The organism is Rheinheimera sp. B2H12, from assembly GCF_059620065.1.
Window position 1 is genome coordinate 5,013,892 of the sequence record NZ_CM184363.1, and the last position, 172,784, is coordinate 5,186,675.

102 protein-coding genes and 2 pseudogenes (1 of these 104 running past the window's edge) are annotated in these 172,784 nt (G+C 52.9%); 43 read left to right on the plus strand and 61 right to left on the minus strand.

Annotated elements, in window-relative coordinates; translation table 11 throughout:
• Positions 1-5, plus strand: the 3' end of a protein-coding gene (locus tag AC53GJ_RS21130) for a GNAT family N-acetyltransferase (protein ID WP_496730381.1). The gene continues 622 nt to the left of window position 1, outside the view; the window shows 5 of its 627 coding nt (coding positions 623-627); its start codon lies beyond the left edge, outside the window; its stop codon occupies positions 3-5.
• A gap of 38 nt (positions 6-43) precedes the next feature.
• Here AC53GJ_RS21130 and AC53GJ_RS21135 read toward each other — a convergent pair whose 3' ends face one another.
• The 4 genes from AC53GJ_RS21135 to AC53GJ_RS21150 all read right to left on the minus strand — a co-directional run bounded on the left by AC53GJ_RS21135 (position 44) and on the right by AC53GJ_RS21150 (position 3,739).
• Positions 44-604: a hypothetical protein gene (locus AC53GJ_RS21135; protein WP_496730382.1), complete on the minus strand. Its 561-nt coding sequence runs from the start codon at positions 602-604 to the stop codon at positions 44-46.
• Positions 605-761: 157 nt separating this feature from the next.
• A complete protein-coding gene (locus AC53GJ_RS21140) occupies positions 762-2,243 on the minus strand; it encodes a carotenoid oxygenase family protein (protein WP_496730383.1) in 1,482 nt (493 codons plus the stop codon).
• Positions 2,244-2,267: 24 nt separating this feature from the next.
• Positions 2,268-2,696 (minus strand): DUF2141 domain-containing protein, encoded by a 429-nt coding sequence (locus AC53GJ_RS21145; protein WP_496730385.1) that lies wholly within the window; start codon positions 2,694-2,696, stop codon positions 2,268-2,270.
• A gap of 182 nt (positions 2,697-2,878) precedes the next feature.
• The gene (locus AC53GJ_RS21150) at positions 2,879-3,739 is read right to left on the minus strand and encodes a DMT family transporter (protein ID WP_496730386.1); all 861 of its coding nucleotides are present in this window, start codon (positions 3,737-3,739) and stop codon (positions 2,879-2,881) included.
• Positions 3,740-3,972: 233 nt separating this feature from the next.
• Between AC53GJ_RS21150 and ampC the strand changes: the two genes are divergently transcribed.
• The 3 genes from ampC (at position 3,973) to AC53GJ_RS21165 (ending at position 6,820) form a co-directional block, all read left to right on the plus strand.
• On the plus strand, positions 3,973-5,181 hold the full coding sequence (ampC, locus tag AC53GJ_RS21155; protein WP_496730387.1) for a class C beta-lactamase: 1,209 nt from the start codon (positions 3,973-3,975) through the stop codon (positions 5,179-5,181).
• Between the two features lie 167 nt (positions 5,182-5,348).
• Positions 5,349-6,179: a hypothetical protein gene (locus AC53GJ_RS21160; RefSeq protein WP_496730388.1), complete on the plus strand. Its 831-nt coding sequence runs from the start codon at positions 5,349-5,351 to the stop codon at positions 6,177-6,179.
• Between the two features lie 224 nt (positions 6,180-6,403).
• Positions 6,404-6,820 (plus strand): organic hydroperoxide resistance protein, encoded by a 417-nt coding sequence (locus AC53GJ_RS21165; protein ID WP_496730390.1) that lies wholly within the window; start codon positions 6,404-6,406, stop codon positions 6,818-6,820.
• Between the two features lie 145 nt (positions 6,821-6,965).
• Here the strand turns inward: AC53GJ_RS21165 and AC53GJ_RS21170 are convergent, their stop codons facing one another.
• From AC53GJ_RS21170 to AC53GJ_RS21185, 4 genes are all read right to left on the minus strand, one after another.
• Positions 6,966-7,775 (minus strand): hypothetical protein, encoded by an 810-nt coding sequence (locus AC53GJ_RS21170; protein WP_496730391.1) that lies wholly within the window; start codon positions 7,773-7,775, stop codon positions 6,966-6,968.
• A 122-nt stretch (positions 7,776-7,897) separates the two neighbouring features.
• Positions 7,898-8,785 carry a LysR family transcriptional regulator gene (locus AC53GJ_RS21175; protein WP_496730392.1) on the minus strand — a complete coding sequence of 296 codons (888 nt, stop codon included), beginning with the start codon at positions 8,783-8,785 and terminating at the stop codon, positions 7,898-7,900.
• The gene (locus AC53GJ_RS21180; protein WP_496730393.1) at positions 8,785-9,738 is read right to left on the minus strand and encodes a hypothetical protein; all 954 of its coding nucleotides are present in this window, start codon (positions 9,736-9,738) and stop codon (positions 8,785-8,787) included. The genes AC53GJ_RS21175 and AC53GJ_RS21180 overlap by 1 nt, the downstream gene beginning before the upstream one ends.
• A gap of 483 nt (positions 9,739-10,221) precedes the next feature.
• On the minus strand, positions 10,222-10,467 hold the full coding sequence (locus AC53GJ_RS21185; protein WP_496730394.1) for a hypothetical protein: 246 nt from the start codon (positions 10,465-10,467) through the stop codon (positions 10,222-10,224).
• 1,579 nt (positions 10,468-12,046) lie between these two features.
• Here AC53GJ_RS21185 and AC53GJ_RS21190 point away from each other — a divergent pair.
• The 12 genes and pseudogenes from AC53GJ_RS21190 to AC53GJ_RS21245 all read left to right on the plus strand — a co-directional run bounded on the left by AC53GJ_RS21190 (position 12,047) and on the right by AC53GJ_RS21245 (position 72,898).
• Positions 12,047-12,751 carry a thioesterase II family protein gene (locus AC53GJ_RS21190; RefSeq protein WP_496730395.1) on the plus strand — a complete coding sequence of 235 codons (705 nt, stop codon included), beginning with the start codon at positions 12,047-12,049 and terminating at the stop codon, positions 12,749-12,751.
• Between the two features lie 182 nt (positions 12,752-12,933).
• Positions 12,934-19,587 (plus strand): amino acid adenylation domain-containing protein, encoded by a 6,654-nt coding sequence (locus AC53GJ_RS21195; protein WP_496730396.1) that lies wholly within the window; start codon positions 12,934-12,936, stop codon positions 19,585-19,587.
• 78 nt (positions 19,588-19,665) lie between these two features.
• Positions 19,666-26,328 (plus strand): amino acid adenylation domain-containing protein, encoded by a 6,663-nt coding sequence (locus AC53GJ_RS21200; RefSeq protein WP_496730397.1) that lies wholly within the window; start codon positions 19,666-19,668, stop codon positions 26,326-26,328.
• Complete coding sequence (locus tag AC53GJ_RS21205; protein ID WP_496730398.1) at positions 26,325-33,827, plus strand: amino acid adenylation domain-containing protein; 7,503 nt, start codon at positions 26,325-26,327, stop codon at positions 33,825-33,827. The genes AC53GJ_RS21200 and AC53GJ_RS21205 overlap by 4 nt, the downstream gene beginning before the upstream one ends.
• Positions 33,828-33,875: 48 nt before the next feature.
• Positions 33,876-35,552, plus strand: a complete 1,677-nt coding sequence (locus tag AC53GJ_RS21210) for a cyclic peptide export ABC transporter (RefSeq protein ID WP_496730399.1) — start codon at positions 33,876-33,878, stop codon at positions 35,550-35,552.
• A 67-nt stretch (positions 35,553-35,619) separates the two neighbouring features.
• Positions 35,620-48,537 carry an amino acid adenylation domain-containing protein gene (locus tag AC53GJ_RS21215; protein ID WP_496730400.1) on the plus strand — a complete coding sequence of 4,306 codons (12,918 nt, stop codon included), beginning with the start codon at positions 35,620-35,622 and terminating at the stop codon, positions 48,535-48,537.
• Positions 48,534-52,031 carry a non-ribosomal peptide synthetase gene (locus AC53GJ_RS21220; RefSeq protein ID WP_496730401.1) on the plus strand — a complete coding sequence of 1,166 codons (3,498 nt, stop codon included), beginning with the start codon at positions 48,534-48,536 and terminating at the stop codon, positions 52,029-52,031. The genes AC53GJ_RS21215 and AC53GJ_RS21220 overlap by 4 nt, the downstream gene beginning before the upstream one ends.
• Entirely contained in the window at positions 52,031-61,954 is a 9,924-nt protein-coding gene (locus AC53GJ_RS21225; protein ID WP_496730402.1) for an amino acid adenylation domain-containing protein, read from the plus strand. The genes AC53GJ_RS21220 and AC53GJ_RS21225 overlap by 1 nt, the downstream gene beginning before the upstream one ends.
• Positions 61,954-63,483: pseudogene (locus AC53GJ_RS21230) on the plus strand (condensation domain-containing protein); the annotation flags it as partial. The gene AC53GJ_RS21225 and the pseudogene AC53GJ_RS21230, both read left to right, overlap by 1 nt.
• Positions 63,484-63,657: 174 nt before the next feature.
• Positions 63,658-65,040: pseudogene (locus AC53GJ_RS21235) on the plus strand (amino acid adenylation domain-containing protein); the annotation flags it as partial.
• Between the two features lie 114 nt (positions 65,041-65,154).
• On the plus strand, positions 65,155-71,919 hold the full coding sequence (locus tag AC53GJ_RS21240) for an amino acid adenylation domain-containing protein (RefSeq protein WP_496732833.1): 6,765 nt from the start codon (positions 65,155-65,157) through the stop codon (positions 71,917-71,919).
• 304 nt (positions 71,920-72,223) lie between these two features.
• Entirely contained in the window at positions 72,224-72,898 is a 675-nt protein-coding gene (locus AC53GJ_RS21245; protein WP_496730403.1) for a hypothetical protein, read from the plus strand.
• A gap of 552 nt (positions 72,899-73,450) precedes the next feature.
• Here AC53GJ_RS21245 and AC53GJ_RS21250 read toward each other — a convergent pair.
• From AC53GJ_RS21250 to AC53GJ_RS21265, 4 genes are all read right to left on the minus strand, one after another.
• A complete protein-coding gene (locus tag AC53GJ_RS21250; RefSeq protein WP_496730404.1) occupies positions 73,451-74,098 on the minus strand; it encodes a hypothetical protein in 648 nt (215 codons plus the stop codon).
• A 95-nt stretch (positions 74,099-74,193) separates the two neighbouring features.
• Entirely contained in the window at positions 74,194-75,573 is a 1,380-nt protein-coding gene (locus tag AC53GJ_RS21255) for an MFS transporter (RefSeq protein WP_496730406.1), read from the minus strand.
• A 168-nt stretch (positions 75,574-75,741) separates the two neighbouring features.
• On the minus strand, positions 75,742-76,173 hold the full coding sequence (locus AC53GJ_RS21260) for a MerR family DNA-binding protein (protein ID WP_496730407.1): 432 nt from the start codon (positions 76,171-76,173) through the stop codon (positions 75,742-75,744).
• Entirely contained in the window at positions 76,170-78,701 is a 2,532-nt protein-coding gene (locus AC53GJ_RS21265) for a heavy metal translocating P-type ATPase (RefSeq protein ID WP_496730408.1), read from the minus strand. The genes AC53GJ_RS21260 and AC53GJ_RS21265 overlap by 4 nt, the downstream gene beginning before the upstream one ends.
• A gap of 308 nt (positions 78,702-79,009) precedes the next feature.
• On the opposite strand from AC53GJ_RS21265, the gene uvrA reads away from it, so the two are divergent.
• Complete coding sequence (gene uvrA / locus AC53GJ_RS21270) at positions 79,010-81,853, plus strand: excinuclease ABC subunit UvrA (protein ID WP_496730409.1); 2,844 nt, start codon at positions 79,010-79,012, stop codon at positions 81,851-81,853.
• Positions 81,854-82,020: 167 nt separating this feature from the next.
• Here uvrA and AC53GJ_RS21275 read toward each other — a convergent pair whose 3' ends face one another.
• From AC53GJ_RS21275 to AC53GJ_RS21285, 3 genes are all read right to left on the minus strand, one after another.
• Positions 82,021-83,298, minus strand: coding sequence for an endonuclease (locus AC53GJ_RS21275; RefSeq protein WP_496730410.1), 1,278 nt, complete (start codon positions 83,296-83,298; stop codon positions 82,021-82,023).
• A gap of 197 nt (positions 83,299-83,495) precedes the next feature.
• Complete coding sequence (locus AC53GJ_RS21280) at positions 83,496-83,726, minus strand: helix-turn-helix transcriptional regulator (protein WP_496730411.1); 231 nt, start codon at positions 83,724-83,726, stop codon at positions 83,496-83,498.
• Complete coding sequence (locus AC53GJ_RS21285; RefSeq protein ID WP_496730412.1) at positions 83,723-84,151, minus strand: hypothetical protein; 429 nt, start codon at positions 84,149-84,151, stop codon at positions 83,723-83,725. The genes AC53GJ_RS21280 and AC53GJ_RS21285 overlap by 4 nt, the downstream gene beginning before the upstream one ends.
• A gap of 310 nt (positions 84,152-84,461) precedes the next feature.
• On the opposite strand from AC53GJ_RS21285, the gene AC53GJ_RS21290 reads away from it, so the two are divergent.
• Positions 84,462-86,627: a hypothetical protein gene (locus AC53GJ_RS21290; RefSeq protein ID WP_496730413.1), complete on the plus strand. Its 2,166-nt coding sequence runs from the start codon at positions 84,462-84,464 to the stop codon at positions 86,625-86,627.
• Between the two features lie 57 nt (positions 86,628-86,684).
• Here the strand turns inward: AC53GJ_RS21290 and AC53GJ_RS21295 are convergent, their stop codons facing one another.
• The 3 genes from AC53GJ_RS21295 to AC53GJ_RS21305 form a co-directional block, all read right to left on the minus strand.
• Positions 86,685-89,318 (minus strand): M1 family metallopeptidase, encoded by a 2,634-nt coding sequence (locus AC53GJ_RS21295; protein ID WP_496730414.1) that lies wholly within the window; start codon positions 89,316-89,318, stop codon positions 86,685-86,687.
• 162 nt (positions 89,319-89,480) lie between these two features.
• Entirely contained in the window at positions 89,481-90,206 is a 726-nt protein-coding gene (locus AC53GJ_RS21300; protein WP_496730415.1) for a LytR/AlgR family response regulator transcription factor, read from the minus strand.
• Positions 90,200-91,771, minus strand: coding sequence for a sensor histidine kinase (locus AC53GJ_RS21305; protein WP_496730416.1), 1,572 nt, complete (start codon positions 91,769-91,771; stop codon positions 90,200-90,202). Before AC53GJ_RS21305 ends, AC53GJ_RS21300 begins: the two co-directional genes overlap by 7 nt.
• 204 nt (positions 91,772-91,975) lie before the next feature.
• Here AC53GJ_RS21305 and AC53GJ_RS21310 point away from each other — a divergent pair, with 204 nt between their 5' ends.
• The 7 genes from AC53GJ_RS21310 (at position 91,976) to AC53GJ_RS21340 (ending at position 99,927) form a co-directional block, all read left to right on the plus strand.
• Positions 91,976-92,863 (plus strand): ATP-binding cassette domain-containing protein, encoded by an 888-nt coding sequence (locus AC53GJ_RS21310; protein WP_496730417.1) that lies wholly within the window; start codon positions 91,976-91,978, stop codon positions 92,861-92,863.
• A complete protein-coding gene (locus tag AC53GJ_RS21315; RefSeq protein ID WP_496730418.1) occupies positions 92,860-96,162 on the plus strand; it encodes a M1 family aminopeptidase in 3,303 nt (1,100 codons plus the stop codon). Before AC53GJ_RS21310 ends, AC53GJ_RS21315 begins: the two co-directional genes overlap by 4 nt.
• A 57-nt stretch (positions 96,163-96,219) precedes the next feature.
• Positions 96,220-96,432, plus strand: coding sequence for a hypothetical protein (locus AC53GJ_RS21320; protein ID WP_496730419.1), 213 nt, complete (start codon positions 96,220-96,222; stop codon positions 96,430-96,432).
• 126 nt (positions 96,433-96,558) lie between these two features.
• Positions 96,559-97,611 carry a sensor histidine kinase gene (locus AC53GJ_RS21325; protein ID WP_496730421.1) on the plus strand — a complete coding sequence of 351 codons (1,053 nt, stop codon included), beginning with the start codon at positions 96,559-96,561 and terminating at the stop codon, positions 97,609-97,611.
• Positions 97,612-98,721, plus strand: coding sequence for a histidine kinase (locus tag AC53GJ_RS21330; protein WP_496730422.1), 1,110 nt, complete (start codon positions 97,612-97,614; stop codon positions 98,719-98,721). It begins immediately after the preceding gene.
• Positions 98,693-99,433 (plus strand): LytR/AlgR family response regulator transcription factor, encoded by a 741-nt coding sequence (locus AC53GJ_RS21335; protein WP_496730423.1) that lies wholly within the window; start codon positions 98,693-98,695, stop codon positions 99,431-99,433. The genes AC53GJ_RS21330 and AC53GJ_RS21335 overlap by 29 nt, the downstream gene beginning before the upstream one ends.
• 164 nt (positions 99,434-99,597) lie before the next feature.
• Positions 99,598-99,927, plus strand: coding sequence for a DUF3718 domain-containing protein (locus AC53GJ_RS21340; protein ID WP_496730425.1), 330 nt, complete (start codon positions 99,598-99,600; stop codon positions 99,925-99,927).
• Between the two features lie 6 nt (positions 99,928-99,933).
• Here the strand turns inward: AC53GJ_RS21340 and AC53GJ_RS21345 are convergent, their stop codons facing one another.
• Positions 99,934-100,494, minus strand: a complete 561-nt coding sequence (locus tag AC53GJ_RS21345) for a DUF6942 family protein (RefSeq protein WP_496730426.1) — start codon at positions 100,492-100,494, stop codon at positions 99,934-99,936.
• A 153-nt stretch (positions 100,495-100,647) separates the two neighbouring features.
• Here AC53GJ_RS21345 and AC53GJ_RS21350 point away from each other — a divergent pair, with 153 nt between their 5' ends.
• Positions 100,648-101,220, plus strand: coding sequence for a M23 family metallopeptidase (locus AC53GJ_RS21350; RefSeq protein WP_496730427.1), 573 nt, complete (start codon positions 100,648-100,650; stop codon positions 101,218-101,220).
• Between the two features lie 33 nt (positions 101,221-101,253).
• Here the strand turns inward: AC53GJ_RS21350 and AC53GJ_RS21355 are convergent, their stop codons facing one another.
• The 6 genes from AC53GJ_RS21355 to AC53GJ_RS21380 all read right to left on the minus strand — a co-directional run bounded on the left by AC53GJ_RS21355 (position 101,254) and on the right by AC53GJ_RS21380 (position 107,458).
• Positions 101,254-102,819 (minus strand): amidohydrolase family protein, encoded by a 1,566-nt coding sequence (locus tag AC53GJ_RS21355; RefSeq protein ID WP_496730428.1) that lies wholly within the window; start codon positions 102,817-102,819, stop codon positions 101,254-101,256.
• Between the two features lie 72 nt (positions 102,820-102,891).
• Positions 102,892-104,223 carry a sensor histidine kinase gene (locus tag AC53GJ_RS21360; protein ID WP_496730430.1) on the minus strand — a complete coding sequence of 444 codons (1,332 nt, stop codon included), beginning with the start codon at positions 104,221-104,223 and terminating at the stop codon, positions 102,892-102,894.
• Positions 104,180-104,863 (minus strand): response regulator transcription factor, encoded by a 684-nt coding sequence (locus AC53GJ_RS21365; RefSeq protein ID WP_496730431.1) that lies wholly within the window; start codon positions 104,861-104,863, stop codon positions 104,180-104,182. The genes AC53GJ_RS21360 and AC53GJ_RS21365 overlap by 44 nt, the downstream gene beginning before the upstream one ends.
• A gap of 136 nt (positions 104,864-104,999) precedes the next feature.
• Positions 105,000-105,410: a hypothetical protein gene (locus AC53GJ_RS21370; RefSeq protein ID WP_496730432.1), complete on the minus strand. Its 411-nt coding sequence runs from the start codon at positions 105,408-105,410 to the stop codon at positions 105,000-105,002.
• Between the two features lie 123 nt (positions 105,411-105,533).
• Positions 105,534-106,175, minus strand: coding sequence for a helix-turn-helix transcriptional regulator (locus tag AC53GJ_RS21375; RefSeq protein ID WP_496730433.1), 642 nt, complete (start codon positions 106,173-106,175; stop codon positions 105,534-105,536).
• Positions 106,175-107,458 carry an MFS transporter gene (locus tag AC53GJ_RS21380; RefSeq protein ID WP_496730434.1) on the minus strand — a complete coding sequence of 428 codons (1,284 nt, stop codon included), beginning with the start codon at positions 107,456-107,458 and terminating at the stop codon, positions 106,175-106,177. Before AC53GJ_RS21380 ends, AC53GJ_RS21375 begins: the two co-directional genes overlap by 1 nt.
• Positions 107,459-108,115: 657 nt before the next feature.
• Between AC53GJ_RS21380 and AC53GJ_RS21385 the strand changes: the two genes are divergently transcribed.
• The gene (locus tag AC53GJ_RS21385) at positions 108,116-110,722 is read left to right on the plus strand and encodes a TonB-dependent receptor plug domain-containing protein (RefSeq protein WP_496730435.1); all 2,607 of its coding nucleotides are present in this window, start codon (positions 108,116-108,118) and stop codon (positions 110,720-110,722) included.
• A 75-nt stretch (positions 110,723-110,797) separates the two neighbouring features.
• Here the strand turns inward: AC53GJ_RS21385 and AC53GJ_RS21390 are convergent, their stop codons facing one another.
• A complete protein-coding gene (locus AC53GJ_RS21390) occupies positions 110,798-111,067 on the minus strand; it encodes a hypothetical protein (protein WP_496730436.1) in 270 nt (89 codons plus the stop codon).
• Positions 111,068-111,365: 298 nt separating this feature from the next.
• Here AC53GJ_RS21390 and AC53GJ_RS21395 point away from each other — a divergent pair, with 298 nt between their 5' ends.
• Entirely contained in the window at positions 111,366-112,367 is a 1,002-nt protein-coding gene (locus AC53GJ_RS21395) for a hypothetical protein (protein WP_496730438.1), read from the plus strand.
• A gap of 27 nt (positions 112,368-112,394) precedes the next feature.
• Here AC53GJ_RS21395 and AC53GJ_RS21400 read toward each other — a convergent pair whose 3' ends face one another.
• The 4 genes from AC53GJ_RS21400 to AC53GJ_RS21415 form a co-directional block, all read right to left on the minus strand.
• A complete protein-coding gene (locus AC53GJ_RS21400) occupies positions 112,395-112,895 on the minus strand; it encodes a GNAT family N-acetyltransferase (protein ID WP_496730440.1) in 501 nt (166 codons plus the stop codon).
• Between the two features lie 254 nt (positions 112,896-113,149).
• The gene (locus AC53GJ_RS21405) at positions 113,150-113,665 is read right to left on the minus strand and encodes a DUF1993 domain-containing protein (protein ID WP_496730441.1); all 516 of its coding nucleotides are present in this window, start codon (positions 113,663-113,665) and stop codon (positions 113,150-113,152) included.
• 107 nt (positions 113,666-113,772) lie between these two features.
• Positions 113,773-114,255: a MarR family winged helix-turn-helix transcriptional regulator gene (locus AC53GJ_RS21410; protein WP_496730442.1), complete on the minus strand. Its 483-nt coding sequence runs from the start codon at positions 114,253-114,255 to the stop codon at positions 113,773-113,775.
• Positions 114,256-114,403: 148 nt separating this feature from the next.
• The gene (locus AC53GJ_RS21415; protein ID WP_496730443.1) at positions 114,404-116,350 is read right to left on the minus strand and encodes a S9 family peptidase; all 1,947 of its coding nucleotides are present in this window, start codon (positions 116,348-116,350) and stop codon (positions 114,404-114,406) included.
• A 275-nt stretch (positions 116,351-116,625) separates the two neighbouring features.
• Here AC53GJ_RS21415 and AC53GJ_RS21420 point away from each other — a divergent pair, with 275 nt between their 5' ends.
• Positions 116,626-119,202, plus strand: coding sequence for a TonB-dependent receptor (locus AC53GJ_RS21420; RefSeq protein WP_496730444.1), 2,577 nt, complete (start codon positions 116,626-116,628; stop codon positions 119,200-119,202).
• Between the two features lie 75 nt (positions 119,203-119,277).
• Here the strand turns inward: AC53GJ_RS21420 and AC53GJ_RS21425 are convergent, their stop codons facing one another.
• Positions 119,278-119,700, minus strand: coding sequence for an Lrp/AsnC family transcriptional regulator (locus AC53GJ_RS21425; protein ID WP_496730445.1), 423 nt, complete (start codon positions 119,698-119,700; stop codon positions 119,278-119,280).
• A 124-nt stretch (positions 119,701-119,824) separates the two neighbouring features.
• Here AC53GJ_RS21425 and yjeH point away from each other — a divergent pair, with 124 nt between their 5' ends.
• Positions 119,825-121,114 (plus strand): L-methionine/branched-chain amino acid transporter, encoded by a 1,290-nt coding sequence (yjeH, locus tag AC53GJ_RS21430; RefSeq protein WP_496730446.1) that lies wholly within the window; start codon positions 119,825-119,827, stop codon positions 121,112-121,114.
• Between the two features lie 50 nt (positions 121,115-121,164).
• Here yjeH and AC53GJ_RS21435 read toward each other — a convergent pair whose 3' ends face one another.
• The gene (locus AC53GJ_RS21435) at positions 121,165-122,895 is read right to left on the minus strand and encodes a hypothetical protein (RefSeq protein ID WP_496730447.1); all 1,731 of its coding nucleotides are present in this window, start codon (positions 122,893-122,895) and stop codon (positions 121,165-121,167) included.
• A 106-nt stretch (positions 122,896-123,001) separates the two neighbouring features.
• Complete coding sequence (locus AC53GJ_RS21440; protein ID WP_496730448.1) at positions 123,002-124,618, minus strand: NAD(P)/FAD-dependent oxidoreductase; 1,617 nt, start codon at positions 124,616-124,618, stop codon at positions 123,002-123,004.
• A gap of 230 nt (positions 124,619-124,848) precedes the next feature.
• On the opposite strand from AC53GJ_RS21440, the gene fdxA reads away from it, so the two are divergent.
• The gene (fdxA, locus tag AC53GJ_RS21445) at positions 124,849-125,172 is read left to right on the plus strand and encodes a ferredoxin FdxA (protein ID WP_496730449.1); all 324 of its coding nucleotides are present in this window, start codon (positions 124,849-124,851) and stop codon (positions 125,170-125,172) included.
• 1 nt (position 125,173) lies between these two features.
• Here the strand turns inward: fdxA and AC53GJ_RS21450 are convergent, their stop codons facing one another.
• From AC53GJ_RS21450 to AC53GJ_RS21460, 3 genes are all read right to left on the minus strand, one after another.
• Positions 125,174-126,106, minus strand: coding sequence for an ABC transporter ATP-binding protein (locus AC53GJ_RS21450; protein WP_496730450.1), 933 nt, complete (start codon positions 126,104-126,106; stop codon positions 125,174-125,176).
• Positions 126,103-126,927, minus strand: a complete 825-nt coding sequence (locus tag AC53GJ_RS21455) for an ABC transporter permease subunit (RefSeq protein WP_496730451.1) — start codon at positions 126,925-126,927, stop codon at positions 126,103-126,105. The genes AC53GJ_RS21450 and AC53GJ_RS21455 overlap by 4 nt, the downstream gene beginning before the upstream one ends.
• Positions 126,928-127,041: 114 nt before the next feature.
• A complete protein-coding gene (locus AC53GJ_RS21460; protein WP_496730452.1) occupies positions 127,042-127,260 on the minus strand; it encodes a hypothetical protein in 219 nt (72 codons plus the stop codon).
• A gap of 563 nt (positions 127,261-127,823) precedes the next feature.
• Between AC53GJ_RS21460 and AC53GJ_RS21465 the strand changes: the two genes are divergently transcribed.
• From AC53GJ_RS21465 to AC53GJ_RS21490, 6 genes are all read left to right on the plus strand, one after another.
• Positions 127,824-130,688, plus strand: coding sequence for a TonB-dependent receptor (locus tag AC53GJ_RS21465; protein ID WP_496730453.1), 2,865 nt, complete (start codon positions 127,824-127,826; stop codon positions 130,686-130,688).
• Between the two features lie 449 nt (positions 130,689-131,137).
• A complete protein-coding gene (locus AC53GJ_RS21470; RefSeq protein ID WP_496730454.1) occupies positions 131,138-132,166 on the plus strand; it encodes an isopenicillin N synthase family dioxygenase in 1,029 nt (342 codons plus the stop codon).
• Between the two features lie 166 nt (positions 132,167-132,332).
• The gene (locus AC53GJ_RS21475) at positions 132,333-133,499 is read left to right on the plus strand and encodes a trans-sulfuration enzyme family protein (protein WP_496730455.1); all 1,167 of its coding nucleotides are present in this window, start codon (positions 132,333-132,335) and stop codon (positions 133,497-133,499) included.
• Positions 133,500-133,673: 174 nt separating this feature from the next.
• Positions 133,674-133,919 carry a hypothetical protein gene (locus AC53GJ_RS21480; protein ID WP_496730456.1) on the plus strand — a complete coding sequence of 82 codons (246 nt, stop codon included), beginning with the start codon at positions 133,674-133,676 and terminating at the stop codon, positions 133,917-133,919.
• Between the two features lie 133 nt (positions 133,920-134,052).
• Positions 134,053-136,197: a winged helix-turn-helix domain-containing protein gene (locus AC53GJ_RS21485; protein ID WP_496730457.1), complete on the plus strand. Its 2,145-nt coding sequence runs from the start codon at positions 134,053-134,055 to the stop codon at positions 136,195-136,197.
• 136 nt (positions 136,198-136,333) lie between these two features.
• Positions 136,334-136,873, plus strand: a complete 540-nt coding sequence (locus tag AC53GJ_RS21490; protein ID WP_496730458.1) for a hypothetical protein — start codon at positions 136,334-136,336, stop codon at positions 136,871-136,873.
• 18 nt (positions 136,874-136,891) lie between these two features.
• Here AC53GJ_RS21490 and AC53GJ_RS21495 read toward each other — a convergent pair whose 3' ends face one another.
• The 4 genes from AC53GJ_RS21495 to AC53GJ_RS21510 all read right to left on the minus strand — a co-directional run bounded on the left by AC53GJ_RS21495 (position 136,892) and on the right by AC53GJ_RS21510 (position 145,672).
• Entirely contained in the window at positions 136,892-137,461 is a 570-nt protein-coding gene (locus tag AC53GJ_RS21495) for a YceB family lipoprotein (RefSeq protein ID WP_496730459.1), read from the minus strand.
• Positions 137,462-137,616: 155 nt separating this feature from the next.
• On the minus strand, positions 137,617-138,495 hold the full coding sequence (locus AC53GJ_RS21500) for a TraB/GumN family protein (protein WP_496730461.1): 879 nt from the start codon (positions 138,493-138,495) through the stop codon (positions 137,617-137,619).
• A gap of 15 nt (positions 138,496-138,510) precedes the next feature.
• Positions 138,511-138,720: a hypothetical protein gene (locus AC53GJ_RS21505; RefSeq protein WP_496730462.1), complete on the minus strand. Its 210-nt coding sequence runs from the start codon at positions 138,718-138,720 to the stop codon at positions 138,511-138,513.
• 277 nt (positions 138,721-138,997) lie between these two features.
• Entirely contained in the window at positions 138,998-145,672 is a 6,675-nt protein-coding gene (locus AC53GJ_RS21510; RefSeq protein ID WP_496730463.1) for an InlB B-repeat-containing protein, read from the minus strand.
• Positions 145,673-145,967: 295 nt separating this feature from the next.
• On the opposite strand from AC53GJ_RS21510, the gene AC53GJ_RS21515 reads away from it, so the two are divergent.
• Complete coding sequence (locus AC53GJ_RS21515; protein ID WP_496730464.1) at positions 145,968-148,103, plus strand: ATP-binding protein; 2,136 nt, start codon at positions 145,968-145,970, stop codon at positions 148,101-148,103.
• Positions 148,096-148,821 (plus strand): response regulator transcription factor, encoded by a 726-nt coding sequence (locus AC53GJ_RS21520; RefSeq protein ID WP_496730465.1) that lies wholly within the window; start codon positions 148,096-148,098, stop codon positions 148,819-148,821. The genes AC53GJ_RS21515 and AC53GJ_RS21520 overlap by 8 nt, the downstream gene beginning before the upstream one ends.
• A 35-nt stretch (positions 148,822-148,856) precedes the next feature.
• On the opposite strand, the gene glmU is transcribed toward AC53GJ_RS21520, so the two are convergent.
• From glmU to mioC, 15 genes are all read right to left on the minus strand, one after another.
• Complete coding sequence (gene glmU / locus AC53GJ_RS21525; RefSeq protein ID WP_496730466.1) at positions 148,857-150,221, minus strand: bifunctional UDP-N-acetylglucosamine diphosphorylase/glucosamine-1-phosphate N-acetyltransferase GlmU; 1,365 nt, start codon at positions 150,219-150,221, stop codon at positions 148,857-148,859.
• A 218-nt stretch (positions 150,222-150,439) separates the two neighbouring features.
• A complete protein-coding gene (locus AC53GJ_RS21530) occupies positions 150,440-150,856 on the minus strand; it encodes a F0F1 ATP synthase subunit epsilon (RefSeq protein ID WP_496730467.1) in 417 nt (138 codons plus the stop codon).
• Positions 150,857-150,879: 23 nt separating this feature from the next.
• The gene (gene atpD, locus AC53GJ_RS21535) at positions 150,880-152,265 is read right to left on the minus strand and encodes a F0F1 ATP synthase subunit beta (RefSeq protein WP_496730468.1); all 1,386 of its coding nucleotides are present in this window, start codon (positions 152,263-152,265) and stop codon (positions 150,880-150,882) included.
• A gap of 39 nt (positions 152,266-152,304) precedes the next feature.
• Entirely contained in the window at positions 152,305-153,165 is an 861-nt protein-coding gene (gene atpG, locus AC53GJ_RS21540) for a F0F1 ATP synthase subunit gamma (RefSeq protein WP_496730469.1), read from the minus strand.
• Positions 153,166-153,226: 61 nt separating this feature from the next.
• Positions 153,227-154,768 carry a F0F1 ATP synthase subunit alpha gene (atpA, locus tag AC53GJ_RS21545; RefSeq protein WP_496730470.1) on the minus strand — a complete coding sequence of 514 codons (1,542 nt, stop codon included), beginning with the start codon at positions 154,766-154,768 and terminating at the stop codon, positions 153,227-153,229.
• Between the two features lie 14 nt (positions 154,769-154,782).
• The gene (atpH, locus tag AC53GJ_RS21550; protein WP_496730471.1) at positions 154,783-155,316 is read right to left on the minus strand and encodes a F0F1 ATP synthase subunit delta; all 534 of its coding nucleotides are present in this window, start codon (positions 155,314-155,316) and stop codon (positions 154,783-154,785) included.
• Positions 155,317-155,328: 12 nt separating this feature from the next.
• Entirely contained in the window at positions 155,329-155,799 is a 471-nt protein-coding gene (gene atpF / locus AC53GJ_RS21555; RefSeq protein ID WP_496730472.1) for a F0F1 ATP synthase subunit B, read from the minus strand.
• Positions 155,800-155,850: 51 nt separating this feature from the next.
• Complete coding sequence (atpE, locus tag AC53GJ_RS21560) at positions 155,851-156,084, minus strand: F0F1 ATP synthase subunit C (RefSeq protein WP_496730473.1); 234 nt, start codon at positions 156,082-156,084, stop codon at positions 155,851-155,853.
• A gap of 60 nt (positions 156,085-156,144) precedes the next feature.
• Positions 156,145-156,939: a F0F1 ATP synthase subunit A gene (gene atpB, locus AC53GJ_RS21565; RefSeq protein WP_496730474.1), complete on the minus strand. Its 795-nt coding sequence runs from the start codon at positions 156,937-156,939 to the stop codon at positions 156,145-156,147.
• A gap of 2 nt (positions 156,940-156,941) precedes the next feature.
• Positions 156,942-157,418 carry an ATP synthase subunit I gene (locus AC53GJ_RS21570; protein WP_496730475.1) on the minus strand — a complete coding sequence of 159 codons (477 nt, stop codon included), beginning with the start codon at positions 157,416-157,418 and terminating at the stop codon, positions 156,942-156,944.
• Positions 157,419-157,465: 47 nt separating this feature from the next.
• The gene (locus tag AC53GJ_RS21575; RefSeq protein WP_496730476.1) at positions 157,466-158,377 is read right to left on the minus strand and encodes a ParB/RepB/Spo0J family partition protein; all 912 of its coding nucleotides are present in this window, start codon (positions 158,375-158,377) and stop codon (positions 157,466-157,468) included.
• Between the two features lie 23 nt (positions 158,378-158,400).
• Entirely contained in the window at positions 158,401-159,195 is a 795-nt protein-coding gene (locus AC53GJ_RS21580) for a ParA family protein (RefSeq protein ID WP_496730477.1), read from the minus strand.
• A gap of 13 nt (positions 159,196-159,208) precedes the next feature.
• Positions 159,209-159,841, minus strand: a complete 633-nt coding sequence (rsmG, locus tag AC53GJ_RS21585; protein ID WP_496730478.1) for a 16S rRNA (guanine(527)-N(7))-methyltransferase RsmG — start codon at positions 159,839-159,841, stop codon at positions 159,209-159,211.
• 61 nt (positions 159,842-159,902) lie between these two features.
• A complete protein-coding gene (mnmG, locus tag AC53GJ_RS21590) occupies positions 159,903-161,792 on the minus strand; it encodes a tRNA uridine-5-carboxymethylaminomethyl(34) synthesis enzyme MnmG (protein ID WP_496730479.1) in 1,890 nt (629 codons plus the stop codon).
• A gap of 801 nt (positions 161,793-162,593) precedes the next feature.
• Positions 162,594-163,034 (minus strand): FMN-binding protein MioC, encoded by a 441-nt coding sequence (gene mioC, locus AC53GJ_RS21595; protein WP_496730480.1) that lies wholly within the window; start codon positions 163,032-163,034, stop codon positions 162,594-162,596.
• 163 nt (positions 163,035-163,197) lie between these two features.
• Here mioC and AC53GJ_RS21600 point away from each other — a divergent pair, with 163 nt between their 5' ends.
• The 4 genes from AC53GJ_RS21600 to AC53GJ_RS21615 all read left to right on the plus strand — a co-directional run bounded on the left by AC53GJ_RS21600 (position 163,198) and on the right by AC53GJ_RS21615 (position 167,897).
• The gene (locus AC53GJ_RS21600) at positions 163,198-165,015 is read left to right on the plus strand and encodes a DEAD/DEAH box helicase (protein ID WP_496730481.1); all 1,818 of its coding nucleotides are present in this window, start codon (positions 163,198-163,200) and stop codon (positions 165,013-165,015) included.
• A gap of 194 nt (positions 165,016-165,209) precedes the next feature.
• Positions 165,210-165,656: a thioredoxin TrxC gene (trxC, locus tag AC53GJ_RS21605; protein WP_496730482.1), complete on the plus strand. Its 447-nt coding sequence runs from the start codon at positions 165,210-165,212 to the stop codon at positions 165,654-165,656.
• 53 nt (positions 165,657-165,709) lie between these two features.
• Positions 165,710-166,204 carry a YbhB/YbcL family Raf kinase inhibitor-like protein gene (locus tag AC53GJ_RS21610; protein ID WP_496730483.1) on the plus strand — a complete coding sequence of 165 codons (495 nt, stop codon included), beginning with the start codon at positions 165,710-165,712 and terminating at the stop codon, positions 166,202-166,204.
• 658 nt (positions 166,205-166,862) lie between these two features.
• The gene (locus AC53GJ_RS21615; protein ID WP_496730484.1) at positions 166,863-167,897 is read left to right on the plus strand and encodes a virulence RhuM family protein; all 1,035 of its coding nucleotides are present in this window, start codon (positions 166,863-166,865) and stop codon (positions 167,895-167,897) included.
• 203 nt (positions 167,898-168,100) lie between these two features.
• Here AC53GJ_RS21615 and AC53GJ_RS21620 read toward each other — a convergent pair whose 3' ends face one another.
• The 6 genes from AC53GJ_RS21620 to rpmH all read right to left on the minus strand — a co-directional run bounded on the left by AC53GJ_RS21620 (position 168,101) and on the right by rpmH (position 172,336).
• Positions 168,101-168,265, minus strand: coding sequence for a hypothetical protein (locus AC53GJ_RS21620; protein ID WP_496730485.1), 165 nt, complete (start codon positions 168,263-168,265; stop codon positions 168,101-168,103).
• Positions 168,266-168,427: 162 nt separating this feature from the next.
• A complete protein-coding gene (mnmE, locus tag AC53GJ_RS21625; RefSeq protein WP_496730486.1) occupies positions 168,428-169,804 on the minus strand; it encodes a tRNA uridine-5-carboxymethylaminomethyl(34) synthesis GTPase MnmE in 1,377 nt (458 codons plus the stop codon).
• Between the two features lie 151 nt (positions 169,805-169,955).
• The gene (gene yidC / locus AC53GJ_RS21630) at positions 169,956-171,596 is read right to left on the minus strand and encodes a membrane protein insertase YidC (protein WP_496730487.1); all 1,641 of its coding nucleotides are present in this window, start codon (positions 171,594-171,596) and stop codon (positions 169,956-169,958) included.
• An 8-nt stretch (positions 171,597-171,604) separates the two neighbouring features.
• A complete protein-coding gene (yidD, locus tag AC53GJ_RS21635) occupies positions 171,605-171,862 on the minus strand; it encodes a membrane protein insertion efficiency factor YidD (RefSeq protein ID WP_496730488.1) in 258 nt (85 codons plus the stop codon).
• Positions 171,814-172,125 (minus strand): ribonuclease P protein component, encoded by a 312-nt coding sequence (rnpA, locus tag AC53GJ_RS21640; protein ID WP_496730489.1) that lies wholly within the window; start codon positions 172,123-172,125, stop codon positions 171,814-171,816. Before rnpA ends, yidD begins: the two co-directional genes overlap by 49 nt.
• Before the next feature lie 73 nt (positions 172,126-172,198).
• Entirely contained in the window at positions 172,199-172,336 is a 138-nt protein-coding gene (rpmH, locus tag AC53GJ_RS21645) for a 50S ribosomal protein L34 (RefSeq protein ID WP_496730490.1), read from the minus strand.
• Positions 172,337-172,784: the final 448 nt, after the last annotated feature.

Below are 172,784 nucleotides of genomic sequence, written 5' to 3' on the forward strand. Positions count from 1 at the left end.
TCTGATCCGTCACAACAACCTAAGCGCTGTGGCAACAGACCAATTATTTTTTACAGAGATTAGCGGTCACTGTATCGGCGGTGAGATCCAGTGCTTTTGTGGTCAGTACAATCGGATGACCGCCATTGAATGAACTGACGCGAATGCTGGTGGCAGAAGTGAGCATGCCGTCCAGGATCACAAAGCTGATTTTATTATTGGCATCCACTTCCCAGGCCGCTTGTCCAGCACTAGTTTTTAATGTGAAATGCCGTTTATTTTCATCATAAGACAACTGCTGCTGATCAAAACTAGCATTCACTTCCGTGGCAGTTGGTGCGCGATAACAGGCCTTATTATTACCGACAGCATCATTTAAATCGTTGAACACCTGAACTTTGCCTGCTTGATCAATCAGCATGACAAATTTGTCATTTTTAAAAGTGGCATCATAAACACCAACCACCGGGTTAAATTTTGTCTCTGCGACCACAGGCTTGGTCACAACATTGTTTGTGGGCACAACACTAGTGCTGGTAGTGCCTGAGTCGCCACCACCACCGCCGCAACCAGCAAGAGTCAATCCAAATGTCGTGATCAGCAGTAATTGTGTTGCCTTTTGCATCTATATATCCCTTCAAGGAAAAAAAAACGGCGATACTAGTGAGGGTGATACCGGCTGTCAAGCAACTTAAAGCAATAAATTTGCCGAAAACAATAACTATTAGGAAATAAAAAAACCACACAATCAAAAAAAATAACATCATCGTAATTTTTTGTAATTAACCAATAAAACAACCATGAAAGCCCAGTGGCAACAGCCTATCCATCCGCGCCTGCGCCACTGGACCTGCCGCCAGTTGGTCCTGTAAAAACAGACTGACACCACTTTGGCCTTGGCGATAATCCAGCCAGGTGGCGATCAGATGTTGGCCGACCAATAACGGCTCTTCCACCACCACCCCTGGTGCAAAGTCAAATCTTTGCTGCTGCCCGCTGGCATCGACTCTTACCAAGCTTTGACTTAGACCTGACTCGCTGCGGTCACTGCCACTGACACCAAATAAAGGCGCCACCTCAGCATTGGCACGGGCGGCTGAACCTGGGCTGGCAAAACCGGCGACAAACTGCGGGAACTCCAGCACCAATCCGCTGCGCTCCAGTTGTGCTGTCGCGTTGGTTTTGCCAAGCTTCAGCCGGATGGTCACCAGTTCAGCGCTACTGCTTTGTTTACGCGCTTTGCCCTGCATGATCTGGCTCATGCCAGTCAGCATCACACTGGCATCCGGGTATAAACAAGCTTGCAGGCATAATTCACCCTGTTGTTGCCAGGCCTGACCAAAATGAAAAGCAAAACCAGCCGGTAACTCGACCCATTGCTGCTGACTAAAATCGGCTTTATCAATGATCAGCAACTGTGAGCCCAGCTCGGGCCGCCACTGAAAAGAACTAATATAAGTGTCGGCTTGTTCATAGACTGCCGCCGACAGGAAAAACACCAGTTTGTCCGCGCTTTGGCTAAAAGCATGCAAATAACTGGCCTGTGGCAAACTGATTTGCTGCAGGCGCTGCATCCGATCATCAGCCCCGACCTGATACACCAGCAGCTGTTTTTGCCCGCCAACATACCAACTGCCAAAATTCCACATGCCGCCTTGGCCATCCGGCAGCGGATGGGCAGAAAATGGCAGTTGTTTATATTGTTCACCAAAATCTTTCACCCCCAAAGTCGCGAGGCTATCGGCAGCCAGCCGATGCGGCGAACCACCTTCCCACAAGGCGAGCACTTCGCCCTGCCACGGGATCAGCGCCGTATTGGCGACATTTAAATCGTCGTTATTACGCACCGGCAATGGGTTTTTCACTAAAGTCCCGGCAGTGTGATAGCGAAAAGCGCCCGCCATTTCTTCCACCAGGTACTTTTTACTGCGGATAAATTTGCCCTGATGCGTCACTTTGCCAGCGGCAATCTGAAATTGCTGCACCATGCCATCGCCATCAAACCAGTGTTGGTAACGCTCACCGCCGCGTTCTAACCGGGCCGGACCATTGCGCAGCAAGGTGCCATTCAGTGCTGCTGGCCACTGCCCTTCGGTGTGTAACTGCAAGGGCGAAAAATCAGCACGAACGCCTTGAAAAGCCCGTCGCCACGGCAACTCAGCCTCGGGCGTGCGGGCCACAGCCAGTAATTGATCGGCAGCACCAGCCACAGCACTATAACTGGCACAAGCCAAAGCGGCAGTTAAAAAACGACGACGGTCCATCACTCACTCCTGCAGCAGCGCTGATTAACGGACGTGAATCGTCAGCCTGGTATCGGCTGCCACGTCAAAGGCAGCGTCGGCAAAACTGGCGGGGCCAAATTCACCAGCATTGTTACTAAAACCGTAACCTTCACTTGGAATGCCGATAAAGTTGCGATCCAAAGTGCCGTTGTCATTGGCATCGTGCATTAATTTCACCGCATATTGGCCTGCAGGCAAATCGGTAAAGACCAGCTGATGGCTATCAGCCGTGACGGGTTTAATTTGGGCGGCAGTAGCATTTTTACCTTGTTGATAGCTGTCTTCATCAGCATAAACCGCTACATGCAGTTTGCCGCTTTGCTCACTAATTTGGTCAATCTGGACAGTTAAGGTATGCGCCATGGCAGCGCCAGAGATTAAAGTAGCCGCCAATAAACCGAACGCTGTGCTGAAAGTAGTTAATTTTTTCATCGTGACACTCCTTGGGTCGTTGCGTCAGTCCCGCTGACTGATGAAGCTACTTTAGAGTGTTTTGCAAAGGCGTATCACTGCCGGAAGTCATGACTTTTTCGGTCAAAAAAAGTGACTTCCGGGCTATGCTGCCGAGCTGTGGTGCCGAGCTAGTGGCTTGCAGGCTTGGGGTGGACAGGCGCTTAGCGTCTTTCTTGTAAAATCAGGTAGATACCACTGGCAATAATGATGCCGGAACCAATCAGTAAACTGGCATCCGGCCACACTTGCCACAGCAGAATATCAAACCCCATGCCCCAGACCAGGGCAGTATATTCAAAAGGGGCAATCACAGAAGGTGGCGCCAAACGGAAGGCTTCAGTGATACAGACCTGACCAATGGCGCCGGTGACGCCAATGGCTAAAAAGTACGGCCAGTGTTGCCATTGCAGCTGTTGCCAGTCTGGCCATGCCAGCACACCGGCACCAATGCCAATCATCGTCATCAGCCAGAACACCATATTACCGCTCGGCTCAGAGCGGGCCAGAATACGCACCGTAATGCCAGACACCGCATAACAAAAGGCCGATAACAAGGCTGCCAGTGCGCCCAGACTGAGCAACTGATCGCCTTCTGGTTTGAGCATATACAAAATAGCAGCCATGCCGACCGCGATCGCCACCCATTGCCGTGGCGCTACATAATCTTTTAACCACCACACCGACAATATGGTAATTAAAAAGGGCGCGGCAAAAAATATCGCGTAAGCATCGCCGAGCGACAGGGTTTTCACGGCATAAATAAAGGCCGACAACATAATAATACCAAGCGCCGCCCGGAACAGATGCAAAGACCAGCGTGCCTGCAGCAGATGCTGCAGCCGGTTGCCATGCCATAACCACAACACGACCAAAGGCCAGGCGCAAGCAGCTCGTAAACAGGTGATCTGCATCGGGCTGTAACTGCTGGTCAGCGCTTTCATACTGGCGTCCATCCCGGAAAACAGCAACACAGCCAATAACATCATAACAATGCCACGTAACGGATTATCAGTAGACTGCATGTCAGACCCCGGCAAAAAAACAGCCGGCATTTTAGCACAACAGCTGTCATGGCAGCAGCTTGTTTGCACAGGCGCTAACCCAGCCACAGTCCCTTACGTGTAAGTTTTTCTAACAGCAGGCTGGCAATTTTATCGTTTGTCCGGCGCCGCTAACTGGCGCAAGCTAAGCACTGCCACGGGCCCGGCAGCATTTTACCCAATCAATCATTCAACCATTTTTTAGTGAGGAAACCATGATGCATGTTTCATTGTCAGTCGTCGGTGCCATTATCGGCCTCAGCAGCATCCTGCTCAGTCCGCAGGCGCTGGCGCAAACCACTGTTGCAACTGAGTTGCAGCAAGCGCCAGCCCGTATTCAGACTGAAGCAGATCTGAATCGCGACATCAAGCAACGGATTAGCCAACTGATGCAACAACAACAGATCCCCGGTATGGCAGTAGCCGTGTTATGGCAGGGCCAAAGTTATCTGTACAGTTTTGGCCAGGCCGATATGGCCACTCACAAAGCAGTCAGCGCCGATACCTTGTTTGAAGTCGGCTCTATCAGTAAAACTTACGCCGGGGTGTTAGGGGCCATGGCGCTGGAACTCGGTCAGGTCAAACTGACCGATCCGGTGGCACAACACTGGCCAGCATTAACCACTGCGGGCAGTCAGCAGTGGCAACAGATCAATATGCAGCATCTCGCCACTTATACGGCAGGTGGCCTGCCACTTTTTATGCCGGATGACGTCAGCAATCAGGCAACTCTGCTCAGCTATTTCCAGCAGTGGCAACCGCAATATCCTGCCGGTACGCATCGGCTCTATGCCAATAGCAGTATTGGTCTGTTTGCGCATCTGGCGGTAGCGGCTGGCGGCAGCAGTTATGCCAAGGCTTTTGCCAAACACTTTAAGGCGCAATTACAGCTGCAACACACTTATTTGCAGGTGCCGGCTGCGGCCAAAGCGCAGTACGCCTGGGGTTATCAGGACAATAAAGCTGTGCGGATTGGTCAGGCCATGCTGCAGGATGAAGCGGGCGGGGTGAAAACCAGCGTGCGGGATTTAGCCAAGTGGCTGCAAGCCAATATGCAACCTGAACAGCTGAACAGCCCACTGCTGCAGGCCAGCATCAAACGAGCGCAACAGCGTTATGCCAAATCCGGCGCGATGTTTCAGGGCTTAGGCTGGGAAATGCTGGATTATCCGGTGCAACTGTCGGCACTGAAAGCCATGACAGATCCGACTTTTGTGCAGGGCAGCGCCGCTACCTTGCTGAGTCCGCCAGCAGTTGCAACGGCCAACAGCTGGGTGCATAAAACCGGTGCCACCAACGGTTTTGCTGCTTATGCCGCTTTTATTCCATCCCGTCAGGTTGGCATTGTGCTGCTGGCGAATAAACGTTATCCCAATGCGCAGCGGGTCGAACTGGCCTACTCGGTGCTGGAAGCGCTTCGTTAACGAGCTCACCCATTGGCGAAAGCGGGCTCAGGCAAGGTCCCGCTTTCGCAGCACCAGCTAGACCAGGCATCGCGCTGGTCATCACAATTCAGGCTCTAGTTGGACTGGTGATTTAGCAGCCCGACGACTAGAGTTGATCAATCAAGTGGTTAAAAAAGAAACTGGCCATGACGCTGTTCCGACTACCGCTATTGCGCACCCTGGCTTATGGCTTGCTGCCCTGCGGCCTGACTTTTGCCGCAACTGCGCATCTGCTGACCAATGACATCAGTACTGTTGTGGCAACACAAGCGCAACTGGCCCCCCTGTGGAAACAGCATTTGCCACTGCGATTATCCGGTCAGTTACAACTGGGCCAGCTCAACGCCAGTTGCCCGGCCTGCCCACAGTCACAGAGGCTAGCATTTTTTAATTTGCGCTCGGACAAAGCGTACCGGCTGGAAAAAATCAGTCTGCAACAGCGGTACAGCGCTTATTACAGCTTTCCCGATAGTCATATTTTTGTGCTGCTGCAACTGGAACAAAGCCAACCGGCGCAGCAGATCACCGATCATGCGCTGGCAGCCGAAGCCTTCCGGCACGACTGCCAGTTGCGGCAGAAAAAACTGGCCATCAGCCTGCAACAACAGCCCAAACTGGCGCTGCACTATCAGACCGGGTTATTGGCCGGGCATCAGTTGCTGGAATTTAGTCAGCAATCGTTGCCCGGCGGTGAACTGCTCAGTTGCAGCTATTTCAGCCTGAATTTGCCGGAGTCGACCATCAGTCAATTGCTGTGGCTGCGGCCAGCCCATGACTTACGGATCCGGTTATTTTTCTCCAGGCAAGCCAATAGTAAATTCAGTACCATCCAGCAGTTTTTACAGCTACAACAACAATTTATTCAGGATTATCAACAGTATTTACCACTGAGTAAGCCAAATAGCAGCACTGTTATCTCCATGATCCGATACCACCTTAGCCACTCAGCCTCGGCAGCAGTGACGCAAAGTAGGTGACCATAAAATAATCTGATAAAAATCAATATGCTGACCTGTAAATCAGTGGAAAGTCAAAAAATAATATTGCGCAATAATAGTTATTGCAATAATATAATTCAACACTGCAAACCGTAGCAGCGAAATAAATGACAAAGGCTGGTTGCCACCAGGCACCGCAAAAGTCATTTGCTTCAGCATTAATTTATCGCGATAACTATTATCGAAACATTATGGAGATGAAAATGCAAGTCCTTTACAAAGCCACAGTCACCAGCACCTCAGGCCGTGATGGCCGCGCCCAGTCGAGCGACGGCAAATTGGATGTACAGCTGAGCATGCCAGCTGAATTAGGTGGCAATGGCGCTGCCGGGACTAACCCGGAACAATTATTCGCCGCCGGTTATTCCGCCTGTTTTTTAAGTGCGCTGAAGTTTGTTGCGGCACGACAGAAAATTGCGCTGGATACCAAGGCGCAAGTCACCGCAGCAGTGGGTATTGGCCAGATCGACCCTGGCTTTGCACTGGACGTGGAACTGTTTATCAGCCTGCCAGGCCTTGCCACTGAACAAGCCCAGGCGTTAGTTCAAACCGCGCACCAGGTCTGCCCTTACTCCAACGCCACCCGCAATGGTTTACAGGTCCGTCTGACGCTGGTGTGAACCAGCACTGGTACAGACAGCACACCTGCCGCAACACTTTTGTCTCTGCTACGCAAATCCCCGGTTTTCTACCGGGGATTTTTGCACTTGCTGCAACTAAAGATGCAGCAACCTAGGGTTAACCCTGCGGCCAGCGCCTTTGCCATCAGGGTTTTACTGCGGTTAATAGCCGGGGGATGTCAGCACTAAAATCAATCCAGGGATTAGCCCCCAAGGTCGCAGCACCAGGCACGGCCGGCTCTTCATAACGCATCACAAATTGTTTCGGGCCATGGGCATAAGCCACCACCAGACCATAAGGCGCGTCAAAGAACCCCCCATGAGGCACCAAACCAGGGTAACTGATGCGCCAGGCGTCACCGTCGGCAGGCACAAATCCTAAAGTCAGCTTAGCAACCACTTGATCCGGCAGCACAAAAAACCAGGTCCAGTCACCGCCTGAGATCACCGTCATCACCTCGTCAATGCCAGCGCCGTCGTCGGCGCTATTGACGTGCAACTTGCCAAATTTGTGCTGTAAAAAGTAGACCAGCTGTTGCGACATCGATTTCATGTCATAGACCTTGGGATAAGGCGCGACATCTTGCTCTGAGGTTGACAGGTAGCCGCCTCTGGGCACAGCCGCCTCCCTGCCCGCCAGGCTGATCTGCTGCAATAATTCGCCGCGATGCAGCGGAAAAAGCCTGAGTAACTGTTCATGCTCAGCTTTGCTCAGGGCTCTGGACTGGGCCTGTGCAATCACAGCTTTGGCCGCCGCCGGAATAGGCACAGTACTCACCCGCACCCCAACCGTCCGCAACACCTGATTGACGGGTGCTATCCCTTGCACTGCAGAACGCCCGTCACTGAACTCAATGGTTAATTTACCTGAGCTGACTGCGGCCTGTGCCAGACTGACTGACCAAGGTGCGGCTGCGACCAATGCTATCACCACCATATTTCGCCATATTTTCACTGTTTGTCTCCGGTTGATTGACTCAGCACTATGGTACGAGTTAGCTGCTGGTAGATAAACGCGAGTTCAGTGATTAGATTGTTTACTAAAAGTAATTTAAAGGCTTAGTCACTACCAGCAGTTCAGGGGTGGAAATGCTGCAGCATAAAATCGATGAAGGCTCTGATTTTTTGCGATTGCTCTTTATGGAAAGGGTAAATGATATACAGCGAATGATCTTCGACCTGCCACTCAGGCAACACTTGGACTAAAGACCCATCCGCCAATTCCCGGCGGATCAGAGGGTACGGCAATAAAGCAAGGCCGTGGCCAAGCACCGCGGTTTGCGCCAGCGCCAGACTATTATTGACGGTATAACGCCCGGCGGTTAAGGTGATCTCTTGCTGCTGATCCAAGCGCTGGAAACGCCATTTTTGGCTGCTGGCCAGGCTATAAATCAGGCACTGTTGTTTGTGAATATCGGCAGGTTGCTGCAAAGGAGCGGCCTGTGCCAGATAAGCAGGCGAAGCACAAAGCACCCGCTTGAGGTCGGCTAATTTTCTGGCACGAAAACTGGAATCGGCCAGCGGAGCGCCGCCCCGAATGGCAATATCAAAACCCTGCGCCAGTAAATCGATGTAGTGGTCATTCATCACCAGCTCGACCGACAATGCCGGATGCTGCGCCATAAAAGCACAGACTAAAGGATTGATTTCAACCAGACCCAGCGACATGGGCACACTGATTTTCAGTTGCCCCCGCAACGAGCCGCCCGATTCTAGCAACGATAAATCCGCCTGCTGCAAGCTGTCTAAGATGTGGCAGATCTGCTGGTAATAGCTTTTTCCGTGCTCAGTCACATTGAGTTTGCGGGTGGTTCTGTTGATTAAAGGCGTCTGCAAATAATCTTCCAGTTCACGGATGTTTTTGCTGACAGCGGCTTTTGATAAATGCAGCTCAGCTGCGGCAGCGTGAAAACTGCCCAACTCCACCACTTTTCGATACACAGTTAAAGCGCGGATTTTATCCATCAGCTTGATGGTTTCTCTGTGCTGGTCGCTTGCTCGACATAGCTGACGAGCAGCTCCATGGCCTCACTGAGCTGGGTTTTGTTGTCCCAATCCAGTTGCTGCCAGTCGATGCCAATTGGCAATTCAAAGACATTGTGGCTGAGCAAAAATTTGAGCGCGTTGGTCGATTGAAGCTGCGGGATCCGATAGGACTGGGCAACTGTTTTAGATTTAACTTGCGATTCCTGATAGATACTTCTTTTGATGGCGGCATTAATTTCGCGTTTGTGCTCGACATTGAGGACGCTCAGCGATTTTTTTCTGCGATATGCGGATTCATGGTGCAGGACAATTTTTTTCATTCGGATGAAAGGATGAGCAACCCCGTCACGGTAGGCATCAATCACCGCAGGGTAACGGATCAATACACTGTAATTGTCATAACCACCCATGGAAATGCCGAGAATGCTGGCGCACTCCTTGACGGTCAGCGCTTTACCCCCAGCCTGTAACTTGTTTCGGCTCAGCGTTTCAATTTCATACATCGCATCTTTGAATGCCTGTAGTTTACCGTATTGCGGCAAATCTTCTCGGCTCGCATTTTCCTGAAATTGTTTGGTTTTGGGTAACGCCGGGCGATGATCGTACACTTTAAAATGAGCTGCGCTGTCGATACCGCTAATATACAGCATGGCGAAAAAACGCCGGTGTCCAGTGAGAATTTGGTAACGACCATCGTCCAGCGGGTACAGCGTCGGAACCTGAATAATCTCAGATACCGCGACGTTGTTGGCCAGTTCCGTAATGGATTCAATCGTCTTGTTGACCTTTTTCCACTCGGCCGAATTGTATTTAAAACAATTCAGAATGCATGACTTGCCAAAAACGACTTTGTCCTGAGCTGAAAATTGCTCAATGATTTGTTGTTTGGAGAGCTTTTTGGTGGCGATTTGGTAAGCATGCTGATCAGACACTATCACCACCGGAAAAAACCTCGGGTTGGTGGGATCTGGCACTATTCGGTTCAGGAAAATTGATATGTACTCGTAAGACTGCTCGATAAGCAGTTTACTGAATTCCACTTTATTGAGTTCAGCTGTAAGTTGTTGTTCAAATGGCAGGCTATTCAACTCAGATCCCCTCTGTGCGATCTTTAGACATACCAATACTGATGCTGGAAGTCTTCAGGCCTGACTTCGAATCGGGTATGACCAAGTGGCGCATTCAAAATTTCGCCATCGACTGGGATCTGGCGCTAAAATCCAGTTTCTTCAGTCAACAGGCGGAGTCATATGTGACGGGATTATATGAGAGAATCCAGCGCATGTCATCTGCGCATTCAGTATAGTGTTTCGTCGCTGGGCGCGATGGGGAGCCGTGGTTCAGCCGCTGAGGCAATAGTCAGCGTCTTGCTCAGGCAGAACCGCCTGAGTTGTCATCATACTCGCCCGCGTCCTTCATATACCAATACTAGCGCTATCTCGCTGTGTGAGTTGCTCCTGCTGTTGCCAAAAGTGTTCATAAGCCAATGCCGGCGCTATGTGGTAACCTTCAAGTGTATCGGTCCGGCCTAGCGCATAAGCCTGTTCAAATACAGCGCGAATAGTACTGCTGAACAGCTGGGTGCATTGCAAGCTTGGCTGTTGTGCTGTTTCTTGCTGCTGGAATGTTGTCTGGCAAGATTGTTGTTTGAGGTGATTCATCGGGTCAATCCTTGTTGATTGTAAGACACTGTCATGATCAGTAAGCACCAGCGTCGTCAGTTCTAATTTGCATACACTTTCTAACAGATAAGCGTGATTGATCTTACAGATAAGTTATAAAATAATGATATTATTGGCTTCAGTTAACAATTAACGGTCAATGACTTTACATCAAGATACAAAGTACTTTTGCGCTAACAAGGCTGGGTGAGTGTTAAGACCTACTGGTCTGGCAAAGCCAATACATTTGAAATCACGCACGACCAACGACTGGCGCTGGTAAAAAAGGCAGCAGAAACACTTCGGCCAGAGTGAAATAATGCATGGTGTGAGTCCAGCGAATTTAGTCTATTTATTGCGCCAGAACCTGTTCACCTTTAGTGTGTGAATTTTGTTCAACCGGGGGCCGCCAGCCCACGACAGGAGCTGCGAAGTACGCAGGACCGGGCCTGTGCTCTCAGCGAGTAAGGAGTGGCAAAGGGTTGGCGTAGGGCAACGCTGTAACCAATACGGTCCTGAGCAACAACATTCATTCCTGACGGTCAGGCCTGATGAGTACACTCAGCAGCATTGCTCGGTTCAGGCAGCTTTACACTGTGGCGCAGTTGTATGCCGTGTTTGCATTCCCTCCCGGCAGCGTTCAAAGCTGAAAAAACCAAACAAGTCCGGCTTGAGCAGGTCAATAGAGTTAGATGAATCCATGATAATTCATTGATAAATACTCATAATAACCTGAAATATATGAATTATTTTCTATGCGTTCGCGCATATAAAGAATTTGGTGAGGTAGCGTGAATAACAGGAGTGGAACCTCAAGCTTCACTGCATCAATATCGTTTAATCAATGTAAATAACCTGAACTCGGGTTAAGCAATATCGTTTCATCCGCATCTTCTCTCGCCTCTGTGCGTTGTTTTTTTTAGCCATAGCCAGCTATGACGTACGAAAAATCGCCTTGATATCCACGAAAATCTACCCATGAAACCTTTCATTCGTACTGTTCATCTGAATCTTTGTGCACGGTACTCATTAACCCGAGTTCAGGTTAAATAGTGCTCTTGTTAGCGTGACATCGTATTGATAAAAAACTGATTTTGTTCGAATTTGCATCAGATACCTTCTGTTTGTCACAAATGAACGGTAATTATCTGCTCCGGCTGTTTGCAGTGTTTTGATAGCAAGGTTTGATTGGGTTTGCCGTCATTTGCTGCTCAATCGGTTCTCAGCAACTTAGGTGCGGTTGACCTGATATTGTGCAATGCAACCATGCCGATGCTGGCGATCAATGTAAGAAAATTATCACTTTACATGCTGTTTTCTCGTGTTAATTTCTCGCACTCGCTGGCAGGGAGCCTGCCAATGGAACCCGTCTTGCCAATTGACCATCAATCTTCGGTGCGAATATTCGCTACTTTGCTGTATCAGCACCGTCAATTGCCTGTTGTAGAAGTTAGGAGGTCAAAGGCAACACGTCGAACGAGCTCGTGAGCTCAAAATATGGACAATTGAGGGGATTTGTATGCTTAGTGAATTCCGAGATCCTTGGGTGGTGAGACCAAAACCTCGATCAGCAGCGACGTTGAAATTACTATGTTTTCCTTACGCTGGTGGTGGCGCATCGGTTTATCAGGCTTGGGCTGACCAGCTCCCTGCTCATGTCGAACTGAATATTGTGCAGTTGCCTGGACGTGGCACCCATCTTTGCGAGTTGCCTATCGACTGTATGAACCGCCTGACCGACATCTTAATGTCAAAAATCAGCGATATCATCAATTGTAGTTATGTCGTGTTTGGGCACAGTCTGGGCAGCCGAATTGCTTTTGAAGTGGTGCGCCGGTTGCAGGCCGCAGGGAAGCAGCCTCCGCTACATTTTTTTGCGTCGGGTAGTGGTAGTCCAAAACAACCAGGCCTGAATACAAGAACCTCAGAGTTGCCAGATCCGGAGTTCATTGCTGAGTTACGGCAAATGAATGGCACACCTGACGAAGTGCTGGAAAATCAGGAACTGATGCAGTTGTTGTTGCCGATGCTCAGGGCTGATTTCCGTTTGGCAGAAACCTACAGTTATGCCGGAGATCTGACTATTCCGACCGGATTAACAGTGTTGTCTGGTCGTCACGATGAAATTTGTCCAACCCAACTGGGCAGTTGGGCGGATTTTTTTGCCGCCACAGAGATGGTTGAATGCGAGGGTGGTCACTTTTTTATCAACACCCATTCGCAGCAAGTCCTCGATGTGGTCAATGATCGTCTGAACAAGCTCACAGCCACTTATCCGGTTTGAGCAGAGGCTGCATCTGGCGTTTTTGTAGCTGTCTCACGTGTGAGGCTCTCCTGAGTTGAACCCAGTGTGTTGCATGATCTGGCAGCGCTATAACCTGAACCAGACATGTTGTTGCCAACTGGCCACTACACCGGTGTGTCCAGTCACGGTTATCATTACTTTTATTATGGTTGCATAAGACGATGAAGCAGTTTTTATTAGCACTGGCAGACCGAGGGATCAGGTTAACAATCAGGGAAGGAAGGCTTTTTGTTGCGGCAGGAGCGAGTGCCTTGACCGACGCTGATAAAGCCAGCTTACGGCAGTATCGGCAGGACATCATCAGTCTGATCTCACAACTGGAACAACCCGCTGTACTGCCATTATGCCGTGCACCGGCGGGGCAGCCACCGGTACTGTCTTATGCACAACAAAGGTTATGGTTTATCGACCAACTGCAGGGAGGCTCCGCTGAGTATAATATACCGCTGGCCTTTGAAATCACTGGGCCGCTCGATCTGGCAGTCACTCGCATCGCCTTTAGCCAGATAGTCCGGCGTCATCAGGTTTTGCACACTGTCTATCGACTGGATGCAGCAGGCGTACCGCAGCCGGATCTGCTGACAGATTGGGCGCTTGAGTTGTCGCAGTGGGATTTACGGGATTGTGCACCGGCGCTATTACCACATCAGTTGACGACAACACTGGAGCGCGAATCGACGCGGCCTTTTGATCTGCGGACCGATCTGATGCTCAGAGTCGCTTGTCTGCAACTGCCGGATGCTGCGGACAATGCACCTCGGTGGGTATTGCTGCTGAACTTACATCACATCGCAGCGGACGGCTGGTCGATGACGGTGCTGTTTCGTGAGTTTCTGCAGTTGTACACGGCCTTACGTGACGGCCGGCAAGATGAGCTGCCAGCTTTGTCTTTACAGTACGCTGATTATGCCTGGTGGCATCGTCAACTGGTGCAGGACAGCCGTGTTGCAACGCAAACCACATACTGGCAGCAACAGCTCGCTGAGGCCCCTGCCGTGCATCAGCTCCGTTTAAGCCACCCCAGACCTGCCCAGAAACAATTTGCCGGTGCCATGGTCAGTGCAACTTTACCGGCGCAGACGGCCAATCGGCTGTTGACGCTGGCTAAACAGGTTCAGTTGACTCCTTTTATGCTGTTGCACGCCGCGCTTGCGCTGGTGCTGTCACGCCACAGCAACAGTGATGATATTCTGCTTGGTAGCCCAGTGGCGAACAGGCCCGATGTGGCATTGGATGGGCTGATCGGATTTTTTGTCAACACGCTGGTGTTTCGGCTAGATACCAACCAGCCAGATCTGCGTAGCTATCTGGCGCATGTCCGGCAGGTGCATCTAGCTGCACAGCAACATCAGGATCTGCCATTTGAACGCTTAGTGGAGTTATTACAAGTACCCAGGTCCACTGCCTATAGCCCGTTGTTTCAAATTTTGCTGACCACCAGCAATGAGTTTGGTCCTTTGCAGCAAACGGAGCAGCAGTTAGCTGGGCTACAGATTAAAAGCCTGCCTGAGACCGCAATCAGCACTAAATTTGATTTGGATATCCACTTGACACTGACCGAGCACGGGGTGTCCAGCGCCTGGATTTACGATGTGGCTATCTTCAGCGAAGCGGACGTCGTGCAGCTCAATACACATCTGCTGAATGTGTTAACTGGGTTTGCTGAGTTGACGACGGCTCAGCTCGATGCCGGCGTGCCGCTTGGCAGTGTGCCGATGCTGGATCCGTCTGAACTCGCGCAATTAAAACAATGGCAGGGTCCAACTATTCCACAGCAACGCCAACTGGGTATTCATCATTGGTTTGAACAACAAGTTCGGCAGCAACCCGATGGGATCGCACTGATTGATGACGGGCAGCATTTGAGTTTTCAGCAGTTAGCAGCGCAGGCAGAAGCTATTGCTGCTTATCTGCAGCATTGTTGTCTGGTACAACCCGGTCAGGTGATCGGTTTGTTTACCCGACGCGGAACTGGCATGGTTGCGGCAATCCTTGGCATTCTCAAAGCTGGTGCGGTGTATCTACCCTTTGATGTCAAAGCGACAGACGCCCGGTTACGCCATATAGTGGCAGACGCCAGGTTGACGTTGGTGTTAGCGGATGATTCAGCGCTGCCAGAAGCGCTTGCCAGTGTCCGTCAGGTGCGGCTGGCCAACATCGAGTCATCACAGCCTGTGAATCCTAGTTACAGCTCTGACCTGACAGCTGCAGCCTATTTACTCTATACCTCAGGGTCCACCGGCTCACCCAAAGGAGTCTGCCAGACCCATCAAACTTTGCTGAATTTGGTCGAACATCAGTATCAGTCGGATGGGGTCACTGCCGCCTTGAATACGCTCCAGTTCACGCCAATAACCTTTGATGTGTCTATCCAGGAACTGGCCACTTGCTGGCGTACCGGCAGCTGCCTGACGTTAATGACGGAGCAGGAAAAAGATCAACTGGATCGCCTGGCCGACTTACTTGCGGTGCGCCAGATTGAACGTTTGTTTATGCCACCGGCGGTGTTTGAATTGTTGGCAGAGCAGTTGCAGTCAGCGAGTGGTCAATTACCGCAACTGCGCGAAATCTTTGTCGCCGGCGACGTATGCCGTGTCACGCCGGAAATCGCCAATTTTATGCAACGCCATCCGCAATGTCGGATTTTCAACCACTACGGGCCGACTGAAACCCATGTGGTCAGTACTTATCAATTGAGTCCGCATGACCGCGGGGATTGCAGCATTGGCCGTGCTGTGGCGAATACTGCCTTGCTGGTACTGGATGGGCAACGAGCACCAGTCGCTTCGGGCGATATTGGCGAGCTGTATGTGGCTGGGCCGGGTCTGGCCATTGGCTACCAGAACAATACTGCGCTGACGGCCGCGGCATTTGTGGTTCAGCCGGTGCCTGGTTTACTCAGTGCGGCGACCCGCATGTATAAAACAGGCGATCTGGTGCGCTATCGGCCAGATGGTGCTTTGCAATTTATCGGGCGGGCTGATTTCCAGTTGAAGATCCGTGGGTTTCGTATTGAACCGGCAGAAATTGAATGCCAGCTCAACCAGTGTCCCGATGTGGAGTCGTCTCTGGTGATGGCGCAAAAGACAGCCGATGGCAGTGGGCAACTGGTCGCTTATGTCAAAATGCAGGGGGCAACCGAGCAATTTGACCCGGTCGCATTGCAGACCCAACTGGCGGCGACATTGCCTGCGTACATGGTGCCGGCAGCTATTGTCCGTTTGTCGCAATGGCCGTTGACCCGCAATGGCAAGATCGACCGCCAGGCATTGCCGCCTGTGGCGGAACTGACGACACAGCAGTACAAGGCCCCAACAACCGCGTTGCAGCAACAGCTGCAGCAAATTTGGGCGCTGTTGTTAGAGCGGCCCGCTGAGCAAATTCCGGTTGATGTCAGTTTTTTTGCACTGGGCGGACACTCTTTGCTGGCCGTGCGCTTGGTGGCGGCGATCCGGCAACAGCTGGCAGCAGAATTGTCGGTGCGGGATGTCTTTACCGCGGCCACTATCGAACAGCTCGCTTTGCTACTGCCCAAGGCCTGTCAAGACGAGCGGTGTCCAGCGCCTGCCAGTATCGGACCCACAGAAGGTATTGTGCTGCCGCTTTCTTATGCTCAGCAGCGTTTGTGGCTGGTCGACCGGTTGCAGGGGGGGTCACCGCAGTACAACATGCCACTGGCTTTTCACACCAAAGGGACCCTGGATCTTGAAGTTTTGCAGCAAGTGCTCAGCGCGCTGATACAACGTCATCAAATCCTGCGGACCCGTTATCCGGACCACGACAGTGGACCTTGTCAGTGGGTTGATGCCGCTGCACCGCTGCCGCTGATACAACATGACTGCAGTGGTTTCCCCCTGCCGCAACGCCAACAGATGTGTGAAGAACTGCTGGCAGCGGAGGCGGCACGACCCTTTGATTTAGCGCAGGAATGGCCCATCCGCGTGAGCTTTTATGGCCTTGAACTCCAGCCAGCAGATTGTTCAGAACGTCGTTTTGTCGAGGGTATTTTATTCATAAATCTGCATCATATTGCGATGGATGGCTGGTCACTGTCGATTCTGCAACAGGAGTTGTTTGCTTTGTATCAGGCCATGCAGCAAGGCCTGCCGTCACCGCTGCCGGCGCTCGCTTTGCAGTATGCCGATTTTGCCATCTGGCAACGTCAGGAGTGGCCGACAGCTGTCCTGCAGGGGCAACAAGACTATTGGCGGCAGCAGTTGGCGGATGTGCCTGTCATGCATGGTTTGGCGCTTGCGCAACCCAGGCCGGCACAAAAAGCTTACATCGGGGCGAGTGAATGCTTCCGTTTGCCGCAGTCCTACCAACAAAAATTGCAGGATCTGGCGGCTCAGCATCAACTGACACCTTTTATGCTGATGCATGCGGCGCTGGCACTGCTGCTGAGCCGGCATAGCAACAGCCATGACATCGTGATCGGTACGCCAGTGGCTAATCGGTTGTATGCCGAGCTGGAGGGCTTGATAGGCTTTTTCGTCAATGTGCTGGTGCTGCGGCTGAATACGGCGCAGCCGCTGCTGAGCACTTACTTGGCACATGTACGTCAGGTGCATGTGGCGGCACAGTCGAATCAGGATATTTCGTTTGAAAGTTTAGTTGAATTGCTGCAGATCTCGCGGGATGAGGCTTTCTCGCCATTGTGCCAGATCATGATCACCTACCAACATAAAACAACGGATACTGAACGTTCGGCTCCGGCACTGCCGGGAGTGGCGCTACAGCCGCTTGCCGGCACGGCCACAGTTGCGAAATTTGATCTGGACGTTGAATTTGTCGCCGATGCCGATGGGCTGACAGTGAACTGGATTTATGACTGTGCCATTTTCTCGGCGGAACAGATCCACCAACTCGGTCGGCAGTTGTTGCATTTACTGCGGGCCTTGGCCGATTTGCCTGATGCAGCTGTTGCGCCGGCTGAATTACCCATATTTGATGATGTTGAGCTGGCGCAGTTTTCTGCGCTTGCTGGCAGCCGCCAACCCTATGACAGCACTTTGTGTATTCATCAGTTGTTTGAACAGCAGGTGGCGCTGGCGCCGACACATCCGGCTTTGCAATGTGGCGATCAGGTACTCAGTTATCAGCAACTGAATCAACAGGCCAACCAACTAGCGCGTTATCTACAGCAACAGTGTCAGCTTGTGCCAGACACGCTGATAGGTCTTTGCACCGAGCGCTCTGTACAGATGATCAGCGGCACTTTGGCGATTTTAAAAGCCGGTGCGGCCTATGTACCGCTGGACCCGACTTACCCGACTGAGCGATTGGAGTTCATGCTGCAGGATTCCGCAGTGAAGATTATTCTGGCTGATCGTACAACGGTCGGCCAGCTTGATACTGAGCGTTATCAGGTGATCTGTTTGGACAGTATTGCCGAAATTCTGCAGCGCTATGCGGATGAAGATCTGCCAGCGGCTGGGTTGACCTCCGCTCATCTCGCCTATGCCATTTATACCTCAGGCTCAACCGGCTTACCAAAAGGGGTCTTGCTGGAGCATCGCGGCATCATCAATCTGGCGCTGAATCAGCGGCGCATGTTTGCGCTCAATGCTGACAGCCGAGTGTTGCATTTCGCATCGATGAGTTTTGATGCTGGCACCTGGGAATATGCAATGGCGCTGCTCAATGGGGCGACGCTGATCCTCGCCGACAGTGCGCAGCGGTTGTCACCGCTGGCAATCAATCAGTTGCTTGAGCAGGCCGCTATTACGCATGTCACTTTACCGCCGGCGTTTCTGGCGCTGATGACCTTTCAGCCAGACCTAGCGCTGCAAAGCCTGATTGTTGCCGGTGAAGCCTGCGATGCTGAGCTCGTGCAGCGCTGGGGAGGTCATTATCCGTTTTATAATGCCTACGGCCCAACGGAAACCTCGGTGTGTGCGACTTATACCCGGCTACGGCCAGGCGAGCGGATCAGCATAGGGAAAGCCCTGGACAACCTTTGCTTGTATGTCTTGGATGCCAGTCAGCAACTCTTACCCGTTGGTGTGATTGGGGAGTTGTATATTGGCGGTGATAGCCTGGCCAGAGCTTATCACCAGCAACCCGAACTGACAGCGGCCCGTTTTATCTGGCAACCGCAGTTGCAACAACGGCTGTATCGCACCGGAGATTTGGTGCGCTGGTTGCCGGATGGGCAACTGGAGTTTGCCGGTAGGACCGATAGTCAGGTCAAACTCAGGGGCATGCGGATAGAGCTGAGCGAAATTGAAACGCAACTGATGCAAAGTGAGCTGGTGGACGTGGCGGTCGTACTGCTGAAAACAGCACCCAACGGCAGTCAAACGCTAGCCGCTTATATCCACCTGGTCGCTAGGGTCCGTCGTGAGCAGGATGATTTTGCTGTGCTGGTGGCGCAGTTACAGCAGCAGTTGCTGACCCAGTTACCTCGGCATATGGTGCCGCCATTTTTCACCGAAGTGCTGCAATGGCCACTGACACCAAATGGCAAAATTGATAAGAAAGCGCTCCCTGAACCTGACTTTACGGCGGGGCAACCGCATTATGTGGCGGCGACGACTGACACCGAGCTGGCGCTGGTACAGTTATGGGCCAGTCTGCTGCAAGTACCGGCGGCTCAGATCAGTGTGACAGCGGATTTCTTTCTATCAGGAGGAAGTTCCATTTTGATCACTCGGCTGGAAACCGCGATACGGCATCAGTTTGCGGTTGAGTTTCCACTGCGTGAGCTGTTTACAGTGACCACGCTGGCCGAACAGGCAAGCCACATTGAGTACCTGTTGTTGCGAAACCGTGCTGAGCCACAGCACGAATCACTGGTCGACATGGCCTGGTAATCCTTTCCGCGGCCAGCGGGGTGAGCACGACTTACTCCGCAGTGGCCACTGTCTAATTTAATGGTAGCGATGAATATTATGAGAAATCTGTTGATAGAGCTGGAACGCGCCGGTGTTAGGTTGTACCTAGACGGTGATACCCTGAAATCCAAAGCCGTCGAAGGAGCGGTGACCCCCGAGATTGCAGCGCAGATCAGACAAAACAAAACAGACATCATCAGATTTCTGGCTGCATTGCATCCACAGCAGGCATCACAGATCCAGCTACTTCCCCGGACAGAGCCGAACGTCTGGCCAAGTTCTTTTGCCCAGCAGCGTTTGTATGCGCTGGATAAATTACAGGGGGGGTCTGTGGAATATCATATGCCGCAGGTGTTTACCCTCGACGGCGAACCCGATCTGTGTTTGCTGGAACAGGCATTTCGCACCATTGTGCAGCGTCACGAAGTACTTCGGACTGTGTTCGCAGACGGCGGGGATGGCAGCAGGATGCGTTTGCTGGCTGCTGAGGATTTTCAACTCAATCGTCAGGTTTGCACAGTGGAACAGCGGGACCGGCAACTGGAGCAGGAACTGCGAAGACCGTTTGAACTTGAGCGAGACTTTCTGTTGCGAGTCAGTTACCTGGAGGTTGATGATTCTGCACAACTGCTGATTTTAGTGTTGCACCATGTAGCGTCTGATGGCTGGTCAATGCAGTTGCTGTTGCAGGAGTTTATCAGCGTATATCAGTCACTTAAATTAGGCATTCAATCACAGTTAACGCCATTGCCGCTGCAATATGCGGATTATGCCAGCTGGCAACGTCAGCGGTTACAAGGCGATGTACTCCAGCAACTGCTGGACTTTTGGCAGCAGCAACTGGCAGATCTGCCGCTGGTGCACAGCCTGCCTTTGCTGGGCGACAGAACCGCAAGCAGGACTGGCGAAGGCGCCTTCGTCAGCACTGAACTCAATGGCCGGATCAGCCAGCGCTTGCAAACCTTGGCTCATCAGAGCGGTATGACACCTTTTATGCTGTGTCATGCCGCTCTGGCATTGGTGCTGTCAGCGCACAGCAACAGCCATGATATTGTAGTCGGCACGCCGGTGGCTAACCGGCGTCAACAGGCAGTTGAATCCTTGCTGGGCTTTTTTACCAATACGCTGGTGCTGCGACTCAATACTGGCCAGGCCACAGTGGCAGCGTATCTGGCGCATGTGCGTCAGACGCATCTGGCTGCTCATGAACATCAGGAACTGCCGTTTGAGAAGTTGGTTGAAGCGTTAAAAGTGCCGCGCAACAGCTCGTATAGCCCGCTGTTTCAGATCATGCTGACCACCAGTTCTGAGTATGGCGCTATGCAGACAGACCAGGAGATATCGCCGGCAGAAGGTCAGCAAGTGCTGGCCGATTTGCAGATCCGTCCGTTAGCACCATCGACCATGCTGACTAAGTTCGAGCTGGAGCTCAATGTGACCTTGTCGCCGCAAGGCGTGCTGATTGACTGGGCCTATGATCCTTCAGTGTTTGCCGCCGAGCGGATCAGCATGATGGCAACACATTTGACGAATGTGTTGCAGGCCTTCTGTGCAGACGATTTTGATGTGCAGCAAAATCCGTTGCGTTTACCGATGTTAGCGATGGATGAACTGCAGCAACTGCTGAGCTGGAACGACACCGCACGCGCCTTTGACAGTGAGCGCTGTATTCATCACTGGTTTGAAGCCCAGGTCGCGCTGACCCCCACGGCAGTCGCGGTGGAATGTGAAGGGCAGTCGCTCAGTTACGCACAGCTCAATGCCCGCGCAAACCAGCTGGCGCATTATCTGAAAACCGTGCACGGCGTCGGCGTCGATGTGCTGGTCGGGCTTTGCATGGAGCGCTCCCTGGAGATGGTGATAGGGCTGTGGGCCATTCTCAAAGCCGGTGGCGCTTATGTGCCACTGGACCCGGCCTATCCGGCGCAGCGTCTGGCTTATCTGCGGCAAGACGCGTCGGTGCAGGTGGTGCTGAGTCAGCTATCCGTGATGGCGCAGCTCGGATTATCAGATGCCGTCGTGGTCTCACAACAAGCCTGGGGCTTTGCCGATTGGCCGGTCCATAATGTGGTGGATGACGCCGCCCATGCCGGCCAGTTGGCCTATGTGATTTACACCTCAGGCTCCACAGGTCAGCCCAAAGGCGTGCTGATAGAGCACCGCAATACCATGGCCATGCTGCAATGGGCGCGGGAGGCTTATAGTGATGCCGAGTTACGCAGCGTACTGGCCTCGACGTCGCTGAATTTTGATTTGTCGGTCTATGAGCTGATGCTGCCGCTGTGTTTTGGTTTTCGCTGTGTGGTGGTGCGCAACGCACTGAGCCTATCGGAGCAAGCGCTGGACGTGAGTCTTATCAATACAGTGCCGTCGGCGATGAAAGCCTTGCTGGATGCAGCTGCAGTGCCGGCCAGCGTGCGGGTGATTAACCTCGCTGGTGAAGCACTGACCGCCCAGCAGGTGAACCAACTGCTGGCGCAATTGGAAGGCGTCGCGGTATGTAACTTGTACGGGCCGTCAGAAGATACCACCTACTCGACCTATGCCCGCTTTACCGAGCGTCTGACAACGGTGCCGAGCATTGGACGGGTGATAGCGAACAGCCAAAGTTATGTGCTGGGCAGTGGCGGTGAATTACTGCCGGTCGGGGCTGTGGGGGAACTGTATCTGGGAGGGGCAGGTCTGGCGCGTGGTTATCTGAACCGGCCAGAGCTGACGGCGGAGCGTTTTGTCGCAAACCCCTATTATGTGGCCGGTTCGCCAAATAGCAGTGAACGCTTGTATCGGACGGGAGACCTGGTGCGTTACCGGGCGGACGGTGCGCTGGAGTTTATCGGCCGGATAGATGACCAAGTGAAAGTACGTGGTTTCAGAATAGAACTGGGGGAGATAGAGCATCGGCTGAACGACCACATCGGCGTGCAGAGTTCGCTGGTGATGGCCTATAAAAATGCTGTGGGTGAGCAGCAGTTGGTCGCTTATGTGCAAGGGCCACTCACGGATGAGACGTCCTGGGGGGCGGAATTACAAGCATGGTTGCGTCAGACGTTACCGGAGCACATGGTGCCTGCGGTGCTGATAGAGGTGCAGGAATGGCCGCTGAATGCCAATGGCAAGGTGGACCGCAAGGCATTACCGGCAGTGACGGTGCAGGCGAGCGGAGGTTATCAGGCGCCCGCCGGTGAAACAGAGCAACTGTTAGCGGGGATTTGGTCAGAGGTGCTCGGTATCCCGCTTGCACAAATCAGTGCCACGGCCAGCTTCTTTGAGCTGGGCGGTCATTCGTTGTTGCTGATGAAACTGGCAGGCCAGCTGGCGCTGCAGGGCTATCCCGTCGCAGCACAAGCCTTATATAAAGCGCCTGTTTTACAGACGATGGCCCTTTTGCTCACGACGCTACCTCCATCAGCAGAGCGCTATGTCGTACCGGAGAATCTTATCCCGCCAGGCTGTCTGTCGATAACGCCAGCGATGTTGCCGCTGGTGAAGTTAACCCAGCCAGAGCTGGATGCTCTTTGCGCCAAAGTCCCAGGCGGAGCGGCCAATATTCAGGATATTTATCCATTAGCGCCGCTGCAGGAAGGCGTGCTCTTTGTGCACAGCCTGCATCCGCAGCACGACCCTTATGTAAGTACGATGACTCTGAGCCTGCCAGACGAAGCTGCGCTGCCGCTATTGCTCAAACAGCTGCAACAGCTGACTGCACGCCATGATGTGCTCAGGACCGCAATATTCTGGCAAGACCGGCACGACCCCCTTCAGGTGGTGGTGCGCCAGGCACAAATCCCAGTCCGGCGTTTGTCATTTGCCGGCCCTGATGTGCAGGCGCAGTTTATGGCCTATGTCGACACCGCTGCGCACGGCATGTCGCTGGAGCAGGCGCCATTGTTGCAATTGGAAGTAACTGAAGCGGATACGGATGGACGCTGTTATCTGCTGCTGAAGTTCCACCACTTGGTGACGGACCACGTCTCACTCGAAATCCTGATGGAAGAGCTGGCACTGCTGACGGCGCAACCGGATGCAGAGTTACCGCCAGTCCGACCTTACCGTGAATTTATCGCGCAGATGCAACATCAGTTGTCACAGCTGGATGTGGCCGGTTTTTTTACCCGCGAATTGGGCGATGTGGATAGTGCCACCCTGCCGTTTGGCCTGGACCAGGTGCTCGGCGATGGTCAGGCGGTGCGGGAATACAGCTGCGAGGTCCCGCTGGATTTATCGACCCGGCTCCGGGCAGTGGCAAAATCACAGCAACTGAGTCCGGCGGTGCTGTTTCATGCCTGCTGGTCGCTGGTGGTCGCCGCCTGCAGTGGCCGCGATGATGTGGTGTTTGGCACCGTATTATCGGGTCGGCTGGGCGGCATCGCAGGCATAGAGCGGATGATGGGCATGCTGATAAACACGCTGCCGCTGCGGGTGAAACTGGCCCAGCACAGTGCCTTGTCGTTGGTGCAACAGCTCGATAGTCAGCTCAAAGCCTTGCTGCCTTATGAGCAGGTCTCGCTCGCTCAGGCCCAAAGCTACAGCGCCGTCACGGGCAGTAGCCCGCTGTTTAGCTCATTGCTCAATTACCGCCATAACAGCGGCCAACAGCACACGCCTGGCGCTGTGGGACAAGTGGCTGAAGGGGCGTTGCAATTGCTGGGCAGTCGGGAGCGAACCAACTATCCGTTTGATGTCTCGGTCAATGACCAGGGGGCCCACAGGGCTTTTAGTCTGGACTTGCAGGTGGTGGCGTCGGTGTCCGCAGCCCGGGTGGCCGATTATGTGCTGGTGGCGCTCGAAGGACTGGTCGCCGCACTGGAAGCGGGAGGCTCAGCTTTAGCGCTGCGCTTGCCTGTGTTGCCGCTGTCGGAGCTTGAGCAACAGGACGTCACATGGCAGTCGCCTGCGCTGGCTGTGCCCGCCACTCAGAGTATTCATCAGCTGTTTGCTGCACAGGTCGCCAGGCAGCCCGAAGCCATCGCTGTGGTCTGGCAACAACAGCGCTGGAGTTATGCCGCCCTGAATGCACAAGCCGACCAACTGGCCCATTACCTGCAAACCACCTATGCCGTGCAACCAGGCCAGCGCGTCGGCGTCTGTCTCGGACGCAGCCCATGGGTCGCCATCGCGCTGCTTGGCATCTTAAAAGCCGGTGGCAGCTATGTACCGCTCGATGCAAACTATCCAGACCATCGACTGGCCTTTATGCTGCAGGATACCGCACTGAAGGTGGTGCTGACCGAAAGCGCCCTCGTCTCCCGCTTCGCCGCCCTCGGATGTGCGCAACTGGTGCTCGATGAAACACTCACCTGGCAGCAACCGCATACAGGGCACACTGATACGGTCAGTACTGCTGCCGATGAAGCCTATGTGATGTATACCTCCGGTTCGACCGGCCAGCCTAAGGGCGTGCAGGTCCGGCACGAGTCCGTGGTCCGGCTGGTGCAGGGGCAGGACTTTATGCCGCTGCACCAGCACACGGTGTTTTTGCAATGTGCTCCCCTCGCCTTTGATGCCTCCACGCTGGAGCTCTGGGGACCGCTGCTCAATGGCGGCTGCTGCGTGTTTTATCCGCACGAGCAGTTGTCGGTGCAGAATCTCAATGACGTGGTCAGGCACTATGGCATCACCGCGCTGTGGTTGACCTCGGGCCTCTTTACCCAGTGGAGCAGTGAGTGCGCCGAGGATTTAGCCCTGTCCTACATTCTGGCAGGTGGCGATGTGCTCGATGTGCAGGCCGTCGAGCGGGTGCAGCGCCGGTTACCTCAGGCCGTTATCATCAACGGCTATGGCCCGACCGAGAACACCACCTTTAGCTGCTGCCACGTGCTCCAACCCGGCCGCACTTATCGTGCTGGCGTACCAATAGGCACGCCGCTGCGCGGTGAGCGGGTCCGGGTGTTGTCAGCCTGGGGCGCCGCCGTCCCCTGGGGCATGAGCGGCGAGTTGTATGTCAGTGGACAGGGCGTGGCAACCGGTTACTTAAATCAGCCGCAGTGGACGATGGAGCGTTTTGTCCAGCACCTGTGGGGCGAGGATACGGCGCGTCGTTGGTACCGAACAGGCGATTTGGTGCGCTATAACGGCGCTGGCGAGCTGGAATATGTCGGTCGGCTGGATGAGCAGGTGAAAATCCGCGGCTACCGGGTGGAGCCTGCTGAAGTGAGTCATGCACTGGAGCAATTGCCAGGGGTGCGCAAAGCCCTAGTGGTCGCTGAGCATGAGCGGCAGCGGCTGGTCGGTTATGTCGAGCTCGCTGACGCGGCGCAGGGCGACGAGATGCGTCGGTTACGGGAGGCGCTGAGCGCGGTGTTACCGGCCTATCAGGTGCCATCGGTGCTGGTATTGGTGGAGGCATGGCCATTAACGGCCAATGGCAAGGTGGACCGACGGGCCTTACCGGCGGTGACTGTCAGCAGTGAGACCTATATCGCACCTGCCACCCAGACCGAGCATCGACTGGTGGCGATGTGGTCAGCAGTACTGGGGGTAGCGGCAGAGACCTTGAGTACCTCGGCGAATTTCTTTGAGCTGGGCGGCCATTCCCTGTTGCTGATGAAGTTGGTGCGAACCATCAATCAGGGATTTGAACTGCAACTGGAACTGGCCGCGCTGTATGAGTGCGAAGATATCCGTGCCTTGGCCAGGCTGATTGGATCGGTACAGCAACTCAAGACAATGGTAGGACAGCAGATGGAAAACACGCAAGAATTTGAGGATTTTGAGTTATGAATATCAGCGAGTTAGTGCATCAGTTGCAACAGGCCGAAGTCGTTTTTTGGCAGGAAGATGGCAAAATCAGAACAAAGGTTCCAAAAAATCTTGATGCTGGACTGCGACAGGCGATGACCGAACAGCGTGAGGCGCTCCGGTCGCATCTGACCGATCTGTTCAAAGCAGGAGCTGAGTTGCCCCGGATTGGTAAAGCCGCAGCTGACGCAATTCCGCTGTCGTTTGCACAGCAACGATTATGGCTCATCGATCAATTGCAGGGCAGTTCCGCCGAGTACAATATGCCGATGCTTTATCAGGTGCACGGCACTTTTGACTTGTCGCTCGCCGCCGCTGCATTGAGCCAGATCATCGCTCGACATGATATTTTGCGCACCTCCTACCGGCGCGGGAGCACAGGGCCTGAACAGTATGTGCGACCAGCACAACCTTTTCAGATCCAGCTATCTGATCTGTCCATGTTGCCAGCAGAACAGCAATCTGTGGCGTTAGAGCAACTGATCGCTGTCGAACAGCACAAACCTTTTGATTTAACCAGTGATCTGATGCTCAGGGCTCATTATATTCAGCAGCATAGGGATAACAGCAGCTCTGCTGGCTGGCTATTGTTCAATATGCATCATATTGCTTCCGACGGTTGGTCTATGGCGCTGCTGACGGAAGAATTTCTGACGTTGTATGCCGGGCTGAGTGCAGACCCAACTTTTCAGCTACCGCCGCTGGAGCTGCAATATCAGGATTATGCCCACTGGCAACGGCAATGGTTGTCGGGGGCCAGACTTGATGAAGAACTGGCTTACTGGCAACAGCAGTTGGCTGAAGTACCAGTGTTACATCAGTTGCCAACAGCAGAACGGCCAGCCGAGAAACAATATGCCGGTGTCCTTAGCCAGCAAAACGTATCGTCCGTGTTGGTGGAACGGCTGCACCAGTTGGCGCGCTCACAGCAGTTGACCCCTTTTATGTTGCTGCACGGGGCTCTGGCCTTAGTGTTAGCACAATTCAGCGGTAGCCGGGACATTGTCACCGGCACTCCGGTGGCGAATCGGCAGCAGCCAGAACTGACGCCGCTGGTCGGTTACTTTGCTAATACACTCGTACTCAGGCTCAATACCAGACAGCCGACATTGGCGGCCTACCTGGCCCATGTCCGCGCAGTGCACCTGGCGGCACAGGCGCGGCAGGAGCTGCCTTTTGATCAGTTGGTTGACTTGCTGAAATTGCCACGCAGTACCAGTTACAATCCCCTGTTCCAGATGATGGTGACGACTAATTCCGACTATGGTTTACCGACGGCTTCTGCAGCAGGGCCTGGCGGGTTAAGCTTCGAGGCAGTGTTACCAGCCTGCCCAGCCGCCAAGTTTGATTTGGAAGTGAACCTCAATGTGTCGGCGCAGGAGCTATGCATCAGTTGGCTGTATGACCGAGCCTTGTTCAGCGCCAGCCTGATTGAGCGTTGCCAGCAGCAACTTGCCGCTGTGCTCGCTCGATTTGCTGACTGCGCTGCGCCAGCACAGACGGCGCTGTGGCAACTCACGACACTGAATCCGGCGGAACTGGCTTTGTTGCCTTCGTTGCAGGGGCCTGCCGCTTCTTATCAGCAAAGCAGCTCGTCGATTGCCGACCAATTTGCCAGGATGGCGACGCGCTGGCCTGAACAGACGGCGCTACGCTGTCGACAGCAGACACTGACCTATCGACAGTTGGATGAAGCGGCGAACCTGCTGGCGCACAGATTGCGTCAGCAGTTGAGTTTGACAGTGGATAGCAAAATCGCCTTGTGCTTGCCGCGCTCGGTCGAATTGATAGTGGCGATGTTGGCTGTCCTTAAAGCTGGCGCTGTTTATGTGCCGTTGAATCCGGACGAACCGGCCAGTCGGTTGCAATTTATGCTGGCTGATATCAGTGCCTGTGCTGTGCTGACTGCGCCTGCACTGGCTGAACTGCCGGCCTTAAAGGGCTGGCCTTTGTGGTTGCTGCAGTCCGACCTGACAGTGGCAGGCCAGTCTCCCTGGCAGGTAACAGACGGCCACAGTGCTCCGCAGTTGCCGCTGCACATGGATGGCAACCAGCTCGCCTATATCATGTATACGTCGGGTTCCACCGGTCAGCCGAAAGGTGTGATGGTGCCACATCGGGGCGTGTTGCGGTTGGTGACGCAACCGGCTTTTATGGCGCTTGATCATCAAACCGTATTTTTACAAAGCGCCAATACTGCCTTTGATGCCGCGACCCTCGAAATTTGGGGGCCTTTACTCAATGGCGGTCAATGTGTGCTGTATCCAGAGTCAGTGCTGACTCTGCAGCAGCTGAATCAGGTGATCCGGGCGTACCAGATCAATGCAATCTGGCTGACTGCCGGACTGTTTAGTGAATGGAGTCACACTTGCGATGCCAGTTTGCCCCTGCGTTACATCTTGGCTGGTGGCGACGTGCTGGATCCGCAGGCGGTCGCGCGAGTGCAGCAAAAGCTGCCAACAGCGCAGTTGGTGAATGGTTACGGCCCGACCGAAAACACCACTTTTACCTGTTGTTGGCCTGTTCCTGCCGGCATTGCGGCAGATCGGGCTATCCCGATCGGTCAGCCGCTGACAGGTGACTGGGTGTTGTTGCTGGATGAAGATCTACAGCCGGTACCGGCAGGTGGTATCGGCGAACTTTGTGTCAGTGGACCAGGTTTGGCAACTGGGTATCTGAATCTGGCCGAGTCCGTAGCCGATCGATTTATCGACAATCCTTGGTATCATCCAGCGTTACCGACCTACTATCAGCGTTTATATAAAACAGGTGATTTAGCGCGGTTCAATGCCCAGGCACAACTGGAATATTGTGGCCGGACCGATCACCAGTTGAAGATCCGCGGCTTTCGGGTTGAACTGGCAGAAATTGAACAAAAGCTCAGTTTATTGGCGTCGGTGCAGCGGGCGCTGGTGTTGGCACCACGCACTGCACAAGGGCAGCGACAGCTGACCGCTTATCTGGAACTGATCCCTGAGGCAGAAGCCCTTTATCAACAGGATCCGCAAACTTGGTTCATGCAATTTAAAGCTCAGTGCGCGGCCTTACTGCCCGAATACATGGTGCCGGCGGCGCTGGCGGTGGTTGATCGTTGGCCGCTCACCAACAACGGTAAAATTGACCGCGCGGCTTTGCCACTACCTCAGTCATTGCAATTTGCCGGGCATTATGTAGCACCGCAGACGGCAGCTGAACAGTTGTTGGTCAGTAGCTGCGCGGAGTTGCTGGGGGTGCCTGGCGATACGCTCAGTATCAGTGCTAACTTTTTTGCCTTGGGTGGTCACTCTTTATTGCTGATCCAACTGATCGAACGGCTGAACCGAGGCGGCTATCAGGTACCAGCGCAGCAATTATTTAACGCGGCGACCTTGCAACAGATGGCAGATTTGATGCAACTGGCGCAGCCAGCTCAGCCAGAGACGCCTGCCAATCTGATCCCGGCGGGCGCGACACAGATCACACCTGAGATGCTGACGCTGATCCGGCTCAGTCAGGCTGAGATCGATCAAATCTGCCGGCAGGTTCCGGGCGGGGCAGCCAATATTGAGGATATCTATCCGCTGGCGCCATTGCAGCAAGGTGTGCTGGCGATGCATGCCATCACCGAAGGGCGTGACCCTTATGTCACGACTATGGCTTTTGAATGCCAGAGTCTGGCTTTACTGGAACAACTGCATCGTCAGCTCAGTTTCCTGTTGCAGCGCCATGATGTACTGCGTACTTGTATTTTGTGGCGGGGTCGTGCCGAAGCTATTCAACTGGTCCTGCGCGAAGTGCCACTGCAAGTGCGCTGGTTGCCCATGCCAGCGACTGACGATGTCCGGCAAAGCTTTTTGCAGTATGTCGCACAAGGGGCACACCGAATTGAACTGGAAGCAGCCCCTTTGCTGCAATTAGAGGCACTCAGCACAGGCCAGGACGGGGCTTGTTATGCGCTGCTGAAAGTTCATCACCTGTTGATAGACCATGTGTCGCTGGACATCATGATGGAAGAGCTGTCTGTGCTCGAGCAGGGCGGTGCTGCTGACTTGCCGTCGGTGATACCTTACCGCCATTTTATTGCCCGGACCCTACAACAGCAGCAACTGGATGTGACAGGGTATTTCCGCGGTTTGTTGGGGGACTTTACGGCGCCCTCTTTACCATTTGGTCTGGCAAATATCACCTCGGATGGAAGCCAGACCCAAGAACTGGTCATGACTTTGCCTGCAGCATTGTCTGCCGGCATCCGCCAACAGATGAAACAACTGCAACTGAGTCCAGCGGTCATGTTCCATCTCGCCTTTGCGATGGTGTTGGGAGCCTGTGCCGGTCAAAAAGATGTGGTATTCGGCACCGTATTGTCCGGTCGCGTGCATGGCGGCCCTGGCACTAGCCGGATGCTTGGCATGTTGATCAATACTTTACCAGTGCGGATACAGCTCAATAACGCAGACAGCCGTACCTTGCTACTGCAACTGCAGCGGCAACTGCAGGCGCTGTTATCTTATGAGCAGGTCTCGCTGTCGCAGGCGAGTCGCTGTAGCGGCGTTGATGTGAGTTCGCCGTTATTTAGTGCAGTGCTGAACTACCGACACTCCCATGTAGCAACAGCGACTGCCGACGCAGAGGTTACGCTGCTTGGCGTCAAGGAAAGGACCAATTATCCGTTGGTATTATCGGTGGATGATTTGGCGAGTGATTTCCGGCTGAATTTGCAGGTGGCTCCGCAGATCGCAGCTGTACCACTGGCGAGCCATGTTTGTGCAGCACTGGCTGCGTTGTTAACTGCGCTGCAAAGTGATGAGCCGCGTGTTGTTGCGGCATTGTCAGTGCTGTCGGATGCAGAGCGGACGCAGCAACTGCTGAGCTGGAACGACACCGCACGCGCCTTTGACAGTGAGCGCTGTATTCATCACTGGTTTGAAGCCCAGGTCGCACTGACCCCCACGGCAGTCGCGGTGGAATGTGAAGGGCAGTCGCTCAGTTACGCCCAGCTCAATGCCCGCGCAAACCAGCTGGCGCATTATCTGAAAACAGTGCACGGCGTCGGCGTCGATGTGCTGGTCGGGCTTTGCATGGAGCGCTCCCTGGAGATGGTGATAGGGCTGTGGGCCATTCTCAAAGCCGGTGGCGCTTATGTGCCACTGGACCCGGCCTATCCGGCGCAGCGTCTGGCTTATCTGCGGCAAGACGCGTCGGTGCAGGTGGTGCTGAGTCAGCTATCCGTGATGGCGCAGCTCGGATTATCAGATGCCGTCGTGGTCTCACAACAAGCTTGGGGCTTTGCCGATTGGCCGGTCCATAATGTGGTGGATGACGCCGCCCATGCCGGCCAGTTGGCCTATGTGATTTACACCTCAGGCTCCACAGGTCAGCCCAAAGGCGTGCTGAACAATCACCGCGCACTGGCGAACCGGGTGGAGTGGATGCACAACGCTTATGGCCGTGCCGCCGGGGATGTGGTGCTGCAAAAAACCCCGTACAGCTTTGATGTATCGGTATGGGAGTTTGTCTGGCCGCTGGTGACAGGTTCACGCCTGGTGCTGGCGCGGCCTGAAGGTCATAAAGAGCCCGCCTACCTGGCTGAAGTGATACAGGCGCAGGGCGTCAGCCAGTTGCACTTTGTCCCTTCAATGCTGGGGTTAATGCTCGAGCATGGCGGCTTGCGTGACTGCAAGTCGGTGCGGCAAGTGTTCTGTAGCGGCGAGGCGCTGCAAGTCGGCCATGTGGCTGCATTTAAAGCGCAGATGCCCTGGGCAGAGTTGCACAATTTGTATGGACCGACCGAAGCGGCGATTGATGTCAGTTATTGGGACTGCCGAAACGACTGTGCCACCAGTGTGCCGATAGGCAAGCCAATCCAGAACATCAGTCTGTACATTTTGGATGAACATCAGCAGTTGCTGCCCGTGGGGGCGGCAGGTGAACTCTATATCGGTGGCATCGGTCTGGCGCGTGGTTACCTGAACCGGCCAGAGCTGACGGCGGAGCGTTTTGTCGCGAACCCCTATTATGTGCCCGGTTCCTTTAAGAGCAGTGAACGCTTGTATCGGACCGGGGATTTGGCGCGTTACCGCACTGACGGCAACATCGAGTATCTGGGCCGGCTGGATTTCCAGGTCAAGCTGCGAGGCTTCAGGATAGAGCTGGGCGAGATAGAAGCGGCACTGGGTCAATTGGCAGGCATAGATTCAGCCTTGGTGGTGGCGCATGGGACGGGTGAGCGTCAGCAACTGGTGGGGTATTACAAGGCAAACAGTGCAGGCCATGCCGGGCAGTTGGCGCTTAAAGCGCAGCTGCAGCAGAAGTTACCGGAGCACATGGTGCCTGCGGTGCTGATAGAGGTGCAGGAATGGCCGCTGAATGCCAATGGCAAGGTGGACCGCAAGGCGTTACCGGCAGTGACGGTGCAGGCGAGCGGAGGTTATCAGGCGCCCGCCGGTGAAACAGAGCAACTGTTAGCGGGGATTTGGTCAGAGGTACTGGGTATCCCGCTTGCACACATCAGTGCCACGGCCAGCTTCTTTGAGCTGGGCGGTCATTCGTTGTTGCTGATGAAGCTGGTGCAGCATATCGATCAAATCTTCCGGACCCGGGGGATTTCAATCAGCAAAGTGGTGGAATATCCGGTACTCAGCGCAATGGCCCGGGTGATTGACAGCCATAACGATCAGCAGTGGCAAGTGCTGACGGTTTTACGCCAAGTACCGGCCGAGGCTTGTTTTGCTGAAGTATTCATCGCACCGGGGGCCGGCATGACCAGCGGTGGTTATGTCGATTTGGCTGCCGCCATGCCGCATATCCGTTTCCTCTGTTTGGAACCGGTGGGCGGACATCCACTGGAACCGCAGATCGAGCACTGGGATCAATTGATTGAGCTTTATGCAGAGGCAGTCATCAGCCGACTGCAAGGACAGCAACAACCGGTGTATTTGCTCGGGCATTCGTCGGGTGGCGCTGTTGCTTTTGCGTTGGCAACGCGATTGGAGTCATTAGGCCGCCAAGTCCGGTTGTTGCTGTGTGAATGCCTGGTCGCTACCGATGAGCAACCGCAGTTTCAACTGAGTTCGGCAGAAAAACAACAACTGATGCTGGATTATGCCCGCGAGCTGCAACCCAGCTCGGATGACGCAGCCTTGTTACGCTGGCTGGATTTGAGTCTGACCCAGCGGCTGTTTCAGAGTTACTTCCGTCAGGTGGACTGGTCCCGTATGTACCGGCCGCAGCAGCAACTGCAGGGACAAGTTTATCTGGTACTGACCCCGGAGCGGCCGGCGCAATACTGGCAGGACGTTCGGCAGGCGTTGCTGCCACATCTGAGGCTGCCACCCGTGCAGATTAACACCGAAGGGGGGCATGTCAGCATGATCAGACATCCACATGTAAGCACGCTGGCAGCCCGGCTGCAGGCGGTGGTGTTTGGTGCGCCGCCGACAGCCAGCACTCAGCAACAGCACGATGCACTACGGCAATGTTCGCTGACAGCAGCAGCCGACTAACACCGTTGCTGTGGCGATAGCGTCAAGGTTTATCAGAAAGGGATAGATATGTTCAGAAAGTTATTGTTGTTACACAAAAAAACGCTGCTGCTGGCGACACTACTCAGCGTGCTGAGTGCGCTGGCTGGCATCGCGGTTATTTCACAGGTCAATACTGAAATTGGCCGGCTGGGGGGCGGCAGCACGGACTGGGCCGGCGGCGTGACGGTGTTTTTGGCGCTGCTCGCTGGTTTCTTGTGCACCGGCGTCTTGTCGCAGTATATGTTGACCCGGTTATCGGTTCGAGTGCTCGTCAGCATTCGCGAGCAGATGATCCAGCGCATTCTGGCGACGACTTATCAGCAAATTGAACACATCGGGGGGCACCGGGTACTTGCCACTCTGACCAAAGACATTGAAGCGCTCACGGCGACGCTCACATCGTTGCCGCATATAGCGTACAACTTTGCGACTGTGGTTTTTTGTCTGGCCTATCTCGGGTATCAGTCTTGGCAGCTATTTCTGTGGGTGTTGCTGGTACTGTCTGTTGCCGTCGTGGTGATCCAACTCATGATGGCGGTGGGGATCCGACGGTTTCAGCAAGTCCGTGAGCTCGACGACGAACTGTTTCGCAATTTCCGGGCCTTGATTGATGGTGGCAAAGAACTCAGCATCAATTTCAATCGCAAACGTTTTTTTTATCAGGCGGTGGTGCAGCCCAATATTGACGAGATCCGACAACGGACAGTGTCCGCCCATCTGGTGTTTATTTTACTGAACAACTGGGCCAGTTTGATGCTGTTTCTGGCGCTGGGTTCTGTGGTGTTTGCCGCACAGCGTTTTTTGCCACAGCTCTCGACGGAGATCTTAGTCAGCTTTGTGCTGACGCTGATTTATCTGGTCGGTCCGCTGAGTGTGTTGCTGAACAGTTATTCCGTGATAGCGGAAGGGGTTGTTGCGGCTGAGAAAATTGAAAAACTAGCCTTGGCACAACATCAGATCAGTTTGGCGCAACCTGTATATCCGACGGCGGATTGGCAGCAGTTGCAGATCAGTCAGGTCTGTTATACCTATCCGCATGGGGATGATTACAGCTTCAGTGTCGGCCCTGTTGATTTGACTATTCAGCGCGGCGAAGTGATTTATCTGATCGGCGGCAATGGTTGCGGCAAGTCGACCTTTGCCAAGTTGTTATGTGGTTTATACAGTCCCGCCAGTGGCAGCCTCAGCATTGACGGTCGCTCAGCTAGTCAAGATCTGGATTGGTACCGGAGCCATTTCAGTACCATTTTTTCTGATTTTTATGTGTTTCCGCAAGTGCTCAACGCTCGCGGAGAACGGGCTGCTGACGACGACATCCGCCGCTATCTGCAGCAATTGCAGTTGGCTGACAAAGTGCAAGTCAAGGATGGCGTGTTATCCACCACTGAGCTATCGCATGGCCAGCGCAAACGACTGGCTCTGCTGTTAAGTTACATGGAAGACGCGCCCATTTACCTGTTTGACGAATGGGCTGCCGATCAGGATCCGTACTTCCGCAACTTTTTTTACACCGAATTACTGGCACAGCTCAAAGCGCAAGGCAAAACCGTGTTTGTAATCAGCCATGACGATGCTTATTTCGGCTGTGCCGATCGGATCATCCGCTTTGACCAAGGGCAGGCTGCAGAAATCTGCGTCAGGCAGATCGAGCAGATACGGCCTGTGATGAATATAGCGGCCGCTCGCCAGATCGAGCCGGCCTGATTGTTCGTTTTTTAGCAGCATGAAGCGAGCTTTGTGCTGCATGACCGATTGAAATGGAATGCAAATAATGACTCAACTAAGATACCCATTAACCACAGCGCAATTGCCGGTCTGGATCGACCAAGTATTCAACCCTTCTTCTTCTGTCTACAACATTTGTGGCTACCTTGAGCTTAACGGGCCCGTCAGCCTGCGCCGACTGGAGCTGGCGCTGCTGTATGTGCTGAACCATCAGGATGCGACCCGGCTACAGTTCGCGGTTGAGCATGGGGTGCCGGTGCAGTTTGCCGGAGCATGGATCGAGTCGGCACTCAGTACTGTGGACTTGTCCGGTGAGCCCGATCCGGCCGCCGCCGCTTTGGCGTTTAAGCAACAACAGGCGGCGATCCCCTTTGATCTGACCGCAGGCAGTTTGTGCCGTTTTGTCTGGATTAAGTTGAGCGATGCGGCCGGACAACTGATTTGTATTGCCCATCATCTGGTGATAGATGGCTGGTCCAGCAGTCTGGTGATTGACCGCCTGGCACAGATCTATCAGTTGATTGATGAACAAGGTCAGTTGATTGGACCTGCACCGGATTTTCCAGCTTATCTGGACTATGTCGAGCATGACAGGCAGTACGTGGCGTCGGCCCGGTATCAGCGGGATCAGGCTTTCTGGTCGGCACGGTTCAGTACTTTGCCCGAGCCTTTGCTGGCAAAACGCCATGTACGGTCAGATGCGCAGCGCTTTGGCCAGCAGGTATTTGAGATCGAAGCTGATTTATACGAGCAAATTGGCCTGGTTAGCCGCCAGTATGGCTGCACACCCACCCACTTTTTCCTGACCGTCGTGGCGGCTTACTTTTCATTGTGGGCGGAAGAACGGGATGAAGTGCTGATCGGGATGCCCGTGCACAATCGCGGTTCGGCGGTCTACCGGCAAGTGGCGGGGATGTTTGCGTCGGTGATCCCAGTTGCAGTGCCGGTGCGCCGGACTCTGCGGTTTGGCGAAATATTCGCTCAGGTCGCGGCAGAACTGATGCGCAGTTATAAATACCAACGTTTCCCTTTGCATGAAATTGTGCGGCAACTTCGGTTGAATGAACCCAGCGATCGCCAGTTGTTTGATATTCAGTTATCGATCGAGGATCACCGGCTGAGTTCGGCTTTTGACGGGGTTCGTTCCCGCTTATGGCCGCTGCATAATGGTCAAAGTCTGCAGCCGTTGTCGATTTATATCCGCCAGTTTGAAACAGTTCTGGCTGAATTTAACTTCGACCAAAACTATTTTTCCGAGACTGAGTTTGCCGGTCATATCAAGCGTCTAGAACGCCTGATGCGAGACGTGGTGGCGCAACCTGAGATGCGGTTGGCCGAGGTCCGGCTCGCTGATGAAGAAGAATTGCAACAGCAATTAACTGGATGGAATCACCAGATTGCTGACTATGACCGCAGTCTGTGTATCCATCAGGTGTTTGAACAATGGGTGCAGCAACAACCGGAGCAACCGGCGCTGATTTTTGCCGGTGAGCAGTGGAGCTACGCCATGCTGAACCAGCAGGCGGATCAGTTAGCGTATTATTTGCGGTCGGAACTGGCGGTCCAGACCGGCAGTCTGGTCGGTTTGTGTCTGGAGCGTTCAGCAACCATGATTGTGGCGATGCTGGCAATTCTGAAAGCCGGCGCGGCTTACGTGCCGCTTGACCCGGCATATCCGCCAGAGCGTCTGCAATATATGCTGCAAGATAGTGGGGTCGCGCTGGTGCTTTGCAGCAGCACAGCACAAGAGAAAGTCAGTGCAAGTCGGTGCCAGCTGTTGTTGCTGGACCAGTTGGCGCTGGCCGCTTTGCCCCAGCCTGCTGAGGCGGCACTGACCACCGCAACTTTAGGGCTGACAGCAGATGATGTGGCATATCTGATTTATACGTCCGGCTCGACGGGCCAGCCCAAGGGGGTGTTGTGTCCGCATCGCGGCATCCACAACCTGGCACTGAATCAGCGTAAAGCCTTTGCCGTTGGGCCACAGAGCCGAGTGTTACATTTCGCATCAATCAGCTTTGATGCCGGGACTTGGGACATGGTGATGGCGCTGCTGAATGGCGCCACGCTAATTGTCAGCAGTGATGAGCAGCGGATGTCGCCGGATTTACTCAGTGCCTTGTTACTGCAACAGCACATCAGTCATGTGACGCTACCGCCGGCTTTTCTGGCGAATATGCCACTGCGAAGCAGCTATGCATTACAAGCGCTGATTGTCGCGGGGGAAGCCTGCGATGCCGAGTTGATGGCACAGTGGGCCGAGCATTATCCGTTTTTTAATGCCTATGGGCCGTCAGAAGCGTCGGTGTGTGCCAGTTATGCCCGTTTGTATCCGGGGCAAATGGTGCATATTGGGCGGGCACTGGATAACGTCGAATTGCTGGTGCTGGACAGTGCAGGTCAGTTGTTACCTGTCGGTCAAGCGGGAGAATTGTATATTGGCGGCGAAGGGCTGGCGCTTGGCTACCTGGACCGGCCAGAGCTGACGGCAGAGCGTTTTATCGCCAACCCGCATTATCAGCCGGCAGCAGCCCTGAGCAGTGCGCGTCTGTACCGGACAGGTGATGTGGTGCGTTACCTGCCAGACGGTACACTGGAATACGTTGGCCGTGTCGATGAACAGGTGAAGATCCGCGGTTTTCGCGTGGAGCCTGGCGAAATCGAGCATTATTTGTCTGCCGTCGAAGGGGTGCATTCAGCAGTGGTATTGGCGCGTAAGCAGGGACAGAGCCAGCAGTTGCTTGGCTGTTTGAAACCTGTACATGCCATGTCGGCTGGCGATGCCTGTTGTATGGCCCTGCTGCAGCGGGTTCGCACTGAACTCTGCGCGCAATTGCCGGCGCATCTGGTGCCCACGGTTTATGTGGTGGTGGAGGAGTGGCCACTCACCGCCAACGGAAAAATCGACAAAAAAGCGCTGCTGGCGCAGGAGGCGCTGGTGATTAAGGCCGCATACCAAGCTCCGGCGACAGCGACTGAGTTGTTGCTGGCTGATTTGTGGCGGGATTTATTGACGCTGGAGCAAGTCAGTGTCACCGACGACTTTTTCCAGTCTGGTGGCCATTCGTTGCTGTTGATGACACTGGCGAGCAAGTTACAGGCGGCAGGGTATGCGGTGCAGGTGCATCAATTGCTGCTTAGATCAGAACTGGGGCAGATGGCGCAGTACCTGCAGCAGTGCCAACAGAGTCAACCTTTGCTGGCAGAGAATATCATCCGGCCACAGCAAGGACAGCCACTGACTCCGGCCGTGCTACCACTGGTGAATTTAAGCCAGTCAGAACTGGATGAACTCTGTGCCAGAGTGCCAGGCGGAGCGGCCAATATTCAGGATATTTATCCGTTGGCGCCGCTGCAGGAAGGCGTTGTGTTTGTACATAGCATGAATCCGCGACAGGACCCTTATGTCACAACCGCCAGTTTTGAGTTTGCCGACAGTACAACATTGACCCAGTTTTGTCAGGGGTTACAGCAACTGATTAACCGGCACGATGCATTAAGGACCGCGATCTTCTGGCGGGAGCGCTCACAGCCACTGCAGGTGGTGCTGCGCGAAGCGCCGTTGGCAGTGACAGTGCTGTCTGCAGCGCACACGGATACGGCCGCCGGTTTTACCCTGGCAATGCAACAACAAGCGCATCATCTTGAGCTGGAAACTGCGCCTTTGCTGAAGCTGCAGCATACGGCGGCCACTGCGGACGGTCGCCATTTTGCACTGCTGACTTTCCACCATCTGGTGACGGACCACGTCTCGCTGGACATCATGCTCGGCGAATTGGCAGATCTGATGCAGCGGCGTGCCATGCCAGATGTCGCACCGTTATCCTATCGACATTTTATCGAAGCAACACTGCACCAGCTGTCACAGCTGGATGTGGCCGGTTTTTTTACCCGCGAATTGGGCGATGTGGATAGTGCCACCCTGCCGTTTGGCCTGGACCAGGTGCTCGGCGATGGTCAGGCGGTGCGGGAATACAGCTGCGAGGTCCCGCTGGATTTATCGACCCGGCTCCGGGCAGTGGCAAAATCACGGCAACTGAGTCCGGCGGTGCTGTTTCATGCCTGCTGGTCGCTGGTGGTCGCCGCCTGCAGTGGCCGCGATGATGTGGTGTTTGGCACCGTATTATCGGGTCGGCTGGGCGGCATCGCAGGCATAGAGCGGATGATGGGCATGCTGATAAACACGCTGCCGCTACGGGTGAAACTGGCCCAGCACAGTGCCTTGTCGTTGGTGCAACAGCTCGATAGTCAGCTCAAAGCCTTGCTGCCTTATGAGCAGGTCTCGCTCGCTCAGGCCCAAAGCTACAGCGCCGTGACGGGCAGTAGCCCGCTGTTTAGCTCATTGCTCAATTACCGCCATTCTGCGGGCAGCCAGCTAGCGAGCTGGCAACAACAAGACCGCTGGCGACTGTTGTCTGCCACCGAGCGGACCAACTATCCGTTTGGGGTCTCGGTCAATGACCAGGGTGCCCACAGGGCTTTTAGTCTGGACTTGCAGGTGGTGGCGTCGGTGTCCGCAGCTCGGGTGGCGGATTATGTGCTGGTGGCGCTCGAAGGACTGGTCGCCGCACTGGAAGCGGGAGGCTCAGCTTTAGCGCTGCGCTTGCCTGTGTTGCCGCTGTCGGAGCTTGAGCAACAGGACGTCACATGGCAGTCGCCTGCGCTGGCTGTGCCCGCCACTCAGAGTATTCATCAGCTGTTTGCTGCACAGGTCGCCAGGCAGCCCGAAGCCATCGCTGTGGTCTGGCAACAACAGCGCTGGAGTTATGCCGCCCTGAATGCACAAGCCGACCAACTGGCCCATTACCTGCAAACCACCTATGCCGTGCAACCAGGCCAGCGCGTCGGCGTCTGTCTCGGACGCAGCCCATGGGTCGCCATCGCGCTGCTTGGCATCTTAAAAGCCGGTGGCAGCTATGTACCGCTCGATGCAAACTATCCAGACCATCGACTGGCCTTTATGCTGCAGGATACCGCACTGAAGGTGGTGCTGACCGAAAGCGCCCTCGTCTCCCGCTTCGCCGCCCTCGGATGTGCGCAACTGGTGCTCGATGAAACACTCACCTGGCAGCAACCGCATACAGGGCACACTGATACGGTCAGTACTGCTGCCGATGAAGCCTATGTGATGTATACCTCCGGTTCGACCGGCCAGCCTAAGGGCGTGCAGGTCCGGCACGAGTCCGTGGTCCGGCTGGTGCAGGGGCAGGACTTTATGCCGCTGCACCAGCACACGGTGTTTTTGCAATGTGCTCCCCTCGCCTTTGATGCCTCCACGCTGGAGCTCTGGGGACCGCTGCTCAATGGCGGCTGCTGCGTGTTTTATCCGCACGAGCAGTTGTCGGTGCAGAATCTCAATGACGTGGTCAGGCACTATGGCATCACCGCTCTGTGGTTGACCTCGGGCCTCTTTACCCAGTGGAGCAGTGAGTGCGCCGAGGATTTAGCCCTGTCCTACATTCTGGCAGGTGGCGATGTGCTCGATGTGCAGGCCGTCGAGCGGGTGCAGCGCCGGTTACCTCAGGCCGTTATCATCAACGGCTATGGCCCGACCGAGAACACCACCTTTAGCTGCTGCCACGTGCTCCAACCCGGCCGCACTTATCGTGCTGGCGTACCAATAGGCACGCCACTGCGCGGTGAGCGGGTCCGGGTGTTGTCAGCCTGGGGCGCCGCCGTCCCCTGGGGCATGAGCGGCGAGTTGTATGTCAGTGGACAGGGCGTGGCAACCGGTTACTTAAATCAGCCGCAGTGGACGATGGAGCGTTTTGTCCAGCACCTGTGGGGCGAGGATACGGCGCGTCGTTGGTACCGAACAGGCGATTTGGTGCGCTATAACGGCGCTGGCGAGCTGGAATATGTCGGTCGGCTGGATGAGCAGGTGAAAATCCGCGGCTACCGGGTGGAGCCTGCTGAAGTGAGTCATGCACTGGAGCAATTGCCAGGGGTGCGCAAAGCCCTGGTGGTCGCTGAGCATGAGCGGCAGCGGCTGGTCGGTTATGTCGAGCTCGCTGACGCGGCGCAGGGCGACGAGATGCGTCGGTTACGGGAGGCGCTGAGCGCGGTGTTACCGGCATATCAGGTGCCATCGGTGCTGGTATTGGTGGAGGCATGGCCATTAACGGCCAATGGCAAGGTGGACCGACGGGCCTTACCGGCGGTGACTGTCAGCAGTGAGACCTATATCGCACCTGCCACCCAGACCGAGCATCGACTGGTAGCGATGTGGTCAGCAGTGCTGGGGGTAGCGGCAGAGACCTTGAGTACGTCGGCGAATTTCTTTGAGCTGGGCGGCCATTCCCTGTTGCTGATGAAGTTGCAGGCCAGTCTGGCACGTGAAGGCTATCAGACCGATATTCAACAGCTATTTGCCGCGGCGAGTCTGGCTGACATGGCGCAGCAGATACGTCAGACTGGCGTGATGGCCCACAGCGCGGCGCAGAGTCTGATCCCTGTCAACTGTACAGACATTAACCCTGCCATGGTGCCGCTGGTCGATTTAACGCAAAGTGAAATCGACGCCCTGGCTGCCAGGGTGCCGGGGGGAGCAGCCAATATTCAGGACATTTATCCGTTGGCCGCTTTGCAGGAAGGGGTGTTGTTCCTGCACACCTTGGAGCAGGCAAGCGATCCTTATGTAATTTCGGTGACAATGGAATTTGCTGGTATTGACTTATTTGAGCGTTTTCTACCAGCGCTGACGCAAGTGATGACGCGTCATGACATGTTACGCACTGCGGTATTTTGGCGCGATCAACGGAAGCCGGTGCAGGTGGTGCTCAGGCATTGCCCGCTTGACGTCGAGTATTTGCAGTTCGCAGGATCAAACTTGTCTGCGGCGTTTGACGACTATGTTCGCACATCAGTGGCCAGGTTAGAGTTGGAGCAGGCGCCATTGCTTCGCTTGTTTGCCTGTGTCGATCATGAGCAGGATAAAGTGATGTTGTTACTCCGGCAACATCACTTGATCACCGATCATGTTTCCATCGAATTGTTACTGGCTGAATTACATGTTTTGCTCGACACTACCCAGGCTGAACTGCCTGCGGCAGTGCCTTACCGAGAGTTTATTGCCCGCTCGTTGCGTCAGGCAGTCAACATTGATAGCACGGCGTTTTTCCGACAAAAACTGTCGATGGTAGAACAAGGCACCTTGCCGTTTGGGCTGACCGATGTATTACGCGATGGGGCTGATTCACAAGAGCTAAGTTTGGCACTGCCACCAGTTCTGGCTGCGCGGATCCGGCAACTGGCATCAGCGCAGCAATTGAGTCCTGCGGTGATCTTCCATGCGGGCTGGGCTATGGTGTTGGCGCTTTATTGCAATAGCAATGCGGTGGTTTTCGGTACTGTGCTATCGGGACGCCTCGCGGCTGGTCATGGCATGGAGCAAGTCATTGGCATGCTCATCAACACCTTACCACTGCGTGTTGACCTGGCATCTGTCAGTGCGAGCGGCTTGCTCCAGCAGGTGAACCGGGAGCTGCAAGCTTTGTTACCTTATGAGCAGGTTTCGCTGGCGCAGGCGCAAAAATTCAGCCAGGTGCCAGCGGGCATGCCGCTATTCGGCACCACCCTGAACTACCGTCATTCGGTGGAGCTCAGTGAGGCTGAACAAGCGAGGCACTGGCAAATCAGACAGGTCCGCGAGCGCTCAAACTATCCACTTGATATTTCAGTCAATGATGAAGGTGTCGCGTTAACGCTAGATTTGCAAGCTGATCAGCGGGTACCGCTTGCTGAGGTGGCCAGTTATTTACAGACAGCGCTGGAAAGTCTCGTGGCTGCAGTTGAAAGCACAGACGAACAGCCTGTGCTGCAATTGGCCGTGATGCCAGTCACTCAGCAGCAAGCGTTATTGCGCGCGAGCTATGGCCCAGTGATGCCGGTGGCGTCAGGGGGGATCCACCAGGCATTTTCAGAGCAGGCGAAGCTTGCGCCGCAACAACTGGCCTTGTGTTGGGACGGCGGCAGCCTGAGCTACGCTGAGCTGGAAGCGTGGTCGAATCGGCTGGCGCAACTCCTGGTTCAATCAGGGGCTGTCCAGGTCGGCACCCTGGTCGGGTTAAGCCTCGGACGCTCTGCACAGCTGCTCGCCGGGGTGCTGGGAATATTAAAAGCAGGCGGCGCTTATGTACCGCTTGACCCGACTTACCCAGCGGAGCGACTCCAGCAGATAGTCGCCGATACCGGCCTCAAACTGGTGCTGTGCGCAGACCAGGACATCGCCCTCTGGTCAGCCGCAGGCGTGGCAGGCTTGAGTCTGTCAGCGCTGAGTCAGGCGCACACTGGCGAGGGCGATTTTGCGGGGTATGCCAATGAAGCACCGGCACTGAGCGCTCAGCCGACGCTGGCCTATGTCATGTATACCTCGGGCTCCACCGGGACGCCCAAGGGCGTGATGGTCAGTCATCGCAACCTGCAGAACTTCAGCCAGCATTGTGTCCGTCGTTATGGCGTTGGGCCCGCCGATAAAGTACTGCAGTTCTCGACGATGAACTTCGATATTTTTGTCGAGGAATGGGTCAGTGCCTTGACGCAAGGCGCTACGCTGGTGCTGCGGGATGATGAGATGCAGCACAGCGCCGCCGGGTTTGTCGCGTTCTGCCGCCGCCACGGCGTCACGGTCGCGAGTCTGCCAACGGCCTATTGGCACCAGCTGCGGTTGTGTGATGAAGCCCAGACGCCTCTGCGTCTGGTGATTGTAGGGGGAGAGGCGCTCGAGCGCAGCAGTGTGGCGCGGTTACCGGCCGGGCTGACTCTGTTTAATACCTACGGGCCAACAGAAGCAACGGTGATAGCATCGGCCTACCGGCTGGTGGATGGTTATCACAGTGAGCGCGCAGTGCCGATAGGCCGTGCCAATGTCAATACCAGTTGCCTGGTCCTGTCATCGGATGGGGCCTTGTGTCCACCCGGAGTGGTGGGGGAACTCTATATTGGCGGCGAAGGCGTCACACTGGGGTATTGGGGGCAAGCGGCGCTGACGGCGGCCCGTTTTGTGCCAAACCGGTTCTATGAAGCCGGTCATCCGGCCAGCAGTCCGCGACTGTACCGGACCGGTGATTTGGTCCGGATAGGCCAGGATGGTGAGCTGGAGTTTGTCGGTCGTGTCGATGAGCAGGTTAAAATCCGCGGTTATCGAGTGGAGCCGGCCGAGGTAGAGCAACAGCTGAGGCAGCTCGCAGGCGTGTTAGCCGCCGTGGTGCTGGCACAGCAAGTGCGGGGGCATGAGAAGCAGTTGGTGGCCTATGTGCAACTGACCGCTGGAGGAGATAAGCAGGCGCGGTTGCAGGAGGTGCGCCGGTTATTGCAGGGGATGTTACCGGCCTATTTGATGCCGGAGCGATTTGGCTGGGTCGATGCATTACCACTGACCGTCAATGGCAAGGTGGACAAACGTGCGTTGGTGGCGCAAGCGCACCTGCTGCAGGAAGAGGCCAGAGAAGCCCCGCAGACGTCGCAGGAAGTGATGTTGGCAGCAATATGGGCAGAATTGCTGTCGGTGCCGTCTGAGCAGATAGGCCGGGACAGTAACTTTTTTGCGCTGGGGGGCCATTCACTGCTGTTGATGCAACTGGTGAGCCGGCTGCGGGATGTCGGGTTAGGGGCGCCGGTGCAGCGGTTATTTGGCGCGGCGAATTTACAGGAGATGGCGGCAGTGGTGGCGCCGCTGGTTGTGGCCGAGCAAGTAGTGGCCAATGGAATAGTCGCAGGTTGTGAGCGAATTACGCCCGAGATGGTCACGCTGATGTCGCTCAGTCAGGCCGAGATAGACGGGGTATGCGAGCGGGTACCAGGTGGCGCCGCCAATATTCAGGATATCTATCCGTTGGCACCGCTGCAGGAAGGCGTGCTGTTTGTGCATACCATGAGTGACGGTCAAGATGCCTATGTCACCCGCAGCGTGTTGGCATTTGAGCAGGCGGCGGATGTCACGCGTCTGGTCGGGGCGCTGGAGCAACTGATAGCGCGGCATGATGTGTTAAGGACTGCGGTGTTATGGCGTGGCCGGGCCCAAGCGGTGCAAGTGGTACAGCGGGAAGCCCCCCTTCGCGTGGCTTCGCTGCCCTTTGAGGGCGATGATGCAACGGTACGCAATGCAGTGCAGGCCTATGTCGCAACAGAAGGCGGCTGGCTGGATGTGGAAGTGGCCCCGATGCTGAAGCTGGAGGTTGCACATAGCCAGGCAGGCCGCAGTTATGTGGTACTCAGTGAGCATCACTTAATCTCGGACCATGTGTCACTGGAGCTGCTGATGGCTGAGCTCGAGCAGGTGCTCAGTGGCAAAGTGGTGGCGGGAGCATCGGTGAGCTATCGCGAGTTTGTCGGCCGGACCCAGGCGCGGCTACAGACGCTGGACAGTGCAGGTTACTTCCGCTCGGTACTGGGAGATGTGACGGAGCCGACATTACCCTATGGGCTATCCGATGTGCTGGGGGATGGCACTTTGGTGCAGGGCCGGCATTGGCAGATGGATGCACAGGAGTCTGCCCGGTTGCGACGATTGAGCCGGCGTTATCAGAGTAGCGCTGCAGCATTATTCCACCTGGCGTGGGCGAAGGTGCTCAGTGTCTGCAGTAATCAATCGGATGTGGTGTTTGGAACCGTGCTCTCGGGTCGGCTCAGTGAAATCGCGGGAAGTGAGCGGATGCTGGGGATGCTGATTAACACACTCCCGGTACGCGTCAAACTGGGGGCGGCACGCGCATCAGAGTTGCTGGCGCAGACGAATGCGTCGTTGCAGGGACTGTTGGGGTATGAGCAGGTATCGCTATCGCATGCGCAGCGTCAGAGCGGCGTGACAGGGCAAGTGCCGCTGTTTAGTGCGATGCTGAACTATCGTCACTCCAAAGTTCAGACCCATGCAGTGCAAGAGCAGTTATTCCAGGTACTCCAGACGCAGGAGCGGACAAACTACCCGTTCAGTCTGTCCGTGGATGATGATGGGGAGATATTTGCGCTGGAACTGCAGGTCGATAATCGGGTGATGGTGTCGCAGGTTGAAGGCTATCTGCGCCGCGCGTTATCAGGCTTGCTGGACGCGCTGGAGCATGAAACGACGGATACTTATGCGGCATTGTCAGTGCTGTCGGATGCAGAGCGGACCCAGCAACTGCTGAGCTGGAACGACACCGCACGCGCCTTTGACAGTGAGCGCTGTATTCATCACTGGTTTGAAGCCCAGGTCGCACTGACCCCCACGGCAGTCGCGGTGGAATGTGAAGGGCAGTCGCTCAGTTACGCCCAGCTCAATGCTCGCGCAAACCAGCTGGCGCATTATCTGAAAACAGTGCACGGCGTCGGCGTCGATGTGCTGGTCGGGCTTTGCATGGAGCGCTCCCTGGAGATGGTGATAGGGCTGTGGGCCATTCTCAAAGCCGGTGGCGCTTATGTGCCACTGGACCCGGCCTATCCGGCGCAGCGTCTGGCTTATCTGCGGCAAGACGCGTCGGTGCAGGTGGTGCTGAGTCAGCTATCCGTGATGGCGCAGCTCGGATTATCAGATGCCGTCGTGGTCTCACAACAAGCCTGGGGCTTTGCCGATTGGCCGGTCCATAATGTGGTGGATGACGCCGCCCATGCCGGCCAGTTGGCCTATGTGATTTACACCTCAGGCTCCACAGGTCAGCCCAAAGGCGTGCTGATAGAGCACCGCAATACCATGGCCATGCTGCAATGGGCGCGGGAGGCTTATAGTGATGCCGAGTTACGCAGCGTACTGGCCTCGACGTCGCTGAATTTTGATTTGTCGGTCTATGAGCTGATGCTGCCGCTGTGTTTTGGTTTTCGCTGTGTGGTGGTGCGCAACGCACTGAGCCTATCGGAGCAAGCGCTGGACGTGAGTCTTATCAATACAGTGCCGTCGGCGATGAAAGCCTTGCTGGATGCAGCTGCAGTGCCGGCCAGCGTGCGGGTGATTAACCTCGCTGGTGAAGCACTGACCGCCCAGCAGGTGAACCAACTGCTGGCGCAATTGGAAGGCGTCGCGGTATGTAACTTGTACGGGCCGTCAGAAGATACCACCTACTCGACCTATGCCCGCTTTACCGAGCGTCTGACAACGGTGCCGAGCATTGGACGGGTGATAGCGAACAGCCAAAGTTATGTGCTGGGCAGTGGCGGTGAATTACTGCCGGTCGGGGCTGTGGGGGAACTGTATCTGGGAGGGGCAGGTCTGGCGCGTGGTTATCTGAACCGGCCAGAGCTGACGGCGGAGCGTTTTGTCGCAAACCCCTATTATGTGGCCGGTTCGCCAAATAGCAGTGAACGCTTGTATCGGACGGGAGACCTGGTGCGTTACCGGGCGGACGGTGCGCTGGAGTTTATCGGCCGGATAGATGACCAAGTGAAAGTACGTGGTTTCAGAATAGAACTGGGGGAGATAGAGCATCGGCTGAACGACCACATCGGCGTGCAGAGTTCGCTGGTGATGGCCTATAAAAATGCTGTGGGTGAGCAGCAGTTGGTCGCTTATGTGCAAGGGCCACTCACGGATGAGACATCCTGGGGGGCGGAATTACAAGCATGGTTGCGTCAGACGTTACCGGAGCACATGGTGCCTGCGGTGCTGATAGAGGTGCAGGAATGGCCGCTGAATGCCAATGGCAAGGTGGACCGCAAGGCGTTACCGGCAGTGACGGTGCAGGCGAGCGGAGGTTATCAGGCGCCCGCCGGTGAAACAGAGCAGCTGTTAGCAGGGATTTGGTCAGAGGTGCTCGGTATCCCGCTTGCACAAATCAGTGCCACGGCCAGCTTCTTTGAACTGGGCGGTCATTCGTTGTACCTACTAAAACTGACGAATGCCGTTGCAGTCGAATTCCAGGCTGAGTTGAGCTTACGGGAACTCTATGACACGCCATCATTGGCCGCACTATCTGAACTGATCGACCGCAAACGCGCGCAGCAGTATCTGGCTGCCGCTAAAGCCAACACAGCCGTTATTTCAAGTGGAACTTTATGATGATTGCACAACTCATTAAATCTGCCGCCGATCAGGGCGTGCACCTGTATGTCAAAGACGAAACATTGCATTTTGATCTGAGTGTTGCGCAGTTTCCGTTAGCGCTAAAGCAACACATTCTGCAACACAAGCCGCAGATTATTGCTTTTCTGCGTGGACTCAGCCAAGTCAGTCTCCGGCCAGTCCTGCAGGCGGTGCCTGATACAGCGGACTATCTACCGTCGTTTTCACAGCAACGTTTCTGGTTGCTGGAACAGATGCAACAGACAAGTGGGCAATATCATATGCCGCTTGCGTTTCATGTCTGTGGACCCGCCAAACCAGACTTGCTGGAGCAGGTTTTTCAAACAATAGTGCAGCGTCATCAAATCTTGAGTACCAGCTATCACGAACAAAATGGGGCCTTACAGGCGCAGATCAGGCCACAAGTCAACTTCCGGCTGAATGTGCATGATCTCCATGCTGAGACAGCCCCTGAACAGGCTGAACGACTGCATGCCGCGCTGCAACAAGCCATTTCCTGCCCTTTTGATTTGGGTCAGGATTTGTTGCTGCGGGGTTGGTATTTCCGGCTGAACTCAGCCGTTGATAGTACCCAGCAAGGCATTCTGTTGTTGGTGATGCATCATATTGCGTTTGATGGCTGGTCGGTCGATGTTTTCATCAGGGAGTTTAGTGCTTTGTATACCGCCTTTTCGGCACAACAGCCAAGCCCGTTAGCGGCCTTACCTGTACAGTACAGCGACTACGCGCGCTGGCAACATCAATTGCTGACTGACGAAATAACCGAGCAACAGTTGCAATACTGGCGTGAGACGTTGCAGGACTGTCCGACTTTACATAGTCTGCAGCTGCAGCATGAACGGCCGACAGTCAAGCAGACGGCAGGCCGTCAATTGAGCGCCAGTTTGCCGGCATCTTTGACCAAACCTTTGCTGGAACTGGCAAGGGCCAGTCAGCTCAGTAGCTTTATGTTATTGCACAGCGCACTGGTGCTGGTATTAGCCCGCCACAGCAACAGCCGAGAGTTGATTGTTGGGGTGCCGGTTGCCAACAGGCCGGACGCTCAGTTGGCCGGGATGCTGGGATGTTTTGTCAACATGCTGGTACTGAGAGTCAATACGGCCCACGCCACGGTGGCCGATTATCTGGCTCACGTGAAAGCCGTACACTTGCAGGCACAGCTGCATCAGGACGTGCCGTTTGAATGGCTGGTTGAACAGCTGAAAGTGCCACGCAGTGGGGCATACAGCCCGTTGTTTCAGATTGCGCTGAGCAGTACGGACCAGTTCAGTCACGATCAGCTGTCCGGTCAGGCACCGCTGGCTGTGGCTGATCTGACGTTGAGCCGCTTTGAGGAGGAGTCGGTGCAACTGAAGTTCGACCTCGAACTTGACTTCGCACTGACCGAAACGGGCGTGAGTATTGTCTGGAATTATGATGTCGCGTTGTTCAGCCATGACTATATCAGTCAGCTCAATGCGCATTTTTGTCAGGTGTTGCAAGCGCTGGCTGGTTATCGACCCGCCGAGCTGGATCAGGTTAGTCTGGCGGGCATTTCGATACTGGGGCCTGAACTTGAGCTATATCTGAAAGAAACGGTGCAACAGACGCCCATCAGCTTTGCTGCGGACAGCTGTTTGCAGCAATTATTTGAAGCACAGGTGGCCAAAACCCCGGATCGGACTGCGCTGCAGTTTGGCAGCCAGAGTCTGAGTTATCGTGAGCTGAATGAAAGGGCGAACCAGTTGGCCCATTATCTTCGTCAACACTACCAGCCTGAGCCTGATCAACTGATTGGTTTATGCACATCACGTTCGGCCGAGATGATTATCGGCACGCTGGCTATTTTGAAAGCTGGTTGCGCCTATGTGCCCTTGGATCCGAATTATCCACCGGAGCGACTGAACTATATGTTGCGGGATTCAGCAGTCCGGGTCGTGCTAACCGATGCGGACACCCCTGAGCGGCTGATCGGCGGATCTTGGCAGCACCTTTGCTTGCGTGGGGACGATGCCGTGGTGCTGACTGATTATCCGATCACGAATATTACGCCAGACCAGACGGGCCAGACCGCAACCAGTCTGGCTTACGCCATTTACACTTCAGGCTCCACCGGCCAGCCCAAAGGGGTGTTATTGCAACATCGGGGCTTGATCAATCTGGCGCTGAACGAAGGTAAAATCCTTGCACTGGACGCCGACAGCCGCGTGCTGCATTTTGCCTCCATGAGTTTTGATGCCGGTACCTGGGAATATATGATGGCCCTGCTGCATGGCGGTGTTTTATGTATTGCCGACAGTATGCAGCGGTTATCACCTGAAGCAATCAGCACGCTGATGTATGAACAGCGTATTACCCATGCCTTGTTGCCGCCGGCATTTCTGGCCATGATGCCGTTACGGCAAGATTTGAGCCTGCGCTGCCTTATCGTGGGAGGTGAAGCCTGCGATGCGCAGTTGATGCAGCGGTGGGCGGCACATTACCCGTTTTATAACGCCTATGGCCCGACAGAGATTTCAGTATGCGCCACTATCGCGCGCTGTCAGCCGAATGAACCGCTCACCATTGGCCGGCCGCTGCACAATGTCAGTACTTATGTGCTGGATGACCGGCTGGCCCTGTTACCGCCTGGGGTGGCAGGCGAGTTATATATTGGCGGTCCTGGGGTGGCGAGAGGCTATCTGAATCTGCCGGAGCTCACGACAGAACGCTTTTTACCCAACCCTTATGACGCAACCGGGCAGGGACTGTTGTATAAAACTGGGGATTTAGTGCGTTATTTGCCAGACGGGCAAATTGACTATGTTGGCCGCCTGGATGAACAAATTAAAATCCGCGGTTTTCGCATCGAGCTCAGTGAGATTGAACGACAGCTTTGTCAGGAACAGGCGGTGACTAGTGCCGTGGTGCTGACGTTTTGCGCAGGATCCGGTCAGCGCCAGTTGGTCGCTTATCTGCAGTTGTCACCGGAAGTGGCAGCGCAAGTGGTCCGTGATGAACGACTGGATAACAGTTGGCTGGCAGACTTGAAAAATCGATTGCTGACCTTTTTACCGGATTACATGGTCCCATTTGTTTATGTGCCAATGCATGAATGGCCACTGACCGCCAATGGCAAAATTAACAAAAAAGCCCTGCCGGAACCTGCGTCTTATATCGTCGCTCATCACTATGTAGCGCCGGCAACACCAACGGAAAAGGCCTTGGTCAGGATCTGGGCCGCACTGTTAAACATCGCTCCAGCAAACATCAGCACCACCGGTAATTTTTTTGCCTTGGGCGGCCATTCGTTGCTGCTGACCCGAATGGTGCAGTCGATTCGGACTGATGAGGCTATCGCACTGACCGACATCTCGATGCAGGACATTGTTGCCAGCAAGGATCTGGCCGCGTTGGCAGCATCGATCGATTTGTTAAGTTTAAGGCAGTTAAACGCAATGCACAGCATGCCACACCATAACCATGAATTAGTTGAAGACGGTGAAATCTAATGAACACATATCAGGCTTTTGAGTTAGCGTTGGCGCAGGGCGTCGTGTTGTATGCGGAAGATGGCAAACTGAAATTTAAGGCGCCTGCCGGTGGCATGACTGACGAGCTCAGAGCGGCACTCAAAGAGCACCGCGAATCACTACTGACAGTGCTGGGTAACCTCAAGCAGAGCCCGGCGTCATTACCACCCATCGAGCCTTTGCAACAAACCAGCGCCAGCTTGTCATTTGCTCAGCAAAGATTGTGGTTTCTCGACCAGTTACGTGGCCCTTCGGCTGAATACAATATTCCGCAAGCTTTGTTGATCCGGGGCCCCTTGCAGACGCCATTGATGGCTGAGGTCTTCAACGAAATTATCCGCCGTCATGATATTTTGCGCTCTGTGTACCTAGACACGCCACAAGGTGTGCGCCAGCAGGTGTTGACGACAGCTCAGCTGACCATTCAGCTGGAAGATCTGACCGCAGCATCTGATACCAAGCGCGATGCGTTGCTACAGGATTTAATACGGCAGCATGCCAGCCAGCCGTTTGACTTACAAAGCGAACTGCCCATCCGGGTTTGTTATATTCTGCTGAGTCCGCAGCAGCCCGACGCCCCCCAGCAAGGCGTGTTGTTGCTCAATATGCATCATATCGCCTCAGACGGCTGGTCGATGGCTGTACTGGTGAAAGAGTTTGTTGAGCTGTACCAGGCGGGCGTGACGGGCAAAACAGCAGCACTTGCGCCATTGCCGGTGCAATACAGCGATTATGCCATCTGGCAACGGGCGTATCTGCAAGGGGAAGTGCTGGCGCAGCAACTGAATTACTGGCGTGAGCAACTGGCGGGTGTGCCGGTGCTGCATAGTTTGCCGCTGGATAAAGCGCGGCCGAAGCAACAGAGTTTTGCCGGCGGGACAGTGCAAAGCCAACTGAATAGCGGATTGACGCAGCAGTTAAAAGCACTTTGCCAGCGTGAAGGGGCGACCTTGTTTATGGGGTTGCATGCGGCGTTTAGTGCTTTGTTATCACGCTACAGCAACGAGAGTGACATTGTGGTGGGCAGCCCGATGGCAAACCGAGAACAGCCGGAAGTTGCCGGCTTAATTGGTTTTTTTGTCAACACGCTGGTGCTGAGAAGTCAGGTGAGTTCGCAAGCGAGCCTGCAGGATTTAATCCAGCAGAGCCGGCAGACCTGTCTGGGGGCCTATGCGCATCAGCAGGTGCCGTTTGAGAAGCTGGTGGAAGTGCTGCAAGTGGAGCGCAGCCTGAGCCATAGCCCGTTGTTCCAGCTGATGCTGGTGTTGCAGAACAATGAGCAGACAGAGTTGGCGTTACCGGGGCTGACCTTATCAGCGGCGCATGGCCTGGAGGAGATGGCGAAGTTTGATTTAACGCTGAGTGTCACTGAAACCGCAGATGGCCTTGAGCTGAACTGGAACTACAGCAGCGATATTTTTGCGCGTGCCAGTATTGAGCGCTTAGCCGGGCACTTTAACCGGTTGGTTGCAGCAGCCTTAACAGCGCCGACGAAAGCTGTCCATGCGTTGCCGCTCCTTGGCGCTGCAGAAATAGCGCAGCTTGATCGCTGGAATGAAACGGCGGTGGATTATCCGCAGGATAGCTGTATTCATCAGCTGTTTGCACTGCAGGCGGCCCGGACACCCGATGCAGTGGCGGTGCTGTGTGGTGCTGAACAACTGACTTATGCACAGCTGAATGCAAAAGCCAACCAACTGGCGCACTATCTTCGCCATCAATATCAGGTGGGGCCGGATGTACTGGTGGGGTTATGCCTGGAGCGCTCATTGGAGATGGTCATCGGGATGATGGCGATCCTGAAAGCTGGTGCTGCTTATGTGCCACTGGATCCGGATTATCCAACCGAGCGACTGGCGTTTATGGCAGAGGATGCGCAGCTACCCGTCATTCTGAGTATGACAGCGCAAGCTGGACTGGCGTTGCCTGCCATGGTGCTGCTGGATGATCCCAGACTGCAATCAGATGTTGCCGGGTACCCGGTTACAGCACCAGAACCAGCAGGTTTGACCGCGGCCAGCCTGGCGTATCTGATTTATACCTCAGGCTCCACCGGCAAACCCAAAGGGGTGATGGTGGAACACCGAGCCCTGGTAAACCGGATAGACTGGATGCATCGGCTGTATGGCTGTAATGCCAGTGATCGGATTTTACAAAAAACCCCTTTTAGCTTTGATGTTTCGGTGTGGGAATTTGTCTGGCCTTTGAGTGCAGGCGCTGCGTTGGTGCTGGCAAAACCACATGGTCATAAAGATCCCCATTATCTGGTCAGCCTGATGAATGAAACGGGCGTGACCAAACTGCATTTTGTGCCTTCTATGCTGAGCAGTATGCTCAGTTGCGATGTCCTGGGCCAGTGTCGGAGTGTGCAGCAAGTATTTTGTAGTGGTGAAGCGTTATCGGCAGGACAAGTGGCCGAGTTCCAGCAGCAATGTCCGACGGTGGAACTGCATAATCTGTATGGTCCAACCGAGGCCGCAATTGATGTCAGTTACTGGGATTGCCGTGCCTATGCAGACGCGGAGAACAAAGGGATAGTACCGATAGGGCGGCCGATCCATAACATTCAGCTGCATGTGCTGAATGCGGGCATGCAACAGTGTCCTGTTGGGGTGGTTGGCGAGCTTTATATTGGCGGTGTGGGTCTGGCACGGGGGTATTTGAACCGGCCTGAGCTGACCGCCGAACGCTTTGTCATGCATCCGTTTGGTACGGAGCGGTTGTACCGGACAGGCGATTTAGTGCGCTGGTTAGCGGATGGCAACATTGAGTATCTGGGACGAAACGACTTCCAGTTAAAAATCCGCGGTTACCGCATCGAAGCGGGCGAGATCGAAGCGGTCCTGCAACGTTGTGGCGCGGAGGTGGCACTGGTCACAGGGTTGCGGGATAGTACAGGGCACCAGGTGCTGGTGGGTTATTATCAGGGTGCGGGCCTGGAGGCCGAAGTGTTAAGGCAGCGGTTAAGTGCAAGTCTGCCGGCGCATCTGGTACCCACGCATTTGGTGCAGGTTGAGCAGTTTGTGTTAAGCGCAAACGGCAAGATAGACCGCAAGGCGTTACCAGCATTGGATTTAAGCCAGCAGCAGGCGGTGTATGAAGCACCACAGACACAGACAGAGCTGGTGTTGGCAGAGCTTTGGCAGCAACTATTAAGTGTAGACCGCGTTGGCCGCGAGGATAACTTCTTCCGGCTGGGCGGGCATTCCTTGTTGCTGATGGAACTGGCCAGCGGCTTAAAACAAAAGGGATATCAGACGAATATTCAAGCGTTATTCACCGCCAAATCGTTGCGGCAGATGGCAGAGGAACTGGAGGTTAAAGCGCCTGACGCTGAGGAAATCACAGATGGGGTGAGCCTGATCCCTGCGCACTGTACCGAGCTGCGACCGGAGATGGTGCCACTGGTTGCGCTTAGTTCTGACGAATTGTCAGCCATCGCAGCACAGGTACCGGGTGGTGCCGCCAATATTCAGGATATTTATCCGCTGGCACCTCTGCAGGAGAGTATTTTCCTGATCCATTCACTGAGTAAAACGACAGATCCCTATGTGATTTGCCTGAGTCTGGTCTTTGATGATCAGGCAGGACTGGATCAATTTGTCGATGATGTTAATTTTGTGATTGCCCGCCATGATGTACTCAGAACTGCCATCTTGTGGCGTGGCCGCAATACGCCGGTGCAGGTGGTATTGCGGGAAGCCAGCTTGCAAACCACCCCCTTGCCCTGTGCGGGTGTTGCACCAGTGGCCAGTGAGGTCGAGCATTACTTACAGCATGGCTGTCACCGCCTTGACCTTGAACAGGCTCCTTTGCTGAGTTTGGAAGTCGTGCAGGATCCGCAGGATGGCAAATGCTATGCGGTACTGAAGGAGCATCATCTGATGCTGGATCATGTCTCGCTGGCTGTGCTGCTGCATGAATTGTCGCTGGGCAAAGCAGGCCGGCAAGCGCTGGCGACACCGGTGCCGTATCGGGCATTTCTGGCCCGGACGCTACGCCAGCAAGCGACCCTGGATACCGATTCCTTCTTTCAAGCCTTGCTTGGCTCTGTGCAAACGCCGACCCTGCCATTTCAGTTGGCCGATGTGACGGCGGGCGGACTGAATTGCCATGAACTGACCGTCGAATTACCGGCGGATATGTCGCTGCAACTGCGTGCGCTGATGAAGCAACTGACGGCGAGTCCGGCGGTGCTGTTCCATCTGGCCTGGGCTATGGTGCTTGCCGCCTGTAGCCAGACCCGTGATGTAGTGTTTGGTACTGTCTTGTCTGGCCGGATGAACGGACCTCAGGGTATCAACCAGATGCTGGGGCTGATGATCAATACGCTGCCGATCCGGGTTTGTTTTGAGGACCAGAATGCCACCAGTTTACTGCAGTCGACGCAGCAGCAGTTACAAGCATTATTGCCCTATGAGCAGGTGTCGCTGGCAGAAGCGCAGCGCCACAGCAACCTCAGCGGTACACAACCATTGTTCAGCGCCCTGCTGAATTACCGTCATTCCAGTATGCCAGCCGACGGCGGACGCGCACATGGTCATACCACCGCCGTACTGGAACGAACGAATTACCCGTTCAACCTGTCGGTTGATGACTGGCAACAACAGTTCTCGCTGCATTTTGTGATAGACCGCAGCATCGACACGGCGCAAATTGCCGGTTATATGCTCACGGCACTTGCACAGTTGATGGCGGCTTTAGCAAATAACAGTACCCAGCCAGTGGCGACAATGTCGGTGTTACCAGTGGCCGAGCAACAAAGGTTGTTGTTACCACAGTCGTTGCCATCCTTTGCCAGTGACCCGCTGTTGACTATCCATCAGCGGTTTGAGCAGCAGGCGGCCGCTCAACCGGATCAAATCGCGTTGATCTGTGGCGAAGTCCGGCTCAGTTATCGCGAGTTGAATGAACAAGCCAATCGGCTCGCCCATTATTTGCGTCAGCACTATCCGATGGCGCCGGACCAGCGGATCGGCTTGTGTGTGGGACGCTCGGTGGACCTGCTCACGGGTATCCTTGCTATTCTCAAAGCTGGCGCTGCCTATGTGCCGCTGGACCCTGGATATCCAGCCGAGCGATTGGCTTTTATTATCGAAGACGCCGCTTTGTCCGTTGTGTTAACCGAGCGCGAGTTTCAAGCGATTGCCGGTACAGAGTCGACGCTGGTTGTGCTGGATGATCCGGCCCTGCAGACCAGTTTGGCCTTGTTGCCTGAGTGCAATCTGGCACCATTGCCAGGCAGTAGTTCGGCACAGCTGGCTTATGTGATCTATACATCAGGTTCAACAGGTCTGCCCAAGGGGGTCCTGCAAACCCATCACAATGTGATTCGTTTGTTTGACTCGACCGCAGATGATTTCGGTTTTGCTGCCAACGATTGCTGGTGTTTGTTCCATTCTTTTGCTTTTGACTTCAGTGTCTGGGAAATGTGGGGAGCACTGTTTTACGGTGGTCGGTTGTTCATCCCGCAACGGCAAGAGGTGACAGATCCGGCACTATTCGTCCGTGTCTGCCAGCGCGAAGGGCTGACAGTGCTGAATCAGACACCCAGTGCCTTCCGACAACTCACCGAATATCTGTTGCAGTCACAGCAACAGTTGTCGACGTTGCGCTATGTCGTGTTCGGTGGTGAGGGCCTGACCGATAGCCACCTTGCTTTATGGTGGCAGCATTTCTCCAGCCAGCCGACCCAATTGATCAACATGTATGGCATTACAGAAACAACAGTGCATGTTACCTACCAACCACTCCAGCCTGCGGCGCCGATTTCGATTGGGCGGCCGTTACGCGATCAATTTATTCTGCTCCTCGACGCTTCGATGCAACTGGTGCCTTATGGCTGTGCCGGAGAGATCTATGTTGGTGGCGCTGGTCTGGCCCAGGGGTACCTGAATCGTGACGAGCTGACTGCAGAGCGGTTTGTTACCAATCCATTTTATCTGCAAAGCCCTTGGTTGGGGCCACGGCTGTATAAAGCGGGCGATCTGGCGCGTTACAATCAGGCCGGACAACTGGAGTATCTGGGACGGCAGGACGATCAGGTGAAGATCCGTGGTCATCGTATTGAACTTGGTGAAGTCGAAGCTCGTATTGCTCAGTGCAGCGGTATTGACTCCACAGTCGTACTTGCCGTCGCTGCTGCGGACGGGCAGTTACAATTGATTGCTTATGCCAAAGCGGCGGCAGCGAGCGATACACCGCAGGGTTGGGGCAGTCAAATCAGGCGTCAGTTGCAGGCTGTGTTACCCGCTTATATGGTGCCGGCGGCCGTGATCCAGGTGACGCAATGGCCGCTAACCAGCAATGGCAAGGTCGACAAAAAAGCGCTGCCTGCTTTTAGCCTCGATCAGCTTGATACTGCTTATGCTGCGCCTGAAAGGCGCGTTGAGGAGCAGTTGTTACAGATCTGGAGCCAGCTGTTGGGACTGCCGCTGTCTGAGATCAGCATAGATGCGCACTTTTTTGAACTGGGTGGTCACTCGTTACTGCTGATCAGGTTATTGGCGAGCATCAGGCAACAGTTGGCAGTTGAACTCAGTGTCAGCGACGTCTTCTCCGCCGGCACTATCCGGTTGCAGGCTGACCGAATTTTGCAAAGTGAGCAGGCGCTACCTGTGCCAGCGCTACAGGTGGTCACCAGGAGTGTTGATGGCTGGTATCCGTTGTCATTTGCCCAGCAGCGTCTGTGGCTTATCGATCAACTGAACGAGGGATCAGCGGAATACAACATCCAGCAGGTCTTTTTGGTGGATGGCGTGCTGGAGACGGCAAAGCTGGAACAAGCACTGACGTTACTGGTCGCGCGACATGAAGTGCTGCGCACTGTTTATGCTGATCACGGGCAGGGACCACAGCAGCATATCCGCGCAGTTCAGCCGGTTCGGTTGCAGTATCACGATCTCACGGCGGTGCCGCTACCACGCCAGCAGCAGGCACTGGCTGACTGGCTGGCAGCAGATTGCGCCCGACCGTTCAGACTTGAGGCTGACTTGATGCTGCGGGCTTCATATATCGCGCTGGAGCAGACGGGGGACGGCGCCGTCAAGCGGGCGGCGTTGAGTTTTTGTATTCACCACATTGCGACCGACGGCTGGTCGATGGAAATCATGGCGGCGGATTTTGTCCGGTGTTACCAAATCGTGTGCGCTCAGACAGACATTGCGCCATGGCCTGAGTTGGCCGTGCAGTATCTGGACTATGCCCACTGGCAGCGTGGACAACAGCAAGAAGAGCGACTGGCTCGGCAACTGGGTTACTGGCAGCAGCAACTAGCGGGTTTGCCGCTGTTGCACGGTTTGCAGCCTGATCAACCCAGACCAGAATACAAACAGTTCGCGGCAAAGGTGCTGCGGACGAGTTTGCCACAACCGCTTGCAAAGCAAATAGCTGCGCTGGCTGCACGCAGCCAGTTAACACCATTTATGCTGGTGCATGCAGCACTGGCCCTGGTACTGACCAGACACTGTAATCAGACTGACATCGTTGTGGGGACACCTGTAGCAAACCGGCATCTGGCAGTGTTGGAACCGGTGATGGGCTTTTTTGTGAATACTCTGGTGCTGCGGCTTCAAACGGCCGATTGCAGTCTGGCAACGTATTTAGCCCAGGTTAGACGCGTGCATGCAGCGGCGTTATCGCATCAGGAACTGCCTTTTGAGCAGTTGGTTGAAGCACTGCAAGTGGAGCGCTCGGCGGCCTACAGCCCACTATTTCAAATTTTGCTGACCATGGATCAGGGATTCACGCAGCGAAGCGAGGGCGACTTGGCGATTGAAAACGTCCAACTGACCCCTTACCAGCAGACGACAGCCTTGAGTCCTTTTGACCTTGAAATTGATGTGAACTGGGGAGAGCAAGAGGTCGAATTGCGTTGGGTTTATGACCTGGCTTTATTCAGTGAAGCCCGGATCGCACTGCTCGGTCAACATCTGCAAATGGCACTGACTGGCATTATAGAGGTAGCCGACGCGGACTTGCAGCGTCCGTTAAGTCAAATAGGCTTGCTGTCGGATGCAGAGCGGACCCAGCAACTGCTGAGCTGGAACGACACCGCACGCGCCTTTGACAGTGAGCGCTGTATTCATCACTGGTTTGAAGCCCAGGTCGCGCTGACCCCCACGGCAGTCGCGGTGGAATGTGAAGGGCAGTCGCTCAGTTACACCCAGCTCAATGCCCGCGCAAACCAGCTGGCGCATTATCTGAAAACAGTGCACGGCGTCGGCGTCGATGTGCTGGTCGGGCTTTGCATGGAGCGCTCCCTGGAGATGGTGATAGGGCTGTGGGCCATTCTCAAAGCCGGTGGCGCTTATGTGCCACTGGACCCGGCCTATCCGGCGCAGCGTCTGGCTTATCTGCGGCAAGACGCGTCGGTGCAGGTGGTGCTGAGTCAGCTATCCGTGATGGCGCAGCTCGGATTATCAGATGCCGTCGTGGTCTCACAACAAGCTTGGGGCTTTGCCGATTGGCCGGTCCATAATGTGGTGGATGACGCCGCCCATGCCGGCCAGTTGGCCTATGTGATTTACACCTCAGGCTCCACAGGTCAGCCCAAAGGCGTGCTGAACAATCACCGCGCACTGGCGAACCGGGTGGAGTGGATGCACAACGCTTATGGCCGTGCCGCCGGGGATGTGGTGCTGCAAAAAACCCCGTACAGCTTTGATGTATCGGTATGGGAGTTTGTCTGGCCGCTGGTGACAGGTTCACGCCTGGTGCTGGCCCGGCCCGAAGGTCATAAAGAGCCCGCCTACCTGGCTGAAGTGATACAGGCGCAGGGCGTCAGCCAGTTGCACTTTGTCCCTTCAATGCTGGGGTTAATGCTCGAGCATGGCGGCTTGCGTGACTGCAAGTCGGTGCGGCAAGTGTTCTGTAGCGGCGAGGCGCTGCAAGTCGGCCATGTGGCTGCATTTAAAGCGCAGATACCCTGGGCAGAGTTGCACAATTTGTATGGACCGACCGAAGCGGCGATTGATGTCAGTTATTGGGACTGCCGAAACGACTGTGCCACCAGTGTGCCGATAGGCAAGCCAATCCAGAACATCAGTCTGTACATTTTGGATGAACATCAGCAGTTGCTGCCCGTGGGGGCGGCAGGTGAACTCTATATCGGTGGCATCGGTCTGGCGCGTGGTTACCTGAACCGGCCAGAGCTGACGGCGGAGCGTTTTGTCGCGAACCCCTATTATGTGCCCGGTTCCTTTAAGAGCAGTGAACGCTTGTATCGGACCGGGGATTTGGCGCGTTACCGCACTGACGGCAACATCGAGTATCTGGGCCGGCTGGATTTCCAGGTCAAGCTGCGAGGCTTCAGGATAGAGCTGGGCGAGATAGAAGCGGCACTGGGTCAATTGGCAGGCATAGATTCAGCCTTGGTGGTGGCGCATGGGACGGGTGAGCGTCAGCAACTGGTGGGGTATTACAAGGCAAACAGTGCAGGCCATGCCGGGCAGTTGGCGCTTAAAGCGCAGCTGCAGCAGAAGTTACCGGAGCACATGGTGCCTGCGGTGCTGATAGAGGTGCAGGAATGGCCGCTGAATGCCAATGGCAAGGTGGACCGCAAGGCATTACCGGCAGTGACGGTGCAGGCGAGCGGAGGTTATCAGGCGCCCGCCGGTGAAACAGAGCAACTGTTAGCGGGGATTTGGTCAGAGGTGCTCGGTATCCCGCTTGCACAAATCAGTGCCACGGCCAGCTTCTTTGAGCTGGGCGGTCATTCGTTGTTGCTACTGCGTTTACTCAAAGCGATAGAACAACAGGCTGGTCATCGTCTGACGGTCAAAACAGTGTTTAAACATCATTCTGTTCAGCTACAGGGCGCATATATCGATCGTTTACAGGCCAGTCGTGCCTTAAGTGAAAAACTGGAAAAAACTAATAACTTAGAAAGGATTGTTTTTTAATGAAAGCCGAACAGATTATCGATCTGCTACAGCAGCATGACATTTTAGTCAAGGCACAGCATGACTCTTTGGTGGTGGAAGCGCAGCCTGGCGCTGTTACCAGCGAACTGGCACAGTTGATCCGGACCTATAAAACGGAATTGCTCGATTACTTGTCCGAACAAATGCCAGTTGCTGCATCAGCACAGATCCAGCCCCAATCCCTGCCACTCACAGGCGTATGGCCACTGTCGTTTTCACAACAGCGCTTGTGGTTTATTGACCAGTTACAACATGATGCCAGTTATAACATGCCACTGTTGCTGCGCACCCTTGGCTGTCTTGACATTGAAAGAGTGGAGCAGGTCCTTAGCGTGATCGTCAGTCGTCATCAGATCCTGCGGACTGTGTACCTCAGTGAGGATGGCCAGCCAGTGCAGCAAGTCAATCCTGCCAGTCCGGTCAGGCTGCGCTTCCACGATGTAGCCGAATTGCCCTCTGAGCAGCGTCAGCAACAGCTACAACAGCTGATTGATGAAGAGTTGCAGACGCCTTTTGATCTTGAGCAGGATCTGATGATCCGCGCCAGTTATATCAGACTGGAAACTGACAACTTAGGGGCTGAGCAAGGGGTATTGCTGTTCAATATGCACCATATCGCATCGGATGGCTGGTCGATGGAGGTATTGAGCAAGGAGTTTGTAACTTTGTATCAAGCCGTGGAACATTCCCTTGATGCAGTGTTGCCACCGTTGCCAGTTCAATATAGCGACTATGCGATGTGGCAGCACGAATGGCAGCGAAGTCCGGCCGCCCAACAACAAGTGAATTACTGGCTTGCGCAGTTGCAGGGTGTTCCAGCGGTCCACCAATTACCTTTGCAACAGCCAAGAGCGGCGGTTAAATCTGGTCAAAGCGATTATTACGCAACACTGCTGCCGGCAGCTGTTGGGCAGCGGCTGCAACACAGAGCACGTCAATGGGCGATGTCGCCGTTTATGGTGTTACATGCGGCACTCGCGCTGGTGCTGTCTCGCCACAGCAACAGCCATGACATTGTGATTGGCACGCCGGTGGTGAACCGGCTACAGGCTGAAACAGCGCCTTTGATTGGCTTCTTCGCCAACAATCTGGTGCTGCGTTTGAACACAGCGCAGCCGGATGTGACGACCTATCTGGCGCACGTACGGCAGGTACATCAGGATGCTTTGGCACATCAGGAAATACCATTTGATCACTTAGTGGACCAGTTAAAGCTTGAACGTAGCCTGGCCGTTGATCCGCTGTTTCAGATTATGTTGTCGATGAACAGCGACTTTGCCGTCGCCATGCCGAATGGGGCTGCGCCTGCCGAATTATCGGGGCTGTCATTACAGCCTTACGAACAGGAAATTGTGTCACTAAAATTTGATTTGGATATCGATGTGACCGAGCTCAATGACGGATTTGAAATCAAGTGGACCTTTGATGCCGTGTTGTTTAATCGGGCTTACATTGAAACGCTACAGCGGCACTTTACGCAAGTACTGGACAGTTTACTGCAGTGCGAAACGGCGCAGTCGCTCGCGGATATCCCATTGATAGGACAGCAGGAGCAGCAAGCGTTATTGCGCGCGAGCTATGGCCCAGTGATGCCGGTGGCGTCAGGGGGGATCCACCAGGCATTTTCAGAGCAGGCGAAGCTTGCGCCGCAACAACTGGCCTTGTGTTGGGACGGCGGCAGCCTGAGCTACGCTGAGCTGGAAGCGTGGTCGAATCGGCTGGCGCAACTCCTGGTTCAATCAGGGGCTGTCCAGGTCGGCACCCTGGTCGGGTTAAGCCTCGGACGCTCTGCACAGCTGCTCGCCGGGGTGCTGGGAATATTAAAAGCAGGCGGCGCTTATGTACCGCTTGACCCGACTTACCCAGCGGAGCGACTCCAGCAGATAGTCGCCGATACCGGCCTCAAACTGGTGCTGTGCGCAGACCAGGACATCGCCCTCTGGTCAGCCGCAGGCGTGGCAGGCTTGAGTCTGTCAGCGCTGAGTCAGGCGCACACTGGCGAGGGCGATTTTGCGCTCTATCCCAATGAAGCACCGGCACTGAGCGCTCAGCCGACGCTGGCCTATGTCATGTATACCTCGGGCTCCACCGGGACGCCCAAGGGCGTGATGGTCAGTCATCGCAACCTGCAGAACTTCAGCCAGCATTGTGTCCGTCGTTATGGCGTTGGGCCCGCCGATAAAGTGCTGCAGTTCTCGACGATGAACTTCGATATTTTTGTCGAGGAATGGGTCAGTGCCTTGACGCAAGGCGCTACGCTGGTGCTGCGGGATGATGAGATGCAGCACAGCGCCGCCGGGTTTGTCGCGTTCTGCCGCCGCCACGGCGTCACGGTCGCGAGTCTGCCAACGGCCTATTGGCACCAGCTGCGGTTGTGTGATGAAGCCCAGACGCCTCTGCGTCTGGTGATTGTGGGGGGAGAGGCGCTCGAGCGCAGCAGTGTGGCGCGGTTACCGGCCGGGCTGACTCTGTTTAATACCTACGGGCCAACAGAAGCAACGGTGATAGCATCGGCCTACCAGCTGGTGGATGGTTATCACAGCGAGCGCGCAGTGCCGATAGGCCGTGCCAATGTCAATACCAGTTGCCTGGTCCTGTCATCGGATGGGGCCTTGTGTCCACCCGGAGTGGTGGGGGAACTCTATATTGGCGGCGAAGGCGTCACACTGGGGTATTGGGGGCAAGCGGCGCTGACGGCGGCCCGTTTTGTGCCAAACCGGTTCTATGAAGCCGGTCATCCGGCCAGCAGTCCGCGACTGTACCGGACCGGTGATTTGGTCCGGATAGGCCAGGATGGTGAGCTGGAGTTTGTCGGTCGTGTCGATGAGCAGGTTAAAATCCGCGGTTATCGAGTGGAGCCGGCCGAGGTAGAGCAACAGCTGAGGCAGCTCGCAGGCGTGTTAGCCGCCGTGGTGCTGGCACAGCAAGTGCGGGGGCATGAGAAGCAGTTGGTGGCCTATGTGCAACTGACCGCTGGAGGAGATAAGCAGGCGCGGTTGCAGGAGGTGCGCCGGTTATTGCAGGGGATGTTACCGGCCTATTTGATGCCGGAGCGATTTGGCTGGGTCGATGCATTACCACTGACCGTCAATGGCAAGGTGGACAAACGTGCGCTGGTGGCGCAAGCGCACCTGCTGCAGGAAGAGGCCAGAGAAGCCCCGCAGACGTCGCAGGAAGTGATGTTGGCAGCAATATGGGCAGAATTGCTGTCGGTGCCGTCTGAGCAGATAGGCCGGGACAGTAACTTTTTTGCGCTGGGGGGCCATTCACTGCTGTTGATGCAACTGGTGAGCCGGCTGCGGGATGTCGGGTTAGGGGCGCCGGTGCAGCGGTTATTTGGCGCGGCGAATTTACAGGAGATGGCGGCAGTGGTGGCGCCGCTGGTTGTGGCCGAGCAAGTAGTGGCCAATGGAATAGTCGCAGGTTGTGAGCGAATTACGCCCGAGATGGTCACGCTGATGTCGCTCAGTCAGGCCGAGATAGACGGGGTATGCGAGCGGGTACCAGGTGGCGCCGCCAATATTCAGGATATCTATCCGTTGGCACCGCTGCAGGAAGGCGTGCTGTTTGTGCATACCATGAGTGACGGTCAAGATGCCTATGTCACCCGCAGCGTGTTGGCATTTGAGCAGGCGGCGGATGTCACGCGTCTGGTCGGGGCGCTGGAGCAACTGATAGCGCGGCATGATGTGTTAAGGACTGCGGTGTTATGGCGTGGCCGGGCCCAAGCGGTGCAAGTGGTGCAACGGGAAGCACCCCTTCGCGTGGCTTCGCTGCCCTTTGAGGGCGATGATGCAACGGTACGCGATGCAGTGCAGGCCTATGTCGCAACAGAAGGCGGCTGGCTGGATGTGGAAGTGGCCCCGATGCTGAAGCTGGAGGTTGCACATAGCCAGGCAGGCCGCAGTTATGTGGTACTCAGTGAGCATCACTTAATCTCGGACCATGTGTCACTGGAGCTGCTGATGGCTGAGCTCGAGCAGGTGCTCAGTGGCAAAGTGGTGGCGGGAGCATCGGTGAGCTATCGCGAGTTTGTCGGCCGGACCCAGGCGCGGCTACAGACGCTGGACAGTGCAGGTTACTTCCGCTCGGTACTGGGAGATGTGACGGAGCCGACATTACCCTATGGGCTATCCGATGTGCTGGGGGATGGCACTTTGGTGCAGGGCCGGCATTGGCAGATGGATGCACAGGAGTCTGCCCGGTTGCGACGATTGAGCCGGCGTTATCAGAGTAGCGCTGCAGCATTATTCCACCTGGCGTGGGCGAAGGTGCTCAGTGTCTGCAGTAATCAATCGGATGTGGTGTTTGGAACCGTGCTCTCGGGTCGGCTCAGTGAAATCGCGGGAAGTGAGCGGATGCTGGGGATGCTGATTAACACACTCCCGGTACGCGTCAAACTGGGGGCGGCACGCGCATCAGAGTTGCTGGCGCAGACGAATGCGTCGTTGCAGGGACTGTTGGGGTATGAGCAGGTATCGCTATCGCATGCGCAGCGTCAGAGCGGCGTGACAGGGCAAGTGCCGCTGTTTAGTGCGATGCTGAACTATCGTCACTCCAAAGTTCAGACCCATGCAGTGCAAGAGCAGTTATTCCAGATACTCCAGACGCAGGAGCGGACAAACTACCCGTTCAGTCTGTCCGTGGATGATGATGGAGAGATATTTGCGCTGGAACTGCAGGTCGATAATCGGGTGATGGTGTCGCAGGTTGAAGGCTATCTGCGCCGCGCGTTATCAGGCTTGCTGGACGCGCTGGAGCATGAAACGACGGATACTTATGCGGCATTGTCAGTGCTGTCAGATGCAGAGCGGACCCAGCAACTGCTGAGCTGGAACGACACCGCACGCGCCTTTGACAGTGAGCGCTGTATTCATCACTGGTTTGAAGCCCAGGTCGCACTGACCCCCACTGCAGTCGCGGTGGAATGTGAAGGGCAGTCGCTCAGTTACGCCCAGCTCAATGCCCGCGCAAACCAGCTGGCGCATTATCTGAAAACCGTGCACGGCGTCGGCGTCGATGTGCTGGTCGGGCTTTGCATGGAGCGCTCCCTGGAGATGGTGATAGGGCTGTGGGCCATTCTCAAAGCCGGTGGCGCTTATGTGCCACTGGACCCGGCCTATCCGGCGCAGCGTCTGGCTTATCTGCGGCAAGACGCGTCGGTGCAGGTGGTGCTGAGTCAGCTATCCGTGATGGCGCAGCTCGGATTATCAGATGCCGTCGTGGTCTCACAACAAGCCTGGGGCTTTGCCGATTGGCCGGTCCATAATGTGGTGGATGAAGCCGCCCATGCCGGCCAGTTGGCCTATGTGATTTACACCTCAGGCTCCACAGGTCAGCCCAAAGGCGTGCTGAACAATCACCGCGCACTGGCGAACCGGGTGGAGTGGATGCACAACGCTTATGGCCGTGCCGCCGGGGATGTGGTGCTGCAAAAAACCCCGTACAGCTTTGATGTATCGGTATGGGAGTTTGTCTGGCCGCTGGTGACAGGTTCACGCCTGGTGCTGGCCCGGCCCGAAGGTCATAAAGAGCCCGCCTACCTGGCTGAAGTGATACAGGCGCAGGGCGTCAGCCAGTTGCACTTTGTCCCTTCAATGCTGGGGTTAATGCTCGAGCATGGCGGCTTGCGTGACTGCAAGTCGGTGCGGCAAGTGTTCTGTAGCGGCGAGGCGCTGCAAGTCGGCCATGTGGCTGCATTTAAAGCGCAGATGCCCTGGGCAGAGTTGCACAATTTGTATGGACCGACCGAAGCGGCGATTGATGTCAGTTATTGGGACTGCCGAAACGACTGTGCCACCAGTGTGCCGATAGGCAAGCCAATCCAGAACATCAGTCTGTACATTTTGGATGAACATCAGCAGTTGCTGCCCGTGGGGGCGGCAGGTGAACTCTATATCGGTGGCATCGGTCTGGCGCGTGGTTACCTGAACCGGCCAGAGCTGACGGCGGAGCGTTTTGTCGCGAACCCCTATTATGTGCCCGGTTCCTTTAAGAGCAGTGAACGCTTGTATCGGACCGGGGATTTGGCGCGTTACCGCACTGACGGCAACATCGAGTATCTGGGCCGGCTGGATTTCCAGGTCAAGCTGCGAGGCTTCAGGATAGAGCTGGGCGAGATAGAAGCGGCACTGGGTCAATTGGCAGGCATAGATTCAGCCTTGGTGGTGGCGCATGGGACGGGTGAGCGTCAGCAACTGGTGGGGTATTACAAGGCAAACAGTGCAGGCCATGCCGGGCAGTTGGCGCTTAAAGCGCAGCTGCAGCAGAAGTTACCGGAGCACATGGTGCCTGCGGTGCTGATAGAGGTGCAGGAATGGCCGCTGAATGCCAATGGCAAGGTGGACCGCAAGGCATTACCGGCAGTGACGGTGCAGGCGAGCGGAGGTTATCAGGCGCCCGCCGGTGAAACAGAGCAACTGTTAGCGGGGATTTGGTCAGAGGTGCTCGGTATCCCGCTTGCACAAATCAGTGCCACGGCCAGCTTCTTTGAGCTGGGCGGTCATTCGTTGTTGCTGATGAAACTGGCAGGCCAGCTGGCGCTGCAGGGCTATCCCGTCGCAGCACAAGCCTTATATAAAGCGCCTGTTTTACAGACGATGGCCCTTTTGCTCACGACGCTACCTCCATCAGCAGAGCGCTATGTCGTACCGGAGAATCTTATCCCGCCAGGCTGTCTGTCGATAACGCCAGCGATGTTGCCGCTGGTGAAGTTAACCCAGCCAGAGCTGGATGCTCTTTGCGCCAAAGTCCCAGGCGGAGCGGCCAATATTCAGGATATTTATCCATTAGCGCCGCTGCAGGAAGGCGTGCTCTTTGTGCACAGCCTGCATCCGCAGCACGACCCTTATGTAAGTACGATGACTCTGAGCCTGCCAGACGAAGCTGCGCTGCCGCTATTGCTCAAACAGCTGCAACAGCTGACTGCACGCCATGATGTGCTCAGGACCGCAATATTCTGGCAAGACCGGCACGACCCCCTTCAGGTGGTGGTGCGCCAGGCACAAATCCCAGTCCGGCGTTTGTCATTTGCCGGCCCTGATGTGCAGGCGCAGTTTATGGCCTATGTCGACACCGCTGCGCACGGCATGTCGCTGGAGCAGGCGCCATTGTTGCAATTGGAAGTAACTGAAGCGGATACGGATGGACGCTGTTATCTGCTGCTGAAGTTCCACCACTTGGTGACGGACCACGTCTCACTCGAAATCCTGATGGAAGAGCTGGCACTGCTGACGGCGCAACCGGATGCAGAGTTACCGCCAGTCCGACCTTACCGTGAATTTATCGCGCAGATGCAACATCAGTTGTCACAGCTGGATGTGGCCGGTTTTTTTACCCGCGAATTGGGCGATGTGGATAGTGCCACCCTGCCGTTTGGCCTGGACCAGGTGCTCGGCGATGGTCAGGCGGTGCGGGAATACAGCTGCGAGGTCCCGCTGGATTTATCGACCCGGCTCCGGGCAGTGGCAAAATCACAGCAACTGAGTCCGGCGGTGCTGTTTCATGCCTGCTGGTCGCTGGTGGTCGCCGCCTGCAGTGGCCGCGATGATGTGGTGTTTGGCACCGTATTATCGGGTCGGCTGGGCGGCATCGCAGGCATAGAGCGGATGATGGGCATGCTGATAAACACGCTGCCGCTGCGGGTGAAACTGGCCCAGCACAGTGCCTTGTCGTTGGTGCAACAGCTCGATAGTCAGCTCAAAGCCTTGCTGCCTTATGAGCAGGTCTCGCTCGCTCAGGCCCAAAGCTACAGCGCCGTCACGGGCAGTAGCCCGCTGTTTAGCTCATTGCTCAATTACCGCCATAACAGCGGCCAACAGCACACGCCTGGCGCTGTGGGACAAGTGGCTGAAGGGGCGTTGCAATTGCTGGGCAGTCGGGAGCGAACCAACTATCCGTTTGATGTCTCGGTCAATGACCAGGGGGCCCACAGGGCTTTTAGTCTGGACTTGCAGGTGGCGGCGTCGGTGTCCGCAGCCCGGGTGGCCGATTATGTGCTGGTGGCGCTCGAAGGACTGGTCGCCGCACTGGAAGCGGGAGGCTCAGCTTTAGCGCTGCGCTTGCCTGTGTTGCCGCTGTCGGAGCTTGAGCAACAGGACGTCACATGGCAGTCGCCTGCGCTGGCTGTGCCCGCCACTCAGAGTATTCATCAGCTGTTTGCTGCACAGGTCGCCAGGCAGCCCGAAGCCATCGCTGTGGTCTGGCAACAACAGCGCTGGAGTTATGCCGCCCTGAATGCACAAGCCGACCAACTGGCCCATTACCTGCAAACCACCTATGCCGTGCAACCAGGCCAGCGCGTCGGCGTCTGTCTCGGACGCAGCCCATGGGTCGCCATCGCGCTGCTTGGCATCTTAAAAGCCGGTGGCAGCTATGTACCGCTCGATGCAAACTATCCAGACCATCGACTGGCCTTTATGCTGCAGGATACCGCACTGAAGGTGGTGCTGACCGAAAGCGCCCTCGTCTCCCGCTTCGCCGCCCTCGGATGTGCGCAACTGGTGCTCGATGAAACACTCACCTGGCAGCAACCGCATACAGGGCACACTGATACGGTCAGTACTGCTGCCGATGAAGCCTATGTGATGTATACCTCCGGTTCGACCGGCCAGCCTAAGGGCGTGCAGGTCCGGCACGAGTCCGTGGTCCGGCTGGTGCAGGGGCAGGACTTTATGCCGCTGCACCAGCACACGGTGTTTTTGCAATGTGCTCCCCTCGCCTTTGATGCCTCCACGCTGGAGCTCTGGGGACCGCTGCTCAATGGCGGCTGCTGCGTGTTTTATCCGCACGAGCAGTTGTCGGTGCAGAATCTCAATGACGTGGTCAGGCACTATGGCATCACCGCTCTGTGGTTGACCTCGGGCCTCTTTACCCAGTGGAGCAGTGAGTGCGCCGAGGATTTAGCCCTGTCCTACATTCTGGCAGGTGGCGATGTGCTCGATGTGCAGGCCGTCGAGCGGGTGCAGCGCCGGTTACCTCAGGCCGTTATCATCAACGGCTATGGCCCGACCGAGAACACCACCTTTAGCTGCTGCCACGTGCTCCAACCCGGCCGCACTTATCGTGCTGGCGTACCAATAGGCACGCCACTGCGCGGTGAGCGGGTCCGGGTGTTGTCAGCCTGGGGCGCCGCCGTCCCCTGGGGCATGAGCGGCGAGTTGTATGTCAGTGGACAGGGCGTGGCAACCGGTTACTTAAATCAGCCGCAGTGGACGATGGAGCGTTTTGTCCAGCACCTGTGGGGCGAGGATACGGCGCGTCGTTGGTACCGAACAGGCGATTTGGTGCGCTATAACGGCGCTGGCGAGCTGGAATATGTCGGTCGGCTGGATGAGCAGGTGAAAATCCGCGGCTACCGGGTGGAGCCTGCTGAAGTGAGTCATGCACTGGAGCAATTGCCAGGGGTGCGCAAAGCCCTAGTGGTCGCTGAGCATGAGCGGCAGCGGCTGGTCGGTTATGTCGAGCTCGCTGACGCGGCGCAGGGCGACGAGATGCGTCGGTTACGGGAGGCGCTGAGCGCGGTGTTACCGGCCTATCAGGTGCCATCGGTGCTGGTATTGGTGGAGGCATGGCCATTAACGGCCAATGGCAAGGTGGACCGACGGGCCTTACCGGCGGTGACTGTCAGCAGTGAGACCTATATCGCACCTGCCACCCAGACCGAGCATCAGCTAGTTGCTATGGTGTCAAATTTGCTCGGGTTATCAGCCGAGCAGATCAGTGTCAGTGCTGGCTTTTTCGAACTTGGCGGCCACTCATTGTTGCTGATGCGTTTGCTGACCGCAATCAAACAACAGTTTGCGGCTGACATTTCGGTGAAATCGTTGTTTGAATGCGAAAGTATCAGTCAGGTTGCTGATCTGATCGATAACGAACTGCGACTGCAACACAGCCTGATCACTGTGGATTTGGCAAGCAGCGAAGAAGAACTCTGGGAGGTATGAGCGGCCGCAGTTGAACGCTGATTGACCCGCTGTGTGATGAGTGACAGCTGGTCAATCAGCCATCCTGCGATATTTATTTTTTTGATGCTAGCGCTCTGATTTTATTTGAGCGTTGAAAACTTACAGAATCAAACAATTTCAGACAATTCTGTCGATTTACATTCAGATAGTCGAGTGTTAATATTTTTTTGTAAAAATTTTGTTTGTATATTTTTGTCAGTGCAATCTACTTCATATTCATTGCTACCTGAGTCGGCGGATTATATGAGTAGGAAACTTGTTGAACGTATGAATGGAGAACTATATGCGTATTGTTATAAATAAAGGTCTAGCGAAAGTTGCATTGATATTGAGTATGATGGGTGGCCTGGCTGCGTGCGGTGGCGTTGACGATATCGATGAAGAATTGGAACGGACTTCAAACTTCACCTTTGTCAATGCATTAAATTATTCTGCAGACTTTCATTTGCAAAGAAGGAATATCAGTACTGAGTTTAGTGGGTTGTTTGATAACAAACATCGGGTTACTGCAGATATCAAACAAAATAGCGCAGGTGAAACATATACCTACCGCTACAAAGCTATTAACCCTATGCTTAATATCGGTGTCCGCAACAGTATTAGTCTCGGTGATGAAGAAAAATTATATAAAACTCTGAGTGACAAGGATAACTACTGGTTAGTCGCTTGGGATTCCGCCGGGGATAACAAGCTGGCTCTGATTGACAGAGCGAAAAATGATCAGGCAGCTAAACTGAATGTTCGTATCTTTGCGGATGCAAGCTACGTGATCTCCGTGAATGGTTCAAATGCTGGTTCGACCAAGAAAGGCGAGGCCACCGCGTTCTATTCGTTGGATAACTGCAACACTTCATTAAAGTTGAATAACAAAGCTATCAACCTGTGCAGCGCTGACTATGGCTCTTCATACTTGCTGGTCGCTGACAGTAACGGCATGCGCCTGATTGCAAAAGAGTAATTATTTCACTCTGACACTCATCATGTTCAACTGTTCGTCGGATCCGGCAGCTTGCTCTGCCGGTTACCGCGAGCATGCGACCCTTACCAATTAAATCACTTGGTCATTCGTTATTTATCTCGGCGAATCATATCCAGTGAGCCATATTTTATGTCTGTGGTCTCGTATTATTGAATCCGCCTCATAATTCTGCCTATCATTTTCTGACGACACAAGTTTAGTTGTGTGCTTACAGTACGTCAGTGTTCTCAATTATAGATCTTTTCGAGATTGTATACGAAATTTCACAGAGGCCGCTCAAACAAGCAGAGAAGAACAACTCAAATGAAAGAAAATACAGGCAAGACTTTTATAATAGCACAGGATTTTTTTGGCAAACATTCCCAGACGGAAGCTGCAAAAATTATACGAGATAAAAGAGAACGGAACTGTTTATGTTACCGAGTTGTCCGTTCTGCTTTTGATGCATCATGCAGCAGGTAAGTAGCTGGTTTTCCTACTTCCCTGCGTTAAGCATTATGTTTATACCTGATCGATTATAAAAGGTCCGGATCAGAACGGAATATCATCATCAAAGTCGATTGGTGGTTCCATTGGCGCACGGTTTTGCTGGCCGAAACCGCCTTGTTGTGGCTGGTTAAAGGCTTGTTGGGCTGGTGGCGCCTGGTTATAGGCAGGCTGGACCGGTGCTTGATTATAAGCAGGCTGTGGTGGTGCCTGATTATAGGCTGGCTGAGCCGGGGCCTGGTTATAAGCAGGTTGTTGTGGTGCCTGATTATAAGCCTGCGGCGCCTGCTGATAAGCCTGTTGGGCCGGGGCCTGGTTATAAGCAGGTTGCTGCTGTTGCATCGCCTGTTGTGGCCGGCCTTGTGCCATCCCCGGATTTGGTGAAGACACAAAACCTAATTTGGCATCGAGAATTTCAATCGACAGATTTAAGCCATTGGCACCCTGGAACTGACGAATACGTTGCTTGTCGCCACTGATTTCAATAATGGCGCCTTCAACCAAGGCTTGTTGGTAAAACTGAATTTGGGCCGGGGCTTTGGCAAAAACGACCGCTTCGTAGTTACACCATTGCTCCATTTTTGATTCACGATCATAGTATTTCACCCCTAACCGCAAGCCAAAACCGGTCGACTCGCCAGCCTGAAATTGGGTTGCGGCTTTGTTTAACTTGCCGGTGATAGTTGTTGCCATTGCTGATTTACCTTTTGTTAATGAACGTTCGCATCGGTCTCTATGATGAGCAAGGCCTGTGCCCGCTAGCATCACCAGCTCCGTGTTGTATTAAATTACTGGGTGCGGTTTGCACGGGTCGCAGCGGCCAGCAAATCCTGCACCTGTTGCAGGTCAAAGGCCCCTGGTGCGACTTTTAAATAACAGCGTTGCTCAGCCACTACAACTGTTGCTTCCAACACTCCAGTTAGGTTGCTAAGCAGGTTAACTTGTTGTTTTGCAGTGGTTTCATCGGGCACCGCCAAACTGAAAGACAACCGCTGACTGCGGGCTGGAACCGCTAGGGTCCGGGCGATCAGCAGCCATATTAAACCAATTCCGGCCGTCACCGCAAACACCGTCAGACCACCATAGGCACCAGAAATAGCCCCACCAATGACCCCACCTAAAAAGGCACCAAAAAACTGCGCGCTGGCATAAATGCCCATCGCCGTGCCCTTCTGCCCGGCCGGTGCAATCCGCGACACCAGCGCTGGCATACTGGCTTCCAGATAATTAAAGCCAATAAAAAACAGCAGCAAGGCAACGACAGTCATGCTGAGTTGCTGCTGACTAATCATTAACAATAAACTTACAATCAGCAAGCCAATTGCGAATAAAAAATAACCTTTTTCCTGTTGTTTCCGCATGGCCAGGATCATCAGCGGCACCATCAGGATAAAAGCGCCAATTAATACCGGCAGATAGACTTGCCAGTGACTATCAGACGCCAGTTGCTGATCCAACAACCGTTGTGGCACCACCACAAACACGGCCGTTAATAATAGATGCAGCACCAGCACCCCCAGATTGAGCTGCATCAGCTGCGGGTGGCGGAATAAATCGGCGATAAAACCCGGTTTGGCCAAAGCTTCGGCACCACTGGCCTGACTGACGGCTTTAGGCACCAGCAAACTGACAATCAGCACACCACAGACTGCCAACCCCGCCGTGAACCAGAAAATGCCACTCAGGCCGGCCTGGGCAGCGATCAGCGGACCTAAAATCATCGCGACGGCAAAACTAAGGCCAATGGTCATGCCAATCACGGCCATCACCTTGGGTCTTTGTTCTTCTCGCGTCAGATCGGACGCCAGCGCCAACACGGCACCGGAAATCGCCCCCATGCCCTGCAGGACCCGGCCGAAAGTCACCATATAAACGGACTCAGCCAAGGCCGACACCACAGAGCCAACGGCAAACATACCCAGCCCCAGTAACATCACCTGATGCCGGCCCCAGCGATCGGACAACCAGCCCATCGGAATTTGCAGCACGGCCTGGGTCAGACCATAAGCGCCAATCGCCAGACCTATCCATAACGGCGAAAAACCAATCAGATCTTTGCCATAAATAGCAAACACCGGGATCAGCATAAATAAGCCTAACATCCGAAAAGCGAACACCAGCGCCAGCGAGATAGCGGTACGCCGTTCCAAAGCGGTTAAATGTTGCATGAGGCCAGAATCTCAGAAACTTGAAAGCGGCTTCGATAGCGAAAGCCTGATAAAGGGCGGCATTGTAGCACAGCAGGCTGAGTCAGGGCAGTCGTGACTGTCACCTTGCTGGCAGAAAGTCACCCGCAGCTGTCGCAAAGCAGGCGGCAGTCTGCACCAGAGCACCGATCAAATCAGCTCATCACCGCCTTGCGCTAACGCCTGCAAAATAGCGCAGTCTGGTTGTTCATTGTCGCAACAAGCGGTCACTAACTGCTGTAATTGCTGCTGTATCTGCTGCAATTTCAGTATTTTATCAGTCACTTCAATCAGTTGTTGTTGCGCCAACTGTTTAACCTGTCGACTGGGCCGGCTTGGGTTCTGCCACAGCTGCAACAACAGCCGGATCTGCGGTAACTGAAATCCCAGACTGCGGGCCTGGCGGATAAAACTCAGTTGTTGTAACTGGGCGCGATGATACAAACGATAGCCGGCAGCACTGCGGCTACTGCTTAACAAGCCCTGCTGCTCATAACTGCGGATCATTTTTGCCGATAAGCCAGTGCTGGCGGCGGCCTGACCTATGGTCAGCCATGGATCCTCATGTTGTGCTGTGTTCATCTGGATGGTCCTGCTACGGCCGCTGTTACTGATGGCGGTGCTGCTGGCACCACCACCGGCAGCGTGGCACGCCAGCGCTGCAATAACAAGGCATTACTAATTACCAGCACACTGCTGGCCGCCATGGCAGCACCAGCCAGCAGCGGGCTCAGATAACCCAGCGCCGCCAGCGGGATCCCAAGCGCATTAAACAAAAAAACCCAGGCTAAGTTTTGCTGAATTTTGCGATAGCTACGCTGACAAATCTGCAGCGCCGCTGGCACCAGCGCCGGATTGCCATGTAACAAAGTGATATCGGCGGCACTGACCGCCACCGCAGTGCCGGTTGCCATCGCCAGCCCCAGATCGGCCTGTGCCAGCGCAGGCGCATCATTAATGCCATCACCCACCATCGCCACCCGGTGGCCCTGCTGTTGCAGCGTTGCAATCGCCTGCGCTTTGCCGGCTGGCAGCAACGCCGCTTGCCACTGCGCGATGCCAACTGCATTGGCCACCAAGGCCGCGCTGGCCTGGTTATCACCAGTCAGCATCACGACAGTGATGCCTTGTTGCTGTAATGCCTGCACCGCAGCCATGGCTTCGGCTTTTAACTGATCGGTAAAAGCAAAACCGGCCAGTAATTTCACCGATGCCGGGCAACTGTCGCTGGCTGGCTGGTATTGTGCCAGCCAACTGAGCGAAGCTCCGGCCGGTTTTTCGGCAAATTCCGGCAACCGCACTGACAAAGTTTCCAGCCACTGACTACTGCCCAGCAGCAACAGCTGGCCAGCCACCTCTCCCTGCAGACCCAAACCTGCCTGCAGTTGCAGCGCACTCAGTGGCAATAACGGCAGCTGTTGCTGTCGCGCTGCGGCTAACAGCGCACTGGCCAGTGGATGATCGTTTTGCTGTTGCAAGGACGCCGCCCACTGCAGCGCTTGCTGCTGACTGCACGCCAGCGCCAGCACAGTTGCCAACTGTGGTTTGCCCTGAGTTAAAGTGCCGGTTTTATCAAACACTACAGTATCAATCTGTCGCGCCTGCTGCAGTACGGCAGCATTTTTCAGCAAAATACCACTGCGGGCAGCACTGCCGGTTCCCGCCATCACTGCGGCCGGAGTCGCCAGCCCCAAAGCACAAGGACAGGCAATCACCAGCACCGCCACTGCCGTTAAAATGGCCTGTTCCCAGTCGGCAGTCAGCAGACCCCAACCGAGCAACGTCAGCAACGACAGCGCCAGCACCACAGGGACAAACACGGCGCTGATCCGGTCCACCAAGGCTTGCACCGGCGCTTTGGCGCTCTGTGCTTGTTGCACCAGTTGGATAATTTTCGAAAGCACTGAAGACGCCCCAACGGCAGTGGCGCGGATCTCCAGCATACCGTCCAGCGCCACTGCACCACCGGTCACTGTGTTGTCGACAGTTTTTAACAGCGGCAGACTTTCGCCACTGATCAGCGCTTCATCCACCAAGCTACGGCCCTGCAACACCACCCCATCCACCGGCAGCCTTTCGCCGGGCCAGACTTGCACCCGATCACCGCTCTGCACAGCACTGGCGCTTTGTAATTGCCATTGGCCGCTGCTATCTTGCCAGACTCGAGCCTGCGCCGGTTGCAGACTGGCAAGTTGCTCCAGCGCCGCCAGTGTGCGTTTTTTCGCTTTTTGTTCCAGATATTTACCTAGCAATACCAGACTCAGCACTGCCGCGCTGCTTTCAAAATACAGCTCAGGCGCCATGCCACTGCCACTGTGGCTATGCCGCCACCACAGATACAGACTCAGCAGATAAGCAGCGCTGGTGCCGAGTGCCACCAATAAATCCATGTTGCCGCTGCGCGCTTTCAGCGCCGCCCAGCCAGCGCGATAAAAATCGCGGCCAAAATAAAACTGCACCGGCGTCGCCAGTAAAAATTGCCAGTGCGGTGCCAGCATCCAGTGTTGGCCCCATAACATCGCCAGCATTGGCAACAGCAAAGGTAAGGTCAATAGATTGCTCAGCAGCACTGGCCACCAGGCTTGGCGCCAATAAGGAGTCGAGGCTGGGATGCTGGTTCTGTTGCTGTCGGACGCAGGCGTGGCGGCCACGGGGCTATTGCCTGCAGCCGCAGGCACAGTCTCATCCAGTGGCACAGCAGCCACCAACCAATAACCAGCAGCTTTCAGCGCAGCGGCAACTTCCGCTTGGCTCAGCGGACTGAGCAACTGCAATTGCAACTGTCCCGACAACACACTGACTTCCGCCGTCAGCACTTGCGGTAACTGCAGCAATGCCTGTTGTACCCGACGGGCGCAGGAACTGCAGCTCAGACCACCCACTTGATAGTGGGCACTGCCGGGCACCAGCTGATAACCAGCCGCGCTGATCTGTTGTTGCAACAGCGCGGCACTAAAACCCGCCACCTCCGGCTCTAATGTAGCGCTGACAGTGCTGGTCAATAACTCAACCTGAATGTCACTGAGTTGTGGCAAGGCCGCCAGTGCTTTTTGCAGCCGGCCGACACAGGACATACAACGCATGCCCTGCACTTCAAAACTTAGTTGCATTTGTTGGCTCCGCCTGGTTCCATTTCATCTGCTGACAGGGTAAAGCTTACCCACAGGGCAAGGTCAAGCAGATTCTACCGGCGACCCCTGCCAGGGTGACCATGCCACACAGCACGCCTGTTACTTGCGATGACTTTCCCGCGATAACTTGCCAAAAGGTCTGTATTTATATACAGTTGATAGTCTGATTGTGTCAAAGAAACCAGCCCGGCAGCTGATCCAACCAGCACCGGCTGACATACACAGCTGATTGCCGCCTGTACGGTAACAGCACGCCATTTTTTTGCCTCAGCTCAACCGGAACTGTGATGGACAAAATTGATATCCGGGGTGCCCGCACCCACAACTTAAAAAACATTTCGCTGCAAATCCCGCGCGACAAACTGATTGTCATCACCGGCTTATCTGGTTCCGGTAAATCTTCGCTGGCGTTTGATACCTTATACGCCGAAGGCCAGCGCCGTTATGTTGAGTCGTTGTCTGCTTATGCCCGGCAGTTTTTAAGTCTGATGGAAAAACCCGATGTTGATCATATTGAAGGTTTATCACCGGCCATTTCAATTGAGCAAAAGTCGACCTCGCATAACCCGCGTTCCACCGTCGGCACTATTACTGAAATTTATGATTACCTGCGGCTGTTGTTTGCCCGCGTCGGTGAACCGCGCTGTCCAAGCCATGATCTGCCGCTGACCGCGCAAACCATCAGCGAAATGGTCGACAAAGTGGTGGCCTTTCCGGAAGGCACCAAGTTAATGGTGCTGGCGCCCGTGGTGCAGGAACGCAAGGGCGAACACGTCAAAACGCTGGAAACGCTGGCGGCCCAGGGCTATATCCGCGCCCGTATCAATGGCGAGATCTGCGATTTATCCGATCCGCCAAAACTGGACCTGCATAAAAAACATACCATTGAAGTGGTGATTGACCGCATCAAAGTGCGGGACGATATTAAACAGCGGCTGGCGGAAAGTTTTGAAACTGCGCTGGAACTGAGTGGTGGTATTGCCAAAGTGGCACCGATGGATCCTGAACCCGGCCAAAGCAGCGCAGAACTGATCTTCTCAGCCAACTTTGCCTGTCCAACCTGCGGTTATTCGATGGCCGAGCTGGAGCCGCGGCTATTTTCGTTTAACAACCCGGCCGGTGCTTGTCAGGCCTGTGACGGTCTTGGCGTGAAACAGTTTTTTGATGCCAGCAAAGTCATTGTCAATGCCGAGCTTAGCTTGTCCGGCGGCGCCATTCGCGGCTGGGATAAACGCAATTTTTATTATTTTCAGATGCTGAAATCCTTGGCCGAGCATTATGGCTTTGACGTTGATGCGCCTTTTGCCAGCCTGAAAAAAGACCAGCAGCAGGCTATTTTGCATGGCAGTGGCCGCAAAGAAATTGAATTTAAGTACCTGAATGATCACGGTGATATTGTACTGCGCAAACATCCGTTTGAAGGCATTTTGCCAAATATGGACCGCCGTTATCACGAAACTGAATCGATGGCGGTGCGGGAAGAGCTGTCGAAATATCTGGCCAGCCAGTGTTGTCCGGTTTGTGACGGTTCACGGCTGCGGGAAGAAGCGCGCCATGTGTTTATCAATCAGACCACCATAGCTCAGGTGGTCGAAATGTCGATTGGCGACTGTTATCAGTATTTCCAACAGCTCAGCCTGCATGGCCAAAAAGCGCAGATCGCGGAAAAAATCCTGAAAGAAATTCAGGACCGGCTGATGTTTCTGGTCAATGTCGGGCTGAATTATCTGAATTTATCCAGAAGCGCCGAAACCCTGTCCGGCGGTGAAGCACAGCGGATCAGGCTGGCCAGCCAGATTGGCGCTGGTCTGGTTGGTGTGATGTATGTGCTGGATGAACCTTCCATTGGTTTACACCAGCGCGACAACGACCGGTTATTGGGCACCCTGACCCATTTGCGCGATTTGGGCAATACCGTGATTGTGGTTGAACACGATGAAGACGCCGTGCGGCTGGCCGATCATATTATCGACATTGGTCCGGGCGCTGGTGTCCATGGCGGTCATGTGGTGGCACAAGGCACCTTAGCGGATATCGAAGCGGCTGAAGCCTCACTCACTGGCCAGTATTTATCGGGCCGGCGCAAAATTGCGGTGCCTGCCACCCGGCATAGCGGCAAAAAAGGCAAATCGCTCAAAGTATTGGGCGCCACCGGTAATAACCTGAAAAATGTCGATCTGGAAATTCCGTTTGGGGTGATGACCTGTATCACTGGCGTGTCTGGCTCCGGTAAATCTACCCTGATTAACGACACCCTGTTCAGAGTCGCGCATAAAGTGCTGAACAAAGGTGAAGGTGACGATCCGGCGCCACATCGCGCTATTGAAGGGCTGCAGCATTTTGATAAATGCGTGGATATCGATCAAAGCCCGATTGGCCGCACCCCAAGATCGAACCCGGCCACTTACACAGGCATTTTTACCGCGGTGCGTGATTTATTTGCCGGCACGCAGGAAGCGCGGTCGCGCGGTTATCAGGTCGGCCGTTTTAGCTTTAACGTCAAAGGTGGCCGTTGTGAAGCCTGTCAGGGCGATGGCGTGTTAAAAGTGGAAATGCACTTCTTGCCGGATGTATACGTGCCTTGTGATGTCTGTCATGGCAAACGCTACAACCGCGAAACCTTAGAGGTGAAATACAAAGGCAAAAACATTCACGAAGTGCTGGAAATGACGGTCGAAGATGCTCATGCCTTCTTTGAAGCCATTCCGGCCATTGCCCGCAAATTAAAAACCCTGATGGATGTCGGTCTGACCTATATCCGGTTGGGTCAATCCGCTACCACGCTGTCAGGCGGTGAAGCACAGCGAGTGAAACTGGCGCGGGAGCTCAGTAAACGCGATACCGGCAAAACTTTGTATATTCTGGATGAGCCGACCACGGGCCTGCATTTTTATGATATTCAGCAACTGCTGAACGTGCTGCACAAGCTACGCGATGCCGGCAATACCATTGTGGTGATCGAGCATAATTTAGATGTGGTGAAAACTGCCGACTGGATTGTCGATTTAGGCCCGGAAGGCGGCTCTGGCGGCGGTGAAATTCTCATCGCCGGCACGCCAGAACAAGTGGCCGCTTGCGAGCAGTCCTATACCGGCCAGTATTTACGGCCACTGCTGGCGAAACCAGCTTAACAATCCGCGCGGTGAGCCAGCAGAACCCATACCCTGTGCTGCTGGCTGAATTAACAGCCTCAGATCCACAATCAACAGATTGATGTGGTTAAGCCGACACGACATCACTGTCGCCCCGGCAAACACCGGCGGCGACGGCTCAGCGCAGAACATGACCAAGGTCAGTCTCAGCGCGGGCAAGCACTGCCGTAAATGGCATCAACCCACTGCGGATTATCGATAAAAGGATTGCGGTTCTGTTGCCGCTGGTAAATCCGCTCATTACGGCGGCGTTCCCAGCTATCAACCGGATCGGCACGGTGCCAGGCCACCAGACTGCATAATTTCCCCATCTGCGCCGTTGACGCACCCGTGGGTACTTTATTTGGTACTGACAGATCCGGTGTATTGCTGTCATCACCGCCTTCATAACGCACATCCATATAAAAGATCATCCGTGCGACATCGCCTTTCACCGCATTGCGTGGTTCAAAACTGTCGCTGTCGGTGAAATTGCCCGGCGCTTCGGCAATGGCGCTGCCACCGTTATCAAAATCTTTATTGCCACGCGTGGAATTCACTGACACATCGGCCGGCCGTAAATGATGAATATCGGTATAAGCATACTGACTTTCACTGGGGAAACCGTGGCTTTTCGCCCAGACATGCTCACGATTCCAGGCATCCGGCGACGAACTGCTGCCAGCGGTAAAACTTTTCGCCTGCGAGCGGCCGGTATACAACAAAATCACATTATTGCTGTTGGCCGGATCTTCATCGGTATATTTCAGCGCATCCCAGACCTGGGCGTAACTGAGTCGCAGGTGACCCCGTAGCAGACTGTTCAGTTGTAACTTCAGCGCCGCACCGGTTTTACCGCTGGTGTTCTGATAATAAGCCGGTAAATTGATGCTGCCGCTGCTATTGTCGCCACCGCCGCCGTCACCGGAACAGCTGACCGTCAGCGGCCCTGATCCCGGATTGGCCGCAGCACTGAGCTGCCAGTCGTTGACACTGTGGGTGTCTGGCAGTTGTTTCCGTTCTATCGGTTTATCCACCGCGGTGATAGGCCAGCCACTGACCGCGTTTTCAAACGCGACCAGATCCAGCTCGGTGTTGCCTTGCAGCAACCGGACATAATCACCACTGTTACCCAGCGCCAGCGTCATACCGGACAACTGCACCGGTTTGCCATAAAGGCTTTGCAGCGCTGCCGCATTTTTGGCCACGACAAAATAACTGTTGGCGGCCAGAGTGCCGCTTAGCTGAAAAGTGGCACCATTATCTGACAGGCTATAACCGGCCAGATCCACCGCGCTGCAACTGTCGTTATACAGCTCGACAAATTCTTCGGTATTGTCATTATTCGGCGCATCATACAACACTTCTGACAGCAGAATTTTTGCCTGTACCGGCGCCGCCAGCAAGCCGCCAAGCAGCACCAGCTTTAAGTAGTTCATCTTCATTGCACACTCCAATCATTAATTAAAGGGGGATGCAGCCACCAGAAAAATTATTATAGGAATGAAGACAGTGACTTGGCGGCAGCCGCGTGCTTAGCCTAGCTGGTTTTTATGAAGCTTTGGGGAAATGCATCGCTGGAAGTTAGTGAAAAATTATGCACATTTTTATTTAAACTTCATTTTATGTATTTGAGTGTCACTCACTCATCCTCACTCTGCCACTGAAACACCTGTTCCAGTGGCACCTTAAATACTGCCGCAATCCGAAAGGCGGCTTCCAGTGACGGCGAGTATTTACCGGCTTCGATGGCGGCTATGGTCTGACGGGTGACGCCGATGCGTTCACCCAGTTCAGCCTGGGTCATTTCGCCGTGCATAAAACGCAATAACCGGATTTGATTGCTCAGCTGGCCGGGCATCAGTCCGCTCATGCTGCTTGCCTGCGGTGGCTGGCAGCCACAATGCCGTCATGCACCACCTCCGCCAGAATAATCATCAACAGCGCAGTATTCACCAGGCTCCAGCCACTTTCGATAAAAGGCAGTACGCAGCCGACCAGAATGATGCCCGCCATCAGCACAAAATAAGCCGCGCGGGTGCCGCGATATTCGATAGCCCGATCCCGCTCATCCATCGGTGCCTGCGCTTCAGCCGGTGATTGCCGCCGGCACCACAAATAACCCAATCCCAGGATCAACGCATGGCCAGTGGCAGTAATACCAAACACCAGTAATTGTTGGAGATCAGGTAACTCCCGGCCGGGAAAGACGCCGCTGGCCACCAGCGAAAAATAAGGGATATAACACAGCAACATCGCAGCCAGCGACCACCAGGCAATTTTTTCACGATAAGACATAACCACCTCAGCACTCCATTTTGATGATAAATTAAACATACATCATGGTAAGAAAAACATCCATCATGTTATTAAAACTTAACATCAACTATTGGTCCCCTTGGCTGAGCCGCAACACTATGGCTGTCCACAATCGATTGCCTGCTTTTTATCGACCTGCAGCTGCGTCGAGTCACAACCAACCCATGCCAGCTTGAAGTTGCCACGACTTCCAGTTGCAGCCAGCGCCAAACAATGAAATATTGGCTTATCCATTTCGGGCGCGGCGCAAGGGTGAACGGCAACCGCGTCATTTCATAAGGAAAATTGCATGGCACATCAATGGCGTTTTTTTCGTTCTGGTGGTTTTGACCAGGTCAAGCTGGATCGGATTGAAGACTGGCAACAGTTGTCGACCCTGGATCCCAAATTATGGGCAGCCCTGAGCTGTCCGGTAAAGGGACTGGAATTTGATGAGCGGACTTTGCGCTACCTGGACGGCGATCACGATGGCCGGGTACGGATTGATGAAATCAAAGCCGCCGTCAGTTGGGCGCTTGAGATGTTGCAACAACCAGAAGTGTTACTCAGCGGTTCCGGATTGCCACTGACCGCCATCAATACCCAGCATGAAGCAGGGCAGAAACTGGCAGCCTCAGCGCGCCGGATGCTGCAAAATCTTGGCAAAGCCGACGCCAGCTCGCTCAGCGTGGCTGATACCGCAGACTTGGCCCTGATCTTCCCGGTGCATCAACTGAATGGCGACGGCATTATCACCGCAGAACTGGCGGCACAGACTTACCCGGAGCAGAGTGCGGTCGCGACGCTGGTCACCACCTTGCTCGACCTTGGCATCCATAGCACCGATCGCAGCGGTGCGCCAGGTATTGAGCGGGCACAGCTCGAAACCTTTGTGGCAGAAGCCACGGCCCTGACCGAATGGCAACAAGCAGGCAACGCCGTCAGCACCGTACTCGGCCCGGCGACGGCAGCCATTTATCCACTGGTGATGGCGCTGGATGCCAAAGTCAGTGACTTTTTTATCCGTTGCCAGTTAGCGGCTTATGACGACAATGCCAGCCTGGCCCTCAATGGCACGGCGGAAGATTATGCCGCCTTGTCGCGACAGTTATTGTCACAGGCCTCGAGTGACAGCAGCTATCTACCGCTGGCGCGGGTCAGCGCCGCCGGTAAATTGCCACTGCAACAAGGGGTCCATCCACACTGGGCCGATCTGTTGGCCGCCTTACAAGCAGAACTGAGCTTGGTGGCAGACAGTGGCTGGCAGGCTAAAACCAGCCTCAATCGCCATGACTGGCAACAACTCAAAGCCAGCTTACAACCTTATACCGACTGGCAGGCGCAACAACCGAACAACCTGGCAACCAGGCTGGAGCCTGCAGTGCTCACTGCTTGTCTGGACAGCGGCACGCTGCAGCAGGCCTTTGCCTTAATAGACGCCGACCTGGCGCAACAAGCAGAAGCCGAAGCTGTACTGGATGTCGACAAACTGATCCGTTATCAGGCTTATTTACGGGATTTACTGCACAATTTTGTCAGCTTCGAACGTTTTTACGGCTTGCAGCAACCGGCTATTTTCCAGAATGGTCGCTTGTATATCGATGGCCGCAGCTGCGATTTATGCCTGAACGTCAATGACGCTGGCAAGCATGCCAAGCTCGCAGGCTTGAGCGGCATGTATCTGTTGTACCTGGATTGTGTGCGCGCCAGCGGTGAGAAAAAATCTGTGGTGGCCAGCATGACCGCCGGCGATGCCGGCAATCTGATGGTTGGCCGCAATGGTGTCTATTACGACAGAGCAGGCACCGACTGGGACGCGACTGTCACGCAAATTGTCGCCAATCCAATCAGTATCCGCGAAGCGTTTTATACGCCTTATCAACGGATTGGCCGAATGATTTCCGATCAAATCCAGAAATTTGCCGCCGCCAAAGATAAAGATATTGAAAGTAAAAGTGCCGCTGGGGTCGGTGATGCGGCCAAACTGGCCGATACGCCAGCAGCGAAAGCCGCGGCGACGACACCTTTTGATGTGGCAAAGTTTGCCGGTATTTTTGCCGCCATCGGCTTAGCCATCGGCGCTATTGGCACAGCACTGGCCGCAGTCGTCACCGGTTTCCTCAGTCTGATGTGGTGGCAAATGCCGCTAGCCTTGTTGGGTGTGGTGCTGTTTATTTCCGGCCCTTCCATGCTGCTGGCCTGGTTTAAGCTGCGGGCCAGAAATCTGGCACCCTTGCTGGATGCCAATGGCTGGGCAGTCAACACCAATGCCAAACTCAGTATTAAATTTGGCACCCGACTGACGGCGCTGGCGAGTTTACCCGGCGGTGCCAGCCGGGCAATGGCCGATCCTTTTGAACAAAAAAGCAATGCCAGGCTCTGGCTGGTGCTGTTGATTATTGCGGTGGTGGTCTGGGTGTTCTGGCGGCAGGGGTTTGTTGGCGCAGGCTTGCAAGCACTGTTAGGCGCGGCATAGCCTTGTTGGCAGAGCAGGTTGCACCGGCACTCAGCCGGTCCAACCTGCTCATATTGACTAGAGTTTTTGCGTTTGCAAAAAGCTATCCACTTGCGGTGGAATACGGTTGATCCGCTCTAACAGGCGTTCAATGCCAGCCGCAGCCTCCTGATACGCCGTTTTCACCGGTTTAGAACTGGCGGCGACGGCTTTTTGTTGCAACAAGGCTGCTGTTTTGGCATCGCGACCCGAACCAAGGATTGAAGCATCAAAACCGTTACGGCGCAGCGGATCTAACCTATCATCAAAGGCTGGCTGGTGTTGCAGATAAAACTGGTAAGCCAGCTCAGTATGCTGGTCCGCCACCTGAGTGAGTAAATCCGGCGCCCATTGTTTTGGTGTCAGGTCGGCTAAGCTCAGCTCCAGTGCAGCTTTGGCCAGCTCCGCATCTTTCACCGAAGCTAACGCCGCTAATAACCGGCGTTTTTCTGTGCTGTTCTTACTTGCTACTGCCAGCGCTTTTAAGGTGGCAAAATCGTCGGCATTGGCATTTTTACCAATCACGCCGAGCACCACACTGTATAAATCGCCCGGCAAGGCATTTTCATCCGGCGAAGTGGCATGGTGACGAGCGGCAAAACGACGACGCGCTTCCGCCAGCACAGCTGCATCGCCCAAATTCGCCAGCGCACGGATCAGGCTACTGCGTAAAATGCTGGTATTGTCAGATTCAGTCGGCTGTTTTTCCCAACCCACTTTGCTAAACATTGCCTGTGCTTTTTGTAATGCCCAGCGTTTAAACGCCGCTTCCCCTGGTAAACCTTCATACATAAAAGCCAGGCCATTCAGCTGACCGACCACTTCCACTGCAATCATTGGATTGGCATCCGCCGGCACCTGTTGCAGCAACGACAGGAACTGCTGCAATGAGGTATAGCTGGCATAACTCAGCGCCTGGCTGTCTTTTAACAAGCCTAACTGGTCGACCGCCGCTAAACTGGCGAAGTGACTGGTCAGTTGCTGTAACAGCGCATCGCTATACTGCACGCGATAATAACCAGTCTGACCGGCATTTACCGTCACAGTACCACAACCCGGCAGGGTCATTTGCTGTGGCGCAGCGCCACGAATTTCGGCACGGCCAGCGGCAGAGCCCAGCACCTGAGCCGTCACCGGCACCGTCCATTGCTGTGGTTTTTTCGACTCAGCATCCAGACCAAAGCGGCTTTGTTTTAACGTCAGTTTGGTGCTGCCTTGCAGGCATTCTGCGCTGAGCACTTCAATCAGCGGCACACCACTTTGATGGGTGAAATCTTGGGCTATCGCCTCCACCGGCCGGCCTGAAGCTTTGGCCAGCGCCTGCCACAGGTCGTTGGTGACGGTATTGCTATATTGATGCTGTTGCATATAAGCACGCACCCCGGTGCGGAAAGCTTCTTCACCTAAATAAGCTTCCAGCATGGTAATGACGGATAAACCTTTAGCATAGGTGATGCCATCAAAAGCCGCGTTGGCTTCCTCCAGATTGCGCACCGGTTGTACCACCGGATGAGTGGTTTGTTGCGCATCCTGCGCCATCGCATAGTTACGCGAAGCGACCGCAGATAATTCTACCTGCCAGGCCGGATTAAATTTTTGACTGGCTTTGCTTTCCATCCAGGAAGCAAAACCTTCATTCAGCCATAAATCGTCCCACCACTGCATGGTGACAATGTTGCCAAACCACTGGTGTGCCATTTCATGCGCCACCACAGCGTAGACATTCTGTTTATTGCTGGTGGTGGAAAACTGCGGATCCAGCAATAACGTATCTTCGAAATACATCACCGCGCCCCAGTTTTCCATCGCGCCAAAACCACCAGCGCCGGGCACCGCGATATGGTCCAGCTTCGGCAACGAATAATCGATACCAAAGTAGTCATTAAAATAATCCAGCAGTTGATAAGAGGCGTTCAGTGCATAAGTGCCTTTGACCGCATCGCCTTTTTTCGCCACCACCCCATGTTCGATACCACCGGAGCGGCCAGAAATACGCTCGTAATCACCAGCGCCCACATACAGCAAGTAGCTGCTCATTTTCACGCTGGGGGCAAAATCAACCCGGGCCCGGCCGTCCGGCAATGGCTGACGCTTGTGCTCCGGCATATTGGAAATGGCTAACTGGCCTTTGGGCTCAATAATACTGATATTAAAAATGGCTTTATGCGCCGGTTCATCCCACATCGGTGCCAGTTTCCGGGCATCACCGGGTTCAAACTGGCTGGACAGCATCCGGCCTTTGCTGCCATCAGCCTTGGTATAGTCAGTGGCGAATAACCCCGCCGACTGCTCATAAATTTTGCCATGATAACGCACTTTCAACAGATGTTTGCCCGCACTGAGTGGCGCTTTAAAATGTACCCGCTGCGTGGCCGGTACCACTTCAGCCAGCACAGTTTTACCATCGATGCTGGCATCAATCACCGTTAAATCCAGCGCATTCAGCACCAGCTCCGGCAGGGCCTGACTGGCGGTAAATTGCAGCGTTAGCTCACCCTGAAAAGTCAGTTTGTCCAGATCTGGATCTATCGTCAGTTGATACACCTGCGGACTGGCGCCTGCTGGCAATACATCCCGCTCAGTGGAGGTATTCGCCAGCACTGGCAAAGTCGCAAATAGCAAAGCAGCGCTGATGGCGAGGGTCAGCCGTTTTTGTTGGAATAAAGCACGCATCTTATTGAAATTCCTTGCTGGATCAATCCACTGCCTACAGCGGCAGCAGCAATGCAGTTAACATAATGAAAAAGAAATGTGGCGTCACCTGCTTTTTAGGCTTTGAGCGCAGAACTGCGCTCAATGGAATTTTTTCTGCGGCTGGAGGCGGATACCGCAGCATCAGGACGAGCTTAACAACAACCGTGCCTGCTGCTTATAGGCATCGCCAATGTTGATCGTCATGCGGTTACTCAGCTGCAACTGGTGGCTGTCGCGACTGATGACGTGGCTGGCGGCCACCAGATAAGATTTATGCACCTGGACAAAAGCCGCCGCACCCAGCTCAGCCCGCAGTTGTTTTAACGTACTGTTGACCAGCGTCATCCGTTCGCCTTGCCAGACTTTGACATAATTGCCATAACTTTCAAAACAACAGATAGTGGCCAGTTCAAAGCGGCGCAGTTCACGTTCCACCTTCAGGATCAGATATTCTGGCACTGTGGCCAGCTGAGGTGCTATCGGCTGGGCCGTTTCAGCCATCAGCGCTGGTAATAACAACCGGCGCCGCACCTTGGCCAGCGCCTGCGACAATCGCTCGCCGCTGACCGGTTTTAATAAATAATCCGCCACATCCAGCGCAAAGCCTGTCAGCGCATGCTCGGCATAAGCACTAATCAGCACCACCTGGGGTGGCTGCGCCAGCAGACCCAACATCTCCAGCCCGGTCAACACCGGCAGCTTAATATCCAATAGCAACAAATCAATCTGCTGCTTCGCCAGCACCGCCAGCGCCTCTGCGGCACTGTAGCACTGCGCCACCACCTGCACGTCAGACTCCTGTGCCAGATGGTGCAATAACACCTGATGCGCCAGCGGTTCATCATCCAGAATTAAAATTTTCAGCATAGCTCCAGTTCCAGTTGCAGCTCGGCCTGCCAGGCATCGCCAGCGGCGGCACTTTGCAGCACAAAATTGCTGCCATAGTGCAGTTGCAACCGCCGCCGTAAATTATAAAGACCGACGCCGGGACCTTGTTCAGCAGCAGCCTGCTGCGCGTTATGACTATTGTGACAGCTAAAATACAACCGCCGCTGTTCGACCTTGACCCGCAGCAGGATCCAGCTGGGAGCCACACAAGTTTCCACCCCATGTTTATAAGCGTTTTCCAGCAACATAATCAGCAGCAGCGGCGGTAATTGCCAGTGCGTGGCATCGGCCGGGAAATCGACACGAATGCTGGTTTTATTACTGACCCGAAGTTGCTGTAACGCCAGATAATGCTGCAAATACGCCAGCTCCTGCGCCAGCGTCACGCGAGCTTGCTGTCCCTGATACACCACATAACGCAATAAATCCGCCAGCCGCAACACCAACTCCGGCGCCTGGTCAGATTTGGTCAAACAAAGCGCATACAGATTATTTAAGGTATTAAACAAAAAATGCGGATTAATTTGCTGTTGTAGCAGCTGTAATTCAGTGTGAATTTGCTGATGCTGAATTTGCGCCAGCGTGCGTTCCTGTTGCTGCCGTTCAAAGGCCAGAATCACAGGCGTGCTGAGTAACCATTGAAAAAACATAAAGTTAAGATTGTAGATATCAAAGGGATCATGATTACCAGCCGGCACTGCTGGCACCTCGACCTGATTCATCGGCAGTTGCAGCAACAGCATCGCCAGCGGCGCATAACTGAGCAACATCAGACAGAGACTCAGCAGGATATAAGGCAGTAAACCATGCCGCGCCAGCATGCGCCGCATCAGCCAATAGCGGTTTAGCCAATAACAGCCAAAGATCACGGCCGCCGTCAGTGACAATTGCCATAGATACTGCAATAACAGCCAGGGATGGGCCAGGATCCGCGCCTGATCCAGACGCACCGGAATAGGTTGCTCTGCCAGTCCGGGCGGATGCGACACCAACAGCAGTGCCCAACTGAACACCCACAGCAGCAGCGCCAGCAAAAGCATGGCATCCAGTGACCATAACCAACGCATTTTCAGGTTTTGCTGCAACTGACGCTGATACCCCAGATGCAGCCAATACAGCAGACTCAGCCCCAGCACCAGCCACCAGTCGTTGCGGCTAAATACCGCCAGCGAACTGCCATACAACAACAAGGCCGGATACAAGCCCATGACGCCGAGCCAGAGCAAAACAACAGTCCGCAACCTGAGTCTGCCCGCCACTGGTTGCTGCCAGCACCAGCCAACCAGCCCTTGCGCCAGTAACAGCGGCAACCATTGCACAGCCAGCAGGGTCAGTTCTGCCCAGGCAAAGCTTTGGGATGGCGTACTGGTCGGGTTCGTTGGTTGCAGTAAAGGCCAAAAACCAACCCACAACGCCGCCAGCAGCACCGGCAACAGTGGCAATAATACCGCACTGCGGCTGCCAGAGGCCGTCAGCAGCACTTTGCTGCGGCGCAAGGTCTGCCGCACAGCATGCCTGGCGGTAGTGATCAGATGATTGGCCATTCTTTTGCTCCATTTCAGCTGGTTATGCTGCCTGTGTTACCGGCGCTTGTCATCCGCCAATGGACAAAAACCTGGTTTTGGCTGACGAAACCAGTCAACGACGGCTGGTCATCGCAGTCACAGTGTTGGTCATTGCTTGCTTGTCGCTAACCAGCCGGCACTTTAGCCTCAGTCACTCTGATCATCATCGCAGAAGGACCCGTCATGCTGCATATTCACCAATTGAGCAAAACCTACGCCGACGGCACTGCCGCCCTGCGGCAATTGAATCTCACCGCCGGTGCCGGCATCTTTGGTTTACTCGGCCCCAATGGCGCCGGTAAATCCAGTTTGCTGCGCACTATTGCCACCTTGCAAGCAGCGGACAGCGGCGAGATTCAGTTTAACCAGCTAAATGTGCGGCAACAGCCAGCCTTATTACGGGCGCAACTGGGCTATTTACCGCAGGAATTTGGCGTCTATCCGCATATGTCCTGTTTCGCTTTACTGGAACATATTGCCATCTTAAAAGGCCTGACTGACCGCCACAGCCGACGTCAACAGATTACCCAGTTGCTGGCCCAGACTAATTTAACGGCAGTCGCCGACAAAACAGTGGCGCATTTTTCTGGTGGGATGCGGCAACGTTTTGGCATCGCCCAGGCGCTGCTCGGTGCGCCGCAACTGTTGATCCTGGACGAGCCAAGCGCTGGACTGGATCCGCTGGAGCGCCAGCAACTGCATAATTTATTGGCAGAAATCAGCCAACAACGCCTGGTGATCTTGTCGAGCCACCTGGTGGATGACATTGAACAACTCTGTCCACAAGTCGCCATCATGTTGGCAGGCCAGATTGTGTTACAAGGTCAGACCCAACAGTTAATCGAGCCGCTCACCCATCATATTTGGTTATACAGCGGTCCCTTACCGGCACTGCCGCCGCAAGCGTTGGTGCTGCAGCGCAGTTTTTTGCGGGGCGTTGAGCAACACCGGATCTATGCAGAGCACTGCCCGGGACCTGGCTTTGTAAGTATTGCGGCATCACTGCAAGACCGTTATTTCCTGACGCTGACAGCTGCAACACCAAACCAGCCACAGGAGCACAGCCAATGATGACAGCACTGTGGCGTAACGAATGGCAATTTTACCTGCGTCAGCCTTTGTGCTGGCTGGCCCTGCTGCTGGCAATCGCTTTTACTGCCTTGCTCGCACTGGCTGAGCCCGTGCTCAGCGCACAACCACAAAAAGAACTGCTGTTTAATCACAGCAAGTTACTGATGCTGGTGCACCCTTTGTTGCTTGGTGTGCTGGCACCACTGGTATTTTATCGTGACAGCCAGCACAACATGCAGGCACTGATTGCCGCTACGCCTCTGACGCGCTGGCAATGGGGGCTAAGCCGGGCCGGAGCCTTGTTCCTGTTAGTCTTTGCGCTGCAAATTGGCCTGACACTCTTTGTCACCACTGTGGCTGAGTCGGCTGCCAGCGCGGTGACGGCCTCTTCGCTGTGGCCACTGGCATGTCAACTGCTGTTGTTACAACAATTACCCGCCTTGCTGCTGCTGGTCGCACTGCACCTCTGGTGCAGCCAACAAAGCCAGCAATTAGGCTGGAGCTGGTTACTGACGCTGTGCTGCTGGCTGGGGTATATGCTGCTGGCCGCTGGTACTGGCTCGCCACTGATGGCACAAGGCCAGCAATGGTCACCCTGGCTGAGCCAAGGCATGTACTGGCTGGATCCTTATGCGCTGACGCCCTGGCTGGCGCAACTGCAACAAGGCGACACCGGTTTGAGCGCCGATGTATTGCTGAACCGGCTGCTGATCCTACTGCTGACAGCACTGTTAGGCTGGCGGGCCTTAGCGGCAGTACCTGTTAAGGCACCGCATCGCCAGCCAGCCAACGAGAGCAGCTTGCCAACCAGTACGCCGTCATCGGCTGGCTACACTGCCGAGGCCAGCTCAGTCGCGGTCATTCCTGTGATTGCTATCCGCGGCTGGCCTGCCTTTGTCAGCCTGCTCAGATTGCAATATCAGCAATTGTTGTTGCAACGCAGCAGCCTGCTGGCGCTGTTACTGCTGTTAGGCCTTATTTTCAGCGAAGTGCTGACCAGCACTGGTTTTGCCGAACCCATGAGCCGGTTCACCCCAACCAGCCGCGATGCGCTGAACCAAATTAACTGGGATATCCTGCCCAGGTTTGGCCTGCTGCTCATCTGCTTTTGGGCCAGTCAGTTGAGCTGGCTGAACCGGCAGCAGCGCTGTGACACATTAATTGCAGCCTCCCCACAACCCGGTTGGCTGTTGTTAAGTAGTCAACTGGCCACACTCTGGCTGCTGAGTCTGGGACTGATGCTGCTGAGCCTCGCAGCTGTGGCACTGGCGCAACTGCTCAGCGGTACCGAACTGCAAGGGATGGAATATCTGCAACAGGGTCTGTTGCAACTGCTGCCGTTGTGGTTATGGGGTATGCTGGCACTAGGTTGTCATGCTTTATTGCCCAATGCACTACGGGCGAATTTACTGGTTGCGGCGCTCTTGGCACTGGCGATATCCCCACTACCCAAAATACTGGGGCTGGAGCATCCGCTGTGGCAACTCGGCCAAACCATGTTAATTATGCCGGATGCCCTTTGGGGTTATCAGGGCTCGACTATAGGTCCTGCTGCGAACTGGGGTGGCGATTGGCATCAGGGTGGCTACTGGCCTTATCTGCTGTTTTGGGGGTTACTGATCCTGGCGCTGTGGCTGTGGGCCTTGCCACGTTATCATCGCGGCAGCGGCACTAGTTCTGATGTCAGCCTTGGCCGCCAGCAGGCGCGCTGGACCTTGCTGCCAGCACTGCTGCTGACTTTGGCTGCCAGCCAGGGCTGGTACATTCACCACCAGCTACAACAAGCCGGTGCCTTGCAGACTGTCACCGATCGCCACAGCTGGCGGGCGGCCTATGAACGGCAGTATCAGCACTGGCAGCAACAACCACAACCCGTGCTGAGCAAAATAGCGCTAGACGTTGAATTAATCCCAGCGCAGCAAGTGGCCAGCATTCAGGCCGAACTGACGCTGACCAATCCGCATCCACAGCCGATCAAACAACTGCTGCTGGGCTGGCCTGATCCGGCTTTCCGGCCGGCGGATTTGCAACAACTGAAGGTGCAACAAGGCAAGTTGCAACAACAGGATAAAGAGCTGCAGCAATTTATCTATCAGTTCGATCAACCGCTGGCGCCCGGTGCCAGCACCACCTTATCGTTGCAATTGCAGATCCGGCAAACTGGCCTGACGCCGCTGCAGTTTCAGCAAATGATCCGGCCTGACTTCAGTTATCTGCGGCTGTGGCAGTTGCTGCCGCATCCTGGTTTTTTCGGCGAATTAAGGTTAAAAGACGCCCAACTCCGGGCGCACTACGGCCTGGCACCGCTACCAGAGCGCGAACTGAAACCTTCGGTACAATCAGCCACCGCCACCCCAGCCAGCGCTCGCTATGACTGGGTTCAGCTGGATACCCGGCTCAAAGTGCCAGCCGGTTATCAGGGCATTGCTGCCGGCAAACTGCTGCGGCAATGGCAGTCAGGGCCCGAGCAGCGCAGTTTTCACTACAGCACCAGTGCGCCCATCCGCAATCTACCCGCGGTGATCGCGGTGCCATGGCAACCGCAGCAGGCACAGGTTGCCGGCGTGCAACTGGCGATCTACAGTCCTTATTACAATGCTGCCACCGATCTGACCTGGCAGGCACTGCGGCAAACACAGCAATGGTTTAACCAGCACATCGGGCCTTTGCCGGGGGAATCGCTGAAGCTGGTGATGGCGCCGGATCTGGGGGCTTCAGGTTACGCCCTGCCACAACTGGTACTGATCAATCATCGGGTTGGCCTGCGCGCCGTGCCGACAGCGGACGCTGGTTTTAGTCAGGTTTACCGGCGCGCTGTGCACGAAATGGCACACCAGTGGTTTGGTCATGGCGTCGGCAACGGTGTACCTGGCGATGGCACCTTTCTCATTGAAGCGCTGGCCAAATATACCGAGCTGGTGTTGCTGGAGCAGCACTATGGTAGGGCCGCCATGCAAGCGCTGGTCGACTATGAACGACAACGCTTCTTGCGCGCACATGCCAATAGCACCGGTCAACTGGAGAATCTGCTGGATGCCGCCGAAGGCCATGACCAATATTCACGTGCCACCTTAGTATTTGCCCGCTTGCGCACTGTACTGGGGGATGCCGTGATCACGGCTGCGCTGCAACAACTGTGGCAGCAGCATCGTTACCCAGCAACACCCGCCAGCGCGATGGATTTTGTCCGTGCCCTGCTGGCACATAGTCCGGCCACGCAACATGCCTTGATCCGGCAGTTGCTGCTGGAACACGACAGCAGTTGGATCTGGCAGCAGGATGCAGCCAATCCGCATTGAGTTTTCAGCGGTTTTCAGGCATAACAGGCATTCACAACTTCGTCACAAGGAACAGTTATGCGTTTATTCACTCCCTGGCTCGTGTTGGTAGCCTTGGATTGTGGTGGTTCCTGTAATGCCTCCAATGCTTTGGCGCTGATGTCAGAAGGGTTGGGCCAGGTGGTCACTGAATGGCCGGAACTACAGCCACAAGTGCTAATGTTAGCGCCAGCGCTGCCGGCCCAAGCGCCATCAATACCGCTTGGCACTCCGTCAGCCTCAGGTCGATAAGCGCTGGTCCCGGATCTGCCCCCGCTTATCCACTCTGATCAAGTCAGCAGATGGAAAATGTTTATGCTGCGTTGCGATGAGCATTGTCTGAGCTGCGACGCTACTGCAGACCAAGGAATTGAGCTGATGTCCGATGTCCCATTAAAACGTTTGTTAAGCTACAACCTGGTGTTCTGGCTCAGCATCAGTGTGTTGGAGCATTTTCCGCATTATTTCTCCGCCTGGCTGTTCAAATCAGAGCCAATATCGCTGAATGTAGCGGCCTTGCTGTTTAAAGAACTGCCAGATTTAGCGGTACTGGCACTGACGCATTATTTTATCCGCTGGAGTTATCAGCGGCCTTTATTGCAGCATCAGTTGTTACTGGGATTGTCAGGCTTGACGCTGCTGTTTATTCCACTGAATAATCTGACCTGGCATTTGTTAAAAACGCAGCAACCCAGTCTGCAAGATTTGCTGTTCAGCAAGTTGGATACCAACAGCCTGCCGTTTTTTATCTGGGGATCCTGCTATCTGTTGTACTGGCGTTTACAACAGCAGCGGCAGCAACAACAACAAAGTGCCTTGCTGCACCAGCAATTACAGCAGCTTGAACTACAGGCGTTACAACATCAGCTCAATCCGCACTTTACTTTTAATGCGCTGAATTCAGTTTGTGCCCTGGTCGAAGCCAAAAGATACGAGGATGCGGAACTGATGTCGGAACAACTGGCCACTTTCCTGCGGTATTCTTTTAGCAAATCGCCCGATCAACTGGTCAGACTGGAAGATGAAGTGATCGCCATTGAGGCTTATCTGGCCCTGCAAAAAACCCGTTTTGGTGACAAACTGCAAGTACAATGGTCGTTGGACGACAGTCTGCAGCAACAGTGTATTCCACCTTTGTTGTTACAACCCCTGGTCGAAAACGCGGTGAAATATGCTGTAGCCGCTCGTCGGCAAGGCGCTACCATTCAAATCACAGGTCAGCGCCAGGGGCAACACTGGCAACTGGAAGTGAGTGACAATGGTCCAGGGTCAGCACAGTCACAGACCCCTCCCACCGGGTCTGGTGTGGGTCTGATGAATATCCGTAACCGGCTGCGGCAACATTTTGGCGACAACGCCAGCCTGTCGACACAAGCTTCAGCCAGCGGCTTTCTGGTCCATATCCGCTTACCCTGGCAGGAGTCCTGCTAAATGGCTGTCACCACACCAGCGCCTATCAGCAGTCGTTTCTGGTTTTTCCATCTGCTGTACTGGCTGTGTTATCTGCTGCTGAAATTCACCAATATGGCTATTATGATGCCAATGCAGGACAACGCCTCCAGTTGGCCGTTTTTATTCAGTTACAGTGGGGTGGTGCTGCTGAATATCCTGCTGACCGGCTGGCTGGCGTGGCGACTGCAACAGCATCAGGGCAGTATCAGCAGCCTGTTGCGTTGGTTATTGGTATGGTTGTTACCCTGGAGTGTCCTGATGGTATGGCTGCGGTTTGAACTGCTGCAGTTCTGGCAGTTGCCGGATGGCTATGATCACCGATTCACAACGATGATCAATACCTACCTGCTGGTGGCCTTGCCACTGGCTGGCTGGCTGACAGGTTTTTTACTGTACCAGAGTAATTTACGTTATCAGCAACAGGCACAACTGGAACAACAATTACTTAGTCAGGCCAGAACAGCCCGGCTGAAAATTTTGCGTTATCAGTTGGATCCGCATTTTATGTTTAACACCTTAAATGCGCTGAATGCGCTGATCGTCAGCCGGCAAGATCAACAAATTGAACAATTAATCGAGCAGTTATCGGTGTTCCTACGCCATTCATTGCAGGAACGGCAGGAACAACTGGTGTCACTCCAACAGGAACTCAACGCATTGCACGCCTATCTGGCTATCCAGCAATACCGTTTTGGTACCCGTTTACAGCTCGATTGGCAATTGCCACAGTTGCCGCCGCTGCAACTGCCACCCTTGCTGCTGCAACCCCTGGCTGAGTATGCCATTGCCAGCAGCGTCACCGAACAAACCGGCCCGGTCAGGCTGCAACTGACATTGTGTTATCAGCCACCAGTGCTGCACTTCAGTCTTGGCTGCGGCCCTGTGGCAGACTTGGTGCCGCGGGCTGCGCTGATTGCCATGCCTGCTGCCGACTGGCCGGAACCATTGCGGCAACTGAACGAACGCTTGCAACTGCTGTTTGGTGACATCAGTCAACTGCAGCTCAACCGCAATCATGGTTATGTACAAAGCGGATTTTGTTTACCTCTGGAGGCACTGGATGTCCGAATTGAAAGTCGTCATCGCTGATGATGAACCTTTGGCGATCAGTAATCTGAAAGCCAAATTAGCCACTTACCCGCAGTTGAATATCGTGGCTTGTTTTGATAACGGTGACGATACCCTGCAATATCTGCAACAGCAGCAGGTTGATTTAGTATTTTTAGATATTCAGATGCCGGGTCGCAAAGGTATTGAAATTTTACAGCTGTTGCAAAAAACCTCAGCGATGGCGCCACCCCTGCTGGTGCTGGTGACCGCCTATGAACATTATGCCTTGCCGGCCTTCGAGCATCTGGCCTTTGACTATTTGTTAAAACCGGTCTCCCGCCAGCGTCTGGCGCAATGCCTGCAGGATGCCGCGACCGCACTGGATAAACATAGACCGGCGCCGGTGGCAGCAGCTACAGCGCAAAAAATGCTGTTTCGCACTGGCGCCAGCAGCATGCTGCTGGATGATGGTGATATTTTGCAAATTGAAGCTGCTGGCAATTATCTGTGTGTACAGACGCTGCAACAAAGTCTGGTGATCCGCGAAACGCTCAAGGAATTGCTGCAACGGCTGCCGGGTCACTTTGTGCAGGTACACAGGTCAACGCTGGTCAATTTACATCATGTCCATCAGATTAAGCCGCATAACAATGATTACCTGCTGCGGTTATCCGATGGTAAACAAGTCACTGCATCTCGCCGCTATAAACATAACTGGCAGCAACTGTTACAGAGTCTGCCACAGTCATAACCACGGGCCACGGCGATGCCGCTGGCCCCTGCGGCACCCCCGCTTATCCGCATCATCCCAAAAGGTCAACCTGTGGCCCTGTCTGGTGCTGACAGCCAACTGCAGGCTGCCACAATAGCGCAGAGCTGGTCAGAGACCAGCATGTTCAGCCACAAGGAGAATGAATGATGTGCCATAACATGTTCCGTACTATGCACCACAAATTAATGCTGAGCTGTACCCTGCTGTTCGTGTGTCTTTCACCTCAGGTCAGCGCCAGTCAAATGACGCCACAACAAACTCAATTTGCACTGGAGATTTGCCAGTTGACCGCCAGTAACAACAGTCTGGAACTGCAACAACTGATGAAATCAGCGCGCTATAACCCTAAGCTGCTGGCCCGGCATGTCTATTGTGATGGCCAGCCGCTGCTGGAGTTTGCCAAACAACAACAGGCGGGCAAAATTGTCAGATTGCTGCAACCTGCCGCGGCGCGGGTAGCAGCCCCTTATTGATGTCCCTTATTGATGGTGCAAGGCCGCCGCAAATTGCGGCAGTGGAGCTCCGCGCTGTATCAGTTGCAGCAAACGGGCCGTCAGCTGAATTTTGGCATTATTCAGCTGACGATAATCAAAAAATGGTGTGACCAGCAGTCGTCGCTGGGGATCCACCGCAAACTCAGTATTCAGCCACTGCAATTCGGCCGTCATGCCAGTTGCCAGCAACTGCCGGGCATGGGTGCGACCGGCGATCAGTTGTAAACAACCGGTAGGCGCAGGCAACTGTGGCGCACTGAAACAAAGCGCAGTGCCTGAACCTGCTTGCAACAGCTGCTGATCACGATACTGTTGCCAGCTTTGGCCAGGGCATGGCGTCGTCAGCACGCCCGTTGGCAAGCTGCACAGCAACTTGGCATAGACATTAAAAATCTTGCGCCAGCCATTGCCACAATGCCGGTAAATTTGATCAATCTCACCCGGACTGAGCGCTAACACGCTATTGAGCTGCTGATAAGCCTCCATCGCCGGAAGTTGTGGCAGATAAACTCTGAATTGCGCAGCAGCATCGCCAAAAGCGACCATCCCTTTGTCCTCATTTCGCCTGACAAGTGGCAGATGATAAAGAAAAATGGCGGCTGTTGCCGGGTTTTTCTGCGCTTGGTCAACCAGGCTCTTGAAGACGGCGTCAGATCAAGCGACACTTCTGGCTGGATCTGCTAACAAGAGTAACCACAGATGCAACGGACCTGGCCGTTTTTTGCTGCTCGTCATCAATTATTACTGATACTTTCCATCCTCTGGCTCAGTGCCTGCAGCACTGTCGACACCCCAGCTCCCACAGTGGCGGTGCCAGCGGCAACCGAATTTCGTCCTGCCGCAGGTCCGGCCCCTTTTGTCCATCCGGTACCAGGCGCCCGCATCAGCTCGATGTTTGCCAATTACATTGTGAAAAGCCGCAACCGTAAACATCATGGCGTTGATTTTGCTGCGCCTGAAGGGACGCCGGTGTATGCCGCCAGCTCAGGCGTGGTGCTGAATGCCGATATGGGCAGTCTCAGCGACGATTTTGGTAAAGTGGTGCTGATTGAACATGGTGATAAGCTACAAAGCCTGTCGGCACATTTATCCCGTATTGATGTGCAGATTGGTGATTTTGTCCAGGCAGGCCAGCAAATTGGCCTGGTCGGCCGTACCGGCCGCACCACAGGCCCGCATCTGCATTTTGAGCTATGGCGCAATGGTTATCCGAAGGATCCACTCAGTTATTTGCCGGTTGAACGGCAAAACCCAAGACGCAACAGCCCCTGAGCGGCAGCCCGCGTTACTCAACCCGAGTCCAGGTTAATCAGCAAATTGCTGACGAAAGCTCGGGCTCTGCAACGCTTGTAACAGCAACAACAGATTCAACCTGAGGCTGCCGGCCTGTTGTACCGTAAACTGTTGTAGTTGCTGTAACCGGCGTTGATCATACCAGTCACCGGCCAGCACTAAACCATGGATCTGGCGCAGCGCCTGAATATCCAGCAATGGGTTTGCATCCAGCAATAGCAAATCAGCATCATAGCCAAGCGCAATCCGGCCGCTCTGATGTTGCCGGCCAAGATATAACGCCGCATTGCTGGTGGCGGTTTGCAGCGCCTGTAACGGTGTCAGACCTGCTTGCACATATAAGGCTAATTCGTCATGTAAGCCTGAACCGGTAAACACAAAAGAATCAGGGGCATCGGTACCAGCAATGATGTTGACGCCAAGTTGCTGTGCCTGCTTTACCTGCTGCAGTGCCAGGGCAAAAGCTTCCTGCTGCAACCAACGCCCACTGTCATCCTGGCCCCGTTTTACCATGCCTTCGGCATCCTGTTGCCACAACTGCCGCAATAGCCAGGGCACAGTGGCTAATCTGTCATCTTGTCGGAATGCCGGGTCCATCGCTTTGGCACCCAGCTGTAACGTCAACAGGGTAGGACTCCACCAACTGTCAGAAGCGGCCATCTGCTGCATTTTTTGCTGGCATAGGATGGGATCCTGGCTGTCCAGTAACTGCCGCCAGACGGCCGGCGTCAACAGTCCTTCGCGCAAAGGCTGTGCTTTATAAGGGGCCAGGGCCCGGGCACATTCAAATAAAAACAATCGGCCATGCTCCAGACTGCGCTGGCCTGCTGCCAGCACCTCAGTCAGCGGCACCAACCAGGGCTGGTGACCAGCGAGCGGCAGTTGTGCAGCCTGCGCCGCCTGACTCAGCCATTGATATTGCTGCAGACTCAGTTGTTCATAAACTTTCAGTTGATCAACGCCCAACGCCTGATAATGTTGCACCAGGGCTGTGGCATCTGCCGCACTTTGTAAGCGCAGATAAGCGGGAAACTCAGCCGGGACCTCAGCACCACCATTGATGGCAAAGCTGCTTTGCACCGGATAACGTGGGCTGCTGCGAGAGCCGGTGAGCATTTGTTGTTGCCAGCGCTGGCGATCGGCAGCACATGCCACCAGACTGTCCTGCTCCAGCATACAGCCGGACATATCCCGCACTGTCGTCACTCCGGCAGCCAGCCACAATGGGTGTTGCAGTTGAGGTGCCAGTTGCAGACTGTGGGTATGCAAATCGGCCAACCCCGGCACCAGATAGCGTCCGGCACCATCAACCTGGAACCACTGGCTGTCCGCTTGGTCGGCGGCAATATCGGCTGTGATGCGGCTGATTTTACCCTCAGCCAGCCAGACCGCCTGTGCCGGCGTCACGGTCCCGGTCAGCACATCAATCAGTTGGACATTACGCAGTAACAACGGCTGGCCCTGACTGAGCGGACCCGGTGGTGTTGCCAGCGGTAAAGCTTTCAGCAGCCATAGGCCGCCCGCCAATAACAGCAGCAAACTGACACTGCCCCAACATATTCGTCGCCACCCCCGCATGCTTATTCTCCTGTTAAGTTAGGCTGACAGCGAGCATAATTCAGCGGTTGTCAAAACGACGTCAAAGCAAGTTCAGTGTTGTGCCGGCCAACTTAAGCTGATCTCCAGCTGGGATTCTGACTCAGTCTGGGTTTGGCGTAAGGATAAACCGATCCCACAATGCTGACACAGCCGTTGTACTATGCCTAAGCCGACCCCGTATCCACTGGAATGGCGGCCCCTGGCAAACAAAGCCGCCGGTTCAGCCGGTAAACTAGCAAGCCGCATCGGGTTACTGATCAACAACTGCTGTTGGTCCGCCTGGATCCGGACTGTGCCCGGCAAACTATGGCTGCAGGCATTTTGCAGTAAATTCGCCAGGATCATCTGTAGTAATACTGCCGGCACTGCGAGCTGTAACTGGGCTGCAACCTGTAAATCCAGCACTAACTGCTGTTGCTGCAGCAATTGCCGGTGCTGAATGATCAGTTGTTCCAACAACGGCAGCAGCAGTACAGGTTGCGTGCTGGCCGGCACTGACTCTTCACGGGACAATGTCAGTAAAGTATTGATTAACTGCGTCATTTGCTGACAAGCGCCGATGATAGTCAGCACTTTTTGCTGATCTGAAGCACTCAGGTCGGCTTGCAGCTGTAATAATTCAGCGCTGCTCTGGATCAGACTGAGCGGGGTTCGCAATTCATGGCTGGCATCCCGGCTAAAGGCGCGCTCGCGCTCGACAAATTGCTGCAACCTGGCAAAAGCCTGCTCCAGCGTGCGCGCCAGTAAGCCAATTTCATTGTCCGGAAAACGCTCGGCAAACTGCGATGGTAACGGCTCTGTATGCGCGACCAGTTGTACCAGAGCCAGCAAAGGCCTGGTTGCCCTCCGGCTAAGCCACCAGCCTATCGCTGCAGCCAGCACTATCATCAGTAGCGTCACCCCGGCATAAAACCATAACATCCGGTTGCGGATCGGCCTGACCACCAACTGCTGGCTGACTTCAGTCACCAACCACAGCGGCTGTTCCAGCGCCGGGTGCTGAAAGCGAAGGACATGATAATGCCGGCCTTGCTGACCGGCGAATTCACGCCGCGTTGGACTCTCGCGGATAGCAGCGGATAAATCAGCAGGAAAATCATCATTTTGCCGGTAGAGTTGTAAAAAAGCAGACTGCGGCGGAGTGGGGCTGGCCAAGCTGAGTTGCCGTTGGCGCTCCTGTTCCAATTGATGAGAAAAAAACTGATCCTCCACAGTGTACAACAACAGCACATTGATAAAACTGAACAACAAAGCACAACAAAGCGCCAATACCATAAAGGCCCGCACTATACGTTGCGACAGACTGACCGCAGGCTTAGCGCTGTGTGGCGATGCCGCATTAAACATCATCAGCGCCGGTACTGAGTTTAAAACCAACCCCATGCACCGTCTGCAACATGGCCCAGCCAAATGGTTTGTCTAATTGTTGTCGCAGCAGATAAATATGCGCCCGCAAGGTATCGGAGTCCGGCGGATCATCACCCCACAGTTTCAGACTGAGTTCAGAACGACTGAGCACCGCCGGATAAGCTTCACATAACAACTGCAATATCTTCAGTCCGAGTGGATGCAACTCCAGCACCCGGCCCGCCCGGCGGGCCTGCCAGCGCTGACGATCGAATGTCAATTCACCGATTTCCAAAAGATAAGGCTCTGCCAGCAAGTGCCGCCGCGCTAACACTTGTAAGCGAGCCAATAATTCAGCCAGCGCAAAAGGTTTGGTCAGGTAATCATCGGCACCACTGGCAAAACCCTGTAATTTGTCCTCCAGCGTATCGCGGGCGGTCAGCATCAGCACTGGAATATGCCGATCGGCAAGAGTCCGCAGTTGTTGACACAGCTGCAAGCCATCTAAACCAGGTAACATTAAATCGAGGATAATAACATCAAAATGTTGTGCCAGCGCCAGTGCCAGCCCCTGCTGACCATTGGCGGCATAATCAGTCTGATGACCAAGCGCAGTCAGATAATCCAGAATGTTGGCCGCCAGCGCGGCTTGATCTTCAATCAACAGAATATGCATTACATCAAGTCCGACAGAACAGCCATCTTCGAACTAGCATACCAGTTGATGTGTAAAAAGCAGGTGAAAAAATAGCGCGATTGCCACTTTGTCCCTCAGGGAGCCAGGCAGCCGCGCCATCAGCTGATGCAGCTTATCAGGCGGCTGGTTTTACCATCTTGATTTTGCTGACCACATCGTCTTTAAAGCTCAGCTTGATCGCTTGTGGTACTTGCGGATACTGTTTTAACACGTCTGTCAGCATCGGATAAGTTTGCTGTAAGGTAGAGAAATCATAGCTCCACACTTCCAGACCATCTTCTGTCAGTGTTTGAGTGGCTTGACCCAGTTTCTCAGTGACATAAGCTTTGTTGGTTTTGCCAGCAGTTAAGCCTAAAGCAGAGTTCACTGCAGCATCATAAGCAGCATCTTTGGCACTATTGGCGCTTTCTTTCACAGAATCAGTCACACTGCCTTTTACCGAATCAGCAGCGGCTTTTAACCAGTCAGCTTGTACAGAAGTAGTGGCCAGAACCAGTGCAGCAACTGCAGCAATTTTAAATTTCATGATGTTTCCTTTCCATTGATCATCAGTACACAACTGGCAGAGAGCATCCCTGCCAGCGCGGCGCGCATGATAATACATTAGCGATTACAAAAAAACCGCCTTGCGGTAAATAGGGACAATTACTCACCCTGCGCGCCCGTCACCAGGCGGTCGGAAACGATAGACACAACGACGACCGTCAGCCAGCAGATGTTCAGTCCGTTCGACTTGTGCCAGAGCGGCGACACAGGCCTGAAATAACTGCAGCTCAGAACGACAGAACTGCTGACACTGACTGGCGGCGGCACAAATTGGACAGTGATGTTCGGCCAGGTACCAGCAATTGTCGCGTTTAAACACTTCCGCCAGATAACCTTCCTGCTGGCGAATTTCCGCTAATTTGCTGACTTTGCTGGCTAAATCAACACAATCTGCCAGCAATTGCTGATAATGCTGCCACTGCTGCTGTTCCCGCTGCCTGATCAACTGCTCCAGCCCCGCATCGCCAAACAATTGCCGGACGCCTTCGATCAGTTGCAGACTGACATCGGCATGCCGATCCGGGAATTGCTGATGACCAGTTGCGGTCAACTGCCAGTATTGCTGCGGACGACCGGCTTTGCCAGGCGACTCTGCCGCAACTGCCCTGACCAGCCCTTGCTCCGCCAGTGTCAGCAAGTGTTTGCGCACGCCCATCGCGGTTAGTTGCAACAAATCAGCCAGTTGCTGACTGCGCTGTGGACCCCGGGTTTTCAGCAGATAGACAATACGTTCGCTGCTGGCCATCAGACAGCCTCCTGTGCAGCATTGGCAACAGCGGGTTGTCGTTGTTGTACCAGCAATAAGCCAGTCGCCAGCCAGACGAACAAGGCACCTATCAGCAAAGTCCAACCAGCGCCCCACAAGGCAATCCAACTGCCGAGCAAGGCGGTGATGACATTGCCCGCGCACATCAGCAAGGTGAGCATGCCCATCAGCCGGCCCTGACCCAGGCTGTCGAACCGCTCGGCGCAATAGACATTAAACCAGGTGCCCATCATCGCAATCGGCACCCCGGCACCAACCAACACCAGCCAGGCAGGTACACCGCTCAGTTGCGGTAACAGCGCAATCAGGCCACCCAATAACAGCGTAGCCATGACAGCTCCGCGCAGCGCTGGATAATGCTGGCCCCAACGCGACATAGGCCCAACGCTAATAGTCACCATCACCAAACATAAAGCCGCAGTAATCAAACCAATATCACGACCACTGAATTGCTCCGCCTGCACCAACCAGAGCGGATAAAATTCATAAAAGGCATTTAAACCAATGGTATAACACAGCTGGATCAACACCACCCAGCGCAGTTGCGGTAAGCTGAGCAACTGTAGAGAATTATGCTGACCGATACTTTGCCATAAGCCTGCGGCTGAGGTGCGCCGTTGTTGCCGTGGCAACAGAAAATACACCAGCGCCAGACAAGGCAACATGGTTACAGCCGCAATCCAAAAGGGCACATCAGCCCCGGCTTGCATGCTAAAACCGCCGACTAAAGGGCCAATCAGCCAACCACCATATAATGCAGCATTGATCCAGGCAATAGCTTTGGTACGCTCCACTTGCGGATGTAAATCCGCGGCAATAGCGCGGGCGATACTAATAGAACCTTCACAGATGCCGGTCAGCAACCGGGCCAGCACAAACCATAGATATTGCTCAGCTGCAATCGCCAGCGCCGATAAACAATACCCCAGCACCGCCAGCACTAAAGCACCGAGCAATACCGGGCGGCGGCCATAACTGTCAGATAAGGCGCCAAGTACAGCACTGCCGAGCAAAATCCCCAGTGGATTGGCGGCCAGCGCCATGCCAAGTAACAAGGTAGGATCCAGCCCCAGCCAATGATTAAAAGGCGTCAGTTCAGACGCGGCAAATAACGGCGCCAGGATCGGATAAGGCAATGCCACTCCGGCCACGGACAATAAACCAATCAGGCAGACGGTCAGTAACACCAGTTGGGGGTGGGCATAACGCGGCGGTGTTGTGGCAGCTGCAGTGCTGGCCAATTCAACAGGTTCTGCACTCATAACGTGCTCCATGAAGAAATAACCGGCGCAGTATAAGCGCAACGCCATATAAATAAACAACTTTGTTTATTTATTATATTTATTCCTGCTATTCACTGAAACATGCATACCGCTATTTTTTTAAACTATTGTTTTTTATAAGAATAACTATAAAACAACAAATTTAGCCGTCTAAACATCTACAACTAATGAATGCTTAGACATTAAAAACAAGCATATTAGAATAAAAACAAAATATTCAATTCAAAAAAAGAATATTAAATTGCTAAATTTCACTTTGGTTTATTAGCGCTACTAGTTATGATGCACGCCGATGTCTGGATGGCTAAACGTTTAGCCAGCAGAACATAAAACTGTTGCTCACCGGATCACCGGAAGCCTGTCGTTGTTTATAAGGATTCCGCATCATGTTCACTCTCGTTAATGTCATCATCCTGCAGCCCAAAATGACCAGAGGCCAGGGCCGAATGTGTCCGCAACCTCCTTTCTGCTGTTGTTGTTGCTAACCAGCAGTCACTTGCGTGCTGTGCGCTGAACAGCGCTGCTGAACCCAGCCAGCTGTAGTAGCCAACCGCCTATACCGAATTTTTGGGTCTGCCAGCAGACCTGGACTGACCGTCAGTACGGTCAGGCCTTTGTATTTATTTGAGGTTTATCATGACATTTAAAGTATCTCCACTGCTGCTGGCCATCAGCAGCGCCTTTGTATTGCCTGCAGTGCAAGCGACTGAGGCCAACACGGCACCAGAGCGGATCGCCGTGACAGGTTCACATATCAAACGGGTACAGCAGGAAAATGCCACCCCTGTGCTATTTTTATCCGGTGATGAAATTCGCCAGAGCGGTAAAGTCACCCTGACGGATGTATTGCGGGATCTGACCATCAACTCCGGCAACAGCTTTGACGAACAATATACCGGCAGTTTCTCCGCCGGTTCTGCGTCGATTGGCTTACGTGGTCTCAGCCCGAAAAATACCCTGGTGCTGGTGAATGGCCAGCGGGTGTCCAGTTACGGTTTTGCCCTGAATACGCAGGATACCTTTGTTGATCTGAACGCGCTGCCGCTAAGTTCAGTCGAGCGGGTTGAAGTACTGAAAGACGGTGCCTCTGCGGTGTATGGCTCTGATGCCATTGCTGGCGTGGTCAATATTATTTTAAAACGTGAATATCAGGAAACCACCCTGAATGTTGGCGCTGGTAATGCCACTCAGGGCGGACTGGCACAATATTCGGCAGGTCTGGTGACAGGCACCGGCGATTTAGCCACTGATGGTTATAACCTCAGTGCCAGCCTGGATCTGTTTAGCCGGGACCACCTGACCGCAGATGAACGTGATTTACTGCAAAGTGGTGATTTCCGCCATTTACCAGGTGGCAAACTGTCTGGCTGGAGTTCCGCCGGTGGTGCGACGCTGGCTGACAGCAAAAATCCGCAACCGGTCAGCAACTGCCCGCAAGGCACCCAGTTACGGCCGCGCAGTGACTTCACGCCGGGTCAGGCTGGCCAGGCTTGTGCTTTTAATACTCAGCCATTTAACAGCCTGCAGCCTGACGTCACCCGCCGGCAAGCGTCAGTCACTGGCACAGTGCAGTTGAATGAGCAATGGCAAAGTGTCACTGAGTTACTGTACAGCTACAACGATTCTGCCATGTTTTTTGGCGCGCCGCTGACGCTGAGCAGTGGTCTGCGTGCCTATCAGCAGCAAAGCGGTAATCTGGTTGATATCAGCACCAGCTTACCTGTTGGGCATCCGGATAATCCGACCGCCACACCCTTGCCGTTTGAATACACGCTGTTTGATGTTGGCCCAAGGTTAAAATCGAACAATCAGATTTTCAACCGGTTGCTGACCACGCTGAAATATCAGGGTGATGACTGGGATCTGAGCCTGAATGCGCTGAAATCTTCAAGCCAGCAACGCGAATATGTAGATAACTTCGTCAATCGTTTTGAGTATGAAAAAGCACTGGCCAATGGTAGCTATCGCTTTGATGGCCGGCAGAACTCGGCGGATGTGCTTTCGAAACTGAGGTTGCAAACCCGGCGGCCAGGCCGTTATGACTTAACATCACTGAATCTGACTGCCAGTGCAGTGCTGGCCGAATTGCCTTATGGTCCGCTTGGTTTTGCCGCCGGTGCCGATCTGCGCCGGGAGAAAATGGCCGCCGGCACCTCACCCGAGGTGTTATCCGGCACTGAATTAAGACCAGCCATTAATCTGGTGGATGGCGAGCGCAAGCTGCTGGCTGGTTTTGCCGAATTCAGCCTGCCTTTGTACCAGGATTTGACCGCCAGCGTGGCTGGCCGGGCTGACCATTATGATGACTTTGGCAGTGCCTTTTCGCCAAAACTGGGCCTGCATTATGTGCTGAATGAAGACTGGCTGTTGCGTACGTCCTGGTCACGTGGCTTTCGCGCGCCAGCGCTGCCGGAAATTGCCAACAGCAATACAGTCAGTTACGGCAGCGCCATTGACCCGAAAGATCCGCAGGAACCTGGCTCACGCCGCGGTTATACCAGTCTGCGCACCGGTAACCCTGAGCTGCAACCTGAACGGTCGAACAATCTCAATGCGGGTCTGATTTGGTCGGTGACGCGCCAAACCAGCATTGGGGTGGACTGGTTCCGGATTGAACAGCAACAGATTATTGGTCCGGATAACGCGCAATATCTGCTGACCCATGAAAGCCAGTTTGCCGACCGTATCCGCCGTGACAGTCAGGGTCGGTTGCAGGTGATTAGCAACCAGTACAAAAATCAGGGCAGCCGTACCACCTCTGGTTTTGATCTGGATATCAGTCACCAGTTTGAGCTCAGTAATGGCCAGCAACTGAAGCTGAAATCGGTCTGGTCCAAACTGTTGTCGTATCAGCAGGCGCTGGTGGCGGGTCAACCGCTGCTGGAAGGGGCCGGTAATAACCAGTTCGGCGCTTTACCAGCCTGGCGCAGTAATAACAGCATCAACTGGCAACAAGGTGACTGGCAAGCCACTCTCAGTGCGGATTTTACCAGTGGTTATGATCAGGCGATTGCCACCCGGAGCACCAATCCGGGCCTGCGCAGTAAAGTGGCAAGTTACACCCAGTTCAACAGTCAGCTGAACTACCTGGGTTTTGATCGCACTGTACTGACCTTGTCGTTGCAGAATCTGCTGGATCGGGATCCACCGCTGGATGTGTCAACGGGTGGCGATTATTTCGACAGCAGTCTGTATAACCTGCGTGGCCGGCTGGTGAATCTGTCGGTGAGTTACCAGTTCTGATGCCGTTGCTTGACCTCTCCCCGGTGCAAACCGGGGAGAGTGCTTGCTGACGGGTTTGTCGGGGTCATGAGTACGCTAGTCCTGCTGTTTTGCCTTCAGGCAGGCTACCGCCAGCGTGAAGCCAACAAAAAATAACATAAAGCCCAAGGCTAAGGCACTGTAACTCATCACCGGATGAGAAAAGTTGCTGCCAAAAATCAGCCAGGCACCCACGGACATCACGGCCGGAGAAATACTGCGTTGCTCAGACCAGGCCAGCAATCTGCGCTGCACCGCCGGTACATAAGTCACCAGGACGGGGATCAGCATCAAGCCTAAGCAAAAAACATCAAATTTCGCAGTCATATTTACGGATCAGTCCTTGTAAAAAAATAATGCCCCGCCAGAGACTGTTAACATAGCAAAATTACCGCCAGCGTCAAATTCCCCCTCCACCCGTGAAATCTGTTGCAGTTGCAGATAATCAATGATGATCATCCCGTTTTTAATGACGAAAGTAACTTTGCTTGCACTCTGAAGCCAGCAGCACCTTTGATCATTTTAATGCAATGGCTTGTCATCCTGCTGTTGTGGTCAGGCATGACACTCAATAGGCTAGGGTCCAACTAGGTACAGGCACCACATTCACTGAAAGGACACGCATATGCGCCATCAAATCGCCAACTTCATCGTCTGTGTTTTGTTTCTCTGTGCAACGGCAAGGGGCCAGGCAACCGCAACGAAGCCAAGTTACGCTGAGCTGGAGCAGGCTTATTATCAAAGGCAATATAGTGTGCTGGCCAGTCAACTGAACATGTTTGATCCTGCAGATGTCAACATAGAGCTACTTACAGTTGCCCTTGCTGTGGCCACAGATCAAAAGGATAAAGAACCACAACTTGAGGCCTTGACCGCGCGTCATCCTGACAACGCGCGCGTGCGTTTTATGGCTGGCAAATTGTGGTATCAAATCAAGCAGCAGTCGAGCCTGTTTAACAAACTTGGACTGGTGGAGAAATCGAATGAAAATTATCTTATAGCCGCCAAGTTAGCACCGGACAATCCGCAATACTTAGTTGAAGCAGCCAAAGCCCTGGCAATTCAAAGTGGTTTTTTTGATACTGAAAAGCAAGCCTCAAAAGCCGTGGTCGAGAAACTGGCTCAACTTGATCAACGCAGCTACTACCTGGCGTTGATGGATTACTGGCAAAATACCCAAAACGCCGCAGCGGCAAAAAACACCATCGCCACGATCAAGGCTGATTTTCACCAAGATATGGTGCTGTTAAATCGGGCAGCAAACTTATTATGGACTTTTGCCGAGAAATCACAGGCACAACAATTGTTTGTGGCCAGTTGCAAATTAACAGCGCCAACGGCAGCACAGTTACCACTATGGCAGGATGCTTGTCTGTCCGCGGCGGATCTGGCCTTACAAAATTATGGCGACAAACAACAAGCGCTGGCAGCGCTGAATGTATTACTCAGCACAGATAAAGTCACAGATGAGCAATATGTCGGTTATTTAATGCTGCACGGCGAACTCAACCTTGCCCTGGCCGATCAGGCAACAGCATTACAGAGTTATCAGCAAGCGTTAACGTTAACAACCAAAGATTCAACCCGCAAAGATATCCGCCGGCAACTGAGTAAATTAACGAAGTGAATTTCTACCATCAAGCAACTGCGTCGTTCAGATCTCATTGCTGCCTAAGTGGCGGGTCATATCAGCCAACTCAAGCAGCATTGGAATATCTACCATGCCGTCGCGGTTTCTGACGCCCTCAGTGCGTTTGAAACCAAAGCGCAGATAGATGTGTTCAGCGTGCAACGCTGAATTGACGGTAAAACGCCCCTGATTGCCGTTGTGCAGCGCTATCCTTTGCAAAGCCAGCCACAGCTGACGGGCAAGCCCCTGTCCCTGGTAGCTGTCAGCCACAAACAGGTGATATAAATGCGAGTAATCCCGCATGCCAGCGACGGCAACTATGACATCATTCTGATCCACAGCGACCAGGTAAATATAGTTGGCCGACAAATAGCTCTCAATTTTTTGCTCCGACATCGAATCGAGCAAAATGCTCCGAACAGCGGGCTGCCAGGTGGGAGTAATATATTTGACAACTAAAGGTACAATAAGCGCGCTGATGGCCTTGGCATCAGCAATCTCTGCGGTTCTGATGTTGATACTCATGGGGATAGCGTTCGATCCTAATGTCTGCTCACTTCTGCTGAAGCGGAACCAATACAGACCATTTGAGCAAAAGTCGATGATTTAAATTCAATGAACCATGGCGCAATTGAGCTCGCCCAGCTCAACTGGGGCAGTCCGACAAGTGGCATGGTCAGATGTTTCGGCAGAGAATATTGGACTGCAACGCGTTGAACGTCAAAGTCCAACCTCAATGACGACAGCCGTTTCAGCGCAGAAACGGCCGTGCCGGCTGCTTAAGCCATTTTATAAGGCATAGCGCCTAAATAATCTTTTTTACCCACGTCAACGCCATTGTGGCGCAAAATGGCATAAGCGGTGGTGACGTGGAAATACAAATTTGGCACTGCGTGTTGCAGGGCAAATTCTTCGCCAGTCAGATATTTGCCTTCCCAACGCGGTTGCGTGATCTGACGACCGGCAGCGTCCGCCAGCATTTCAGGCGTGAAGGTCGCTAAGTAGGCCAGCGTATCAGCAATCCGTTGTTGCAACTCTGGCAGGCTGGTTTCCTGATCCTGGTGCTTTGGCGCGCTGTCAGCGACACCCGCCAGACGGGCAACACCCAGCTTGGCGGTATCGCAGGCAATTTGGACCTGACGGATCAGGTTAAACTGATCCGGCGCTAACCGGGCATTTAACAGCACTGACACATCATATTTTTTCGCCAGCGCGGCTTGCTCGGCTTTGGCCAGAATGGCGGCTAAGTTTTGTAACATTTTGCTGAACTGGACAACGGTTAAATCATAAAACATGGCGAACTCCGGCAGTGGGTGGTAATAAGCATGGGCACTGTGGCACTGTGCTGACGAACCTCTGAGATGGGGGGCTGGCGGCAAATATCAATCCGCCAACGACAAATTCACCCCAGTAATTGCAAACGACGGCGCAATTGCACTAACTCTTCACGGAGCTGCGTAATCTCGGTACTGAGCAAACCACACTGGTTGCCGAGTTGCTGCTGTAACTGACTGGCAAGCAGCTGCATTGCCTGACCAGCGGGAGTCAGGCAAATCTGCAGCGTTCGTTCGTTCTCAGGCAAACGCCGACGTGTCAGTAATCCCTGCGCTTCCAGCCGTTTAATCACCGGTGTTAAGGCCCCAGAATCAATCTGCAACTGCTCACCAATGTCTTTTAACGCCAGCGCATCTTTTTCCCACAGAATCAACATCACCAGATACTGCGGATAGGTCAGATCCAGTTGTTCTAATAAAGGTTTATAAGCTTTGGTCATTGCCAGCGAAGTGGAATACAAGGCAAAACACAGTTGTTTGTCCAACCGCAAAGCTTGTTGTTGGGCAGCCGTCAGACTAACTGGGGCTTTAGAAGAAGCAGGCTGGCTCATCAGATGGATCCGAAAACGGCGAAGTGTCGCAAGATTAATTTGTGCGAAGCGGAAGATCAATCTTTTCCGCCCACTGACGTTGTTCGGCCAGCAACAACGTCAGTGCGCAAGTCACAGCCGGGCAACGCCAGTTGTGATAAGCCGGGGCTTACAAATATTTCTGCAGGAACTGTATATAAGCCTGCTGGGCGCTGATCCGATTGGCTTTTTTAACAAAACCATGACCCTCATCCGGAAATAACAGATATTCAACCGGCACGCCCTGTTTTTTGATGGCGGCCACCATATCATCGCTTTCAGCCTGTAGTACGCGCGGATCATTGGCGCCTTGCACCACCAACACTGGTTTTTTCACTTTATCGGCATGAAATAACGGCGAAATGCGTTTCAGTCTGTCGGCATCTTTGGCTGGATCGCCCAGTTCTGCATATAAAGACTCACGATAAGACTCCCACCAGGGCGGAATACTTTGGAGCGTACGCAACCAGTTGGTGACGCCAAAAATATTAATCCCGACCTTAAATTCATCGGTAAAAGCCATCGCAGCCATGGTCAGATAACCGCCATAACTACCACCTATCACACCAATGCGATCGGTCGCAACCCAGTTCAGCGACTGCAGATACTTTTTGCCATACACAATATCCTGCAAGTCATCTTCGCCATGTTTCAAATCATCCTGATGGAAAAAGGTTTTACCATAGCCGCTGGAACCGCGGTTATTCACCGCCAACACGGCATAACCCTGATTGACCAAATGCTGGATCACCGGACTATAGCCAGTGCGCGACTGACCGCCAGGACCACCATGGATCCAAATTAAGGCTGGCACCCGCTGCTGGGCGCTGGCCTGCCGCGGCTGGTACAACAAAGCGGGGATCTGCAGGCCGTCGAAACTGGCATACCGGATCACCTGACTGGCGACCAGTTGCTGCTCATCAATGGCACTGCTCAGCGCCTGCGTCAGCCGGCTGGCCTTGGCCTCACCAATTTTCCAGACATATAAATTGGACGGACTGTTATCGGCATTCAGGTAAAAACTCAGATACTTGCTGTCAGCAGAAAACTGCACACTGCGTAAATCCCCCGCTGGCATCGGCGGTAATGGCAATTGCTGACCGGTATGCTGGTCAATAATCTGGATTTTGGTGGCAGCATCCGCATTAATGCCCACCACTTTATATTGATTATCTTTGGAAAACTCGACAAAACTGATATCCCAGTCTGCCTGCTGGTATAGCTTGTGGCTTTTGCTTGCCAGATCATAAGCAAATGCCTGACTGAATTCGGAGTTCTGATCAGAGCCGTAAATCAGTTGCTGACTATCGCGGCTAAAGCCATGGATTTGAAAACTGACATTGCCTTGATGCGGTGTCAGATGGATTGGCGATTGCTCTGGTTGTTGTAAATCAACCAGATATAAATCGTTATCCGCATTGTTGCGGTTTTTTTTCAGCGCCAGGTAGCGGCCATTGGCACTGATCGCAGCCAGCTCAAATCCGCCCGGATTGGTAAAGCTCAGACTGCGTTGATAGGTGTTGCTGTCATAGCGATACAGGTCAAAAAATTTGGCATCACGTTCATTGCTGGTCAACCACAAAGCACCATCCTGACTCCAGCCGATAAAGCCTGCTTTTAGTTGGTCGCCCGGTGTCAAATCCACCACTTTGCCGTCGGTTTCCAGCACAAAGATATGATGTAACTCATTGCCGCCCTGATCTGAGGTATAGAGGATCCGGTCATCCTGTGGAAACCAATCGAGTGGCAACAGCGCATTGCTGTCAGATTGGGTCAGTTGTTGCCAGTTTTTACCATCCAGACTGCTACGGTACAGGTTAAAAACACCAGTCTCATCGGAGGCAACCAGCAGCGCAGTGCCGTTATGATTGATTGCATTGCCGTTATAACTGCGGGTGGCATAAAACTGTTCTGGCGTATAACTGCTCGGCTGGGTTTCGACTGCTAGCGGCTCATCTTTGACATTGACCGCTGAAGGCGGCTGACCACAAGCGACCAAGGTGCTGAGCAACAATGCCAAACTGCGGCTTAACCAGCCACCACGCCACATCAAGCCATTGCATGTTTCTGCATTCATTCCATCATTCCTTTTGGTAGACCATCACAGCCAGTGATTTAATCTAAGGGACCGCAGCATAAAACACAATCTAACTGCTCAAAATACCATCAGCGCGACCGCCAAATCGGATGCTCGGCATCAGTCAGGTAGATATCATCTCGATATCACTCAAATATTATTAAATTTTTTGACTTAAAAAAAACATAAACCATACATAACTGGCGATTCATTCATCGCCTGCAGACATTATTAAAAAATTTATTTAAAAAATCTTCCAGTTAACAGGGGCCCTTATGAAATTACCTCAATACCGCTACAACACTTGCGCCATCGCAATCAGCCTGATTTTATCGGCGCCGACCGTACAGGCGCAGACCAGCAATAATCCGCAGCAAGTCGAGCGGATCCAGATCACCGGGTCAAATATCCTTCGCACTGATGCTGAAGGCGCTTTGCCGGTGACCATTATTGGCCGCGATATGCTGGATAAATCCGGTTTTGAAAATTTACAACAAGTGCTGGAGCGGCTGCCTGCAGCTGGCTCAGGCACGTTCTCAACCCGGGGCAATAGTCAGGACTCTACCGCCAACGGTGCAGCCGCCATCAGTTTACGCGGCTTTGGCGCTGACGCCACCCTGGTGCTGATCAACGGCCGTCGGGTGGCCAATAATGCGTTTGCCGAGGGTATTACCAATAACTTTGTCGACATTAATAGTATTCCGGTTGCCGCCATTGAACGGATTGATATCCTCAAAGATGGTGCTTCTGCCATTTACGGTTCAGACGCTATTGCCGGGGTGGTCAACGTGATTTTACGCAAAGATTACGTTGGCACTGAAGTCAGCTTAAGTCATGGCGGCAGCTCCGGTTACGATGAAACCAGTTTTAGCCTGATTTGGGGCACTGGCGATACCCGCAGTAATACCACAGTGATACTGGACTATTTCCATAACAGCCAATTAGACAACTTTGAACTGGGTAAATTTGGCACTGCCGACCAACGTCCTTATGGCGGCGCTGACCTGCGGTCATCCCGTGGTTATCCGGGTCGTTTCGAAGTGGATGGCAAAATTGTGGCCGATCCTGGTTGTCCGGCGGCGCAAATCGTTGGGGTCAGTTGTGTCTATGACTACGGCCCTGAATCTATCACCTTACCTGCGGCAGAACGAGTCGGCTTACTGGTGAATAGTCAGCGCCAACTCACGGACAATACTGAATTATTTCTGGAATTAGCCGCGCAGCACAATATTTCAGTCGCAGGTGGGGCCGCCACCCCGCTGGACGAAGGCGCCAGGCTGACAGTTCCGGGCAACCACCCGAATAACCCATGGAAAAAAGACATTAAAATCAGTCGTTACCGTACCGCAGATGCGGGTCCGCGCCGCTGGGACATTACCTCAGACACCCTCAGAGCCCTGGTCGGTATTCGTGGTGAATTGCAAAGTTATCGCTGGGAAGCGGCGGTTTCCAAAGGCCGCAGCAGCGCCAGCCAAACCGGTGAACGCGGTCAGGGCTGGGTCAGAACGGACTTTTTGCAAACTGAAATTAATGCCGGCCGTTACAATCCGTTTGGCGGCGTCAGCAATCCAACCGCAGTGATAGATGCCATCACCACCAGCCTGGTTCGCCGCGGCGAATCGCATTTAACCGCCGCCGATGCCCGCATCAGTGGCGAACTGTACCAACTGCCATCTGGCCCGCTTGGTATCGCAGCCGGAGTTGAATATCGCAGCGAAGATGGCCGCGATACGCCTGACGATCAATTTGTCCGCCGACTGATTTATGGCACAGAATCCGTCAGTGCTGCCGCCAGCCGTACTCAGCGTGCGGCTTATGTTGAGCTGTCGGTACCAGTGACAACCAGTCTGGAATTGCAGTTGGCGCAGCGTTATGACCGCTACAGTGATTTTGGCAGTTCAGCCAGTCCCAAAGCAGCCTTCACTTTTAAAATGACTGACACTCTGTCAGCTCGCGGCTCCTGGAGCGAAGGTTTCCGCGCCCCATCGCTGGCACAAATTGGCCTTGGTCCCTCCCAAAAATCGCAATTTTTTGTCGATACTTTTTTATGCCCGGTCGATAACAAAGCCAATCCGGCCTGTACTTCCACCGATTACACCATAGGCCTGACCGGCAATAAGGATTTAAAAGCGGAAGAATCAGAAAGCTGGAATCTCGGTTTGGTCTGGCAAGTTAATGACGCACTGGATGTTACTGCCGATGTATGGGGTGTGACACAGGAAAATAAAATTGATAAAGAACCCTACAACGACGTATTTAAAGCCGAATGCGGTAACCAGAACAGCACGCTTTGTCTGCGCCGCACACCGCTGCCAGGCCAGACGCTGGGTTTCCTCGATCGTATCAACACTATTCTGATCAATTTTAGTGAGCAAAAAGCCGAAGGCGTGGACTTGTCAGCCAACTACAAACTGGCCACCGACAACATGGGAACCATCCGCTTTGCCACTGACATCACCTATTTGCTGAATTTTGAGAAAAATGGCATCGATTATACCGGGGAGTTCAAATATCCAACCTATCGCTGGGTGCTGTCGGCAGACTGGGCTGTCAGTGAACACTGGGGACTAGCCAATTCAGTGTCTTATATTGGTGAGTTTGAGGACTACGCCACTGAAGATAAAATAGAGACGACCACCAGTCGCACTGTGGATGCCTATTATTCGCTGGACAGTCAGCTGTATTACAATGTCAGCGCAGCGCTTAAAGTCAGTGTCGGCGCCAATAATCTGCTGGATAAAGAACCGCCTTTTGCACTGGGAGATGGCAACTCAGATTTATACGGTTATGTCAGCAGTATGTATAACCCGCGTGGTCGTTATATCTACGCCAAACTGAACTATAAGTTCTAACTCTGCGGTTGGTTGTGATGCTGACTAACCTAGCTGGCATCACAACCTGAGCTTAGGTGCGGCTGAACTAGCACCTTAACGCTCCAGCCATTCACTGAGCACAATATGGGTTTTAATCCGCAGAATGGCCGGATGCGCGTCCAACTGTTCGCGGATCTGATGTAACCTGGCCACAGATCTAGCCTCAACATACACCATTAAATCAGTATCACCACTGATGCCATGACACCTTTTGACTTCAGCAATGGCCTGCAAATCTGGTATCACATCTGCGCAGCGGGCGCTGTTATGCTGGATTTCAAAATATGCGGCCACTGGCTGACTATCCTGGCGGCCCAGTAATACCTGATAACCACGAATGTCACCACTGGCTTCCAGTCGTTTCAGCCGCTCTGCCACTGCACTTCTGGACAGGCTGATTTGCTCAGCGATGGCGGATACCGGCTGTCGGGCATCCTGCAATAATGCCTGAATAATCAGCTGATCAAATTTATCCAAGCGAGACTCTCCGCTGCATTCCGTCATTTACCCGGTCAAACCAGCATAATGGCGGCGAAAACCGACATTATGCCGTGTACGTCTGCGCTAGCATAGCACCATCACTCACACTGGAATTTTATTGATGCAACACAACCCCCAACTCGGCTTATGGCAAGGTGCCGCGCTACTGGCCACCACTTTGCTTGGGACCGGCGTATTTATTTTGCCGCAACTCACGCTGAGTCTGGCCGGTTCAGCTGGCGTCTGGGCCTGGCTGCTGCTGACCGTACTGGCGATTCCAATCACTTTTGTGTTTGCCGCGCTGGCCCGCGTGCTGCCACACGCGGCCGGACCGGCACATTTTGTCGGCGAAGCTTTTGGTACTCTGGCCGGACGTATCACCGGCCTGTTGTTTGTGCTGGTGGTGCCACTTGGCGCTTCTGCGGCTTTGATGATGACCTATTCATTTGCCGCACCACTGCTGCAACAACTTGGACTGGACGCCAACCGCTGGCAGTTGCCGTTTGAACTGGCGTTATTAGTGCTGTTGTGGCTGCTGAACCGGCGCGGTCTGCAATTGTCTGCCAGATTACAGTTGGGGCTGACGCTGGCGATAGTTAGCACAGTGTTGCTGATGTTTGCCGCTTTTTTCCTGTCAGCACCAGCAGTCCCCGCCAGCCAGTTGCCATCTGGCAGCACAGCGCCTTTTTCAGCCGGCCTGGCCGGTTTTAGCGCCGCACTGGCACTTGGGTTCTGGAGCTTTCTCGGTGTGGAAGCAATGACTCATCTGGCACAGGATTTTCGTGATCCGCGCCGGCATTTAATCCCGGCCTTGCTGCTCGGCTTGCTGGTGGTAGGCTTTATTTATCTGGGTTGTAGTTATTTATTACTGATGCTGACGACATCGGATCCAGCCCATCCCAACCAGCAGCTGAGTATGGCGGCAGCTTTTGATTTGTTGTTTGGCGGTGGCGGCAACTGGCTGATTGGACTGCTGGGCCTGGCCAGTGGTTTGGCGACCGTGAATGTGTACACCGCCAGCGTCGCCCGACTCAGTTGGAGCTTTGCGCAACAAGGGGTACTACCAGCACAGCTGCAACAACTGAATAGCTATCAGGTGCCGGAACTGGCACTGCGTTGTATTTTGTTATTAATGGCGTTGGTATTATGTGGTTCAGCCTGGCTGCAGGCAGGCCTGGAGCATCTGATTGGCTGGGTCAATGGGGTCTTTGTGCTGATTTATACTGGCAGCATGGCCGCCGCAATACGACTACTCGATCGCCGTTATCATTGGATCAGCGCCTTGAGTTTACTGCTATGCCTAGCGCTGGCCTGGGTGCTGGGCAGTGCGATGAGTTATGCCTTGTTGATTATTCTGCTCAGCGCGCCGCTGTTGTGGTGGCAACAACATTGGTTACTGCGCCAGCGTTGATAACAGCAGCAAAGGGGTCGGCATCAGCAAGTACCGACCCGTCAGTCACTTTATTTGGCGGCAGTTTTGTTCAATTCTATCTGACTGCGCATCATAATTGCCTGCTGATCAACATCCAGACTGATGCCAAGTTTCATCTGATTGCCGGACAACTGTTGTAATTCCGCTGGCACCGGCTCACCTGTGGCGGCCATCGCAGCTTCCAGCGTTTGGAAAAACTGACCGTAGTCCATACCAAAACTCAGCAGACCATTTTTCTCCAGCGGTTCAGCAGCCACAGCAACCGACTGCGCTTTGGCTTTGTCACCGACATAAAGCAGTAAATGGGAGTCAGACATCGCCAGTTGCGGTTTTAGCCCTAACACTGCCACTTCCGGGATCAGACTGGCCAGATCCAGCTCTTCGCCGGCGGCAGGTAATGGGGTCGAAGCCAACGGCGGATATAATGCTTTTAAGCCTTCAAAAAAAGTCCGGGCATTGGCGGCAGAAACGGTCACCAGCGCATCCGCATTTTTCAGATTGCTGCTGGCCGCATCCAGCTCAACCCCATTGATAGTGACGGAAATACCTTGCAATCCGCTGGCCATGCCAGCCATCGCCAGCGCCGCCAGTGGATTTTGCTGTTGCATCTGTTGCTGAATTTCCGCCAATGGCTGACAGCTGTAAGCGGGTTCTGTCAGACCGGCCCAGATTTTACCTAAAGACGGCGCTAACTGTGCCACATCCAAACCCAGCGCAGTGTAGAACAAGGCCGGTTGGGCCGGGTTCAGCGTATGTGCCGGTAAAAACCCACGTAACGCCGCCAGTTGTGTCAGCGTCTCTTTGTTTTCAGTCGGGATCAGCATCCGACCGGCCACTTTAATCAGCGCCGGGTTACTGAGATCAAATTTGCTGTCCATAAACAAACCAGGCCAGCTTTTGGTGATCGACGCGATATCCGTCTTACAAGAGTCCGAGCGCCAATCTGCCAGCGCTACGCCCAGTTCAGTTCCTGCCAGCGTCTGCAGGTTTTGCGCCAGCCGGTTGCCATCGGTGCTGACCAGTGCTTTGCTAAGCTGTTCAGAACTGACATAGGCGAAAGCGCCATGATCAAGCTGGTATTTGCGCTGAATGTCAGCCAAATAACTGGTATTAGCCAAACTTTGTTCTGGTTTCTCTGCCTGCAGCACTAACGCCAGATGTTTGGCATCCAATTGGTCGGAACTCAGTGTCAGCGTGGCCCAGCCTTGTTGCACTGTCACCAGTAAGTCCAGCGTCAGCGCTTCCTGACTAAACCGGTACTGGCGGTATTTAATCTGATTTAATTGCTGCGCCACATGCGAGAAGCCACTGCTTTTTTCTGCCTGATCAAATAACTGCCAGAATGCAGCTTCGTCCGCCAATTCAATTTTGAACACCGGCGACACCCCAACCATGTACATCAGACTACGCATTTGTCCTTTAATACCAGTACTGCTGGTCAAGCTGGCAGGATCTGCTATTGCTTTCATATAAGACTGCAACAAATCCAGTAAAAACTTCTGCTGACTGTCGCTGGCATCCGCCGACATCTGGCTGAACAATTGCTGCATCTGGGCATCATAATATTGCGGCCCCATGCCGAGACTTGACAAATAGCTGGTTAAATCAACAGGCGCCGCCTGCACCGAAAACATCACAGTATCAGCCGGTACGTAGTCCAGCCCAGGGATATCGGCCTGACTGGCCGATTTGCTACCAAATTGATAATAAGCCAAGGCTCCGGCAGCAATCACAGCAACAGCGACTAAGGTCTTACGCATTTATGCACTCCTTTTCAATAAAACTATGGCAAGACCAGGCTCGCCCCATCCGCCTCTGGGCGGTGACAGCGCCTAACTCGCAGACAAACTATTTTGTACCCATGCCTTAGGCATGCACTGCGGGAGCCGTCATGGCCAGCGCCAGTGCTTCCGCCACTTTGATACCATCAATGCCCGCCGATAAAATACCACCGGCATAACCGGCACCTTCGCCGGCTGGGTATAAACCTTTGATGTTCAAACTCTGAAAGTCAGCGCCGCGTTTGATACAAATGGGCGACGATGTCCGGGTTTCGACACCTGTTAATAAACCTTCCGGCCGGGCAAAACCTTTAATTTGCTGATCAAAAGCCGGGATCGCTTCCCGAATGGCGGCAATGGCAAAATCCGGCAATACGGTGGATAAATCCGTCAGCGTCACCCCCGGCGTATAAGAAGGTAATACATCGCCGAACTCAGCGGAAGCTTTACCTGCCAGGAAATCGCCGATCAGTTGGGCTGGCGCATCATAGCTACTGCCTCCCAACACAAAAGCCTGCGCTTCCAGTTTGCGCTGTAATTCAATCCCTGCCAACGGATGCCCAGGGTAATCCCGCTCCGGATCTATCCCGACCACAATAGCACTGTTGGCATTACGCTCGTTGCGGGAATATTGACTCATGCCATTGGTGACCACCCGGCCTTCTTCAGAAGTTGCCGCCACCACAGTGCCGCCCGGGCACATACAGAAGCTGTACACAGTTCTGTCATTGCTGCAGTGGTGCACCAGTTTATAATCCGCCGCACCCAAAATCGGGTTACCGGCATTCGGACCAAAGCGACATTCATCAATCATCGACTGGCGGTGCTCAATCCGAAAACCAATCGAGAAAGGTTTGGCTTCGATGTAGACACCCCGCTGATACAACATTTCAAAAGTGTCGCGCGCACTATGTCCCACCGCCAGTACCACATGGCGACAGGCCAGTTGCTCACCCGTCGACAGGGTTAACCCCGTCAACTGACCGTCTTCGATCCGGACATCATCCACTCGGGTGCTAAAACGAATTTCACCACCCAAGGCCTCAATAGTGGCGCGCATTTTTTCCACCATACCGACCAGTTTATAGGTGCCGATATGCGGTTTGCTGACATACATAATTTCATCTGGCGCACCAGCTGCGACAAACTCACTCATCACTTTACGGCCATAATGTTTCGGATCTTTCACCTGACTGTACAGTTTGCCATCAGAGAAAGTACCGGCGCCACCTTCGCCAAACTGGACATTGGATTCGGTATTCAGCGGTTTTTTCCGCCAGAAACCAAAGGTATCTTTGGTACGTTCCCGCACTTCTTTACCCCGTTCCAGAATAATGGGTTTAAAACCCATCTGCGCCAGCAATAAACCGGCAAACAGACCACAGGGACCCAGCCCGATGACCACAGGTCTTTCCTGCAGGTCGGCCGGAGCCTGCGCTACATAGTGATAGCTGGTGTCAGGTGAGACTTTGACATGCGGATCTTTGGCAAATTTTTTCAACAGCGCAGCTTCTTGCTCGACCACCACATCCAGGGTGTAAATCAGTTGAATGTCCGTTTTTTTCCGAGCGTCATAACCGCGCTTGAACATGGTAACACTATGTAACTGTTCGGGTTTAATCTGCAACTTGCTGACAATAGCTGCAGATAAAGCAGCCTCATCATGGTTCAGCGGTAATTTAATTTCGGTTAAACGGATCATACAAAGTCCTGTCGGTGTCTTTGCCGGTTGCAGCTCCGGCTCACAAGAAGGTGGATACTATGCTGCTGGTTGTCGGCTATTTTACGCGAAAATCATGCTTTAGGTGGCAAAAAACCAGTTTTAACGCCACTGAACGGCTGGAAGCTGACTAAAATCAGCACTCAACTTGTATTTTTGCCGCTATTCCGTACAATCCGCGGTTTTTAGCGTTGTTCAGATCGGAGGCCGTTATGGCGTTTGTCGTCACCGACAACTGTATCAAATGTAAATACACCGACTGTGTCGCGGTCTGCCCGGTCGACGCTTTTTTTGCCGGCCCCAATTTTCTGGCCATTAGTCCGGTCATTTGCATCGATTGTGGCCTGTGCCAACCTGAATGTCCGGCCGAAGCCATTTTCCAGCAGGATGCGGTGCCAGCCGAGCAACAAGTTTTTATCGAACTAAATGCCGAGCTGGCGTTGGTTTGGCCGAATATCACCACAGTCCAGCCAGCACCGGCCGACGCCGATGTCTGGAATGGGGTGCCGGATAAACTGCCCTATCTGGAAAGCTGAATCAGCCGCTTGCCACTTCAAACAATTGCTGCTCCAGCGTTTGCCCCTGACTAAGGCTGCGATAAAACCAGCCTTGTTGCCGCAACAAGGTCAACACAGTGATATCCAGCGCAACCGCCTGGCTTTTATCGTAATAAATGGCAAACTCATTTTTCTGCGGCTGTTCGACCCGTAATACCCCGGTTAATTGCTGCAAAGCGGTTTTGACGCGGGCACTATCCGCCTGTTCCAACAGTAAATTCAGATAACCAGTCGCAGCGGCATGTTGTTGCTGCTGTTGTTGTGTCAGTGAATGCTGCTGAAGTTTGCCATGCTCCAGATACAGCACAGTGCCACAGAGCCGTTCCAGCTCAAAAATATTGTGTGAACTGATAACAAAGGTCGCCTGCTCACTGAGTTTGGCAATCAACTGTCTGATCTGTAATGCATTTGCCGGGTCCAATCCGGCGGTGGGTTCATCCAGCAACACCAGTTCGGGCTGACCTAATAAAGCTTGCGCAATCGCCACTCTTTTGCGCATACCATGACTGAGCATGGTGGCTTTTGCATTTGCATACTCATTCAAATCAACCAGTTGTAATACTCTATTGGCTTCACTTTGGGCTGTAGCTTTATTCATGCCCTGCAATTGGCCGTATAACTGCAGCTGACGGTTCAGCGAAAAGACCGGATCAAGCTGAGCATCCTGCGGTAGTGCACTGACTTTACCAAATAGCGCTGCAGAGCCTGGTTGCTGACCAAACAACTGTATCTGACCGCTGTCTGGGGTTAAATAACCACATAAGATGCTGAATAGGGTGGTTTTACCGGCTCCATTCGGCCCAATCAGCGCCACAGGTTCGCCAGCATGTACCGTAAAATTCAACTGATCCAATACCGTTTTGCTGCCAAATTTTTTTACCAGACTGCGGGCTTCTATCAGAACCTGGCTCATAATGCTTTCCTTTTCAGCACCGACCAGCCAAGGGTCAGCAAGACTGCGGTTTGTAATAAGGGTAACCAAGCCAGCTGTAATGTGCTCCAGCCGGCTGTTGCCAGTAATTGTGGTAGTTGAGCGCCGGGCAGATAATCCAGACTCGTTAACACAACCGGCAGGTAGATCCCAACCCAGTGAATCAATCCTAATATCAACCCTGCAGCAACAATCACCAGACTGACCGCCAGCCGGGCCGATTTGGCCAGTGCTGATGCCACCGCCATCAGTGCAACAAAGGGCAACAGCACCAACAACAGATTCAAGGCAATAATCAAGGTGGCCTCTATAATGGCCAACGACAAATACCCTTGCCGCCACCAGCCCATCAACAGGGTGGCCAGTAAAGAACCACTCATCAGCAGCATTTGAGCGATCAGTTGACCAAAAAACCGGCCAAAAAAGATCGCACTGCGACTGGCTCTGAGCGATAAAAATCGCAAAGTGCCACGACTACAATCACTGCTGGTCTGATCGGCACAACAAAACAACACCAGCAACGGCAACAACACCAGGCTGAGCAACCAATACACCACATATTCCGGCAATGGCCAGGTCAGTACTTGCTGCATTCCTGCCATGCCAAACAATTGATTCAGCATTAACAATGTTTCTGGTTGCTGCAACTTGACTGCAGCTTTCAGAATTGGAAATCGCAGGATCACAAACCAAATCACGACAAAAGCGGCCATCATCAGCCAACCACGTCGGGTGCCAAATAAGCGAACTAATTCAAAACGGGCCAGTAGCCAGCTTTGGCGCCAGAATAATGCAGAAGCCATCGGGTCGTCCTTCATAAAAATGTTGCTTACGTTGTGCAACTTTGGCACCAAAATAAATGTATTTAAAATTCAAATGGATAGATTCATCAGCTTGCACTATGTTGATGAAATTGACTATTTATTAGTGAAGATATCAGCAGCGGGGTAATTTTTGAACTTGAACTTAAGCAGGTAATAACCCAGCCAGGAAAATAACAGACAGAGTGGCACCCAACGCAGTTTCTGCGGCAGTTGCAGTTGCGGGCAGGTTAACACCAGCAGCACAGGCACATACCAGCCATAAACTGCGACAATAATCCAACCAAAAACGGAAAAATCCGGCAAAAGTTCCATCCTGCCACCTGTGAGGTTCCCTGTTATTCCAGCAACAGTCTAGGTTGCTGCGGACAATAACTCAACAACAAAAAACAATAAAGTTACAAATGTTATGTTTTGTAATTTAATCAAGTTATCAGGTTATAACTGTCAAGGGAGGAAAACACAGCCTGCACCTGCCGCCTGAGGATGACAAAACAGGCACAGGCCGGCTGTGGAGAGAGAGCTGTTGGATGCTGTTAAAGGGCAGCACCACACAAATGTTAGCGCTTACATTTATACCTGATCTGCCGGTAAAAGCCAATGGCTGTCGGCAGCAACACTGATGGCCGGGCCGCAGCGACCATCACACCACTGTTGCACTTAACATCGGTGCCGTCGGTACAAAAAACCAACCACTAGTGCAAAAAAACGGCAAACAGTTCATTGCCGGGCCTTTTCGGCCGCATTTTCATCCGCTTTTACTGCATTTTTATATAGAATCCGCGCCCCCGCAGGCTGGGGAAGATATTTTCCGATTAAGGTACTAAATACTGAGCGCAGCCAAGCAAAGTGGCAGCATTCGATCATTTGAGGTGTACATGTTCCGTCGTCCATTATTAACGCAAGCCATCAGGCTTAGTCTGACTTCTGCTGTCGCCATCAGTGCGGCCCTGAGCTCCACTGCTGCGGCCCAACAAGCCAATAGTGCCGAACAAGTTGAGCGTGTGCAGATCACCGGCTCCCGCATTTTCCGCGAAGGTGCAATTTCTCAGGCACCCGTGACTGCGATCAGCGGTAAAGATCTAATGGAAACCGGAGCGCTGAACATCGGTGAAGCGTTAAATGAACTGCCAGCACTGGCGTCTACGTTTTCTATGGCAAACTCTGGCAACTACATCGGCACCGCCGGTTTAAACCTGCTGGATTTACGTGGTATGGGGGCATCCCGCACCCTGGTGCTGGTCAATGGTAAACGCCACGTCGCCAGTAGTGCCGGCTCTGCCTCAGTTGATACCAACACCATTCCAACCGCATGGGTGGAAAGTGTTGAAATTATTACCGGTGGCGCCTCTGCTATTTATGGTGCTGATGCCGTGACAGGTGTCGTCAACTTTAAACTGAAAAAAGACATTCAGGGCCTGGACGTTTCCGCCACAGCGGGTAAAGCCAACGACAATCCTTACCACAATGAAAAATTTACCTTCTCTTATGGTCAGGACATCGCTGATGGCGATGGTAACTTGGCCTTTGCCGCTGAATTTGCCAGCCAGAACAACATCAATGCGCTGGACCGCAGCCAAACCCGCACGCCTTATGCTGCAGTGCCAAACCCACTGAATAAAGACAAAAAAGATGCCAATGGCAATACTATTCATGATGGCATTCCAGATCAGTTAGTCACCGCCAATACTGGTTACTACGATTCGCTCAATCAGGGCAATTTTTACCTGAACGACCATTGGTATCTGTTTAATGATGACAGTTCAGTACGGTTACAGAACTTAGGTACAGCCTATCCATCGAAAGGCCTTTGCACCGATTGTGACTTTATTAACCTGCGTGAATACGAAGACTTACAACCACAATTTGATCGCTACAACCTGAACCTGAAAGCCGATTATGATCTGAACAGCGATCTAAACCTGTCAGCCTCTGCCAAACATGTGGTCTCAAAAGGCAATGCAGAAAACCAGCCGTCATTTTTCTGGGCCGACGAATCGTTAGAGATTAAAGCTGACAACGCCTATATGACCGACAGCCTGCGCCAGTTAATGACTGCTAATGGGGTGTCAGAAATTTATGTGGCCCGTTACAACAAAGATGCTGGTCAGCGTATTGAGAAAAATACCAGAACCACCAATCAGTTTAATCTGGTGCTGAGTGGTCAACTGAATGATGACTGGAGCTTTGAAAGTTTTGCCACCCATGGCGAGACCAAGCTGGAACAAATCAACCTGAACAACCTGATTAAGAATAACTTTTTCCAGTCCGTTGATGCAGTAAAAGATGCCAGTGGCAATATTGTCTGCCGTGATGCCGCAGCCCGTGCTGCTGGTTGTGTGCCAACCTCAATATTCGGTCAGACCGCCATTAACGCACCAGCGCGGCGCTGGTTTAACACCACGTCAATTACCGAAAGCACAATTGAGCAACAAGTGGCGGGTGTTAACCTGGCCAATAGCGCGTTGTTTGAATTGCCTGCCGGTAACGTCGGGGTTGCGGCAGGCGTTGAATACCGGCACGAACAAAGCGATAGCATCCCTGACGCTTTTGCAGCCACTGGCGCCACCTTCTTAAATGCCATTCAGGAAACTCATGGCAAATTTAACGTCAAAGAAGTGTTTGCTGAAACCACTATTCCATTGCTGGCCGATTTGCCTTATGTGCAGGATCTGAGTCTGAATGCTGCAGTGCGTTATGCCGATTACAGCACTATTGGCGATGCCACCAGTTGGAAAACCGGTTTGGACTGGACTTTGACCGATGAACTGCGGTTCAGAGGGACCTATTCAGTGGCACTGCGGGCACCCAATATTGGCGAGCTGTTTTCACCACTGAGCCAAACCTTCTTTGGCGGTCTGAATGATCCTTGTGATGCTAAATACAACCAAAGTGCAACCCGCGTCAGTAACTGCGCCCAACTAGGGATCCCGGCTGACTTTGTGGCCACCGCAACCGGAGCTTCGATTGATGGCATGAACGGCGGCAATATGGCACTCAAACCAGAAGAATCAGACAGCTATACCTTAGGTTTTGTTTATCAACCTGAGTTAGTGGAGAACCTGACGCTGACGGTTGACTACTGGTCAATTGAGATTGAAGATGCCATCGATGAAGTTTCGGCGCAGAACATTCTGAATAAATGTGTCGATTCCGCCAATGGGTTAAATCAACAGTTCTGTGCACTGGTAAGGCGTGATGCCAATAAACAAATCCGTTTTATCACTTCAACGTCACAAAACGTCGCGGCACAAACAGCTGAAGGCGTCGATTTTGAAGTCGGTTATGACTTTGATGCGCTTGGCGGCAATATCAAAACCAAGCTGATTGGCACTTACCTGGATTCCCGTAAATCTTATTCGTTCCAGAACAGCCCGGACGAATTTGAAGAAAACGCCGGCACTGAAGGTGAGGCAATCTGGCAAGAAAACTTCAGCCTGGCTTATCGCTATGATGCCTGGACTGCAAGCTGGAAAACCCGCCATTTAAGCGGTGTCAGCCTGTATAACTTGCAGCAACTGGCCATCAACCCGGATCCTTCCGACCAGATGGCTTACGGCAGCTACTTTATCAGTGATATCAGCTTAGGCTATCAGTTTGGCAACGGCGTGAGCTGGACTGTCGGCATCGACAACCTGTTTGATCGGAATTTACCAGGTGTCGCCACTGGTACGAGCGAAGGTTCGGCCAGCTATGACAACATTGGTCAATTCTTCTATACCACGGTGTCCTTTAAGATGTAACGCTGCATCACAAGTGATGCTCTGAGGGCAGCCAGTCAGGCTGCCCTTTTTATTTGTGTCTTTAACCACAGGCACGCCAGACACTGTCAGAGCGGTTAGCAGAATAATCACTAACTCAGAACTTTCTGTTGTAAGAAGATGGCTATACCTCCAGGTGTTTACGCATCCGGCCGCACACACAAACAAAGAAACAATAACTTAAATATCAACAACATAATCTAGAGTCCTCTCAATTCGATACCAGCCACAGTTACATCAACCCATCTTGTGACTCACAAAAAAGCAGGCTATGTGACACGGCTACAAATCTAGCCATCCGCTTATATCATTTAATACTTAAACAGAGATTTTCAGTCATTTTTTAATGTGATTTGCTCTGCTTAAATGCCACCTATTCTAAGCCACAGTCACCTGATTGCCAGGCTTCACCTGAATTGCCGGAGTTTGAAATGTCGATCATCAGTGCTACAGCTGCGATGTTACCTGTGTTGGATTTAACACAATTGCAGGGCGATGCCGCAGCACAGGCCGCCTTTTTGCAACAACTGCGTCAAGCCGCCCGCGATGTTGGTTTTTTTTATCTGGTAGGTCACGGCATTCCACTGCAGCGCCAGCAACAGATCCTTGCACTAGCCAAACAGTTTTTTGCCTTACCACCAGCGGCCAAGCAGGCAGTGCAAATGCTCAATTCACCGCATTTTCGTGGTTACACCGGCGTTGCCGGCGAACTGACCTTAGGCCAGCCGGACCAGCGTGAACAATTTGATATTATGCGTGAAGATATTGTCAGTGGCCTGGCCGAACCCGCAGTCGCCTGGCGTCGGCTGATTGGTCCCAATCAATGGCCAGCCCAACTTCCTGCTTTTAAAGATGAAATGCTGCAGTGGCAGCAGCAATTATCCGACGTCACTGTCCACTTACTGCAGGCTCTGATGCGATCGTTGCAACTACCGGCAGACGCCCTGCACAGCACCATAGCAGCAGGTCCCTATCAGCATATGAAACTGATCCGCTACCCTGGTCAGCCAGCAGGCAGCAGCAAACAAGGGGTGGGGGCGCATAAAGATCCCGGTTATCTGACCCTAGTGCTGCAAGATCAACATGCTGGTCTGGAAGTGCATACCGAAAGCGGATGGATCAGTGTGGCGCCGATGTCTGGCGCTTTTGTGGTGAATATCGGCGAACTGCTGGAACTGGCTTCGAATGGTTATCTAAAAGCCACTTTACATCGGGTGACCAGTCCAGCCAGTCAGCAGCAACGTTTTTCCTGCGCCTTTTTTATGGCGGCGCAACTGGATGCCGTGGTGCCATTACTGGCGCTGCCGCCTGAACTCGCCGCCGAAGCCAAGGGACCCGCTTCTGATCCACTCAATCCACTGTTTTATCAGGTCGGCCAGAACGTGCTAAAAGGCCGGTTACGCTCACACCGGGATGTGGCGGCCAGTCATTATGCCGATCAACTAATGCTGGTGGGTTAAATAAAATTTATCCAGTAGCAAGCCACCGGAGCAGCAACCCATAACGCTGCCCGTCCGGATGGCTTTGCTTTCCGACTAAAACGCGGCAGGCTGCTATTTTCTGACGGCAGTGCCGCTGTGGTCACCAAGTTGTTGCCTGCGGGCAACTTTTTTCACAGGTAGTTTGATGAAATTCCGTACCCTTGCCATTCATGCCGGTCAACAACCGGATCCAAGCACCGGCGCTTTAAATACGCCGGTCTATCTAACCAGTACCTTCAGTTATGGTACAGCTGCCGAAGGTCAGGCCCGCTTTGCCGGGCAAAACCCCGGTTATATCTACAGCCGGATGGGCAATCCGACCTCCAGCGCGCTGGAGCAAAAGCTGGCGGCGATGGAAGGGGCAGATGAAGCTGTGGTCGTTGCCAGCGGGATGGCGGCTATCAGCAGTATTCTGTATGCCCTGACGCAACAAGGGGATGAGGTCGCTTTTATTGATCCTGTGTATGGCGGTACTGACGCCTTTTTGCGCAATACCCTGATCCGGGCAGGCGTCACTGTCACCAGCTATAGCAGTGATGATGATTTTGTACAAAACCATAACCCGAATACCCGATTAGTGTTGTGGGAACCTATCACCAATCCAACCTTAAAAGTGATCGATAGCCGTAAAGTGGTCGCGGTTGCCCGCAGCATTGGCGCTATCACCGTCTGTGACAATACCTTTTTAACACCTTATTTATTCCGGCCACTTGAGCTTGGTGTGGATGTGGTGATGCACAGCGGCACTAAATATCTGTGTGGCCACGGCGATATCATTGCCGGGGTGATTGCTGGCAATGGTCCGATGATCCAACGCATCCGGACTATTGCATTGAAACATATAGGCGCGCCGATGGGCCCACAAGAAGCTTATTTACTGCAACGTGGCGTGAAAACCCTGCCACTACGGATGGATGCTCATCTGGCTGCTGCGCAGCAGGTAGCTGAATTTCTGGCGCAACATCCGAAAGTGGAAAAAGTCTTTTTTCCGGGCCTGCCTGCCCATCCGGGTCATCAGGTGATTCAAGAAACTGCCAGTGGATTTGGCGGTATGGTGGCGTTGGAGCTGGCTGGCGGTTTTGCCAGCGCCGCGCTGTTATTAGATCATTTGCAGTTATTTGCCCAGGCAGTCAGTCTGGGCGATTTGGAAAGCCTGGCTTGCCATCCGGCGTCGACCACTCATGCGGCAATGACCGCTGACGATCGTGTCAAAGCCGGCGTCAGCGATAAACTGGTGAGGCTTAGTATCGGTGTCGAAGATGCAACAGATCTGATCGCTGACCTGACTCAGGCGCTGGCTTTACTGCCATAACCTGCACTTGCCTCAGCAGTTGCCAGCTTCGCTTTGGCAACTGCTGAGGATACAACATCTGCATTCACTGCTGGCTCAACAGCAGCCACAGTTTTTTTTCGACCGCATTAAACTATTGTGCAGCCGGCACCGACCTAGTGATAACCAGATGCAATTGAGTTATGGAGTCACCTGATGTCTGCTGAACCTGAACAACCCTTGATCCCCTTACCCGGATTTAATCAACTGCTGGCGGCTTTGCTGTGGCTCAGTCTGCTGATGTTATTGCTCCCATGGTGTCTGAGCCCTTTTCAGGCCGATTTCAGCCGCTTCAGTTTTGAATTGCCACAACAACTGCACTATCTGCAAATGGAATTATCACTGCAGATAGAACTATTGCTGCAGACTGAAAGGCAATCGGGCCAACAACACACCAACTAATTGTTGCAAAATTGTCAGTGAAAGTCAGTGAACTGTTGTGTTACCATCAAAATGGCTCTGCCGTGTGCGAATCGGCGTTAGCACCATGTTCTGCTCTGGCAGAATCGCAACCAGCTTTTGATGGAACCGCAGTATGTCGTTGCAACAACCAGTGCAACTGGGCGAATTTATCCTTTGTCCGGTCAACCAGCATTTAGAAATCGGCGCCAAACGCATCCCGCTGGAACCAAAGGTCTATCAGGTTTTATGCTATTTACTCAGTCAGCAGCAACGTTTTGTCAGTCTGGAAGAGTTACATCAGCAGGTGTGGGCTGGCCGCGTGGTCAGTGATACTGCGGTGCGGCGCAGTATCAGTAAACTCAGAACGGCATTTCAGGATCAACAGGAGCCTGCCCGTTATATCCAGTCAGCCGCCAAACGCGGTTATCGCTGGTTGGTGCCGGTAGTGCCAGTGATGACTGACGTCATTGCTGACACTAAGGCGGCGCTGCCAGCTAGCGATGAGCCGCAGGACCAGCCGGAGCCAACGACCAGCAAAGCCGCCAGCCCCAGTCAGACGACAAATCTGGCACCAGGCAGGGCCAAAGTCTGGCGGCATTGGCGTTGGCTGTTACTGTTATTACCACTGCCTTTGCTGTGGTGGTATTGGCAACAACAGCCATTCTGGCACTGGCAAGCGGCCTTGCCCGTGCTGGAAGGTGAAAAACTGTCAATGGATCTTAATCCGGATCAGAGCCAGCTGATATTTACCAGTAATGCCGCTAATCATATAGGTCAGGAAATTTACCATTACCACAGACGAAGTGGTGTGTTGCAACAACTGACCTCTGGTGACAACCACATCATGCATGCGGCTTTTGCCAAAGATGGCAAATCCTTGTTTTATCACAATTATAAAAATAAATATTACGAGCTTTTTCAACAAGATATCAACGAGTCCGGTCAGTTGACCGGCACACCCCGACAGCTACTTTCCGGTTATGATGTGATGCTGGATATTCAACCGCAACCGGACCAACAGTCGCTGTTATTAAATCTGGGCAGCAAAAATGGTAAAGCTGAACAATCGCAAATCCAACGGCTGGATCTGCGTAGCGGTGCACTGACTGCAGTGACCAGCAGCATGATAGCTGGCGTACACGATACCGCTTTTGCCGTTTCAGCCGATCAACAACGACTGGTATTTCAGCGGATAATTCCAGGGCAACAGGCGATGTTGATGGTGCAGGATTTAACCAAAGGCACTGTGTTGCAACAACTGAGTTATCCAAGCCGAATTTTTGATTTACATTGGCTGTCTGAGCAACGTGTCTTGATCCTGGATGAAGAAGCCTTTGCGATTTTTGACCTGGCCACACAAAAGCGCCAGCCAGTCGAAACCAATACACTGCCGGATCAAGTTTCCGGCAAAGGTCTGAGCCGGACGCTATTGCCATTGGCGGAGCAACAATGGCTGGCTTTTCGCCATAGCGGGGATTTAAGTAAAATGCTGTTTCAACAGGGGAACATTGGTGCCTTGACCGAGCGCACCTTGATCCACACCCCGGCGTTTAGCAAAAATATTTATTTTGCCCAGCAACCACAGCAATTATTTTTGCATCTGCAGCAAGATGATGTACAACAATTTTTGCTGCAACAGCCAGATGGCCAGCAACAATTGCTGTTTGAAGTTAAAGGCCAGCAACTGCAGTTCCAACAACAGCATCCAGATGGTTCCAGCTTGCTACTGCTATTGGATGGCAAACCTCAGCTGTTTGATTTATCAACGCATCAATTAAAGCCACTGGATTTGGCCGGCAATCAATGGCAATCGGGTTATTTTATGCCAGATGGCAACAGTCTGTTGCTGACCAGTAAAACTCATGGCCACTATCAAACCTGGTTGTATCAGCTGCAGACGGCACAGAGCAAACTGTTGTTTCAGGGTTACAGTCAGGTCATCCCCTATCTGCCAGCACAATTTCTGGCATTAAAGCCTGATCTGAGCTTTGTCTTACTCAAAGATGGGGTAGAAACCGCACTCGATGCCCGCATGCAGCCACCTTTTCCCGGCAGCGTGCATTTGCGTCAGCAGCAGTTGTTCTGGGGCGAAACCGATCTAAAAACGACCCGGATTTGTCGCTACCAGTTGCAACAGCAACAACAGCAGTGCTGGCAACATGACCGCCGGCAATTATTGCAACGTTTTGATGTTAGCAGCGATGGTAAGCGCTGGCTGTTACGTCATTTAGCGACTATTGATACCAAAATCCACCCGGTCAGTACCAACATAAAATAGTCATACAATTCAATTTTTTATTTTGGTTATAACCAGGTTATAACCAATTCCGCCACAAGTCACAGCGCTGTTATCGCGCTGGGCGCCGTGTTGCCACATGCTGGTTGCAACTTCCAGACACCGCAACCGGACGCTGATGAACACCACTGCAACCTTATGGCTAAAACCCAATGCCCGGCTTTGGTCCGGCTTACTGCTGGCGGGGCTGCTATTAGGCTCCATGGCGTTATTACCATTCCTGCATCGGTACTATGGTTCTCTGCCCTGGCTGAGCTATCCTATTGATCTACCGGCGCAGCAGCCAAGCCTGCAACGGCCACCAATCCAAGCATCCCACCAGCAGACGCTAGCCGGCTTACTGGCTGATGCGGTGCCATTATCCGCCATACAGCCGCAAAGTCAGATGTTGTTTTATCAGTTGGCCGCTGAAGATGATCGGTATTTCTGCACCGGAGATGAAGTGTTGCTATCGCTGGATCAACATCAAGCCCGTGGTTTGCTGTTGATAAAAATCGCAGCTGGCGGCAATCAGCCAAATGTCCAGCTCGGGATCCGGTTAATACCGCCTTTTGCGCCGGCGTTTAGCCAGCCCGGCACCGCCAATCTACGGCTCAAACGCCTGACTTACAGCGCCGCCGACTGGCTAAGGCGGCATTGTTTGCAGCCGATGTCCTAACATGCCCCACATCAGCTGTTAATAGGCGGGCGATAACACCAGACTGCCCGGTTTGATCTTCAACTGTAACGGCATATTCAGCAACGCCTGATGACTGAGTTTGGCTGGATCCAGTTGGTACAAAGGCAAATTAGCCAGACTTTGCTGTAATAATGCCGCCAGCTCAGCTGACAGCGGCTTTAACTTGCCCTGCCAGCCTGCAGCGGCGACTCCGGCATCCAACAACTGAAAATGGCGTAGATACAAACCCTGACGCTGTTGATCAAAATAGGGTTGCGCCATCAGCACCAATTGCAGTTGGGCCGGCACATCAATCAACGCCAACCTGATCTGAGCTTCAGTCTGCACACTAAGTTTAACCATTTCCTGACCGGCAGGGCCAATCTCGGCCTGCAGTTGCGTCACCTGCACAGCGACCGGCAAACCCGCCAGCCGGGTACGTTGGCTGAGCCGATTGAGCTTGGTATTCAGTTGTTGATTCAGTTCAGCTTGCTCCAACTGATACAGCGCCAGTTGATTGGTGTGCTGACAACCGGCCAGGCCGAGCAACAGCCAGCAAAGCAGCAGAGTAGTGGTGAAAATGCGCATAACAACACCTGTTCAGGAAAAAACACATCATAGCATGGCGGATGTTGACTGAAGCTCAGATGAAGCAAGGCTATAGGTTCTGGCAAGAAATGAATAAACGAATGCAGACTGACGGCAGCAGCCATAGCGGTGATCACCGCTATGGCTGGGTAAGTTTAAAGTTGTTGCACTGTGTAACCGGCGGCTTTGAGTAACTGCAGTACGCCATCTTCACCTGGCAGATGACCGGCACCAACTAACACCAGCTCGCGTTGCTGATTGCCAAACATAGCAGCGATTTTGGGTATCCAATCAAGATTGCGCTGGGTAAACATCTGCTGATAGGTCACCGGATCTTCTTTTTTACTGTCTTGCAGCAACAAAGTATCCAACACAGTTAAATCGCCACGACGCCAGGCGGTAATGGATTGTTGCATTAACTGCACTAACTGCGGATTTTTCTCCAGCATCAACTGAATAAACTGTTCTTCCTGCCCAACGCCCATATTGGCCATCAGTGCCAGCTGAAAGTCGAGCGTTTCCAGGTAGTGTTGTGGTTTGTTATCCGTCAGCGCTTTTTTGGCAAAATAAGCATCCACCCCTTCGCCAGCTAACTTGGCTTTATGCATTTCCAGCATCGTCGTCTGCACGGCCACAAAGCCTGGTTTAAAACCATCCAATTGCTCGGCTTTCATGCCAAAACCCTGCAGATAAAGATCCAACTGCTGAAACAGTTTGGGCGATATTTTTTTACTGAGTTTTTCATTAGCGCCATAAGACAACTTTTGCAGCATCGCCATCGTCGCTTGCTGGTCGGCAGGATCTGGCATTTTTGCTTCCAACACTAAGGTATCGGTCTGTTGATAAGCCAACTCAAATTCGGCTGGTAACGGGAATTCACTGACGGGTAATAAATGCACAGTGCCACCCAAATACAGGTGATCGTTGCCTTTTGACACTTTCCACACCGAACTGGCGGCCAACGCCTGTGCAGGTAACAATAATGTGGCCGCAGCGATGGCCAACACCGATTGACGGTACTTGTTCATTTTCATCTGCCTAAACTCCTGTTAACGACTTAAACTGAGGCGAATATTGTCTTGCACTGTCTGGCGGATCTCAGCTGAAATTTGGGCTGATACTGACGCCTGAAATTGTTTAATGGCTTGATCCAACTCAGCCATTTCGATGCTAACGGCTGGCACGAATGGCTTGCTGTCATCCGCCAACACCACCGGACTGGCGGCAAACAGGGCTACACTATATAGGATATTTTTCATCTGGGGTTACTCCTTTGAAGTTGACGATGCCAGCTTAACGCCGACCATCAACTGCAGCGATAACCGGCGCCGGATCAAGCTGTGAATAATCAGCAACCAGCGTAATAACCTCGTCATAACCAACATAAAGCATTGCTTTTAAAAACAATTTATTTAATTTTAGCTAAGTGTAACCAGCAACATTTGGCCTGAAAATAAAAAACCCGCCACGAGGGGCGGGGTTAGCGTGTAAAAAACTGCCGGCAGGCAAAACGTCATTTGCCGGCAGTTGGCAAGATCAGAACTGCAACCGGATGCCGACTGCGGTTAAATTGCTGTATTGCGGGGAAGTCTGATAACGACCATAACTCAGTTGTACTGACCATTGCGCTGACAACGCCAACTCAACACCGGCGCTATAAGCTTGTTGCCAGTTTTTCAGCAACTTGCTGTCACTGGATGTGCCGAACAACTGCTGCCGCTGCAGCAAATACCAGCCGCCAGCAGTGCCGAATACTGATACCGGACCTGCCACCGGATAAGACAGTCGCACCGAAAGCGTTGGGCCATAACCAGAGGGGCTGACCAAAGGCGCTACATCCGCCAGCGCCGTCTGTTGCAATACCTGTGGCAAGCGCACAGTTAAATCACCGGCATCCAGCCAGCCACCTTGCAGCGCCAGATAGGGGGTGAACTGATAGCCTCCCTGTAAGTGCCAGGCAACTCGCTGTTCCTGCTCAGCCCGCAATGGCTGACCTTGCAACATAAAACGGCTGTCTGTATCCATCTGGCCAACTGCCGCACTCAGATACACCTGGTCCAGCGTTCCAGCAGCAGCGGCGGCCTGGGCTGAACCACATGCCAGCAGCAGCCATCCCAGTCGACGCCGGAACACCAGCGCCATTAACCCCACTAAAGCCAGCCAGCCAGTGCTGCCCCCTGAAGTACGGTAGACTTTGTCTTCCTTCACCACTTGCGCCAGCACACCAGGATCCACAATCACGCCATTGGCTTTGCTATCCGCATCATTGGGCCCACCATCTTCAATAATCAGCCGGACACATTCATGCTTCGCCGTTAAACCCGGCGTCCACACCACATCAGACACCTGCGGACAACGGCCTTCACTATTTTTGCTGGCACTAAACAGCTGATTACGGCTGTTTTGCACAAAATCAAACCAGCGGCCATTGTGATGTTTACGCCAGACACTTTCAGCAGTGATTTGCCGGCCTTGTGGCAATGGGATCACCACAGGCACACTTTCGCCCTGGTTATTTAAGTTACGTACTTCAAAATCCACCAGCTGGCTCAGTTGCTGATAACCCTGATCCGGTAAAGCTCCATCATTTAACGCCACACCAAACTGGCCTGAATTCCAGGAGGTTTTTTCGCTCTGTTGACCCAGTGTCAGTTGATATTGCGCCGGAATTTCTAAATAACTGACGCCCGCGTCAATTGCAGTACAGCTACTGACCCGGCCATTCTGATCCGGCGCCACTTTCGGACAAAGCGGTAACCGGCCTGGCTGCTCAGTGAATAAATTCGCCGCTGCTGGCAGACCGCTCTGGTCAAGCTCACTGCCACAATGATCATGCGCACAGCCAGCCACCACCAACAACACCACATCTGTTTCTAACGTCTGGTTATTGTCGGTCGCTTGCAGTTTAAACTGATAACGTCCTTCTAACTTGGCAGGATCCAGCATCACCACATCAGCTTCTACCACAGCGGCAGCGGCTAACTCACCCAACTGCCAGCGATAATCGAGCTCTTTGTCGTGGCTATTGCCTGCCTGCAGTCTGATCAACCCTGCTTCCTGCCGGACGGCATATCCCGCCAAACCGGCCTGTTCTATGCTGACCTGTAGCGCGGCAGTACTGGCGACAGTACCTGCTTGCAACTGATGGACTGCAGGTGAACCCAGCACTGCATTGGCAGAACTGACAGCTGTCAGCTTAATACTGGCATTGCTGGTCGTTTGCGCAGACAACTGATAACTACGACGACGTTCATCCTGCACATCAATCAACAGCATATCTTCATTCAGCACCACACCTTCGGCACTGAATTGCACTGCCACTGGATAGCTGATCGCCTCATCGCTGAGCCAGATACTGATTTTGGCATCGGTTTGCGCTGTCACCTGTTGCGAAGCGGCGGTAAAAGCGACAAATGGATGCACTTCCAGCGTCAACGTCTGAATTTGCTTGCTCTGTTCATCCTGTAACTGCAACTGATAGCGACCAGTTTGCTGACTGCTAAAGCTAAATTCATTGGCAGAAACCGCCTTCATCAGAGTACTGACTTGTTCCGGCGATAGCGGCTGCTGCCGGTTCGCCCGCATCACCTCACCAGCTAACCAGCGGAATTGGCCGCTACCACCGCTGACTGTCACCGCCACCGGCTGATTTGCAGTTAACAGACCGGTCTGGACTGGTGCTGTCAGCGTAAAAGCAGCGAAGCTTTGCAATTCAACCCTACAATCTGCCGTAATGGCGGTGGTGTGGATGCTTTCTTGTCGCAGCACAGCACCACAACCACGCACTTGCAGATAAAGTGCCGGATCGGTTTGCGTCAGACTGAACACTGCAGACTGGCCGTGGGCAATATTTTGCTGTGCCGGGCTGATCGTCACCCCTGCAATCGGATTGACGCTGACCTGATACAGACGATCTTGGTACTGGGCTTTCACCGTTAACGCAGCAGTGACTTTGCTAAAGTCCGCATCCCAGCCCGTAAAGGTAAAACCCTCACGCTCTGGTGCCGCTGGCGCAGTCGCCGCCTGACCATGGGTGATTTGCTGGATCGCAATCTGCTTGCCATCGGCATCGACAAAGGTCACCGCATAGACATTTTGGCTATACTGGGCTTTGACCGTTAACGCCGAGGTCACTTTGCTAAAATCGATATCCCAGCCACTGAAGGTATAACCCTCGCGCTCTGGTGCCGCTGGCGCAGTCGCCGCCTGGCCGTGGGTGATTTGCTGGGTCGCAATCTGCTTGCCATCGGCATCGATAAAACTGACCGCATAGACATTCTGGCTATACTGGGCTTTCACCGTTAACGCCGAGGTCACTTTGCTAAAATCGATATCCCAGCCACTGAAGGTAAAACCCTCGCGCTCTGGTGCCGCTGGCGCAGTCGCCGCCTGGCCGTGGGTGATTTGCTGGGTCGCAATCTGCTTGCCATCGGCATCGATAAAACTGACCGCATAGACATTTTGGCTATACTGGGCTTTCACCGTTATCGCCGCAGTAACCTTGGCAAAACTGACATCCCAGCTACTGAAAGTAAAACCCTCGCGCTCTGGTGCCGCTGGCGCAGTCGCCGCCTGACCATGGGTGATTTGCTGGATCGCAATCTGCTTGCCATCGGCATCGACAAAGGTCACCGCATAGACATTTTGGCTATACTGGGCTTTGACCGTTAACGCCGAGGTCACTTTGCTAAAATCGATATCCCAGCCACTGAAGGTAAAACCCTCGCGCTCTGGTGCCGCTGGCGCAGTCGCCGCCTGGCCGTGGGTGATTTGCTGGGTCGCAATCTGCTTGCCATCGGCATCGATAAAACTGACCGCATAGACATTTTGGCTATACTGGGCTTTCACCGTTATCGCCGCAGTAACCTTGGCAAAACTGACATCCCAGCTACTGAAAGTAAAACCCTCGCGCTCTGGTGCCGCTGGCGCAGTCGCCGCCTGACCATGGGTGATTTGCTGGATCGCAATCTGCTTGCCATCGGCATCGACAAAGGTCACCGCATAGACATTTTGGCTATACTGGGCTTTGACCGTTAACGCCGAGGTCACTTTGCTAAAATCGATATCCCAGCCACTGAAAGTAAAACCCTCACGCTCTGGTGCCGCTGGCGCAGTCGCCGCCTGGCCGTGGGTAATTTGCTGGGTTGATAATGGCTTGCCATCGGCATCGACAAAGGTCACCGCATAGACATTCTGGCTATACTGGGCTTTCACCGTTATCGCCGCAGTAACCTTGGCAAAACTGACATCCCAGCTACTGAAAGTATAACCCTCACGCTCTGGTGCCGCTGGCGCAGTCGCCGCCTGACCATGAGTGATTTGCTGGGTTGATAATGGCTTGTCTTCGGCATCGACAAAGGTCACCGTATAGATATTCTGGCTATACTGAGCTTGCACCGTTAACGCCGCAGTAACTTTACTAAAGTCCGCATCCCAGCCGGTGAAAGTAAACCCTTCCCGCACTGGTGGCACTGGCGCTGTTGCGGCCTGGCCATGAATGATTTGCTGGCTGGCTAACGACTTACCTTCAGTATCAACAAAAGTCACCGTATAGATATTCTGGCTATACTGAGCTTGCACCGTTAACGCCGCAGTGACTTTACTAAAGTCCGCATCCCAGCCGGTGAAAGTAAACCCTTCCCGCACTGGTGGCACTGGCGCTGTTGCGGCTTGGCCATGAATGATTTGCTGGCTGGCTAACGACTTACCTTCAGTATCAACAAAAGTCACCGTATAGATATTCTGGCTATACTGAGCTTGCACCGTTAACGCCGCAGTGACTTTACTAAAGTCCGCATCCCAGCCGGTGAAAGTAAACCCTTCCCGCACTGGTGGCACTGGCGCTGTTGCGGCCTGGCCATGAATGATTTGCTGGCTGGCTAACGACTTACCTTCAGTATCAACAAAAGTCACCGTATAGATATTCTGGCTATACTGAGCTTGCACCGTTAACGCCGCAGTGACTTTACTAAAGTCCGCATCCCAGCCGGTGAAAGTAAACCCTTCCCGCACTGGTGGCACTGGCGCTGTTGCGGCTTGGCCATGAATGATTTGCTGGCTGGCTAACGACTTACCTTCAGTATCAACAAAAGTCACCGTATAGATATTCTGGCTATACTGAGCTTGCACCGTTAACGCCGCAGTGACTTTACTAAAGTCCGCATCCCAGCCGGTGAAAGTAAACCCTTCCCGCACTGGTGGCACTGGCGCTGTTGCGGCCTGGCCATGAATGATTTGCTGGCTGGCTAACGACTTACCTTCAGTATCAACAAAAGTCACCGTATAGATATTCTGGCTATACCGAGCTTGCACAGTTAATGCCGAGGTCACTTGGCTAAAACTGACACTCCAACCGGTAAAGGTGAAGCCTGTTCGTAATGGCGCTGCAGGTGCGGTTGCAGCAGCACCATGTTTAATTTGCTGGCTTGACAGGCTGACGCCTGCCGCATCAATAAAGGTGACTTGATGCATTTTTGCCTGCACCTGGATGGAAAAAGGTGCCAGACTCGTTTTTTCTTTGCCATCCGAAACCTCAATTCTGATATTACTAAATGTCCCCTCAGAACCAAGCACAGGAGTTCCTGTTAATAAACCGGTGGTACTGTCAAACTCCGCCCAATCAGGTTTATTCAAAATGGTGAAGCTGAGCTTATCACCCTCTTTATCTGTTGCCACAGGCTGAAAACGATAAGGGCTACCGGCAATCACTGTGGTCGCAGGTAGACCACTAATGATTGGCTTATTATTTGGTACAGTGACGTTAATATCAAAACAACTGTCTTGGCTGTGATTGCCATCAGATACGGTAAAACACAATGGCAGAGTTCCACTATCGTCTGGGGTCGGAGTACCAGCAATAAAACCGGCTTCCATAAATTCGCGCAAACCACTACTGCTATAGTAATCAATAACATACAATCCTGTTTGACCAGATCTGGTCGCCGCAATTGGACCATTAAAGCTGGCCAGCATGGCCGGGTTATCCAGATGTTTTCTGTCACCGTTGCCAGCCACCGTACTGACCATAGCGTCCGGCGTCACTTTTCTCAGCCTGTTATTGTCGTGATCGCTTACATATATCTGATCGTCGTCAGACATAGTCAGTTCATAAATACGGCTAAATCTGGCTTCAACCCCCTGACCATCCTGATAACCAGGGTTTTTATCACCGGCAAATACCTTTACCGTTTTATCTGGCATTAACTTATAGATGATATTTTCATAAGAAAAATAAAAATTGTTGTGGCTATCCAGCACGAATTTATCGCCGTAAACCCGGTAAGGAAAATTGCTGTGCAGGCTGACCTGATGATCCTGATCGATTTTTTTAATCTTGCTTAGTTCCAACACAAACAGCTGATCATCTTTATCGATTAACAGGTCCCGAATAAAATCAAAACGGGCATTTTTACCTTCACCTAACACATCACCAGCTGACTTCACTTGACCGGCGATGGTTTTCACAGTGCCGTCCGGTGTAATCATTCTGATTGCATAATAATCAGCCAGATATAAATTACCTGCTTTATCAAACACCATGGCAGTTATATTGGAGAAACTGGCGCTAAGCCTATCACCATCCGCATCACCGTCTTTGCTGGTACCGGCAAATAACGACATCTCGCCGGCCGGAGTCCGGCGGTAAATTTTATCGTCCGTGGTATCCGCCAGATACAGATTGCCAGCAGCATCTGTTACCACCGATCGAATACCCGCATACCAGGGCATTGGATCGCCTTTTTTCAGGGTTCTGACATAGTCCCCTGTGGTCAGACTCAGCCAGTCCGGCAGGCTATAGCCTGCTTTTAATGACCAGGTCAGCTTATTTTGTTCCGGATCTTTTGCCAACGTCGTCAGATCTAATTGAAATTTTTTACCAGCTAATGCACTAAGCTGGGCTGGCGCAGGAGCAGTCAGTACAGGCGGCAGATCTGTCGTTAGTTGCAAAGTGCTTTCTTTAATAACCTGATAATCCGACAGTGTCAGTTGGTTGTTACGCAGGATTTTTTTATTAAATGTCAGTTGTTGGATATCAGGTGGAATACCCTCTTTATCCTGAATTTTAGCTTTCACGTTATCAATACTGTCTGAAGCTTCCACATCCAGCGTAATGGTTTTACCGGTCAGGGTTTTGACAAAAATTTGCATCGCCCAACCGGGCCAGGCGGTCAGGGCAATACACAACATAGCTAACTGCAAGAGTCGAATCATATCTGCTCCATAGCAAAGTAATAATCAGGGGTGAGTCATTCACCCGAATAAAAAATCGCCGGATGCTAACATGCTGGTTCCAATTTCTGAACAAAAAGACTGGGAGCTGTGTAACGTCATGTAACACTAAGGAGATGGCTGGGAAATTATTGCGGCGCGGGCAAGCTGCTGGTGGCCATCAACAGCCTGATGCTGCTGACAAGGGGCAAAGTTAAGCCTGTGATTCTTCGTCAAACAAGGTAAAATGCGGCTGCTGTTTTTTCTGTTATCAGAACCTGACAAATCCGGTGTTGTTATGCTTGATCCACTTGCCCACTCAATAGCGTCTGTGATGGTGGCACTTGCCTGTGCGCTGTTTATTTGGCCTTTGTATTTGGTGAATAAAGATTTTCCTGGCATCAAGCAATTAGCGCTCGGTAACAGTCTGATGCCGCTGGGTCTGTTGTTACTCAGCACTCAGGGAAAAACCGCAATTTGGCTCAGTGTAGTGCTGGCCAATCATCTGATGCTGGCGGCGGTATTGTTTCAGCTGTGGGGCATTCGGTTATTTTTTGCCTGCACTGATAACAAAAAATTCATCACGGCCTTAGCCTTGTTGTTCAGTTTACCTTTTTTATATTTCACCTATCTCACCCCATATACCGACGCCAGAATCATCATTGTCAGTGTTATGTTTGCAGTTTGTAGCTTGATCAGTGTTCGGGCTATCAGAACCAGAAACAGCACATCCTTTTCGCTGGGGGCAAAATTATTACAGGCGGTATTAGTGCTGATGGTATTGCTGATGTGCTATCGGATTGCGCACCTGTCATTCATTGGTGCACTAGGCAGCGTCTTTAGTAAAAACATCCTCAATGTCGTGGTGGCAGGTTTATCTTATTTTGTGGTGTATGGCATGACCCTGAGCTACTTTTTGTTGTGCTCTGAACGCCGCATCCAGATGGTTCATCAATTACAACAACAAAGCAAAGCCGAAGCTGCGCTAAAAAGTCGTTTTTTGGCCTCACTCAGCCACGAATTACGCACCCCATTAAATGCCATTGTCGGCAAAGCCCAACTGATGAGGTTGCAGCAACAGGATCCGCAACTGCAGCAGGATTGCAGCATTATTATTGATGCAGGGCTGGCATTATCGACCATGGCGCAACAAGTGCTAGAGCACGCCAGTCTGGAGCATGGCGAGGTGCAAATCCAACCTAAAGACACCTTATTAGTTCCCTGGTTGCAGAGCATCGTCGACACAATGCAGCCGCTGGCGCAAGCCCGGCAATTAGCGCTAAGTTTGCAGACAGAACAGCTGAATTTGCAGCAAATCTATCGTTTTGATCAGGGCAAAGTACGGCAGGTGCTGATCAATTTGTTGGGGAATGCCATTAAATATACCGATCATGGCTTTGTCCGGCTGCAGGTGCAACTGACTGATCAGACCGGACCACAACACAGCATCCACTTTGCGGTCGAAGACAGTGGTATTGGCATCAACCCTGACGAGCAGCGCGATATTCTGACACCTTTTATCCGGGCTTCGCAGCAGGAACTGCGGGAAGGTACTGGCCTGGGTTTATCTTTATGTCAAAAAGCACTGCAGTTATTGGGAGCGGAATTAAAATTTACCAGCCAGCCCGGTGCTGGCAGCTGTTTTTACTTTCAGTTGCCGCTGACACCGATCAGCGCTTCGGATTCCATAGTGACAGTCGCCAGCAGTACCATACCGCCTCTGCATATTTTGCTGGTAGAAGATGTTGAATTAAATCAGCAGATCATTAAAGCACTGCTACAACACGATGGTCATCTGGTGTTGGTGGCCGCCACTGCGGCAGAAGCGCTTGGTCTCTGTCAGCAACACAGCTTTGAGCTGATATTGCTAGATATGAATCTGCCAGACAGTGATGGCCTGAGTTTGTTCCGCCAACTGCAACAACAACCGGCTGACCCCCTGCCAAGCACACTGCCACCTGTGCTGGCATTAACCGCGGATACCAGCTGGCAATTACAACAGGATTGTTTGGCTGCCGGCATCACCCAAGTGCTGACCAAACCGGTTGAGCTGGCACAGTTACAGCAAAGTATTCGCCAATTGCGGCACGCCGGCCGCAACAGCCGACCGTTAGTGGCCAACAGCCTGACCTTTCAAAGTTTCGCCTGTTATTTACCGTCGCAACTGGTGCAACAAAAATTAGCCGGGCTGGACGCCGAATTGCAGCATCATATCAGCCAGTGGCCCAGTTTGCATGGTGCCGAACTTCAGGCCAGCCTGCATCAATTGCGTGGTATGGCAGCTACTTTGGGATTGGAATTGCTGGCGGAGCGGCTGGCAGCACTGGAAACACGGCTCAGTCGAGTGTCCGCATCACAACAGCCATTAAGTCTGCTTGCCAGCCGCAGTGCGCAGTTGCTACGGCAAAAAATCGAAGGAGTGCGGCATGACTGAACAAATCCGCTTGTTGTTGGTTGAAGACGACGAATGGCTTGGGTTGGCGCTCAGTGCCTTCCTGCAACAACAAGGTTTCCAGGTCAGCCTGGCACATTCGATGGCTGCAGCCATGTCATTACTGTCACAACCAGATTTACGACTACTGATCGCCGATGTGCAATTACCGGATGGTTGTGGCATTGAACTGTGCCGCCAGCTGTCTCAACCCCACATCGGTAAAATTTTGATCTCGTCCAACGCCTCTGAACAAAGCCGGGTGCAAGGGCTGGGCGCCGGCGCTGATGACTACATTTGCAAACCGGTATTTCCGCAGGAGCTATTGCTTCGCATCCAGGGTTTATTGCGTCGCTTGCCGCCGCACGCTGTGACTGTACCCGATCTGCGGTTTTTACAGTTCCGGCTCAATCTGGAAAACCGTCAGCTCTGTTATCAGCAACAGGCGCTGCAACTGAGTGAAAATGAGCAACAATTGCTGATTAAGCTGATTGCCCATCAGGGAAAAATCATCAGCCGGCCAGAGTTAGCACTGGCACTTGGGGATACTGATACTTATCTGGCAGGTCGGGCGCTGGATATTGCCATCAGCCGGCTGCGGAAAAAGTTAGTGCAGCTGAGTGGTCAAGCAGAAGAGCTACTGGTGACCTATCGTAATCAAGGTTACTTATTGGTACAGGAATGGCCGGAACCAGCCGCGACAGGCGCAGCAGTAGGCTAAAAGCGCCATGCTGCTGCGATACATCTCAAATCCGCTTATTTTTTGATTTTAACCGGTCTTTGCCAACCGCTGATATGACGTTGTTTAGTGCGGGCGACCACCAATTCGTCGGCAGCGACATCATGCGTCACCACAGAACCAGCACCAACAGTGCTGTTTTTACCCAGCGTCAAAGGGGCCACCAATGAACTATTGGAACCGACAAACACACCATCTTCAATAGTGGTCTGGAATTTGTTGGCGCCATCGTAGTTACAGGTGATAGTGCCTGCACCGACATTCACTTTACTGCCGATGACTGCATCACCCAGATAAGTCAGGTGGTTGGCTTTAGAACCTTGGCCTAACACGGTTTTTTTCAGTTCAACAAAGTTACCGACATGGCTGTCATCCGCCAGCACTGAGTCCGGTCGGATCCGAGCGAAAGGCCCGACTGAACAACCAGCACCAATCACTGAACTTTCCAGCATCGAATTCGGTTTAATCTCGGTGTTATCTCCAATAGTGACATCTTTCAGGATACAGTTCGCGCCAATAGACACGCCATGACCCAGCACCACTTTGCCTTCGAAAATAACATTGACGTCAATCATCACGTCGCTGCCCACTGTCACTGCACCACGCACATCAATCCGCGCCGGATCGCGTAAATTGGCCCCGTTTAGCATCAGCGCTTCGGCTTGACGTTTTTGATAAGCACGCTCTAATTGGGCCAGCTGCACCCGGTTATTCGCACCTTCAGTTTCAATGGGATCGGCCGGATGAGCAGTAGCAATTTCGACGCCATCCCGATGCGCCATCGCAATAATATCGGTCAGATAAAACTCACCCTGAGCATTGTTATTTTGTAAATTCGCCAGCCAGTGTTTCAGTTGTTTGCCAGGCACCGCCATAATGCCGCTGTTTACTTCCTGAATTTTCAGCTGTTCGGCCGTGGCATCTTTTTGTTCAACAATGCCAACCACCAGGCCGTTTTCACGCACCATCCGACCATAACCGGTTGGGTTATCCAGAATCACTGTTAATACCGCTAAACCATTGACCGGGCGAGCCGCCAGCAACTGTTGCAGCGTTTCTTTGCGGGTCAGTGGGACATCGCCATACAGCACCAGCACCACGTCTTCATCGGCGATATGCGGCACTGCTTGTTGCACGGCATGGCCTGTGCCCAGTTGCTCTGCCTGCAGCACCCAGTGCAACGACTGCTCACCTAAACCGGCTTTTAACTGCTCAGCACCATAACCGTACACCAGATTAATCTGCGCCGCGCCCAAAGAATTGGCGGTATCGATGACATGTTGCACCATTGAACGCTCTGCCACTTTGTGCAGGACTTTCGGAAGAGAAGATTTCATCCGCGTGCCTTTACCGGCCGCCAGGATCACTACATTTAACGCCATATCTGCCAATCCTTGTTTTGCTTTGAGGCAATTTTAACCCAATAGCCAGGAAATAACAGCCCAGTATTGTGGGCTTCAGCGGGGTTCCACGTGAAACAGTGCGGTTGGCGGGGGAAATCTGTGACTACTGACTAAAACAAAGCCGCTCCTATCGTCGCAGGCTGCAGATTGCGCATAAAAAAACCACCCGAAGGTGGTTTTTTACACTCAGCAAGAATTTACTTCTTGCGCAGTTTCTGGATAAGACGCAACTGCGCAATTGCTTCGGCCAGTTGGGCCGCAGCTTCTGCGTAGTTGAAGTCGGCGCCGGCGTGTTGCATGGCTTCCTGCGCGCTTTTTTGCGCGGCAAGCGCAGCTTGCTCGTCCAGGTCTTCGGCACGGACTGCGACATCGGCCAGCACTGTAATGGTGTGCGGTTGTACTTCAAGTACACCGCCCGCCACATAAATCAGATGCTCTTCGCCGAATTGTTTCACAATCCGTAACATGCCTGGCTTGATGCCGGTCAGCAGTGGAATGTGACCAGGTAAAATGCCCAGCTCACCTTCGCTACCAGTAACCTGAATGGACTCAACAAGGCCAGAGAAAATTTTCTCTTCAGCACTTACCACGTCCAACTGTACTGTCATCGCCATTTCGCTCTCCTAAAGCTGTAAAATTACAGCTTCTTCGCTTTTTCGATCGCTTCGTCGATAGAACCAACCATGTAGAAGGCTTGTTCTGGCATGTGATCGAATTCACCTTCCAGGATGCCTTTGAAACCACGGATAGTTTCTTTCAGCGGAACGTATTTACCAGGCGAGCCAGTGAATACTTCAGCAACGAAGAATGGCTGCGACAGGAAACGCTGGATCTTACGAGCACGGAATACAGTGGTCCGGTCTTCATCAGACAGTTCGTCCATACCCAGGATCGCGATGATATCTTTCAGCTCTTTGTAACGTTGCAGCACTGACTGCACGCCACGTGCCACTTCATAGTGTTCTTTACCGATCACCAGTGGGTCCAACTGACGTGAAGTTGAATCCAGTGGGTCGATCGCTGGGTAAATACCCAGAGACGCGATGTTACGGCTCAGTACCACTGTTGCATCCAAGTGCGAGAACGTGGTCGCTGGTGACGGGTCAGTTAAGTCGTCCGCTGGTACGTAAACTGCTTGTACAGAAGTGATAGAACCAGTTTTGGTTGAAGTGATCCGCTCTTGCAGAACACCCATCTCTTCTGCCAGTGTTGGCTGATAACCTACCGCTGATGGCATCCGACCCAGCAGTGCTGATACTTCAGTTCCCGCGAGCGTGTAACGGTAGATGTTATCTACGAAGAACAGTACGTCACGACCTTCGTCACGGAACTTCTCAGCCATCGTCAGACCAGTCAGTGCTACGCGCAGACGGTTTCCTGGCGGCTCGTTCATCTGACCGTAAACCAGTGATACTTTGTCCAGAACGTTAGAATCGTTCATTTCGTGATAGAAGTCGTTACCTTCACGCGTACGCTCACCTACACCGGCGAATACTGAATAACCGCTGTGTTCGATCGCGATGTTACGGATCAGTTCCATCATGTTGACGGTTTTACCTACACCGGCACCACCGAACAGACCAACTTTACCACCTTTGGCGAACGGGCAAACCAAGTCGATAACCTTGATACCAGTTTCTAACAGTGCGTTAGAAGCGGCTTGGTCTTCGTAGCTTGGTGCTGCACGGTGAATTGGCATCCGCTCATCTTCACCGATTGGGCCTGCTTCGTCGATTGGCTCGCCCAGTACGTTCATAATACGACCCAGCGTGGCTTTACCAACTGGCACGTGGATAGCTTTGCCAGTGTTGGCAACTTCAGTACCACGACGCAGACCGTCGGTTGAACCTAACGCGATGGCACGCACAGTACCGCCACCTAACTGTTGTTGTACTTCAAGTACTAAACCAGTCAGGTCGCCGTTTGTTACGTTTAACGCGTCATAGATACCAGGTACCGATTCTTGTGGAAAGTCGATATCCACAACGGCGCCAATGATTTGGACTACCTTACCTTGACTCATGTTAATTCCTCTAATTTCTCAAACCTGTAAACCTGGGCGTTAAACAGCAGCAGCACCGGCGACGATTTCGCTCAGTTCCTGCGTAATAGCTGCCTGACGGGCTTTGTTGTAAACCAGTTTCAAGTCGTCCATCAGGTTGCCAGCGTTGTCGGTGGCAGCTTTCATCGCGACCATCCGGGCTGCCTGTTCACTGGCAGCGTTTTCAACCACACCCTGATAAACCTGAGACTCTACATAGCGGTCTAAAAGCTTGTCTAAAATCGCTTTTGGATCAGGCTCGTAAATGTAGTCCCAGCTGTGACTTCTGGCTGACAGCTCTGCTTTTGGCAAAGGTAAGAGTTGCTCAATCACTGGTTCCTGTTTCATCGTGTTGACGAAGTTGTTGTATACCAGGAACAACCGGTCAATTTTGCCTTCTGAATATTCATTCAGCATGACACGAACGGTACCAATGACATCAGCCAAACGTGGTGTATCGCCTGAACCCACTTGTTGTGCAACTACTTTACCGCCAAAACGTTTAAAGAAGGCCGTTGCTTTGTTACCGATTACGGCAAACTCAGCATTGACGCCTTGCTCTTTCCACGCTTTGAGCTCAGTCATCACACGTTTAAATTCGTTGGTATTCAAGCCGCCGCAAAGGCCCCGGTCTGTTGATATCACAATGTAACCGACGTTTTTCACCGGACGTTCGGTTAAGAACGGATGGCGATATTCGAGGGTACCATTGGCAATATTACCGATCACTTTGCGCATACCTTCAGCGTATGGACGGCTTTGTGCGACTCGCTCCTGCGCTCTGCGCATTTTGCTGACCGCAACCTTTTCCATAGCGCTGGTGATCTTACGAGTATTGTTAATACTCCCGATCTTACTTTTTATCTCTTTTGCGCCGGCCATGACTAATCTCCGAAAATTTCAACGAAGGGTGGTGTTACCACCACCCGATGCCAATACCTGCTTACCAGGTCTGAGTCGCTTTGAACTTCTCAATCGCGCCTTTGATAGTGGCTTCGATTTGGTCGTTGTAGTTACCGGTTTTGTTCAGATCAGCCATGAACGCGCCGTGCTCTGCGTGCATGTAAGCCAGCAGGGCAGCTTCGAAGTCCAGAATCTTGGCAACTTCGACGTCTTTCATGTAGCCTTTCTCGATAGCGTAGATAGATACGCCCATGTCGGCCACGCCCATTGGCGCGTACTGCAGCTGTTTCATCAGCTCAGTTACTTTCTGACCGTGGTCTAACTGCGCACGAGTCGCGTCATCCAGATCTGAAGCAAACTGGGCGAAAGCAGCCAGTTCAGAGAACTGTGCTAAAGCCAGACGGATACCGCCACCGAGTTTCTTGATGATCTTGGTCTGAGCTGCACCACCAACCCGAGATACCGAAATACCAGCGTTAACTGCTGGACGGATACCGGCGTTGAACAGGTTAGATTCTAAGAAAATCTGACCGTCTGTGATTGAAATCACGTTGGTTGGTACGAATGCAGAAACGTCACCACCCTGGGTTTCAATGATTGGCAGCGCGGTTAAAGAACCAGTTTTGCCTTTCACTTCGCCATTGGTCAGACGCTCAACATAATGTTCGTTGACGCGAGATGCACGCTCTAACAGACGGCTGTGTAAATAGAACACGTCTCCTGGGTAAGCTTCACGACCTGGTGGACGACGTAACAACAACGAGATCTGACGGTAAGCAACGGCTTGTTTTGACAAGTCATCGTATACGATCAGGGCATCTTCGCCGCGGTCACGGAAGTATTCACCCATGGTACAGCCAGAGTATGGCGCCAGGAATTGCAGTGCCGCAGCTTCTGAAGCAGAAGCAACAACCACGATAGTGTGGGCGAGGGCACCGTGCTCTTCCAGTTTACGAACCACGTTCGCAATAGTAGAAGCTTTTTGACCGATACAAACGTACACACATTTCACGCCAGAAGATTTCTGGTTGATGATCGCATCGATTGCCAGGGCTGTTTTACCAGTCTGACGGTCACCGATGATCAGCTCACGCTGGCCACGGCCGATTGGGATCATTGAGTCTACTGATTTGTAACCAGTTTGCATTGGTTGATCAACAGACTGACGTTCGATAACGCCTGGTGCGATTTTTTCAACTGGTGCAAAAGCAGCAGCTTCAACCGGGCCTTTACCGTCGATTGGTTCACCTAAAGTGTTAACCACACGACCTAACAGACCTGGACCTACCGGCACTTCTAAGATACGGCCAGTGGCTTTTACTTTGATACCTTCACGCAGGTCCGCATATGGACCCATCACTACGGCACCTACAGAGCTGCGCTCTAAGTTCAGTGCGATAGCGTAACGGTTACCAGGAAGCTCGATCATCTCACCTTGCATACAGTCAGCAAGGCCATTGATCCGGATAATACCATCGGTAACAGACACGATAGTACCTTCATTACGAGCTTCACTGACAACTTCAAACTGAGCAATACGTTGTTTGATCAGTTCAGAGATTTCAGTGGAATTCAGTTGCATGCTCTAATCCCCAATTATGACTGCAGCGCAGTGGCTAAACGGTCTAACTTACCGCGAACTGAGCCATCAATAACCATATCACCGGCTTTGATTAACATACCGCCGACGACTGTCGGATCTACGCTACAGTTCAACTTAACATTGCGTGCTAAACGCTGTGACAAGGCTGCGATCAGCTTTTGTTGCTGGACATCGCTCAGTACAGTGGCAGAAACAACTTCAACAGTGGCTTCTTTTTCGTACTCAGCTTTCAGCACTACAAAGGCTTCAAACACAGCAGGCAACGCCAATAAACGTTTGTTTTCAGCCATCACTTTAATAAAGTTCTGACCATGTTCATTGAGTTGCGCACCACAGACCTGGATAAAAAACTCTGCCTGCGCTTCTGCCGCAGCATTGCTTTGCAGCCGCTCGGCAACCAGGCCGTTATTCGCCACTTCAGCGGCGAAAAACAGCATATCAGCCCAGGCTGCCAGCGCATTTTGTTCAACCGCGAAGTCAAACGCTGCTTTGGCATAAGGACGAGCTACATTCGTCAGTTCAGACATGGCTCTTCCTCTTTACAGTTCTGCAACCAGTTTTTCCAGGATGTCGCTGTGGGCAGCTTCATCAATTTCGCGCTGAAGAATACGCTCGGCGCCAGCCACTGCCAGAGCAGCCACTTGCTTACGTAAATCTTCTTTCGCCCGGATGCGTTCAGCTTCGACTTCAGCTTTGGCTTGAGCCAGGATTTTTTCCCGCTCTGCCTGGGCTTTCACCGCAGCTTCTTCAATAATCTGCGCTTCGCGTTTTTTCGCCTGGTCAATCAGGGCAGAACCCTGTGCTTTGGCTTCAATCAGCTGTTTTTTTGCATTCTCTTGCGCTAAACGCAGGTCCTGTTCGGCGCGATCACTTGCGGCCAGGCCATCTGCAATTTTTTGCTGACGAGTTTCAATCGCGCCAATAATTGGTGGCCATACCCATTTCATACAGGCAATGACAAACACCAAAAACGCAATTAACTCACCAATGAGAGTGGCGTTAATATTCACGAACGCTTCTCCTTAATTACCAAAAGTAAAAGTTCTGTAGGATGTCTCAAATTACATCGCGAACAGCATGTACAGACCAATCGCAACACCGATCATCGCGATGGCGTCGATTAAACCTGCAACGATAAACATTTTACCTTGTAATGAAGGAGCCAGTTCTGGTTGACGAGCTGCAGACTCCAGGAATTTACCACCTAAAGTACCAAAACCGATTGCAGTACCTAAAGCGCCTAAACCGATTAACAGAGCGACTGCGATCAGTTTTAAACCTAATACCATTTCCATGATTTTCTCCGAGTTTCTAAAGTTAAAGTTAAAGTTAAAACGAAATTTTTACCGCCGAAATTAATGCTTCTCGTGCGCCATGCTCAGGTATACCACTGTCAGCACCATGAAAATAAAGGCTTGCAGGGTAATAACCAGAATGTGGAACATTGCCCAAGGGAAGTGCAGTGGTAACTGCCATACACCTAACAGCGCAATCAGGATGAAGATTAATTCGCCGGCATACAGGTTACCGAATAACCGCAGTGCCAGTGACAGTGGCTTGGCCAGCAGCGCCACCACTTCCAGAATAAAGTTGAACCAGTACAACCAAGGTGTGTTGAACGGCTGAGTAGTCAGTTCCTTAATAAAACCGCCTACGCCTTTGATTTTGATGGAATAACCAATCATCAAAATAAACACGCCAAGCGCCAGTGCTATGGTCATATTTAAATCTGTGGTTGGGACCACTTTCATGTAGACGTGGTGTGGGTCATAACCCATAGCACCGCCAATTAACTGCGCAGTGTAAGGAATGAAGTCAACAGGCACTAAATCCAGTAAGTTCATCAGGAAAACCCAGACGAAAATGGTCAGTGCTAAAGGCGCAATCACTGCGCTCTGGCCGTGAAAAGTACTTTTCACAGTGTCGTTGACAAATTCCACAACCATTTCAACGGCGCATTGCCATTTGGTTGGTACACCGGCGTTGGCTTTTTTCGCCACAGCACGGAAGGAGAACAGGAACACAAGTCCCATAAGGATTGACCAGCCTAAAGTATCAACATGCCAGGTCCAAAAACCTTCGCCGACACTCCAGTTGGTCAAGTGGTGGGTAATATACTCTTTGCTTGTAAGCTCAGCACCAGATGCCATCGTTAGTCCCAATTATCGTAGTTAATCAAAATCGGTAAAAACACTTGTAATATCAACGCGAACACCAGTCCGCTAAAGAATAGCCAGTCGACTATTACAACGTGTTTAAGCACTGCCATCACCAGCAATGCCATCAATAAAAATTTGAAGGTTTCGCCGCGATAAATGGACTTCAGAATCAGTTGCAGCTGATCAGTCCCGCGAAAACGAAACACATACCACGTAAACACACAATGGGGCAAAACAACACATAACGCGCCCAACAGGGCAGATTTAGCGGCTAAGCCGTCACCGGACCAAGCCAAAACCAGACCACTCAACAGCAAGGCTGACGCCAGTTGCCAGAAAAAAGTCTTTAAAATCAGTTTAAAGCGCTGTTTAGTTGTGGTTAAAGTCACAGTCGACCACCAAAAGAATACGGAAAACACAGCACAAAAAACTCGCGCAAGTATACTTAACTGCCTTATTTTTGCAACCAAAAGCGGCGCTGGCGCACGATTTGTCGGTATTTCAGTAACCCGACTGCTTAATTTTCAGCCTCAGTCACCCCCAGCTTTGCCAGAATGCCATCCAGTTCAGCCAGATTACTATACCCGATCACCAATTCACCTTTGCCTTTTTTGCTAAAACTGATTTGCACTGGCGCAGCAAAACGTTCACTTAACCTTTGTTCCAAAGCTGCAACATCCGGATCTTTTTGTTTCGGTTCTGTTGCTGGTACCGGTTCCAGAATGCGGCGCACTAAAGCTTCAGCTTCACGCACGGTCAGCTGTTTGGCAGCGATCACGCGACCGGCATCAGATTGCTGTTGTTCTGTCAGGGTTAATAAAGCTCTGGCGTGACCCATTTCAATATCACCGTGTTCCAGCAAGGTTTTGACATCATCCGCCAGCTGATTGAGCCGGATCAGGTTGGTCACAGTCGCTCGCGATTTACCCACTGCATCCGCCACTTGTTGATGTGTGAGTTCAAATTCAGTTAACAAACGTTGCAAAGCAACGGCTTCTTCCATCGCATTCAGATCTTCCCGCTGAATATTTTCAATCAGCGCGATCGCCACAGCGGCTTCATCCGGCACATTTTTGATGATGCAAGGCACTTCTGCCAGCGCAGCTATTTGCGAGGCGCGCCAGCGTCTTTCACCAGCAATAATTTCATACAACTGCTCTGCCACCTGGCGCACCACAATCGGCTGGATCACGCCTTGCGCCCGGATTGAACTGGCGAGTTCTTCCAATGCATCCTGCGACATGTCTTTACGCGGCTGATACTTGCCAGGCTTCAGCCATTCGATCGGTAATTTTTGTAACTCATGCTGATGTCTTTCAGCTGCAGTTACTTGTTGTTCTGTGGTTGGCTCTGTGGTTGTTGCCGCAGGTCGACCTGTGGTTAACAAAGCATCCAGACCCCGGCCTAAGCCACGTTTTTTTACCGACATTTGTTCGTTCATTCCTTTTTTACTCAGACTGCTGCAGGGGTCTTCACTGTCTTTTTATCAGCGCGCCGCAAAATTTCACCAGCCAGTGCCAGATAAGCCTTGGCACCGGTCGAGCTTTTATCGTAATACATCACAGGCGTACCAAAACTAGGGGCTTCCGCCAACCGGACATTCCGCGGGATCACAGCCCGGTACACTTTTTCGCCAAAATGGCGTTTTAACTGTTCAGAAACATCATTGGCTAATCTATTACGCGGATCATACATAGTGCGTAAAATACCTTCGATCTTCAGATCCGCATTGATCACCGACACCAGTTTATTGATGGTATCGACCAGTGCCGTCAGGCCTTCCAGTGCATAATACTCACACTGCATTGGCACCAACACTGAATCCGCCGCAGCCATCGCATTGACGGTCAGCATATTCAGTGAGGGTGGGCAATCGATAAAAATAAAATCGTAATTATCGCGGTAATTTTTCAGTGCGTTGCGCAGTCGCAATTCACGGGCAAATACATCCAGTAACCTGACTTCGGCTGCTGTCACATCAGAATTGGCCGCCACCAAATGATAACCACCGGCAGTTTCTGTCACCACAACTTCCGGTAATGGTTTTTCATCGACCAATAATTCATAAGCGGTAGCCGGCACTTCATACTTGTCGACGCCGCTGCCCATAGTGGCATTGCCTTGCGGATCTAAATCGATCAGCAGCACTTTACGTTTGGTTGCAGCCATTGAGGCTGCCAGATTCACTGCGGTGGTGGTTTTACCAACACCACCTTTCTGATTCGCTATTGCGATGATTTTTCCCACAGCATTTCCTCGATCATTCGGTCTGGACTGGCACCTTTTGGACGATCACTAAATAACGCTGACCGGCTAGTTCAGGTACCTGCAAAGTTTCACTGGCGACAACTTTAACAAAATCAGGCAAAGCTGCAATTTCTTCCTGTGCCTGAGCACCTTTCATGGCGAGAAACTGGCCAGTCGCGGCCGGTAAATGCGCACACCAGCCGATCATATCACTTAACGAGGCAAAAGCACGACTCAGAACCACATCGTAACCGGGCTGTGGCTGATGATCTTCCACCCTGCTTTGCAGCGGCGTCACATTTTTAAGGCCAAGTTGCAATTTGACCTGATTTAAAAAACGAATGCGTTTGCCAAGGCTATCGAGCAAAGTAAAGTCTTTGTCCGGGAAGCAGATCGCCAATGGAATGCCAGGTAAGCCAGGACCAGTGCCAACGTCGATAATACGCTGACCATGAATAAAAGGCGCGACCACCAGGCTATCCATGATGTGTTTGACCAGCATTTCAGCCGGATCCCGTACTGACGTCAGATTGTAAGCGCCATTCCATTTATCCAGCAATTGTACATACTGCACCAGTTGTTGCAGTTGATGTTCACTCAGTTGCAGGCTGGTTTGTGCCACCAGCCGTTTCAATTGTTCCAGCATGCAGATCCTGCGTAATGTGATGATCAGCTGGCTGCCGTGATAGCAGCAGCCAGTGTTAAATTCAGGCTGATTTACGTAACAAGCCTTGTTTTTTCAGATAGACCAGCAATAACGAAATAGCCGCTGGTGTGATCCCAGAGATCCGTGAGGCCTGACCCACAGTTTCAGGCCGCGATTGATTCAACTTCAGCACCACTTCATTGGATAAGCCTTTCACCTGACTGTAATCAAAATCAAGTGGTAACTTGCTGTTTTCATTACGTTCATGCTTGGCTATTTCGTCTTGTTGCCGGTTGATATAACCTTCGTATTTGATCTGGATCTCAACTTGTTCAGCCGCAGCAGGATCCAGCAAAGCTGGGCCAATGCCTTCGATCTGCATCAGATCCTGATAATTAACCTCAGGCCGACGGATCAGATCTTCTAAACTGGCTTCCCGGCTTAATGGTGTTTTCAACAACTGATTGACCTGTGCCAGCGCAGCATGTTGCGGGTGAACCCATTGTTGTTTCAAGCGTTGCCGTTCCAGTTCAATTTGTTCCAATTTGGTGTTAAACGCAGCCCAACGAGCATCATCCACCAAGCCAAGTTCACGGCCTTTGCTGGTTAAACGCAAATCAGCATTGTCTTCGCGCAGCATCAGACGGTATTCAGCACGGCTGGTAAACATCCGGTACGGCTCTTTAGTGCCCATAGTGGTCAGATCATCGACCAACACGCCGGTGTAGGCTTGATCGCGGCTTGGGATCCAGGACTCTTTCTGCTGAACCAGTAATGCCGCATTCAAACCCGCCAGCAGGCCTTGGGCACCAGCTTCTTCGTAACCAGTAGTACCATTAATCTGGCCAGCAAAGAATAAACCTTTGATAAATTTAGTTTCTAACGATGTTTTTAGATCGCGTGGATCAAAAAAGTCATATTCGATGGCATAGCCAGGCCGGGTGATATGGGCATTTCCTAAACCCGGGATCGACTGTACCAGCGCCAGTTGCACGTCAAACGGCAAACTGGTTGAAATGCCATTTGGATACAGTTCGTGGGTGGTCAAGCCTTCAGGTTCGATAAAGATCTGATGTTTATCTTTATCAGCAAAACGATTGATCTTATCTTCAATCGAAGGACAATATCTTGGACCTACACCTTCGATGATCCCGGTGTACATGGGGGAACGATCCAAGCCACCACGAATAATATCGTGAGTTTTTTCATTGGTGTATGTGATGTAACACGGGATTTGCTGCGGATGATCGCTGACTTTCCCCATAAAAGACATCACCGGTAACGGTGTATCACCAGGTTGTGGCTGCATTTTAGCAAAATCAACACTGCGGGCATCAATTCTTGGCGGCGTACCGGTTTTCAGCCTTCCAACCCGGAATGGCAGATCGCGTAAACGGCGTGCCAGGGCGATCGAGGGTGGATCGCCAGCACGGCCGCCGGAATAATTTTCCAGCCCGATATGAATTTGGCCGCCGAGGAAAGTTCCAACCGTCAAAACCACAGATTTTGCGGTGAATTTGAGCCCCATTTGGGTCACAACACCACAAACCTGATCTTGTTCAACGATCAGATCATCACAGGCTTGTTGAAAGATCTGCAGATTTGGCTGATTTTCCAATATGGATCGAATGGCAGCGCGATACAGTTGGCGATCCGCTTGCGCTCTGGTGGCACGAACAGCCGGTCCTTTTGAACTATTCAGCGTGCGGAATTGGATCCCTGCCAGATCCGTCGCTTTGGCCATAGCACCACCAAGCGCATCGATCTCCTTGACCAGATGGCCTTTGCCAATACCGCCGATCGCTGGATTACACGACATCAAACCCAATGTTTCCACATTGTGCGTCAGCAATAAAGTTTGCATGCCCATGCGTGCCGCCGCTAAAGCAGCTTCGGTGCCGGCATGGCCACCTCCGACAACAATCACATCATAACTTTGCTGGAACAACATATCTGCCTCTGGTACTTCAAGGATAACGCTAAAAAAGGGCACGTATTGTAACTGGATCCGGCTCGAAACGAAACGATTAAAATTCGATCGCGATCCTTGTCGATCTCTTAATATAAATAGAGATCTTTAAAGAGATCTTCTTATTATTCTTACTACTAAGCAGCCACTTTGCAGTGCATAAGCTAATTTTGCTAATAAGGATCAAGATCTTACAAAGGATCTATCCTGTGATCTGATCCGGATCTACCTGCCTTGATCCTGTGATCAAGTCGATACTTTATCCACAGCCAGGATCCGAATTAAATCTATTCAGAGGATAATACCAGCTTATCAGCCCAGTTATACGCTAGTTATACACATTGCGGATATAAATATGATCAAACTGTGCATAACTGCGTATAGCTCGATCATAACCCGGATCTGCTTTTATCATGCTTTTATCAGAGCCTTATTAAGACGACAGTGCAATTAACGCAGATACTTGGTTTCGTTGGCTTTTATTGCTGGTCAACATGTCAGACCGTTAGGTATCCAGTTTCTGGACAGTGACTTGTGTAGTTTGCGGGCATTTAGGTGCCCGCTTTTTTTTGCCTGTTTATCAGCAAGATTACCACTGCATCTTTCCATTCACTTTGTCTGATGTCAGATTCGATATGTTAACGATCACTGGCTGAGATCACCCTTGGATCGCAGTTCAGATCAAACCAATAGTTGTGATAGAGGATCGAAAGATCCTGTCATAGATAGGCAACAACAGGATCTGAGGCCATCATCAGATCCTGTAAAATGAGCCGTCAGTGGTTAACGGCTTATTTTTTCTTGTAGTTGTGGTAACCAGGCCAATGCCAGATCTTCTGGTAATTCGCCTTGTTGCACATCGATATCCAGATGAATTCCAAGCGGTTTTGCATGTTGGGTTGCCAGTAATGCCTCAATTTTGCGACCAGCCAGACAAAAAGTATCGTAGCTGGAATCACCTAAAGTGATCACGGCATAGGAAACTGTGGTAAGATCACCTTGTTCTTGTGCTAATTGATCCGCAAAGGGTTGGATATTGTCGGGCAGATCACCCGCACCGTAGGTCGAGGTGATCACTAGCCAGATAGAATTTCTGGTTAGTTGTTCTATATCGGGTGTCAGATGCAGCCTGACTTCATAACCCGCTTGTACCAGTGTTTCGGCTACTTGTTCTGCAGCATACTCTGCTGCGCCCATTTGGCTGCCCACGAGGATCTCAATCATCTTACATCTCTTGTCAGGTAAATGATTGGCTATACTACTGGAATAAAAATATGCAAAGCCATGCTTTTTGCATATTTGGGGTATTTTTACAGCAAAGCAGGCTCTGTAAAACTACAATAGCACAACCACCTGTCGCCTGCGTGTTATTGAGGTTTTACATTATATGTCTGAGTCCCTGACTTTTTCCCAGCTTGATCTGCCAGATGCTATCCTTCGTGCAGTCACAGAATTGGGCTACGAAACTCCATCGCCAATCCAGGCGGCGGCCATCCCAAAACTGTTAGCGGGAGAAGACTTATTGGGTCAGGCGCAAACAGGTACTGGTAAAACAGCTGCCTTCGCGCTGCCATTGCTTGCCCGGTTAGATCCGGCGCAAAACGAACCACAAATCCTGGTATTAGCACCAACCCGCGAACTGGCGATCCAGGTTGCTGAAGCATTCCAGGCTTATGCCCGCTTTATGCCGGCATTCCACGTGCTGCCTTTATACGGCGGTCAGAGTTATACCAACCAGCTGAAATCACTGAAACGTGGTTCACAAGTGATCGTCGGTACCCCTGGTCGGATCCTTGACCACCTGGATCGTGGCACTTTACAGCTGGATAAACTGCGCGCCATTGTGCTGGATGAAGCCGATGAAATGCTGCGGATGGGCTTTATCGATGACGTGCAAACCATTATGGATGCCACGCCAGCCGGTCGTCAGGTCGCCATGTTCTCTGCCACTATGCCTTCGCAAATCCGGGCTATTGCACAGAAACACCTGAAAAATGCTCAGGAAATCAAAATTGAATCCAAAACCAGTACTGTCGAGCGTATCACGCAGCGTTATGTGATGCTGGATGGTAATCAGAAACTGGATGCGCTCACCCGCGTGCTAGAAGGCGAAGAATATGATGCCAGCATCATTTTCGTCCGGACTAAGAGTGCGACTGAGGAAATTTCCGAAAAATTAGGTGCTCGCGGTTATGCTGTAGCTTGCCTCAATGGCGATATGAACCAGGCCAACCGCGAACAAACCATTCGCCGCTTAAAAGCCAGCCAGATCGATATCATTGTGGCAACAGACGTTGCTGCCCGTGGTCTGGACGTAGAACGGATCAGTCTGGTGATCAACTATGACATTCCGTACGACAGTGAAGCTTATGTGCACCGTATCGGCCGGACTGGTCGTGCTGGTCGTGAAGGTAAAGCGATTCTGTTTGTATCGCCACGTGAGCGCCGTTTATTACGGACTATCGAACAGGCCACTCGTCAGCCGATTGAAAAAATGTCGTTGCCGACAGGTGAAGTGATTGAACAGCGCCGCATTGAGTCTTTCCGTGAGCAACTAGCCAACACTATCGAAGCGAAAAACTTAAGTTTCTTCCAGGACTTAATCAATGACTGGCGTGACAAGCTGGAAACGACCGATGCTGATTTAGCTGCAGCACTGTTATTCCTGGCGCAAAAAGATCAGCCGTTAAACGTGGCCAAGCAGTTCCCGGAAATCCGTGAGCCGCATGCCCGTGGTGACCGTCCGGATCGCGCTGAACGTGGTGATCGTCCAGCCCGTTTTGAACGCGGTGATCGGCCAGAACGTTCTGCTGACCGTCCAGAGCGTGGTCCACGCCAGCGTCGCGAAATGCAAGGCAACTACAACACGTACCGGATTGAAGTCGGTAAAGAGCATGGTGTCCGCGCCGGTGATATCGTTGGCGCTATCGCCAATGAAGCGAACATTGACAGCCAGTTTATCGGTAACATCAAACTGTTTGATCATTTCTCTACCGTAGAACTGCCAGCTGATATCCCAACTGAGATCTTCCAGCATCTGAAAAAAGTCTATGTGCGTAAGCAAAAGCTGAATATCAGTGTGGATACCGGTGCTGCACCTGAACGTGCAGAACGTGCACCGCGTGAAGGTGGTGAGCGTCGCAGTTATAGCGAAGGTTCAGGCCCACGTCCAGGCGCTGCACCAAAACGCCGCACTCGCGAATAACAGGCTTTATCCTGTTGAAAGCAGCCAGTCCTTGTGACTGGCTTTTTTTCGGCTGCATTTTGTCACCGCCACAACCAGGTGTCACTTTCTGCGGTCTGCCTGTTGTCAGACTCACTGTTTTTGCGACTATGGCTTGATGTTTGGCTATTGCCCCCACATCATCTTGCTGTGAGTCAGCGCTTAGCCAGGAGAGAATGATGATTATTGCTTGTCCACATTGTGCCGGACTAAACCGGGTGCCAGCGGCAAAATGTGCCGCAGCGCCTGTCTGCGGTAAATGTAAACAGCCTTTATTTAGTGGCGAGCCGGTGGAAATCACCAGTGCTAATTTTGCCAATCTGGTCGAAAAATCTGAGTTACCTGTGGTGCTCGATTTTTGGGCCTCCTGGTGTGGGCCTTGTCAGAATTTTGCCCCGGTTTTCAGCCAGGCGGCACGGGAACTGGAGCCTGCTTTTCGTTTTGGCAAAATCAATACGGAACAGCAGCAGCAACTGGCAGCTCAGTTTCAAATCCGCTCCATACCAACACTGATGTTAATGCAACAAGGCAAACTGATTGCACAGTTGTCGGGGGCTTTACCAAAACAGCAATTTTATCAATGGCTGCAGCAACAATCGGCGCAGCTCACTCAATTTGATTAACCGGCCTTGTCAGCAGACGGTTCGGAGTTACTTTTAAACAAGGAAACATGTCGATGTCAGATCCTAAATTTTCCCTGACCAGCCCGGATATCGCCGAAGGTCATTTTATGGCGAAAAGCTTTGAATTTAATGGTTTTGGCTGTGATGGCCCGAACCTGTCGCCGGCTTTAGCCTGGCAACATCCGCCAGCGGGTACCCAGAGTTTTGCGATTACAGTCTTTGATCCGGATGCGCCAACCGGATCAGGCTTCTGGCATTGGCTGGTGTCCGGGATCCCTGCCACTGTCACCGAATTGACTCAGGGAGCCGCCAGTACAGGTGAATTACCTGTCGGCAGCCGGACTTTCCGCAATGATTATGGTGCACTGAATTTTGGCGGCGCATGTCCGCCGGTAGGGCATGGCATGCACAGATATCAATTTACTGTCTGGGCTTTACCAGCAGCAGATTTAGCAGTGCCAGACGAAGCCAGCGCTGCGGTCGTTGGCTTTATGCTCAATGCCACAGCCTTAGGAAAAGCCACGCTGACCGCCACCTACGCCCGTTAATCACAGCAGCAGCGACAGATTTGCTGTCGCTGCTGTCTTTACTATTTCATTTCCCGATACAGAAAGTAAATAGTTACATAAAATCAATTTTTTAAGTTTTATTTGGCACAAATAGCGAGCAAAATTTGCCAACCAAACAAAACCAACATAACATATTGATTATAAGGGCTATTAATTTACTCGAACTCTCCCCGTTCTTCATCAGGGACGATGTCGGCGTTTTTCAAACGAGTTGTCACCACTGACCGTTTTAAGCGGCCTATTTTTCTACTTAGTTAACTGACTCTCTTTCCGGATTCAGCGTTGTCGGTCCTACTGGTTTGCAGTTTCGCACTTCGCGTTTTCCCCAACGCCTTGGGTTGGCTGCTTTTGCAGCTTCAATCCGTTCTTTTCGTTGGAGCAGTATCGCAACGTCCTGACCGGTATGAGGTTGGTGCGGTGTCACGAACCGCAACTTACTGTACTTATGTTCGTAGTTTTACCAACGCGTGAATTTCAACAGCCAAGTTCTTGCTTCGTCAACTCCCTTCTAGGTAGGATCATTCAGTGAAAATATTTAAAGCTTATCACTATGAAAGTTGCCCTATTGCAGCTCCATCAAGTCACCTATGCGCTTCAATGCCTTGGGGAATACCAGTATTAGCAAAAGGTTGATTGCATGTCAGATAACATACCCCTAGCCCCTCAAGGCGAGTTTGTTCTTTTCACCAGTGCTGACGGTCAAACTCGTGTTGAGTGTCGTTTTGAGTCTGATACGTTGTGGCTTTCTCAGGCTGCAATGGCTGAGCTTTATGATAAAGACGTTCGCACCATTAATGAGCATCTCATCAATATCTACCATGAAGGTGAGCTTGTCCAAAACGCAACCATCCGGAAATTCCGGATAGTTCGATTGGAAGGTACTCGTCAAGTATCACGCGAGATCGACCACTACAATCTCGATGCAATTCTGACTGTGGGCTACAGGGTTCGTTCGCAACGAGGTACACAGTTCCGCCAATGGGCAACGCAAATCCTGAAAGAATACCTGATCAAGGGATTTGCAATGGACGACGAGCGATTGAAAAATCCGCCCGTAGGTCACTCTGCTGTGCCAGATTACTTTGATGAAATGCTGGAGCGAATTCGTGATATCCGCGCCAGCGAGCGTCGCGTTTATCTGCGAGTCAAAGAAATCTTTACCATGGCAGCCGATTACGAGCCATCTAACCAAGAGACCAACCGCTTCTTTCAGGTCATTCAGAACAAACTGCATTATGCTTGTACGCATATGACTGCCGCAGAGCTTATCGCCAGCCGTGTGGATGCCAGTAAGCCAGATATGGGCTTAACCAGCTATAAAGGCGATGAAGTGCGCAAGACAGACGTTACTGTTGCCAAGAACTATCTGCGTGAAGACGAAATCAAAGAGCTTAATCGTATCGTCAATATGTGGCTCGACTTTGCTGAAGACCAAGCGCTACGCCGCAAGCAGGTATTCTTGCAGGACTGGGCCGATAAGCTTGATCAGTTTTTAAGTTTTAATGATAGGGACGTTTTAAGCGGAGCAGGAAAAATATCCAAGAAAGACGCTGATGACAAAGCGAAATTGGAGTTTGACCGCTTCGCAAAACAGCGCCGTCGTTTAAAAGAAGCCGAAGGCGCACGGGCCAATATTGCAGCACTCAAGGCCATACTGAAAAAAGACAAATAGGCGCTATAGCACAGCCCTGATCTCGAATGAGTTGATGGCTGTGTTTTAAGATAATAACTATAAAGGATTATCCATCTTAAAATTGTCGATATCACCTGCCATTCGGTAGAGGTTGGTGTCATTCCACCGACATCGCTGGCGCATTCTCATCAGATTGGCATTAGCTCTGCGGATTATTGAGAAAGCATCCTCAACTACTTCTACTACCGGTTTTTCCCAATCTTGTACGCATACATATTCAGTGCATCGCGTTTACGTATTTTTTGGACTTTGCCGTTCTCTGAAGTTGTGGTGCCGAAGTGTCTGGTTAACATTAAAAAATGCTGACCTTTAGAATTTGCAGCTTTCTTTTCGATGGTGATTTTCATTGCTCTGCTCCTGAAATAATTTGGCCACCTATGGCCCACTCAGTTCTGCCTGGTGGGCTACAGGTGGCCTATTTCTAGCAGTCATCAACAAAGAAGAAAAGATTACACATAAATACATGAATAAATTAGATATTTTTCATTTTTGGCCGATGTTTTCCGTGCTTATTTCCCGATACAAAACGAGCCAAAAATTTTGCCCAACAGGTCATCGGAGCTGAATTCACCGGTGATTTCGTTCAGGTGCTGTTGCGTCAGCCGCAGTTCTTCGGCCAGCAGCTCGCCAGCGAGATGGTTGTGCAACTGATACTCGCCGATACTCAGGTGTTCCATCGCTCGTGCCAGGGCGTCTAGGTGGCGACGGCGGGCGATAAAGCTGCCTTCGGTACTGGCTTCAAAGCCAATACAAGCTTTTAAATGCTCGCGTAAGGCGTCTATGCCCTGATTGGTTTTGGCGGAAATATGAAAAACCGGTGTTTGCTCGTTGTGTTGTGCAGCCAGATTGGCACCAATGGTTTCACCGGTCAGGTCGGCTTTGTTGCGCACCACAGTGACGCCGAGACTGGCGGGCAAGCGTTCAATAAATTCCGGCCAAATCTGTGCCGGGCTGGTCGCGTCTGTGGTGGTGCTGTCGACCATAAACAGCACCCGATCGGCCTGTAAAATTTCTTGCCAGGCGCGCTCGATGCCAATCTGTTCGACTTTATCGGTGGCGTCACGTAAGCCTGCGGTATCAATAATGTGTAGTGGCATGCCATCAATATGGATATGTTCGCGCAGCACATCGCGGGTGGTTCCGGCAATCTCAGTGACAATCGCGGCTTCGCGACCGGCGAGGGCGTTTAGCAAGCTGGATTTACCGGCATTGGGCCGGCCGGCAATCACCACTTTCATGCCTTCCCGCAAAATACTGCCTTGGGTGGCCTGTTTTTGAATACCGGTTAATTCGCTGATGATAGTCGCCAGATCAGCGGCGACCTTGCCATCGGATAAAAAGTCGATCTCTTCATCCGGAAAATCGATTGCGGCTTCGACATACATTCGCAGGTAAATCACTTTTTCCACCAGTTGATCGATCTTGCTGGAAAATTCACCTTGCAGGGACTGCATGGCCGAGCGGGCTGCTTGTTCTGAACTGGCATCAATCAGATCGGCAATAGCTTCGGCCTGCGTCAGATCCAGTTTGTCATTCAGAAATGCTCTTTCGCTGAACTCACCAGGTCTGGCAATCCTGACGTTGGGGAGTTGTAATAAACGACGCAATAACATATCCAGCAACACCGGACCGCCATGGCCTTGTAGTTCCAGTACATCTTCGCCGGTGAAGGAATTTGGCCCTGGAAAATACAACGCGATGCCCTGATCCAACACACTGCCATCGGCAGCATAAAAAGGCAGATATTCAGCGTAGCGGGGCTTTGGTAACCGTTGTAATACCGCCTCTGCCACTGCTTTCACTGCGGGGCCTGAAACCCGCAAAATACCAACGCCGGCGCGTCCTGGAGCTGTGGCCTGAGCCGCAATTGTATCTGTGACAAACATATCAAACCTCATTTTGCTGACCGGGTATCATTGGTCGCTGTGCTGCAGTTCTGGCAAGTGATGGTGGACTTTGCGTTTTGCCGGACCTTGTCATAAAAAAAATGCCCATTAATTTTAATGGGCATTACTTGGCTTGTAACGACGAAAAGAGTTATTTCGCTTCGCGCACGTACAGACCTTTTTTCTCCATACCGCGGTAGATGTAGAGCATCTGCGCCAGTGAAATTAAGTTACTGATCACCCAGTACAGCACCAGACCACTTGGGAACCACAGGAAGAACACCGAGAAAGCAACCGGCATCCATAACATGATCTTAGCCTGCATTGGATCTGTCACTGTCATTGGCGTCAGTTTCTGCATGATAAACATGCTGATACCGTATAACACCGGCAGTACATAATAAGGATCCTGCACCGACATGTCGGTGATCCACAGCATAAATGGTGCCTGACGTAACTCAACGCTTTCGACAAAGACCCAGTATAACGCCAGGAAAATTGGTAACTGGATCAGCATCGGTAGACAGCCACCCATAGGGTTCACTTTCTCTTTGCGATACAGTTCCATCATGGCCGGACCCATCTTCTGACGGTCGTCTTTGTAGCGGGCTTGCAGTTCGTCAATCTTCGGCTTCAGATTACGCATTTTGGCCATAGATTCGTATTGAACCTTGGTCAGAGGGAAGAGTAAGCCTTTGATCAACACCGTAATCGCAATAATCGCCACACCCCAGTTACCGACAAAACTATGAATGGCCTGTAATAACCAGAACAGTGGCTGCGAAATAAACCACAAGATACCGTAGTCAACCGTCAGATCCAGACCATGGGCAATTTTACCCAGGCTGTCCTGATCTTTTGGACCGGCATAAAAAGTAGCGCTAAAGGTTTTGCTTTCGCCCACCGCAATGGAGGCTTGTGGTGCCTGCGCACCAATCACACCGAGGTTATTGGCCACCATGCTGTACAACTGGTTGGTTTCTTCCGGGTTTGGTACCCAGGCCGCCACAAAATAGTGTTCCAGCATACTCACCCAGCCACCTTTGGTGCTTTGGCTCAGGTTGGCATCTGCCATATCTTCAAAGGAAAATTTTTCGTAGCGTTGTTCTGCTGTTGAATAGGCGCCACCGCGGTACACCGGCATCATCATGTTGGTGCCTTGGCCATTATCAATGGTCTGGGCGAAGTGGTAATACGGTTGGATCACTTTGCTGCCATCACCCTGGTTGGTGACAGTATATTCAACCCGGACATCATATTGACCGGCTTTGAAAATAAAGCGTTTCTCTACCAATAGGCCGTTGTGCACCAGCGTCAGCGGCACCACCAGTTCAGTTTGACCGGCAGTCAGCTGATAAGAAGGCTGGGCGCTTTGATAAATTTGCCGTGGTGCTTTTTTATCATCCGGACCATCACCTAATAAACCGGACTGTGCCACATACTCAAAACCATTTAACTGCCGCATCAGTTGGTAAGGGGCTTTGTTTTCCTGGCTAATCGTAAAGGCGGGCAGATCCAACGCGACAATATCACCACCCTGAGTGTTGATTTTGACGGTCAGGACATCTGTTTTGATTTCAATCAGTTGGGCTGCTGTAGCTGTTGCTACATCGGCCACCGGCGTGACGGTTGAACTGGCACTAAGCTGTAAATCAGCTGAAGTGGTGGTCTTGGTCTGACTGGCCGTCGTAGTGACGACTGGCTTCGGACCATAATCAACTTGCCATTGTTGCCACAATAAAAAACTGACCAGAGCCAGGGCAATAATTAAAAAACTGCGTTGCGATTCCATGTGTGAGCTTATCTCTTTGGCTTTTCCGGAACGGGATCATCACCACCCGGGTGTAAAGGGTGACATTTTACTAAACGTCTGGTCGTTAGCCAGACGCCTTTTATCGGACCAAAACGCGCAAGCGCTTCAATCGCATAATGCGAACAACTGGGATGAAAACGACAACTTGGACCAAACAGTGGACTGATACAACACTGGTAACCCCGCACAAGGCTGATTAAGGCTTTGGCTGGATAGCGTTGTACTGGCGGGAGATCTTGCTCCATAACCGCTCCAATTGTTTATGTAACTCTTCATTATCCGTGTTGCTGATATCACCTTTCACCATCAGCACACAATCTACCGGAGGCAGTTGATGTTGATGTAAACGAAAGCTGTCGCGGGCACAACGTTTGATTCTGTTGCGTTGCGTGGCTAATTTAACACGTTTTTTGGCGATCGTCAGACCAATACGGGGTATGGCAGAAGAATTAGGTTTACAAAGGATGGTAAACAGGGGAGACGCAACCCGGAAAGGGTTTTGGAACACATTGTCGAATTCGCGGGGAGTTAACAGACGTAACTCCCTGCTGAATTTGAAGCTGAGCACGCAGCGCTTAGAATTAAGCGACAGTTAAGCGAGCACGGCCTTTAGCACGGCGACGTGCTAATACTGCACGGCCATTTTTAGTCGCCATACGTGCACGGAAACCGTGAACGCGAGCACGTTTTAACACGCTAGGTTGAAATGTTCTTTTCATAACTTCGTCCGTCCGGTCGATATTTACTAAGGGTATCTGTGTTTTAGTAAAGTACCAAAACGCAGCGATTCAAAAAGAGCGCGAATTTTAAGGACTATGGCGGCAGTTGTCAATGCGATCCTTGGTTAAATAACGATCCGATCCTCGAAATGATGCGGATCCGGTAAAGTTTTCCACAGGCAAACAATAACTTCGGGATAATATGTGAATTAAATCAATTGCGGCCTTTGGTTATTTCTAAAACAGGGTAGAAAATACTCTGGTATTATCAATTTGTATAATGGAATAAAGTTCAATTAAAACAGTTATATACGTTGTTGTTTTGGCGATTTTTGCTTTTTTCAAAAAGTCAATATTGCAGTTGTGGATAAGATCAGCCCATAATGCCGGTCTTTGCTTAACACCTGCCTTGTGAAATAGACATTATTCGGGGCTGTTGGAGATATTG

Bases quoted from the DNA above. Each gene is read 5' to 3' on its own strand.
- AC53GJ_RS21435 (WP_496730447.1), bottom strand. From the start codon at position 122,895: ATGCGTAAGACCTTAGTCGCTGTTGCTGTGATTGCTGCCGGAGCCTTG.
- AC53GJ_RS21255 (WP_496730406.1), bottom strand. From the start codon at position 75,573: ATGCAACATTTAACCGCTTTGGAACGGCGTACCGCTATCTCGCTGGCG.
- AC53GJ_RS21380 (WP_496730434.1), bottom strand. From the start codon at position 107,458: ATGAGTGCAGAACCTGTTGAATTGGCCAGCACTGCAGCTGCCACAACA.
- AC53GJ_RS21395 (WP_496730438.1), top strand. From the start codon at position 111,366: ATGCGCCATCAAATCGCCAACTTCATCGTCTGTGTTTTGTTTCTCTGT.
- AC53GJ_RS21225 (WP_496730402.1), top strand. From the start codon at position 52,031: ATGAACACATATCAGGCTTTTGAGTTAGCGTTGGCGCAGGGCGTCGTG.
- AC53GJ_RS21160 (WP_496730388.1), top strand. From the start codon at position 5,349: ATGACGCTGTTCCGACTACCGCTATTGCGCACCCTGGCTTATGGCTTG.
- AC53GJ_RS21315 (WP_496730418.1), top strand. From the start codon at position 92,860: ATGATGACAGCACTGTGGCGTAACGAATGGCAATTTTACCTGCGTCAG.
- AC53GJ_RS21410 (WP_496730442.1), bottom strand. From the start codon at position 114,255: ATGAGCCAGCCTGCTTCTTCTAAAGCCCCAGTTAGTCTGACGGCTGCC.
- atpA (WP_496730470.1), bottom strand. From the start codon at position 154,768: ATGCAACTGAATTCCACTGAAATCTCTGAACTGATCAAACAACGTATT.
- AC53GJ_RS21620 (WP_496730485.1), bottom strand. From the start codon at position 168,265: ATGAAAATCACCATCGAAAAGAAAGCTGCAAATTCTAAAGGTCAGCAT.
- AC53GJ_RS21200 (WP_496730397.1), top strand. From the start codon at position 19,666: ATGAGAAATCTGTTGATAGAGCTGGAACGCGCCGGTGTTAGGTTGTAC.
- AC53GJ_RS21495 (WP_496730459.1), bottom strand. From the start codon at position 137,461: ATGCGCATTTTCACCACTACTCTGCTGCTTTGCTGGCTGTTGCTCGGC.
- atpH (WP_496730471.1), bottom strand. From the start codon at position 155,316: ATGTCTGAACTGACGAATGTAGCTCGTCCTTATGCCAAAGCAGCGTTT.
- yidC (WP_496730487.1), bottom strand. From the start codon at position 171,596: ATGGAATCGCAACGCAGTTTTTTAATTATTGCCCTGGCTCTGGTCAGT.
- AC53GJ_RS21610 (WP_496730483.1), top strand. From the start codon at position 165,710: ATGTCAGATCCTAAATTTTCCCTGACCAGCCCGGATATCGCCGAAGGT.
- AC53GJ_RS21260 (WP_496730407.1), bottom strand. From the start codon at position 76,173: ATGAACACAGCACAACATGAGGATCCATGGCTGACCATAGGTCAGGCC.
- AC53GJ_RS21470 (WP_496730454.1), top strand. From the start codon at position 131,138: ATGTCGATCATCAGTGCTACAGCTGCGATGTTACCTGTGTTGGATTTA.
- AC53GJ_RS21285 (WP_496730412.1), bottom strand. From the start codon at position 84,151: ATGTCTTATCGTGAAAAAATTGCCTGGTGGTCGCTGGCTGCGATGTTG.
- AC53GJ_RS21330 (WP_496730422.1), top strand. From the start codon at position 97,612: ATGGCTGTCACCACACCAGCGCCTATCAGCAGTCGTTTCTGGTTTTTC.
- rsmG (WP_496730478.1), bottom strand. From the start codon at position 159,841: ATGCTGGAACAATTGAAACGGCTGGTGGCACAAACCAGCCTGCAACTG.
- yjeH (WP_496730446.1), top strand. From the start codon at position 119,825: ATGCAACACAACCCCCAACTCGGCTTATGGCAAGGTGCCGCGCTACTG.
- AC53GJ_RS21440 (WP_496730448.1), bottom strand. From the start codon at position 124,618: ATGATCCGTTTAACCGAAATTAAATTACCGCTGAACCATGATGAGGCT.
- AC53GJ_RS21175 (WP_496730392.1), bottom strand. From the start codon at position 8,785: ATGGATAAAATCCGCGCTTTAACTGTGTATCGAAAAGTGGTGGAGTTG.
- AC53GJ_RS21310 (WP_496730417.1), top strand. From the start codon at position 91,976: ATGCTGCATATTCACCAATTGAGCAAAACCTACGCCGACGGCACTGCC.
- AC53GJ_RS21490 (WP_496730458.1), top strand. From the start codon at position 136,334: ATGAACACCACTGCAACCTTATGGCTAAAACCCAATGCCCGGCTTTGG.
- AC53GJ_RS21415 (WP_496730443.1), bottom strand. From the start codon at position 116,350: ATGAATGCAGAAACATGCAATGGCTTGATGTGGCGTGGTGGCTGGTTA.
- AC53GJ_RS21485 (WP_496730457.1), top strand. From the start codon at position 134,053: ATGTCGTTGCAACAACCAGTGCAACTGGGCGAATTTATCCTTTGTCCG.
- AC53GJ_RS21215 (WP_496730400.1), top strand. From the start codon at position 35,620: ATGACTCAACTAAGATACCCATTAACCACAGCGCAATTGCCGGTCTGG.
- AC53GJ_RS21450 (WP_496730450.1), bottom strand. From the start codon at position 126,106: ATGAGCCAGGTTCTGATAGAAGCCCGCAGTCTGGTAAAAAAATTTGGC.
- AC53GJ_RS21185 (WP_496730394.1), bottom strand. From the start codon at position 10,467: ATGAATCACCTCAAACAACAATCTTGCCAGACAACATTCCAGCAGCAA.
- AC53GJ_RS21340 (WP_496730425.1), top strand. From the start codon at position 99,598: ATGATGTGCCATAACATGTTCCGTACTATGCACCACAAATTAATGCTG.
- AC53GJ_RS21220 (WP_496730401.1), top strand. From the start codon at position 48,534: ATGATGATTGCACAACTCATTAAATCTGCCGCCGATCAGGGCGTGCAC.
- AC53GJ_RS21240 (WP_496732833.1), top strand. From the start codon at position 65,155: ATGTTGGCAGCAATATGGGCAGAATTGCTGTCGGTGCCGTCTGAGCAG.
- AC53GJ_RS21390 (WP_496730436.1), bottom strand. From the start codon at position 111,067: ATGACTGCGAAATTTGATGTTTTTTGCTTAGGCTTGATGCTGATCCCC.
- AC53GJ_RS21140 (WP_496730383.1), bottom strand. From the start codon at position 2,243: ATGGACCGTCGTCGTTTTTTAACTGCCGCTTTGGCTTGTGCCAGTTAT.
- trxC (WP_496730482.1), top strand. From the start codon at position 165,210: ATGATGATTATTGCTTGTCCACATTGTGCCGGACTAAACCGGGTGCCA.
- AC53GJ_RS21600 (WP_496730481.1), top strand. From the start codon at position 163,198: ATGTCTGAGTCCCTGACTTTTTCCCAGCTTGATCTGCCAGATGCTATC.
- atpG (WP_496730469.1), bottom strand. From the start codon at position 153,165: ATGGCCGGCGCAAAAGAGATAAAAAGTAAGATCGGGAGTATTAACAAT.
- AC53GJ_RS21275 (WP_496730410.1), bottom strand. From the start codon at position 83,298: ATGAAGATGAACTACTTAAAGCTGGTGCTGCTTGGCGGCTTGCTGGCG.
- AC53GJ_RS21335 (WP_496730423.1), top strand. From the start codon at position 98,693: ATGTCCGAATTGAAAGTCGTCATCGCTGATGATGAACCTTTGGCGATC.
- AC53GJ_RS21510 (WP_496730463.1), bottom strand. From the start codon at position 145,672: ATGATTCGACTCTTGCAGTTAGCTATGTTGTGTATTGCCCTGACCGCC.
- AC53GJ_RS21245 (WP_496730403.1), top strand. From the start codon at position 72,224: ATGCGTATTGTTATAAATAAAGGTCTAGCGAAAGTTGCATTGATATTG.
- mnmE (WP_496730486.1), bottom strand. From the start codon at position 169,804: ATGTTTGTCACAGATACAATTGCGGCTCAGGCCACAGCTCCAGGACGC.
- AC53GJ_RS21480 (WP_496730456.1), top strand. From the start codon at position 133,674: ATGTCTGCTGAACCTGAACAACCCTTGATCCCCTTACCCGGATTTAAT.
- AC53GJ_RS21135 (WP_496730382.1), bottom strand. From the start codon at position 604: ATGCAAAAGGCAACACAATTACTGCTGATCACGACATTTGGATTGACT.
- AC53GJ_RS21515 (WP_496730464.1), top strand. From the start codon at position 145,968: ATGCTTGATCCACTTGCCCACTCAATAGCGTCTGTGATGGTGGCACTT.
- AC53GJ_RS21265 (WP_496730408.1), bottom strand. From the start codon at position 78,701: ATGCAACTAAGTTTTGAAGTGCAGGGCATGCGTTGTATGTCCTGTGTC.
- atpB (WP_496730474.1), bottom strand. From the start codon at position 156,939: ATGGCATCTGGTGCTGAGCTTACAAGCAAAGAGTATATTACCCACCAC.
- AC53GJ_RS21520 (WP_496730465.1), top strand. From the start codon at position 148,096: ATGACTGAACAAATCCGCTTGTTGTTGGTTGAAGACGACGAATGGCTT.
- AC53GJ_RS21475 (WP_496730455.1), top strand. From the start codon at position 132,333: ATGAAATTCCGTACCCTTGCCATTCATGCCGGTCAACAACCGGATCCA.
- AC53GJ_RS21145 (WP_496730385.1), bottom strand. From the start codon at position 2,696: ATGAAAAAATTAACTACTTTCAGCACAGCGTTCGGTTTATTGGCGGCT.
- AC53GJ_RS21530 (WP_496730467.1), bottom strand. From the start codon at position 150,856: ATGGCGATGACAGTACAGTTGGACGTGGTAAGTGCTGAAGAGAAAATT.
- atpE (WP_496730473.1), bottom strand. From the start codon at position 156,084: ATGGAAATGGTATTAGGTTTAAAACTGATCGCAGTCGCTCTGTTAATC.
- AC53GJ_RS21325 (WP_496730421.1), top strand. From the start codon at position 96,559: ATGTCCGATGTCCCATTAAAACGTTTGTTAAGCTACAACCTGGTGTTC.
- AC53GJ_RS21375 (WP_496730433.1), bottom strand. From the start codon at position 106,175: ATGGCCAGCAGCGAACGTATTGTCTATCTGCTGAAAACCCGGGGTCCA.
- AC53GJ_RS21300 (WP_496730415.1), bottom strand. From the start codon at position 90,206: ATGCTGAAAATTTTAATTCTGGATGATGAACCGCTGGCGCATCAGGTG.
- AC53GJ_RS21250 (WP_496730404.1), bottom strand. From the start codon at position 74,098: ATGGCAACAACTATCACCGGCAAGTTAAACAAAGCCGCAACCCAATTT.
- AC53GJ_RS21500 (WP_496730461.1), bottom strand. From the start codon at position 138,495: ATGAAAATGAACAAGTACCGTCAATCGGTGTTGGCCATCGCTGCGGCC.
- mioC (WP_496730480.1), bottom strand. From the start codon at position 163,034: ATGATTGAGATCCTCGTGGGCAGCCAAATGGGCGCAGCAGAGTATGCT.
- mnmG (WP_496730479.1), bottom strand. From the start codon at position 161,792: ATGTTGTTCCAGCAAAGTTATGATGTGATTGTTGTCGGAGGTGGCCAT.
- AC53GJ_RS21350 (WP_496730427.1), top strand. From the start codon at position 100,648: ATGCAACGGACCTGGCCGTTTTTTGCTGCTCGTCATCAATTATTACTG.
- AC53GJ_RS21420 (WP_496730444.1), top strand. From the start codon at position 116,626: ATGAAATTACCTCAATACCGCTACAACACTTGCGCCATCGCAATCAGC.
- AC53GJ_RS21205 (WP_496730398.1), top strand. From the start codon at position 26,325: ATGAATATCAGCGAGTTAGTGCATCAGTTGCAACAGGCCGAAGTCGTT.
- AC53GJ_RS21385 (WP_496730435.1), top strand. From the start codon at position 108,116: ATGACATTTAAAGTATCTCCACTGCTGCTGGCCATCAGCAGCGCCTTT.
- rpmH (WP_496730490.1), bottom strand. From the start codon at position 172,336: ATGAAAAGAACATTTCAACCTAGCGTGTTAAAACGTGCTCGCGTTCAC.
- AC53GJ_RS21615 (WP_496730484.1), top strand. From the start codon at position 166,863: ATGTCAGATAACATACCCCTAGCCCCTCAAGGCGAGTTTGTTCTTTTC.
- AC53GJ_RS21400 (WP_496730440.1), bottom strand. From the start codon at position 112,895: ATGAGTATCAACATCAGAACCGCAGAGATTGCTGATGCCAAGGCCATC.
- uvrA (WP_496730409.1), top strand. From the start codon at position 79,010: ATGGACAAAATTGATATCCGGGGTGCCCGCACCCACAACTTAAAAAAC.
- AC53GJ_RS21150 (WP_496730386.1), bottom strand. From the start codon at position 3,739: ATGCAGTCTACTGATAATCCGTTACGTGGCATTGTTATGATGTTATTG.
- AC53GJ_RS21345 (WP_496730426.1), bottom strand. From the start codon at position 100,494: ATGGTCGCTTTTGGCGATGCTGCTGCGCAATTCAGAGTTTATCTGCCA.
- AC53GJ_RS21460 (WP_496730452.1), bottom strand. From the start codon at position 127,260: ATGGAACTTTTGCCGGATTTTTCCGTTTTTGGTTGGATTATTGTCGCA.
- AC53GJ_RS21465 (WP_496730453.1), top strand. From the start codon at position 127,824: ATGTTCCGTCGTCCATTATTAACGCAAGCCATCAGGCTTAGTCTGACT.
- AC53GJ_RS21405 (WP_496730441.1), bottom strand. From the start codon at position 113,665: ATGTTTTATGATTTAACCGTTGTCCAGTTCAGCAAAATGTTACAAAAC.
- AC53GJ_RS21295 (WP_496730414.1), bottom strand. From the start codon at position 89,318: ATGCGTGCTTTATTCCAACAAAAACGGCTGACCCTCGCCATCAGCGCT.
- atpD (WP_496730468.1), bottom strand. From the start codon at position 152,265: ATGAGTCAAGGTAAGGTAGTCCAAATCATTGGCGCCGTTGTGGATATC.
- AC53GJ_RS21505 (WP_496730462.1), bottom strand. From the start codon at position 138,720: ATGAAAAATATCCTATATAGTGTAGCCCTGTTTGCCGCCAGTCCGGTG.
- glmU (WP_496730466.1), bottom strand. From the start codon at position 150,221: ATGGCGTTAAATGTAGTGATCCTGGCGGCCGGTAAAGGCACGCGGATG.
- AC53GJ_RS21355 (WP_496730428.1), bottom strand. From the start codon at position 102,819: ATGCGGGGGTGGCGACGAATATGTTGGGGCAGTGTCAGTTTGCTGCTG.
- AC53GJ_RS21370 (WP_496730432.1), bottom strand. From the start codon at position 105,410: ATGAAATTTAAAATTGCTGCAGTTGCTGCACTGGTTCTGGCCACTACT.
- AC53GJ_RS21575 (WP_496730476.1), bottom strand. From the start codon at position 158,377: ATGTCGGTAAAAAAACGTGGCTTAGGCCGGGGTCTGGATGCTTTGTTA.
- fdxA (WP_496730449.1), top strand. From the start codon at position 124,849: ATGGCGTTTGTCGTCACCGACAACTGTATCAAATGTAAATACACCGAC.
- AC53GJ_RS21165 (WP_496730390.1), top strand. From the start codon at position 6,404: ATGCAAGTCCTTTACAAAGCCACAGTCACCAGCACCTCAGGCCGTGAT.
- AC53GJ_RS21280 (WP_496730411.1), bottom strand. From the start codon at position 83,726: ATGAGCGGACTGATGCCCGGCCAGCTGAGCAATCAAATCCGGTTATTG.
- AC53GJ_RS21455 (WP_496730451.1), bottom strand. From the start codon at position 126,927: ATGGCTTCTGCATTATTCTGGCGCCAAAGCTGGCTACTGGCCCGTTTT.
- AC53GJ_RS21365 (WP_496730431.1), bottom strand. From the start codon at position 104,863: ATGCATATTCTGTTGATTGAAGATCAAGCCGCGCTGGCGGCCAACATT.
- yidD (WP_496730488.1), bottom strand. From the start codon at position 171,862: ATGGAGCAAGATCTCCCGCCAGTACAACGCTATCCAGCCAAAGCCTTA.
- AC53GJ_RS21210 (WP_496730399.1), top strand. From the start codon at position 33,876: ATGTTCAGAAAGTTATTGTTGTTACACAAAAAAACGCTGCTGCTGGCG.
- ampC (WP_496730387.1), top strand. From the start codon at position 3,973: ATGATGCATGTTTCATTGTCAGTCGTCGGTGCCATTATCGGCCTCAGC.
- AC53GJ_RS21320 (WP_496730419.1), top strand. From the start codon at position 96,220: ATGCGTTTATTCACTCCCTGGCTCGTGTTGGTAGCCTTGGATTGTGGT.
- AC53GJ_RS21360 (WP_496730430.1), bottom strand. From the start codon at position 104,223: ATGGGGTTGGTTTTAAACTCAGTACCGGCGCTGATGATGTTTAATGCG.
- AC53GJ_RS21290 (WP_496730413.1), top strand. From the start codon at position 84,462: ATGGCACATCAATGGCGTTTTTTTCGTTCTGGTGGTTTTGACCAGGTC.
- AC53GJ_RS21305 (WP_496730416.1), bottom strand. From the start codon at position 91,771: ATGGCCAATCATCTGATCACTACCGCCAGGCATGCTGTGCGGCAGACC.
- AC53GJ_RS21195 (WP_496730396.1), top strand. From the start codon at position 12,934: ATGAAGCAGTTTTTATTAGCACTGGCAGACCGAGGGATCAGGTTAACA.